183 protein-coding genes (2 of these 183 running past the window's edge) are annotated in these 230,686 nt (G+C 39.8%); 102 read left to right on the top strand and 81 right to left on the bottom strand.

Annotated elements, in window-relative coordinates:
- The 5 genes from BUF13_RS07230 to BUF13_RS07250 all read left to right on the top strand — a co-directional run.
- On the top strand, positions 1-65 hold the 3' end of the coding sequence (locus tag BUF13_RS07230; protein ID WP_073571110.1) for a hypothetical protein. 187 nt of this gene lie to the left of the window's left edge; only the last 65 of its 252 coding nucleotides appear in the window; its start codon lies beyond the left edge, outside the window; it ends in the stop codon at positions 63-65.
- 65 nt (positions 66-130) lie between these two features.
- Positions 131-1,252, top strand: a complete 1,122-nt coding sequence (locus tag BUF13_RS07235; RefSeq protein WP_073571111.1) for a 6-bladed beta-propeller — start codon at positions 131-133, stop codon at positions 1,250-1,252.
- Between the two features lie 85 nt (positions 1,253-1,337).
- The gene (locus tag BUF13_RS07240) at positions 1,338-2,870 is read left to right on the top strand and encodes an FG-GAP repeat domain-containing protein (protein WP_073571112.1); all 1,533 of its coding nucleotides are present in this window, start codon (positions 1,338-1,340) and stop codon (positions 2,868-2,870) included.
- Between the two features lie 136 nt (positions 2,871-3,006).
- A complete protein-coding gene (locus BUF13_RS07245) occupies positions 3,007-4,788 on the top strand; it encodes a glycoside hydrolase family 15 protein (protein WP_073571113.1) in 1,782 nt (593 codons plus the stop codon).
- 73 nt (positions 4,789-4,861) lie between these two features.
- Entirely contained in the window at positions 4,862-5,716 is an 855-nt protein-coding gene (locus BUF13_RS07250; protein ID WP_073571114.1) for an N-acetylmuramoyl-L-alanine amidase, read from the top strand.
- Positions 5,717-5,891: 175 nt separating this feature from the next.
- Here BUF13_RS07250 and BUF13_RS07255 read toward each other — a convergent pair whose 3' ends face one another.
- Complete coding sequence (locus tag BUF13_RS07255) at positions 5,892-8,066, bottom strand: bifunctional alpha,alpha-trehalose-phosphate synthase (UDP-forming)/trehalose-phosphatase (protein WP_073571115.1); 2,175 nt, start codon at positions 8,064-8,066, stop codon at positions 5,892-5,894.
- A 184-nt stretch (positions 8,067-8,250) separates the two neighbouring features.
- Positions 8,251-9,504 carry a methionine adenosyltransferase gene (metK, locus tag BUF13_RS07260; RefSeq protein ID WP_073571116.1) on the bottom strand — a complete coding sequence of 418 codons (1,254 nt, stop codon included), beginning with the start codon at positions 9,502-9,504 and terminating at the stop codon, positions 8,251-8,253.
- Between the two features lie 185 nt (positions 9,505-9,689).
- Here metK and BUF13_RS07265 point away from each other — a divergent pair, with 185 nt between their 5' ends.
- The 3 genes from BUF13_RS07265 (at position 9,690) to BUF13_RS07275 (ending at position 13,134) form a co-directional block, all read left to right on the top strand.
- The gene (locus tag BUF13_RS07265; protein ID WP_073571706.1) at positions 9,690-11,309 is read left to right on the top strand and encodes a hypothetical protein; all 1,620 of its coding nucleotides are present in this window, start codon (positions 9,690-9,692) and stop codon (positions 11,307-11,309) included.
- Between the two features lie 338 nt (positions 11,310-11,647).
- Positions 11,648-11,878, top strand: coding sequence for a hypothetical protein (locus tag BUF13_RS07270; RefSeq protein ID WP_073571117.1), 231 nt, complete (start codon positions 11,648-11,650; stop codon positions 11,876-11,878).
- Between the two features lie 8 nt (positions 11,879-11,886).
- Positions 11,887-13,134: a hypothetical protein gene (locus tag BUF13_RS07275; RefSeq protein ID WP_073571118.1), complete on the top strand. Its 1,248-nt coding sequence runs from the start codon at positions 11,887-11,889 to the stop codon at positions 13,132-13,134.
- A 2-nt stretch (positions 13,135-13,136) separates the two neighbouring features.
- On the opposite strand, the gene BUF13_RS07280 is transcribed toward BUF13_RS07275, so the two are convergent.
- From BUF13_RS07280 to htpG, 11 genes are all read right to left on the bottom strand, one after another.
- Positions 13,137-13,712, bottom strand: coding sequence for a precorrin-2 dehydrogenase/sirohydrochlorin ferrochelatase family protein (locus tag BUF13_RS07280; protein WP_073571119.1), 576 nt, complete (start codon positions 13,710-13,712; stop codon positions 13,137-13,139).
- 89 nt (positions 13,713-13,801) lie between these two features.
- Positions 13,802-14,587, bottom strand: coding sequence for a uroporphyrinogen-III C-methyltransferase (gene cobA / locus BUF13_RS07285; RefSeq protein WP_073571120.1), 786 nt, complete (start codon positions 14,585-14,587; stop codon positions 13,802-13,804).
- Complete coding sequence (locus tag BUF13_RS07290) at positions 14,584-16,683, bottom strand: HEPN domain-containing protein (protein ID WP_073571121.1); 2,100 nt, start codon at positions 16,681-16,683, stop codon at positions 14,584-14,586. The genes cobA (BUF13_RS07285) and BUF13_RS07290 overlap by 4 nt, the downstream gene beginning before the upstream one ends.
- Positions 16,684-16,809: 126 nt before the next feature.
- Positions 16,810-18,069, bottom strand: coding sequence for a sulfate adenylyltransferase subunit 1 (locus BUF13_RS07295; RefSeq protein ID WP_073571122.1), 1,260 nt, complete (start codon positions 18,067-18,069; stop codon positions 16,810-16,812).
- A gap of 194 nt (positions 18,070-18,263) precedes the next feature.
- Positions 18,264-19,163 carry a sulfate adenylyltransferase subunit CysD gene (gene cysD / locus BUF13_RS07300; RefSeq protein WP_073571123.1) on the bottom strand — a complete coding sequence of 300 codons (900 nt, stop codon included), beginning with the start codon at positions 19,161-19,163 and terminating at the stop codon, positions 18,264-18,266.
- A gap of 160 nt (positions 19,164-19,323) precedes the next feature.
- Positions 19,324-20,028, bottom strand: a complete 705-nt coding sequence (locus tag BUF13_RS07305) for a phosphoadenylyl-sulfate reductase (protein ID WP_073571124.1) — start codon at positions 20,026-20,028, stop codon at positions 19,324-19,326.
- A complete protein-coding gene (locus tag BUF13_RS07310) occupies positions 20,003-20,275 on the bottom strand; it encodes a DUF2061 domain-containing protein (RefSeq protein WP_073571125.1) in 273 nt (90 codons plus the stop codon). Before BUF13_RS07310 ends, BUF13_RS07305 begins: the two co-directional genes overlap by 26 nt.
- Positions 20,276-20,352: 77 nt before the next feature.
- Entirely contained in the window at positions 20,353-20,766 is a 414-nt protein-coding gene (locus BUF13_RS07315; protein ID WP_073571126.1) for an RrF2 family transcriptional regulator, read from the bottom strand.
- A gap of 112 nt (positions 20,767-20,878) precedes the next feature.
- Complete coding sequence (locus BUF13_RS07320) at positions 20,879-21,955, bottom strand: BF3164 family lipoprotein (protein ID WP_073571127.1); 1,077 nt, start codon at positions 21,953-21,955, stop codon at positions 20,879-20,881.
- Positions 21,955-22,155, bottom strand: a complete 201-nt coding sequence (locus tag BUF13_RS07325) for a hypothetical protein (RefSeq protein ID WP_073571128.1) — start codon at positions 22,153-22,155, stop codon at positions 21,955-21,957. Before BUF13_RS07325 ends, BUF13_RS07320 begins: the two co-directional genes overlap by 1 nt.
- A gap of 293 nt (positions 22,156-22,448) precedes the next feature.
- Positions 22,449-24,335 carry a molecular chaperone HtpG gene (gene htpG / locus BUF13_RS07330; protein ID WP_073571129.1) on the bottom strand — a complete coding sequence of 629 codons (1,887 nt, stop codon included), beginning with the start codon at positions 24,333-24,335 and terminating at the stop codon, positions 22,449-22,451.
- A 278-nt stretch (positions 24,336-24,613) separates the two neighbouring features.
- Between htpG and BUF13_RS07335 the strand changes: the two genes are divergently transcribed.
- The 5 genes from BUF13_RS07335 to BUF13_RS07355 are packed head-to-tail and all read left to right on the top strand — an operon-like array spanning position 24,614 to position 29,667.
- Positions 24,614-25,378 carry a hypothetical protein gene (locus BUF13_RS07335; protein WP_073571130.1) on the top strand — a complete coding sequence of 255 codons (765 nt, stop codon included), beginning with the start codon at positions 24,614-24,616 and terminating at the stop codon, positions 25,376-25,378.
- A 15-nt stretch (positions 25,379-25,393) separates the two neighbouring features.
- Positions 25,394-26,458 carry a DUF3500 domain-containing protein gene (locus BUF13_RS07340; RefSeq protein WP_073571131.1) on the top strand — a complete coding sequence of 355 codons (1,065 nt, stop codon included), beginning with the start codon at positions 25,394-25,396 and terminating at the stop codon, positions 26,456-26,458.
- 7 nt (positions 26,459-26,465) lie between these two features.
- Complete coding sequence (locus BUF13_RS07345; protein ID WP_073571132.1) at positions 26,466-26,882, top strand: DUF3052 family protein; 417 nt, start codon at positions 26,466-26,468, stop codon at positions 26,880-26,882.
- Positions 26,879-27,691 (top strand): peptidylprolyl isomerase, encoded by an 813-nt coding sequence (locus tag BUF13_RS07350; protein ID WP_073571133.1) that lies wholly within the window; start codon positions 26,879-26,881, stop codon positions 27,689-27,691. The genes BUF13_RS07345 and BUF13_RS07350 overlap by 4 nt, the downstream gene beginning before the upstream one ends.
- Positions 27,692-27,696: 5 nt before the next feature.
- Positions 27,697-29,667 carry an adenylate/guanylate cyclase domain-containing protein gene (locus tag BUF13_RS07355; protein ID WP_073571134.1) on the top strand — a complete coding sequence of 657 codons (1,971 nt, stop codon included), beginning with the start codon at positions 27,697-27,699 and terminating at the stop codon, positions 29,665-29,667.
- 4 nt (positions 29,668-29,671) lie between these two features.
- Here BUF13_RS07355 and BUF13_RS20830 read toward each other — a convergent pair whose 3' ends face one another.
- Positions 29,672-29,794: a hypothetical protein gene (locus BUF13_RS20830; RefSeq protein ID WP_262710367.1), complete on the bottom strand. Its 123-nt coding sequence runs from the start codon at positions 29,792-29,794 to the stop codon at positions 29,672-29,674.
- 7 nt (positions 29,795-29,801) lie between these two features.
- On the opposite strand from BUF13_RS20830, the gene BUF13_RS07360 reads away from it, so the two are divergent.
- The 10 genes from BUF13_RS07360 (at position 29,802) to BUF13_RS07405 (ending at position 43,715) form a co-directional block, all read left to right on the top strand.
- Positions 29,802-31,430: an arylsulfatase gene (locus BUF13_RS07360; RefSeq protein WP_073571135.1), complete on the top strand. Its 1,629-nt coding sequence runs from the start codon at positions 29,802-29,804 to the stop codon at positions 31,428-31,430.
- 15 nt (positions 31,431-31,445) lie between these two features.
- Positions 31,446-33,146 (top strand): gamma-glutamyltransferase, encoded by a 1,701-nt coding sequence (gene ggt / locus BUF13_RS07365; protein WP_073571136.1) that lies wholly within the window; start codon positions 31,446-31,448, stop codon positions 33,144-33,146.
- Between the two features lie 120 nt (positions 33,147-33,266).
- On the top strand, positions 33,267-34,571 hold the full coding sequence (locus BUF13_RS07370; RefSeq protein WP_083586425.1) for an APC family permease: 1,305 nt from the start codon (positions 33,267-33,269) through the stop codon (positions 34,569-34,571).
- Between the two features lie 23 nt (positions 34,572-34,594).
- Positions 34,595-35,131 carry a DsrE family protein gene (locus tag BUF13_RS07375; RefSeq protein ID WP_083586400.1) on the top strand — a complete coding sequence of 179 codons (537 nt, stop codon included), beginning with the start codon at positions 34,595-34,597 and terminating at the stop codon, positions 35,129-35,131.
- A gap of 1 nt (position 35,132) precedes the next feature.
- On the top strand, positions 35,133-35,600 hold the full coding sequence (locus tag BUF13_RS07380) for a DUF4440 domain-containing protein (protein WP_243839721.1): 468 nt from the start codon (positions 35,133-35,135) through the stop codon (positions 35,598-35,600).
- Between the two features lie 317 nt (positions 35,601-35,917).
- The gene (locus BUF13_RS07385; RefSeq protein WP_073571138.1) at positions 35,918-37,459 is read left to right on the top strand and encodes an FAD-binding oxidoreductase; all 1,542 of its coding nucleotides are present in this window, start codon (positions 35,918-35,920) and stop codon (positions 37,457-37,459) included.
- Positions 37,446-39,389 carry an adenylate/guanylate cyclase domain-containing protein gene (locus BUF13_RS07390; protein WP_166669823.1) on the top strand — a complete coding sequence of 648 codons (1,944 nt, stop codon included), beginning with the start codon at positions 37,446-37,448 and terminating at the stop codon, positions 39,387-39,389. Before BUF13_RS07385 ends, BUF13_RS07390 begins: the two co-directional genes overlap by 14 nt.
- Before the next feature lie 28 nt (positions 39,390-39,417).
- A complete protein-coding gene (locus tag BUF13_RS07395; protein ID WP_073571140.1) occupies positions 39,418-41,589 on the top strand; it encodes a hypothetical protein in 2,172 nt (723 codons plus the stop codon).
- Positions 41,590-41,706: 117 nt separating this feature from the next.
- A complete protein-coding gene (locus tag BUF13_RS07400) occupies positions 41,707-42,945 on the top strand; it encodes a hypothetical protein (protein ID WP_134204393.1) in 1,239 nt (412 codons plus the stop codon).
- A 20-nt stretch (positions 42,946-42,965) separates the two neighbouring features.
- Entirely contained in the window at positions 42,966-43,715 is a 750-nt protein-coding gene (locus BUF13_RS07405) for a DUF6090 family protein (protein WP_073571142.1), read from the top strand.
- 11 nt (positions 43,716-43,726) lie between these two features.
- Here BUF13_RS07405 and BUF13_RS07410 read toward each other — a convergent pair whose 3' ends face one another.
- Positions 43,727-46,765, bottom strand: coding sequence for a WD40/YVTN/BNR-like repeat-containing protein (locus BUF13_RS07410; RefSeq protein WP_208327365.1), 3,039 nt, complete (start codon positions 46,763-46,765; stop codon positions 43,727-43,729).
- A 114-nt stretch (positions 46,766-46,879) separates the two neighbouring features.
- On the opposite strand from BUF13_RS07410, the gene BUF13_RS07415 reads away from it, so the two are divergent.
- The 11 genes from BUF13_RS07415 (at position 46,880) to BUF13_RS07465 (ending at position 66,399) form a co-directional block, all read left to right on the top strand.
- Positions 46,880-47,635, top strand: a complete 756-nt coding sequence (locus BUF13_RS07415) for a DUF6090 family protein (protein WP_073571143.1) — start codon at positions 46,880-46,882, stop codon at positions 47,633-47,635.
- Positions 47,636-47,638: 3 nt separating this feature from the next.
- Positions 47,639-47,824 carry a DUF6090 family protein gene (locus BUF13_RS07420; protein WP_073571144.1) on the top strand — a complete coding sequence of 62 codons (186 nt, stop codon included), beginning with the start codon at positions 47,639-47,641 and terminating at the stop codon, positions 47,822-47,824.
- A gap of 28 nt (positions 47,825-47,852) precedes the next feature.
- Positions 47,853-48,044 (top strand): hypothetical protein, encoded by a 192-nt coding sequence (locus BUF13_RS07425; protein WP_073571145.1) that lies wholly within the window; start codon positions 47,853-47,855, stop codon positions 48,042-48,044.
- Between the two features lie 125 nt (positions 48,045-48,169).
- Positions 48,170-50,122 (top strand): sensor histidine kinase, encoded by a 1,953-nt coding sequence (locus BUF13_RS20460; protein WP_073571146.1) that lies wholly within the window; start codon positions 48,170-48,172, stop codon positions 50,120-50,122.
- Between the two features lie 268 nt (positions 50,123-50,390).
- Positions 50,391-54,050, top strand: a complete 3,660-nt coding sequence (locus BUF13_RS07435; RefSeq protein ID WP_073571147.1) for an ATP-binding protein — start codon at positions 50,391-50,393, stop codon at positions 54,048-54,050.
- Between the two features lie 6 nt (positions 54,051-54,056).
- Entirely contained in the window at positions 54,057-57,875 is a 3,819-nt protein-coding gene (locus BUF13_RS07440; RefSeq protein WP_073571148.1) for a sensor histidine kinase, read from the top strand.
- Between the two features lie 7 nt (positions 57,876-57,882).
- Complete coding sequence (locus BUF13_RS07445; protein ID WP_073571149.1) at positions 57,883-61,560, top strand: sensor histidine kinase; 3,678 nt, start codon at positions 57,883-57,885, stop codon at positions 61,558-61,560.
- Between the two features lie 91 nt (positions 61,561-61,651).
- Complete coding sequence (locus BUF13_RS07450; protein WP_073571150.1) at positions 61,652-62,758, top strand: hypothetical protein; 1,107 nt, start codon at positions 61,652-61,654, stop codon at positions 62,756-62,758.
- Positions 62,759-63,064: 306 nt separating this feature from the next.
- Positions 63,065-64,336: an oxygenase MpaB family protein gene (locus BUF13_RS07455; protein WP_073571151.1), complete on the top strand. Its 1,272-nt coding sequence runs from the start codon at positions 63,065-63,067 to the stop codon at positions 64,334-64,336.
- Positions 64,337-64,348: 12 nt separating this feature from the next.
- Positions 64,349-65,026 (top strand): transmembrane-type terpene cyclase, encoded by a 678-nt coding sequence (locus BUF13_RS07460; RefSeq protein WP_073571152.1) that lies wholly within the window; start codon positions 64,349-64,351, stop codon positions 65,024-65,026.
- Complete coding sequence (locus tag BUF13_RS07465; protein WP_073571153.1) at positions 65,026-66,399, top strand: sensor histidine kinase; 1,374 nt, start codon at positions 65,026-65,028, stop codon at positions 66,397-66,399. Before BUF13_RS07460 ends, BUF13_RS07465 begins: the two co-directional genes overlap by 1 nt.
- A gap of 14 nt (positions 66,400-66,413) precedes the next feature.
- Here BUF13_RS07465 and BUF13_RS07470 read toward each other — a convergent pair whose 3' ends face one another.
- The gene (locus BUF13_RS07470) at positions 66,414-67,328 is read right to left on the bottom strand and encodes a bile acid:sodium symporter family protein (protein WP_073571154.1); all 915 of its coding nucleotides are present in this window, start codon (positions 67,326-67,328) and stop codon (positions 66,414-66,416) included.
- Between the two features lie 545 nt (positions 67,329-67,873).
- Between BUF13_RS07470 and BUF13_RS07480 the strand changes: the two genes are divergently transcribed.
- The 7 genes from BUF13_RS07480 to BUF13_RS07510 all read left to right on the top strand — a co-directional run bounded on the left by BUF13_RS07480 (position 67,874) and on the right by BUF13_RS07510 (position 79,807).
- Positions 67,874-71,521 carry a two-component regulator propeller domain-containing protein gene (locus BUF13_RS07480; protein WP_073571156.1) on the top strand — a complete coding sequence of 1,216 codons (3,648 nt, stop codon included), beginning with the start codon at positions 67,874-67,876 and terminating at the stop codon, positions 71,519-71,521.
- Positions 71,522-71,554: 33 nt separating this feature from the next.
- Positions 71,555-72,916 carry a sensor histidine kinase gene (locus BUF13_RS07485; protein ID WP_073571157.1) on the top strand — a complete coding sequence of 454 codons (1,362 nt, stop codon included), beginning with the start codon at positions 71,555-71,557 and terminating at the stop codon, positions 72,914-72,916.
- Complete coding sequence (locus BUF13_RS07490) at positions 72,913-73,299, top strand: response regulator (RefSeq protein WP_073571158.1); 387 nt, start codon at positions 72,913-72,915, stop codon at positions 73,297-73,299. Before BUF13_RS07485 ends, BUF13_RS07490 begins: the two co-directional genes overlap by 4 nt.
- Before the next feature lie 12 nt (positions 73,300-73,311).
- Positions 73,312-74,361 (top strand): adenylate/guanylate cyclase domain-containing protein, encoded by a 1,050-nt coding sequence (locus BUF13_RS07495; RefSeq protein WP_073571159.1) that lies wholly within the window; start codon positions 73,312-73,314, stop codon positions 74,359-74,361.
- 134 nt (positions 74,362-74,495) lie between these two features.
- On the top strand, positions 74,496-78,113 hold the full coding sequence (locus tag BUF13_RS07500; protein WP_073571160.1) for an amidohydrolase family protein: 3,618 nt from the start codon (positions 74,496-74,498) through the stop codon (positions 78,111-78,113).
- A gap of 216 nt (positions 78,114-78,329) precedes the next feature.
- Positions 78,330-79,226, top strand: a complete 897-nt coding sequence (locus BUF13_RS07505; protein WP_073571161.1) for a YitT family protein — start codon at positions 78,330-78,332, stop codon at positions 79,224-79,226.
- Entirely contained in the window at positions 79,223-79,807 is a 585-nt protein-coding gene (locus tag BUF13_RS07510; protein ID WP_083586401.1) for an HD domain-containing protein, read from the top strand. Before BUF13_RS07505 ends, BUF13_RS07510 begins: the two co-directional genes overlap by 4 nt.
- Here the strand turns inward: BUF13_RS07510 and BUF13_RS07515 are convergent.
- The 7 genes from BUF13_RS07515 to BUF13_RS07545 form a co-directional block, all read right to left on the bottom strand.
- Positions 79,804-81,174: an alkaline phosphatase family protein gene (locus tag BUF13_RS07515; RefSeq protein ID WP_073571163.1), complete on the bottom strand. Its 1,371-nt coding sequence runs from the start codon at positions 81,172-81,174 to the stop codon at positions 79,804-79,806. The genes BUF13_RS07510 and BUF13_RS07515 overlap by 4 nt on opposite strands.
- A gap of 1 nt (position 81,175) precedes the next feature.
- Positions 81,176-82,378 carry a metabolite traffic protein EboE gene (eboE, locus tag BUF13_RS07520; RefSeq protein WP_073571164.1) on the bottom strand — a complete coding sequence of 401 codons (1,203 nt, stop codon included), beginning with the start codon at positions 82,376-82,378 and terminating at the stop codon, positions 81,176-81,178.
- A 3-nt stretch (positions 82,379-82,381) separates the two neighbouring features.
- Positions 82,382-83,533: a 3-dehydroquinate synthase gene (locus tag BUF13_RS07525; protein ID WP_073571165.1), complete on the bottom strand. Its 1,152-nt coding sequence runs from the start codon at positions 83,531-83,533 to the stop codon at positions 82,382-82,384.
- 66 nt (positions 83,534-83,599) lie between these two features.
- Positions 83,600-84,514 (bottom strand): UbiA-like protein EboC, encoded by a 915-nt coding sequence (gene eboC / locus BUF13_RS07530; RefSeq protein WP_073571166.1) that lies wholly within the window; start codon positions 84,512-84,514, stop codon positions 83,600-83,602.
- A gap of 3 nt (positions 84,515-84,517) precedes the next feature.
- On the bottom strand, positions 84,518-85,429 hold the full coding sequence (locus BUF13_RS07535) for a TatD family hydrolase (protein WP_073571167.1): 912 nt from the start codon (positions 85,427-85,429) through the stop codon (positions 84,518-84,520).
- Between the two features lie 36 nt (positions 85,430-85,465).
- On the bottom strand, positions 85,466-86,353 hold the full coding sequence (locus BUF13_RS07540; RefSeq protein WP_073571168.1) for an EboA domain-containing protein: 888 nt from the start codon (positions 86,351-86,353) through the stop codon (positions 85,466-85,468).
- Between the two features lie 293 nt (positions 86,354-86,646).
- Entirely contained in the window at positions 86,647-87,801 is a 1,155-nt protein-coding gene (locus BUF13_RS07545) for an aldose epimerase family protein (protein WP_073571710.1), read from the bottom strand.
- Positions 87,802-87,985: 184 nt separating this feature from the next.
- Between BUF13_RS07545 and BUF13_RS07550 the strand changes: the two genes are divergently transcribed.
- From BUF13_RS07550 to BUF13_RS07560, 3 genes are all read left to right on the top strand, one after another.
- Positions 87,986-89,527 carry a M20/M25/M40 family metallo-hydrolase gene (locus BUF13_RS07550; RefSeq protein WP_073571169.1) on the top strand — a complete coding sequence of 514 codons (1,542 nt, stop codon included), beginning with the start codon at positions 87,986-87,988 and terminating at the stop codon, positions 89,525-89,527.
- Between the two features lie 149 nt (positions 89,528-89,676).
- Entirely contained in the window at positions 89,677-91,749 is a 2,073-nt protein-coding gene (locus tag BUF13_RS07555; protein WP_073571170.1) for a S9 family peptidase, read from the top strand.
- On the top strand, positions 91,746-92,828 hold the full coding sequence (locus BUF13_RS07560) for a serine hydrolase domain-containing protein (protein WP_073571171.1): 1,083 nt from the start codon (positions 91,746-91,748) through the stop codon (positions 92,826-92,828). Before BUF13_RS07555 ends, BUF13_RS07560 begins: the two co-directional genes overlap by 4 nt.
- On the opposite strand, the gene BUF13_RS07565 is transcribed toward BUF13_RS07560, so the two are convergent.
- The 3 genes from BUF13_RS07565 to pnuC are packed head-to-tail and all read right to left on the bottom strand — an operon-like array spanning position 92,829 to position 95,492.
- A complete protein-coding gene (locus BUF13_RS07565) occupies positions 92,829-94,346 on the bottom strand; it encodes an arylsulfatase (RefSeq protein WP_073571172.1) in 1,518 nt (505 codons plus the stop codon).
- A 2-nt stretch (positions 94,347-94,348) separates the two neighbouring features.
- Positions 94,349-94,888 (bottom strand): AAA family ATPase, encoded by a 540-nt coding sequence (locus tag BUF13_RS07570; RefSeq protein ID WP_073571173.1) that lies wholly within the window; start codon positions 94,886-94,888, stop codon positions 94,349-94,351.
- Positions 94,872-95,492: a nicotinamide riboside transporter PnuC gene (gene pnuC, locus BUF13_RS07575; RefSeq protein WP_073571174.1), complete on the bottom strand. Its 621-nt coding sequence runs from the start codon at positions 95,490-95,492 to the stop codon at positions 94,872-94,874. Before pnuC ends, BUF13_RS07570 begins: the two co-directional genes overlap by 17 nt.
- A gap of 267 nt (positions 95,493-95,759) precedes the next feature.
- On the opposite strand from pnuC, the gene uvrA (BUF13_RS07580) reads away from it, so the two are divergent.
- The 10 genes from uvrA (BUF13_RS07580) (at position 95,760) to BUF13_RS07625 (ending at position 112,878) form a co-directional block, all read left to right on the top strand.
- Positions 95,760-98,573: an excinuclease ABC subunit UvrA gene (gene uvrA, locus BUF13_RS07580; protein ID WP_073571175.1), complete on the top strand. Its 2,814-nt coding sequence runs from the start codon at positions 95,760-95,762 to the stop codon at positions 98,571-98,573.
- Positions 98,574-98,747: 174 nt separating this feature from the next.
- Positions 98,748-101,279: a M14 family metallopeptidase gene (locus tag BUF13_RS07585; RefSeq protein WP_073571176.1), complete on the top strand. Its 2,532-nt coding sequence runs from the start codon at positions 98,748-98,750 to the stop codon at positions 101,277-101,279.
- A 151-nt stretch (positions 101,280-101,430) separates the two neighbouring features.
- Complete coding sequence (locus BUF13_RS07590) at positions 101,431-103,089, top strand: carboxylesterase/lipase family protein (RefSeq protein ID WP_073571177.1); 1,659 nt, start codon at positions 101,431-101,433, stop codon at positions 103,087-103,089.
- A 166-nt stretch (positions 103,090-103,255) separates the two neighbouring features.
- Positions 103,256-104,914, top strand: a complete 1,659-nt coding sequence (gene glgP / locus BUF13_RS07595; protein ID WP_073571178.1) for an alpha-glucan family phosphorylase — start codon at positions 103,256-103,258, stop codon at positions 104,912-104,914.
- A 90-nt stretch (positions 104,915-105,004) separates the two neighbouring features.
- The gene (locus tag BUF13_RS07600; protein WP_073571179.1) at positions 105,005-106,792 is read left to right on the top strand and encodes a M14 family metallopeptidase; all 1,788 of its coding nucleotides are present in this window, start codon (positions 105,005-105,007) and stop codon (positions 106,790-106,792) included.
- A 9-nt stretch (positions 106,793-106,801) separates the two neighbouring features.
- Positions 106,802-107,182: a VOC family protein gene (locus BUF13_RS07605; protein ID WP_073571180.1), complete on the top strand. Its 381-nt coding sequence runs from the start codon at positions 106,802-106,804 to the stop codon at positions 107,180-107,182.
- Between the two features lie 101 nt (positions 107,183-107,283).
- Complete coding sequence (gene uvrA / locus BUF13_RS07610; RefSeq protein ID WP_073571181.1) at positions 107,284-110,115, top strand: excinuclease ABC subunit UvrA; 2,832 nt, start codon at positions 107,284-107,286, stop codon at positions 110,113-110,115.
- An 80-nt stretch (positions 110,116-110,195) separates the two neighbouring features.
- Positions 110,196-111,254, top strand: coding sequence for a sensor histidine kinase (locus BUF13_RS07615; RefSeq protein WP_073571182.1), 1,059 nt, complete (start codon positions 110,196-110,198; stop codon positions 111,252-111,254).
- Between the two features lie 12 nt (positions 111,255-111,266).
- Positions 111,267-112,001 carry a LytR/AlgR family response regulator transcription factor gene (locus BUF13_RS07620; RefSeq protein WP_073571183.1) on the top strand — a complete coding sequence of 245 codons (735 nt, stop codon included), beginning with the start codon at positions 111,267-111,269 and terminating at the stop codon, positions 111,999-112,001.
- 121 nt (positions 112,002-112,122) lie between these two features.
- A complete protein-coding gene (locus tag BUF13_RS07625) occupies positions 112,123-112,878 on the top strand; it encodes a LytR/AlgR family response regulator transcription factor (RefSeq protein ID WP_073571184.1) in 756 nt (251 codons plus the stop codon).
- A 133-nt stretch (positions 112,879-113,011) separates the two neighbouring features.
- Here the strand turns inward: BUF13_RS07625 and BUF13_RS07630 are convergent, their stop codons facing one another.
- The 8 genes from BUF13_RS07630 to BUF13_RS07665 all read right to left on the bottom strand — a co-directional run bounded on the left by BUF13_RS07630 (position 113,012) and on the right by BUF13_RS07665 (position 125,790).
- Positions 113,012-113,242 (bottom strand): hypothetical protein, encoded by a 231-nt coding sequence (locus BUF13_RS07630; protein ID WP_073571185.1) that lies wholly within the window; start codon positions 113,240-113,242, stop codon positions 113,012-113,014.
- Positions 113,243-113,578: 336 nt separating this feature from the next.
- On the bottom strand, positions 113,579-114,925 hold the full coding sequence (locus BUF13_RS07635; RefSeq protein ID WP_073571186.1) for a PhoH family protein: 1,347 nt from the start codon (positions 114,923-114,925) through the stop codon (positions 113,579-113,581).
- Positions 114,926-115,142: 217 nt separating this feature from the next.
- A complete protein-coding gene (locus BUF13_RS07640; RefSeq protein ID WP_073571187.1) occupies positions 115,143-118,085 on the bottom strand; it encodes a DEAD/DEAH box helicase in 2,943 nt (980 codons plus the stop codon).
- Positions 118,086-118,274: 189 nt separating this feature from the next.
- A complete protein-coding gene (locus BUF13_RS07645; protein WP_073571188.1) occupies positions 118,275-118,898 on the bottom strand; it encodes a lipoprotein signal peptidase in 624 nt (207 codons plus the stop codon).
- A gap of 17 nt (positions 118,899-118,915) precedes the next feature.
- Entirely contained in the window at positions 118,916-122,290 is a 3,375-nt protein-coding gene (gene ileS / locus BUF13_RS07650; protein WP_073571189.1) for an isoleucine--tRNA ligase, read from the bottom strand.
- 235 nt (positions 122,291-122,525) lie between these two features.
- A complete protein-coding gene (locus BUF13_RS07655; protein WP_134204391.1) occupies positions 122,526-123,575 on the bottom strand; it encodes a hypothetical protein in 1,050 nt (349 codons plus the stop codon).
- 151 nt (positions 123,576-123,726) lie between these two features.
- Positions 123,727-124,917, bottom strand: a complete 1,191-nt coding sequence (locus BUF13_RS07660; RefSeq protein ID WP_073571191.1) for an RsmB/NOP family class I SAM-dependent RNA methyltransferase — start codon at positions 124,915-124,917, stop codon at positions 123,727-123,729.
- 57 nt (positions 124,918-124,974) lie between these two features.
- The gene (locus BUF13_RS07665; protein ID WP_134204389.1) at positions 124,975-125,790 is read right to left on the bottom strand and encodes a hypothetical protein; all 816 of its coding nucleotides are present in this window, start codon (positions 125,788-125,790) and stop codon (positions 124,975-124,977) included.
- 51 nt (positions 125,791-125,841) lie between these two features.
- Here BUF13_RS07665 and prmC point away from each other — a divergent pair, with 51 nt between their 5' ends.
- Entirely contained in the window at positions 125,842-126,678 is an 837-nt protein-coding gene (prmC, locus tag BUF13_RS07670; RefSeq protein WP_073571193.1) for a peptide chain release factor N(5)-glutamine methyltransferase, read from the top strand.
- Positions 126,679-126,688: 10 nt separating this feature from the next.
- On the opposite strand, the gene BUF13_RS07675 is transcribed toward prmC, so the two are convergent.
- Together BUF13_RS07675 and dxs are read right to left on the bottom strand one after the other, a co-directional pair.
- On the bottom strand, positions 126,689-127,456 hold the full coding sequence (locus BUF13_RS07675; protein ID WP_073571194.1) for an alpha/beta fold hydrolase: 768 nt from the start codon (positions 127,454-127,456) through the stop codon (positions 126,689-126,691).
- Positions 127,457-127,459: 3 nt separating this feature from the next.
- Complete coding sequence (dxs, locus tag BUF13_RS07680; RefSeq protein WP_073571195.1) at positions 127,460-129,373, bottom strand: 1-deoxy-D-xylulose-5-phosphate synthase; 1,914 nt, start codon at positions 129,371-129,373, stop codon at positions 127,460-127,462.
- A gap of 179 nt (positions 129,374-129,552) precedes the next feature.
- On the opposite strand from dxs, the gene BUF13_RS07685 reads away from it, so the two are divergent.
- The 4 genes from BUF13_RS07685 to BUF13_RS07700 are packed head-to-tail and all read left to right on the top strand — an operon-like array spanning position 129,553 to position 134,675.
- Complete coding sequence (locus tag BUF13_RS07685; protein ID WP_073571196.1) at positions 129,553-130,302, top strand: segregation and condensation protein A; 750 nt, start codon at positions 129,553-129,555, stop codon at positions 130,300-130,302.
- A 2-nt stretch (positions 130,303-130,304) separates the two neighbouring features.
- Positions 130,305-131,369, top strand: a complete 1,065-nt coding sequence (locus BUF13_RS07690; RefSeq protein ID WP_073571197.1) for a lysylphosphatidylglycerol synthase transmembrane domain-containing protein — start codon at positions 130,305-130,307, stop codon at positions 131,367-131,369.
- A 2-nt stretch (positions 131,370-131,371) separates the two neighbouring features.
- Positions 131,372-133,825: a bifunctional UDP-N-acetylmuramoyl-tripeptide:D-alanyl-D-alanine ligase/alanine racemase gene (locus tag BUF13_RS07695; RefSeq protein WP_073571198.1), complete on the top strand. Its 2,454-nt coding sequence runs from the start codon at positions 131,372-131,374 to the stop codon at positions 133,823-133,825.
- A gap of 40 nt (positions 133,826-133,865) precedes the next feature.
- Positions 133,866-134,675, top strand: coding sequence for an ion transporter (locus BUF13_RS07700; protein WP_073571199.1), 810 nt, complete (start codon positions 133,866-133,868; stop codon positions 134,673-134,675).
- 4 nt (positions 134,676-134,679) lie between these two features.
- On the opposite strand, the gene BUF13_RS07705 is transcribed toward BUF13_RS07700, so the two are convergent.
- From BUF13_RS07705 to BUF13_RS07715, 3 genes are all read right to left on the bottom strand, one after another.
- Entirely contained in the window at positions 134,680-135,369 is a 690-nt protein-coding gene (locus BUF13_RS07705) for a potassium channel family protein (RefSeq protein WP_073571200.1), read from the bottom strand.
- A 12-nt stretch (positions 135,370-135,381) separates the two neighbouring features.
- Positions 135,382-137,145, bottom strand: a complete 1,764-nt coding sequence (locus tag BUF13_RS07710) for a TrkH family potassium uptake protein (RefSeq protein ID WP_243839720.1) — start codon at positions 137,143-137,145, stop codon at positions 135,382-135,384.
- A gap of 124 nt (positions 137,146-137,269) precedes the next feature.
- Complete coding sequence (locus BUF13_RS07715; RefSeq protein WP_073571202.1) at positions 137,270-138,496, bottom strand: voltage-gated chloride channel family protein; 1,227 nt, start codon at positions 138,494-138,496, stop codon at positions 137,270-137,272.
- Between the two features lie 121 nt (positions 138,497-138,617).
- Here BUF13_RS07715 and BUF13_RS07720 point away from each other — a divergent pair, with 121 nt between their 5' ends.
- A complete protein-coding gene (locus BUF13_RS07720; protein ID WP_073571203.1) occupies positions 138,618-139,508 on the top strand; it encodes a TIGR01777 family oxidoreductase in 891 nt (296 codons plus the stop codon).
- Here BUF13_RS07720 and BUF13_RS07725 read toward each other — a convergent pair whose 3' ends face one another.
- The 3 genes from BUF13_RS07725 to BUF13_RS07735 are packed head-to-tail and all read right to left on the bottom strand — an operon-like array spanning position 139,509 to position 140,173.
- Positions 139,509-139,682 carry a PLDc N-terminal domain-containing protein gene (locus BUF13_RS07725; RefSeq protein ID WP_073571204.1) on the bottom strand — a complete coding sequence of 58 codons (174 nt, stop codon included), beginning with the start codon at positions 139,680-139,682 and terminating at the stop codon, positions 139,509-139,511.
- 2 nt (positions 139,683-139,684) lie between these two features.
- Positions 139,685-139,909, bottom strand: a complete 225-nt coding sequence (locus BUF13_RS20875; RefSeq protein ID WP_083586402.1) for a PLDc N-terminal domain-containing protein — start codon at positions 139,907-139,909, stop codon at positions 139,685-139,687.
- Positions 139,910-139,912: 3 nt separating this feature from the next.
- Positions 139,913-140,173 (bottom strand): PLD nuclease N-terminal domain-containing protein, encoded by a 261-nt coding sequence (locus tag BUF13_RS07735; protein WP_073571205.1) that lies wholly within the window; start codon positions 140,171-140,173, stop codon positions 139,913-139,915.
- A 94-nt stretch (positions 140,174-140,267) separates the two neighbouring features.
- Between BUF13_RS07735 and BUF13_RS07740 the strand changes: the two genes are divergently transcribed.
- From BUF13_RS07740 to BUF13_RS07770, 7 genes are all read left to right on the top strand, one after another.
- Complete coding sequence (locus BUF13_RS07740) at positions 140,268-142,823, top strand: M14 family metallopeptidase (protein WP_073571206.1); 2,556 nt, start codon at positions 140,268-140,270, stop codon at positions 142,821-142,823.
- Positions 142,824-142,904: 81 nt separating this feature from the next.
- Complete coding sequence (locus tag BUF13_RS07745; protein ID WP_073571207.1) at positions 142,905-144,023, top strand: amidohydrolase family protein; 1,119 nt, start codon at positions 142,905-142,907, stop codon at positions 144,021-144,023.
- Positions 144,024-144,245: 222 nt separating this feature from the next.
- Positions 144,246-146,405 (top strand): TonB-dependent receptor, encoded by a 2,160-nt coding sequence (locus BUF13_RS07750; RefSeq protein ID WP_073571208.1) that lies wholly within the window; start codon positions 144,246-144,248, stop codon positions 146,403-146,405.
- Positions 146,406-146,416: 11 nt separating this feature from the next.
- The gene (locus BUF13_RS07755) at positions 146,417-147,067 is read left to right on the top strand and encodes a tetratricopeptide repeat protein (RefSeq protein WP_073571209.1); all 651 of its coding nucleotides are present in this window, start codon (positions 146,417-146,419) and stop codon (positions 147,065-147,067) included.
- Positions 147,068-147,133: 66 nt separating this feature from the next.
- Complete coding sequence (locus BUF13_RS07760) at positions 147,134-148,213, top strand: sensor histidine kinase (RefSeq protein ID WP_073571210.1); 1,080 nt, start codon at positions 147,134-147,136, stop codon at positions 148,211-148,213.
- On the top strand, positions 148,210-148,962 hold the full coding sequence (locus BUF13_RS07765; RefSeq protein WP_073571211.1) for a LytR/AlgR family response regulator transcription factor: 753 nt from the start codon (positions 148,210-148,212) through the stop codon (positions 148,960-148,962). The genes BUF13_RS07760 and BUF13_RS07765 overlap by 4 nt, the downstream gene beginning before the upstream one ends.
- 36 nt (positions 148,963-148,998) lie before the next feature.
- Positions 148,999-150,216 (top strand): hypothetical protein, encoded by a 1,218-nt coding sequence (locus BUF13_RS07770; RefSeq protein ID WP_073571212.1) that lies wholly within the window; start codon positions 148,999-149,001, stop codon positions 150,214-150,216.
- A gap of 36 nt (positions 150,217-150,252) precedes the next feature.
- Here the strand turns inward: BUF13_RS07770 and BUF13_RS07775 are convergent, their stop codons facing one another.
- From BUF13_RS07775 to BUF13_RS07785, 3 genes are all read right to left on the bottom strand, one after another.
- Positions 150,253-151,824: an Rne/Rng family ribonuclease gene (locus BUF13_RS07775; RefSeq protein WP_073571213.1), complete on the bottom strand. Its 1,572-nt coding sequence runs from the start codon at positions 151,822-151,824 to the stop codon at positions 150,253-150,255.
- Between the two features lie 185 nt (positions 151,825-152,009).
- Positions 152,010-152,831: a tetratricopeptide repeat protein gene (locus BUF13_RS07780; protein WP_073571214.1), complete on the bottom strand. Its 822-nt coding sequence runs from the start codon at positions 152,829-152,831 to the stop codon at positions 152,010-152,012.
- 19 nt (positions 152,832-152,850) lie between these two features.
- A complete protein-coding gene (locus BUF13_RS07785) occupies positions 152,851-153,159 on the bottom strand; it encodes an HU family DNA-binding protein (RefSeq protein ID WP_026956267.1) in 309 nt (102 codons plus the stop codon).
- Between the two features lie 145 nt (positions 153,160-153,304).
- Between BUF13_RS07785 and mutY the strand changes: the two genes are divergently transcribed.
- The 5 genes from mutY to BUF13_RS07810 all read left to right on the top strand — a co-directional run bounded on the left by mutY (position 153,305) and on the right by BUF13_RS07810 (position 162,648).
- A complete protein-coding gene (gene mutY / locus BUF13_RS07790; protein WP_073571215.1) occupies positions 153,305-154,375 on the top strand; it encodes an A/G-specific adenine glycosylase in 1,071 nt (356 codons plus the stop codon).
- A 43-nt stretch (positions 154,376-154,418) separates the two neighbouring features.
- On the top strand, positions 154,419-154,883 hold the full coding sequence (locus BUF13_RS07795) for a single-stranded DNA-binding protein (RefSeq protein WP_073571216.1): 465 nt from the start codon (positions 154,419-154,421) through the stop codon (positions 154,881-154,883).
- 67 nt (positions 154,884-154,950) lie between these two features.
- Positions 154,951-156,300 (top strand): gliding motility-associated protein GldE, encoded by a 1,350-nt coding sequence (gene gldE / locus BUF13_RS07800; protein WP_073571217.1) that lies wholly within the window; start codon positions 154,951-154,953, stop codon positions 156,298-156,300.
- Positions 156,301-156,677: 377 nt separating this feature from the next.
- Positions 156,678-161,168, top strand: coding sequence for a glutamate synthase large subunit (gene gltB / locus BUF13_RS07805; protein WP_073571218.1), 4,491 nt, complete (start codon positions 156,678-156,680; stop codon positions 161,166-161,168).
- 1 nt (position 161,169) lies between these two features.
- On the top strand, positions 161,170-162,648 hold the full coding sequence (locus BUF13_RS07810; protein ID WP_073571219.1) for a glutamate synthase subunit beta: 1,479 nt from the start codon (positions 161,170-161,172) through the stop codon (positions 162,646-162,648).
- A 103-nt stretch (positions 162,649-162,751) separates the two neighbouring features.
- Here the strand turns inward: BUF13_RS07810 and BUF13_RS07815 are convergent, their stop codons facing one another.
- The gene (locus BUF13_RS07815) at positions 162,752-163,177 is read right to left on the bottom strand and encodes a Spy/CpxP family protein refolding chaperone (RefSeq protein WP_073571220.1); all 426 of its coding nucleotides are present in this window, start codon (positions 163,175-163,177) and stop codon (positions 162,752-162,754) included.
- Between the two features lie 82 nt (positions 163,178-163,259).
- On the bottom strand, positions 163,260-164,588 hold the full coding sequence (locus BUF13_RS07820) for an NAD(P)/FAD-dependent oxidoreductase (RefSeq protein WP_073571221.1): 1,329 nt from the start codon (positions 164,586-164,588) through the stop codon (positions 163,260-163,262).
- A gap of 145 nt (positions 164,589-164,733) precedes the next feature.
- Here BUF13_RS07820 and BUF13_RS07825 point away from each other — a divergent pair, with 145 nt between their 5' ends.
- Together BUF13_RS07825 and yjjX are read left to right on the top strand one after the other, a co-directional pair.
- Entirely contained in the window at positions 164,734-165,444 is a 711-nt protein-coding gene (locus BUF13_RS07825) for a YebC/PmpR family DNA-binding transcriptional regulator (protein ID WP_073571222.1), read from the top strand.
- A gap of 24 nt (positions 165,445-165,468) precedes the next feature.
- Positions 165,469-166,035: an inosine/xanthosine triphosphatase gene (yjjX, locus tag BUF13_RS07830; RefSeq protein WP_073571223.1), complete on the top strand. Its 567-nt coding sequence runs from the start codon at positions 165,469-165,471 to the stop codon at positions 166,033-166,035.
- 204 nt (positions 166,036-166,239) lie between these two features.
- On the opposite strand, the gene BUF13_RS07835 is transcribed toward yjjX, so the two are convergent.
- A complete protein-coding gene (locus BUF13_RS07835; protein ID WP_073571224.1) occupies positions 166,240-167,223 on the bottom strand; it encodes an amidohydrolase family protein in 984 nt (327 codons plus the stop codon).
- Positions 167,224-167,291: 68 nt separating this feature from the next.
- Here BUF13_RS07835 and BUF13_RS07840 point away from each other — a divergent pair, with 68 nt between their 5' ends.
- Together BUF13_RS07840 and BUF13_RS07845 are read left to right on the top strand one after the other, a co-directional pair.
- The gene (locus BUF13_RS07840; protein WP_073571225.1) at positions 167,292-168,218 is read left to right on the top strand and encodes a M28 family peptidase; all 927 of its coding nucleotides are present in this window, start codon (positions 167,292-167,294) and stop codon (positions 168,216-168,218) included.
- Between the two features lie 114 nt (positions 168,219-168,332).
- Complete coding sequence (locus tag BUF13_RS07845) at positions 168,333-170,060, top strand: chloride channel protein (protein ID WP_243839719.1); 1,728 nt, start codon at positions 168,333-168,335, stop codon at positions 170,058-170,060.
- 425 nt (positions 170,061-170,485) lie between these two features.
- Here BUF13_RS07845 and mtgA read toward each other — a convergent pair whose 3' ends face one another.
- The 4 genes from mtgA to BUF13_RS07865 form a co-directional block, all read right to left on the bottom strand.
- A complete protein-coding gene (gene mtgA, locus BUF13_RS07850) occupies positions 170,486-171,181 on the bottom strand; it encodes a monofunctional biosynthetic peptidoglycan transglycosylase (protein ID WP_073571712.1) in 696 nt (231 codons plus the stop codon).
- On the bottom strand, positions 171,181-171,981 hold the full coding sequence (locus BUF13_RS07855; RefSeq protein ID WP_073571227.1) for a class I SAM-dependent methyltransferase: 801 nt from the start codon (positions 171,979-171,981) through the stop codon (positions 171,181-171,183). The genes mtgA and BUF13_RS07855 overlap by 1 nt, the downstream gene beginning before the upstream one ends.
- Before the next feature lie 69 nt (positions 171,982-172,050).
- The gene (locus BUF13_RS07860; protein WP_073571228.1) at positions 172,051-173,988 is read right to left on the bottom strand and encodes a DUF3857 domain-containing protein; all 1,938 of its coding nucleotides are present in this window, start codon (positions 173,986-173,988) and stop codon (positions 172,051-172,053) included.
- A gap of 4 nt (positions 173,989-173,992) precedes the next feature.
- On the bottom strand, positions 173,993-175,846 hold the full coding sequence (locus BUF13_RS07865) for a transglutaminase domain-containing protein (protein ID WP_073571229.1): 1,854 nt from the start codon (positions 175,844-175,846) through the stop codon (positions 173,993-173,995).
- 190 nt (positions 175,847-176,036) lie between these two features.
- Here BUF13_RS07865 and BUF13_RS07870 point away from each other — a divergent pair, with 190 nt between their 5' ends.
- Positions 176,037-176,501, top strand: a complete 465-nt coding sequence (locus tag BUF13_RS07870; RefSeq protein WP_073571230.1) for a MaoC family dehydratase — start codon at positions 176,037-176,039, stop codon at positions 176,499-176,501.
- On the opposite strand, the gene BUF13_RS07875 is transcribed toward BUF13_RS07870, so the two are convergent.
- Both BUF13_RS07875 and BUF13_RS07880 read right to left on the bottom strand, forming a co-directional pair.
- Positions 176,498-177,226: a tRNA threonylcarbamoyladenosine dehydratase gene (locus BUF13_RS07875; RefSeq protein ID WP_073571231.1), complete on the bottom strand. Its 729-nt coding sequence runs from the start codon at positions 177,224-177,226 to the stop codon at positions 176,498-176,500. The two genes, BUF13_RS07870 and BUF13_RS07875, sit on opposite strands and share 4 nt — an antisense overlap.
- Positions 177,223-177,870: a TatD family hydrolase gene (locus BUF13_RS07880; RefSeq protein ID WP_073571232.1), complete on the bottom strand. Its 648-nt coding sequence runs from the start codon at positions 177,868-177,870 to the stop codon at positions 177,223-177,225. The genes BUF13_RS07875 and BUF13_RS07880 overlap by 4 nt, the downstream gene beginning before the upstream one ends.
- 160 nt (positions 177,871-178,030) lie before the next feature.
- On the opposite strand from BUF13_RS07880, the gene BUF13_RS07885 reads away from it, so the two are divergent.
- Positions 178,031-179,188 carry a DUF4221 family protein gene (locus tag BUF13_RS07885; RefSeq protein ID WP_073571233.1) on the top strand — a complete coding sequence of 386 codons (1,158 nt, stop codon included), beginning with the start codon at positions 178,031-178,033 and terminating at the stop codon, positions 179,186-179,188.
- Positions 179,189-179,352: 164 nt separating this feature from the next.
- On the opposite strand, the gene BUF13_RS07890 is transcribed toward BUF13_RS07885, so the two are convergent.
- From BUF13_RS07890 to BUF13_RS07905, 4 genes are all read right to left on the bottom strand, one after another.
- Complete coding sequence (locus BUF13_RS07890) at positions 179,353-181,791, bottom strand: TonB-dependent receptor (RefSeq protein ID WP_073571234.1); 2,439 nt, start codon at positions 181,789-181,791, stop codon at positions 179,353-179,355.
- Positions 181,792-182,046: 255 nt separating this feature from the next.
- On the bottom strand, positions 182,047-182,673 hold the full coding sequence (locus BUF13_RS07895; RefSeq protein ID WP_073571235.1) for a superoxide dismutase: 627 nt from the start codon (positions 182,671-182,673) through the stop codon (positions 182,047-182,049).
- Between the two features lie 103 nt (positions 182,674-182,776).
- Positions 182,777-183,220, bottom strand: a complete 444-nt coding sequence (locus BUF13_RS07900) for a nucleoside deaminase (RefSeq protein ID WP_073571236.1) — start codon at positions 183,218-183,220, stop codon at positions 182,777-182,779.
- Between the two features lie 71 nt (positions 183,221-183,291).
- Positions 183,292-184,425, bottom strand: a complete 1,134-nt coding sequence (locus BUF13_RS07905) for a hypothetical protein (RefSeq protein ID WP_073571237.1) — start codon at positions 184,423-184,425, stop codon at positions 183,292-183,294.
- Between the two features lie 239 nt (positions 184,426-184,664).
- Between BUF13_RS07905 and BUF13_RS07910 the strand changes: the two genes are divergently transcribed.
- Together BUF13_RS07910 and BUF13_RS07915 are read left to right on the top strand one after the other, a co-directional pair.
- Positions 184,665-185,774 (top strand): Na/Pi symporter, encoded by a 1,110-nt coding sequence (locus BUF13_RS07910; protein ID WP_073571238.1) that lies wholly within the window; start codon positions 184,665-184,667, stop codon positions 185,772-185,774.
- A gap of 275 nt (positions 185,775-186,049) precedes the next feature.
- On the top strand, positions 186,050-187,153 hold the full coding sequence (locus BUF13_RS07915; protein ID WP_073571239.1) for a Fic family protein: 1,104 nt from the start codon (positions 186,050-186,052) through the stop codon (positions 187,151-187,153).
- A 58-nt stretch (positions 187,154-187,211) separates the two neighbouring features.
- Here the strand turns inward: BUF13_RS07915 and deoC are convergent, their stop codons facing one another.
- Positions 187,212-187,880, bottom strand: a complete 669-nt coding sequence (gene deoC / locus BUF13_RS07920; protein ID WP_073571240.1) for a deoxyribose-phosphate aldolase — start codon at positions 187,878-187,880, stop codon at positions 187,212-187,214.
- Entirely contained in the window at positions 187,864-189,081 is a 1,218-nt protein-coding gene (locus BUF13_RS07925; protein WP_073571241.1) for an NAD(P)-dependent oxidoreductase, read from the bottom strand. The genes deoC and BUF13_RS07925 overlap by 17 nt, the downstream gene beginning before the upstream one ends.
- Before the next feature lie 29 nt (positions 189,082-189,110).
- Between BUF13_RS07925 and BUF13_RS07930 the strand changes: the two genes are divergently transcribed.
- Positions 189,111-189,692, top strand: coding sequence for a methyltransferase family protein (locus tag BUF13_RS07930; protein ID WP_073571242.1), 582 nt, complete (start codon positions 189,111-189,113; stop codon positions 189,690-189,692).
- A gap of 23 nt (positions 189,693-189,715) precedes the next feature.
- Here the strand turns inward: BUF13_RS07930 and BUF13_RS07935 are convergent, their stop codons facing one another.
- From BUF13_RS07935 to BUF13_RS07965, 7 genes are all read right to left on the bottom strand, one after another.
- Positions 189,716-190,273 (bottom strand): FKBP-type peptidyl-prolyl cis-trans isomerase, encoded by a 558-nt coding sequence (locus BUF13_RS07935; RefSeq protein WP_073571243.1) that lies wholly within the window; start codon positions 190,271-190,273, stop codon positions 189,716-189,718.
- Positions 190,273-190,827 (bottom strand): FKBP-type peptidyl-prolyl cis-trans isomerase, encoded by a 555-nt coding sequence (locus BUF13_RS07940; RefSeq protein WP_073571244.1) that lies wholly within the window; start codon positions 190,825-190,827, stop codon positions 190,273-190,275. Before BUF13_RS07940 ends, BUF13_RS07935 begins: the two co-directional genes overlap by 1 nt.
- Positions 190,828-190,847: 20 nt before the next feature.
- Complete coding sequence (locus BUF13_RS07945; protein ID WP_073571245.1) at positions 190,848-191,774, bottom strand: FKBP-type peptidyl-prolyl cis-trans isomerase; 927 nt, start codon at positions 191,772-191,774, stop codon at positions 190,848-190,850.
- A 40-nt stretch (positions 191,775-191,814) separates the two neighbouring features.
- Positions 191,815-192,849: a DHH family phosphoesterase gene (locus BUF13_RS07950; protein ID WP_073571246.1), complete on the bottom strand. Its 1,035-nt coding sequence runs from the start codon at positions 192,847-192,849 to the stop codon at positions 191,815-191,817.
- A gap of 169 nt (positions 192,850-193,018) precedes the next feature.
- On the bottom strand, positions 193,019-193,435 hold the full coding sequence (locus BUF13_RS07955) for a c-type cytochrome (protein WP_073571247.1): 417 nt from the start codon (positions 193,433-193,435) through the stop codon (positions 193,019-193,021).
- Between the two features lie 53 nt (positions 193,436-193,488).
- Entirely contained in the window at positions 193,489-194,418 is a 930-nt protein-coding gene (locus BUF13_RS07960) for a carbon-nitrogen hydrolase family protein (protein ID WP_073571248.1), read from the bottom strand.
- A gap of 325 nt (positions 194,419-194,743) precedes the next feature.
- The gene (locus BUF13_RS07965) at positions 194,744-195,064 is read right to left on the bottom strand and encodes an MmcQ/YjbR family DNA-binding protein (protein ID WP_073571249.1); all 321 of its coding nucleotides are present in this window, start codon (positions 195,062-195,064) and stop codon (positions 194,744-194,746) included.
- A gap of 168 nt (positions 195,065-195,232) precedes the next feature.
- Here BUF13_RS07965 and BUF13_RS07970 point away from each other — a divergent pair, with 168 nt between their 5' ends.
- The 19 genes from BUF13_RS07970 (at position 195,233) to BUF13_RS08060 (ending at position 216,688) form a co-directional block, all read left to right on the top strand.
- On the top strand, positions 195,233-195,655 hold the full coding sequence (locus tag BUF13_RS07970) for a nucleoside-diphosphate kinase (RefSeq protein ID WP_073571250.1): 423 nt from the start codon (positions 195,233-195,235) through the stop codon (positions 195,653-195,655).
- Positions 195,656-195,883: 228 nt separating this feature from the next.
- Entirely contained in the window at positions 195,884-198,394 is a 2,511-nt protein-coding gene (nirB, locus tag BUF13_RS07975; RefSeq protein WP_073571251.1) for a nitrite reductase large subunit NirB, read from the top strand.
- Between the two features lie 2 nt (positions 198,395-198,396).
- Entirely contained in the window at positions 198,397-198,774 is a 378-nt protein-coding gene (gene nirD / locus BUF13_RS07980) for a nitrite reductase small subunit NirD (RefSeq protein WP_073571713.1), read from the top strand.
- A gap of 11 nt (positions 198,775-198,785) precedes the next feature.
- The gene (locus BUF13_RS07985) at positions 198,786-199,367 is read left to right on the top strand and encodes a DUF4202 domain-containing protein (RefSeq protein ID WP_073571252.1); all 582 of its coding nucleotides are present in this window, start codon (positions 198,786-198,788) and stop codon (positions 199,365-199,367) included.
- A gap of 1 nt (position 199,368) precedes the next feature.
- Complete coding sequence (locus tag BUF13_RS07990) at positions 199,369-201,180, top strand: sensor histidine kinase (RefSeq protein ID WP_073571253.1); 1,812 nt, start codon at positions 199,369-199,371, stop codon at positions 201,178-201,180.
- Between the two features lie 59 nt (positions 201,181-201,239).
- The gene (locus tag BUF13_RS07995; protein ID WP_073571254.1) at positions 201,240-201,902 is read left to right on the top strand and encodes a response regulator; all 663 of its coding nucleotides are present in this window, start codon (positions 201,240-201,242) and stop codon (positions 201,900-201,902) included.
- A 134-nt stretch (positions 201,903-202,036) separates the two neighbouring features.
- Positions 202,037-203,461 (top strand): MFS transporter, encoded by a 1,425-nt coding sequence (locus BUF13_RS08000; protein WP_073571255.1) that lies wholly within the window; start codon positions 202,037-202,039, stop codon positions 203,459-203,461.
- 97 nt (positions 203,462-203,558) lie between these two features.
- Complete coding sequence (locus BUF13_RS08005) at positions 203,559-207,083, top strand: nitrate reductase (RefSeq protein WP_243839718.1); 3,525 nt, start codon at positions 203,559-203,561, stop codon at positions 207,081-207,083.
- A complete protein-coding gene (locus BUF13_RS08010; RefSeq protein ID WP_073571256.1) occupies positions 207,080-208,522 on the top strand; it encodes a rubredoxin domain-containing protein in 1,443 nt (480 codons plus the stop codon). The genes BUF13_RS08005 and BUF13_RS08010 overlap by 4 nt, the downstream gene beginning before the upstream one ends.
- Before the next feature lie 93 nt (positions 208,523-208,615).
- Entirely contained in the window at positions 208,616-209,890 is a 1,275-nt protein-coding gene (locus BUF13_RS08015; RefSeq protein ID WP_073571257.1) for an alginate export family protein, read from the top strand.
- A gap of 204 nt (positions 209,891-210,094) precedes the next feature.
- Positions 210,095-211,072 (top strand): alpha/beta fold hydrolase, encoded by a 978-nt coding sequence (locus BUF13_RS08020; RefSeq protein ID WP_073571258.1) that lies wholly within the window; start codon positions 210,095-210,097, stop codon positions 211,070-211,072.
- Positions 211,073-211,242: 170 nt separating this feature from the next.
- Positions 211,243-211,743, top strand: a complete 501-nt coding sequence (locus tag BUF13_RS08025; protein WP_073571259.1) for an RNA polymerase sigma factor — start codon at positions 211,243-211,245, stop codon at positions 211,741-211,743.
- A 1-nt stretch (position 211,744) separates the two neighbouring features.
- Positions 211,745-212,035, top strand: a complete 291-nt coding sequence (locus BUF13_RS08030) for a hypothetical protein (protein WP_073571260.1) — start codon at positions 211,745-211,747, stop codon at positions 212,033-212,035.
- A 182-nt stretch (positions 212,036-212,217) separates the two neighbouring features.
- Positions 212,218-213,879: a tetratricopeptide repeat protein gene (locus tag BUF13_RS08035; protein WP_073571261.1), complete on the top strand. Its 1,662-nt coding sequence runs from the start codon at positions 212,218-212,220 to the stop codon at positions 213,877-213,879.
- A gap of 136 nt (positions 213,880-214,015) precedes the next feature.
- Entirely contained in the window at positions 214,016-214,918 is a 903-nt protein-coding gene (locus BUF13_RS08040; protein ID WP_073571262.1) for a sugar phosphate isomerase/epimerase family protein, read from the top strand.
- Positions 214,919-215,120: 202 nt separating this feature from the next.
- On the top strand, positions 215,121-215,423 hold the full coding sequence (locus BUF13_RS08045; RefSeq protein ID WP_073571263.1) for a type II toxin-antitoxin system RelE/ParE family toxin: 303 nt from the start codon (positions 215,121-215,123) through the stop codon (positions 215,421-215,423).
- Positions 215,420-215,701 carry an addiction module antidote protein gene (locus tag BUF13_RS08050; RefSeq protein WP_073571264.1) on the top strand — a complete coding sequence of 94 codons (282 nt, stop codon included), beginning with the start codon at positions 215,420-215,422 and terminating at the stop codon, positions 215,699-215,701. Before BUF13_RS08045 ends, BUF13_RS08050 begins: the two co-directional genes overlap by 4 nt.
- A gap of 76 nt (positions 215,702-215,777) precedes the next feature.
- The gene (locus BUF13_RS20600) at positions 215,778-216,086 is read left to right on the top strand and encodes a hypothetical protein (RefSeq protein WP_073571265.1); all 309 of its coding nucleotides are present in this window, start codon (positions 215,778-215,780) and stop codon (positions 216,084-216,086) included.
- Between the two features lie 131 nt (positions 216,087-216,217).
- The gene (locus tag BUF13_RS08060; RefSeq protein WP_134204387.1) at positions 216,218-216,688 is read left to right on the top strand and encodes a hypothetical protein; all 471 of its coding nucleotides are present in this window, start codon (positions 216,218-216,220) and stop codon (positions 216,686-216,688) included.
- A 122-nt stretch (positions 216,689-216,810) separates the two neighbouring features.
- On the opposite strand, the gene moaA is transcribed toward BUF13_RS08060, so the two are convergent.
- The 12 genes from moaA to BUF13_RS08120 form a co-directional block, all read right to left on the bottom strand.
- The gene (gene moaA, locus BUF13_RS08065; protein ID WP_073571267.1) at positions 216,811-217,827 is read right to left on the bottom strand and encodes a GTP 3',8-cyclase MoaA; all 1,017 of its coding nucleotides are present in this window, start codon (positions 217,825-217,827) and stop codon (positions 216,811-216,813) included.
- Entirely contained in the window at positions 217,811-218,728 is a 918-nt protein-coding gene (gene moaCB, locus BUF13_RS08070) for a bifunctional molybdenum cofactor biosynthesis protein MoaC/MoaB (protein ID WP_073571268.1), read from the bottom strand. The genes moaA and moaCB overlap by 17 nt, the downstream gene beginning before the upstream one ends.
- Before the next feature lie 176 nt (positions 218,729-218,904).
- Positions 218,905-219,333: a molybdenum cofactor biosynthesis protein MoaE gene (locus BUF13_RS08075; protein WP_026956224.1), complete on the bottom strand. Its 429-nt coding sequence runs from the start codon at positions 219,331-219,333 to the stop codon at positions 218,905-218,907.
- The gene (locus tag BUF13_RS08080; protein WP_073571269.1) at positions 219,314-220,345 is read right to left on the bottom strand and encodes a ThiF family adenylyltransferase; all 1,032 of its coding nucleotides are present in this window, start codon (positions 220,343-220,345) and stop codon (positions 219,314-219,316) included. The genes BUF13_RS08075 and BUF13_RS08080 overlap by 20 nt, the downstream gene beginning before the upstream one ends.
- Positions 220,346-220,582 (bottom strand): MoaD/ThiS family protein, encoded by a 237-nt coding sequence (locus tag BUF13_RS08085; protein WP_073571270.1) that lies wholly within the window; start codon positions 220,580-220,582, stop codon positions 220,346-220,348.
- 16 nt (positions 220,583-220,598) lie between these two features.
- A complete protein-coding gene (gene cobA / locus BUF13_RS08090; protein WP_073571271.1) occupies positions 220,599-221,411 on the bottom strand; it encodes a uroporphyrinogen-III C-methyltransferase in 813 nt (270 codons plus the stop codon).
- 14 nt (positions 221,412-221,425) lie between these two features.
- Complete coding sequence (mobA, locus tag BUF13_RS08095; protein ID WP_073571272.1) at positions 221,426-221,998, bottom strand: molybdenum cofactor guanylyltransferase; 573 nt, start codon at positions 221,996-221,998, stop codon at positions 221,426-221,428.
- 4 nt (positions 221,999-222,002) lie between these two features.
- Complete coding sequence (locus BUF13_RS08100; protein ID WP_073571273.1) at positions 222,003-223,175, bottom strand: molybdopterin molybdotransferase MoeA; 1,173 nt, start codon at positions 223,173-223,175, stop codon at positions 222,003-222,005.
- Positions 223,176-223,377: 202 nt separating this feature from the next.
- Complete coding sequence (locus tag BUF13_RS08105; protein WP_073571274.1) at positions 223,378-224,196, bottom strand: TPM domain-containing protein; 819 nt, start codon at positions 224,194-224,196, stop codon at positions 223,378-223,380.
- A complete protein-coding gene (locus BUF13_RS08110; protein ID WP_073571275.1) occupies positions 224,174-224,611 on the bottom strand; it encodes a TPM domain-containing protein in 438 nt (145 codons plus the stop codon). The genes BUF13_RS08105 and BUF13_RS08110 overlap by 23 nt, the downstream gene beginning before the upstream one ends.
- Positions 224,612-224,616: 5 nt before the next feature.
- On the bottom strand, positions 224,617-225,207 hold the full coding sequence (locus BUF13_RS08115) for a LemA family protein (RefSeq protein ID WP_073571276.1): 591 nt from the start codon (positions 225,205-225,207) through the stop codon (positions 224,617-224,619).
- A 108-nt stretch (positions 225,208-225,315) separates the two neighbouring features.
- Positions 225,316-226,569 (bottom strand): aspartyl protease family protein, encoded by a 1,254-nt coding sequence (locus tag BUF13_RS08120; protein WP_073571277.1) that lies wholly within the window; start codon positions 226,567-226,569, stop codon positions 225,316-225,318.
- A 207-nt stretch (positions 226,570-226,776) separates the two neighbouring features.
- On the opposite strand from BUF13_RS08120, the gene BUF13_RS08125 reads away from it, so the two are divergent.
- Complete coding sequence (locus tag BUF13_RS08125; RefSeq protein ID WP_073571278.1) at positions 226,777-227,247, top strand: Fur family transcriptional regulator; 471 nt, start codon at positions 226,777-226,779, stop codon at positions 227,245-227,247.
- Here BUF13_RS08125 and BUF13_RS08130 read toward each other — a convergent pair.
- Complete coding sequence (locus BUF13_RS08130) at positions 227,234-227,683, bottom strand: SRPBCC family protein (RefSeq protein ID WP_073571279.1); 450 nt, start codon at positions 227,681-227,683, stop codon at positions 227,234-227,236. The genes BUF13_RS08125 and BUF13_RS08130 overlap by 14 nt on opposite strands.
- Before the next feature lie 2 nt (positions 227,684-227,685).
- A complete protein-coding gene (locus BUF13_RS08135) occupies positions 227,686-228,300 on the bottom strand; it encodes a cytochrome c oxidase subunit 3 (RefSeq protein WP_073571280.1) in 615 nt (204 codons plus the stop codon).
- Positions 228,301-228,417: 117 nt separating this feature from the next.
- Here BUF13_RS08135 and mfd point away from each other — a divergent pair, with 117 nt between their 5' ends.
- Positions 228,418-230,686 carry the 5' portion of a transcription-repair coupling factor gene (gene mfd, locus BUF13_RS08140; protein WP_073571281.1) on the top strand. Its footprint extends 1,085 nt past the window's final position, so 2,269 of the gene's 3,354 nt are visible here — the first part of the coding sequence; it begins with the start codon at positions 228,418-228,420; its stop codon lies beyond the right edge, outside the window.

The raw sequence follows: 230,686 nt of genomic DNA on the forward strand, positions 1-230,686 counted from the left end.
CAGGACTTGATTGTAATAAAACATCCACAACGGCTTGTACTTTTACAAACGCTAAAAACCCTTAAGAGAAAATCATTCCATTTATAATTGACCACTTCATTAATGAAGTGGTCACTAAATTTAGTTTTTCATGAAAGAAAAATTGCTATTAATTATTTTTAGTGTAATTATTGGATCTTGTCAAAAAAATATGGTTGATGAGAATATAATATTAGTAAGAAAAACCACCGAACCCAACAATTTATCAATAGTTACTCCACATATAATTCACCTAAAGGAAAACCCTCATGCACAAATAGGAACAATTGACAAAATAATACCGATAAAAAATAATCTAATAATATTGGATAAATTAATTGGAAACGCTGTTTTTATTTACAATAATAATGGAGATTACGTAAATCATATTCACAATATAGGTGAAGGGCCGGGAGAATATAAAAACATCGAGAGCATCTTTTATAATGTTTTTACAAACGAATTGGAAATTATACCAATGGATTTTAAAAAGAAAATATTTTTTAGCATAAATGGAACATATTTAAGAGAAGAATTTTATAAAAATAATCTATACTACAGTGATTTAGAGTTAATTAAAAATGGAGAAATAATTATAAACAATAGCTCCATGAATGGAGAAGACAACATAATAGTAAATATAAACAATACTCTTAAGTATTCAAGCTTCCCCTATAATCCAGACTTAGACAATTCACCGTTAGACCAAAGAAATGTAATTTCTAAGGGAATCGGAGACAATTATTTGTTATCAATTGGACTTCGTGATACATTATATAATTTTGATCTAAAAAATCTAACTATTAAACCAATTTACATCCTTGATTTCGAAAATCAGATCTCATTTATTGAATTAAATAAGAAATCAAGCCCTATTAATACTTTCAGGGAAAATGATATTTTGATCGGATCTATCGATTTGTTCCAAAATAAAAACTTTATAACATTTTCTACACTGCATAATTCTGGATTAAAAGGTAGAGTCTATTCAAAAAATAGTAATTCGACATATTCCGTACAGGAAATAATTAGAGAGAAACTCGGGGTTTTAAATATCCAAGGTATTCTTGGAGTTTCGGAAGATGACAAATTTATTGCAGTTTTATCAAGTAATGATTTAGGAGAATGGGATTTTAGTAAAAACAAGAATTTGCAGAAACAGTTTGATCAATTTGATAAAGTAGGTATCGAAGACTTTATTTTACTTTCTTTTGATTTAAAAGAAATTCCATAAAAAATAATCAATCTGAATTTGAGACAATCAAAAAAACCAAATTTTCAAGACATTTGCCCTTTAAAATTTGAATTCATCAGGTTAAATGTCTTTCCGCTATTTTCTTTGTTTACTTTATTTCTGGGGGATTCTCGCCTCAGTTAAAGCCTTTGCCCAAAAGGATGAAGTGACTCAAGGAAAAACTCTGGCAGAAACTTATTGCGGAGCCTGTCATGCATTTCCTTCACCGGAGCTATTACCCAAAGAAATCTGGAAAGCCCATGTCCTTCCCCAGATGGCTGCCTATATGGGTTTTCAAGAAGCTCAGGATAGTTTGGCTATTTGGGAAAAGCGAAGCCCTGAGGAAATACAAATCCTGAAAAACCTCAACGTCTATCCAGCTGAGGCAATCATTGGCGCTGATGATTTTCAAAAAATCTCGAACTATTACTTTCTAGAAGCTCCAGAAATTCTAGCAGCCCAGAAACTAAAGGCCATTCCCATTCCTTTAGAAGGCTTTGAAGCTAAAAACCTATTTATCGAAGGAATCCAAAGCCCCATGACCAGTATGGTGGCGATCAATGAGTCAAGGGCAGAGTTGTTGATTTCAGATGCCAATGCCAAACAATTGTATGCAAAGACCATCACGGATGAGCTTTTCACCCTTCCTTCCATCGAAAGCCCAGTAGTCCAGTTTATCCCAAAATCTCCCGGAGTCTTTGATTTTATGACGATTGGCTCTATCGCTCCTAGTGATCTTTCTCAAGGAGCTTTGTATGAATTGGACTTAAATTCCGGGACATGGAACCAAATCTTGGAAAATCTTTCCAGACCGGTTTATGGGATATGGAAGGATTTGGAAAAGGATGGAAAGCCGGATTTTCTATTGTGTAATTACGGGCACCATGTAGGGAATATTTCCATTTACAAGGATGGAGATTTCCAATCCGAGCCTTTAACTCTTGGAGGGGCTGGAGCCAGAAAACTGGAAGTTTTGGATTTGAATCAAGATGGAAAACTGGATATCATTGCCCTTTTCGCCCAAGGAAATGAGCGGATTTCAGTTTTCTACAATCAGGGAAATGGGAATTTTTCTCCTGAACAAATTTTGCTGAGGTTTTCTCCTGTAATGGGGTCCAGCTACTTTGAAATGCATGATTTCAACCAAGATGGATTGCTGGATATCCTGTATACCAATGGAGACAATTGGGATTATTCTGCTGTCAACAAACCCTATCATGGCTTTCGGATTTTTGAAAACAAAGGAAATGAGCAATTTGAAGAATCTTGGTTCTATCCTCAATATGGGGCCGCAAAAGCCATGGCTTTGGACTATGATCAAGATGGGGATTTAGATTTTGTCAGCATTGCTTTTTATGATGATTTGGAAAACCCCAACAATCAATTTTTATTGTTCGAGAATCAGGGAAATATGATTTTCCAAGCTCGATATATTCCTGAGGCTTCCTTGGCTAAATGGCTTACTTTGGACTTGGGAGATTTAGATAGTGATGGAGATTTGGACATCGTTTTTGGAGCCTACAATCACAATTTCCGTGAGTTCAGCAAACTCCTGATCCAAGGTATCAAAGAGGTTCCAAGTGTACTGATCTTGGAGAATCAGAAGAATGACGATTAAGATTTTCGAGGCAAAAACAATTAAAACTCATTGAGCCAGCCTTTATAGTAGCGGAATTTTGCATCCTTTCCCCTTTTTTAGTTTCTTGCTTCATACCTGATAGCCACCAATTTTTCCAACCTTAGCTTAATCCCTAATGAGTAAACACACCTATGATTCTGGCCTAATTGGCAACTGTGCTTATATCGCCCATATCGAAAAAGATACCAATATTTCATGGCTTTGTATGCCACGGTTTGATTCAGACTTCATCTTTGGAGGAATGCTTGACCGTGAGAAGGGCGGAAAGTTTACCATTTTACCTGAATCAGGCGAATTCTCCTCTGTTCAAACTTATGTGGAGAACACCAATATCTTGGAGACTATTGTCTCTACAGAGGACTCAAGTTACAAAGTCACCGATTTTGCTCCTCGATTTAAGAATTACGACAGGTATTACAAGCCATTGATGCTGATAAGAAAAATTGAACCTGTCCATGGATCGCCAAGAATCAAAATTGAATGTCAACCTGTAACCGAAAAGGGAAATATCCAGTTGACCCCAAGCCTGGGAAGCAATCACATACGCTACATGGGAATAGATCAGGAGATAAGACTGACTTCCACAGCCCCTTTGAGCTATATCTGTGATTGTAAGGCCTTCGCATTGCAGCGACCAGTTTATTTGGTATTTACTTATGGCAGGCCATTGGAAGCACCGATTGAAAGCACATCTGAACGCTTCCTTCAATCCACTCGCGACTATTGGCAAGGCTGGGTTAAATCGACCAGCATTTTCAATTTTCATCAAAGACTCGTTCTGCGGTCAGCATTGATTCTAAAAATCCACCAATTTGAAGATACCGGGGCCATTATCGCCGCCTCGACCACTTCTTTGCCGGAATCTCCCGGTTCCACAAGAAACTGGGATTATCGCTATTGCTGGATAAGAGACACCTATTACACCTTGACCTGTTTCAACAGTTTGGGACACTTCGAAGAACTGGAAAAGTACTTTGACTTTATCCAAAATCTACCGACCGGGCCAGGAGGAAGGTATCAGCCTTTGTATTCGATTACTGGAGATTGGCTTTTGACTGAGGAAGTGACAGATCTGGCAGGTTATTTAGGCAATACACCTGTTCGATTTGGAAATCAGGCATATACGCACATCCAAAATGATTTGTACGGACAGGTTTTGGTTTCGCTTTTACCCCTTTATTCTGATCAGCGTTTTACAGAATCTGAAAGAAGTCACTCAGAGCCTTTGATCATGAACTTATTGGATAAGATCGAGGCAACCATGGATGAGAAAGATGCAGGACTTTGGGAGTTCAGAAATCTGGCCCAGAGACATTGCTACACCTACCTTTTCCATTGGGCTGGAGCATGCGCGGCTGCCAAGATTGGTATTCGACTGAAAAATGAGGCTATGTACCAAAAAGCTATTCTTTTGAGAGATGAGGCTTCCCGTAAAATTGAGGAGTGTTATTTACCAGACAGAAAAGCTTATGCTCAGGCAATTGAATCCAAGCACATGGATGCTTCCACTTTGCAATTGATCACCATGGGATACTTTGGAGATGATCTGGAGCGAGCAAACAATCATTTGAAAGCATTAGAAGAAGACTTATTGGCAAAAGACTTTCTATTCTACCGATACAAGCACATGGATGATTTCGGGGTTCCGGAAACCACATTCTTGATTTGCGCATTCTGGTATATCGAAGCACTTGCTTGTGTCAATAGATTGGAAGAAGCGATCGAAGGATTTGAAACTCTCACCAAGTATTGTAATCATCTCAACCTGTTTTCGGAAGATGTGGATCAATCTACAGGTAGCCAATGGGGGAATTTCCCTCAGGCATACTCTCACGTAGGTTTGATGAATGCGGCATACCGAATCGGCAAAAAACTAGACAGGCCTAGCTTCCTTTAATTCAACCCACTCCTATAAATCAAGTAGTCGGTCCAATGAGATTGATTTAGATTCGTTTTTAGAAAAAATAACGATGCTAAAATCAAAAGTTACTTCATTGGTCCTGTCACTTGTTTTGCTTGGCTTGATGTCTTGCTCAAGGGATTTCTATTTCCAAAATAATAAAGCTCATAAGGCTCAAGTTGAGGAGGCTACAGCAATATTTTTGACAGAGCCGGCTACCAAAACTCAAAGCCCCAATGACAGTTTGGTGATCAATGATCAATGGATTGGCACAAGCAATTTTAGCATTAGAAAGCCCAATTTTGTTGTCATTCACCATACGGCACAAGAGTCACTGGATCAAACTATCAAAACCTTTACTGTCAAAAGAACTTCTGTGAGTTCTCATTATGTGATCAGTCGTGATGGCGAGGTGGTTCAGATGCTGAATGATTACCTCCGCTCTTGGCATGCAGGAAGGGGAAGATGGGGAAATGACACAGACCTTAACTCTTCGTCAATTGGAATAGAGTTGGATAATAACGGTTCCGAATATTTCAGCGAAATGCAAATTGAAAGCTTGCTGAAGCTCCTGAAAATCCTAAAAGGAAAGTACAATATCCCGACGGCCAACTTTATTGGGCACGCGGATTTAGCACCAGGTAGAAAAGTTGATCCAAGTCCTTATTTCCCCTGGAAAAGATTGGCAGATGAAGGCTACGGATTTTGGTTTGATGAAGCTATAATGCAGACAGGATACCAAGGGAAATTGCCAGAAAATTTCAATCCTATTGATGCTTTGAGAATCATCGGATACGATGTTACGGACCCCAAAGCTGCTATCCAATCCTTCAAAATTCACTTCACAAAAAGAGATATAGAAAAACCAGAATTGACTGAATTGGATCAATTGATTTTGTATGATTTATATCTGAAGTATAGATAAGTAGTTTATTTCCCGCAAAGAGACAAAGAGCATATTCCTTATCTCCCCCTAGGCATATCTTCAATCTATCTGACAGAAGGCCTATCTTTTCAAACCATTTATTTCAGCGAAGCTGTATTTCTAGGTATTTCGCAAAGCGTATTTCTATTGTATTTCGCGTAGCATATAATCCTTCTTACTGAATCAACTTTCCTAGCAGATTTCTAACCTGTCTAAAGGATTTGATATTGTAATTGGCTTGCGTGTAGGCATATCCCACCCGAATGGAATAGGCATTTTTAGGCATTGCTTTGAAAGTATCTTCATCTGTCCAATCATCTCCAATTGCCAGGATAAAGTCATACTCATTTCCTTTCATGAGGGCTGTAGCAGCTCGTCCTTTGTTGATATCAGGTCTTTTGATTTCCAAGACCATATTTCCTTCCAAAACTTGGAGATTATGACCTCTGGCCATATATTTCAAATGGCTAAACAATTCACGCATACGAAGGTCTCCGAGGCCACTTTCCACTTTTCTATAATGCCAAACCAAGGAATGATGTTTCTCTTCGATAAATGCTCCAGGTGTTCTTAGCACATAGTATTCCATCACTTGGCGAATATCATCTTTCCAGCTGTCATCCACCTCGGCATAAAGCTCCCAATCACCTTGATTGTCCTTTTTCTTCACCCAAACTCCGTGCTCAGCAATCATATCGATTTTTTGGCCTTTAAACCAAGTACCGAGGGTATCCTTATCTCTCCCAGAAATAATTACTACCTCAGCTTTTTCACTCAGTCCTTTGACGATTGCCTTCAGCTCTGCATCTGGCTTTGCATCTTGCGGGTTTGCAGTGAATCCTGTCAAAGTCCCATCATAATCCAAGAATAGAATTGGGCGTTTGGCGGCCTTAAAGCTTTTTTGGATCTCATTGATCACTTTGGTGTCCACATCTTTAGAAGTGAGCTCTTCTTGCTTTTCCTTTACATGTTCGATGCGGTCCATAAAAACTTTTACCCATTGGAAAATATCATACTTTTTCAAGCTTTCCTGCATGGAAGAAATCCTAGCTTTTTGCTCAGCAGGCTTCATTTGTAGTGCCTCATAAATCGCATCAACCACTCCCTGTTGATCATTTGGATTCACCAATACAGCATCCTGAAGTTCCTTAGATGCTCCTGCCATTTCTGAAAGAATTAGCACACCACTCTGATCAGTTTTACTTGCCACAAATTCCTTACATACCAAATTCATTCCGTCACGAAGGGGCGTAACTAAAGCAATATCAGACATGCTATAAAATGCGCTCAACTCCTCGAAAGGAAAGCTTCTATAGAAATAATGAACAGGCACCCAGTTTAGAGTAGAATAGTCGGAATTCATTCTACCTACGAGTAAATCAATTTCCTCTTTGAGCTCTTTATAGGATTGAACTTTATCCCGACTCGGCACCACAATCATGATCATGGATACTTTACCATGAAGCTCTTTATGGTCCTTTAGAAGTTGATTAAAGGCCTGGAGCCTCTGAGGGATTCCTTTCGAATAGTCCAGACGATCTATCGTGATGATCAACTTCTGATCTATCATCTGCCCCTTGAATTCTTTGACTATATTTTGAGTCTTTCTGCTTTTGGCCTGTTTGGCAAATTTGTCGTAATCGATCCCCATCGGGAAAGAATCAACATTGATGATTCTATTTTCAGCTTGCAAGTATCCACTTTCATTAGAAAGTCCAGTAATTCGGTTCACAGCACTCAAAAAGTGCCTCATATCATCATAGGTATGAAACCCTATCAGATCTGCACCACAAACTCCTTCTAGCAATTGCTTTCTCCATGGGATCATTCGCAAGATCTCATAAGAAGGAAAAGGAATATGTTGAAAAAAGGCAATCGTTGCATTAGGCAGCACTTCTCTCAACATCTGAGGAAGCAAAAGCAATTGGTAATCATGGACCCAAATGGTATCATCAGGATCAGCTCGTTTTAGTATTGCTTCGCAAAACTTTTGATTAACCCGAACATAGGCTTCCCAATGCTCTGGATTATAAATCATGTATTGAGTAAAGTAATGAAATGCCGGCCATAGACATTCATTACTAAAGCCCTCATAAAATTGCTCTACATCTTCTTTGGACAAGAAAACAGGAGCCATTTTTAATTCATGAAGCTCTAAAATAATTTCTGCTCTTTGCTCAGGATCATCAACTGTATTTCCTGGCCATCCAATCCAAATATTTTCTCCTGTTTTATAAATAGACCCTAAGCCTGTTGCTAAGCCTCCAGCAGAAGGCTTGAATTCGAAACGACCGTTTCGATGACGCAAAGAAATAGGTAGTCGGTTGGATACGATAATGGTTTTTGCCATGGTGGTTATGATATAAAAAGGTAATTAGGGACTGATTCCCTCAAAAAGGCGATAAGCTTAAATATAGGCAAAACTAGGGGGAATCGGGAGGAAAAAAGCCTTAAATAATTAATTGATCACAGTTCCTTAACGCAAAAAGCCCCGGTTTTCACCGAGGCTTTTCTGTCATTTATACTAAATCAAATTACAGTCCGAAAGCTGCTTTGATTTTATCAACATAGTCTAATTTTTCCCACGTAAACAATTCAACCTCAAGGGTTATCTCATCTCTATACGGAGACACAAAAGTTTTGGTAACCACCTCATTTGTTCTACCCATATGACCATAAGCTGCTGCCTCTTCATAGATTGGATTTCTTAGCTTCAATCTTTGCTCAATCGCATAAGGTCTCATATCGAAAAGCTCTTCGATTTTCTTCGCGATTTCCCCATCGGTCATTCCAACCTTAGAAGTACCATAGGTATTTACATAGATTCCCATTGGAGCAGCAACACCAATTGCATAAGACACCTGAACCAAAACCTCATCAGCTACTCCAGCAGCTACCAAGTTTTTGGCGATGTGACGAGTTGCATATGCTGCAGATCTATCTACTTTGGATGGATCTTTACCAGAAAATGCTCCACCACCGTGAGCTCCTTTTCCTCCGTAGGTATCAACGATGATTTTTCTACCAGTCAAACCAGTGTCTCCGTGAGGACCACCGATCACGAATTTCCCGGTAGGGTTGATATGATATTTGATGTCTGAAGTGAAAAGCTTCTGCAATTCAGGCTTCAATTTCGCCTTAACTCTTGGAATCAAAATCGAAATAATATCAGATTTGATTTTGGCAAGCATTGCTTCCTCCTCATCGAAATCATCATGCTGAGTAGAAACTACAATTGCTTCAATCCTCTGAGGGACATTGTCATCAGAATATTCGATAGTAACCTGAGCCTTGGAATCAGGACGAAGGTAAGTGATGTCTTTGCTTTCTCTTCTCAACTCAGCAAGCTCTTTCAATAGCATGTGAGATAGATCCAAAGCCAGAGGCATGTAGTTTTCAGTCTCGTTGGTCGCGTAACCAAACATCATTCCCTGATCACCAGCACCTTGCTCCTCGGGAGTAGTTCTATCTACACCTTGATTGATATCAGCAGACTGCTCATGAATAGCCGACAAAACACCACAAGAATGTCCTTCGAACATGTAATCAGACTTGGTATAACCAATTCTATTGATCACATCACGAGCGATTTTTTGTACGTCCAAATAAATCTCTGATTTCACTTCACCCGCCAATACTACTTGTCCAGTGGTTACCAATGTTTCACAGGCTACTTTAGAATTGGGATCAAATGCCAAAAAGTTATCAATCAATGCATCTGAAATTTGGTCAGCAATTTTGTCTGGATGACCCTCAGAAACTGACTCTGAGGTAAATAGATATGCCATAAACTTACGTTCTAATACGATTCTCTAAGAAAGCCCAAAAATAGCGCTTAAGGTTCAAATAAAAAACTTAACTAGTAACGATACTGGCACACAATTGTTATTTTCGGAAGAACGGCTTTCCTGTGAAATTTCTTCCTAGAGATTTATACAAAAACCAAAGATTTAGTATTCTCAAATCCCAACCAATGAAATCAAGAATTCTCCTTACTCTGATCATCCTTTCCTCATTTATTTTCCCATCACAGGCTATAGTTGAAAAAAATGATTATGCTGATTTGGTGAAACTTTTTAATGAATGGAGAGCTTTCGAAAATCCGCCGCTTTTGGATGGAGCTCCTGATTATAGAAAAGAAACCTTTGAAATGCGGCAGCCTAAATTCAAGCAACTTCAGGCTCAGCTTATAGCGATCGATACCTCTGGCTGGTCAATCAGTCAACAAGTAGATTGGCGTTTGGTTTGGGCAGAAATGAATGGTTATGATTTCAATTATCGAATTCTGAAACCGTGGGAAAGAGATCCGGCTTTTTATAAAACTCTTTGGACAGAAAGGAGCGATGTACCAGCGCATGAAGGACCGACAAATCATGGCGTGATTGACTTGTGGAAATATGAATTCCCTCTAGATAAAACAAATAGGGAAAAGCTTCTTGAAGGATTAAAATCAATAACTGCTTTTTATGATCAAGCAAAAATCAACCTCACTGGAAATGCCAAAGAGCTCTGGGCTGCTGGAATTCCCAGCATTCAAGTTCAAGCAGAAGAATTGCTGAAAATCCTTGAATTCCCAGGTGTCTCCAATGATTCGGAATTAGTTTTAGCTATTAAAGAGGCTAGCACCTCCACAGATGAATTGGTTGAGTGGCTCAATGAAAAAGCGCCAACTAAAACTGGCCCATCCGGAATCGGCAAAGAAAACTATACCTGGTATCTTCAGAATGTTCATTTGGTTCCTTTGACTTGGGAAGATGAAGTGATGATTTTGAAAAGGGAATTAGCTCGAGCTTGGTCTTCTCTCAAATTGGAGGAGCATAAAAATCAAGGCTTACCTGAGTTGAAAGACGCTAGCTCTCCGGAAGAATTTGATCTGATGGCAGAGGAATCAATTCGGAGTCTTTTGGATTTCTTGGATCAAAAGCAAATTGTAACTGTCAAGAATTATTTCGAACCAGCGATTCGGGAACATATGGGTTCTTTCATTCCAAAAGACAAGAGAAACTTCTTTTCAATCGGCATGCACTATGATCCACGTCCTTTGTATTCTCATTTCTACCATTGGTTTGAGTTGGCAAGAATGGACCTAGAACCTAACAAAAGTGAAATCAGAAGAGAGCCTTTGCTTTATAATATTTGGGATTCGAGAAATGAGGGAACCGCTACAGCAGTTGAGGAAATATTTATGAATGCGGGACTTTATAAGGACAGTCCACGCGCAAGAGAAATTGTGTACATCATGATCGCCCAAAGGGCTGCCAGAGGTTTAGGTTCACTTTATGCTCAGGCGAATGAAATGACGATGGTTGAAGCAGGAGGAATTCATTCAGATTATACCCCACGAGGCTGGATGAAAACGGAAAAAGAACTACTACTTTTTGAACAGCATCTATACATGAGACAGCCCGGGTATGGAAGTAGCTACATCACAGGAAAGTACTTGCTGGAAGCTGCCATGGCGGATTTTGTCAAAATGAAAGAAGAAAATGGAGAGGAATTTAACCTAAAGGACTTTTTTGATCAATTGAATAGCATAGGAAGTATTCCTATCTCTTTGAGCCATTGGGAAATGACAGGGATTGATCAGCATTAAAAAATTAAACTAACCATCTGAATCTAGCCACATTTTAAAAAGAATTTAAATGAAGGTCCAAAAACCTTATAGTCTTTAAAAACGCTCGATTTTGAAATAAAAAATGATACCACAAAGCAAATCTTTAAAATTAAGAGGAAACTAAAACAAGAATTATTGTAGATTTAAAAAAAATATTCATATTTACGCCATACAAGCAACACATACAAAAACATCAAGAATTAAATTTTTTTAAGATTTAATTGGTTTTTTTCAATGTTAAAAATTGTTAAAAATCAACAAATCAATACCACTAACGTTTTTAATTTTATAGTAAGGAAGTTTAAATTTTACAAAAGATGGGTAAAAACATATTTAACACACTTTCTAGTGCAATTAGAACGATTATTGGCCATTATAAAAACATTAATGAGCTAATTGTAAAGAGCGATGAAGAAAATATTGATGACCTTCTAAAAAAACCAAAAGACAAATTAGCCTTTGAAGAAGCCATTGAAGATTTAATGAAAGAAAAATCTAAATCGAAAAAAATTATTCTTAATAACAAAGAAGTGACAATCTCAATTTAAGAAGTTAAATGAATCTTAATATTGCATTAAACACCATTATATACATAATGGTGTTTTTGTTTCCAGGATTTCTATTTAGACGATCTTTTTTTACTGGAAAATTAAATAGACGATTTGAATCAGGAAATACGTTAGAACGAGTATTATGGAATATTCTATTTAGTTTATTCTCCATTCTCGCATATTGTATATTTGTATATTTGCTAATAAAAATTCAATTCAAACCTATTTACAATATTCACTCACTCTCTTCTAAAACTTATATTGATATTTTTACAAGTTTATATGAAAATAAATATCCTGAAATATTCAAAAGTGAAACAGCCTTATTTTCTATTTTACAAACTCTATTTTCTCTTTATATATTTTCTGGGATTTCAGGTTACGTAATTCACAAAATAATCTTCATCTTAAGTTTAGAAAAACGTTTCTCGATACTGAAGTTTCAAAATCCATGGGATTATCTTTTAGCTTCTAATAAAAAAAATAATTCAACTCACAGTATTGGAGACTTTTACTATACCAAAGTAGATATTAAAACAAAGTCTGAAGAATTATTTACAGGAAAACTTCATCAAATAATTTATGATGAAGAAGGAAAAACAGAAGCTATTGCAATACAAAATTGTTATAAATTTTACCGGATTAAGTCGGACTCTCCAAATTATGAATTAATAAAAAATCAACTAACTGAAGATAATAATGACCCTAACCTTATACTTCATTCGGAACAAAACAATACCCTTACATACAGAAAAAGAATAAAAGGAAACATATTCACCGTGTTAAATCCCGAAATAGAAAATATTTCAATAACATATATAAAAGTTTCCGACATTAAGGATATTTACCAAAAATTCATTAATATTTCTATTTCACTTATCCTTTTAACTATTACGATATTATGTATAATTAATGGAATTTGGGATTTACATTTATACCCATTTGCAAGCATTTACAGACGTATAGGATTTTCTATTATCACACCTTTTGTTGCAATTTTCACCATCATATTAATTTCTCAAATATTAGATTTCAAAAATTACAAAACCGAGAAACATAAATCAGAAATCAAAGATTCATTATTCATAACTCTAATTTCTCTAATCCCATATCTATATGTATTTAATTATATTAGATTTGGGTTATTAATTCCAATTACAATATTTTCAATATTCCTTTTAGGAACCTTTACAAGTAAGAAGACGCTGAAGTCAGAACCTGACAATGAAGAAGAACAAATAGGCGAAAAATAAAATTATTTTTTCCCGACCAGCCCTTCAGTCAACTCATTCATTGCTTTGACTTTATATTCGAAATCACCCTTTAAAGTTTCTCGGTAAGAATGGAGGTTTTCCAGCAAATCATCAATCTCCTCTGGCAAAACCTCTTCTAAAAGTTGTCTTAATCTTTTTGCAGTTGTAGGTGATTTTCCATTGGTTGAAATGGCAATTTTCAGGTTTCCCTTCGTCACAATTCCTCCTAAATAGAAATCACAGAGCTCTGGTGTATCCGCCACATTGACTAAAATAAACCTCTCCTTAGCTTCATTTCGAATTTGCAGATTCACTTTCTTATCATCGGTGGCTGCTATGACAATATGCTTTCCACCCAGGTACTTTTCGTGGTATGCATCCTCGATCAAAGTCACAGAATCTTTCCCCGTTGCCAACTCCATAAAATCAGCATTAAACTCTTTGGCAACAACTGTCACTTGAGCCTCGGGGCTTGATTTGAGTAAAAAGCTCAATTTCTCTGTCCCAACATTGCCACCACCTATTAGCAGCACATTGAGCTCATGAACTTTTAAGAAAATTGGATATAAATGATTCATAGGATAATTGCGAAGAGATTAAATCCAAACTATCAAAAAAACCTGAATCTATCATCCAGGTTTTCAGCTTTCTAATTCAATTCTTTTGTTTACGGCCTGTTAGCTTGAGTATCAACCAAAATTGCCTCACGGTATACCTCTGCCAGTTTCAAGCTTTCTCTCACCACCTCACCTACAATGATGATGGCAGGAGACTGAACTTGATTTCCCTGAGCTTTTGGCAAAATATCGCCAATCACACCCGCAGTGATCTTTTCATCTCTGGTCGTCCCGTTTTGGATAATTGCGATTGGCAAATTGTCTTTACCTGAGTTTTTGTAGACCGCAACAATTTCAGGAAGCTTTTGAGTCCCCATCAAAATCACGACAGTTGCTGAAGACTGAGCTGCCAAACGAACGTCATTTGACAATTTTCGAGCGGATGTAGTTCCCGTGATCACCCAGAAGCTTTCCGAAACACCTCTTTTGGTAACAGGAATCCCCGCCATAGCCGGAACAGCAATAGAGGAAGTAATTCCCGGCACTACATAGGTAGAAACTCCGAAGCTTTCGATATAGTCGATTTCCTCGGAACCTCTTCCAAACACAAATGGATCACCACCTTTTAGTCGCACAACATGTCCATGTTTTTTGGCCATGCTTACGCAAAGTTGATTGGTGTCCTCTTGAGGCAAAGAATGTTTTCCTACTCTTTTACCTACAAATACTTTCAATGCTGTTTCCGGAGCATGTTTTAATAAAACCGGATCAATTAAGGCATCATACAATACAACATCTGCTGTATTCAATGCCAAAATAGCTTTCAGTGTAATCAATTCGGGATCTCCAGGTCCTGCACCAACCAATGTCACCTTCGGATAAATTATCTCTCTCATGCCTCAACCTCCTCTTCTCTATAATTTTTCAGAACCTGATAAATCTCCAATGCCTGAGCAGCATAAGCTTTAGCAAATTCTTCTGAAGGTTCATGATTTTTGATTTCATAAACTTTATCAGCGAAAGATCTACCCAAATTCACTTTCCCAGTTTCCACAAACTTCTCATCAAAGAGGGAAATGATATTTGCATAGCTATTGGTGCTAACATCTTCACCCAAAAGCAATGCTTTGGCAGCATTGATCAAACCAGCATAGTGATGATAGATACTATCAGACCAGCGTCCATTTTCTAAAGATTCCTGGCCTAAATCCAATTTTTCTTTGGCTTCCAAAAGCAAAGTAGCCACCAAATCGATCACTACACCAGCACATTCTCCAACACCTACTGCTACCTCATAATTCTCTTCTCTACCCCAATCGATTCTATCAGCCTCAGTTACTTTTGAAGAATCTGCCAATTCTTTGATCAATTCATAGAAATAAATTTGACCTTTTTCATCGTAATAGCTCAAGAAGTCCAAATCACCAGAATTAGCTTCAAAGTCATTCAAAAGAATACGTAAAGCCTCAGGACCTCTTCTACTTGGAATCTTTGTGACTTTATCTGCAAATCTTCCATTGCCATCGCCTAGATTTCCACCACCCAAAAGCACTTGAAGTGCTGGGATCACGGTTTTACCAACTCTCATGGACATTCCCTGGAATCCGATATGGGCCATATTGTGTTGCCCACATGCATTCATACAGCCAGAGATTTTGATGACCAAATCTTTGTTTTTCAAATATTGAGGGTATTCATCAAGAATTACCTTTTCTAATTCCACAGCAATACCCGTGGAACTGGCAATACCCAGATTACAGGTATCTGTTCCGGGACAAGCCGTGATATCTCCTAGGGAATTATATCCTCTTTCAGCCAATCCGATTTTCTTCAATTCCTGATAGAAATAAGGAACCAAATCCTCTCTAACATCGCGAATTAAGAAATTCTGTCTCAAAGTGAATCTCACTTCATCATTGGCATATTTCTGTACTAAATCTGCCAATGCTCTCGCCTGAGAAATATAGAAATCTCCCAAAGGAACGCGAACTCCTACAGCTACATATCCTGCCTGCTTTTGAGGCAGTACATTTGTCTGCTTCCAAAGCTCAAAATCCAATCCCAGCTCAGCACCCAATTCAGGTTTCTCTGGATTTGGAAGCTTTTGTCCAGCTTCAGAGTTTTCAAAATCCAATGGATAAGAATGGAAAGGAAGTGCTTTTCTTTCTTGCTCAACCAATTCCAAAAAGGCCTCAAGTCCCAAATCTTTGACCAAGAATTTCATTCTGGCTTTATTTCTTCTGGCTCTCTCGCCATGGCGATCAAAGATTCTCAAAACCACCTCAATCAATGGGATCAACTGGTCAGTTTCTAAGAATTCAGCGATTACATCTCCATGTCTCGGCTGAGAACCTAAACCTCCGCCCAACAACACTTTGAAACCACGAACTTCTTTACCATCAATCGTTTTCACTTTCGGAATAAAACCCAAATCATGCATGTAAGCGAGTCCGGTATCTTCATCAGATGAAGAGAATGACATCTTGAACTTTCTACCCATTTCTTGACAGATCGGGTTTCTTAAAAAGTATTTGAAAGTAGCATCCGCGTAAGGAGTCACATCAAAAGGCTCATTTGGATCAATGCCAGCAGTTTCAGAGGCAGTCACATTTCTAACCGTGTTACCGCAAGCTTCACGAAGGGTAACATCATCTTTTTCCAATTCAGCCCAAAGCTCAGGAGTTCTATCCAAGCTCACATAGTGAATCTGGATATCCTGTCTTGTCGTGATATGAAGTCTACCAGTAGAATATTCTTCTGAAACCTTACAGATCCTTCTCAATTGATCTCCAGTCACTCGGCCATAAGGCAGTTTGATTCGGATCATCTGAACTCCAGGCTGCCTTTGTCCATATACTCCACGAGCTAGTCTAAGACTTCTGAATTTTTCCTCATCGATTTTTCCCTCCTTGAAAAGGGCGATTTTACGCTCCAATTCGAGAATATCCCTTTCTACAATCGGGTTTTCTATTTCTGTTCGAAAGCTTTGCATGGCGTAATAGTTTGATTTCCCTATGGGGAAAATAGGTTTTAGGTTGTTAGAAAAGTCCCGCAAAAGCGGGACAGGTTGTTAGGGTTAAATAGGCACTTTGGGTTTGTCCTTCCTTAGAAAGATTCGTTAATCAATAAAGCCGACACTAATGGTATCAAAGCTTCCTTCATCGATCAGAATAAAGGAACCATTAGATTTATTGCTCTTATAAGAATCCACATGGATTGGTTTGCTCAATCGGAATTGAACTCGACCAATGTCATTTAGCTTCAATTGTTCTGCCTCCTCTTTTCCAGAGAAGTCCGCATGTATTTTCTCTTCAATTCGGTCAACTTTTGCCAAAACCCGGTTCACACCATGTTGCAGGATATACTTCTGACCTACTTTTAGAGCTTTGGAATTCACTTGGCAAAGAGTTGCAGTCAGCGATTTCTCACTAATTGGCTCTTCTCCGACTTTGACAATCATATCGCCTCGGCTACAATCAACTTCATCTTCCAATGTGATGGTAATAGAAGCACCAGGTGCTGCCTCTTTTAGCTCTTGGTCAAAGAAATGGATGCCCTTGATCGTTGATTCATTTCCAGAGGGAAGCAAGGCAACCTTATCTCCGACTTTCAGGGAATTGCCATAAAGCTTTCCTGAAAAGCCTCTAAAGTCATGATAAGCTTCGGTCTTTGGACGAACAACATATTGAACAGGGAATCTGGCAACAGTGCTTTCCTGCAAGTCATTTGGTTCTAAAACTTCCAAATGATCCAACAAGGTATTTCCAACATACCAAGGCATCTGTACTGATTCACAGGTTACGTTTTCGCCTTTCAAAGCAGAAACAGGAATAAAGGTGATCTGATCTTCGGTGAAGTCACTCTTTGCTACCAATTCATCAAAATCAGACTTGATTTTCTGGAATACTTCTTCGGAATAATCCACCAAGTCCATTTTGTTCACCGCTACAACCACATGACTCATGCGAAGTAGATTGGAAATAAAAAAGTGACGGTAAGTCTGCTCAATCACTCCTTTTCTAGCGTCAATCAAAATAATGGCCACCTGAGAAGTGGAAGCTCCTGTCACCATGTTTCGAGTATACTCGACATGACCCGGAGTGTCAGCCACAATGAAATTGGTTTTGGAGGTATTGAAGTAGATATGAGCCACGTCAATCGTGATCCCTTGCTCTCTCTCTGCAACCAATCCATCGGTAGCTAAAGAGAAATCTAGGTAATCATAACCTCTTTGCTTCGAGTTTTTCTCGATAGCTTCAATTTTATCTGTTGTCAAAGAATGGGTATCATAAAGCAATCGCCCGATCAGCGTGCTTTTTCCATCATCCACTGATCCAGCAGTAGCGATTTTGATGAGTTTTCTTCCTTGTATATCCATTGTTTTCTTAATTATCTTTTAGCATTTCAGTAATTCGAAAGAAATGCTTCGCGAGATATGTAGAGACAAGTTCCCTTCGGTCACGATATATTTTTGAATAGTATCTTTCCGCTAATGCGGAATATCTTTACCTATCTGCGTAGCTATCTTTAATATTCAAGAAATTTCAATTCTTGAATATCACTTACCTTTTTTTAAAAATATCCAACCTTCTTTCTCGTCTCCATCGCTGCTTCCGATCGCTTATCATCGATTCTGGCTCCACGCTCAGATATGGTAGACTCTCTGATTTCAGCAACCACATCATCCAAAGAAACAGCCTCTGATAATACAGCCGCCGTACAGGTCATATCTCCAACAGTTCGGAAACGAACCCACTTCTCAACCACCTCTTCATGCTCCTCGCGATAGACGTGCTCATTGGCTGTCCAAATCAATCCATCTCTGAAAAAGACATCTCTTTTATGTGCGAAATAGATACTTGGTATCTCAATATTTTCAGTTCTGATATACTCCCACACATCCAGTTCAGTCCAGTTGGAAATAGGGAAAACACGTACATTTTGACCCAAATGGATCTTCCCGTTTAGCATATCAAAAAGCTCAGGTCTCTGGTTTTTCTCATCCCATTGTCCAAAATCATCTCTTACAGAAAAAACACGCTCTTTCGCTCTAGCCTTCTCTTCATCTCTTCTAGCACCGCCAATACATGCGTCAAATTTGAACTCCTCTATCGCATCTAGAAGTGTGGTGGTCTGGAGAGAGTTTCTGCTTGCATAGCGACCTCTTTCTTCCCGAACTTTCCCCTGATCGATTGCATCCTGAACGTTTCTAACGATCAATTCCAATCCCAACTCTTCCACCAATTTATCTCTGAATTCAATGGTCTCAGGGAAATTGTGTCCGGTATCCACATGCAATAATGGAAATGGGATTTTTGCAGGAAAAAAGGCCTTTTGAGCCAATCTCACCAAAGTAATGGAGTCTTTTCCACCTGAAAAAAGCAAAACAGGACGCTCAAACTGCGCAGCCACTTCGCGAAGGATGTGGATGGATTCTGCTTCTTTGGGGTTTGGTATAAATAGGTTTGACATAGGAAATACGAATTACGAAAATTTGAAATACGAACTGACCTAAATGGTTAAACTTTTACAGCTTCGAAAACTAATTTTCTGATTTTTGACTTCTAATATTTTTTGATGGCTGTAAACCGTTTACTGTTTACTACTCACTGATCCTGACAACAATCGGATCTTACTTCGCGTGCAAGCCGCATTCTTTTTTGGAATCTTCCCACCACCATCTTCCGGCTCTTGCATCTTCTCCTGGAAGAATCGCTCTCGTACAAGGAGCACAACCGATACTGATAAAGCCTTTGTCATGAAGCGGGTTATAAGGAATTCCCTTTTCCTCGATGTAGGCGATCATTTGATCGTAGCTCCAATCCAAAAGGGGATTATACTTGAAGATCTGATTGCCGTCATCCCACTCGATTCTCTTCATGCCACTTCTATTGGCACTTTGCTCAGCTCTCAGGCCTGTTACCCAAACCTCATTGCCAGCCAAAGCACGCTTCAAAGGCTCCACTTTTCTGACGTAGCAGCAGGATTTTCTATTTTCAACAGAATTGTAAAATCCATTGATCCCCTGTTCAGCAACCAGGTTTTCAACAGATTCTCTCTCTGGATAATAAACTTGAATTCGGGTATTATACTTGCTTTCGGTACGTGCCAAAAGCTCTAAAGTCTCAGGAAATAATCTCCCTGTGTCCAAAGAGAATATTTTAACTGGTATTTGATTTTGGGCGATCAATTGGGTAATCACTTGATCTTCCTGTCCCAAAGAAGTTGAAAAGACAACTTTCCCTGGAAACAAATCAGCAATCAAAGCTAACCCTTCTTGAGCACTCAACTGGTCTAATTGTGATTCTAGCTCAAGCATATTTTTCTTCTGTTTCATTTGCTTCTGCTTTTGGAGAAATTTCCCAAACTCTCTCGTGTAGGTAATACAAAATAATTTTAGAGAACACCTCTACAGAACCGATTGATAAGGCCATCACAAATTCTCCTGTTACGAAATAGGAAATGATAATGGTATCAATGGTCCCCACAATTCTCCAAGAAATTGATTTGAGGAGGCTTTTGGCATTGCTGTCTTTTCCAGACTTGCTAGCAAAGAGTTTCTTAAGTGGCTGGTCTAAAATCATACAGGTTTCAACGAGAGTAAAGCACAAAAGTATATAAACCCTATTTATTTTATAGGGTTTATTGGAAAAAAATTTTGTTAAGTTTTCAAAATATCTTCTAACGTCTTGTTTTCCAGTATTTTAAGTGTTTCATCTCTTACCTGAATCATCACCTTATTTATCCCACAAGTCACCTCGTCCTTACACTCATCACAAGGTTCGTAGTAGTTTAAACTCACACATGGAAGAAGTGCAATAGGTCCATCTAATAGACGAATGACTTTTGAAAGAGGAATATCTTTGGGATCTTTTATTAGGTAGTAACCTCCACCTTTTCCTTTTTTACTCCCCAAGATTCCCGCTTTTTTTAGTTCAAGCAGGATATTTTCTAAAAACTTATGGGAAATCCCATGCTCTTCGGCGATATCCTGGATCAATACGGTCTTTTCTTCACGGTGCTTGCCCAGGTATGTCAGGGCATGTAGGGCATATTTGGTCTTTTTGGAAAGCATTACCAAAAATAATCTTTTTTGGCATATACCCTAGTACGGTAGTGGGGAATTAGAATAAATCTAATTAAAGTCAAAAATCCTACTATCCCAAAATAGAACCGGAGGCTTTGAGTCAATCCAATTCAAATCTATAAAGGTTCGCTTTCCCATCATCGACATAGCCAATCAAATCTCGATCTTTCTCGTTTACTGCTATGATGCTTACCTCCCGATCCAATTCCAAAATTTTCACAGGATTCCCCCCCCAGTCATAAACTAATACCCTTTTACTTTTTAAAGGGTAATGATATTCCCACGGTTCATCCGAATACAAGACATAGATATAATCCTCAGAAACAGTTGTAAAAACATTCCCAAACCTATTTTCCTTCTTAATTGTCGCACTTATCATATTTGGACCAGAGGAATCTTCAAACTCGGTCGGCCAATAATGAAGCGATTTATTTATGATTAATTGCCCCTCTTCATTCAATTCCAAAAAGTCCATATTAAATGAAAATGTGGATGATGCAAGTACAAGCGACTTAGAGGGATGCTTATAAAAATTACTTTGATAGGCCATATCTAAAGTGCTAGGTGCTATACCTTCAAATTTTTCCTGAAATGGGAATGTACCTACAGATTGTATCTCTTTCCCCTTAGAAATAAGCATGAATGGTTTTTCGATCATCCCGGCTCCCAAAAAATAATCCCCCTCCAATTTTATTGCTGTGCGAATAAAACCATCGAACTTTCCTTGAAATGGAATACAATCTGGATCATCTTTAGATTCCAAAATTTGACCGATTGGATATTCTTGGAATTCTCTCATTTCCATTTCATAAACTCCGAGCATATCTCCATTTTTTCCCGATTTGAAAATCGAAAGAAAGGGATTCATTTCACAAGGTCCTTGACCGATCTTTCCAAATCTCTTTAGAAACCGGTCTTGATCTACATCGATAATTTTGAACAAGTATTCCAACTCTTCATCTTTTACGAATAAAAATTTATCGAATAATAATATTTCGCCAGCCCGAAATAGAGAATCAGACGAGTGAAGCCTAATTGAATTTAGACGATTTTTAACCTGAAATTCTATGAGGGGGTTTTCGACAATGAGTGCATCAGAACAACTCCATAGTAGGAATCCACCGATAAGGTATAGCAGGATATAAATTACTTTAAACCTCAATCTGCGTTTACTCATTACATTTCAGGACAACGAACTTCGACACCTGGAACTGGAATCATTTCATTTCCATTGGGTCCTACATAAATTATCCAATGGCAAACCTTATTTAATGAACTACGCATACAGCAAGTAATCCCAGGATCTGCTTTCACTAAAGGTGCAGATTGAAGAAATAAAATTGAAAGAAAAGCAAATAAAATAATTGACTTTTTCATAATGATAAAATTTAAATTGTGAAACAAAAAAGTCTTAAGCGCTAAAAACTTAGACTAAGTTTAGTTTTTCATTCCTAAAATTCAAGTTTAAACTAAATATTATTCAGCTTGAACTATTAACCATCTGGTTATCAGGGCTAATTATTTATTTAATTTATAAATTACTGATTTTACTTAGTTCTATATCAATGACTTAAAGCTACAGCAAAAAAACCTCCGATCCCTAAATGGAACCGGAGGTTTGGTAGAATTAAAACCTTCGAGGTTCTAAAAATCTCAAAGGATAATGTTACTTAAAGCATCTCAACGCTTCTCTTTACAAATGCAGTAAGATCTTTGCCTGTCAAAAGGCCTTGAGAAAGTTTCGCCAAATCAAAGGCTTGCTTCGCCAATTGGATCTGAGCTTCTTCTCCGTCTGCTTTCAAAATCTTATCGACAACTGGGTGGTTACCGTTGATAGCTACTTTGTAGTTGTCAGGCATCTGTCCGTAGAAACTCATCGGGCCTCCACCAGTCTGTGCCATGTCTTTCATTCTGCGCATCCACTCTTCCATCGTGATGGTTACTGGAAGTTCTTCCGGACTTAAACCTTCCACTTCAACAGTGTAGGTTTGACTTCCAATTGCCTTATCGAATAATTCCTTCACTTGCTTACTTTGATCTTCAGTCAGCAAGTTTGCATAGGAATCTTCCTTCTGGATCAATTTCTCAACCACATCCGCATCTACACGCTTCATCTGGACTTTCTCCATCTTCGTCTCCACATTCTGGATAAAGTGACTATCAATCGGAGAATCCATCACCAACACATCATAATCCTTTTTATTAGCAGAGGCGATGAAGCTATCCTGCTTTTCTACATCTGTTGCATACAAGAAAATGGTCGTGTCATTCTTATCCGTCTGAATGGCTTTTACTTTCTCCTTGTACTCATCCATGGTGAAGAATTCACCTTTAGTGTTTTCCAAAAGCGTAAAGTCTTTCCCTTTTTCGTAGAATTTATCCTCGGAGATCATTCCGTATTTCACGAACAAACCGATATCACTCCACTTCTCTTCGTAAGCTTTTCTGTCCTTTTTGAACAATTCAGCCAACTTATCAGCAACTTTCTTGGTGATGTAGTTATTGATCTTTTTCACATTTCCATCAGCTTGCAAGAAGCTTCGGGACACGTTCAAAGGAATATCCGGAGAGTCAATCACCCCGTGTAGTAACATCAAAAATTCAGGAACGATATCCTTCACCTCATCCGTGATGAATACCTGACGGCTGAATAGTTTGATTTTATTGCGTTGCAACTCGAAGTCATTTTTGACTTTCGGGAAGTACAATACTCCTGTCAAATTGAATGGATAATCCACATTCAAATGAATCCAGAAAAGCGGATCCTCAGACATCGGATAGAGCTCCTTGTAGAATGCCAAGTAATCCTCATCCTTCAAATCACTTGGTGACTTGGTCCAGATAGGAGAAGTAGTATTGATAATATTATCAACTTCTACAGACTTGTATTTCTTCTCACCTTTGTCATCTACTCCATCCTCTACGGATTCGGTTTTGGTTCCAAACTTGATCGGAACAGGCAAGAACTTGCAGTATTTGTCCAAGATTCCCTGAAGCTTCCACTTGTCCAAGAATTCCTCAGAATCCTCATTGACATGCAAAATGATATCAGTTCCTCTTTCTTTTCTTTTGCCTTTTTTGATCTCAAACTCAGTACTTCCGTCGCAAGTCCAAATCGCCGGCTCAGCACCTTCCTGGTAAGAAAGTGTGTGAATTTCCACGGTTTTGGCAACCATAAATGCGGAATAGAAACCCAAACCAAATTTACCGATGATCTCATTGGCATCTTTGGCATCTTTGAATTTCTCAACAAATTCAGTTGCACCGGAGAAAGCAATCTGATTGATATACTTTTTGATCTCCTCAGCCGTCATCCCCAAACCTTTATCAGAAATGGTGATGGTCTTCTTTTTCTCATCGAAGGCAACCTCAACAGTGATGTCTCCTAGCTCCCCTTTGTACTGACCAAGCGTCGCGAGTCTTTTGATTTTCTGCGTAGCATCCACTGCATTGGATACTAGCTCACGAAGAAAAATCTCATGGTCAGAGTACAAGAATTTTTTAATGATCGGGAAAATGTTCTCGGTATGGATCGAGATGGTACCTTTTTCCTGCATGGGTATAAATCAGTTTAGTTAATACAATAATTGACAAAGTGGATTTATCAATGCCTGTTCCAAACCGAAAAAAATGACAAGTTGGCAGACCACTTAGATGATCAGCCTTTCAAAGTCAGGACGGAACTATTTATAATATTTTGCATTTTATTTAGAATCGTTGAATTTTTCAGCTAAATTATTCAGCATAAGCAACTCGCTTTCAATCACTTTATCTCGATATCCAAACAGATTGAGATTATGAGGGATTGCATTTTTTAGATCATCTTTTTCTGAAAATGAATCAAAAAGAAAACGTATTCAAGCTATTCCCAAACATGGGCTATTGGCTCATGATTTTCATTCCCCTGATCTTTGCAGGCTTCTATGTGACCTATTTTAGTCAATTGTCACTATCACTTCCCCGCATCATGCATATTCATTTTGCATTGATGAGCTGTTGGGTATTAATGCTGATTGTACAGCCACTATTGATTCGTTATCGAAAGCTCTCCTTACATAAATCTATCGGAAAGGCCAGCTACCTAGTAGTCCCACTTGTCATTTTGACTACATGGATGATGATGAGATATACCTATGGAAATCAGCTTGCTTCACTTCTTGGAGATATTGAAGCTAGCCTAACTGAATTGACTCTAGAACAGGGAAAAACACAAATAGCCGTATTTATTTCCATTGCTTTCGTATACCTAATTTGGCTGATTATCTTTTACTCTTTGGCTGTTATCTATCGAAAAAACAAGTCTTTTCATGCACGATTCATGATCGCCGCATCCTTGACCTTGATAGGTCCTACTGTAGATCGCATTCTTTTTTTTCTTTTTGGAATCTCAACAGTGATAGCTGATTTGCCAGTTGAGGTGGTAGGATTTCTATTTATCGACATTCTCCTATTGACCTTGATGATCAAAGACATCAGAAATAACAAATCAGCGATACCATTTGGAGTATCACTTGCCATTTACTTCTTTCTTCAAGTTTTTCACATCTATTTTACTAAAAATGAAGCCTGGGGAAATTTCGTTTATCTCCTTTTACACTAGACCCAATTTCGATATATGAAAAAGCACCTTATCCTGATTCTTTGCATCTTAAATTTTGGATTATTGAAAGCCCAAGAAGTGCCAGAAATTCAAAAAAGAACTGTCACATTTTTAGAGACTTTAGATCAAAATCAGACAAATCAGGTTTTAATCGCTTTAAATGACAGTGCCAGAACAAAATGGACCAACCTTCCTATTGGATTGGCTCCACGCTCTGGACTTCAATACGCTGACTTTTCCGATAAAAGCAAAATCGCTTTTCATAAAATATTAAGTGAACTTTTAAGTTCTCAAGGCTACCTCAAGACCTTTGCTATCATGCAGGTGGACGATATTCTTCATGAGCTATTTGAAATCAAATATAATCGTGGAGAAATGGATGAAAACACCATCAAAATGATCCGTGGGCTTAACTGGGATTATGGAAATTACTTCCTTGCCATTGCAGGCAACCCAAAGACTGACGACCAATGGGGTCTCAAATTCGAGGGGCATCATCTATCACTCAATTTGACAGTATCGGGGCAAGAATTCTCAATGACTCCACTTTTTTTGGGCTCAGATCCAGCGGTAGTTGAAGAAACTCAATATGCAGGATTGAGACCTTTGAGCAAAGAGGAGGATTATGGGTTTTGGTTTGTCAATTCTCTAGATGATGCTCAAAAAGCAAAGGCCACTTTGGATGAAAAAGTGCCCGGAGATATCATCACCAGTCCAGATCGACCTCAATGGCTAGAGACTTTCCAGGGAATCAAAGGCTCTGAACTTTCAGAAACTCAAAGACAAATCCTTCATTATTTGATTGAAGAATATGTAGCAAATCTGGATCATAAAAAAGCTGAGGAGTACTTGGCAAAACTCCACGCTACCGGAATGGATGAGGTCTATTTTGCATGGATCGGCAGCTATGAACCCATGAAAGCCCATTACTACATTATTCACAGTCCAGATTTCTTAATTGAATATGACAATGTCGGTTTCTTGGATAATGCAAATCACATTCATTCTATCTTCAGGGAAAAAGGAAATGACTTTGGAGAGGATGTGTTGAAAAACCATAGGATGGCTCACCATCATTAAATGAAAAATGCCAGAATCAGGATATTCCAAAACGCCACTTTTCAAGAAATTGGGAATCAAATCAGGGGATAAAATTCTCTGTTTGTTTTCCCCAAAAGACTACGGGGCCTTTTTCGAGTATCTTCCTGATAATTTGGAGATTATTTCAGAAGATCATTTAATTGAAGAGTTAGATTTTATTCATCTTTTTGTCAAAAGCCAAAAAGAACTTAATGAGGGCTGGAGCAAAGCTGTCAAATTCTTAAAAAAAGATGGAATTCTTTGGGTAAGTTGGCCTAAGCAAAGCTCCTCTATCTCTACAGATGTTGGCAAATACGACATCATGCATTATGGCCTGGATCAAGGTCTGGTGGATGTCAAAGTTGCAGCAATCGATGAGGATTGGAGCGGATTGAAATTTATGTATCGAAAAAAAGACCGATGAAACAGCTTACTGCCTTCCTATTTTTCACCATTTTTTCTATTCAAGGAATAGCTCAAGAAAGACCTCAAATCGAAATCCAAACCAACTATGGAACGATGGTACTGGAACTCTACAATGAGACTCCTCTCCATAGAGACAATTTCCTGAAATTGATAGAAGACAAGGTTTATGACAGTTTGATTTTCCACAGGGTGATAGAGGACTTTATGATTCAGGCCGGAGATACTGAAAGCAAGAATGCTAAACCGGGAGAATCAGTGGGTGAGCATGATTTACCTTATCAGGTTCCCGCAGAAATCCGTCCCAATATTTTCCATAAAAAAGGGTCCTTGGGAGCCGCAAGGACTAATAATCCCGAAAGGGCTTCTAGTAGTACACAGTTTTATATTGTTCAGGGAAAGATCCAAAATGACAGTTTATTGACGCACAACCAAAACAGGATCAATACCTATTTGCAAAGGCATTTTGCCATCAATGATACTACGATCAAACCACTTTATGACTCTCTAGAAAATGCGAGAGAAGCCAAAGACAGTGTATTGGTCAAAACTCTTTCTGATAAGTTGGAAAGCCAGGTAAAGTCCTTTGAGAATTTTCAGAAATACGAGATCCCAGCCGCTCATAAAGAAGTCTATGAAAACATTGGCGGAACTCCCCATTTGGATCAAAGTTATACTGTTTTCGGCCAGGTGATTTCAGGTCTGGAAGTTGTCGATGCCATAGCGGCTGTAGAAACCAATGAAAAGGATAGACCTGAGACTGATGTGATTATTTTAAAAATGAGAATTGTGCATACACCTATACCATAACTTTTATGAAAGCATTTGCTATCTTTTTTTACCTTTCCTCTGTTCCTTTCAAAAAGGGAGCATGTGGATTTTTTGCCTTTCTTTTATTTCAGCTTTTTGTATTCCAAGCTCAAGGCCAAGACAAAGTTTTTATTGACAGTATTTCAGATCAAGCTCATTTCAAATACTCTGATTACGATTATCCGGAAGCCATCCGCCTTGCTCAAGAGGCGCTTTCTTTAAGCCAATCTGAAGATTATAAAGAGGGAATTTTGAGGTCTCAGCTTTACCTTTTGATGGCTAGTCAAGAATCTGGCAAAGAGACCTATGACCCCAAGGCTGTAGAAATTCTCATTCCTGAATTGGAAGAAAAAGGTCTTTGGCTAGAGCAAGCTCGAGCTCTTTCATTTCTTGCAAATACCTATGCTTTTTTTGGGGATGTAGAAAAGTCAATTCAAAATCATTTAAAGGCACTTACGATTTATGAGGAACATGAGCTGATCACCGGTATGGCCAGTGTCTATAATTCATTGGGACTCATCTATTATGATCAGCATGATTTTGATGAGGCATTTTTTTACATCAGGAAATCTTTAGCCATGGAGGAAGGCGTTGGGGATCTCAAAAGAGTGCATACCTCCTTGAATAATCTCGCTATCATATTTGAATATACCGGACCAATTGACTCTGCTATTTTTTATCATAAGCAAGCATTAGACATCGCTTACCAAACCAAAAGCCCTTATACTATTGGACTTTCACTGAGTAATCTTGGAAACAATTATGCCAACGATGGGCAATTGGATTTGGCAGAAAGCACGCTTTTAGAAGCCTTGAGAATAAGGGACTCCTTGGGCTATTCTCGTGGCTTAGCTTACACCCACAACCGACTTGCTAATCTATATTTAGAGAAAAACGAATATCAGAAATCTCAATTTCACGCTCAAAAGTCACTCGAAAATGCTGAGCTAGCATCCGAGTTGAAAGTCATTCGGATGGCCTACGAGAGGATGATGGAGCTTGCCGAAAAAACAGGAAATACCGCACAAGAACTAAAATATCTTAAACTAGCGACAGAACTGAAGGACAGTTTGCTCAATGATTCCAACACCAAGGAAATCACGCAAATGATGGCCAATTATGATTTTGAGAAAAGGCAAATGCTGGATAGCATCCAAAACGCTCAAGTTATGCGGGAGCAAAGTCTTCTCTATGAGGAAAGACTAAAAGTGGAACGCAATCGTCAAATCATTTTCCTCATTTCTGGTATTCTTCTGCTAGTTCTTGCGGTCAGTTGGTGGCGTAGATACATTTTTATCAGAAAATCCAACTTTGCGATAGCTGCTGAAAAAGAACGCTCAGATGATTTATTACTGAATATTTTACCTGAAAATGTTGCTCAGGAATTAAAGGAGAAGGGATATTCTGATGCCAGAGATTTTGAAAAAGTCACAGTCATCTTCACGGATTTTGCCGACTTCACCAAAAAGGCCCAGCACCTTTCAGCCAAAGAACTAGTGAATGAATTAAATACTTGCTTCAAGGAATTTGATAAAATCGTTGAATCCAAAGGTCTGGAGAAAATCAAAACCATTGGAGATGCTTACTTGGTCGCAGCGGGGCTTGATTCCAAGTCAGATGCACTTTCTGCTATTGAAGCCGCCCTTGAAATGAAGGAATTCATCCTAGAAAGAAACCAAAACCCTTCCATCCCTACCAAGGCAAAATTTGATATGCGAGTAGGTATCAATTCAGGTTCGGTAGTAGCTGGGATTGTAGGCATCAAGAAATTCCAATATGATATCTGGGGAGACACAGTCAATACAGCTCAAAGAATGGAGTCGAATTGCGAGCTCAATCGAATCAATATATCTGAGAACACATACGAACTCGTAAAAAATGACCCCAGATTTGAATTTGAATACCGGGGAGAAATTGAAGTCAAAGGAAAAGGATTGATGAAGATGTGGTTTATTATGCGTTCAAAGACATCCTAATTTCTTATCTTTTCATGGAAATCACTTCAGCTGGGGCTTTTGAAATCGGCAAGTAGTTTTTGAAATCATTTTCATTCATCCTCAACAAAGTATCATTGAATAGAACTGGCTTTTTTAAATTTTTCAACTTCTTGATGCTTATCTCGAGCCTTTTTTCCTGTCAAGAGAATTCGAAACAGACAGAAGCCAGACTTCGCCCAAATATTCTTTTAATAGTCGCTGATGATTTAGGCTATGCAGATTTGGGAAGCTATGGAGGCGATATTGACACTCCCAATCTTGATCAATTAGCAAAAGAAGGGATTCGATTCAGCCGATTTCATACCGCTCCTTATTGTGCTGTCAGTCGAGCCATGATGCTTTCCGGCAATTTCAACCATGTGGCCGGGATGGGTTCTCAAGATTTGGTTACTGATGTAGTGGGTTATGAAGGCATGCTGAGTGAAAGAATTGTCCCTGTTCCTCAGCTGCTACAAAGCGCAGGCTATCATACCTATATCACTGGAAAATGGCACTTAGGACTAACTCCTGAAGCCAATCCAGCTCAAAAAGGATTTGAGAAGTCCTTCATCACTTTAGAAGGAGGTGCCAATCATTTTAGCAATTGGCTTTTATTTCCAGATAGCCCAGAATTGACTTATGGACATCAATCACTTTACACCGAAAACGGGGAAAAAGCAGTCTGGCCAGAAGGCGAATACTCCACGGACTTCTACACAGACAAATTGATTTCTTACATCGATTCCAATCTGGAAGATGAAAAGCCATTTTTTGCTTTTGCAGCATACACCTCACCCCATTGGCCTCTTCAAGTGCCTGAAAAATATTGGAAAAAGTACGAAGGCCGATATGATGAAGGCTATGAAAAACTTAGAGAAAGACGTCTCGAAAGCTTGAAAAAAGCTGGAATGGTTTCTCCAAATGCACAATTACCTGAGCTTCATCCTTCCATCAAAGCTTGGGAAAGTCTATCCGCAGAAGAAAAAGCAAAAGAGGCCCGAAAAATGGAAATCTATGCCGGCATGGTGGATAATCTGGACGAAAATATCGGTAGACTGATTTCTCATCTGAAAAACAAAGGCATTTATGAAAATACCCTTATCGTTTTCCTAGCTGATAACGGAGCTGCAGCTGAAGACTTTTATTATCATGAAGTATTTGGTCCCTATATCCAAAAGTATTACTCAGATGACTATGAGGATATGGGAACCAAAAAAAGCTTCATTTCTTATGGCCCTCAATGGGCTGAAGCCGGTTCAGCTCCTTTTCGATACTTCAAATCCTATACTACAGAAGGCGGGATGAATACTCCATTGATAATCGCTGGACCAGGAGTCAAAAATATAGGAACTATTTCGGATTCTTTTGTAACAATCATGGATTTGGCTCCTACCTTTTATCAAGACGCCAAAGTCGATTATCCAAAAACTTGGAAAGGAAATAATATTACCCCATTGGCTGGAAGCTCTTTGAATCCAATTCTTTCAGGAAATGAAGTTCAAATCCATGATTCGACTTATGTTTTTGGACTGGAACATCGGGAAAGGGCCATGCTCCGAAAAGGAAATTGGAAAATCGTCAATCTTGAAAAGCCTTTTAAAAATGAAAACTTCCAGTTATTCAATATTTTAAATGATTTAGGAGAGCAGGAAGACTTAAAAGACTCTTTACCTATTAAATTCCAAGAAATGATCCGGGAATGGGATCGATTTTCAGAAAAAGTCGGTGTAGTCATTCCAACCCCTCAACCATCAAACCACTAAGAATTTCAACCTATTATGATTTTCAAAAAGCAATTTTTAGTAAGTCTATTCCTGGGAGCAGCGGGCTTACTTTATCCTTTTTCTCAAACATTTTCCCAAACCTATGGCAAAAATGGGATGGTCGTTTCGGATCATTATTTGGCTTCAGAAGCAGGTATTGAAATCCTAAAAAAAGGCGGTAATGCGATTGACGCCGCTGTAGCAACTGCCTTTGCTTTGGCTGTCACTCATCCGGAAGCAGGAAACATCGGAGGCGGAGGATTTATTGTTTTCATGAAATCCGATGGAGATGTGACCACATTTGATTTTCGGGAAAAAGCGCCTTTGGCAGCAAGTCCAACCATGTTTTTGGATGAAAACGGAAATATCAAAGACAACTCCAACCATCGAGGCCTACTTTCAGTCGGAGTACCAGGCACCGTCGCTGGGCTCTATCAAGCACATCAAAAATACGGCAAACTTTCTTGGAAAGAGGTGGTAGATCCAGCAGTGAAACTGGCAAAGAAAGGCTTCCCAATGTCTTGGGGGCTATACCGAGTGGCTTTGAGGATGTCCGACAGGGATGACTCTTGGGACATCATGAAAAACTATTTCCGTGGTGCAGATGGAGAAATTGTCACACCTGGAGAACTCTGGAAACAACCGGCTCTAGCTAAGACATTGGAAGAAATCAAAAAGCATGGCAGAGACGGCTTTTACAAAGGGAAAGTTGCTGAAGAGATTGAAGCCTACATGAAATCCAACGGAGGAATCATCACTCAAGAGGATTTGGCAAAATATGAGGCGGTAGAGAGAAAGCCGGTTTCTACCAAATTCAAAGACTTTGAGATTTTCTCCATGCCTCCTCCTAGTTCTGGCGGAGTGGCGCTGATCGAAATGATGAATCTTTTAGAAGCGGCAGATATTTCATCCATAGAATTTAATTCTACTCCCTATGTCCACATAGTTGCTGAAGCAATGAGAAGAGCATTTGCTGATCGCGCGGAGTTTTTGGGAGATCCGGATTTTAATCCTGAGATGCCTGTTAACAAGCTGATTTCAAAAGATTTTGCGAAAGCAAGATTCCAAAATCTGGATATGAACCATGCTTCTCCAAGTGATCCTTCTAAATACGGACAGCTTTACGGTGGAGATCATACCACTCATTTTTCTGTCACTGACAAAGACGGAAATGCTGTTTCATTGACTTATACTTTGGAGAATTCATACGGTGTAAAAATGGGTTCTAGCAAGCTTGGATTCATTTTCAACAATGAAATGGGAGATTTCAACCCAGTTCCAGGAGTCACTACGGAAACCGGTCAAATCGGCTCTGACCCGAATTTGGTCGCTCCTGAAAAGAGAATGCTTTCCAGCATGACTCCAACTATTGTAGCAAAAGATGGAAAGCCTTATTTGGTGATTGGAAGCCCAGGAGGGAGAACGATCATCAATACTGTTTTCCAGACAGTTCTCAATGTTTTGGTTTATGATATGCGAATAGACAGAGCAATTGAAGCGATGAAAATCCATCATCAGTGGCTTCCAAATCAGATTGTTTATGAACAAAACCTACTTTCCCCAGACACAAAAGCTGCTCTGGAAAAAATGGGACATAAACTAAGACCAACCACAAACCTGGGAGTGTTGATGGGAATCACCTTTGACCCTGAACTGGGAACTTGGGTTGGGGCTTCGGACTCTTCTAGTGAGGACGGGGCAGCCAAGGGATATTGAGTCAGTTGCGAGTATTCAGTCTCAGTAATCAGTTTTTAGATTTAAATTTTGAAGAGGCAAAATCATGATGCAGGGATTGGTAAATCAGATAATTCATCAAAAAATATAAAATACGCATCCGTGGGAAATGACAGTCAATTAAAAAGGGAAATCGGCGTATGGGGCCTTTCCGCCAATATCGTCAACATCATTGTTGGAGCGGGGATATTTGTACTCCCAGCGATCGTTGCCGAAATCATGGGTGCATCCTCCATTCTGGTTTACCTTTTCTGCGGCTTTTTGATCGCTTTGGTCATGCTTTGTTTTGCCGAGGCAGGTAGTCAAATTTCTAAATCAGGTGGCGGTTACGCTTATGTAGAGACTGCTTTTGGGCCTTTTCCCGGATTTTTGGCAGCAGTTTTTATGATCACCGGAAGCGCATTTTCGGATGCTGCAGTCTCCAATGCACTAGTTGAATTAATTGGTATTGCCTTTCCTGAATTTTACTCTCCTGCCACCCGTTTGTTCTTGTTGTTTTTGATTTTCGGCGGCCTGGCTTTCCTCAATGTGATCGGAGTTAAGCAAGGAATCGGATTGGTCAAAGTGAATACGGTTGCTAAACTCACACCTCTTGTATTTTTGATCATTTTCAGCTGGAAGGATGTCACATTCTCAAATCTATTCTGGAAAGAGATGCCCTCCTTTTCACAATTCGGTCAAGCTTGTTTGATCTTGTTTTTTGCCTTCCAAGGTGGTGATGCAGGATTGACAGTGGGTGCGGAAATAAAAAATCCTCAAAAGACAGTTCCCAAAGCGATTTTCACAGGAATCTTGTTTGTGCTTTTACTTTATGTCATGATCCAAACTGCCGCACAGGGAGTTTTGGGAGATCAATTACCTGAAAACAAAGAGGCTCCTCTAGCAGCTGTTGCAAACATTGTCTTCGGTCCGGTCGGATATACGGTTTTATTGATTGGAGCAGGTATTTCCATGTTTGGAATGCTCAGCGGAGAAATCCTCAATCTACCTCGAGTCCTTTTCGGATTGGCAAGTGACAGGGTTATTCCAATTGACATTTTGGCTTCGGTTCATAAGAAGTTCAAAACTCCTTACCTAGCTATTTTACTTTATGCTGGCATAGGTTTTACACTAGCAGCTTTGGGAGGATTTCGCCAATTGGCAGTAATCGCCTCCGCGAGTATGCTTTTGGTATACTTTGGAGTAGCGCTATCCGTGATCAAACTTCGCCAAAAAGGAAATTCAGAACCTGGAAATTTCAAAATCCCATTTGGATATACTGTACCTATTCTTTCTGCAGGAATCATCCTGTTTTTCCTATCGAATTTGACAGTCTATGAAAAATCTGGAATTGCCATATTTTTCGTAACACTGACCACTATATACTTCATTATCAAAACAATACAACGGAAAAGATTAAGTAAATGAGTTCACCTTAAATCACAAAAAACATGAAAAAGCTCTTGATTACTTTATCATTAAGCTGCCTGATAATCGGCGGTATGCAAGCACAAAACATTATTTATCCCGCTATCCAAGGTTATGGAGGAGTAATCGAGGTTCCATTTGAAGCCATCAAACCGGACCCTAACGAGAGCTACAAATTTGTGATTGAAATCAGTAACCGAATCGACGACAAAAAAGAGATCGCAGGTATTCTGGATTACGCTTCCAGAATGTACAACCTCCACATCTATGCCGGTGTACCCAAGGAAAACATAGATTTAGCCATCGTAATTTTTTCTGGAGCTACACCAATTTCTCTTTCTAATGAGGAATACCAAAAACGATTTGAGGTAACGAACCCAAACGCTGAAGTTTTGGAAGAAATGAAAAGGAATGGGATAAGGCTTATTGTCTGCGGACAATCCATGATGAAGCAAGGACTAGTGCCAGACATGATTTTCCCAGGAGTAGAAATGGCAGTTTCAAGATTTACCGCCACTAGTGACTTGATGAAAAAGGGCTATCAACTTTTCGTCCTATAAAATGAAACTACTGAAATTATCCTTGGCATTGCTTCTTTTCATGGCCTTTGAAGTCAGTTCTTCAAATGCTCAGGAATCCGACATTCTCTTGATTAAAAATCAAAGAGAGGCTTCTAATCAAGCTCTAAGGAATTTTGATGAGGACCTTAATAGCACTTTTCTCACCGATGATATTTTGATAAGTACTGGGGCCGGGACTTTGATTTCAGGTAAAGAAAACTTGAAATCTTATATCCAAAATGCTACCGGACCTAGAATGTATTGGGTCAGGACTCCTGACGAAATCATCGTGAATCCCGAAACGAAACTAGCTTGGGAAAAAGGGACTTGGAGAGGATTTATTGAAGGCTCCGAGGAGGCTGTGGTAGGAGGAAATTATGCGGCGCAATGGACCAAAAAATCTGGAACTTGGCTGATTCAGTCTCAGCTATTTGTCACCATACCACCTAGAGAGAGGGGCTCCAAATAACATTTGGAAGTATAAACTTAAAGGAACTCACAATTAAAAAAGAAAAGGAGGACCCTATAATAGATATTATCCAGTATAATATTAAATTAGTTACACTTTATTCATATTAGAGCAATTTTTTAAATACTGATCCAATTTTAGCTCTAAAATATAACAAATCAATACTCTTAAAGCACATAAACTAAAAATTACTCTACTTATATCTATGTTTTTATAAATTGAAAATAGGACATATTCAAGAAGATTTAATGATAAAAATTCATCTAAATTCTTACATTTAAGAATACACGTTTTTTTAGCCTTAACCTATTTTCTTGATGAGCCATAGATATACACTTTTAGAGATTGAAAAAATGAAGTCTTTGAAGTTTTTAAAAAGAAAATCTTCAAAGTCAAAAGTCCCCAAAAATTATAGCTTGGGACTGGATCACGTAGCATCACTGGAGGAAAAAATCCATGGTCAGGTCCTTTATCCATGGTCAAAAGGCTACAATACAGCTCGCCAAGAATTCGATGATCTCTATCCTACTTACCCCTTGTTGATTGTCTATGTACTTTCTTTTCAGGATATCCGAGATTGCCTTCAGTTTGCAAATGATCTAAAAATTCAAGTGGCTATCAGATCAAGTGGACATAGCTTGGCTTGTTTTTCAGTATGTGAAGGAATGGTGATTGATATCAGCAAGATGAATTCGATCCATGTAAATCCTGAAGCCCTTTTTGCAATAATCGAATCGGGAGCAAATTTCGGTGATCTCTACCCGAAAATGGAGCAATATCACCTTCACACACCCACGGGTGATTGCCCGACTGTTTGTCCTGCTGGATTCATGATGGGAGGAGGATACAGCATTACCTCGCGAATGTACGGCATGGGCTGTGACAATGTAGAAGAAGTTACTGTGATGCTTGCTGATGGCAAGATCGTCAAAGCAAACCAAGATAAAAACAAGGACCTTTTTTGGGCGATAAGAGGAGGCACGGGAGGTAATTTTGGAGTTCTGTTAGACATCAAACTAAAACTTCATCCCCTCAAAGATATCTATGGAGTCCAGATGAGATGGCCGATCAAAAAAAATCCTGAGACCGCAGCCAAGGTACTTGAGACCATCCAAAACGAATATTTACAAGCTGGAAAACTTCCTCAGTTAGGAATCGAGACGATCATTTCCAGTAATGATGACAAGAAAAAAACGGTTTTCTTCTGTGCAACTTGGATCGGCTCTGAAAGTGAATTCATGGATGCCTTGAAACCACTTCTGGATATACCCGGCTTTTCCATGGATTCTTATCATGGAAAATATTCAAAGGTCAACAATTGGGTACTGGAAGGCACACCAGATATCCCAGAAGATGTCAAAGCATTTAGCCGAAGCACCTATATAGAAAAGCCCTTAAGCTATCAGAATTGGTATGATATACTTAAGTTTTTCTACAAAAACGCCCCCAATCAATACACTATGATTGATATGGAAGCTTATGGTGGAAATGTCAGTCTAATTCCTGAAGATTCCTGTGCTTTCATCCATAGAAATGTGACAATGGACTTCTTTACAGAAGCCTTTTTCAACAAAGAAACTCACGATAGAAAAGCCAGCGAAAAATGGGTAAATGACCTATTCGAATTTATGAAACCATTGAGCAACAGCAGATCTTATCAAAATTACCCTTATCGTGGTCAAGAGGATTTCCGAACTGCCTATTGGGGAGATTACTACAACCAATTGGTATTGATCAAGCAAAAGTATGATCCTGACAACTTCTTTCGGTACCAGCAGTCCATTGGGCCGGATTTAATAGATGATTCCTGTCAAAAAACCTTATTCACCCCCTCACCCATTGAGTATGAGAATTATTAGACTGTCCTTTTTCCTAATCTTCCTGATTGGCATATCACCCAGACTGACTGCACAACAGCTTGTCCAAATCAAAGATGGAGAAGGGATTGATTTAGGTCTTTATTTAGAATACTTCATAGACGAGTCCAATTCGCTTAAAGTAGAGGAAGCAACAGGCCAAACCTATGAAACTTCGAATGCCAAAATACTGAATCTGGCAAATCTCCCATTTAACGTCTGGATCAGATTTGACCTCCAAAGTCAGACAAAAGATGAAATCTATTTGACTGTAGACAACGCTCTTCTGGAGGAGATAGAAGTCTACTCTATTACAGATGGAGAAATCGACAAAACCTTCGAAGGAGGAGCTCTGAGACCTTTTCACGAAAGAAGCATTCAGTCAGAAAACTTCTTGATGAAACTGCCCATCACTGAAGGAATGACCAGCTCAATCTACTTGAAGGTAAACAGCAAATTCCCATTGCTTTTGCCCATGGATATAGCAACACCTCCAGCTTTGTCCAAGAACTATCAAGAACACAATCTCTTCTGGGGCCTATATGCCGGGACCCTATTGTTTGCTTTTCTATACAACCTTTTTGTTTTCTTTTCTGTCCGAGAAAAGCGCTACTTATACTACATTTTATATATCCTTGGCTCTGTGATTTTCTATATGGGACTCCAAGGATATTCATTTCAATATCTCTGGCCAAACCATCCCATACTGAACATTCGACTGGGTTTTTTAATATCCCTGACCAATATCATCATCACCATATTCTCCATGAGCTTCCTCAGAATTACCAAAAAGAGTAAGGTCATGTATTATTTTGGAGTGGGAACTATCGTAGCATATACTCTCATAGGAATCATCAATTTCACACCGGCTTATTCTTTAGGCTTAGGGCTAGCTCAACTGCTGAGCTTGATCACTTGTATTTACTTCATCACAGTTGCAGTCATTAGTTTTTTCAGAGGGATTCAAAGTGCAAAATACTATCTGATCGGCTGGACTATTTTCTTGGTCCTTGTTTCAGTTTATATTCTGACCATTAATGGAGTTATCACCGGCAACTTCTTTACAACTCACTCTATTTTCATAGGCCACATGTCGGAGGTTTTGCTTTTGTCATTTGCCTTGGCTGATCAAATCAACATCCTGAAAAAGGAAAATGAGACCAATCAAAAAAGGATCATTCTCCAGCTGGAAGAAAATGAAAAACTTCAGCTAAAAGTAACCCAAGAATTAGAAGAGAAAGTCATCCAGCGCACTGCCGAAGTGGTACGTGAGAAAAATGAAGCCGAATACCAAAGAAAAAGAAGTGACGAACTTTTATTGAACATCCTTCCTGCGGAAACAGCTGAAGAACTGAAAAATACAGGGAAAGCCAAAGCGAAACACATTTCTGAAGTCACCGTCATCTTTGCTGACATTCAAGATTTCACTAAACTTTCTGAGAATCTCTCGCCATCCGACCTAGTCAAAGAAATCAATGAATGTTTCTCTGTTTTTGACAAAATCATGGAGAAATACAATGTCGAAAAGATCAAGACCATCGGCGATTCTTACATGGCGGCAGGAGGGCTTCCAAAACCGAATAAAACGCACGCAAAAGACGTGATCAATGCTGCCTTAGAAATTCAGGAATATCTCCTCGAATACAAAAAGAAAAAGCTTCTGAAAGGAGAAAATCCTTTTGAAATGAGAATAGGGATCCACACAGGTCCTGTAGTAGCAGGAATCGTGGGTATCAAAAAATTCGCATATGATATCTGGGGCGACACTGTAAACCTCGCAAGTAGGATGGAAAGCTCAGGGGAAATCGGAAAAGTAAATATCTCCGAAGCCACCTACAACCATGTAAAAGATGATTTCAATTGCATTTACCGTGGAAAAATAGAAGCAAAAAATAAAGGCGATATAGACATGTATTTTGTAGAGAAAAAGTAAAACCAGACAAAATTAAAACGACATACTTATGGGACTTTTTGACTTTCCAAGAATTCATTTTAGCGGAAAAATTGACATCAATGTACCTACGATCAATAATTCCTATTACTTCCCATTGACGATTTATGACCAAAAAAAGTCTGTTCCATTTCTACCCCCTCGACTTTACTTTTCTAAGCCTTCCATCCCTCAAAATGTAAAATCAAAATTAGACCCGAAGCCTGAAATCATCCATGATGAAGATAATGGCTATTGGTACATCGAAATCAAACCTATCGATACTATTCCTGTTCTCCGGAAATGGTGTAGGACTCCATTGGGAAAAGACAAAAAAGCACCTGATGCAGAGTATGTTCCTTATTACGTGGCTGCAGATAATGATTTGGGAAATTTAGAAGGCGCTGTGTTAATTGGAAATCCTCCTGGATATTGGAACATGTATGGAGATATGAGTGTCAAAATGTACGAAACCTCGGTAGTGGGAGTCCAAACTTTCCAAGGTGGCAATGTGAGTACTTGGACCGAGGACAATCCATCCCAAACTCAAGAAATAACTGATCTCTTGGATTGCGCCTTCAATTTGGATACGCACCCAACAAGCGGTATAAGCACCGCAGTCATCGCTGAGACTATTTCTAGCCAAAGCATTTATGCCAATATATTCTGCTCCTCAGTCAATCTATTCAATAAAAACGATACAGATCAAATTCATTTTCAAGGAAAACCATTTCGGTTTTCTGCCTTGATTTATGGTAGCTGGAGAGTCGTCAATTGGCTGCCTGCTATGGCTGGATCTGCAAGATGGTGCTCAAGTATTCCTTTAGAATCCATACCCGAAGCTAAAAAAAATAAACTCCTCCAGTTCTTTAAATCTCAAAATGGTGATGATCCCCGACCTATCAAGGGAGTTTTTGTAAGCTTCACAACATTTGAGGTCTTTGAAAACAGATACAATCCAAAACTGTATGAGCCAAATGGATTAATTACCAATCCCGCACAGGCGACTACTGTTGGCACCCTCTCTCCTTGGTATGAGGAAGACATGAAATCAATCGTGTCAGGAAGAAATTTAATTGCTTTGGGATGCGACGCGATCTATACTAATACTGGTATGGGCAATGATATTCCAATTCAGATGACGCCTGCGATTGCTTCTCTGAAAAAGTTATCAGAAGGTTTGGCAGTTTTCTCTTTGGACATGGGAAATAGCTGGCCTGAAATAATGACTCCTGGTTTTATCAACAACAAAGTTCAGCCAGCCAAAAGAGGAGATGCAACATTTGAGACTTTGGATTTAGGTAAAATAAGCCTTAGAACCGGAACAGACCCAAGTACCGAATTCGCTTCGATTGACATAGATCCCACCTCCAATCCATTGAAAAAAGTCTTTGAAAAAGGATGTGTCTTTGACTTTGTCCTGACTGATTCTGGACAAATCGATTCAATTGAGGATGAATTCATTTATGTCTATTTAATCAATGGTGATTCTGAAAAATTGATTTTGAAAGAATCAACATACATGATATTGACTGATGAAAAAGGTCTCTATGGGCAGGAAGGAGATGATCCTGAAGAGGGCTATATTTCCTACAACGACACGAAGGAGCCATTTAGACTTCGGATTTTTCAAAAAGGGAAACCTGTCAAGGATCCCATTGAAGTTTATATAGCCGAGTACATTGTACCGGAAGCGGCAAATGATCCCTTAAATGGTCCAGATAATGTTACGATTCAAAAAGTAGCAGATCAGGGTATTGTCTCTTTAGCAACTAATTCCATTAGACTTAAAAATACTGCCGTCTATTATTTTGTCTACAAAGGGCAATATCCAAATGATGTGATACCTACCTTCTCCAATGGAAACTATACCATCATGGATACTGGGAGTTTTGCCTGCCTGAGAGTGTATCCCAACAAAGATTTTGAAAAATATATCAATCCAAACCACCCTGAATACACTCCGCCAAGTTTTGAAGTGATGTACGAGGAAGTATTCAAACTCTATGATGTTGTATATCCTATCATGGCCGAAATCCACCCTTTCAAAAAAGAAGTTTGGGATAATGGAATCATGGCTGGTTTGGTGAAGCAACGGACAGATCCATCACTTTGGAACGATGTCCTCTATATGCCTCGCTCCAGAGAGTTGGGCAGATCTCAAAGGGAGTTAATCAAAGCCTGGGCTAAACGTTTTGATTGATTTTCGAATTATGAAACGAGCAATTTTTAGAATTTAAATCCAACTCAAATGACTGATGACATTTTAAACTTTCCTTCATTCACTATCCGTCTAGAGTCTTTCTGTCAACCGGAAAAAATGCCCCTGATACAATCTGGAGCTTGGGCTATTTGGAATAAAAAACTCATCATACTAGGAGGAAGGATTGAAGGCTTCCATGGACTCAATCAACTTCAAAATGTATTTGGCCAAAATAAGGTCAATAAATCCATTTGGGCTGTTGATCTGGAGACTTTTGATTCCCAAGAGCTTAAACTAGATCCAGAATCTAAAAAATGGGAGCAGCTTTTCTCCTCCAATATGCAATTTGAGCAAGATGAGAACATACTGTACATCGTTGGAGGATATGGTGCAAAAAGTTCAAAAGATAAAAGAAGCGATGATACGTTTGACTCTCTAATCGCATTTGACCTCGATAAATTACTTGTAGCGATCGACCAGAATTCAGATCCCAGCAAAGCTGTATTGATCAATACCTGTGACCCTCATTTAAAAGTAACCGGAGGAGAATTACTCAAGATTGACGATCTTTTTTATCTCAGCTTTGGACAATGTTTCGACGGAGTATATGACCCTGGAAAAACAGGTTTGTATACTGGTGCCATTAGGACTTTTCGAATCAAAAAAAATAAAATAGAGTTGGTCCAAGAAATAAAAGACTCTCAGCTTCACAGGAGAGATTTAAATGTGGTAAAAATCCACCAAGCAAAAAAGACCATACTTGCGGGACTGGGAGGTGTTTTTGACAAAAATGGAAATGGTTATTCTCATCCAGTTTATTTAGACCCAAGTGGAAAATCCCCCTCAATTCAGATGGATGACTTGAAACAAGTAACTAACCACTACAATTGCGCAAAAGCCTCAATCTATGACTCTGCATCCGACACATGCATAACGGTACTCATGGGAGGAATTGGACAGAATCAATTTCACCAGGAAACTAACACCTGGGAAAATGGAGATCGTGGAGCAAAGATTCCATTTGTAAAAAGTATTACGCAGTTGATATATTCCAAAGGAAAAATGTACCAGCATATCCAGACTCCTCCATCTGAGCCAGAAATGCCAGATTTTCTCGGAGCCAATGCCATCTTTATCCCAGATCCCAAATGGGTAAGTCAGGACTTTTTTATTGATTATGGCAAACTGACTGAAAAAGAAACCATCATCGGACTTTTCTACGGGGGGATTCAATCCCAAAAACCAACTTCCAGCACCATATATCCAACTAAAGTGAATGATCAGATTTACAGGGTAATCTTAGAGAAAAATGAATCTCAATATTTTAGCCAATTGACGAAAATTCAAACTCCATAAAGTCTAATGTTTTTCTCCAGATGATCTCATTTTTTAGAAAAATCCGCCATTCCCTACTTCAGGAAAATCGATTCACTCGGTACTTAGCTTATGCTCTTGGAGAGATATTGTTGGTAGTCATCGGAATCCTGATTGCCTTGAGTGTCAATAATTGGAACGAGGATAGAAAGGATAGAATCTTCGAAAAGAAAATGCTTAGAGCGGCAAAAACAGGACTGGATCAAGACTTAGACTTTTTTGAAAATCATTTAATCGGCTTTCGGTTAAAAACTCAGGCCGAAGCTGCAGATTTTTTTAATCGGTATTATCTCTCCGAAAAAATCGACTTAGACTCCATTAACTATCACTTTGCCAACTTGGCTTATTCATTTCAATACTCATATAACAGAGGCCCTTTCGAAGCTATCAAAAGTGCTGGTCTAGATAAAATATCCAATGACAGTATCCGGGAAGGCATAACCTTTCTATTTGATTTTTATCACCCTCGGATGCAAGGACTTTGTAATCTCGGAATAGAGTACCGGCTAAGGGAAATCCAAAGGATTCGGAAAACTTTTGAAGTTAATAGAAGTTTTATCATAGTAGATTCAAGTATCGTTTATCAACCTCCCGTACCTAGTAATATCCAAATACTTGACGATCTAGACTTTATTCACATGGTCGGACTCTCATATCATGATGCAGAAGTTCAAACCAACAATCTAAGTCAAGTAGTCATTAAGATGAAAGACTTAAAAGAAATGATAGAAAGGGATTTGGCAAACCATTAAATTAGAATAAACTACTTTTTCATTTCTTCCCATCTCTCTTTCATTTTATCTAGGCTCTCTTCTAGGGATTCCACTGCTTGAATTGTTTGATTGGTAGGTTCTACATCTGCCGATTGGATCAATGTGAGCATAAATAGAAATTTATTCTGAAGGCCAACCAATGTTTCCTCATCGGCATCCATTTCATAGATGCTGCCATACATGGTGTCCTGCATTCCCGCACTTCCATTTCCTCTAAATTTCATTTGTGCTGCAGTAGGACTTGGTATTCCATCAATCATATCTACAATTTCCTGAAGCTCCAAATAGCCATTATAACAATCCAAGCTTAGGCCTGTTTGCATTTTCAATGCCTGTGGAGAAATGGAAACCCGAGGGTCCATGACAATCTCAATTGGTTTTTCGGAAACATCACCGTCAACCGTTAATCGAACTTGGTATGTCCCTGGGGCGACAAATGGACCAACTGGACCATTCGGTGTATTTTTGTAAACAGCTGCTATGGAGAAGCCCTGTCTTGCACCTTTAGGAGGTTCATAACGCAAGTCCCAAACATAGCGATGGTGTCCAGGTGAAAGACCCAATTTTTGATCTGGTCTAATCCAATAAGTCGGATGAGGAAGAGAGGTGGAGTCAATCTTAGGAGGCTCATCGGTACTTGAATAAGTTCGAATGACATGCCCTTGATTATCCAAAATTTCCAACTTTACATTTTGTGCATTTTCTCCCAAATGGTAATCCAAAATTGCCCCTTCAGGTGGATTTTGACCTGTCGGTTCCTCTGGAGGCAGAGGAGTATCTGAGAACATATTCCCTCTCACCCGAATTGCTTTGGAAGGAGAGTATAAAAATGACTTCTCTCTACTTGAATTGGCTAATTCCCTCAAAGGAGCAATATTATCTAAAATCCAGGCTGATCTTCCATGAGTTCCTACCACCAAATCATTTTCATGGATTACCAAATCACGAACAGAACTGGCAGGCATGTTATTTCTTAAAGATTGCCAACTTTCTCCATTGTCAATGGAAAAATACACTTCCCGCTCAGTTCCGGCATAGAGCAAGCCTTCTTTTTTTGGATCTTCCCGAACTACATTCACTGGACCATTGGGATTCAAGCCCTTTGTAATCAAATCCCAAGTTTTGCCGCCATCCTGTGTTCGGTAGATATACGGAGTCATGTTGTCCTTGCGAATTGCATTGATAGCTATGAAAGCTGTATTCTCATCAAAATGACTGGCATCGATTTGAGAAACCTTATCCCAAGAACTCATCGCTGGAGGAGTTACTTCTTCCCAATTGGTCCCTCCGTTTTTAGTAACATGAACACGACCATCATCAGTACCAGCCCAAATCACATCCACATTCAAAGGAGATGGCCCTATGGAATAAATAACCCCTCTTCTGGCCATGGTTTCCATTTCTGGAGTCTTATAATGACCGATACTAGCAGGCAAATCTGGCTGTTCATAGGTCAAATCAGGACTTATGATTTCCCAATTTTGGCCCCCATTTTTGGTTTTCCAAAGAACATTGGTGCCAAAAAGAAGCATTTCTTCATCTGCTGGGTGAAATAGCAAAGGCATTGTTCTTACATAGCGGTAATCTCCAGTTCGAAGAGCTTCCGGTGCCACATTAGTAGCTTGTCCAGTTCTCTTGTCAAATCTCGTCACTCGCCCTCCATAAATGATATTTGAATCCTTGGGATCAGGTGCGACATAGGCATATTCATCAGCACCGACTCCCATAAATTCACGAAAACTGATTTGACCTCCATCACCGCGGCTGGCAATTCCTATAGCGCCACTTTCTTGCTGACCACCATATACCCAATAAGGGAAGGCATTGTCGGTTGCCACATGGTATAATTGTGTGGTGGGCTGATTATACCAGGAACTCCAAGTTCGACCTGCATTTACAGTGATCACAGCTCCCTGATCTGCTACAAAAAGCATGATATCCGGATTGATTGGATTGATCCAAATCCGGTGGTAATCATCCCCACCTGGAGCACCTTTCAAGGACGACCAAGTTTTGCCGCCATCTCCAGAGGTATAGGAAGCCACATTTGCCACATAGATTCTATCTGGATTTTTTGGATGGATTTTGATCTCCGCGAAGTCCCCTCCTCTACCCCAGAGTCTCCTGTCTTTGTGTATCAATGTCCAGCTTTCACCACCGTCCGTACTTTTATAGATTCCTCCATTCTGACGTGCATCTACAGTTGCAAACATGATTTTGGAATCACCTTGGAATATCCCAATACCAATTCTACCTAAACCTTGAGCAGCATCTGGAAGTCCATTGGTTATTTTTTTCCAATTCTTTCCTCCGTCCGTACTTTTATATAATCCGCTATTGGGCCCTGTGAAAGCCGCATTTTCCCAAGGACCTTCCTGATGCTCCCACATATCTGCGAAAAGTATCTCTGGATTATTTGGGTCAAACTCTACTTGAATTGCTCCTGTGTTTTCATTGATATAAAGAACCTTTTCCCAAGTATCTCCTCCGTCGATTGTTTTAAAAACCCCTCTTTCCTCATTGGCTCCATAGGGGTGACCAAGCCCAGCTACGAAAACTATATCTGGATTGCTCGGATGGACAATCAATCTACCAACCTGTTGGATATCGCTCAGACCTTTATGGATCCAAGTTTTTCCACCATCTACACTTTTAAAAATCCCATCTCCAACTCCCAAATCAGGTCTATGCAAGCCCTCACCACTTCCCACATAAATGATATCTGGATTGCTCAAAGCCACTGCAATATCCCCTACAGAACCTGTGGGTGCATCATCGAAAATCGGGAACCAAGTCCGTCCAAAGTCATCTGTTTTCCATACACCGCCATTGTTTACCCCCATGAAAAAGACATTGGGCTGATCAGGAATCCCAACTCCACCGACCGTTCGGCTGGCACGAAATGGGCCTATCATTCTATAGTCTAGTTCCTGATAGGAAGATTTTGGAATCTGTTGACCATAAAGAATAGAAAACGAGAAGGTTAAGACAATTAGAAAAAATTGACGGATATTAGGAATGATAGTCATTTTTATAGAAATGGTTTACCTATTTTAATTAATCTATTGTTGAAAACCAATCAAAAAAGTCCTTGACGTGTACCATTTTATACTTTAAAATCGAGATTCTTTTTCCTTTCTGATATGATGACCTTTTTAAGAAAAATCCGACAAAGACTTCTCTCCCAAAATCGGGTCTCCCGATACCTTGCCTATGCTGTTGGGGAAATTCTACTAGTTATGATCGGTATCCTTTTAGCACTTCAAGTGAATAATTGGAATGATTCGAGAAAAAATCAAGTAGAAAAAACCACTCTATTGAAAGCCATGATGCAGGAGTTTCAAGGTAACCTTGAAAGAATTAAAAACCACAGAGAGGAATTGGTCCTTAGAAATAAATATGGCCTAGCTGTTCTCAATATTTCTGCTGGTCAGCAATCCAATATACCAATGGATTCGGTACGGTATTATGCCTCCATGTTGATTTTCCCACAGACACCATTGCTTACCAAATCCACGATAGAGGAAGCCGTTTCATCTGGGAAATTTGGAATGCTCGATAGCGAACTGGCCATACAGCTATCCATGTATCTTGATTATTTAGAAGGATTCCGGGATATGAACAATGGATTAAGACAAAACGAAACTGCCCATGATTTTATAAAGATGGGAGCCTTTGACAGAATTTTTATAGACTACTTCCCTGATAAAAAAGCAGTAATACATCCAGAATTCAAATTAGACGATGCCGCATTTTCCAGTTTTATCCAATCAGCTGAAACATACAGCGTATTGACAAAACTTTACATGGAAAACACTTCCCAAGAACTTTGGATCCAAGCAATAGAAGAAACGCTAGAAAAGTCTCTAGAGGAAATCGAAAAAAGTCTAAACCCTTAAGCCATGCTTTCCTTCTTCCGAAAAATCCACCAAAAACTTCTTTCTCAGAATAGGGTAACTCAATACCTAGCCTATGCAATCGGTGAAATCATCTTGGTAGTCATCGGGATTTTGATTGCATTACAGGTTAATAATTGGAATGAGAATCGAAAGAATGGAGAAATCGAACATAAAGTACGTCTGAATTAACTTTTAAAAACAAATCAAAATTTAAACCATGGGAATATTTTGGGATCTAATCCAACAAAGCCAAATCCACGATCAAAAATCAAAAGCTGAAACTCTTGAGATCCGAGTTAGAAACCTGGAAAGAGAACTCTACCAGACTAGGGAAATCTTGATAAAAATACTGAAAATCCTTGAAGAGCAAACCGGAAAGGATATAAACGGGGACGGAAAAATCGGATAAATGAAAGAAAATTTGAATTCTGGCTTTAAGACAACCCAAACAGAATAAAAAATTAGTAGATTATTCAGATACATTCTCTGATGAATGAACTCCATTGAGATAGCCCTTCAATAACCATTATAAGTATGAGAAGTCTTCTGACATTCACCTTTTTGATTTTAATCCAATTTTCAACTTTTGGCCAAGGGCCTGGGCAACTTGATCGGAAAATTGAAGCTCTTCAAAATAAATTTGAAACAGCAAGTTCGGATTCTGTCAAAAAGGCAACGGTTGAGGAGTTGATGAAACAGAAGATCGAAAAAAGTCTCATCACTACAAATGTTGGAGACTATGCTAATGCCTATGTTGAATTTCGTCAATTATTCGAATTCTGGGGTTCTGATGAAGTAAAAGACCTTTTTAGCCATTCAGAAAGTGACGAGAAAGAATATCAAAGTATTCTTTCCACTTTGATATTCAACTACGGTCATTTGATGGGTGTCACTGGCAATATCAATGAACAACTCATCCAATATAGAAGGGCATTTCGGATAGCAAGAAAAGAGAGAGATTTTCAAAACATGGTATTTGCTATTTCTGGAATGGCCATGATCCATCTTTCCAATGGAGAAATCGACTCCGCCAAGAATAAGATGGAAAGGTTTTCATCCATTCCAGCAGAATTCTATACTGATAAAAACTCTTCTGATATTCTTTTCCTTGAGGGCATGATCAAAATCCGAACTGAGGATGCTGAAGGTGCCAAGGAATCCTTTGAAAAAGGACTTCAAGTTGCAAAAAAAGAATCCTATATCGTTGGGCTCACCACCAATAGCATTGGGCTATCCAAGGCCTATACAGCTTTGGATGCAAAAGATTCCAGTCTCTATTATGGCCTTCAGACACTGAGATACCTTCGGAGAATCCGGGAGATCCAATTATTCAGAATGGACATTTCGACTGCCTACGAAAATTTATTTGAACATTTTTCACATTTCAATCAACCCGACAGTGCCTATAAATACCTGGAGTTGGCATTTTATGAGAAAAGGAAGTTTACAGAGCAAAACATAAAAAATCTTGCTGCTTTTCAGGAAGTTTTGTTGGAAAGAGAAAAAAAACTAAGCACAATAGAAACTGAGAAGCTTGAGCTACAAAATCAATATCGCACCAATTTCCTCCTTACCATTTTGGCTGTTTTAATGTTGCTCGGTGGAATCTTGATTTATAGTTACAGGCAAAAAAACAAGGACAATAAACTCCTCGCCATGCAGAAAGAGGAAATCCAATCAACATTGGAACAACTGAAATCAACCCAGGCTCAGCTGATTCAATCAGAAAAGATGGCCTCCCTCGGTGAACTCACAGCCGGGATAGCTCATGAAATTCAAAACCCACTCAATTTTGTCAATAACTTTTCTGAACTCAGCTCTGAACTGATTGATGAAATGAATGAGGAAATCGAAAGTGGAGATATGGAAGAGGTCAAAGCCATTTCTCAAGATCTCAAAGAAAACCTCAAAAAAATCAATAACCACGGAAAAAGAGCCGGTTCAATTATTCGTGGGATGTTGGAACACAGCCGCAAATCAGATGGCCACAAAGAGCTTACTGACATCAATAAATTAGTAGACGAAAGCTTAAGGCTGAGTTTTCATGGACTCCGTGCTAAAGATAAAGATTTCAATGCTGGTTATAAATTGAACCTAGATCCGGATTTGCCCCAACTGAATGTCATCAGTCAGGATCTCAGTCGGGTTTTGCTCAATTTGATCAACAATGCATTTTATGCAACTACTCAAAAGTCGAAAAATGAGAATGGAGATTATCAACCAGAAGTAATAGTTACAACCAAAAAGGTCACTTCGGGGGTGCAAATTTCAGTAAAGGACAATGGAAGCGGGATTCCTGACTCTATCAAAGAAAAAATCTTCCAACCATTTTTTACAACCAAACCAACTGGTGAAGGGACTGGGTTAGGATTAAGCCTAAGCTATGATATCATAACAAAGGGTCATGGAGGAGAGATAAAAGTGCTAAGTCAAGAAGGGCAATGGACTGAATTTTTAATCCTGATCCCAGACACTTCAAAGGCATAAAACACAATACAAACTGCAAAAAAATTACCACATCCCGTTATTTTTCAAGCATTTAAATCGTCTTAGTTGAAATAGATTTTGTATTTTGTTTTCACCAAGCAGATTACAACCAACTAAAATCCGAAAACAAGCCTTCACTTAGTTCTGATAGACTTTTTTCAAAGATTACCACGAGTTTCAATTATTCTGATTTTTCACTAGATCCTGGTGAAGAGGCTTTTCCTGTTTTTTGAATTAGCCAATTCATCATATCTGCATCTATTTTAGAATGAGTCCAAACCCAAGGGAACGAGTACAAGAAGCACTGGATATTTATTACCGTTATTGGGAAAGGTATCTTACAGGAAATCAGGAAGAGTTTACGGAGCTCATTGATGACGCTTATGAATTGATAGGCACTTCCGAAAGCGAAATCTGTCATAACAAGGCGGAAGGAATCGATTTTTTTAAGTCTCAAAAAGATGAGATCGTTGGAGTAACAGAGATGAGAAACAGAAAGGTTATCACTAAGGACCTTGAGAATATGGTGCTCATTTTAGAAGACTGTGACCTTTATATTTTTTCTGAAACGGGGTGGTCCCTTTATTCAGCTCTCCGCTTATCTACACTAATGCGACTCACGGACTCAGGCTGGAAAGTCTCTCAGCAGCATGGCTCTTTTCCAGATTATCGGGTACATGAAGGAGAGACACTGGCAATTGAAAAAATCACCAAAGAAAACCTAGAGCTGAAAGATGCTGTCAAACGAAGAACCCTGGAGCTTGAATCCAAAAATCGGGAACTGGAGATTCAAAACTCTCTAGAGCGAATAAGGGGATTAGTAGCGGCTATGAAAAAGTCTCAGGACCTTTTGGAAATCATGGTGATAATGAGGAGTGAGTTTGTAGGTCTGGGCCATGAAGCGCATTATTTCTGGCATATGCGATGGTTGCCTGAGAGATACGAAAAAGCGATGACCTCTGGTGATGGTAGTCAAATCGGAATGGTAATGACCTTACCTAGGCAGATCCATGGCGATATACTAGAAGTTGCTGAATGGGAAAAAGGAAGCGATCCAATCTTTGTGTTGGCGATGGATACAGAATCAGCAGTGGACTATGTTCATAAAATGGTCACTTGGGGCGATTTCGAAAAAATTGATCCACAGGCTCCGACCCTGGATGACATTCGTCATATAGGAGGACTAACCTTTGTGATGGCACGAACCTCCCATGGTGAAATTGGCTATAGTCTTCCGGGAACGGTACCAAATCCTCCACAAGAAGACATGAATACTTTGGCTCGTTTTGCCAAGGTTTTTGACCTGGCCTATAAACGGTTTGAAGACTTAAGAAAAGCTGAAGAGCAAGCAAGAGAGGGGCAAATTGAAGTTGCTTTAGAGCGTGTGAGGACTTCTGCTATGGCAATGAGACATAGCGATGATTTGGTAAACTGTACCAAGGTGGTTTTTGATGAACTTGAGAAACTTGAGCTCAATATGGAGAGGAGTGGTATAGGCATTTTCAACAAAGAAAACCAAGACTGTCAGCTCTATACTACTGTAGTCAATCCGAAGGGAAAAAAGGAATTAAGTCTAGGAGTAACTTCATTGACCATCCATCCTATGCTCATTCAAACTTTTGAAGCATGGGAAAATCAAAAGGCATTGTCTTATACTTTAGAAGGAAAAGATCTTAAGGATTACTATGATATTGTATCACACAGTGATTTTATTCTCTCAGATGAGGTTCTTAGAAAATCCTCCGCTCTATCAAGGGAGTATTATCATTATTCTCCATTTAGTGCTGGAGGCTTATACTTTTTCTCTGACGTTGAACCCAATCCTGAAGACAAAAGGATATTAAAACGATTCGCAGAAGTTTTTGATCTCACTTATACCCGTTTCCTCGATTTACAAAAAGCTGAAGCGCAAGCTAGAGAATCTCAAATTGAAGCCGCTTTAGAAAGGGTCCGAAGCCGCACCATGGCTATGCATCGAAGTGATGAATTGGAAGATGCCTCTGTTTTATTGGAAGAAGAAGTTAGAAAATTGGGAATCCAGACTTGGGGATGTGCTTTTCACATTTATGATGAAACATCCACTGACGATGTCCCTTGGGATTTAGAATGGTTTACCTCTGCGGGAGGCATGTTGCCATTTTATAAGACTCCAAGAGAGTATATGTTTCTCCGATATTATGAATACAGTAAAAAAGGGAAGCCTCTTTACATCGAGGAATTCGGCCCTGATGTAATAGAAAGCCATTACGATTATCTCAAATCTTTACCTGTATTAGGAGAGGCTTTAAAAGAGCTGTCAGCAAATGGAGTCCCTCTTCCTCCAAGACAATATGATCATGTTGCCTACTTTAAACATGGGCATTTATTGTTCATTACTTATGAGCCCGTTCCTGATGCTCATGATATTTTTATTCGCTTCGCAAAAGTCTTTGATCAAACCTATACCCGCTTCCTAGACTTACAAAAGGCTGAAGCGCAAGCAGAAGAAGCCCAAATAGAGTTGTCTCTCGAACGCATCAGAGCCCAAGTCACTGCCATGAGAGAATCTACAGACTTGTTTGATATAGTAGTAAACATGAGAAAGGAGTTTGTCTCACTAGGTCATGAAGCGGATTATTTCTGGCATATGAGATGGCTAGAGAAGTCCTATGAAATGTCTATGACTTCAGAAGATGGGAATCGTATCGGGATGGTCATTTCCTTACCAAAACAAGTTCATGAAAGTTATCCTGAATTAGCTAATTGGGAAACCGGAAATAAACCAAGCTATGTGATGGCGCTCAATGGCGAGGAAGCTTGGAGGTACCTTGAAAATATGAATACCCACGGTCACTATGAGCAAGCAGACCCCAACGCACCTACCAAAGATGAAATTCTTCAAATTGGGGGACTCACATTTATACTTGCCCGAACCAGTCATGGTGAGATTGGATTTAGTTTGGCTGGTGAGATACCAAATCCACCTCAAGAATCTATCGACACTTTAGTTCGATTTGCCGGGGTATTTGATCTGGCCTACAAACGTTTTGAGGATTTAAAAAAAGCAGAAGCAAATGCACAGAAAGCAGCGAAAGACTTAATTGTAATCAAAGAAGCCAAGAAAAAAGCAGAAAAGGCTTTAATAGAACTCAAGGCAGCTCAGGAGCAACTCATTCAGCAAGAAAAGCTCGCCAGCTTAGGACAATTGACTGCGGGAATTGCTCACGAGATCAAAAACCCACTGAACTTTGTCAACAATTTTTCGGAGCTCAGCACAGAGCTAATTGATGAAGTTTTTGATGAGTTGGGAAACCTAGAATCCTCAGACACCAAAGAGGAAATCATAGCAATTTTGGAAGATGTCAAAAGCAATTTGGTGAAAGTTCATGAGCATGGATCCCGAGCAGATAGCATCGTCAAATCCATGCTTCAACATAGTCGATCCTCTGGCACCAAGTTGGAATCCAAAGAGATCAATCCAATTATCAAGGAATTTGTAAACCTGGCTTTTCACGGCATGAGAGCGGGAAAAAACCCAATAAATGTTACGATTGATTTGCAGTTGGATGAGCATGTGGGAGAGCTTCAAATTATCTCCGAAGATTTTTCAAGAGTGATTTTAAACCTCTGCAACAACGCCTTTGACGCGATGCGAGACAAGCTGAATTCGGTAGGAGCAAGCAATTATGAGGCAAAGCTTAGAGTGATCACCAAGGCTTCAAAAAATGCCATTCAAATTGACATTCAAGACAATGGCCCCGGTATCCCCAAAGAGATTCGAGACAAGGTTTTACAGCCATTTTTCACCACCAAAAAAGGAACGGAAGGAACAGGATTGGGGCTTTCCATTTCACACGACATCATCAAAGCCCATGGTGGAGAGATCAAAATTAAATCATCAGAGGAAGGCAAGGGCACTACTTTTCACTTATTGTTTCCCAAAACATAATCAACCATGAAAAAATACCTTCTAACTATTATTTGTTTGGGATTTGTATTTGCAAAAGCCTCGAAGGCTTTTTCCCAAGAGATCCAACTGGAGACCATTTCGATTTCCAACGGGCTTGCATCCCAACAAGTGATGGCTATCAAACAGGATCGTTTTGGACTACTTTGGTTTGGCACTTCAAATGGGCTTCAGCGCTTTGATGGCTACAATTGGAAGACCTATAGAAATATCATAGGCAACCCGAACAGCATCCAAAACAACATTATCTATGATATTGAGGAAGATTCCTTGCAAAACTTATGGCTTGGTAATCACCTAGGAATTACCTATTTCGATCGAGCAAAAAACACATTTAAGAATTATAATCTTGACTATACTTTTCAAGCCGTCGGAATTGGGCGAACCATACAGGTACTTCAAGATTCTCAAGGACGAGTATGGGCTGCCAATTTGGGAATGGGAATCCTACAATTTAACCCAGAAACTGATGTTTGGGAGACAGCCGCCTATGCCAATATCAATGGAAAACCGGCAATACACTCCTCTCTTTCTGTGTTTGTTTATGAGGACAAAAAAGGCGGAATATGGGGAGGCTCTACTGTGTATGGATTGATGCATCTACCGAAGGGAGCTTCTGAATTCAGCGTGGTCAAATTCGATAGTGAAAACACCTTTAACAGCGGCGAAAATAGCATTTCCGAGATTTATGAGGATAAAGATGGCATATTCTGGATCACTAGCCTGCAAGGTGTATACAAATATGATGTATTAAAAAATTCTCTTCGAGAAATCATATCCTATGAAGTGGGCCATGAAGACATTGCCACCTATTTAAACTCTATTCTGGAGGACCCCGATGGCAATATTTGGATCCTCAACAATTTTCGAGGCGTACTCAAATTCGAAGGCAATAGTGATCAATACACCGAAGTGTTGATTCCAGGTAACCGAAAGATGAATTCAGGAAATTGGACCCATAGATTCACCGAAATGATAATCGATCGTAGTGGGATTTTTTGGTTTGGTTCTTATTCCAATGGACTTTTCAAATATGACCCAGTCAATCAACCCTTTAAATACTATGGACATGACCCGAAAAACCCAAAATCATTGAGCTCAGGAGGTACTTTCGGAATATTTGCATCCCAAATCAATCCGGGGAAAGTCTTTATTGGAACGCGAGGAAATGGGTTGAATATTTTTAATGAATCTGATGAAAGTGTCGAAAAAGTAAATTTCTCCAGCTCCAATGACATGTTTGGCGGTTCGGCAAGATCCATATATGAACAAGCCGACGGTACACTTTGGGTAGGCACCTGGGGTGATGGATTGATCAAGATGGACTCAAGCTACCAAGTACTCAACCGGTACAAGCGAAACCCCGATGGATTAAATCAAGGTTTACCCAATGACCAAGTCAGGGTCATTCGGGAGGATAAACAAGGAAACATATGGATTGGAACCAATGGAGGACTAACCGTACTTAACCCCAATACTGAAAGTTTTACCCAGATCATCAGTCAACACAATCAAACCTACTCTGATGAAATCCTGAAACAAATAAAAACCTGGTTGGAAAATGGACAGGAAATAGCCAGTATCAAACAAGTGAGTCAAAGCGAGGAACTCACCCAAGGATTTGAAATTACTGAAAAAGGCTCCTATTATTTGGTTACTGTAGGTGAAGGAGATGCAGCCAGCATGGCAGATTTTGGCTGGCTGGAAAATTCCTCTGGAGAAACTATCATCGGGATGGAGACCATGGACAACTCTTTATGGGCAGGAGGGGCTGTTAAAAACAGAATGTTGATCGCACCCATGGAATTGAATCCCGGGTCTTATTCTTTGCGGTACACTTCCGATGATAGTCATCACTTCGATAGTTGGAATTCTCCAGAGCCCACATTTTCATCTTTATACGGAATAGCCATATTTAAGCAAGACGAGGAAATAGAAAGCCAATCTACCATCGTAAATGTCAATGAGCAAAATTCCGAAATCATTATTCAGGATGCTAATATCACTGATATAGAAATCGGTGAAAAGTATATCTGGGTAGCCAGCTCCAATGCAGGCGTGACTCGAATTGACCCAGAAACCAACGCTGTGAAATATTATGAAAGTGACCCCTTGGACCCAACTACTTTGAGCAATATACAGGTATACGATGTACTGGAATTCAATGGACAACTTTGGATGGCTACCTATGGAGGCATAAATATTTTGGATATAGACTCAGACGAAATCAATTATTATACTGAACAAGACGGACTACCTTCCAATTTTATTGAAACAGTTTTGCCAGGTGAAAATGGGGAAATGTGGTTCTCAACCCAAAATGGGCTCATCCAAATGATTCGTAGTGAAGTCTTGGATAAAGTAACTTTCATCAATTACAATGAGGATGATGGAATCGGAGGTGAATCCTTTATTTCCTTAGGCGCAGCTAAAACCCCCGATGGGAATTTTTATTTCGGAGGAGATCACGGGATCACGACTTTTTCCATGGTTGCCACCAACAAGACTCCCCCATCTGTGATTATTTCCAACTTATTGCTTTCCAATCTTTCAGTTTACGATATGGGAGAAAATTCACCTTTGGAGGTAGATCTACTCTCTACAGATGCAATAGAACTGAAATTTGACCAGAATGATTTGAGCTTTGAGTTTGCGGCTCTACACTATGCCAATCCCAGCAAAAATCAATATGCTCACATGCTTGAAGGCTTGGACCAAGGCTGGATTTATGACAATCGAAACTTTGCCGCATACACCAATCTGGAACCCGGAACGTACACCTTCAAAGCCATCGCTTCTAATGCCTATGGCATATGGAATGAAGAAGGGAAAAGACTGCAAATCACCATCCTGCCTCCTTGGTGGAAAACCTGGTGGGCATATTTGATTTATCTAGCCCTCGTAATCGGAATTATTTTAGCCGTTTTTGCAATTTTCCGAAGGAGAATCCAGCTGAGGGAGCAAGAGAAAAACAGGTTAAAAGAACTCGCTCATGCAAAAGAAATAGAAAAAGCTTACGCTGATCTCAAGGCTACCCAAGCCCAACTTATTCAATCTGAAAAAATGGCCTCCCTGGGTGAGCTGACTGCTGGTATTGCTCATGAGATCCAGAATCCACTGAATTTTGTTAATAATTTTTCTGAGCTCAGTACTGAGTTACTGGATGAATTAAATGAAGAAGTAGAAAAAGGCGATTTGTCCGAAGTGAAATCTATCTCTGAAGATCTGAAACAAAACTTGCTCAAGATCAATCATCACGGTCGGAGAGCAGGCTTGATAGTCAGGGGAATGTTGGAGCATAGCCGCTCCAGCACCGGAGAAAAAAAACTTACCAATCTCAATGCTTTAGTAGATGAGTTTTTGCGTCTTTCCTACCATGGTCTGCGAGCCAAAGACAAATCTTTCAACTCCAAATTCACCATAGACCAAGACTCCACTATTCCAAAAGTTCAGGTGGCTGCTCAGGACATCGGAAGGGTAATTTTGAATTTAGTCAACAATGCCTTTTATGCAGTCAATGAGAAAACCAAAACGGCAGGAGAAGATTACCAACCTGAAGTAATTGTATCTACCAAAAAGACAGAATCAGGAATAGAAATTTCTGTAGCAGACAATGGCTCAGGTATACCTGATTCCATCAAAGAAAAAATCTTTCAACCCTTCTTCACCACCAAGCCCACTGGTTCTGGAACAGGATTGGGATTAAGCTTGAGCTATGACATTGTGAAAGCACATGGTGGAGAGATCAAAATAGATTCTGAGGAAGGCAAAGGGACTACTTTCATCATCCAATTACCACTGAATTAGATAATTTATGAAAAGATCAAGCATAATTTTTCTTACTAAAAGAACAACCTCGTCAGGTAAAGGAAGTAAACTTTTTTCCTTTTCTTCCATTCTTCTCGGAGTTCTATTTATCTGGATTTTTTTCAGCTGCAATTCATTTGACAGAAAAGTCCCTTTTCCCAAAGAAGAAACGGAATACCCCAAGCCTGTCACCAAAGCTTTTCAATTTACCGAGTCTATCCCAATCCAATGGGACCCGGAACCAAGTTCTCTTGCAATCGAAACTCACAGATTATCTTTGGATGACATCCCATCCACCCCTTTTGATTTGGGAGAGCCTATAAAATTGCAAAATGCATTTGAGGAGAGTCCTTTTGACTGGAATGGATTGCCGGAAACTGATTTCAATCTGGAAAACCTTCCCACTGATACTTTGGAAAACAAAATCATCAAACTTCTACCTCCCAAAGTGATCAATGCAGGCTGGCCTACCTATACCCCACTTGGTTCGAGAGGTGTTTTAGACGCCGATCCAATCGGCTTACCTGGCCCGGCAAGGGCCTACTTGCAAGACCCTTCGGGTGCCCTTTGGATCGGCACTACAAGAGGCCTTTGTCGCTATGACGGAGCATATCTTGAAATCTTTGGTTTGGAACAAGGCCTGCCCAATATTGACATCCTGACTCTTTTCCGAGATAATCAAAATAGAATCTGGATAGGCACCAAAACTGGCATCACCTACATTCTGGATGAGAAAAAAGAATCCATTGAATTATTAGAGAAACTCAACCCCGGCTTTGGTGGTCAGACCTTTAGTATTTACCAAGATGATCAAGGTCTAATTTGGTTTACTGAATTAGGGCAGGGAGTATATATCTACAATCCTGAAAACCACATCGCCAAGCAACTCAAAACAGACCAAGGATTAGTGAATGATCGCACGGTGATGATCCGTCAAGATCAAGAAGGAAACCATTGGATTACAACCATAAATGGAATCAACATCCTGAACCTCCAAAAAAACAAAATCAAGACTCTTAGAGAGGAACAAGGGCTATTTTCCAACTTTTCGCCAGGGTATTTGCAATCCAAATCTGGCGAAATTTGGCTAGCTCAAAGAGGGGGAATCTCTGTTCTTAACCAAGAAAAGAATACCATCAGGTTTTTGGATGCAGAAAAATTCCCATATCCCAACCAATCAGGAAGAGATCTTTCTGGGATGTATGAAGATTCAGAAGGAAAAATCTGGATAGCTACCAATTCCAATTTGGTTTTTGCCCTGGACCCTCAAATGAACCAGGTTGAGAGATTTTTTACAAACCAAGACCCCAGTACAATAATATTTGACTTTCATGAGGATAAAGAAGGCCAAATATGGGTTGGTGGGGATATTGGAGGCACTCCTGTCATCAACAAAAAAACAGGCAAAGTAGGGAGCTATACCGATGCGAATGGCTTAGGTGATGGAGGAGTCTGGTCAAACATTCAAACTCATGATGGAAAGATCTGGGCAGGTTCTACTAATGGCCTCAATATCTATGATCCCGAAACAGGAACGGTTCAATATGTTTCCAGGCAAAATGGATTACAGACAAATAGCGCTTCCTATCTACTAGAAGACCAAAATGGATTGATTTGGATAGGTAGTAATGGGCGTATGTTGGAGGTTCTCGATGTAAAAAACAACAGGATTCTTGTATTAAAAAAAGAGAAGGAAAATCAGCAAATCGGACTAACCATAAGCTACGAGGATCCTGATGGATCCATGTGGGCAGGAACTAGTGATGGAGAATTATTAGTAATCAGCCTCGAGAAAAAAACAATTAAAAAAATCCTGAATGTCCCTGCCTCTTGGGATAAGACCTATATCAATTCCATGCAAAGCGATCATCAAGGGCAACTTTGGATAACCAGCTCTGCAGGAGCCATAATAATCAGCAAAGACCGCAAATCCATGAAATTCCTGAATTCAGATCAAGGTCTAATTGACAACTATGCCACAGCATTGCTTGAGGACTCCAATCAAAACATGTGGATTGCAACCGGTGGAGGCATTAATATCCTCAATTCCTCCCAAGATTCTATGTCCAGCTTGACTATCAATGAAGGACTGGGCGACAATGGCTCTTTCACACTGAATGAGAACAAGGGTAAAATGTTTGTAGGCACCACCAGTGGACTTACCATATTAACTCCTTCAAAAAATAACGAGGCTTTTAATGCAATTACCCTCGGGAAAGAACAAGGCTTGGGAGCAATCGACTTTGCAGAAAACAGCGGCCTATTCACGAAAGATGGAAAGTTTTGGGTGGGAGTCGAAGGAACCATGCTTTTGGTTTTCGATTCCCTTCAAATGAGTGAAGAATCTTCCTCGCCATTGATTGCAGGAATCAATCTATTCGACAAGCCTCTCTATTTCAGAGAGAGATCTACCCTCACTGAGGACAATTATTTGATCCAAAATGAAATCACCTGGGACAGCCTAGAAACCACCTATTACATCCCCATCAATCTAGAGCTTCCATATGATCAGAATTACTTAAGCTTCAACTATTCGGGAATGCAATTGAGCAATCCTGATAAAGTGCGATACAGATACATTCTCGAAGGAATAGATAAGCAATGGAGTCCAATTACTAATAAAACCATAAGCGAAAACTATCGAGACCTTCCTGCTGGAGACTATACTTTCAAAGTTGCCAGCAGAGGAATCAATGGGATCTGGAGTGAACCAGCAGCAATAAGTTTTGTCATCACACCTCCTTGGTGGAAAACTTGGTGGATGTACGCTCTATATTTCATTGCATTTGTGGGGGCTATTTTAGGCTATACGAGACTTCGTTCACAAGCACTGATTCGTCAAAATTTGATATTGGAGGAAAAAGTAAAAATCCGGACAAATGAACTCCGGGAGTCTTTAAACAATCTCAAAGAAACGCAACTCCAACTTATTCAATCTGAAAAAATGGCTTCTTTGGGTGAGCTGACAGCAGGAATTGCCCATGAGATCCAAAACCCTCTCAATTTTGTCAATAATTTCTCCGAAGTCAGCAATGAGCTGATCGATGAAATGAATGAAGAACTCGAAAAAGGAGACCTGGAAGAAGTAAAAGCCATCGCCACTGACCTGAAAGAGAACCTTTCCAAAATCAATCATCATGGCAAAAGGGCCGATTCCATTGTGAAAGGAATGCTCCAACACAGCCGCTCGAATTCAGGAGAAAAAGTCGAAACAAATATCAATTTATTGGCAGATGAATATCTGAGGCTTTCCTATCATGGATTACGAGCCAAGGATAAAAGCTTTAATTCTGACTACAAACTAGAGTTAGACACTGATCTTCCAAAGATAAAGGTGAATCCCCAAGACATAGGAAGGGTAATCTTGAATCTGGTCAATAATGCATTTTATGCGGTCAGCGAAAAAGCAAAAAATGCTGGTGAGGACTTTAAACCCGAGGTAATAGTTTCCACGAAAAAAACTGAGAATGGAATTCAGGTCTCAGTCCACGATAACGGAACTGGAATACCTGATTCCATTAAAAAGAAAATCTTCCTGCCATTCTTCACCACCAAGCCAACAGGTTCGGGAACAGGCCTGGGATTGAGCCTTTCCTATGATATAGTTCAAGCCAATGGAGGCAATCTTTCTGTAGAATCGGAAGAAGGAAAAGGGACGAGTTTTAATATCTTTTTTCCAAAATAAAAGTATTTTTTTAATTATTTAGTTAATCGATAGTATTTTAGGATACCTTTATTTTCAATAACCAACCTTTTTTGAAGAACACATTATTAAAATGAAAAAAATCTTAATCCTGATATTTGGAGTGCTTTTATTTTCTTGTAATGAAAATGAATTTATTGAAAAACCAATAACAAACTCCAAAGAATTAATTCTGAATTCAAATGATCAAATTCCTAAGAATATTACTCAAATCCCCTCAATAATACCTCATTCGGAATTAGAACCATATCGATTAAATACCTACAACTTTACGCCGATTAACGATGTCTCAGGAAATTACTTATTAGAAACCCAATTAATAGATATTTCAAATATCCCTTGTGACACTGAATTGACCAGTATTAGCGATGGCGATTTAACCTTAATTTTTGATAAACCTTTGATCAGAAGAAAGGCCCAAACTACCAGATATTGTACTTGGACTGGCACCTTTGGGTTTTATCCTGATGTAGAAGGTCCTGATCCCTACGTTTTATACTCCCCATTCCAAAATATTGTTGGAATTTCTATCTCTAAACCAGTAACTACCTTGGGATTTGAAATTCAACCTAATTTGAATCATCAAGTATTTGAATTTGAGGTAGAATTTTACAATTCGAATAGAAAAACAGGAAGCATCAAAAGGGAAATTAATGCTGGATGGGGCGGAGCGAAATTATTTGCTGCTGAGACCGAAGAAAAGTTTGACTATGTTATCATAAGATCAGTTTCTGGAGATCCTTATGGTTTCGCAGTTGCGCAATTTCGCTATATACTAAAAGAAATATCTCCGATTACGATTGATTTCAAGCCCGGTAATTGTAACAATACTCTAAATGTAAATTCCAAAGGGGTAATTCCTCTTGCGATTTTGGGCTCTATGGACCTTGATGTGAATAACATCGACCTATCAACCGTTTTTCTTAATGGCGTTTCCCCATCAACTTCCTCCATGGCTGATTTAGCAGGACACTTTGAAAAGCAAGATGCCTGTGATTGTAGTATAATAGGTAAAGACGAAATTATGGATTTGAATCTAAAATTTGACACACAGGCTTTGGTAGAATCTCTTGGAGAGGTAAGTGATGGTGAAAGTGTGGAATTTACCTTAACCTTTGAAACCTTGGACGGCAGAATATGGGAAGGAGAGGATTGTGTTGATATTATTAAGAAAAAATAAAGAAGAAATCTTTCTATACACTTTTAGAATCTAGGATTACATAAAGCTGCTGGATATTTCAAATCAGGCAGCTTTTCCTTTAAATTTTTCAAGAATCCAACTTACTTTTTGACTATGAAAAAAGAGCATGTTTTCATGCTTTTACATAGTCCTTTTTGTATTTTGTAGGGAATTCACAGCATTATCACTCCATTACCCTTGTGAATTTTCAAACGCGTTAACTAGTTATTGTTCACCCATTAAACAGTACCTTTTGATTAGCATGCATTCTTTGTATCTGTCCCACCTTTTTATCAAATAGCTCCTATGGTTTCAACAATTTTATGGCTGTTGCTTATCGCTTTTGTCGGATTTTCTATTGCCTTTATCATCAAAAATGTAACCATCAAAAAAAGAGCACTAGAGAAACTAAAAACGATCAATACTCATGAAATTTCGGATTGGAATGGTGATAAACTGGAATCCAAAAGAAGCCAAATGGATCCTTTGGCGGATGAGACTGTTCAAACAATTATGTCCAAAAGGGAAGAGTTTAAAATCAATCATCTTTTCGAGTCGATTGTAAAAGATCGTGATCAACTTCCTCCAGATACTCCTCAAGAATTAATTGATTATTTCGATAAATCAGCCATACTCCCTGAATGGGCAGATCCAGATCTAATCGCCTTGGGCCAGCAAATTTATTTGAGACACGGAATATGGATAGGCCTTTTACTTTGCTACAAATCTCTCCCAGAATGCTATGCCTGTGCTAGAGGCGCTGAGGTTCTTCATCAAACGGCTCGCCTCAACGAGGAAAATGGCTCTTTGGAGACTTACTCAAGACGAATTGCAGAAACTGCCCAGTTTGTGGTTTTCGCAATGTCTCCAGGAGGCCTGGGAGTAAGAGGAAAAGGACTCCACTCCACCCAAAAAGTCCGATTGATTCATGCTGTAATCCGCTTTTTCCTTAAAAAGCATCACTTCGACACTGAAAAATATAGCGAGCCGATAAACCAAGAGGATCTTGCAGGTACACTGATGTCTTTTTCAGCTTTGATCATAGAAGGGCTTGAAATCATCGGGATCGAATTTGAACCTGTAGAATTGGAGGCATATATCCACTGCTGGAGAGTCGTGGGGCATATTGTCGGCTTGGATGATGATATGATTCCAAAAAATTCTGCGGATGCCCTGAAACTGGGCCACAGTATTTTGGATCGAGAAATGGCACCAAGCGATCATGCAAAAGAATTGGTTCGGGCCCTTCGCGATTTTCAGGACATGAAGTCGAAACCAATTTTAGGTAAAAACTCCAACATTGCCCTGATGAGATTGATGATGGGAAATGAAGTATCCGACCTATTGGGAGTAGAGCCTATTTCTCAGGATAAAATCGATTCCATGCAGCGAAAAATCAAAAGAATCACTTGGGTAGGCGAAATTTTAGACAAGAGTTTGATTTTCTCCATGGTCCTTCAATTCTTAACCAAATTGGGGCTAACCATGATGCTGAGAAGAATGACTAGTGCCGACATTATCAACTTCTACCTTCCTACTTCTTTGACAAGAGATTGGAATTCCCACCAACGAAGATAAACCTCAGACCCTATGGATCAGCCATTAATTAATTTTGACGATTATTCCCTTATTGGACTAATATTCAATGGGGTCGGTTGCCTATTTTGGGTGGTGGCCTACGTTGTTTTAGTTTGGGAAATCAGAAAGAAAAAATTCGTAGAAATGCCTGCCTATGTAGCTGGTGCCAATATCGGTTGGGAATTTGTATGGAGTTGGATCTATCACCCTAACACGGGGCTTTTATATGCTTTGAGCTATCAAGCAGCCTTTCTTTTAGATTGCTTTATTTTTTATTCTGTTCTCCGATATGGAACCAAACAACCCATGAATGAGAACACCAAAAAGCATTTTGCACTCTTCTGCATTATCAATTTCATCTTTTGGATTCTATTCAGCTACTTCTATAGAAATGAAGGATTTGACACCTTAATTGGTGCAAACTCGGGCTATATCATCAATGTCATCCTTTCCGTTCAATGCGTTTTCCTTCTGATGCAAACCAAAGATACCGGAGAATTTTCCATGGTATTAGCATGGGCTAGAATGCTCGGAACAGGACTGATCTCAGTCTCCATGTTTTTCTTTTACCCAGAGAATCATTTTGTACAGTTCTTGGGAATTTCTTGTTTCCTTCTGGACAGTACCTTCATCTATGTCCTTTGGAAAAGGCATGGAAAACTATTTGGTTCTCTTAGTACAGTTTCATAATGCTTAGAAAGATTACAGAATATTTTATTCCAGCGAAAAAGAAAGAGTCTGGTGATGAATTAAGATCTGAACGCATCTTCATTGCAGTGCTTTTAATTTCATCCATTTCCAATTTTCTTGGGATAAATCTGGCAGTTGAAATTGACGCAAAACTCAACGGGCAGCTTCTTTTCGTCAATGGAATTATTAATCTTATTATTCTTTTTGCCTATCGGCAAGGTTTAGCCAAAAATATAGCGGCGGGACTTTTCTTGACTCAATTTGCAATAAGTTTCCCGCTCCAAGCTTGGCTACAGGGAGGACTTTCTTCTCCTGCCACGGCTGCATTTTTCTTATTGCCATCAGTGGCCATGTTGATCCAAGGAAAAAGAGCATCAATCTTTTGGGTAATTGTCTCTGCCTTTCTCATGTTGGGGATATTGATACTTGAGAATACGATCGGTGTACCAGAACCCCAATACAATACCGAAAAGGAACAGGTCTTCTTCTTCTCATCCATTTTGGGAACCAATATTACCATATTCTTGATCCTATTGGTTTACGAATTGGGCAAGTCAAAAGCTCTCAAAAATATCCAGGAGAAAAACGTAGCATTAATCAATACTCAAGAGCAACTTATCCAGGCAGAAAAAATGGCTTCTTTAGGTGAATTGACAGCGGGAATCGCTCATGAAATCCAAAATCCGCTCAATTTTGTCAACAACTTTTCTGAAGTAAGCGAAGAACTTTTAGAGGAAATTCAAGAAGAAATCAGCAAAGGGAATTTTGAAGAGGTAAAGGCTATCACCGATGATTTAAAGCAGAACCTTTCAAAAATTAATCATCACGGTAAAAGAGCTGGAGCAATCGTCAAAGGAATGCTGGAGCACAGTAGAAAAAGTGATGGAATAAGAGAACCGATCAACATCAATGAATTAGCTGAGGAATGTATCAGGTTGAGCTTCCATGGGTTCAAGGCCAAAGAAAAATACAGCAAGGTCGAATACACAATAGATTTTGAAAAAGGCTTACCTCATATCGAGGTTATCCCTCAGGATATCAATAGAGTATTGATCAATGTATTCAATAATGCATTTTACGCAGTACATGACAGATCGAAGACTACCGAAGATCTATTTCGCCCCCATGTAAAGGTAGCTACCAAGTCCACTTCAAATGGAATAATGATTTCAGTCCATGACAATGGTGTTGGGATTCCAGAACATATCAAGGATAAAATTTTCCAACCATTTTTCACCACCAAACCTACTGGTCAAGGCACTGGGTTGGGCTTGAGTTTAAGCTATGACATCATCAAAGCGCATGGAGGTAAAATTGAGATAAAGTCTGACCCCAATCAAGGCACTGAATTCGTCATTTATTTCTTCCACTAAGCATTTGTAATAGCTCAAGCTCTTTTCCGCCAGAAAGAAGCTAAAAGGGAACCTGAAACATTCATCAAAGGCCCAAAAACTGCCGGAGCTAATCCTACGGTAGAGATTTTGCCCATTTGAACAGCTATGCCTGATGCCAATCCTGAATTTTGCATGCCTACTTCCAAGGCGATCGTCTTGCATGATTTGGAATCCAATCCAGATACTTTGGCAGTAAAAAATCCCAAAAGGTAACCAAGTCCATTATGTAAAATACATGCTAAAATCAGCAGCAATCCAATATCCAGAAGGCTCTCCCTCCCATTTGCGGTAATCACTCCTACGATAAGAATAATACCTCCCATCGATATCAAAGGCATTATTCGATCTAACCATTGAATACTTCCCTTCAAAAACCTGTTAAATATTAGACCAAGCGCAATGGGGATAATCACAATCTGAATGATACTCCACATCATCTCCAGAAAATTAACAGGCACATAATCCCCTCCAAGCCAGCTCATCAGTAGCGGAGTGATCACAGGTGCAATTGCAGTGGCTACAGCTGTCATAGTAACAGAAAGTGCCAGGTTTGCCTTTGCTAAATAGGACATAACATTGGAAGCTAGGCCACTGGGAGAACTTCCAACCAAAATAAAACCAGCAGCAATTTCTGGAGGGAAATTGAAGCTTTTTGCCAAAGCAAATCCTAAAAATGGCATAATTGTAAATTGACAGAGTATTCCTATCAAAACACCTTTCGGCATTTGGATCACTCCTTTGAAATCCTTGAGACTCATTTCTGTCCCTACTCCAAACATGATAACCTGTAATAGTGGGACAATGAATTTGGAAGTACTTATCCCTCCCCAATTCATAAGAATCTCAGGATAAATAAAAGCAATGGAAACAATGACAAGAACTAAAAAAGGAAAAAGTAAGCTTTTCAATTTAGATAGATAGAAGGTTCAACTTTGGGTTTTATTATGAATTCAGATACTAAATATAGTTTATCATTATCTATGGAGAAGTCAAATCAGCTAGAGACCTTAAAAACATCTTTTGATTAATCCTATTGAATCCCAAGCAATGTAATTAGACTGATTACTGGAAAGGCTTGTCTATTTAGGCAATCCCCAGTTTCCAACCTCCTATCAAATAGTCCAAATGAGCTGAATTTCAGATATTTTCCAATCTAAAATACCTGAACATATTTATCCCTATAATCTTGAATTCTAAATAGTTTTTGTATTTTTCCAATATGAGAAATGTCATTCGTCACTAGAATGATGCATCATTTCCAGATTTTTATTACCCATTTGAGTTTTATGTCCGAGTTGATTGTTTTCAAAGTGGCTTTTCAAATGATTAAAAGCCATCAAAATCAAATTATTTCACGATCCCAAATAGTTTGGGAAAGAATAATACTCATTGGAGTTAAATTTCTGAGTAAAGGCATTTCACCATATAAACCTGAATTTACAATTGATTTCAAATGAGATCACTTATAACTTTTTCATTTGTATTCCTTTTTGGACTGGTTGCTTGTAATCAGGAAGAGAAAACCTCTAACCAAAATCCAATCGGGAATTGGTCTCCTCCTGAGAAAATTGTGGTTTCCGAACTTCCTGCAGAAAAACAGCCACAAATAATTCAAATGGGAGCTCCCGAAGTCAAACGTGTGGGAGGAAATAGAGGTGGAAATATTTTACCTCCAATCAAAAAAGATCTACTAACCCTACAAGAATATGATGGGAGCATGGCTCTTAACGCCTTAGGACAACCTTATTTGCTAGGTGATGGCGGCATTGCACAATTCAAAAAAATCACGTCTGACGAAGGACTTCCCATGGATGGGATTTATTGCGCCATGGTAGATAGCAGAGGACATATTTGGTTTGGAACCAATGGAGGAGGGTTAAGTAGATATGATGGAGTAGACTTCACAAACTACACGGGCAATCAAGGATTAGGTAGTCCGTCAATTAGAAGTATAAATGAAGATTCAAAGGGTAATATTTGGATTGGCACAGCAGATAAAGTCGTTTCTAAATTTGATGGGAGAACATTTAAAAATTTCTATGGCGACCAGATTTCAAATGAAGTTGTCTACAGTATTTATGAGGACTCTAAAGGAATTCTTTGGTTTGGTACAGATGGAGAGGGCTTAGTCAAATATGATGGAAATGAATTTGAAAAAATCACTACTGAAGATGGTTTAGCCCATAATTCAGTAATAAGTATTTTTGAGGATAAGGATGGTTACTTGTGGGTTGGGACAAGTGGCGGAGGAGTTTCAAAGTATAATGGAGAATCGTTTGAAAATTTTGATACCTCAAATGGTCTAGCAGGGAATCGCGTAAGGTCAATTTTTCAAGATAGTAAAGGGATCATCTGGTTTGGAACCCTGGGAACTGGGGTTAGCAAATATGACGGTCAAAATTTCCAAACCATTGGGATAGACGATGGACTAGCAGGAATGGTAGTCAGATCAATCAATGAGGATCATGAAAATAATGTGTGGTTTGCGACAGAGTATGGCGTGACCAAATGGACAGGAAAAGACTTTATATCATATACTACTGAACAAGGCTTAGTTGGCAATAATGTTTATGATTTAACTATTGATGATTTTGGAAAAATCTGGTTTAGCACTGATGGCAGCGGAGTAAGTAGACTGGATGGGATGAGTTTTACAAACTTTACCGCTCAACAAGGTCTTTCGGGAAACATAGTGCTAAGTATTATGGAAGATAGTACTGGCGACTTATGGTTTGGAACTGTAGATGGCGGACTTAGCAAATTCGATGGGAAATCATTTGTTTCTTATACTCAATCTCAAGGATTAGCAGGTGAAATTGCCTACTGTATTTTAGAAGACTCCTCAGGCAAAATATGGATTGGTGCAGCCGGAGATGGAATAAGTATTTTTGACTCCAATACTTTCACTAATTACTCCTCCGATCAAGGTCTCCCAACCAACGAAATTTATTCTCTTGTTGAAAGTCGGGACGGGAAGATCTGGATAGGAACTGATGCAGGAATATTAATAAATGACAATGGAGTTTACACCTATTATTCTGAAGAAAATGGATTAAGCTCAAATAATATTGTTTCTATTACAGAAGATAGTGATGGTATTATTTGGATTGGAAGCTTGGGGGGAGGATTGACCAGATTTGACGGTAAAACTTTCCTTCATTTTACAATTGACCAAGGATTAGCCGATAGCTCCGTTTTGAGGATTAAGGAAGATTCAAATGGGAATCTTTGGGTTGGCACTGCCAATGGCATTAGTTTTTTAACTGAAGAAAACCGAAAAAATATAATCTCTTGGAAATACAATGGAGAAACCCCACTATTCCAGACATTTAATAGTCAAGACGGATTGCCCGACGACACTATTTTACAAATTGTTGAACTGGGAAATGGTCAAATGGCTATTGGTACAAATGAGGGAATTTCAACATTTTATTTCTATCAAGATTCATCCAAAAATATTCAGGAGTTAGAGACCTACCATTCTGATACAGGATACCCTGTTAAAGATCTTACTGATGGTCAAGACGGAATGTTTTTAGATTCAAAAGGAATTTTGTGGGCAGGAACTGGTAGTGTCAAAACAGGACTAGCAAGGTTAGACCTTTCTAAGGTCTCAAAAAACACTTCAAAACCAACACCACTAATTAAGCAAGTAAGAATCAATGAAGAGATAATTCCATGGTATACACTAGCCCCTGAATCTAGTGAAGATGCATTTGAAAAAGTAACCGATCAATTGATTACGCTAGAAAGAAGGTTGGATGAAAACGAAGAGCTGGAACTGAAAGAAAAGTTTAAAGGAATTTCTTTTGACAATATTCAACCATTTTTCCCAATCCCTTTAGGATTGACTTTACCCTATCAGCACAATCACCTCAACATTGAATATGGCACAAATGAACTAGCTCGGCCTTTCCTAATTGAATACCAATATATATTAGAAGGATATGACACTGATTGGAGTCCCGTGTTAAAAAGGACCTCTGCCACATTTGGCAACATTCATGAAGGTGATTACACTTTTAAAATACGTGCGCGGTATACCGGAACCTCCACAGAGGAAGCCTCAGAATGGACCGAACCGATTGAGTTTTCCTTTACCGTATTGCCACCTTGGTATAGAAGCTGGTGGGCATATTTGGTTTACGGAGTTCTAATTTTATGGCTCCTTTATCCCATTAATCTTTATTTGAAAAACCGTCTATTAAAGGCGGAAAGGGAGAAAGCTAAAGAAAGAGAACTAGAGCATGCCAAGCAGATCGAAAAGGCATACACCGATTTGGAATCAGCACATGAAAACCTCAAATCAACTCAATCTCAACTGATTCAAGCTGAGAAAATGGCCTCTTTGGGTGAGTTGACTGCAGGTATTGCTCATGAGATTCAAAACCCATTGAATTTTGTCAAAAACTTCTCAGAAGTTAGCCATGAATTGGTAGATGAAATGAACGAGGAGATTCAGGCTGGAGATTTTGAAGAAGCTAAATTACTCGCCAAGGACATCCAAGATAACTTGGATAGAATTAGCACTCATAGTATGAGGGCTGATGCTATTGTGAAAGCAATGCTTCAGCATAGCAAAGCGACTGTTGGAACCAAAGAACTGGTAGACATTAATGCCATTTGTGATGAATCCATCCGATTGAGTTATCATGGAGTGAGAGCGAAAGAAAAAGACTTTAGCGTAGAATATAAAACCGACCTAGAGCCTAATCTACCTCAAGTGGAAGTGATCAGACAAGAATTGGTAAGGGCCTTGATCAATATGTGCAACAATGCGTTTTTTGCTGTCAACGAGCGGGTTCACCAATTAGGAAATACGGATTTCAAACCTGTAGTATCCATTTCTACGAAGAAGACTCTTGGGGGAATTGAAATTGAATTAGCAGACAATGGAGTTGGGATAAAGAAAGATGTTATTGAAAAGATTTTCCAACCATTCTTTACAACCAAGCCTACTGGTCAGGGAACTGGATTGGGACTATCTTTGAGTTATGATATCATCAAGTCCTATTCGGGAGATATTCGGGTGAAAAGCTCAACCGAGGAAAATCCTGGGACAATTTTCACTATCTTTTTACCGATAAACTCAAGTTCTTAATTTTTAAGATTGCAATAACCACAAGCGGGTAATATGATAATAGCTATAATTTCTTTAATACTACTTCACTATCTGAAACGTCCAATGGGCCTGATCAAGGTTTCTCCTGAATGGGTAAGAATATTCAATGGAGGAATGATAGCAGCCGGTGTATTATGGATTGTCATTGGCTTCAACATACCAATAATCAGTGATTTAGCGCGTATTCTTTCTTTTATTCTAATAGGCCTGATCGTCTATGTAACTCTCAAAACAGAAGATCTTCAGCATAGGAAAGGAATGGTTTACGCTTGGTTACCAATTATCGGAGTGGAGATTATTCAAGCGTTAGTAGAAATCATCAGTGAGAGCTTTTACAAAAGGTATGAGACTTATTTTGAGGCGGCAGGTGTATTCGCCTTTATTTGGGCCATAGCCATGTGGGTTAATAATTCGAAGCAAAGAAAGGCTTTGGAGTTGGAGAAACTGAAGGCAATGCAACGTGAAAAAGAGTTTCAAATCACTGAATCTCTCAAAACCCAATTGGAAAGACAGGTTGCTCAAAGAACCAAAGAACTTACCAATCAAAAGAATGAATTACAGCATGCCTTGAAAGATCTTCAAGCTGCACAAAATCAATTAATTCACGCTGAGAAAATGGCATCTTTGGGTGAGTTAACAGCAGGGATCGCACACGAAATTCAAAACCCTCTCAATTTTGTAAACAACTTTTCTGATGTAAGTACTGAACTTCTAACTGAGTTGAAAGAAGAACTTGAAGCAGGAAACAAGGAGGATGCCATGGAGATTTTGGAGGATGTAATTCAAAACCTTGGCAAAATTCACCACCATGGAAAACGTGCCGATTCCATTGTAAAAGGGATGCTCCTTCATTCAAGAAGCAGTACTGGGCAAAAAGAACTGACAGACATCAATGCATTAGCAGACGAATATCTTCGACTTTCTTACCATGGGCTAAGAGCCAAGGACAAAAGTTTTACAGCAGATTTCAAATTAGAGGAAGATCCGAGCTTGGAAAAAATGAACGTTGTGCCCGGCGATTTGGGAAGAGTTCTTTTGAATTTGATCAATAATGGATTTTACGCTGCTGGAGAGAAGAAAAAAGAACTGGCAGAAAAGGGTAATACAGAGTTTCTTCCAAAAGTAACGGTATCTATTAAAAAAGTGGATTCGGGTGTAGAAATCCGAGTAAGGGACAATGGAAAAGGAATACCAGAGGACATCAAAGCCAAAATATTCCAGCCATTTTTCACAACAAAGCCAACAGGAAAAGGTACCGGACTGGGGCTTTCAATGAGTTACGACATTGTAACAAAAGGTCATAATGGTGAAATAAATGTCATCAGTGAGCCTGAAGAGTTTACAGAGTTTGAAATTAAAATTCCAAATCAATGAAAAGCAAAATATTAATAGTGGATGACGAGAAAGATGTGGAATTACTTTTTCGTCAAAAATTCAGAAAGGAGATTAAATCAGGAACTCTTGAGCTTTGTTTTGCTTTCTCTGGAGACGAGGCATTAGGCATTTTGGATAGTGAAAATCCACCTCAGGTAGTATATGTATTTTCTGATATCAACATGCCAGGCATGAGTGGACTCGAACTATTGGCAAAAGTAAAGGAACGCTTCCCACAGATTAATGTCAGCATGATTTCGGCCTATGGAGATAGTCAGAATTATGAAAAGGCAATGAATTCAGGTGCCAAAGAATTTTTTACCAAACCCATAGATTTTGAATCCTTAAAGAAAGAAATCGGTGGGATGATCAAGGAAAATTAAATAATAAATAGAATGGTCAAAATACTGGTTGTAGATGATGAAGCAGATTTGGAAATTCTGATCAAACAGAAATTCCGAAAGCGAATCCGCGAGGGTGAGTTTGAATTTTATTTTGCCCTAAACGGAAGACAAGCATTGGAAGTATTGGAAGATCACTCAGACCTAGATTTGATCTTGAGTGATATCAATATGCCAGAAATGGATGGTTTGACACTCCTTTCTAAAGTCAAAGAGAAGAATTCTCTTCTTAAAACTGTCATCATTTCTGCCTATGGAGACATGGAAAATATCCGAACAGCCATGAATCTAGGGGCCTTTGACTTCATTACCAAGCCAGTTGACTTCAGGGATTTAGAGATCACTCTAGATAAGACTATCCAATACAGAAACCAGATCAAATCCACACTCAAGGCTCTTCGGGAAAATAATATCCTAAAAATGTATGTGGACGAAACGGTGCTCAATTTCATGGGAAATAAGGAGTTGGAGTCCAGTCTGATGGAAAATGAGACCATCGTCGCTTCAGTTGCTTTTATTGATTTGGTGGCATTCACCAAAATCTCTGAAAATGAAGAACCTAATGTGGTGGTAGGCCTTCTCAATGAATATTTTGACTTGATGGTCAAGGAAATTATCGAGCAAAAAGGCAGCGTTGACAAATTTATCGGAGATGCTGTCATGGCGGTTTTCCAAGGTGACAATCACTTTGAAAGAGCTATCAGAACAGCCCTTTCCATTCGGGACAAAATGGAGGAAATCCCTGTCTTTTCTGCTGAAACTAATTTTAGACCTGAAGTCTCCATAGGAATAAATGCAGGGGAAATGGTTTCTGGGAATATCGGTTCCCGGTCTCTAAAAAGACTGGATTACACTGTTATTGGAGACACAGTCAACGTTTCTGCAAGATTACAATCCGCTGCAAAGCCAGCCCAAATATTAGTCCTTGAAAGCTGCGCCCAAGAAGTGAAGGATCTTTTTGAGTTTCAAAATATGGGCGAAATCAAATTGAAGAATAAAGCCTTACCGGCTAAAGTTTTTGAAGTAGTCAAAGCTATTTCCTGATTAGATTAAAAATGAATTTCAATTTCGGACAATTTTGAATTCGTTCGATTGCGAACTATTTACATTACTGATTTCCAATTGCTTTCCCATTTGGGAAAAATGAAATAGATTCATTCCGGAAAAACCCAAATCATATGAGAAAAATTACCCAACCTGCTCTTTTGGTTGCTTTGGGAACCACACTTTCTGTGGCTGCCATCATTCCAAAAGCGAATCAAAATCCGACTCCAATGAATCGGAAAATGGTAGTCTCAGATAGTACCAAAAAAGACTCTCTTGACTATCCAAAATTCAAAGATCTACCCCTAAAGCCTGAACGTGAAGTAAAATTCACCACGGAAGAAGGAACTTGGATGAGTGTGGATGTTAGTCCTGACGGGAAAACCATTGCATTTGACTTGATGGGAGACATTTATACCATGCCTATCGAAGGAGGAAAAGCTACTCCTATTACCACTGGCATGGCTTATGAAACTCACCCTAGATTTTCTCCAGATGGAGAAAAGATCCTTTTCACATCTGATAGAGCGGGAAGTGACAACCTGTGGTACATTGACATGGTCAAAAAGGATACAGTTCAAGTTACCAAAGATAAAAACGGTGATGTTCCTGGAGCTGATTGGACCCCGGATGGTGACTACATAATTGCCAGTAAAGGAAGAAGAATCCACAAACTTTTCATGTATCATAAAGATGGAGGAGGCGGAATCCAACTAAATGAGTCCCCTTCCTCAATGAAAACTATTGATCCTGTAATAAGCCCTGATGGTAAAAAGATTTACTTCTCCTATCGAACCGGAGCATGGAATTACAATGCCTTGCTTCCTCAATATCAGGTTGGGACTTATGACATTGAAGAAGGAAATATTACCAGTATTACCAGCAGGTATGGATCTGCATTTACACCAACACTTTCCAATGATGGAAAATGGCTAGTTTATGGTTCTAGATGGCATGAAAAAACCGGTTTGGTCCTTCGAAACCTAGAAACCGGAGATGAAAACTGGTTGGCCTACCCAGTACAAAGAGATGAGCAAGAATCCATCGCTCCTCAAGGTGTCCTTCCAGCAATGTCATTCACTCCTGATAGCAAATTTGTAATTGCTTCTTATGGAGGAAAAATCTGGAAGCTTCCAGTTGATGGTTCTGATGCTTTAGAAATTCCATTTGAGGCAGATGTAAAACTGGCTATGGGACCGAGATTGTATTTCAACTATGCGATCAAAGACACTACGGCTAAGTTAGCAACTCAAATCAGAGATGGAGTTCCATCACCAGATGGAAAGAAACTAGCATTTACTGCTTTGAACAGACTCTATGTGATGGATTTCCCTGATGGAGAGCCAAAAAGAGTCACCAATTTTGAAATTACTGAGGCAATGCCTTCTTGGTCTCCCGATGGTTCTCAATTGGTATTTACTACTTGGGATGAAGCTGATGGAGGTAGTCTTTACAAAGCTAGCTTTGGAAGAAACGGGGATGTGACGAAGCTCACTACAGAAAATGCTTTATACATGGGACCAGTTTGGGGGCCGAATAATAAAATCGTAGTCTTTAAAGGAGATAGAAGATTAATGATGGAATCAGAAGGCCCTGGTTTTTCAGGAGCTGAAGCGATTCTTGCTTGGATGCCGGCTTCTGGTGGCGAATTCAGAAAAATCATGGATGCCAGGGGAGTCGGAAATGCTCACTTTACGAAAGATACTTCCAGAATCTACCTGAATGGATCAGGAGGAACACTTCTAAGTGTCAAGTGGGATGGGACTGATAAAAAAGAATATGCCAAAATTTCTGGAATTACTCCATTTGGAACGGCTGCTGATCCGCATGATGATCATGAGCACAATGAGGAATTTAGCAGTGTAGAATATGTGATGGGACTTCCAAGATCTACTGCAGATGCGGTGAATTATTGTATGCTTCCAGAAGGCACATCTGCAAGAGAACCTCAAATGAGACCTTCCAGTGCAAGTACCATTTTAATGGCTCCTGAAGGAAACTTAGCCTTGGCTCAAGTGAATAACAACATCTATGTAGTCACTATCCCTACTGCCGGAAAAACTCCTAGCATCAATGTAGGCAACCCTGATGCTTCAAATTTCCCTTCTCGTCAATTGACAGAGATCGGTGGAGAATGGCCTGCCTGGGAAGCTGATGGCAAAAAAGTCCATTGGTCTCTTGGAAACGGACATTGGGTGTATGATGTAGACCGAGCAGTTTTTGTTGAAGACTCTGTAAAAGCTGCTAAAAAGGCAAAAATGCTTGCTGATGCGGATAGCGTAGCCACGCTAAAAGCACAGGGTGAAGATGCGGTCAAACTTGCCGACTCTTTGGCAAAAGCTGAAAAGAAAAGAATCGATTCTCTATTCAAAGCGGATAAAGAATTGGCGAAAGCTGACAGCATCGGAAAAGCAAAGAAGAAAGAGCAAGAAACATACAAGCCATTTGAGCATCAGGTGAAAGTTTACTTTGCAAAGGATATTCCTCAGAGTACTGTTCTCTTGAAAAATGCCAGAATCATCACGATGAATGGTTCAGAGGTTATTGAAAACGGAGACGTTTTGATAGAAAACAACCGAATCAAGGCTGTTGGAAAAACAGGAACACTCAATGCTGGAAATGCCGAAGTAATAGACGTGAGCGGCAAGACGATTACACCAGGATTTGTTGATACGCATGCGCACATGTGGCCGACTTGGGGTCTTCACAAAAACACAGTTTGGATTTATGCTGCAAACTTAGCCTATGGTGTTACTACAACTCGTGACCCACAAACAGCGACTACTGATGTTCTGACATACGCAGATATGGTTGAAGCTGGAATGGTTCCTGGCCCACGCGTTTACTCTACAGGCCCAGGTGTTGGATACTGGATGTACAATCTGAAGTCTTTGGATCATACCAAAAATGTTTTGAAACAATACAGTAAGTATTACAATACCCAGTACATTAAAATGTATCTAGTAGGAAACCGTCAGCACAGACAGTGGGTAATCATGGCTGCCAAAGATCAGGAATTGATGCCTACAACTGAAGGTGGCTTGGACTACAAACTCAATATGACCCAATTGTTTGATGGCTATCCTGGTCATGAGCATGCTATTCCGATTCATCCTCTTTACTCTGACGTGATCAAAACAATTGCAGAAAGTAAAATGGCTGTCACTCCTACCCTACTTGTGTCATATGGTGGCCCTTGGGCAGAAAACTTTTACTATACCACTGAAAGTCCTCTTCACGATCCAAAATTGAACCGATTCACACCTTATGATGAATTGAATGCAAAAGCAAGAAGACGAGCTGGTGGACTAGGAGGCTGGTTTGCACCAGAGGATCATGTTTTCCCTAAGCATGCCGAAGGAATCAATGCATTAGTCAAAGAGGGAGGACTTGCAGGAGTAGGTTCTCATGGTCAATTACAAGGTCTAGGATACCATTGGGAGCTTTGGTCTGTGGCCAGTGGAGGAATGAGCACAATGGACGCCCTTCGTACAGCCACCATCCTAGGAGCTGAAGCATTAGGTTTGGATAAAGAGCTTGGAAGTATTGAAGCTGGTAAACTCGCAGATTTGGTAATTATGGACTCCAATCCATTGGATAATATCCGAAATACAAATACTGTAAATAAAGTTGTCAAAAATGGTAGAATCTATGATGGCAACACATTGGATGAGATCTATCCTAATCCTAAAAAATTGGATATAAGTTCTTGGACAAAACCTGCTCCAGAAGTAACTACCAGTCTTAAATAAAAAAGGCATTAAACTCTAATAAACAGCCGGTTATACATCCGGCTGTTTCTTTTTTACATGAAAAATTCATCTTTTATCAGTGCCATAGCAAATAAATACAGTTAGTTCTTGGCAGACTACTAATTATTTATTTTCTTATTCTAGAATTCAAGCCTTTAGATGAAAAAAGCTCAACCCCTAAATAGCAGAATTCATTTTTTACTACAGTAAAAATTAATGAAAGACAACTCGGTACAATCTGTTGATTGGAAATCCATATTCTCGCCACATTCACTTGTTTATACAATATGTGGTATTTCTTTGTCGGCAATTGCCTTAAAGGCATTTATGCTACCAAATAAATTCTTGGATGGAGGTGTGACTGGCATTGCTATTTTGGTGAATTTGGGTTTCGGGATCGATATCAACATTTTATTGATTGCGATCAATCTTCCTTTTTTGTTTATGGCTTGGAGAATGATTGGTAAAACATTCGCTGTCCAATCTGGAATCAGTATTTCGCTTTTAGTCATTGCCCTCCATTTCTTGGAAGTACCAACTGTGACTGAAGACAAAGTACTAATTGCGGTATTTGGGGGCTTTCTGATGGGATCCGGGATAGGATTGATCATCAGAGGAGGAGGTTTAATCGATGGTTTTGAGGTAATTACAGAATATTTTCACAAAAACTCTGCACTTACAGCAAGTGAGATAACTGTTTTCCTGAATTCATTGATTATGCTTTCTGCAGCCTATGTTTTTGGCATAGAACCTGCAATGTATTCTATATTGACCTATTTTACCGCAATCAAAACAACCGATTACATTGTCGAGGGTTTTGAAGAATATACTGCTCTTACAATTATTTCTAAAGAACATGAATTAGTAAAAGAATTGATAGTCAAAGATTTCGGAAAGGCAATTTCAGTCTATAAAGGAGAACGAGGCTATCTACCAGATACATTTCATATTAAACATCCTTGCGATATCATCATGACCGTAGTTACTCGTTTGGAAGTACATAGAATCAAGCTTGCCATTCAAGAAATTGATCCCAAGGCATTCTTCTATGTACAGACGATTAAGGAAGTCAAAGGAGGTGTAGTAAAACAAGTAGGAAAGAAGCATGTATGATGGATTTTGAACAAGTAAAAAATAAGGTGTATAGGAACATCTTGGAGAAATTACCCTCCTATTTGACCTATCATAATCTTGCTCACACTGAGTATGTGATGCAAAAAGCTCAATTTCTAGCCAGAATTGAAGATGTTTCGGAGAAAGACCGTGAACTATTAAGATTGGCTTCTTTATTTCACGATACCGGTTTTATTGAAAATCCGAAAAATCACGAAGAAATCGGTTGTGGTATCGCCAAAGAGTATTTGGGTAAAGACCTTAGCTCTGAAGAAATGGACAAAGTCTGTGGAATGATCATGGCCACCAAGATTCCTCAAAGTCCTACCAATAAACTTGAACGAATCATCGCTGATGCCGATTTGGAATATTTAGGCACAGAGGATTTTGAAAGACAAGGAGGAGCACTTTTTGAAGAATTAAAGCACTTCAATCCTAGTTTCTCAGAACAAGCATGGAATGAACTGCAGCTTACTTTTTTAGAAAAGCATCAATACCATACAGACTATTGCAAGAAAAACAGAGAACCCAAAAAACAGGCAAACATTGATTCTGTGAAAGAAAAGCTAAATCTGGTTTAACCTTTAACAGCTTTATAAATCACCTCAAAAACATCCGTAGGCTGGATTTTTCCTTCTTTGACCAATTTTTCACTTCCGATCAATACCGGCTTATCCAAATCATCTTCAGGAATCCTTCCATGAGCTCCTTTTACCAAGCTAGCTTCCAAAGGAATCACATCCATCAAATACCTAAAGCCTAGTTTTTTCTTCAATACTTTCGACCCAACTTTTAGAATTGGAACTTTGATCTTTGGATCCAAAAACAACTCTACTGGATCATATCCGGGCTTTTTATGAATATCCACGCACCTGGCATAATCTGGGGCTTTGGCATCATCTAGCCAGAAATAATAAGTAAACCAGGAGTCTTTATCAGCAACCACCACCAAATCACCGGATCTCTCGTGATCCAATCCATATTTCTTCTTCCCTTTTTCATCTAGGACCATCTCAATCCCTGGAGTATTCTCCAACAGGCTTTTTACCTGATCAAAGATGGAAGGATCTTGAATATGAACGTGTGCTACCTGATGATCCGAAACAGCAAATGCTTTGGATGTTCCAGCATCTAAAGTCTCTAGCCCCAATTCATTTTTCACCTCAATCCATCCTGCAGACCTTAAGATTCTATTGATATGGATTGGTTTAGAAACTGATGTGATTCCGTATTCTGAAAGGACTAATACCTGAGCACCAGAGTTTTCAAAGTAGGTAATCAAATCTTTGACGATATCATCGATCTCATTCAAATCTTTACCAATTTTCTCGAAATCTATCCCATACTTCTGAAGCCCATAATCCAAATGGGGGAGATAGATCAGGTTCAAGGTTGGATTATACCATTCGTCGACTTTTTTTGCCGCATCTGCAATCCATTTGGTCGAGCTGGTATTGGTATTGGGTCCCCAAAAAGAGAATAAGGGAAACTGACCCAATTCTTTTTGAAGTCTGTCCCGAAGCTCCATCGGTTGGCTATGACAATCTGGAAGCTTTCGCCCATCTGAAGGATACAATGGCCGTGGCGTCACAGCATAATCCACAGAAGAATACATATTGTACCACCAGAACATATTGGCACAGGTAAACTCAGGATTTTCAGCCTTGAGTTTGTCCCAGATTTTTGGAGACTGAACCAGACGGTTTGACTGACGCCAGAATTTGATTTCGCATTCATCTTGGAAGTACCATCCATTTCCAACGATTCCATTTTTGGAAGGCATTTCTCCTGTCAAATAAGCGGATTGGGCACTACAGGTAACAGCAGGAAGCACAGGCTCAACTACAGCCTTTTTCTGCTTATCCATCCAAGATTTTAAAAATGGCGTATGCTCTCCGATTACTCTGGAGGACAAAGCTACGATATCAATTACGACAGTCTTTTGCATCTTAATTCAATTGTGAAATCACCCAAGCCAATTCTCTGCTGATCGATTCAGCCAAAGGAAGTCGGGATTCAGGAGGCAATACTTCCCAAGTGTAGGTTTCTACCTCCAAGTGATTACTTAATTCGGGTTTCGATTGAAGCACTTTCAAGACTTCTTCAATCAGGAAGTTTGTAGATTCAAACTCTCCATATTTTTTCATGAAAACAGGAACATGGAAATGAATTCTCCACTCTTCTTCTTTCGCATCCTCCAATTTTTCCAAAGCTGGCAAAAGGTCTGGATACGAAATCAAGCTTCCATCCGTATTTCTACCCACTACTTGATGGAGGTAGGTAGACTCAGCAAATTCAGACAGTTGATCCTTAAGAATACCTCTATCTTGATCCAACATCAATTTCAAGGCTGCAGAGATCTGAACCTTTCCGATTTTTAATCCGGCTTTCGCAAACTTTTCAAATGTCTCCTCAGGCTTTTCATAGACGATAGCGAAATGACACACATCATAGCAAACTTGAATATGGCGCTTGATCAAAGCTTCAGATTCTTTAGGGCTAATTCCCAATGTTTTTGCCAGCTCAGGAGCTCCTTTTGGCAAAAGCCAATCAGTGAACAACCAGACCATTTCATCGGAATTTTCCAAAATCCCATCCGGTTCTGGCTCAATATCTAAATGCAATAACTTACCGGTTTCAGCTTCAATCTTTGACAGCTCAGTCACCACTTCCATCAAATGTGAAGTCGCGACTTCCATGCCTTGATCAAAAGCTTCTTGAGTCTTGAACCAATGTCTATAGGAAACCGGGGAAGTAGAAATTCCTCCATCCTGACCTTCTGGAAGTAATTGAGCTAAAATCTTGAAAGATCGTATGGTATAATCTTTACGCTCAGGAGTGGTCCAATCCGGAAAATGAACTTGGTCTTTGACTACCGTTCTGTGAAAGTCCCCATAAGGAAACCCATTCAGAGTAAAAACATAGGCGTTTTCCTCTTGAAGCCAAGTTTGAAAACGAGCCAATTCTTCTGGCATTTCCAAAATCAAACTCGCCTCATGAGAAAGTCTTAAACCGATTCCAAATGGTCCTTCGAAATCCAGGTTTTTTCGAACCTCCGGGATATAGTGTTTTAAATTTTCAAAAGTAGCCTCCCAGCTTTCACCAGGATGGATATTGCTACAATAGCTTAAATGAAAGTTTGAAAACTTCATGAATTAGTGTTTTGTAGGAGCCAAAGCATTCCATTCCTGGAGCATGCCAATGGCTTGAAGAATCAGATCATGATCCATTTCATGTACTTCTACTCCTTTACCCAGTTTTTCCAAAAGCATGATGGTCAATTGACCACCAAGATGTTCCTGAAATTCCTTAAGCCCTTTTAGTAGGTTTTCACCAGACAATTCTGGTTGATATAGTTCAAAACCAAGATTTTGAATCAGGGTGATAATTCTATCCAATTCTCCTTTGGTGATCATTCCTTTCAAGTAGGAATAAGTAGAATCCAAAGCAATCCCCAAAGCCACAGCTTCTCCATGACGAACACGGTAGTTACTCAAATGCTCCAATTTGTGCGCTGCCCAATGACCAAAATCCAATGGTCTGGAAGAACCAAATTCAAAAGGATCTTTACCAGCAATGTGGTCTAAATGCATCTGTGCAGAACGGATAATTTGCTTTTGCATTGGCTCCATCTGACGATCTGCCATTGCTATAGCATTTTCTTCGAGCCATTCGAAAAAAGACAAATCCTTGATCAAGGCCACTTTGATAGCTTCGGAAATTCCACTTCTCCAGTCTCTATCATCCAAGGTCTTCAAAAACTCAAAATCATTGATTACAGCCACTGGAGGCGTAAAAGTCCCTAGGTAGTTTTTCTTTCCGAAAGAATTGACTGAAGTTTTTACTCCAACTCCCGAATCATTCTGAGAAAGCACAGTGGTAGGAACTCTGACCAAACGAATACCTCTGTGAGAGATAGCCGCAGCAAAGCCTGCCATATCCAATACAGCTCCTCCGCCAATCGCCACGATATATGAATGTCGGTCTATCCCATGGATGTGAGTTGCCTCCACGATCTTTTCATAAACTGAAGGATCGTTTTTACAAGTCTCTCCACCGGGAACAATAACAGGCTCAGCACATAAATAAAAAATAGACTCGTAAGCCTTGGCATATTCCTGGATATTTTGGATCAAATCAGGATGCGATTCCGCCACTCCACTGTCGATAACAAAGAACGTCTTTACTTGTTTTCCTTGCTCCAAAATTGCAGCAAAACTCCGATTTTCTGGATCGAAGATATTTTCTGAGAAACAAACCGGATACTCAAATGGTACCGAAAATCGCTGCTTAATAATGGTATTCATGCAATTGATAAGGAATAATAGGGTAAGAAAGTTCTCAAAAGGGGTGAAAACCAATCCCAAATTAAATCAAGTCACGGCAAACTTCTTAGCCAGCCATAAAGAAATAGGAAGCAACAATAAAACAATTGCGCCGATTTCCCATCCTGCAAAGGCGGCTGTTAGCGAAGAATTGACAATAATCAAGGAAATAACAGCAGCTTTCACTGACTTTCCGATCATTTTTGGGTCTTGAGTTTTGATGGCTTTTCCCAATGGAGGGAAAATCATGTAACTCAATAGGACTAGAAATGGAAAAACTTCTTTGTAATCAGGGCCTTGGAATTTAGCCAATCCATAGATCGCCAAAACCACAAAGATGTACATGAAGAAGCCTCCATAAAGTGCTTTTTTGTTTTTCCCATGTACTTCTCCTCGGCTGACCATCGTAATGGCCGCCACATAGATCAAAGGTAAAACGCCAATCGGCCAGAGCTTTTCCAAGACTTCTGGAGCGACGGCTACACCCAAAAGCAAATTTCCAGTTCGACAAAGTCCCATATTGATCGGACCTAGGATGGACTGATGCTTTCCCCAGTAATCATAAAGCAATGCACAAAGAGAAACTGCTATTGCCAAAACTCCAGCAATCCAATTAACTAGGAAAGCCATCGCCACTCCAAATACCAACAATGAAGTAGCGAAAATGATCGCCGTACTTTTGCTTGCTCTTCCACTAGGGATCGGTCTCTCTGGTCGCTCTACAGCGTCCAATTCAGCATCTGCTATATCATTGAAAGCCACGCCTCCAGCGTATAAGCCAATCGTACTCAAAGAAAGCCAAAGCAGATTCTGCCAGAAATCAGCACTTCCTTTTTCCCAATTGGAAATCATATAACTCCATCCTCCAGCAATAGCAAAACCCGCCCAGATGTCTGCAATCGCGGTGACGACATTAGCTGGGCGGGTTAGCTGTAGGTATGGAAAAACTCCTCCTTTTGCCATGTATTAATTTTCTACTCTGTCGGCAGGACCCTCTACTCTTGGCACCTGACCTCCACGAAGTACTGAATTTCCACTCATTTTTTTGGTTTGATCAATTGGTGGAGCCTGAAGCCAATCATTTTCATCCATTTGACCGGAGAGGGAGAATGCTGTAAGTGCATTTCTGTAGGTCACCATCTGAACATGTTCCTCAGGAATGCCCATTTTTCTCATCAAGTCAGCTGTTTTTGGCACTGCCAAAGGATCAGAAATCCCCCAATCCGCTGCAGAATTGACAATAATTCTCTCAGGACCGTATTGCTTCACGATTTCTACCATTCGCTCAGAACCCATTTTAGTATGTGGATAAATGGTAAATCCTGCCCAATATCCACGATCCAAAACCTCTTTTACAGTTTCTTCATTGTTATGATCCACGATGATCCATCCCGGATTCATTCCATGCTCTTCAGCCACATCCATGGATCTATAGGTTCCTTTTTTCTTATCTCTATGAGGTGTATGAATCAAAACCGGAAGATCAACTTCTTTCGCCAATTCAAGCTGTTCTCTATAGAACCTATCTTCAGCCTCAGTTTGATCATCATAACCGATCTCACCGATGGCTACCACACCTTCTTTCCCGACATAAAGCGGAAGCAATTCCATCACTTGCTCAGCCAAGGCAATATTATTTGCCTCTTTGGAGTTCAAGCCCATGGTGCAATAATGCACGATACCAAACTGACTTGCTCTGAATCTTTCCCAACCAACAAGAGTACTGAAATAGTCCTTAAAGCTACCAACCTCTGTTCGCGGCTGACCCAGCCAGAATGCTGGCTCAATGGTCGCTACTATTCCTGCTTTTTGCATTGCCTCGTAATCATCCGTCGTACGGGACACAAGGTGAATATGTGGATCAATGTACATTGACATGATTTCTATGATTTATTTGGAGTAATTGTTAATCTCTTAAACTCGGGTGTCCTGATATTCCTTGCCTACCTTCTCCCAAGTGATCTCTCCAGATTCGATTTGGGATGCTAATGTAGGAAATTCGCTCAAAAGTGTCTTTCCAGTGCCTGATGAACCATTGAATAAAGCCAAAGCTCCACCAGCCAATTCCAAATCATCTTTGGAACTCATTACTTTTTGAAGGTCTTCCAAGTATTTTTCGTTCAAGAAAGGTGAAACTAAACGCCATAATTCTGGCATTACATTTCTACCTGCTGCCCATCTTTCATGAGCAAAATCTCTGGCGATTTCCGCTAAAGCTGGATTACTTCTCGAATCCTGACTTTGTATTCTATAGAGAGGGCGCTGCATGAAAACAGCTTTTAGAACCATTTGATTCCAGTTTGCTTCAGGAAAATACTTAGCAGGATAAGGATTGTTCAATGCGATTGCATCGAATATCAGTGCAACATTAGTTCTACATCCATCAATCGCCCGATCTACCAAATCTTCCTGAAAAGGCATCAAAGGCAAAGCTGCGAAAAGAGCCTGATGCTCGTGCATATCGGCAGTTTCAAACAACTGATTGACCGCTGAAAACCAAGTTTCTTTTTCCTGAGGATAAGACAAAAGCAAATAGGTTCTTGCAGTTTGAAGCACATTCCAAAATTCAGGCTCATAGCCAGAAACTAGTTCATCTGCCTTATTTTTATCCGCTTCGTCTAGCTGCAATTTCTCCTTAGAGAAAAAGCGAGATGCCTGACTAAAAGCAAGAAAGAAAGCAGTTGGTGAACCTGAAGATTGAATTTTTTCTGTTTTTTGAGAAAGCCAATTCAAAGACTTTTCTTCAGCATTTTTTGATAAAATTCCAGAAAGGAACTCGAGTATATCTTGGGTGGAAGCCATCTAATTTTTGTACTATTTCTTCGATTTTCAAATAAACTCAATCCTTCAACAAAATGCATCTTGTTTTGGAGGAATGGAGCCTTGAAATAGGCGCTTTATGAGAAAAATCATAATCAAATACCTATCCGTGTCACAAAAACAGCATTCAAATGAAAACCTAATAATTTAAAACTTTGACATTAATGCTGAACTAGCTGAAACTTTGAAAACAATCAGGTCAAAAAAAAGACCGCTCCATTTCCCTCTTACTGGATTTGGTGCGGCCTCTCACAGAATTTCAATCCTTTGCGGGACTATTCTACATCAAATTTGTAAATACAGGTTTGTTCATATTTTTCCCCTGGATTTAGAATCGTTGAAGGAAAATTTGGCTGATTTGGTGAATCAGGATAGTGTTGGGTTTCTAAACAGAACGCACCTCTAAAATCATAAGATTTGCCTTCTTTTCCGTGAATGGTTCCGTCTAGGAAGTTTCCGCTGTAAAACTGGATTGCTGGCTCAGTGGTCCAAACCTCCATTTTAATCCCCGTTTGAGGAGAAGAAACTACCGCTGCTTGAGTAAGATCGTTTGAACTTTTATCCAACACCCAGTTGTGATCATATCCTCCACCGAAGCCCAATTGCTCATTTTCATTTTCGATTCTTGCTCCGATTTCAGTAGAAGAAGTAAAGTCAAAAGGAGTACCTGCAACCTCCAGGATTTCACCAGTTGGGATCAAAACTCCATTCACAGGAGTATACTTGGAGGCATTCAGCTGCAATTCATGATTTAAGATGGTTCCCTCACCTGCTCCGTTCAGGTTGAAGAAGGAATGATGAGTCAAATTAACAGGAGTAGCTTGGTCCGTTTCTGCCTCATAGGTAACCTTAAATTCATTTTCATCCGTCAAGGTATAGACCATTTTCACCAACAACTCGCCTGGAAATCCTTCCTCACCATCTGGGGACTTATAGCTAAACTCAATGCTATTGTCTGCAACTTTTTGAGCATCCCAAACGACCCAATCAAATCCTCCAGGGCCACCATGAAGGGTTTGGCCATTGTTGTTTATTGGTAATTTATAAACCACATCATTCAAGGTAAATTCACCATTTGCAATTCGGTTTCCATACCTTCCGATGGAAGCTCCGATATATTTTTCACTGCTATTTAGGTATTCATCCAGAGTATTAAATCCCAATACGATATCCACAGGGTTCCCATTTTTATCCGGAACCCAAAGTTCAGTAACTCTTGCTCCAAAATTGGTCACTTTCATTTTGAGACCTTTGGCATTTTTGATTTCAAATAGTTGCACTTCTTTTCCTTTAAATGTATTTCCAAACGATTGTTCTTTGACTACAGCCTCCTCTTGCTCAGTACTTTCGGAAGCTTTATTTCCACAAGCTGATAGCCATCCTGAGATCGCTATCAAGCTGAAAAAGCCTATCAATTTTAAATTCTTCATGTTATTTGGATTCGTTTGATTAAGACTAGTGAAAATTCGGAACTTAATTAAATCAATTTGTATGAAAGGCTCCAATCGAGAAACCGTTTTTATTTGAACTCTATTAACATGATGTTTTCCTTTCCACCAGCGGTTCTCATTATTCTTTCTCATTAGACTAATTTTATTATCTAAATAAAAAACTATGAAGAAACGCTACCTTTTTGGAATGAGCCTTTTATTGCTTTTTGGCATGAAAGCCCAAGCTCAGGACCAAGTGATTGAAAAAATTATTGCTGAGGAAACTGAAAATTCTCAGTTGAAAGAACTAGCTCATGAGCTTTTGGATGGTATCGGGCCTCGATTGGTCGGAACTCCTCAAATGCAAGAAGCACATGACTGGGCAGTAGAAAAATATGCTACATGGGGTATCCCAGCAGAAAATCAACAATGGGGTGAATGGAGAGGCTGGGATCGTGGAATTACCCACATCGATATGATGGAACCTTGGGTAAGATCCCTATCTGGTATGCAGCTGGCTTGGTCTCCTGCTTCTCCAAAAGGTGGAGCAACTGGCGAAGTTGTAACTCTACCGGAAGTAGCCGATGAAGCTGCTTTCAAAGCTTGGCTTCCAAGTGTCAAAGGAAAATATGTAATGATTTCCGTTCCTCAGTTTACCGGTCGTCCTGACTACAACTGGGAAGAGTGGGCCACTGATGAGTCTTTCGAGAAAATGAAAGAAGACAGAGCTGCTTTTGAACAAGCTTGGAATAAGAGAATCGAAATTACTGGTTTGGGTAGAAGAGAACTTCCTCAAGCTTTGGAAGACGCAGGAGCTTTGGGTATCATCACCAGCTATTGGTCTAGAGGCTTTGGAGCAAACAAAATCTTCTCTGCATACACTAAGTCCGTTCCAACTGTAGACCTTTCCCTTGAAGATTACGGAATGCTTTACAGATTAGCTGAGAGCGGTAAAAAGCCAGTGATCAACTTGAATGCACAATCCAAGGAAACTGGTGTTCAGCCAACTTTCAACACTATTGCTGAAATCAAAGGAACAGAAAAGCCAGACGAATATGTAATGCTTTCTGCTCACTTTGATTCTTGGGATGGCGGAACTGGTGCAACAGACAACGGAACCGGTACCATCATGATGATGGAAGTGATGAGAGTTTTGAAGAAAGTTTATCCGAATCCAAAAAGAACCATTTTGGTGGGACATTGGGGTTCTGAGGAGCAAGGATTGAATGGCTCAAGAGCTTTCGTAGAAGATCATCCAGAAATCGTTGAAAAAATCCAGGCGCTATTCAATCAGGATAATGGAACTGGTAGAGTTGCCAATGTATCCGGTCAAGGTTTCGTAGATAGTTATGAGTACCTAGGCAGATGGATGTCTGAAGTACCAAGAGATATCACCAGAGACATCAACACTTCCTTCCCTGGCAACCCAGGCGGGGGCGGATCTGACTACGCTTCGTTTGTTGCTGCTGGAGTTCCTGCATTCTCTTTAAGTTCTTTGAGCTGGTCTTACTTCAACTATACTTGGCATACCAACCTGGATACTTATGACAAAATTGTTTTTGATGATGTTCAAAACAATGTAATCATGGCTGCAATCATGGTTTATATGGCTTGCGAAGAACCAGACATGGTTTCAAGAGAAAGAAGAATTCCAATTGGAAGAGATGGTAAGCCTACATCTTGGCCTGCAATGAGATCTCCAACTAGAAAAGGTGGAATGGATTAATTTCATATCAAAAAATTCTATAAAAAGACCCTGAAGAAATCTTCAGGGTCTTTTTTTGATCAAATTAACTACAATTACATGGGATGATTGAGTTTTTGGCTTTGAATGAGGTTTGGGGATGACTAAATTGTCTTCAAGCTTAATTCTGTATGAAAAAACACTTACTCCTCAGCACCCTATTTTTATTCATCCTTGTCTCAGGCTTTAGCCAAGAAATTTCGACTTATCTCTCTGCACCATTCCCAACAAATCTCACTGCCGATCCACAGGGAAAATCCATCGCTTGGGTCTTCAATTCCGAAGGTGAAAGAAATATTTTCTTTGCAAAAGCACCAGAATATCAAACTCAGAAAATCACTGATTACAAAGGTGATGTTGGGATAGATGTGGGCTCATTGGTCTTTTCTCCTAACGGAAAAACCCTGGCCTATGTAAGTGGAAATTCCAAAAATCCTGCAGGAGAAGCAGCAAATCCTGCCCAATTGCAAGTCAGCACCGAATTTCAAATTCACCTAATCGATCTTGAATCTGGAAAAGACCAATTGCTTGGACCTGGAAGCGGGCCTGTCTTTTCGCCTGATGGGAAAACGCTCATTTTCAAAGCTGGAAAAGACCTAAAATCCATTTCCCTGGAAAACTTACAAGAAAGCCCAAAAACAATATTTACAGCACGAGGAAATATCCAACAATACAGTTTTTCTCCCAATGGGAAATTGATATCCTTCGTTTCCAACCGTAGAGACCATTCCTATATCGGACTTTGGGATCTTGAAAACAAAACGCTCAGCTATCCAGAAACTAGCTTGGATCATGACAGCTATCCAGCTTGGAGCCCAGATGGAAGCAAATTGGCCTATGTGAGAGTTCCGAATGTTTTGAATAAACTTCCTTTTACATCGCATAAAGAAGCTAACCCTTGGAGCATTCGGGTTTTGGATCTGGCGACTTTAAAAGCAAAAGAGGTATGGAAAGCTCCAGCAGGAAAAGGGTCAGTTTTGGTAAGAGATTTACCGGCCGAAAATGAAAGGCTGTGGTGGACGCCAAAAGGCGATTTGGTATTCCCGTGGGAAGGAAATGGCTGGGTTCAACTCTATGCTGTAAATCCAAAAAATGGGGAGACAAAACACCTGACTCGAGGCTTTGGAATCGTAGAAAAGGTAAACACGTCTTTTACGAAAAATGAGCTCCTTCTCACAACCAATATCGGAGACATCGAACGAAGGAAAATTATCAGTTTGGACTTGACAAGCTACAATTTGGAAGACCTCACTGACCCAGGAAAAATCAACTGGACGCCCGTTCGAATAGAAAATGGTCTAGCTTATCTTTCTGCTTCAGCCATCACTCCTGCCTGGCCAATGATCCGTCAATACGGAGGTCAAAAAGCTTTGGCAGAAGAACTTTTCCCTAGTGATTTTCCAAAAAATCTGGTTACTCCTTTAGGCATTGATCTGATTGCTGAAGATGGATTTAAAACACGGGCACAGCTTTTTTTACCTCCCAATCATGACGCATCCAAAAAATATCCTGCGGTCATTTTTATCCATGGAGGAAGCCGGAGACAGATGCTTTTGGGCTTCAATTATTCTCAATACTACAGCAATGCCTATGCGCTTCAGCAATACTTTGCAGCCAATGGATTTATAGCTTTGACTTTGAACTATCGAAGCGGGATTGGTTATGGATTGGATTTTCGTGAGGAAGACAATTATGGAGCTGGGGGAGCGAGTGAAGTTCAGGATTTGATGGCAGCGGCTGATTATTTGGCTGGAAGACCTGATGTGGAAAGCTCTCTAATTATCCCTTGGGGTGGAAGTTATGGTGGATTTATGACTGCCCATGGATTGGCTCAAGCGCCAGAGAAATTCTTAGCAGGGGTCGATATCCATGGAGTACATAATTGGAACAATGACATTCCTGTATTTGCCTCTTGGTATGCACCGGAAAAATTCCCTGAAATGGCTGAATTGGCTTTCAAATCTTCTCCGATGGCCTATGTTGAAAACTGGAAAGATCCAGTTCTATTAATTCATGGGGATGATGATCGAAACGTCCTTTTCTCTGAATCCGTAGAATTGGCTGAAGTTTTGAGAAAGCAGGGAGTGGAGGTCGAGCAATTGGTGTTTCCAGACGAGGTACATTCTTTTATCCTTCATAAAAATTGGGTAGCGGCATATGAAGCGGCTATTGATTTCATCCAAAGACAAATTCAAAAGCAATGAAAAAATTGAGTCAATTAGTATTCGCTTTCACTTTTCTTCCACTTTTTGTTTTTGGACAGGAAAAAGTCCTGAAAGAGGCCTTTGAAAGAGCTGAGCAGGAAGGTTTTTCGGGAATCGTTTTGGTGGCTGACAAGGGAGAAATTCTTTTTGAAGAAGCCATTGGAAAGCGAAGCTTTGAAGACAATATTCCATTGGAAGTGGATGATATTTTTGAAATGGCATCTGTTTCCAAGCAGTTTACGGCCATGATGATCATGATCTGTAAAGAAAAAGGATTTTTGAATTTTGACGACTCGGTTTCTCAATATTTGGATATTCCTTACAAGGGAATTACCATCCGAAACCTGTTGACGCACACTTCTGGGGTCCCGGATTATCAAGCAATTATGGACGAGCATTGGGATAAAACAAAGGCAGCTGGAAATTCCGACATTTTGGAATATCTCAATAAATATGCTCCTCCCAAGAATTTCGAACCTGGAGATGATTATGAATACAGCAATACGGGTTATGTCTTGTTGGCAAGTATTGTAGAAAAGGCAACCGGAAGAGATTTTGTGGAGCTTTCCAAAGAATGGATTTTTGATCCTTTGGGAATGAAAAATACAGCGATTCGCACCTTAGAAGAAAAGGCCAAAGTCCCAAATTTCGCAGCAGGACACCTCAAAGATGAAAAGGGGAATTATGTCAATGCCAATAAATTCAGATCCTCTGATTACACCCTTTGGTTGGGAAAAAGAAAAGGCCCAGGAAGAGTAAGCTCCAATGCCCAGGATCTATTGATCTGGGACCAAGCTTTGTACACTGACAAATTAGTATCTCAGAAAACTTTGGAGGAAGCATTTTCTCCTTTCAAATTAAATAATGGTGCAAGAAGTACCTATGGATTTGGCTGGGACCTAGATCCAAATAGTCCTTATGGAAAAATGGTCATGCACACCGGAGACAACCCCGGGTACAAGACCATCATTATTCGTTTTATAGAAGAAAACAAAACCATCATCATCCTAAACAACAATTATCATCCGGATATGATGCGATTGGTTGAAGCAGCAACTTTGGCTGTGGGAAAATGGTAATCAGTCTCCCAAAGCACCAATTTGCCAACGCTCAATTTCTGATTTTGTATGTTCCCTTTTCATGATTTCTTCAATTTGGGAGACAATCTCAGGATTGGCTTCTGCAACATCATTTTGCTCTTGAGGATCAACTGAAAGATCGTAAAGTTCGGTTTTGATTTCGCCTTTGTTTAGATGCTGGCGAACAGCTTTCCATTTGCCCATTCTTACAGCTTGCTGACCATCGTATTCTGGAAATTCCCAATACAAGAAATCATGCTCTTCCTGCTCTTTACCCATAATGGCTGAAAGGAAGCTTTTCCCATCTGTTTTTGGCGGCTCCACCCCAATCAATTCGCAGATCGTAGGAAGAATATCGTAAAAAGCTGAAATGTGATCCGAACTGGTTCCAGCCTCGATTTTACCTGGCCAGTTGACCAACATTGGAACACGGATTCCTCCTTCGTAAACAAAGCCTTTGGTATGCCCATAGCCATTTGTAAAAGGCTGCGAGCTGTTGAAATAATCAAAATCAACACCGCCAGTATAGGTAGGGCCGTTATCACTGGTCACAATGATTAGTGTGTTTTCAGAAAGCCCCAATTCTTCCAGTTTTGCACGAACTTCTCCAATTTGCTGATCCAACAAATCAATCATTGCCGCATAGGTAGCTTTTGGGTATCGGGTTGGGAAATATCCTCTTTTACCATCGTAATATTCCTCCTCACCTATTTTTTTTCGGTATTTCTCAATATACTCTGAAGGAACCTGCAGCGGTAAATGTGGTAATGGAGAGGCATAATACAAGAAGAATGGCTCATCTTTATTTTCCTCGATAAATGCCAAAGCTTTTTCCTGCATCAGGGCCGGAGCATAATCCTTCTGCTCATATTTTGCATAGGAAGTCGGGTCATTTGGATCAGCTAAAGAATCGATTTTGGTTCCAGGTACAATTAACTCGTTATCCAAAGGAATTTTGGTCTCATTTTCCCACATGTGAGGGGGATAAAGATTATGAGCCTGACGCTGGCAATTGTAGCCGTAGAAATAGTCAAAGCCCATTTTAGTAGGAATACTCTCAGTCAAAGGAGCACCCAAGCCCCACTTTCCTACGATCCCTGTTTTGTAACCATTTCTCTGAAGGATTTTGGCCAAAGTCTCAGTATCTGATGGCAATGGTCTTTGCCCCTCTAAATTCGGATCTGCAGCAGCTTTGGCATAATCCCAAACTTCTCCCCTTTCTCTCCACTCATCATTTCCTCTCACATAGGCATGTCCAGAATGAAGTCCCGTTAGCAACATGCATCTGGCCGGAGCACAAACCGGAGCTGCAGAATAGTGATTGGTAAATACCTTCCCAGAAGCAGCCAAAGCATCCATTGCAGGAGTTTCAATGATCTTTTGACCATTAAAACCTACTTCTCCATAGCCCAAATCATCGGCTAGAATTAATACAATATTTGGTTTTTGGGGTTCTTTTTCCGCGGGTGAACAGGAAAAATAGAGTGCTACTAGGGATAGATAAAGGAGTTTCTTCATGTTTAGGTCTTTTGACCAAAAATAATCTTTTGAATGTGATTGACAGAATCTTTCAATCTTTTTTCCCTCGACCCTGATATTTTAAACCAAGGGAAACCACTCTCGATTGCCAGTCTTTCATACCAATCCAAAAAGAATTGACGCATTTCCAGCTCAGGGTATTCCCGCTGAGGATCAGGCGCCCATGGCAAATCCACATCGGTCAGTAAGATCAAATCATATGTTCTTTTTTGGATTTCTTCAAGGATCCAAGGATCTACTTTTTCAAACCGATATTGGGACCAAACTTGAATCACACGAAGATCGGTATCACAAAAAAGCAGCCTTTCAGCTTCTTTTGCCTGCTGATCTTCCAAAGCCATTTGCCCTTTTCCCATTTCTACTAAGTCCTCAAACACATAAGGGCGAGCTATCTCCTCCAAATATTCTCTTGCGTATTCCTGTACCCATGGTTCATTGAAATGCACACTCAAATCCTGTGCAAGCGTACTTTTCCCTGTGGATTCTGGTCCGAGAATAAGGATTTTAGAGATGGGCTTCATGGGCTTTGGCGGATTTGATCCAAGCTAGCAATCCAAGAATTGCCAAAACAGTAAATACTAAATATTGGAAAGATGTCAGCATCAATCCTTTGTAAAAGTAAAGTGGAATGGACACAAAGTCGGTGAGCAACCAGAAATACCAGTTTTCTACTTTCTTTTTGGCCATCAGCCACATGCCGACAAATGCCGAAGAAGTCGTTAAAGAATCCCAATAGGGAACATCAGAATCAGTAAAATTGGAAAGGACAGTCGATAATATGGCATAAGAGCCAGCGAACAACAAAACTGAGGTAATCCAACCTTTCGAACTCAGCCAGGTGGTTGGCAAGATCGATTCATTTTCTTTGGGATGGGTCCAGGCATACCAACCGTAAATAGACATGCTAAAGTAATATGCATTGATGCCCATATCTGCGTACAACTTGAATTGGAAGCAAATCCAAACATAAATCAAAGTCGAAACTATCCCAGTCGGATAAACCCAAATGTGCTCTTTCATGGAATAAAACACAGAAGCAATCCCCAAAAAGGCTGCGACTGCCTCCAACCAAGTCATGGCGGCAATTCCTTCTCTGATTCCATCCAAAAGGAAGTTTATATCCATGTTGCGAAGAAAGGGATAAATGTTGGAAAGTTCGAAAGTTTAAAGTTGGAAGGTTACATAAGTGGATTTCACTTTTAGATCCTTGAACACAACTCATGAATTCTGTTTCTCTCCCAAGGTGCTACTGGACTTTTACACCCTGCCTTTTGACTTAGGATGTTGGACTTTGTACTTGGTACATTGTACTTTGTCCACCAAAACGACAATTCACGACAAGTCGCAAACTTTCCGAGGACTTCTAGGGTTAGATTCTTAACTTTGCCAGCTATGACTTTGAGCACTTTATCTGCAAAAACAGACCTCGACTCTCTCGATCCCAAGAATTTTATCATTATCAAAAATGCACGGGTCAACAACCTGAAAAATCTCAGCGTTGCCATCCCGAGAAATCATTTTGTGGTAGTGACTGGACTTTCGGGCTCAGGTAAATCCTCATTGGCTTTTGATACGCTTTTTGCCGAAGGCCAAAGAATGTATGTGGAAAGCCTGAGTTCCTATGCCCGCCAGTTTTTGGGCAGAATGGAAAAACCTGAGGTCGAATACATCAAAGGCGTGGCTCCTGCCATTGCGATTCAGCAACAAGTCAATACCAAAAATCCAAGATCTACCGTGGGTACGACTACTGAGATCTATGATTATTTGAAATTACTTTTTGCTCGTGTTGGAAAAACCATTTCTCCAGTTTCAGGCAAAGAAGTAAAGCATCATACAGTTTCAGATATTGTAGATTTTATTCTTTCTTTCGAAGAGGGCTCCAAAGTCATGATTTCATGCCCTTTGCAAGTAGAAAGAGGGAGAAAAATCAATCAGGAATTAGAGTTGCTTTTACAAAAAGGCTATACCCGAATATTGATTGATGGGGAGGCCTATTTTGTGGAGGAACTTTTGGAAGAAAAGAAAATTCCTAAAGGAAAATACGAGGTTCTCATTGACCGTGCTTCTGTCAGAAAAGACGATGAAGACAATCAATTCCGAATTGCAGACTCGGTACAAACAGCACTTTTCGAAGGCCATGGCGATTGTAAAATCACCATCCCAGGCCAGGAGACTAAGAGTTTTTCAGACCGATTCGAATTGGATGGAATGACTTTCGAGCTTCCTTCTGTTAACTTTTTCTCTTTCAACAACCCTTATGGCGCCTGTAAAAGATGTGAAGGTTTCGGGAATGTCTTAGGAATCGATCCTGACTTGGTCATTCCAAATAAAGAGCTTTCGGTTTACGAAGGAGCAATTGCTCCTTGGAGAGGTGAATCTTCCAAATCTTGGTTGGAACCTTTATTGAAAAAGGGAATTGAATTCGACTTTCCAATCCACAGAGCTTACGAAGACCTGACAGAAAAAGAGCAAGAGCTTCTTTGGACCGGAAACAAATATTTCAAAGGCTTGAATGCCTTTTTCAAAGACCTGGAAACCAAAACCCATAAGATCCAATACCGAGTGATGCTTTCTCGCTTTAGAGGAAGAACCACCTGTCCAGAATGCCGTGGTACCCGATTGAGAAAAGATGCTTCCTATGTCAAAATCAATGAAAAATCCATCACGGATTTGGTGTTGATGCCAATTGATGAGGCTCTGGTATTTTTCTCCAATCTCAATTTGGAGGAGCATGAGGCCAAAGTAGCCAACAGACTTTTGAAAGAAATTACCAGCCGATTGGAATTCATGGATCAGGTTGGTTTGGGCTATTTGACCTTAAATCGATTGACTTCAACCCTTTCCGGTGGAGAATATCAGCGAATCAAATTGGCAACAAACTTAGGTTCTGCTCTGGTTGGTTCCATGTATATTCTGGATGAGCCAAGTATCGGTTTGCATCCTAGAGATACCGATCGATTGGTCGGTGTTTTGAAAACCCTGAAAGAACTCGGAAATACCGTAATCGTAGTGGAGCATGAAGAAAAAGTCATGCGTTCTGCGGATCAGATTATCGACATCGGTCCAGATGCAGGAGTTCATGGCGGGGAATTGCTTTTCCAAGGAAGCATAGAAGACTTGATTTCTTCAGGACAAACTCATACAGCAAAATACCTGAGAGGGGAAGAGCATATTTTCCAAAAAAATGGAAATAGAAAGTGGAAGGATAGCATCACTGTCAAAGGTGCCAAAGAAAACAATCTGAAAAACCTGACTGTCCGATTTCCTTTAAATACTTTGACTGTAGTCACAGGGGTTTCTGGCTCAGGAAAATCTACTTTGATCAAGAAAATCCTTTATCCTGCATTGGGTAAAATGCTGGGAACCGTCATCGACGAAAGCGGGAAATATGACAAAATCGAAGGCGATTACAAGCAGATCACGCAAGTGGAGTTTGTGGATCAAAACCCCATCGGGAAGTCTTCTCGCTCGAATCCGGTGACTTATGTGAAGGCTTATGATGCCATCCGAACCTTATTTTCTGAGCAACCTCTTTCTAAGCAGAGAGGATACAAACCGGCATTTTTCTCTTTCAACGTAGACGGAGGAAGATGCGAAGCCTGTGCAGGAGAAGGAACGACGACTGTTGAAATGCAGTTTATGGCGGATATCCACCTGACCTGCGAATCTTGCAAAGGAAAGCGATTCAAAAATGAAATCTTGGATGTCAAATACAAGGACAAGGACATTTCAGATGTCTTGGCTATGAGCATTGATGAGGCGATGGAGTTTTTCCAAGGGAAAAATCAGATCATCAATCGTCTGGCTCCGCTCCAAGAAGTTGGTTTGGGATATATCGGCATGGGTCAAAGCTCCAACACTCTTTCTGGTGGAGAAGCTCAGCGAGTAAAACTAGCTTCCTTCTTAGGAAAAGGTGGAACCAAATCCACCGATCATGTTCTCTTTATTTTCGACGAACCGACCACTGGACTTCACTTCCATGATATCAGCAAGCTCCTACACAGTATCAATGCTTTGATCGATCAAGGACACTCTGTAATCATCATCGAGCACAATACCGAAGTGATCAAGTCCGCAGACTGGGTGATTGATTTGGGACCGGAAGGTGGAAATAAAGGAGGTCATTTGACTTTTGCCGGGACTCCAGAGGATTTGGCAAAAGAGGAAAATAACTTTACAGGAATATATTTGAGGGAGAGTTTTTAATAAAATCAAAGGGCTATTCTCTTCATTTACCATGAAAATCGAAAATCTTAGCTTCGATTTTCATGGTATTTTTGTTTAAAGTCATTTTTCTATCGAGCAATTGGTCCTTTTCCACCTTCGGTTTTCTCACTTTCCTTTTTCCAGTTAAATTCGGCATCGAACGAATCAACAGCTATGAAAAAAACCTTACTCCTTTCCCTTTTACTCTGTTTGGGAATCAGCTTTGCGCAAGCGCAAATCCAGACCCCTGAGCAGTTTCTAGGATACAAACCCGGTGATCGATTCACCCCGCATCACCGAATGGTTGACTACTTTGAGCATGTAGCCGCCAACAACCCAAATGTAAAGTTGATCCAATACGGAGAAACCAATGAAAAGCGTCCTCTGATAATTGCGATACTCTCCAGTGCCGAAAACATGGCAAATCTGGAGCAAATCCGTACTGACAACTTGAAAAGAGCAGGCTTGATGGATGGAACTCCTAGCACATCCATTCCAATCAACTGGATGTCTTTCAATGTGCATGGAAACGAATCTGTGGGTATGGAAGCTGCCATTTCTTCATTCCACACCCTTGCGGATCCGACTAATTCAACTTCTCAGGAATGGTTGAAAAATCAAGTAGTGATCATTGATCCAGCTATCAACCCTGATGGCAGAGATCGATATGCGATGTGGTACAACCAAAAAATGAATACTACGCTTCAGCCGGACCTTCAGTCTATGGAGCATAGCGAACCTTGGCCAGGAGGAAGAGCAAACCACTACCTTTTTGATTTGAACAGAGACTGGGCTTGGCAGGTACAGGTGGAATCTCAGGCGAGATTGAAAATGTACCAGCAGTGGATGCCTCAGCTTCACTTGGATTTCCACGAGCAGGGCATCAACAATCCATTCTACATGGCGCCGGCGGCTGAACCTTTGCATGAGCAATTGACTGCTTGGCAACATGAGTTCCAGGATATTTTCGGGAAAAACACTGCGAAATACTTTGATGAAATGGGCCGTTTCTATTTCACCAAAGAGCGATTTGACTTGCTTTATCCTTCTTATGGTGACACTTACCCAATGTACAATGGTGCAATCGGTATGACTATCGAGCAAGGTGGTGGCGGACAAGCCGGAATCGGTGGATTCAATGCTGTTGGAGACACAGTCACTTTGAGCTATAGAATCGAAGGTCATTATACCGCTGCGATGTCAGCAACTGAAATGACCAGCGCCCATGCGGATAAATTATTGGCAGAGTTTGCCAAATACTATGATGAAAACTCCTCCAATCCGAAAGGACAATACAAGAGCTTTGTCATCAAAGGAGAAAGCAATCCGGCTCAGGTAGCCAAATTGTTGGAGCTTTTGGATAAAAATGGAATCCGATATGGAAAAGCAGGAAGCAAATCCGGCTTGAAAGGATTCGCTTACCAAACAGGAAAATCTGGTTCATTCTCTACTTCTGATGAAGACGTGGTGGTTTCAGCTTATCAGCCAAAATCTGTTTTGGCACAAGTTTTCTTCGAGCCAAATCCTCAATTGAATGACAGTATCACTTACGATATTACCAGCTGGTCACTTCCATATGCCTATGGCGTAGAAGCTTATGCCTTGGAAAGCAGACTAGATCCTGCAGGAGCCTACGAAAGCCCTGAATTCACTCCAAATTCTATTGGGAAAACTCCGGTTGCTTACATCGCTAATTGGCAAGGAACCAGAGCAGCAGCATTCTTAACCAGCCTATTCAACGAAGGAATCAGAGTGAAATATCCTGAGTTCCCATTCAAAACAGAAGGGAAAAGCTTTCCAGCAGGAACGCTTTTAATCACCAAAGGAGACAATAAATATGTGGCTGATTTTGATAAAAAAGTCACTGATGCTGCCAACAAATTCGGAATCGAATTGGCTACCACCATGACTGGATACATGGAGGAAGGCAAAGACTTTGGTTCTCCAAACATCCGTGAGATCAAAGCTCCAAAAGTGGCTCTCATCGGTGGACAGGGGACTTCTTCTCTAGGCTTTGGTGAAGTATGGCATTTCTTCGAGCAAGAATTGAATTACCCTCTTTCCAATTTGGAAATGAATAATATGGGTCGTTACGACTTGAGCAAATACGACGTCATCATTCTACCAGCCACATGGGGAGGCGGATTGAGCAAACCTGCGATGGACAAAGTGATGGATTGGGTAAAAGCTGGTGGGAATTTGATTGCCATAGATGGCGCTTTGAATCTGTTTGCTAACAAAGAAGGCTTTGCTTTGAAGACTTTCGATTCTGATGAGGAGAAAAAAGCAGCTGAGAAAGAATCTGAAGAAATCGCAAAAGCTGAAAGATTAGAACCTTATCAAGAAGGTGAAAGATTGGCTATCTCAGGCGGTACAGAAGGATCCATTTATCAGGTAGATATGGATGTGACTCATCCATTGGGATACGGAACCGGAGGAAAATACTACACCTTGAAAAACAGCTCCAGTCATTATGCTTATATGGATAATGGTGGTAATGCAGGTAAAATCCTTTCCAATGACTCTTATCGAACTGGCTATATCGGTTACAAAATCAAGTCAAAAATGGGAGGAACTTTGGCTATCGGATCTGAAAGACAGGGCAGAGGAAATATCATTTACTTTGTGGACAATCCAATTTTCAGAGGATTCTGGGAATCTGGGAAATTGGTTCTGAGCAATGCCATATTTATGGTTGGTCAGTAAAGAAATCAAAAAACTCAACAGGAAGCCGATTGCAGTAATGTGATCGGCTTTTTTATTTCAAAACTTACCAAAAATCATTTTACCCTGTTGATTATCAATTTCTTTTTCTATTTTTTCTAATTGAAACAATAACCCTAAAATCAAACCATTCATGAAAACCAACAGACGAGATTTTTTCAAAAAAGTAGGCGCTGGAACTTTGGTGGCTGCAGTACCTTTTGCATCCTCTGCCAAGTCTTTATCCTCATCAAATCCAAAACCATCAGATGATCAATTTCTTCAAATCGGGGATGAAATCGCGATAGCGGAAACCAGTTTCGGAAAAGTTAGAGGCTATATCCTCAATGGCGTTTACACCTATTTAGGCATTCCCTATGGAGCAAATACCACTGGCAAAAACAGATTTATGGCACCAAAAAAGCCAGAGACATGGACTGATATAAAGCCCACGATTTGGTGGGGAAATACAGCTCCCCAAATCATGGATAACCGCTATGCAAGTCCTGACTATTCCTTTGCTGATCACTGGAATTATGATGATGTAAGTGAGGATTGTTTAAAACTCAATGTCTGGACAAATGGAATTGCAGACGGCAAAAAACGTCCAGTTTTAGTGTGGCTTCACGGAGGTGGTTTTACCAATGGAAATGCAATCGAGCAAGACGGGTATCATGGAGAAAATCTGGCTAAAAAAGGAGATATCGTATTTGTCTCTATAAATCATCGACTCGGACCAATCGGCTTTACAGATCTTTCTGGAGTTGGTGGTGACAAATACAAAGATTCAGGAAATGTAGGCATGCTGGATATCATCGCATCACTACATTGGGTGAGAGACAACATTGCCAATTTTGGCGGAGATCCCAATAATGTTACGATCATGGGTCAGTCGGGAGGCGGAGCCAAAGTCACCGGCACCATGGCGATGCCAGCATCAAAGGACTTGGTTCATAAAGGAGTTGCTTTGAGTGGAAGTATGCTTTCAGCAAATGATAAGGAATACGCACAAACCTTGGGTAAATATGTCATGGAAGCAGCTGGTTTGACACCTGCTACCCTTGACAAACTACAGGATTTAAGTTGGCGAGAATATTTGGACACTGCTTATATAGCCCAAGAAAGAATGAGAAAAGAATTTCCCTCTCCTGGATTTAGAGGCGGATTTGGTCCGGTAGCAGATGGAATTCATATTCCTGTTGGAGAGTTTTTCTCCGAAACTTCAGCACATGCGAATGACATGCCTCTGATGGTCTGTACCACCTTCCATGAATGGAATCCTACCAGAACAAATGCCGATCTGGAAAAGATTGATTTCTCTGGGGTATTGGAACAATTAAAAGCCCGGTTTGGTGATAAATCGGAGACTATTTTGGCCGCATACCGTCAGGATTTCCCAGAAGCCTCTCCTGCCGATCTATGGGCTATGATCCTTTCCAATCGTCAATCAGCTATCAATACCGCCAATGCAAAATCCAAACAAAATGCTCCTGTCCACTTGGCTTGGTTTGGCTGGGAACCGAATTTGTATGATGGGAGAATGAAGGCTTTTCACTGTATAGATATTTGCTTTTGGTTTGACAACACAGATCGCATGTATACCCATACCGGAGGTGGAGCCAGGCCGCGAGCTTTATCAGAAAAAATGTCAAGCTCACTGCTGGCATTTATGAAAACTGGCGACCCAAATACAAACAAACTACCTTCTTGGCCAAGCTATACTTCCGAAAATATGGAAACCATGATTTTGAACGATTCTTGCGAACTCAAAAACAAACCAGACGGAAATGGACTAAAAGCTTTAGCCTCTTAAAATTTTATCAATTTAATAACAGGTCCAGTATTTCTATTGGACCTGTTTTTTTCTATTTTTAGAAGATATAGCACAGGAATCCAGAAGCTTTTCATCCGCTTTTTAACAATAAACCCTTCCTAATCCTGGATTCAACATTCCTTAATTTACTTTCAACCAGAAAGCCATGACAGATTTCAAAAACTTTCAGGTCCCCTACCCTGTAGCCCCTGAATACTCTACCAAAACGGCTTATTTCTCTATGGAATTCGCCATCCATCAACCGCTAAAAATCTATTCTGGAGGCTTGGGTTTCCTTTCAGGATCTCACCTTCGAAGTGCATACGAATTGAAGCAAAACCTGATTGGGATCGGGATTTTGTGGAAATATGGCTATTACGACCAGAGCCGAAATCAAGATCAAACGCTGAAACCGGAATGGTATGAGAAACTCTATAGTTTTCTAGAAGATACCGGCATCAAGTATCAGATTACTGTTCATGATGTCCCCGTTTGGATAAAGGCATATTACCTGGCTCCTACGATTTTCAATGCAGCTCCTCTTTTTCTGCTCAGCACGGATACACCTGAAAATGACTACCTGAGTCAAACTATTACGCATAAACTATACGATTCAGATACCGCCGCCAAAATCGCCCAATGCATGATTTTGGGAATTGGTGGCGCAAGATTGTTGGATGAGTTGAATTTCAATCCGGATGTCTACCACCTCAATGAAGCGCACGGAGTGAGTTCAGTTTTTCATTTGATGCAAAAATTCGGTTCCAAAGAGGAAGTGAAGAAGCGCTTGGTATTTACCACTCACACACCTGAGGAAGCTGGAAATGAGAAGCATGACTACTATTTGCTTAACAAAATGAGCTTTTTCAATGGCTTCACAGTCGATCAGGTGAAAGAATTAACGGGCATGAAGGGAGATATTTTCAACCACAGTTTGGCTGCTTTGCGATTTGCCAGAAAAGCTAATGGTGTATCCAGACTTCATGGTCAAGTCAGTCGGGAAATGTGGAAAGATTATCCTGATATCCCTGAAATCACACATATCACCAACTCCCAGAACTATAAATACTGGGCCGACAAGCAGCTTTATAACTTTGAGAAAACTGGAGATCAAGCTGCCTTTGATGATCGAAAACGCTATCTCAAAAAAAGAGCCTTTGAAATCGTAGCAGATCAAACGGGACAATTATTGGATCCTGATGTGTTGACTATTGTTTGGGCCAGACGCTTTGCCAGCTACAAAAGAGCTGAGTTGATCACACGGGATTTGAGAAGATTTGATGCTTTGATGAAAAAAACCAAATACCCTATCCAAATCATTTGGGCCGGAAAACCATATCCTCTGGATTATGGGGCGGTTTCGGTTTTCAACCAACTGGTACATTTGAGTAAAAACTATCCGAATATGGCCGTTTGTGTTGGGTATGAATTGACCTTAAGCAAACGTCTCAAGCAGGCTTCTGATATTTGGCTAAACAATCCTCGAGTACCACGGGAAGCCTCCGGGACTTCTGGTATGACGGCCTCTATGAACGGAAGTGTCAATTTCTCCACCTACGATGGATGGATTTGTGAATTTGCAGATCATGGCAAAAACTGCTTTATCGTCCCTTCTCCTAATTATGCCTCCATGAATATCCAAGAGCAGGATGAATACGATTTGAATAAGCTTTATGAAATCTTGGAAAAAGAGATTCTGCCAACCTACTATGAAGACAAAGACAAATGGAGGAAAATCGTCCAAAAAGGGATGACCGATGTGGTCGGATACTTTGAAAGTAACCGGATGGCCAAGGAATATTATGAATTGATGTATAAGGGATAAACCGTTCCTAGACAATTAAAGTCAATTACAAAAGCTCAACTCGGATATTCCGGATTGAGCTTTTACATTCATGCACAAATCTGAATTCGAATGAAAAAATCTTTACTACTGGCATTTCTTTTCACTGGCTTTTCCACAATGGCTCAAGAAGTGATGCCTCCACTTTTACCTTGGTCTGGATCCTCCGAAAAACTAATTGTCGGGTCAGACAATCCTTGGGTAACTCCAGGAGAATTAAGTGGTTTGACAGAATCTCCAACCTATGATGTAACTACTGAATGGGTGAAAAAATTGGCAGATTCCAGTCCCTTTTTGACTTTGAAATCCATTGGGAAAAGTGAGCAAGGTAGGAACATCTGGATGTTGATTGCCTCCAAAAGCCAAAATTTCGATTCAGAATTTTTAGCAAATGAAGACAAAGCCCTCCTTTTCTTTCACGGGGGAATTCATGCCGGGGAAATTGATGGAAAAGATGCGGGAATGATGCTTTTTAGAGATATCACACATGGAAACAAAAGCGAATTATTGGACGAAGCAAATATCCTTTTTATCCCTATCCTAAATGTGGATGGCCATGAGAGAAGAAGTGCATATGGGCGGGTCAATCAAAGAGGCCCTTTGGAAATGGGCTGGAGAACGAATGCACGAAACCTGAACCTCAACAGGGATTATACAAAAATCGAAACCGATGGAATCGATGCTGTTATTGATGTCATAAATGCCTATGATCCGGATTTATACGTCGATGTCCATGTGACCGATGGGGCCGATTATCAATATGATGTCACCTATGGCTATGTCAAAACGGGCGGCTATTCCCCAGCAATCAGCAAATTCCTTTTTGAGAATTTCCAACCAGAAGTAGATCAGGCCTTGAGCAAAGCGGGGCACATTCCCGGACCTTTATTGTTTGCAGCAAATGGAGATGATTTTACTGAAGGGAATGTCGCTTTTTCATTTAGCCCACGCTTTTCCCATACCTATGGAGATGTTCGACACATGCCTTCCATTTTGATAGAAAACCATTCATTGAAACCATTCCGTCAGCGGGTTTTGGGAACCTATGTCTTTTTGGAGCAAGCTATCAAAAGTATTTCCAAACATTATCAGACAATCCAAAAGGCAGTTGCTGATGATCAAAACCAACAGGAAAAGAGTTTGCCTGTCAAGTTTGCTTTCCGAGAGACACCTGCTGACACCATGGACTTCAAAGCCATTGCTTCCCACAAGGAAAAATCTCAGATCACAGGAGCGGAATATGTGGTATGGGATGCCAAGGCTATTTCTCAGAAAGTCCCGAGTCTGTTGATGGATGTCCCAGTTCAGTCTGTTGAAATTCCAAAAGCTTATTGGGTCTCCTCTGAATGGAGTGAATTGATCGAAAAACTCCAGAAACATGGGATCGAGATGGAGATCCTTTCTACTCTACAAGAAAAAGAACTGGAGTTTTCCAAAGTGAGCGAATACAAAATGGGCAATCAGCCTTATGAGGGAATGATGCGAGTCCAAAGTTTTGAAACTGAGAAGATCTCAAGATCACAAACTTACCTTCCAGGCTCAGTTCGAATCCCGACTGATCAGGATTTAAAAGAATTGTTGGTTGTCTTGATGGAAGAGGAATCTGTTGACAGTTTTTTCCAATGGGGCTTTTTCAATACGATATTCTCCAGAACAGAATACATGGAAACCTACATCATGGAACCTATGATGAAGCAGATGATGGAGAAAAATACAGAACTCAAGCAAAAACTGGAAGAAGCCAAAACCGCTGATCTTGAACTGGCTAAAAATCCAAGAAGAATTTACAGCTGGTTTTATGAACAAACCCCATACATTGATCAAAACTGGAAAGTTATTCCGGTGGGTAGGGAATGGTAAGTTTTTGATATGAAAATAGAGCATTTAGCGATTTGGGTTGGAGATCTGGAAGCCATGAAAACATGGTATTGTGAAATTCTGGGCATGAAGGCTGGAGAACGATATCATAATCCCAAAAAAGGCTTTAGCTCTTATTTTCTTTCATTTGAATCAGGAGCCAGAATTGAGCTGATGCATAGGAGCGATGTAAACCCAAGAGGGAATAGCCCTCAAATTGGCTATGCGCACATTGCTTTATCCTTGGGATCCAAAGTTGAAGTAGATGAAAAAACTGCCGAATTCAAGCAGAAAGGAATTCCTGTATTGGATGGACCGAGAACTACAGGAGACGGATATTATGAATCCGTCATTCAAGACCCAGAAGGAAACTTGATTGAGTTAACTATTTAACATTTTAGAAACCACTGAGACCTACTTTGGGTTATTAGAATAAATCTGGCAGATCAAGCGATAAATCAGTACCTTCGCCGTTTAAATCTTTCCCATAAATTATGAGTCAAGCCCCTGCTACACAGGAAGAATTTATTGAGATTTTTGGTGCCCGTGAGCACAATTTGAAAAACCTGGACATCAAGATTCCAAGGAATCAACTGGTGGTAGTCACAGGTCTCAGTGGCAGTGGTAAAAGCTCTTTGGCTTTTGACACCATCTATTCTGAGGGGCAAAGACGATATCTGGAGAGTTTTTCTGCCTATGCCCGTTCATTTTTGGGCGGGATGGAGAGACCCGATGTAGATAAAATCAATGGCCTTTCTCCTGTAATTGCTATTGAGCAAAAGACCACCTCAAAAAATCCGAGATCCACTGTCGGCACAGTCACAGAAATTTACGATTTCATGCGATTGCTTTATGCCAGAGCAGGAGAAGCATATTCCTACGAAACGGGCAAAAAAATGATCCGCCAAACCGAGGATCAGATTATTGAACAGCTTTTCTCAAAATTTTCAGGAAAGAAATTATACATCCTTGCCCCTGTCGTCAAAGGAAGAAAAGGGCATTATCGGGAGCTTTTTGAGCAAATCCGAAAAATGGGATTCTCGAAAGTTCGAGTGGATGGTGTCGTGATGGAGATGGTGCCAAAGATGCAGGTCGACAGATACAAAATCCACGATATTGAGATTGTTATTGATAGAATCGTCGCTGATGAAGCTGATCGATTCCGGATCACTCAATCCCTCAAATCAGCTTTGCAGCATGGAAAAGGGGTGATGATGATCCGTGAAGAGTCCGGTGAAATCCATCATTTCTCCAAATATCTGATGGACCCTGAAACAGGTCTATCCTATGATGAACCAGCTCCCAATACCTTCTCATTCAACAGCCCATATGGTGCTTGCCCAACTTGTAATGGATTGGGGATTACAGAAGAAGTTACCAAGGAAAGTATCATTCCAGATCCAAAATTGAGCATTACAAGGGGTGGAATTGCACCTCTAGGAGAATATAGAGACATCTGGATTTTCAAGAAAATCGAAGCCATACTCAAGCATTACAAATGCAGCATGAGTACGCCTATCGAAAAGCTTCCAGAGAATGTGGTCGACGTCCTTCTCTATGGAGACAAAGTTGAAGTGGCTGTAGACTCGGTTAAATATCCGGGAACAAAATGGCATACCACTTTCGAGGGGATTGTGAATTTCCTTCAGAAATATCAGGAGGGAAGCTCTGAAAAAATTCAGGATTGGGTATCGGAATTTACCGTAACTCAAACCTGTCCTGATTGTCATGGCTATAGATTAAAAAAAGAAGCCCTTCACTTCAAAATCGCCGAAAAACACATTGGTGAATTGGCGATGATGGATATTCAAACCTTAGGAAACTGGTTTGAAGGCATAGAAGATAGATTGACTGAAAAGCAGCAAATCATCGCTCAGGAAGTTTTGAAAGAAATCAGAAAGCGAATCGGTTTCTTGTTGGATATCGGATTGGATTATTTGACTCTAAACAGACCTATCCGAACTCTTTCTGGTGGTGAAGCACAACGTATCAGATTGGCTACACAAATCGGTACCCAATTGGTAGGGGTACTTTACATTTTGGATGAGCCAAGCATTGGTTTGCATCAAAGAGACAATGTCAAATTGATCCAGGCACTTCAAAGCCTTCGCGACTTAGGCAACTCTGTATTGGTTGTCGAGCATGACAAAGACATGATGCTGGAATCGGACTATATCCTAGATATGGGGCCAGGCGCTGGTAGACATGGCGGACATGTAGTTGCTTCAGGAACTCCTAAGGAAATCCTCAAACAAGGCGGGGTAACTGCCAATTATCTCAAAGGTAAAACTGGACTTCCAATTCCTGATGAACGCAAAAAAGGAAAAGGAGAAAGCTTGATGCTAAAGGGGGCCTCAGGCAATAACCTCAAAAATGTAGACTTGGAAATCCCTCTCGGGACTTTGACTTTGATCACAGGAGTATCTGGAAGTGGAAAGAGTACCTTGATCCACGAAACCTTATATCCTATTCTTCGCCAGCATTTCTACAATTCGAAGAAAGACCCTATGCCATATGAGAGTTTCTCTGGCTTAGAGCATTTGGATAAAGTAATCGAAGTAGACCAATCTCCTATCGGCAGAACTCCAAGATCTAATCCAGCAACTTACACAGGTGTATTCTCTGATATCCGAACGCTATTTACTGAATTACCTGAGGCAAAAATCCGTGGCTATAAACCGGGCAGATTCTCTTTCAACGTGAAAGGAGGAAGATGTGAGGATTGCGAAGGAGCAGGAATGAAGTTGATCGAAATGGACTTCCTACCGGATGTTCACATTCCTTGCGAAACCTGTAAAGGCAAGCGCTATAACAGAGAAACACTGGAAGTAAGGTTTAAAGGAAAATCCATCTCCGATGTACTGGATATGACAGTGGAGCAAGCAGTCGATTTTTTCCATAACCAGCCAAAGATTCTTCGTAAGATCAAAACGTTGAACGATGTAGGTTTAGGTTATATCACTTTGGGACAACATGCCACCACTCTTTCAGGAGGTGAGGCTCAGCGTGTGAAGTTGGCAACAGAACTTTCCAAAAAAGATACCGGAAAGACTTTCTATATCTTAGATGAACCGACGACAGGACTTCATTTTCAGGATATCGCCATGTTGATGACAGTCCTCCAGAAGTTGGTAGACAAAGGCAATACAGTATTGATTATTGAGCACAATCTGGACGTGATTAAGGTCGCAGATTACGTGGTAGATTTAGGTCCAGAAGGAGGAAACAAAGGAGGGAATATACTAGTCAGCGGAACACCTGAAGATGTTGCAAATCATCCAAAAAGTTACACTGGAAAATTCCTGAAAATAGAATTAAATAGCTGATTTAGGGGCAAATCAGCGCTATACTCCTTTTATCACAATCCAAATTTTCCTTTCTCAAGCTTCAGTATCTTTGAGGTTCTATGAATCGCATCAGCTTATATTGGCTTTTACAAATCCTGGGTTGGGGAGGTATCGCCTTTGTGCAAATTTTCTTTGTATCCCTATCTGACAGAGGTATTACTTCGGTGCAAACATGGGCATTTATAGCAATATCTGTCTTCTACCTTCTGTCCACCCATTTCCTTCGATTTATTGTAAAAAAGTACGATTGGTTTAAGTTGAGTATCTCTCAGCTACTTTTTCAATCTGTGCTGGCAATGTTGGCTTTAAGTTTTGTCAATATTGTCGTTCAGTTTTTGATCAACGGATCCTTTGGTATTCTAGATCCCAATGAAGATTTCGATGTGCTACTTATCCTAGCCAATCTATTTCTTGCCTTCCTTTTTTATGCGATGTGGTTTTTGTTGTACTTCTTGTTCCACTTTCTGGATAACTACAATACCACGCTGAGATATGAAGCCAAAATCAACCAAATCCGACTAAATCACCTGAAAAGTCAACTTAATCCTCATTTCATCTTTAACGCTTTGAACTCAGTAAGAGCACTTGTTGACGAGGATCCTGACAAAGCTAAAGGAGCAATCACCCGAATCTCCAACATACTTCGCTTTTCCTTGATGATGGATAAAAAACAAACCATCGAATTTGAAGACGAGTTAAATACCGTCAAGGATTATCTGACTTTGGAGTCTATCCGTTTCGAAGAGCGGCTTCAGGTCGAGTACAATGTTGAAGATGAGGCATTTAATTACAAAATACCTCCAATGATGCTTCAGACCATTGTTGAAAATGCAATTAAGCATGGAATATCAAATTTGGTCAAAGGAGGTTTGATTGAGATCAAATGCAGAGAAGGTCTCGAGGATGATTTGTATATTCAGGTGAAAAATAGCGGTCACCTTGCCACACCCCCTAGTTTGAAGGCGAAAGCCGACGGAGGGCATGGTCTCAGCAACACTGTACAGCGATTACGTTTGATTTATGGAGAAAAGGCGAGCTTTCGCATTTTCAACTCTGGCAATCAATACGTTATCACAGAAATCAAAATCCCGAAACAAAGAGTTACATTCGAATCATAAAACGAATATATAATGCGAGCCATAGTAATTGACGACGAAAGATTGGCCAGAAAGGAGCTGATCACCCTTCTTAATCAGCTGGAAACCGTCGAAGTAGTCGGAGAAGCAGTCAATGTAGAAGATGCAAAAGAAAAAATAGATCAATTGAGTCCAGATGTGATTTTCTTGGATATTCAAATGCCAGAAAAGACTGGTTTCGATCTATTGGAAGAACTAGACAACGTTCCTCACGTGATCTTCACAACAGCTTATGACGAGTATGCCTTGAAAGCTTTCCAAGTAAATGCTCTGGATTACCTCTTGAAACCAATTGAACCAAAAAGATTGGAAGAAGCAATTCAGAAGCTTTCTGGAAAATTTGATTCCCAAAGCAAGCGCGAAGATGAACCTACCTCTTCAAGCAATAAAAAATTGACGCTAGACGATCAGGTTTTTGTGAAGGACGGAGACAGATGCTGGTTTGTGCGACTTTCCAACGTAAGACTCTTCGAATCTGACGGAAACTACATCAAGGTTTATTTCGATAATTTCAAGCCAATGATTCATAAATCCTTGAATGCTTTGGATGAAAGACTGGATGAAAAGTCCTTTTTCCGTGCTAGCAGAAAGCATATCATCAACTTAGGGTGGGTCGAAGCGATCGAGCCTTGGTTCAACGGAGGTCTTGTAGTTACCTTAAGAGGAGGAGACAGAATTGAGGTAAGCCGCAGACAAGCAGCGAGATTCAAGGAAATGATGAGTCTATAACTTTCATAGACAAAAAAAAGCATTTGATTTCCCGAATAAAATTCTGTAATTAGTGGAAGCTAGTTTTAGTATTAGTTTTTAATCCTATTATATCCACTAAAAAGCATTATCTGCAAAACTCATGAAAGAAGAGCGGATTCTAATTGTCGAAGACGATCCCAGCATTGCGGAAAATATTCAGGAGATTTTAGAGCTCCTTGGTTACGTCAACATTGATATTGCAAACTCTGCCAATCAGTGTATCAAAGTCATCAAAAAGTACCGTCCAGATTTGATATTCATGGATATCAAGCTCAAGGGCGACAAGGATGGTATTGAGTTGGGCGAGATTGTCAAGCAGATGGTAGATGCTCCTTTGGTGTTTGTGACTTCTTACTCTGATCCTACGATCATTGAAAGAGCAAAAAGAATAGCTCCGGCAGGCTTTATTGTAAAGCCATTCAACACGAATGATATTCATGCGATTGTAGAGATTGTTCTTTACAATAAGAGAACAAAGCCTACCACAGAGACCGCTGCAGTAAAAACATCTACCGAGAGCCCATTTTTGGTAACTGATGCAGTCTTTATCAAAGCTGACAATGCATTTGAAAAGGTTCCATACGACGAAATCTACTATGTAGAGGCCAATGGTAATATGGTGACGATTTTCACCAAAAACAGAGATTACAATATCCGAAAGTCTATGAAAGAGATCGAGGAGATTCTCCCTTCTCATTTATTCCTTCGGGTTCAAAAGTCATATATCCTTTCCCTAGGTCAAATCGAAAGCTTCAATACCAAAGAAATCACCTTGAAGCAAGGATCGGTAGTCCAGGTAGGAAGACAATATTACAATAGCTTTTTGGCGAAATTGAATACAATTACAGAAAGTTAAAAACCACTTAAACCGGATTGAAGGCTGTTTTAGAAATAAGACAGCCTTTCTTTTTAGCACAAAAAAAAGGTGGGTAAGACCCACCTTTTTTATTAACCAAACAATCAACCAAATTAACCCTTACGAGTTCTCTTTAGGAAGTCCCCGAAGTCCGGGACTCCTCAATTTTGTAAATGTCTACCTGAACAGTTTCAGGACTTGTTGCTTTTTCATTTCCGACTTGTGGAGTTGGTTTAGTAATTTCAAATCGGGCAGTATGCTGTGCCGAATGGCTCTCTGATTTTGCTTTGATAACGATGGTCATCGCCATTGCCAATCCGAGTGCAGCACAGATGTTTTTTTGTGTGAAGATTGAAGTAATCATGGCAATTATAAGTTGGTTTAATTTCGTATGATACCACTATTGCCAAAACTGTCCCAAAATGAAAAAAGGGCCTAAAATAGCTCTATTCAGCATTTTAACATTTGAAGGGTGTACGGTCCCGTACACCAATTTGCCAGCCGCGGACAAAAAACCGAACAATATTTGGTTATGGGAAGGTTACAGAAAGGCTGAAAAAATTTCATTCCGGTGGAAATCAACTTTTTTAATAGCCTTTCAAAAAATGAAAGATCTCATAACCTCCCTCGCCATTACACTGAGGAACAAAAAAAGAGGGACTTTCCGTCCCTCTCAGTTAAATGTTTTTTATTCTAATTTCTATAAAAGCTCATTCGCCAAATTGGCCAATTCAGATCGTTCTCCTTTTTCTAATTTGATATGTGCATAAAGCGGATGATCTTTTACCCGATCAATTAAATAAGACAAGCCATTGGACTGAGAATCCAAATAAGGAGTATCAATCTGATGCACATCACCAGTGAATACAATCTTGGTGTTTTCTCCCGCCCTTGAGATTATCGTCTTGATCTCATGAGGAGTCAGGTTTTGAGCCTCATCCACAATAAAGAAAATATTGGAAAGAGAACGTCCCCTGATATAAGCCAAAGGCTGGATCACCAGCTTTTCTTGATTTACCAACTCTGTAATCTTTTGGTATTCCTTATCGGTCTCTTTGTACTGATTTTGGATGAATTTCAAGTTGTCCCAAAGTGGCTCCATGTAAGGATTCAATTTGGACTTGATATCCCCAGGAAGGTAACCAATGTCCTTATTGGAAAGCGGAACAATCGGCCGTGCTAAGAAAATCTGCTTATAATCTCTTCTTTGCTCCAAAGCACCCGCCAAAGCCAAAAGAGTCTTACCGGTACCTGCAACCCCTTGAATTGAGACCAAACGGATATTGGGATTGGTGATAGCATGAAGTGCAAAGGTTTGCTCAGCATTCTTGGGCTTTATATTATAGGCCAACTTTTTATCCACCCTTTCCAAAACATTGTCCTCTGGATTGTAAAAAGTCAAAACAGAGTTCTTGTCACTTTTTAGGATATAGTAGGCATTGGCTTTACGCTTTCGTGTACCGAGAACGGCTTTTGCCTCGACATATCCCTGCTCATACAACTTGTTGATCGTTTCGGGGTCTACATCATCCATGAAATACTTTCCTGTATTTTCAAGTTCATTGATGTTTTTGATTTTCCCTGTTTCATAATCCTCAGCCAGGATTTCCAAAGATTTCGCTTTCAATCGAAGATTGATATCCTTGGATACCAAAATCACCTTGCGGTTCTTTTCGTTTTCCTTGAGATAAAGTGCCGCATTTAGGATTTTGTGGTCGTTTTTCTCCTCCCCAAAAATCTCATTTGCATTCAATTTATTCTCAGGGTTCATTAAGACTCGAAAATTCCCCTTGGTCTTCCCATTCAGGGGAGTCCATTCATGAATCATGTTGTCCTTGGAAAGCTTGTCTAGCAAACGGATAAACTCCCGGGCCTCAAAATTCTTGGTGTCATTGCCTTTTTTAAACTGATCCAGCTCTTCCAAAACTGTGATTGGAATGACTACATCGTGTTCGGCAAAATTCATAATGGAGTTGTGTGCGTAAAGGATCACGGATGTGTCTAGCACAAAGATTTTCCGATCTTTATCGGCTTTCGCTCTAGGCATGTGCAGGATAGGTATTAGTGGTAATAGGTATGATATAAGTTAAAAAATTATATCCTAGAAAATCACTTAAGCATAAAAAATTATGGTTAAGAAACGCAAAGACAAACCTATCATCCTGACTTTCAATTTTTTAAATTTCAAAATTGAAAAATATCAAAATTGAAAAATTGGGAATAGTGTTTTACCCAATCTTTCAATCTTTTGATAATCAATTACCCTAATCAAGCAAGGCTCGAATATCCTCTTGATCCAAGCTCTTCATGAAGCTTTCTTCAGTAGAAATCAACTCACCTGCAAGTGCAAGCTTTCTATCTTGCAAGGCCATGATTTTCTCCTCCACAGAGCCTCTACTGATGAATTTATAGATAATAACCTTATTCTCCTGTCCAATTCGATGAGCTCTATCAATTGCTTGTGCTTCGACAGCTGGGTTCCACCAAGGGTCAAGCAAGAATACATATTCAGCTTTGGTCAAATTCAATCCTACACCACCGGCTTTCAAGGAAATTAAGAACACCTTGACATCCTCTTGCTCTTGGAATTTCTCCACTTGACCTTGCCTATCCTTGGTAGCACCATCCAAATAAGCGTATGGAATATCCTGCCCATCCAAGTATTCTTTCACTATTGCCAAATGCCTCACAAACTGGCTAAACACCAAAACCTTGTGCCCCTCAGAAATTGTTGACTGAAGCATATATGTGATATCCTCCAACTTTCCAGACTCTCCCTGATAGTCCTCTCGAACCAATTTCGGGTGATTGGCTATCTGTCTCAACTGCGTCAAGCCACGAAGCAAAGTAAATTGCTGAGAACTTCGACCAGCAAAAGGATTTTCTCCGATGATTTTCTCTCTATAATAGCTTTTTACTTCTTCGTAGACTTTCTCCTGCTCCGCTGTCATCGCAGAGTATTTAACATTGGTGATTTTCTCAGGAAGATCTGTAGCTACCTGAGATTTCAATCGGCGCAAGATGAAAGGCTTGATCAAAGAATGAAGCTTTGCAGCTTTATCCTTATCATTTTGCTTCTCTATCGGCTGTAAAAACTGATTCTTAAAAGAATTCTGATTACCCAAAAGGCCTGGGTTCACAAAATTCATTTGAGACCAAAGATCCATTGTTCCATTTTCAACTGGCGTACCAGTCAAAATCAGCTTTTGCTTACTCTTTAATTTATTGACAGCATTCGCAATATTCGATCCTGGGTTTTTGATGGCCTGGGACTCATCCAAAATGATGTAATTGAAATAGAAATCCTTCATGATATTCACATCCAATCGAGTGATCCCGTAGGAAGTCAATACCAAATCATAATCTCTAAACTTGAAAGGATCTTTGATTCGTTGCGTGCCTGTATAAACCAAGATTTTCAGCTCAGGAGTAAATTTTCTAGCTTCCAATTCCCAGTTGTAGATCAAAGAGGTCGGCATGATCAGCAAAGAGCAAAATCCTGGGTTTTCCTGCTTTTCATGAGCCAATAAGGCTAAGGTCTGAACAGTTTTACCCAAACCCATATCATCTGCCAAACAACCTCCAAAGCGGAATTCATTAAGGAATCGAAGCCAATTATAGCCAGCCTTTTGATATGGTCTCAAAGTCCCATCAAAGTAGCAAGGCAAATCATAATCATCGATAGACTCGAAATCACGAAGTTTCTCGAGCTTTCTACTCAATGTCAACTGTACCAAGTTACCCTCTTCCAATTGCTTGGCCAATGCCAAGTGATGCTTTCGCATAATGATGGAATCCTGAGCTTCTCCTTCTTCCATAAAAGAGAAAAGCTCAGAATAATTAACAAACCAAGACGCTGGAATAACAGCGATCTCTCCATTTGGCAATTCGAATTCCGTCTTTCCCTTCATGATCATTCTTCTGATCTTTGCGAAAGGAACTAAATAGATTCCGAACTTGATTTGAGCTTTTACATCAAACCAGTCAATATTTTCATTGACTTCAATATCAATATTGGCTCTCCCAATGTGATAGGTCTTACCTGAAGCATTTTTACTTTGAATAATCTTGATGCCCTTTTCTTCCAAGGTTTCTTCATTTTCCCCTATCCATTCGAATGCTTGGGTTTTAGGCATAGCTACTTTTCCTTCTCGAACTTCCAGGCCTAAATCATGAAGCAATTTCCCAAAAGCTTTTTCCTTTTGGAGACTGCGGATTGTCTTCTTAAATACGAACTCTCCTCCTTTTTCAACTAAGGCAACAGAATTTCCTGCGGAATTATCATTTCCTTTTTCCACAGGAAAATCCGCATCTCCGTATTTAAATCGAAGTTCGAAGACCATCTTGTCTTCCTCCAACTGCTCTCCTTCTTTTCCAAAAAGATCATTACCTTGATTTCCTGGCAGCTCTTGAATTTTGAGTAAAACTTCCGGTTTTCCTCTATCCACGGTAATCTCAAATCCTCTTGCATCCACATCATATTGAGTGAGCAATGGAGCCATGAATTTTCTGAAGTAAGTCGGCTCGTGACGCTTCTCGATTACAATAAATTTCTTATGAAGAAAAGGCTGCAATTTTTTCCCATCCAAATCTCCTTCAAACTGGTAAAGCTGATCATTTACGATCAACCAAGCCGGTTCCTTACAAATCAAATAACCGCCTTTGTATTGCCATTCAAGCTTTTCACCTTTGAACTTGATGGTTGGCCAATAATGGGTGTTCTCTGGATTTTTGTGGAAATGGAAAAGAACGGTGGCTTTTTCAGCATTTACCGCAATTTCTTTCCAGGTAGGATTACCATCACTCCCCATTTCAAATAATCTCTTTCCTACCAATAAAGGAAGGATTTTAGACCGCTGAATTTCTAATCTAGCCTCAAGAAGAGTTTGGGTAGTTTTATCTTCAGTCTTAGGATCAAATATCTTTTGTAAGAAGTCCTTTGGCCTTATATTCTTTTTCTTAGGAATGAAAGACTTGATCACTTCCTCAGGTTGCATAGCATCCATGAGTTTGATCAACTTATAATCTCTTTCATCCAGCCCCTCATCAAACTCTTGAGCGTTTGCAAAAGATATATTTTGGAATGCATAAGAGAGCCTTCCTCTTTCATCTATTTGAACCACAAAGGACTCAAATAGTAATCCCAGATACTCGTGATCAAAAATAGAATAAACAATCTGAAAGGGCTTGTCAGCGTCTACTATCATAAATATTAAGGCTCAACTTATTATTACTTCCTTGCATCAGAAATAATAACAAGACAAAGAAATTGCGGTTTTTTCAGGTATATAGCCCGTAAATTAAGAAAAATAGTAACCTAAAGACGAGTTTCTCTTTGTTTTTTGGGAGAATGCAGCAAAAAACCCTGCAATGTTGAATTATTGCAGGGTTAAATATTATTTCTCCAATTCCACAGGCTCTTCCTGCTTGGGTTCCGGCTCCTTATCTGGGAAAAAACGCCCTTGAAATATCAATATGATAGCGACACCAATAAAAATGGCAGCATCAGCCACATTAAAGATAGGCCATAAGGCGGTGTATTGTCCACCCCACAAAGGCATCCATTCAGGCAAATAACCTTCCCAGATGTCGAAATAGAACATATCAACCACCTGACCGTGGAACCATGGAGTCGATGCATCATATGGTGCATTGTTTAACCAAACTCCATAAAATATAGAATCTATAAGGTTACCAATAGCTCCTCCTAATATCATCGCTATACATACTATATAAATAGGATGATTTTTCTTTTGAATTATATAATATAAATAATAACCGATACCTACCATGGCAACTAAACGGAAGGTTGTCAGAATCATTTTCCCATATTCTGTCCCCAATTCCATTCCGAAAGCCATCCCAGGATTAGTGGTATAATGAAGCTTGAACCAGTCGCCAAAAATCTTAATCTGTCCAGGTGTTCCAAAATCCATCTGGAAGTGTACCAACATTTTAACTGCTTGGTCTATGGCAATCACCAAAAGCGCAATCCCGAAATATTTTAAGTATCTATTCATTTCTATATTTTCAGCAATCAGGCCTTTTCAACCAAAACTGCAATCTCAAAATCATCCATATCCAAGACTGTTCCTTTTTCAGCCTCTCCTGAAAGCTTCAAGCTCAAGGCTTGAGTTTCGGACTGAATATATTCTCCGAAAGACTGAACGGCATTCGTCACCAATTCATTTCCTTCTGCCACTTGGATGTTGATTTTATCCTGAACCTCCAGCCCCATATCTTTTCTAAGGTTTTGGATTCTGTTAACCAAATCACGAGCCACACCTTCTTGCTTCAACTCATCTGTCAAAGTCACATCCAATGCTACAGTAACCCCAGCATCAGAAGCAACTGACCAGCCCGGAATATCCTGAGAAGAAATCAAAACTTCGTCCAATAGGATTTCGATTGTCTCTCCCTCCACATCTACTGGATATTTTCCTTCTCTTTCGATTTGTGCGATTTCATCCTGACCCCAAGATTTGATAGCAGCTACGACAAATCTCATCTTAGGCCCTAGTTTTTTACCCAAAATAGGCAGATTAGGTTTTACATCTTTCACCAAAATGCCAGATGCATCATCTATATATTCGATGGCTTTGATATTCACTTCAGTCTTGATCAAGTCCTCAACATGCTCAATCTGAGCCTGAACCTTCTTGCTCAACACAGGAATCAGGATTCTTTGAAGCGGTTGACGAACTTTCAACTTTTCTTTCTTTCTCAAGGAGTGAACCAAGGAAGAAATGGTTTGTGCCAAATCCATACTTGCTTCCAGATCGCTATTGATCAATGCTTGATCAGCAGCAACCCAATCCGTCAAGTGAACAGATTCTTGACCTCCAGCACCTGTTTCAGTCAAGTTTTTATACAACCAATCTGAATAGAATGGAGCAAATGATGACATCAATTGAGTTAGCGTCAACAAGCACTCATATAAAGTTTCGTATGCCGCCTGCTTGTCCGCATTCATATCTCCTCTCCAGAATCTCTTTCTGGCCAATCTCACATACCAATTGGACAATTGATCAACAGTAAAGTTCATGATGGCACGAGTTGCTCTTGTAGCATCATAATTATCCATCGCCTCTTCTACCTCAGCGATCAACGACTGAAGTTTGGAGATGATCCACTGGTCCAATTCTGCTCTTTGTGCCACCGGTACAGCTTTGGTTTTGTCGTAAACGAAAGCATCCAGATTTGCATAAAGCGCAAAGAAGTTATAAGTATTCTGAAGGGTACCGAAGAAGCGTCTCTGCACCTCTGTCACGCCATCCAGGTTGAATTTCAAGTTATCCCATGGGTTGGCATTGCTAAGCATATACCATCTCAAAGCATCAGGACCATATTCTTTCAAAGTCTTGAAAGGATCCACGGCATTGCCCAATCGCTTGGACATTTTGTTGCCGTTCTTGTCCAAAACAAGGCCATTGGCGATCACGTTTTTGAAAGCAACACTATCAAATAGCATACCTGCGATGGCATGAAGGGTAAAGAACCATCCACGAGTCTGATCCACACCTTCAGCAATGTAATCAGCTGGATAATTTGCCTTAAATACATCTTCGTTCTCGAATGGATAATGCCATTGTGCATAAGGCATGGCACCTGAATCGAACCAAACATCAATTAAATCTGGCTCACGGAACATTTTTTCTCCTTTGTCGGAGATCAATACCACGTCATCCACATAAGGTCTATGCAAATCCAACTCTTTGCCTTCGTATGGAGATTTTTCCATAAATCCAGCTGCGATGGATTTTTCGATTTCAGCATTCAATTCAGCTATCGAACCGATACATTTCTCCTCAGTTCCATCACTTGTTCTCCATATAGGAAGTGGCGTACCCCAGAATCTTGAACGGCTCAGGTTCCAGTCCACCAAGTTTTCCAACCAGTTCCCGAAACGACCTGTACCGGTTGCCTCAGGCTTCCAGTTGATGGTTTTGTTCAATTCCACCAATCTATCTTTGTAAGCGGTGGTTTTGATAAACCAGCTTTCCAAAGGATAATAAAGAACAGGCTTATCAGTTCTCCAGCAGTGCGGATAACTGTGTTCATATTTCTCTACTTTGAAGGCTTTATTTTCATTTTTCAAGATGATGGAAATGATTACATCCGTGTTTTTGTAATCCGGAGCATTCTCATCATCCTCAGTATAATTTTTCACATAGAAATCAGAAGCACCATATTCTTTATGAGCTGTGATTCCATGTTCTTTCATTTTTGCAGCTAAATATTCGCCAACTACAGGCAAGAATCTTCCTTGCTTATCTACAACAGGGATGTCATTTCCCAAATCATCTTTGACAAATACGCCAGGCACATTGTTTTGAACCAAAGTTCTAAAGTCATCCGCACCAAAAGCCTTCGCCAAGTGAACGATTCCAGTACCGTCTTCAGTAGTCACATAATCTCCTGAAACAACAGTAAAAGCAGGATTAGGAAGCGCTAAAGCATCAATCGGGAACAATTGCTCGTATTCCCAACCTAGCATTTCCTTCCCTTTGAATTCGGAAACTACCTCGTAAGGGATCAACTTATCCCCCGCCTTGTAATCTTCCACTTTTAGATCTTTCGCCTTCGGATTCAGATAAGCCGCCATTCTGGCCTTCGCCAAAATCACAAATTCAGGCTCGAAGGTATAGGGGTTGAAAGTTTTCACTTTCACATAATCCAAGTTTTCACCTATTGCCAATGCGGAGTTGGAAGGCAAAGTCCAAGGAGTTGTTGTCCAAGCTAGGATATAGGTATTTTCCTCCCCTTTCAACTTGAATTGAGCTGTGATGGAAGTATCTTTCACATCCTTGTAAGTACCCGGTTGATTTAATTCGTGAGAAGACAAACCAGTACCTGCAGCAGGAGAATACGGTTGAATAGTGTAGCCTTTGTAAAGAAGATCCTTTTTATAAAGCTTCTGAAGCAAATTCCACAAAGTCTCAATGTACTTGCTATCAAAAGTGATGTAAGGATCATCCAAATCCACCCAGTAACCGATTTTTTCAGTCAGGTCATCCCATTCGTTTTTGAAGCGCATGACAGTCTCACGACACTTCTTGTTGTATTCTTCGACAGTGATTTTGGTACCGATATCCTCTTTAGTGATACCCAGTTCTTTTTCAACCTGAAGCTCGACAGGAAGACCATGGGTATCCCAACCTCCTTTTCGCTTCACTTGGAAACCTTTGAGGGTTTTATAACGGCAGAAAATATCCTTCAGAGTACGAGCCATTACGTGGTGAATACCCGGAGTACCATTTGCCGAAGGAGGGCCTTCGAAAAAGGTAAAGGTCTCTGCACCATCGCGGTTTGCAATTGACTTTTCGAAAATCTGATTTTCTTTCCAATATTGAAGGATAGATTCTCCTATATGAGGATAATCCACCTGTTTAAATTCCTGATACGTTTTCACTATTTCCTTTCTTGTGGAGATTAGGCGAAGAATGCAGGCAGCAAAAATGCCATCCCGCTCAAAACAAGCCACAAAGATAGAAGAAATGCGCTTTGGGGGAAAGAAAAAACAAATCCCTTCTGACTTATCTAATTACCATATAGTCATAAAGGTTAAGAACCTTGATTTTCAAGCAAAAAAATAGGCCATCCAATGACTTGGATAGCCTATTCGGGCAATTACTAATAGCCTTTCCTTACTTTGTCATCTCTGCCAAGTTGGCCACGCCAGCATCGATCAAGTCCTTCATGGAACCTGAAGCAGCACTTACATAGGCATCATGATCGCATTCTGCAAAGTGAGAGGCAACTTTTTTCTGATCTCCTGAAGTCATAACCAATTGGCTGTATCCTGTTTTAGAAAACATTTCAGATTGAGCCTGAGTCACTTCTTTGATTTTTTTGTCTGCAAAAACACCTTCGAAAGACACCGCTTTTTTAGGTTCTACTTTCGCATGGAATAATGGGTTGCTTCCGATGTCAAGCCCAGAAACGAACCTTACTTGAGATAGCAAATTAGGTCCACCTCCACCAATGGAACGATTGTTTTCACTTGGATCAACGATTGGATCTATTCTGTAATCGATCTTGGCCTTCACTGAACTGGTATTAGTCCATACAGAAGCATCAGCGTCCAAATTGACAAATGGAAATACAAAGTTGACATCAGCCACATAGACATTTTCCAATGCCTTGGACATCTTAGGAGTTGGGTCTGTCAGGTTAAATCCGAATTTTTCTTTCCCACTATTGGAGACCTTTTTCACCAAATAATCAAAACCTTCAGGAGTGACCATTACAAATCCCTGTGCCTGTGCATCGGAAGAGGCTCCTCCTTGAACCAAAGTCCAATCAGAGAAATACTCAAACTTAGCCACGTCATCCGCAGTGATGATTTCAAAGCCCTGACTAGTCAATTGACTAACAAAGTCCGCATAAGCAACATTGATCATTTTTTGGAAATCATCCACATCTACCCCTGAGATCTGGACACCTAGGCTGGTAGAAGTGCCTGATGTGAAAGTTGTTCTATCAGCTCTTTCTTTCTTGGAGCCTGAAGTAGAAGCAGAGGCCTCTTCATATACCTCAAACAGTGCCTTGAAGCTTTTAATAAATACTTTTTTTGGAGCTTTGGACCCTTGATTTTTCTTATTGTAACTGGTGACTTTAATATCTTTTTCGGTGAGGACCGTTCCCGGCATGATTTCCATGAATAAGAACAGGAAAATAAATAATAGACTTTTCATAATTTTTGAATGGTTAGGTTCCCAAAATTGAGAGGAATACCATTCCTAAAAAATGAGGCATTTGTCGTATTTTGATCCTAGGTCAATCGGCTCTATTCACTTAAAAAAATAAAGCCGGAGTTTACTCTCCGGCTTCGTACTTATCTTTAAATCAAGGCTTTCTTTGGAGCCTCGCGATGTAAAATCCGTCAAACCCACTCTCTTGGGCCAATACTTTTTGATCTTCTATCAACTCGAAATCTTGGCCAGCTTCTGAGGCCAGGAATTTCTCAACTTGATTTTGATTTTCGGAAGGAAGAATACTGCAAGTGGCATAAACCATCTGACCTCCTTTTTTCACCATTGAAGAGTAAGATTGAATAATCTCTTGCTGCGTCTTTTGCACGTCAGCGATAGATTCTGGACTCAATTTCCATTTGGTGTCCGGATTTCTTCTCAAAACTCCCAAACCAGAACATGGAACATCCAGAAGCAATCTATCCGCAGATTCTTTCAATCTTTTGATCGTCTTGGACCCTTCGATGACTTTCCTTTCAATGATAGAAACACCATCTCTTCGAGCTCTCAATTTGGTTTGCTGAAGCTTCCACTCCTCCACATCCATGGACAGAATCTTTCCTTTATTGTCCATCAATGCTGCCAAATGAAGGGATTTACCTCCTGCACCAGCACATGCATCGATCACTCTCATTCCTGGCTCAACTGCCAAAGCTGCTGCTACCAACTGAGAAGATGCATCCTGAACCTCAAAAAGTCCTTCTTTGAAAGCAGGGTTTCTGAAAACGTTTTGTCTTTCTTCCAAGATCAAAGCATCAGGATAACCTTTGACGATGTAGGTTTTGATCCCATCTTCAGCCAACTGATTCTTCAACCTTTCACGAGTAGTTTTCAAAGTGTTCACTCGAAGAACTACCTCAGCTTCCTCATTTAAGCTATGGATTTCTTGCTCCCACTTGTCTCCAAGCTCATTTTTACCCATCTCATGAAGCCAAGTTGGAATTGATTCCAACAAGGAAGGGTCTTCCAATTTTTCGTATTTGGACTTGATTCTATCTGGATTGATCCCGGAAAATTCCTCCCAAGGAGGCAAGGAATGTCCTTGCATTAACCAGTAGGTTCCAAACAAATCCCAATAGCTTTCCGAAGGACTCAAATAATTGATCAATCTCCACCAACGAACCATTTCATAGGTGGTTTCAGCGATAAAAGATCGGTCCCTAGCCCCCCACTTTGGGTTGGACTTTAGGGTACGTTCGATCACTTTGTCAGCATATTGTCCTTCTTTGAAAATTGCTTCCAAAGCGGAATGGACTCCTCGAATTGTATTGTTATGTAGCTTCATCAGAAAGAAATTCTGCACAAAGGTAGTTTTTCTTTCTGAGTCTTTTGATTTCGAAGGCTAAAAGGGTTGAAATAGCAAAGAAATTCTGATCCCCTCGCGAGCTACAGCAGAGCCAAAGTAGTATCGGTCTCCATAATAATTCCCAATTCCTACAGATTGGTAATTGGGATAAGGTAAATAATCGTAGGAAATATAAGCCACCTCATTATATAGAATGCTTTGCTTCTTGAATTCAAGAAAATTGGCCCTTACTCCCAAATCAAGCCAAGGTTTCAACTCGTATGCAAAGCCAACATCCAATCCAAAACGCCAATTACTTTCCTCGAAACTATACCTATTAGGGTATGGAATATATGACAGGCAATTCGGACAGGGATAATAATCCCAACTTGAATAATTTGGATAACCTTCGAAATTTCCATTTTCTGATTTTTCACGCATTCCATAAAAATTGAAGTTTAGGGAAGTTCGCTTTCCTAATTCCACCCTTTTCCTGATAAATGCCCCAAAACCAAAAAACTCATTGGTCATTCCCAAAGGAGATTGAAATTGAGTGTAGTCAATGATGGGATAGTTACCTGTCTCATCTGGTGTATTGGAATAAATGGCTCTTAGCCCGACCAATTCATCTTGTTGCAGATCATAGGATTGATAATTACCCATTAGACCTAAGCTCCAGCCTTTTCCAAAACCAATTCCTAAGTAAGGTCTAAGACTCCCAAATCGATTTTTCTGTGCAGTTAGATTCCCTGTGTTATCTAGGGATTTTTCCCAATAAACGCCATCCAACTCAAGGAAAACCTTTCCCTTTTCTTGCGAAAAAACCAGAACTGGGAGAGTCAAAAAGAATAAAAGTATAAGTGTTTTTTTCATAGTGGTTTCTTTGGTTTTACTTTTACGATCCAATTCAGCTATTCGCTACAAATGATCAATTACAATTCCCTGGTAATAAACTGGGCTTCAGAGCTGGAAATCTATAATTTTCAAGAAGCCCAAAACTTGGTCTCTTGGCTATTTGAACACCATTTGGGACTAAAACCAATGGAAAGAATTAACCTGATTGACGAGCAGGATCTACCAAAGCAATTGTTTGCTGATTTTGAAAAGCTGAAAACCGGAGAACCTATCCAGTATGTTCTGGGGAAAGGGCCTTTCTATGGAAGGGAATTTTTTGTCACCCAGGATACATTGATTCCAAGAAATGAGACTGAAGAATTGGTCCACCTGATCATTAAAGAAAATCCTCAGCCGAATCTGAAAATCCTCGATATAGGAACCGGGACTGGATGTATTCCTATTTCACTTTTTCTTGAAATGAATCAGGCCAAAGTCTTTGGAATTGATGTTTCTGAAAAGGCTTTGGAAGTGGCCAAAAAGAACGGTGGGACTCAAAATGCTCAAGTGAATTGGATTCTGTGTGACATCTTACAAAAACCGATTCCCGAGAATGAATTGGATATTTTGGTCAGTAATCCACCGTATATTCCAGAACAGGGAAAAGCACTGATGCACAATAACGTATTGGACTTTGAGCCTGGACTTGCTCTTTTTGTTCCTGACTCAGATCCACTTTTATTTTATAGAGAAATTGCTCAAAAGGGACTTGTTGCTCTGAAAAAGGGAGGCAAAATCTATTTTGAAATCCACGAGGAATATGGAAAAAGAGTCGTAGAGTTACTAGAAAGTCTGGGATATTCTCAAGTGCAATGCCTCCAAGATCTGAATGGAAAGGATCGAATTGTGAAAGGGAATCTGAACTGAGAGTTTAATCTCAAGAATATTTCAAGCAGAAATCACGAACCATCCAGATGGTTTCAGCTTTTCGCTCAAACATTCCCATGTGGCCAGTATCTCCAAGTTCAAAGTAATCGGTAAATGCATGCTTTTGAGCACGGCTGGCTTCGATTTTTACAGAACTGTCTTTGGTCCCAGCAATCATCAATCTTGGACCTGAAAAAGCTTCTAAGACCTCCAATCGATCCTTTCGGTCTCTCATAGCTTCTGTAAAAGCAATCAGTCCTTCCAAAGTAGCTTCTTTGGCTTGTTCCACTGCGGTTTCGATAGCAGTTGCTAATTCCTTTCTTCTATTTTCTGGAAAAAGTTGGGGAACGAAAGCAGTGGCGAATTTTTCAGATCCATTCTTTTTCAAAAATGAAATAGCCCTGTTTCTCATTTGCTTTTTTTCGACATCATCTGCAAATGCTGTACTATGAAACAATCCAACGGCTTTCAAATTACTTTGCATCAACTCTAAAAGTGCCAAAGTCACATATCCACCTAAAGAATGGCCTATTACAATCGGATTGACGATGTCATTCTTCTCCATCCACTCTTCCAGTAGCACGGCTATATCCTCCATGGAAAAATGATTTTGGAAAACAGGACTTCCCCCAAACCCGGGAAGATCTGGACAGATAACACGAAAATCTAATGATAGCTCATCCACAAAGTCACTCCACATAGCTCCGATTTCACAGAAGCCATGAATCAAAACAATAGGCTGCCCTTCGCCTTTTTCAAAAAAATTAATGGAAGACATATTTTAGCTCACTTTCTCAACCTCAGAGAGGCTTCTAACGGCATTGGCAATTCCTTCAGGATCAAAACCGCAAACCCTTTGCAATTCGATTTGCTCTCCATGCTCAATGATTTCGTCAGGAATACCCAAACGCTTCACTTGAGCCTGATATCCATGATCCATCATCCATTCCAAAACAGCAGAACCAAAGCCACCCATTAGGCAACCATCCTCTACGGTAATGACTTTTTTGAATTTGCCGAAAACCTCATGAAGCAAATCTTCATCCAATGGCTTCACAAATCTCATGTCATAATGAGCAGGGTTTAATCCCTCTCCGCCAAGCTTTTCGCAAGCCTCAACAGCATAGTTTCCGATATGTCCAATAGTCAAAATGGCTACTTCTTCGCCTTCTTTGACGATCCTACCTTGACCTAATGGAATATTTTCAAATGGAGTTCTCCACTCAGGCATCACGCCTTTCCCTCTTGGGTATCTTATAGAATATGGACCTTCATGAGAAAGAGAAGAATACATCATATTTCTCAATTCTTGCTCATTCATTGGAGCTGCAACTACCAAATTTGGAACGCATCTGAAATATGCGATATCGTAGGCTCCATGGTGCGTAGGACCATCTGCTCCTGCAAATCCAGCTCTATCCAAGCAAAGAACTACGGGGAGATTTTGTAAACACACGTCATGTACGACCTGATCATAAGCTCGCTGCATGAATGTGGAATAAATATTACAGAATGGCTTTAAACCTTGAGTGGCAAGACCTGCGGAAAACGTCACTGCATGCTGCTCAGCAATACCCACATCAAAAGCTCGGTCAGGCATAGCCTCCATCATGATATTCAAAGAAGAGCCAGACGGCATCGCAGGGGTAATCCCCATGATTCTTTCATCCTGTTCCGCTAATTCCACCAAAGTATGTCCGAAAACATCCTGGTATTTTGGAGCTTGAGGCTTAGAAGGAGTCTTTTTGAATATTTCTCCGGAAACCTTATCAAATGTACCTGGAGCATGCCAAGTTGTTTGATTTCCTTTTTCAGCTGGTTCGTATCCTTTTCCTTTCACCGTAACACAATGAAGGATTTTTGGACCAGGAATATCTTTTAGATCATTGAGTACCTCAACCAAGTGATGAACATCGTGTCCATCAACAGGGCCAAAATATCTAAGATTCAAAGACTCAAATAAATTGCTTTGGTGTAAAACCGCAGATTTGATGGCTCCTTCCACTTTGGAAATAACTTCCTGTGCTGAGCTACCAAACTTGCTGAATTTACCTAGCAACTTCCAAACCTCATCTTTTACCTTATTATAAGTATGGGAAGTAGTGATATCAGTTAGATAATCTTTCAGGGCACCGACATTAGGATCGATAGCCATGCAGTTATCATTAAGAATTATCAGGATATTGGAATCAGAGACTCCGGCATGGTTCATCGCTTCGAAAGCCATCCCACCGGTCATGGAACCATCTCCAATTACAGCTACATTTTGGATTCCAGAACCTTTGTATTTGGATGCAACCGCCATTCCCAATGCTGCAGAAATCGAGGTACTGGAGTGACCAACTCCGAATGCATCATATTCGCTTTCTTTTCTCTTTGGAAAACCGGAAATACCACCGAAAAAACGGTTGGTATGAAACTGATCTCTTCTTCCTGTCAGTATTTTATGACCATAAGCTTGGTGACCTACGTCCCAAACCAATTGGTCCTCAGGAGTATTTAAGACATAGTGCAAAGCCACAGTCAACTCCACCACTCCCAAACTTGCACCAAAATGTCCTCCATAGACAGAAACATTGTCCACAATGAAGTTTCTCAACTCATCACAAATCTGAACAAGCTTTTCCTTTGGGATTTTTTTCAAATCCGCCGGACTATCTATTTGAGCTAGTAATTCTCCCGGTTTAATCAGCATTTATTCAAAGCGTTTTATGGTCTGGAATGATAAACTTTAATTGAGTTGGAATGTTTTTTATTTAGTACAACAACTAATCCACACTCCTTCATTCTCTGACCAGAAATCCAATTAATTTACGTTAATTGAATATCTTTGGCTACAAGGTGGCAAAATTAACCCATTAATTTAAATATCCCTTGAGTTTCGAAATCAAATTACCGCTCTTCGAAGGACCATTCGATCTGATGCTCTTTTTCATAGAGCGGGATGAACTGGATATTTACGACATTCCTATCTCCAAGATTACCAATGACTTTCTGGATTATATCCATCATTTGGAGAAAATGGAAATTGAGGTTGCAAGTGAATTTATTCTCTTCGCCGCCACTCTGATGAAGATCAAATCCAAAATGCTCCTTCCCCGACCTGAATTCAATGAAGCTGGTGAGGAAATTGACCCTAGGGAAGAATTGATTCGAAATTTATTGGAGTATAAAAAGTACAAATCTGTCGTAGAGGACCTCGCATCTTTGGAATCTGATCGCCTTTCCAAAGAAAAAAGAGGGAATATAGCCGCAGAATTGAAGGCTTTAAGAAAAGTGGATGATGTAGATGCAGAAATGCAGGATCTAGATCTTTATAAGCTTCTGAAAGTCTTTCAAAAAATCATGGCCAAAATGGCCTCAAGAATCGAAGAGACCAAGCATACGGTGATTCAATACCCGTATACTATCGAACAACAAAAAGATTTTGTGTTGGAGAAAATTAGTTTCAAAAAACAAGTACCATTCTCAGAGTTTATCACCTACAAACCCGATAAAATATTTGTAATCTATACTTTTTTGGCAATTCTTGAATTGCTACAACTTTCCCGAGTGACCATCGTAATCGGAGAAGGATTCAATAATTTTTGGGTAGAAAAGACTGAGCCGCTCGCTACAGCCTAAGCATGAAGATAGACAACAAAAAAATCTTCGAAACCTTAAACCCTAACAAGGTTTGGGTACCGATTCTGATTGGATTAGGGATCGTATTTGCGATGTTTTATTTCGATCCATCGGTTACTGAGGAATCTCTGAAAGGAGTCTTTGATGCATCCATACCCTGGCTAATTTTAGCTATAGTGGTTATTTTATTCCGAGACTTGGGATATGTCTATCGAATAAGAGAGATCACCCAGCATCATCTGACTTGGGTCAGGGCGATTTACGTGATCATCCTTTGGGAATTCGCCTCAGCGGTGACTCCTTCTGTAGTCGGAGGAACTGCCGTAGCCATTTTTATCCTCAATAAAGAAGGAATCAAACTCGGGAAGGCCATTGCATACGTGATGGTGACAGCCATTTTGGACAACTTATTCTTTGTAATAGGGGCTCCAATTATTCTCTTTTTTGCAAAAGGTCATATTTTCCCAAGCAGCAAAGTCCTGGAAACACAGCTACAGGACAGCATGGAAGCGATTTTCTGGCTTAGTTATACTCTTTATGCCGTCTATAGCGTGGTGATGGCTGCAGCTTTATTCTATCGCCCTCGAGTTTTCAAATGGGTTCTGATCAAGTTATTCTCCATCAAATGGTTAAGAAAATGGAAGCACGATGCTGTGGAATATGGCAACCAAATCATTGATGCATCCAAAGAGCTTTCTGGTAAAAACTGGAAATATTGGGTACCTATCATTTTTGCGACCATCTTCATTTGGAGTTCAAGATACTTAATGTTGAATGCCTTAATCTCAGCATTTGTACCTCTCGACTTGAATGAAAATGTGATTGTTTTTGCACGTCAAGTTATCATGTGGATTGTCATGATGATTTCCCCAACTCCCGGTAGTTCTGGTACAGCCGAGTTTTTCTTTGGTCAATTCTTCACCGAGTTTTTGGGTAATTACACCTTTGTGACGAGCATACTTTGGAGGTTATTCTCTTACTATCCGTACTTGATTTTGGGAGCTATTTTCCTTCCAAGATGGATTCGCCAGGTGTTTTTCAAAAAGAAAAAAGCTAAAAAGGACTAATCATGGTTCAAGCTCTCACAGCCTTGCAAATTGCCCATATTGTTGAGGGAAAATTGCAGGGAGATCATCCCGGATTAATTTCTCGTGTTAGTATAGATTCAAGACAAATCCTTCAGCCTGAAGCAACCATTTTTGTCGCTTTACGAGGAGCAAAAGCGGATGGAGCTACCTTTATCCCACAGCTTTTGAAAGAAGGAATTGCTTGCTTTTTGATACATGAAGACCAACCAATTGTAGATGGAGCTGCTTTTATCAAAGTTCCTGACACAAAGATTGCGCTGCAAAAACTAGCTGCTTTTCAACGTAAACAATTTGAAAAACCTGTCATTGGCATCACTGGATCCAATGGTAAAACAATTGTCAAAGAATGGCTTGGACAGCTTCTAAGTCAACAATATTCTGTTGCAAAAAGCCCTAAAAGCTATAATTCCCAAGTGGGCGTCCCACTTTCAGTTTTCGAAATCCAATCCTATCATCAGGTGGCGATTTTGGAAGTCGGAGTATCCAAAAAAGGAGAAATGGCCGCATTGGAGACTATTGCGAAGCCAAACCTTGGGATCTTTACCAATATCGGATCAGCCCATGACTCGGGGTTTTCAAGCACATTGGAAAAGATTGAGGAGAAAGCTCAACTTTTTAGGAATTCGGATCTGATTATCTATTGCAAAGATCTGAAAGAAGTTGCTCAGGTTTTGGAAAGACAATTCCCAGATGAGAAACTCATCTCTTGGTCAGATCAAGCCGGGGCAGATTTCACCAGATCTATCAAAACACAAAATGGAGTTTCGAAGATCTTTTTGATGAAATCAGATTTGAGCACCTATACTTTCCAAACGGGACTTTCTGACAATGCATCACTAGAAAACCTGACCAATACTATCATTGCCAGTCTTACCCTAGGTGTGGATGCTCATAAAATTCAGGAAGGGATTTCCAATCTTCGACAGGTGGATATGCGCTTGACTTTGAAGCCCGGGATCAATGAGTCTTTATTGATCGATGATACCTATAACAATGATTTGGCTGGGCTACGAGTGGCATTGGACTTTATGCGACAGCAAAGGCCCAAAAACAGAAAAATCCTCATTCTTTCTGATTTCAAACAGCAAGGACAACCTAAGAAAATTTACCCTGAAGTTTCCCGATTGATTAATTCACATGAAATCGATTTGGTGATAGCAGTAGGGGAAGAGATTCAAGCGATCGAAGAAATAATAGATGCAGATTTCAGCACCTTTAAATCGACATCCGAACTGAATCAAAGCCTAAAAGCTGAAGATTTCGCTAGTGATCTGATCTTGATTACTGGTGCAAGGGAATATGGATTTGAGAAAGTCGTCAACCATCTTCAGCAACGAATTCATGGAACTACTCTTGAAATCAACCTGAATGCTTTGACCCATAATTTCAATTTTTATAAGAGGAAATTGAAAACAGATACAAAAGTGATGGTGATGGTGAAGGCTTTTGCTTACGGAGGCGGAGCAACTGAGATCGCGAACCACATCCAGCAGATGGGGGCAGATTACCTGGCAGTTGCATATACAGATGAAGGAGTTGCGCTTAGAAAGCAAGGAATTCGACTTCCAATTATGGTTTTGAATCCAATGGCAGAGTCATTTCAGCTATGCAAAACATTCGATCTGGAGCCTGTCGTTTTTAGTCTGGAGTTTTTCGAGCAATTGGCTCAGTGGACTTCCTCAGAAAGTCACAGTATGAAAATCCATTTGGATTTGGATACAGGAATGCATCGATTAGGTTTTGAAAAAGTCCATCTCTTGGATCTTATTCCACTAATCAAAAGAAATCCTCAGCTTGAAATCGCTTCCATCTACACTCATTTGGTTGGAGCTGACGAAGAAATCCATTCTTCATTTTCCATACAGCAATTGGCTCTCTTTTCAGAAATGTCTCAAGCCATTTTGCAAAATCTGTCTTATAAGCCAATCCTACATGCCTTGAATTCCGCTGGAATTGTAGCTTTCCCGGAGCATCAACTAGACATGGTCCGGTTAGGTATTGGCTTGTATGGAGTAGAAGTAACTGGGAAGTATACTTCAGAATTACAATCCATCAGCACCTTAAAAACAACAATCTCGCAAATTAAGTCTTTGGAAGAAGGGGAAACAGTCGGATATTCCAGAAAAGGAGTAATGGCCAAACCTGGAAAAATAGGAACCTTGGCAATTGGCTATGCAGATGGCTACGACCGAAGGTTTAGCAATGGTAAAGGTTTTGTGCTGATCCATGGGCAAAAAGCCCCGGTAATCGGGAATGTTTGCATGGATATGGTGATGGTTGACATCAGTGATATCGATGCCAAGCCAGGAGATGAGGCAATCATCTATGGTCCTGAGATTTCTCTCAAAGAATTAGCTGATCAAATCGGTACTATCCCCTATGAACTCCTAACCAATATCAGCACCCGGGTGAAGAGAGTTTACTACTTGGACTAATCAATCCATTTTCAAATCCCATTTTTTTCTAAATTCAGGAATGAGTTTGACCAAAAGAAGACTGGCCCATATTGTTTTTGAGTCCAATGACCGGGCTTCTAAAATGTTTGATGTGATCCTGCTGATCCTGATTTTCGGATCAGTTATCGTAGCAATATTGGATTCTGTTGCAGATTTAAGAGCTGAATACGGAAGAATTTTCTTCGTCCTTGAGCTGGTATTTACCTTTCTTTTTACAATTGAATATATCCTGAGGGTTTGGTTGACTTCCAAAACCATGAAGTATGTTTTCAGCTTTTATGGGATCGTCGATCTTTTGGCTATTCTTCCAGTTTACTTGAGTTTTTTCATCGCCAATGTTCAACTTTTGACTGTCGTAAGAGCCTTAAGACTTCTCCGGGTAGTTAGGATTCTCAAATTGGGAAGGTATCTGGCTGAGGCTGATTTTATCCAAAAATCTTTAAAAGCCAGCCTAGCGAAAATTCAAATCTTCCTCTTCGCTGTGATCACTATTGTATTGATCATGGGAACACTCATGTACATCATAGAGGGGCCTGAAACAGGATTTACCAGTATTCCACGATCTATGTACTGGGCGATTGTGACATTGACCACTGTTGGTTTTGGAGATATTACTCCAGAGACTCCATTGGGCCAATTTGTAGCCTCATTGATCATGCTTTTAGGCTACGCCATCATAGCTGTTCCTACGGGAATCGTCAGCGCAGAAATGGCCAAACAAAAAAATCCTGAACATCATGCTTCCACCAGAACCTGTACACATTGTGGAAAAGACGGATTGGACCGAGATGACCACTTTTGCAAAAATTGCGGTTACCCTCTAGACTAGTCTACTATTCATCTAGATTCAGGAACTCCTGAATGTTTTTGATCTTACCGAATAGCAATAAAAGATCACCCTCTTCAAGTGTATATTCAGGTGTAATCACGCCAATCACTCTCTTTTCTTTGGTCTTAATCCCTAGTAGATTGGTTTTATCCTCCATTTTGATCACCGTCAGAATATTCAGATAAAATTCCTTTCGGATATCAGCTTCTGACACCTTCATTCCGACATATCTTTTGGGAAGTTTTACCTCCACAATATTGTATTCATCAGAAATCTGCAAGGAATCCAAAACCCCTTTCATTTGGAGCCTTTTCGAAAGCCTATCAGCAGTCTCTTCTTCCGGATGAATAATCTCATCTACCCCAATACTTCGAATCACAGTTTCATGAAGTGAGTTGATGGCTCTTGCTATGATTCTTTTTGCTTGGAGCTGCTTGAAAATTGCCGTAGAAAGTATTGAAGCCCCTACATCTTCACCAATGGCGATGATCACCACATCCGTATCACGAGCTGGAAGGTTTTTCACGGCTTGTGGGTCAGTGGCATTCAGCGTCACGACATGGGTGACTTTATCCTTTATTAATTCAGTCCTGTTTTCATTGTTGTCCACGCCGATCACCTCGTGCCCCATTTCGGTCAACCTCATCGCCAAATAGGCTCCAAAATTCCCCATTCCTATGATGATGTATTTCATATCAAATTCATTTTAGGTGATAAAGACATTTTCATCCGGATATTTATAGCGCTGCTCCCCAACTTTTCTAACCAAAGCTATCAACAAGGTAAGGGTACCTACCCTGCCCATAAACATACAGATCATTACTACTATTTTGCTTCCAGTTGCTAATTGAGATGTAATTCCTACACTGAGTCCCACAGTAGAAAAAGCACTGAAAATTTCAAAAGAAACATCGATTAGATGCAATTCAGGATTGAAAAGCATGACCATAAATATTCCTGTGCCAATGACTAAAAAAGAAAGGGAGATCACAGCAAATGCTTTTCTTAATGTCTCATTTGAAATCTGTCTATGGAATACTTCTACACGCTTTTTGCCCGAGGCAATACTGAATGTATTTAAAATTGCGACTGCAAATGTGCTGGTCTTCAAACCGCCACCGGTAGATCCGGGAGAAGCTCCAATCCACATCAAAATCAGATAAATCAATATCGTGGGTACTGTCAGAGCACTCATATCAACTGTATTGAACCCGGCAGTTCTTGGTGTTACTGACCCGAAGAAAGAGGTTACAAATTTCCCATAACCACTCAAGCCTTCCAGAGTACTGTTCCTTTCAAATAAAGCAAAAGTAATAAAGCCCACAATCAACAAAATGAATGTGGTATACAATGAAAGCCTAGTACTGATATTGGTAACCCGAGGAACATGGCGATAAGCCTCAATTCCCAACATACTTTTTACTCCTCCCACTATGACATGCTTGAAATAATCATAGTAATTAATCACAACAGGAAAGCCTATTCCACCAAAAATAATAGCCAATGCCAGTACCAAATGCATATTGTATGCTTCTCTGAATCCTGACTCATACAAGCCATTGCTTAAAGTTGAAAACCCCGCATTACAAAAGGCGGAAATCGCATGAAAGGCAGAGAAAAACAAATGATCACCTTTTGTCGCAAACAAAGAATCATCCGTGAAATGATAAATTAAAAATGCGGCTATAACCTCTGTCAGGATTGTAAAGAATACAATCTTTAACAAGGTCGAATAAACCTCACTGACATTATTTTCATTGATGTAATCCCTAATCAAAAGCTGACTTTCCAATGAAAAACTCCCTTTGAAAAAGAATCCAAAGAAAGAAGTAAAAGTCATCATTCCCAATCCACCGATCTGGAAAAGAAGCATGATAGTCACTTGACCGAAAAAGGTAAAATCTTTTGCGGTATCCAATACAATCAAACCTGTAACACAAACAGCAGATGTCGATGTGAAAAGTGCATCAATAAAAGTAATTCCTTTAGTAGTAGCATGTGGAAGACTTAGCAATATGGCTCCAATCAAAATCAAGATCAAAAAGCTCATAATAAAAACGAGTGTAGGGCTCGCTTTTAGTTTATTGATGGTCAAGCTAAACTTGCTGACCTCAATAAAGAAGAGAACTACTACTAAGATATTTACCAGAAAAAATTGCTGGGAATAGCTCAGAATCCCCTCCGAAAACTCCATTCCGAAAATATCCCACCTCAAGAAGGAAAAGCCTATTAGGAATAATGAGAGCAATATTTCCAACAAAACTCTTCCAACCAGGATTGAGGGTTCATTGAGAAGAATTTTGAAAATATAGCCTAAACCTATTAGGATCAGGCAGAAGGTAAATACAAAGGAAGATATCGCATAAACCAAAGGATCAGGATCGTACCCAAGGTGAAACAACAACAAACCAAATGCAATAAAACTACTGTATCGAACCACTCCCTCTACGATAGACTTAAGCTTTCGCAAGAAATACAGATTCTTATCTGGATTGGAAAAAAATTTGAGATTCAGTTTCATGCAAGAAATACTTCCTACTAAAGGTAATAACTACCGAAAGGTTCAATTTTTAAACCAACGATTCAACAAAAAGTCACTCTTTTTTGGGGAATATTTTCACCTTCTTATCGAGATTTTGTGAGGAATAGATACTTGATCTACCGCTAAACACATAAGCAATCAGGCAGGCAATTGCCAAATACACCCCTGATTCATAGCCAAACAATTCCATTCCCATAATAGTACAGGCCATCGGTGTATTGGTAGCTCCAGAAAAAACTCCGACAAAGCCCATTCCCGCAAGCAAAGCCAGAGGAAGAGGAATCCAAGTTGCGAGTGAATTGCCCAAAGTAGCCCCCGTAAAAAATAAAGGTGTGACTTCGCCTCCTTTGAATCCAGCACCTAAGGTGAATGTAGTCAATCCAGTTTTTGCAATCCAATCATACCAAGGCAAAGGAGTCTGGAAGGCTTCTACGATCCTAGGAACTCCTAATCCCAAATAAACCGTACTGTCCGAAATCCATACAAAAAGTGCAATTAAGAGTCCGCCTATGAGCGGTCTGAAAGGTGGGTAAGAAATCCTCTCTTTAAAAGTTTTGGAAAAGAAATGAGAGCTCTCAGCAAACAACTTACCTGCTAATCCGAAGATGATTCCTGCTGGAATAATCCAAAGTAAATTTACAAAAGTATGAGGTGCCACTTGGGGAATTTCATACGCAGTGTGTCCTACGCCCCACCCCAATTCACAAATCCAATCTGCAACCCATGCAGCCCAAAACGCAGGAAAAATAGATTTCCATCTCAATTTTCCGGTATGCATCCATTCCAATGCAAAAATTGCCCCTGCTAGCGGTGTGCCAAAAACAGATGCAAAACCTCCAGAAACGCCAGAAATCAACAAAATCCTCCTGTTTTCAGAGGAAATGGGAATCCATTTATTCACCTGATCTGCCAAAGAACCACCCATTTGCACTGCAGTTCCTTCTCGTCCAGCTGATCCTCCGAAAAAATGAGTAAAAATAGTCCCAAAAAGGACCAAAGGCGTCATTCTGAGTGGTATAGGCTGTTTTTCTTCATACAATTCGTCCAAAAGAAGGTTATTTCCCCTGATGGAATTTTGCCCCACTTTATCATATGTCCAGCCGATTATAAATCCTCCCAAAGGAAGAAAAGCGATGATCCAAAGATGGGATTCTCGAAAATCAGTAGCCCAGTCTAGAGCTATTAAAAAAACTGCTGATGCGGAGCCAGACAAAAGGCCTACAAGCAAGCCCAGCAAAAGCCACAATCCAATGTATTTAGTCCCTTTGATAAAATCCAAAACTACCTTTTAAATGAAGAATGCCAAATTAGGAATAGAAATTGGATTTTAAGTTCTAGTTAAAATAGGAAAATCCAAAGTCCGGGCTTTTATTGGTCTTTGGAGGTATCAACACACCATCATGAAAAATATTCTGATCACAGGAGGCTCTGGCCTAATCGGCCAAAAAATCACCAGCTTACTGGAGCATAAAGGCTATGAAGTGGCTTGGCTCAGTAGGTCTTCCCAAGATCAAAAATCATTTATCTGGGACATCGAAAAGCAAGAGATCGATCCTGAGGCAATCGAATGGGCAGATGCCATCATTCATTTGGCTGGAGCCGGTGTTGCTGAAAAGAAATGGACCCCAGAGCGAAAACAAACTATCCTACAATCTAGAACTCAAAGCACAGCATTACTCCTAAGAGGAATTGAGAAAGCTGCTAATAAACCCTCAACTTTCATCTCTGCGTCGGCTGTGGGTTATTATGGGATGGATACCCAAACCAAACTAATCGACGAAAGCTCCCCAGCTGGGAAGGATTTTTTATCCCAAGTGGTCGTCGCTTGGGAAAACGAAGTCAAGCAAATCGAAGCATTGCATATCCGAACAGTGATGCTGAGGATTGGAATTGTCTTATCTAGTAATGGTGGGGCTCTAGAGGAAATGTTGAAACCTCCAGTAGCTGCTCCGCTTGGATCAGGGGATCAGTGGATGAGTTGGATTCACATCGATGATCTGGCTCGGATGTTTGTCTTTGCTTTGGAAAAAACAACACTTCAGGGAATCTACAATGCCGTTGGGCCAAATCCTGCTACCAATCAACAACTAACCAAGGAGGCTGCTTATGCCAAAGGGAAAAGGTATTTAGGAATTGGTGTTCCGGGATTTATTCTAAAAATAGTCTTAGGCGAAATGGCGGGAATGGTTCTGGGAGGCAATCGGGTTTCTTGTCAAAAAATCCAAAAAGCAGGATTTCATTTTGAGTTTTTTGAACTGTCATCTGCTTTGAAGGACCTTTTTAATAGATAATTAAAGCCTTTTCCCTCTTCCAACCACAAACCATAAAATCGTGCCTAGGAATGGCACCAAGATGACTATCAGGATCCAAATGATCTTATCTGAATCATTTGCAAAATTGCTAATCACCACATCGTAAATCGTGTAGGCATATATTGCTAGCCCAATTAATCCGAGAAAAGACATATCTAAAAGGTATCTGATTTATGATTTTTTCCAATGACCAAATAAATGATCGGTCCTATCAATTGAGCAAATAAAATAATTAAGATCCAAATCAATTTCATATTCGGATCCTTAAAATTAGATCTCAAAATGTCTACCAGACAATACACCCAGAAGATCAAATAAAGTAATCCAAATAATAGTATTGATCCGCCTCCCATGTTCTGAATAAATGTAAGTTGGCTCATGAATTAAATTCGATTAGAAAGAAAATCAGGTTCAAATTTTCTCCTTTTCTTGCTTGTTCTGCTATTGGTCAAATATAGAAAAGTCCCAATTGGAGGAAGTACTAGAATTATTAAAACCCAAATCAACTTTTCATGCGGAAACCTAAACTCACTCTGTAAGACGTCCACCAAAGCATAAACCCAAAAGGCAAAAAGAGAAAAACCAAGCATCATTGACATACCCTGCCAAATCCAGAGATTAGTTTCTTGTACAAAAAAATCCATAAGCTTCTTATATTATATTTACCACTGCTCCCAAAATAGCTTTTTAAGAGATAAATAAGTAAGAATTTAGCTAAAATTTAACTAAAACTTTGATATGAGAAAAGGTGCGCTTTTGATGCTACTTTTGATGATAGCTAGCCTTGGCTATGCTCAGGTAGATCTAAAATATTACCTTCCCGAGGGCTATACCTACAATCCTGACATTCCGACACCCAAGGAAGTCTTAGGATATGAGGTAGGTGAATGGCACGTAACCCATGATCAATTGGTCATGTATATGAAGGCCGTGGCGGAAGCTTCTGACCGAGTTGTTTTTGAAGAAACCGGAAGAACCTATGAGAAAAGACCACAGACTCTTTTGACCATTTCTTCTCCTTCGAATCTTGCCAAGCTGGATCAAATCAAAGCTGATCGAGAAAAACTTAGAGACCCAAATGCATCTGTGGACATAGCTTCTATGCCAGTTGTGATGTTTATGGGCTATTCAGTTCACGGAAATGAACCAAGTGGCGCAAATGCATCACTTTTGGCGGCTTATCATTTTGCTGCCGCAAATGAAATACAAGCTGAGCTGGATAATATTGTTCTTCTTTTGGATCCTGCAATTAACCCGGATGGCTTGAACCGGTTCGCATCTTGGGTAAACTCATTCAAAGCTTATAACCTAAACGGAGACCCAAATGGCCGTGAGTACAATGAAGCTTGGCCACGAGGAAGAACTAATCATTATTGGTTTGATTTGAATAGAGACTGGCTTCCGGTACAGCATCCAGAATCAAGAAATAGAGTTAGAGTCTTCCAATCTTGGCTACCTAACATCCATTTGGATTTCCATGAAATGGGAACCAACAGTACTTTCTTTTTCCAGCCTGGGGTACCTTCTAGAATGCACCCTTTGACTCCGGAAAAGAACTTTGAGTTAACGAAGAAAATCGGAACCTATCATGCAAAGGCTTTAGACAAAATCGGCTCACTTTATTATAATCAAGAGAACTACGACGACTTTTATTATGGAAAAGGTTCTACCTATCCGGACGTTCAGGGTTCTATTGGGATCTTATTTGAACAAGCAAGTTCTAGAGGTCACTTGCAAGAATCTGCAAATGGCATGTTAAGCTTCCCTTTCACCATAAGAAATCAATTCACTGCAAATCTTTCTTCCTATCAGGCAGCAAAAGAAATGCGTCAGGAATTGAATCAGTGGATGAAAGATTTTTACAAAGACATCAAAACTGAAACTGATGCTGATGTTAACAAGGCATACATTTTCGGGAACAAGGAAGATGATGCCAAAAGCTATCACTTGGCTGATTTGATTCTCCAGCATGACATTAAGGTATTTAGCTTGAATGAAGACATTACCATCAATGGTCAGGACTTCAAAAAGGAGAATTCCTATATCGTACCAGCTGATCAACCTCAATACAGATTGATCAAAGCGATGTTTGAAACAAGAACCAGCTTTGCAGATTCTCTATTCTATGACATCTCCGCCTGGACCTACCCGATGGCCTTCAACTTGGATTACATGGCATTGAATAGCCGAATTTTGAACTTGGCGAGTGTGAAAGAGATAGACAAATCACAGTTTTCCTTGAAGCCTGGACAAGTATTTGGAAATGCCGGAGCTTACCAATATGCCATGGAGTGGACCGATTATTATGCTCCAAAAGCTGCGTATAAATTGATGAAAGAGGATTTCTTGGTACGTGTTGCGAATGCTGAATTCACTACTCCTGAAGGAAAAACTTTCGGTCGTGGCACCCTTTTGATTGACAAAGGTGAATCTGGAATGAACGATCAGGAGTTTTTCCAAAAACTACAGGAAATCGCGTCAGCTTCCACTGTTGATATTTTTGCCTTGTCCACAGGTTATACAGGTGGAGCAAATCTAGGATCAACCTTCATGTCTCCTTTGGAAACTCCGAAAATCGCACTTTTGGTGGACAATGGCGTGGATAGCTATGAGGCTGGAGAAATCTGGCATTTGCTAGATCAGAGATATGAGATTCCAGTGACTTTACTTCCTTTGGATCGTGTCAGCAGCTCTGTGATCGATAGATACAATGTGATTTTAATGCCTGACGGTTTCTATAGTAGCTTGGGTAAAACCGAAGCTTCTACCATTAGATCTTGGGTTAGCAGAGGAAATACACTTTTGGCAAAAGGTGGAGCCATCAGGTGGTTAGCTCAATCAGAAATCGAAGATTTCAAATTCAGAACTGTGGAAAATGCTGAAACTGGTTTACAGAAATCCTATGCAGATTATGACAATGCAACAGGCGCAAAAGTAACCGGTGGAGCAATCTTCAATGCAAAACTGGATATTACTCACCCAATCGGCTATGGCTATTCCTCTCCAGACATCCATACATTTAGAAATGACAATATGTTTTTGGAACCGTCAGAGAATCCTTATGCTAACCCATTGGTTTATACAGAAAACCCATTGGCATCAGGATATCTTCATCCAAGCAATCTTCCAGGTTTGAAAAATGGATCAGTCATTCAGGTCAGAGGGATTGGCAGAGGAAAAATTGTCGCTTTTGCCGATAATATGAACTTCAGAGCATTCTGGTTCGGAACCAACAAACTCTACATGAATGCAATATTCTTTGGGCAGGTCATCTCAGGAGGTACTGCTCGATAAGTTTTGAATCCCGGGGTTATGCCTCGGGATTTTTTATTTAAACGGTGAATCCCAAGCACTTAAAACCCAGTTTAAAGAATTATGAAAAAACCTTTACACTTATCACTCAGCCTATTTTTCTCATTGATCATTTTTGGAACGCAGGCCCAAGAAATGGGATTTGAGGAATACAACCCACCATCCACTCTCAAAGTCCCGGAACATCCGGTTTCAAAATCCAAATTTCCTTTCGTGGATATTCATAGCCATCAGGGAGGAATAGATCAGGCAAAAATCGAAAAGCTCGTTTCCGAAATGGACGAACTGAATATGGGAGTCTTGGTCAATCTTAGCGGTCGTGGCTTTGGACGCGGAGACAGCAATTCCCAACAGGAATACATCAAATCCATGATCAATGAGTTTGACACGCATGCACCGGGCCGGTTTTTGGTCTTTACCAACATCAATTTTGCAGGAATCGGAGATGAAAACTGGAGCAGAATCGCAGTCAAAGAATTAGAAGAAGATGTGACTGCTGGAGCTGTGGGCTTGAAAATCTACAAAAGCCTTGGCCTCAATGTCAAAGACGTCAATGGAAATAGAGTACCCGTCGACCATCCAGATTTGGATCCGGTTTGGGCAAAAGCCGGTGAATTGGGAATCCCTGTAATCATTCACTCCGCCGACCCTGCTCAGTTTTGGCAACCTATGGATTCTTTGAATGAAAGATGGTTGGAGCTCAAAACTCATCCAAATCGTCAAAGGTCAGCTTCAGATCCTGCGCCATTTGAACAAATCATAGAAGAACAGCATCATGTATTTGAAAAGCATCCAGAGACTACTTTCATCAATGCCCACATGGGCTGGATGGCAAATGATTTGGATGCCGCTGGAGCACATTTGGAAAAATACCCGAATGTAAACTTTGGAATCGGAGCAGTCATCGCTGAGTTTGGAAGACAGCCTCGCCGAGCAAAGGAATTTTTCATCAAATATCAGGATAGACTACTTTTTGGAAAAGACGCTTACAATCCCGAAGAATTCCACACCTATTTCCGGGTGTTAGAAACAGAGGATGAATATTTTCCTTATTACAAAAAATACCACGCCTTCTGGAGAATGTATGGATTAGGACTACCTGATGAGGTACTTAAAAAGGTCTATTACAAAAATGCACTTCGAATCGTACCTAAGATGGATGCTTCGATATTTCCGGAGTAGTTTCAAAGCCTTATAAAGCTAATTCAAAATTTGTCAATCCGAGCGGAGTCGAAGGATCCTCGACTCCGCTCGGATTGACCTATTATTCACATATTTTTTAAAATCCCCATTTTCCTCCATCCACCCCTTTTTACAGTTCAGTCACCAATCTCTACACTTCAGTCAGCTTTAATTTATAGAGCAAAATGAAGGCTACATATTCGAATCAAACATTGAGACGATATGAAAAGCCAACTTTATTTAACTGCCCTATTTTTCTTGATTCATTTGGGAGCTTTTTCGCAAACCATTATTTCAGGAAAAGTCCTTGATGAGAAAAACCTACCTCTTCCTGGTGTAAACATCTACATCAAAGGAAGCTATGATGGGGCTACCTCAGATGCCGATGGATCGTTTGAATTTGAAACCGAAGAGGAAGGTTCACATACACTCATCTATCAATTGATGGGATTTAAGTCCCAAGAATTCACAATTACCTGTGATTCCAACCCGATCGCTTTCAAGGATGTATCCTTGCGAGAAATGATCACTGAAATGAACGCGGTGACGATTTCAGCAGGAGCAATGCAGGCCTCGGATGCCTCCAAAGCGGTAGTTTTGAAACCATTGGATATCGTGACCACTCCAAGTGCAATGGGTGATATCATCGGCGCGTTTCAGACTCTACCAGGAACAAGTACAGTAGGAAATGACGGAAGATTGTTCGTGAGAGGTGGAGATGCAAGTGAAGTGGGGATCTACATCGATGGATTGAGAGTGGGAAATGCATACGGTTCCACTGCCGGAAATTTCCCGACTCGTACCCGATTCAACCCCAATCTTTTCAAAGGCACTTTCTTTTCTACAGGAGGTTATTCAGCAGAATATGGACAAGCTTTGTCTTCTGCTTTGGCATTGAACTCCAAAGATATTTCTCCAAGAAGTCAGGGCGATTTGAGTCTTTTGTCGCTTGGAGGAGGATATTCCCATACACTTTCTTCAGACAAGCAAAGTATTACAGTAACAGGAAACATTTTTGACTTGGGTCCTTATCAGAACTTGATCAAGCAAAACATCGACTGGGAAAGAGGTCCTCACAGCTGGGATCTAGAAATGGCTTCTCAGAAAAAAATGGCCGATGGAAGCTTGCTCAAAGTAATGGCAAGAACCGAATCTGCCGGAATGAAACTTTGGCAAAAACAGCCTGGCCAGGAAGGAAGAGGTGTATATATTGACTTAAACAACCGCTACACATTTGCCCAAACCAATTGGAAGAAAGCTTATGAAAATGGCTGGACACTTTTCACCGGAATCGCTTACTCTGATAACAAAGATGATATTTTTTATGATTCTGTCAATCTTCAGAAAAACAGCAAACTTATCCATGCAAAATTCACTGGAATCAAGGATTTTTCTGACCGAATCTCAGCAAACTCTGGAATCGAATATTTCCAAAGCGATTACAGCGAAGGAATTGTTGAGGCAAATTTGGAGAGAGACTATACCGACCATCAGTTCTATGGATTTACCGAATGGGATTTTTATCTCAGCAAAAAACTGGTGTTCAGAACTGGTTTAAGAGGTGGAAATAGCTCTTTGAATCAGGAAACCTGGCTGGATCCGCGCGCTTCATTCGCTTACCAAGTTTCTGAAAATGCACAGGTTTCCTTGGCAGGTGGGACTTTTTCTCAAGTAGCCGCAGAAAACTTCAGAGTATTGAATCCTGAATTGAAAAATGTGCAATCCAAGCACCTGATTCTAAACTATCTCTACGGTGCAAAGGGTAGAACTCTTCGAGCTGAAGCCTTCTACAAATCCTATGACAACTTGGTGACATTTGATGGCTCGCCAATGGCTCCCGAAAATCCAATCAATGAAGGAATAGGATTCGCAAAAGGAATCGATCTTTTCTACAGAGAAAGTAGATTAATTAAAAACACTGACTTCTGGGTTACCTACAGCTTTGTGGATAGTAAAAGGCAATTTGATCAATACAGCACCAAGGTTCAGCCCGCTTTTGCTCCCAAGCATAACTTCTCCATAGTGGCGAAACACGGTTTCGAAACGCTGCAATCTCAATTAGGAATGAGCTTCTCGATGAACGATGGCTATGCCTATACCGACCCTAATCAAGATGGGGAAATGAATGCAAAGACTCGCTCTTTTCAGAGCCTAAGCTTAAGCTGGAGCTACTTACCGAAGCCTAATCTGATCATTCACTTTGCAGTCAGCAATGTCTTGGGAAGAGAGAATGTATTTGGCTATCAGTATGCTCAAACGCCCAATGCATCCGGTGTTTATGAATCCCTTCCTTCGGGCCAAGCAGCACCTAGATTCCTGCTTTTGGGAGTCTTCCTAACCCTTTCCAAAGACAAAACAGCAAATAATCTAAACAACTTATAATCAACGCTATCATGAAAAAGTACTTTCTAATTTTCGCTCTATCCTTTTGTTGGATCAATCTTGTAAAGGCCTCAGACCCTGCTTTTGAAAAAGCAATGACAAAGCAAATCCAAGCAATGGAAACCATACAGACTCTGGAAGAATCACAAAAAGTTTCCAATTCTTTCTTAAGGATTTCCGAAGCCCAGCCAGAAGAATGGCTTCCGCTTTATTATGCAGGATTATTACAGATTGAATCAGCTTTTAGATTTGATGTCAATCAAGACCAAGCACTTGAACAAGCCTTAGAATACATCGAGAAGGCAAAGAATATTGCTCCTGGAAACTCAGAATTGACTGCCTTGGAAGGATATGCTGTGATGGGAAAAATCAGTGTGGATCCTGCCAACCGTGGACAAAGTATGACTCCTGAAGCGATGCAGTTATTTGGTAAAGCCATTGCTTTGGACAAAGAAAACCCTAGAGCAGTTCTCTTAATGGCCCAAATGGAATTGGGAATGGCTCAATTCTTTGGATCTGGACCCGAAAAAGCTTGTGGAATGGCAAGAATGGGAAGTGATTTGCTACGAAAGGAAAAAGAAAAAATCACTGAGTCTTACATTTTACCCACTTGGGGACAAAGAATGGCCTCACAATTTGAAAAAGTCTGCCAACAAAACTAAAACCCATTTCAAATTGGCAGAATCGAAACCCGAATCGATTCTGCCATTTTTCCTATATTCAAATCCATGCAGAATATTTTAAAAGCTGGCCTGTCATTCAAATCCAATAGAACTTGGAGTTATACAAACATTCTGAGGTTTATTGCTGTTCAAGCAGGCATTGCCACTACCATCCTATTGTTTGCTTGCCCGACTTGCTGGTTGACTTGGGATGGGCTCAAAAATCTGATTCCCGATTTTTTTGTTTCCTTCATTTTCTCATCCGTCCTAAGTTTTGGTGGTAATCTGGTAGTTTCCTATCTCGATGAACGAATTTCTTGGATAGATCACCCCGTCAAACGAATAGTTTTAACGGTTGTCTTTTATATGTCTTATGCATTTGTAAGCTCCTATATCATTATTGTTATTTATGCGACTTTAGATGGTCAAGTGCCATCCGACAATATTCCATGGATAGAGCTACTCCCTTATACAAAAATGCCTATGTGGGCAGCTCTTATTTTCATGGGCCTATTTACCACTTGGTCATGGCTAAAGGAATGGAGAAAATCTGCCTTAGAAGCTGAAAAACTAAAATCAGAAAAACTAGCGGCTCAATATCAAGGATTGAAAAACCAATTGAACCCTCATTTTTTATTCAACTCTCTGAATGCACTTTCCAATTTAGTCTATGAAGATGCGGATCGTTCTGCAGCATTCATTCAGAAACTTTCAAGGATTTATCGGTACGTTTTGGAGGTACAAAACGAGGAATTGGTCACCCTAAATAGCGAAGTCGAGTTTGCTAGAAATTATCTTGATTTGCAGAAAATCCGATTTGAGGATAGTCTTCAATTCTCAATAGAAACTCAGGATGAAAACAACTGGATACCACCCCTTTCACTTCAACTATTATTAGAAAATGCGATCAAACACAATGTGGCCAGCAAAGCAAATCCGCTAGTTATCCACATTATTCAAAAAGGAAATGAGATGTGGATAAGTAATAATTTTCAACCTAAAAACGCCACTGATGAACCATCAACAGGAATTGGATTGAAAAATATTGAACAGCGGTATCAAGTTTTGAGTAACAAAAAACCACAAGTGATTACTAGTGAAAAAGAGTTTTTGGTAATCCTTCCACTTTTGAAAATCGAAGCATGAGAATCTTGATCATAGAGGATGAAAATCCAGCTGCTAATAGGCTTATCAAGCTTTTAAAGCCATATTTTCCGGACGCAGAGATTATCGGAAACCTAGATACGATCACCTCAACGGTAGATTGGCTGGAGACTTATCCACACCCTGATTTGCTGTTTTGTGACATCCAATTGGCTGATGGAAACAGTTTTGAAATATTCAAAAAAGTAAAGTTATCCACACCGGTCATCTTCACAACAGCCTATGACCAATATGCTATTCAAGCTTTCCAGGTGAATGCGGTGGATTATCTTTTAAAGCCAATTGATCCAAAAGATTTAGAAAGGGCTGTAGCGAAATTTAAATCCCAGCAACTCAAATCTGGAATCGATTTAGGGATGATCAAAGAGTTACTTGAGCCAAAAGCGCAAACTTTCAAGTCTCGGTTTTTAGTAAAATATGGAGAGAAAATTCAAAGTATTCCGGTTGACCAAATCTCCTTTTTCTATAGCGAAGAAAGAATCACTTTCCTTCAAACTCATGAAGGGAAAAAGTATGTCATTGACCAGACTTTGGAACAAACAGAACAGCAACTGGATCCAAAAGAATTCTTTAGAATCAACCGCAAATATCTCTGTAGTCTGGCTTCAGTCGATGAGATTTTCACCTATTCAAACAGCCGATTGAAGATTACCCTGAATCATTGTGAGGACAAAGACATCCTAATCAGCCGTGAAAAAGTTCAGGAATTTAAATCCTGGTTGGATCAATAATTCTAATTTTTTAATTGATTCTGACTATTTTTTGGAATGAACGAGAATCAGGATACTCATAGAAAATCAGAAGAGCTGAGCTGGCTGGAGAATTTACAAAGAAACAGCTGGGAACCTGAGGTCATCATTTCAGGTATTATTCTGGCATTTTTGTTCATATTCCCAACCAAAATCTATGAATTCTGTGCTTATCTAACTCAAGATTTAGGATTAGACTATCTTTTCAGCTCACTAATCCTGATTTATCTGACTGGAATTATAAGTATTTTCAAGATTTTCTTTGTGGTTCATTTGGCTTTGCGCTTCCTATGGGCTGGCCTTTTAGGTTTAAGCTATGCGTATCCTAAAGGGGTCATTCAGGAAAAATTATTCAAAGTGGGTCAAGGATATAATTACCAAAAACCTGATGAAATGGTCCTTAAGCTCGAAAAGATTTGCTCCAGCACTTTTGCCTACCCAGTTTCAATGGTCATCATATTTCTAGCATTAACCATTTATTTAGGAGTACTTTTTTCCCTATACGTTTGGCTAAATCTTGATTTCATCCAGGTATACGCATTTATGATGTTTAGCCTATTGATCTTTTCTCTATTGATGATGAGTAAAAGAAAAACCAAATTCAAAATCTGGTATAGCCAAACAATGGTGAGTTCCATTAATGCGATCTACCAGAGTAATACTGGAAAATGGTTTTCAATGGCTTATACAATTTTTATCATGGCCTTGGCCATTCCGATAATCGCTTCGGATACCAAAGATTTTTTTATGTTCAGAAATGAATACAACGTCCTCCCTAAAGAATTGGAATGGCCAGCCAAGCACCTCTATTTTGAAGACAATCATGATCCAGCAACTCGCTTTTCGAGAGCATTCCTTCCACAGGAAGAAATCAGCGAAAATTACATACGGATTGGCTTGGCGAGATATGAAGGCGATAGAAAAGTATTGGAAGCTTTTCAGTCTGAATTCTCAACCACTACTGATACCTTGAATTGGATCGAGTTGAATGAAACAGCGGATCTACATCGCATTTATGTCAATGACTCATTGATTCAGGTAAATGATTGGGGGAAATACAGGTTATCGCCCTCTGGTCAGAAAGTTTACCAATCGATCATTAATCTCGAAGGCTTGAAGCCGGGAAGACATAAACTCCGGGTAGAAAAACTATTCTTACGATATCATCCTTTTACTGGTGAACCCGAAGTTAAACTTTTAAAGAACTGGGCGAATTTTGAGTTTATAAAGAAATAATAGGCCCAAACCGTCTAGAAACAAAAAAAGCGAGACTTACTCAGTCTCGCTTTTTATTTGTAGTTCTATTTCCTCACCAGATTCGTCTAGGAATCTGTATTCCGTCACCGGTAGGGAAGAATCTTTGATCAGTTTTATCCACTTGTAATATTTGAAAAACCATTTCACACGTCGGCTCATAATGCCTGTAGTGAAATATGCGTGCAGGTAGGGATGCAGCCCGATCTGGATATTGTCCACATTCTGAATGGTGGCAATATGTTCCAGATCTTTTTCCAGTTTGTCGGCTACCAGGATCGATGCCTGGATTTTGCCGGTTCCGTTACATGCCGGGCAGGTTTCCTTCGTCACGATATTGACCTCCGGCCGGACTCTTTGTCTGGTGATTTGCATGAGACCAAATTTACTCAGAGGCAAAACAGTGTGTTTCGATCTGTCAGATTTCAGTTCGTCTTTCATCGCTTCATAAATCGCCTTTTTGTTTTCGGCTCTTTTCATGTCGATAAAATCGACTACGATGATTCCTCCCATGTCTCGGAGGCGAAGCTGTCTGGCTATTTCTTTGGCAGCCACCAGGTTTGTTTTTAATGCTGTTGATTCCTGGTCGCTTTCCTGATTGGACTTGTTGCCACTATTCACATCTATGACGTGTAGGGCTTCTGTATGCTCGATGATCACATATCCTCCCTGGGGAAGGCTGACCGTCTGTCCGAACAGGCTTTTGATCTGCTTTTCAATTCCAAAACTCTCGAAGAGCTTGGCTTTTCCATTGTAAAGCTTGACAATTTTTTCTTTTTCAGGGGCTATTGACCTGATGTAGGATCTGATCTGATCGTAGGTTGATTCTTCTTCTACGGTGATTGCATCGAAGGATTCATTGAGAAGGTCTCTCACTAGTGAGGAGGCCATACTCATCTCTCCTATTACCTTATCGCGACTTTTGGCTTTCAGCAATTTCTTCATGCCTTCTTCCCAATTAGTGAGAAGATTTCTCAGGTCTTTGTCGAGTTCTGTGACTGACTGACCTTCGGCCACGGTGCGTATGATCACACCAAAATTGGCTGGCTTGATAGAATTGATGAGTCTCAATAGTCTCTTGCGCTCGTCACTGCTGCGGATTTTTTTGGAAACGTTGACCGAATCCGAAAAAGGCACCAGTACCAAGTACCGACCAGGAAGAGAGAGCTCACAGGATAATCGGGGCCCTTTGGTTGAAATTGGCTCCTTCACTACCTGAACCAAGATTTGATTATTCTTCGAGAGAATATTGGATATCTTTCCGATCTTGTCTATTTCAGGTTCGTTCTGGAAGCCTTTCAGGTTATAGTTGCCATAATTGTTGTTGCGCACCATTTTGGTGAACTTCATCAAGCTGTTGAAATTTGGACCCAGGTCCTGGTAGTGCAGAAAGGCGTCCTTTTCGTAGCCCACGTCAATGAAGGCTGCATTCAGCCCATTGACGATTTTCCGCACTGTACCTAGGTAAATATCCCCAACTTTGAATTGATTGTCCATCCCTTCGGAATGCAACTCAATCAAGCTTTTATCTTGAAGTAGGGCTATACGACTCCCGTTTTGAGCAGAATCTATTAACAATTCCGTACTCAAAATCTCGTCTTATACTATGTAAATGAACGTGTTGTTTTGTTAAAAACGGGTATAAGAAGAAGTATATTACTTCTTCTTATGTCTGTTTTTTCTAAGTCTTTTCTTACGCTTGTGCGTAGAGATCTTATGTCTTTTTCTTTTCTTACCGCAAGGCATAGTCTTATTATTTAAAGTGTTACAAATATTTATAGCCTGTCAAGATAGGTCTGGATACTTTCCAAGATCATAGGATCCTGAGTGATCTCCTTCACTTTCTCAAACTGAGCTTTCGCTTTATTCTTTTGATCGGCTTCGAAATAACTAACCGCCAAGTAAAATTGTCCCTGAAGGTTGTCCGGGTGATAACGAACCAATTCTTCAAATCGTTCAGTAGCTCTTTTGTACTGACCGGATTGCATGGACAAGATTCCCATGTTGAAGAGTGCATCTTCATTTTGAGGATCTGCTTCCAAAATCTCCCTCAGCATGGTAATCCCCTGCATTGGGTTGGAAGAAGACACATAGGTCATGGCAATTTTAGATTTCAAATCCGTTCTGGTGGGATCGTTATCCAGCACCATGTTTAGATAATCACGGGTTTTTTCCGCAGTGTAATTTACTTTTTCTTGGTCTAAAGCAAATGTAAATGCCTCATAAAAAGCATTTCCTGTATCTTCAGCCAAGGCCAAATCACCAGTTTTATCTGCCGCTAGACTTAAATAATAAGCCGCACTATCGTATTTACCCTTTTCCTGATACAGCTCAGCCAACTGTTGCATGCTCTCTGAGTAAGATTCGGAATCAGAATTAGATTTTGATTTCAAATCGGCCAGAGCAGCTTCTTTTTCAGGACTTAGCTCTGTCTCATGCATTGCTGCAGCTTCGGAACCGGAGGCACTTGAAGATTCAGAAGTCGTTTCAGAAACTGCGTTCTGAGCTTCATTGTCTACCACTACTTTTGGCAAGGCGTACAAACCTGCGACTGCCAAAACTCCAATAATGATGAGAAAGAGCTGTGATTTTTTCATATCAAATAACCCCTATGGATTAGTCCTGAGGAGCTAGTTCTTTGATTTTTTTGCTGTTTTTGATTTTCTCAACAAACACTTTAGAAGGCTTGAAAGCCGGGATGTAGTGCTCATCGATTACGATAGCGGTGTTTTTTGAAATGTTACGTGCAATCTTCTTCGCTCTCTTCTTGTTGATGAAGCTACCAAAACCTCTCACGTAAATGTTTTCTCCTTCAGACATAGAGTCTTTTACTACTTTGAAGAAAGCCTCAATTGTCTGTGTCACATCATCCTTCTGGATTCCGGTCTTGTCCGAAATCTTGGTGATTACTTCTGCTTTTGTCACTGTGATTTTAATTTAGAAATTATGAAATAAGCTTAACAACCTATTAACCAAGTGTTTTTGGGACTGCAAATGTACGAGAAGCAACGCAATTAAAAAACAAATACAGAAAAATTCACCAGATTTACACGAAAGATTTTATTACCCAATGCCACACAAACCATCTGATTATCAATTCTTTTCCTTCAAAATCCTGCAATGGTACGAGCAAAATCCTCGTGAACTTCCTTGGAGAGGAACCACAAATCCATACAAAATTTGGCTCTCAGAAATCATTCTTCAGCAGACCAGAATTGCTCAGGGATTACCTTATTATGAAAAATTTGTGAAGGCTTATCCCACTGTTAAGGACTTGGCAATTGCTCCCGAAGATGAGGTACTCAGACTTTGGCAAGGATTGGGCTATTATTCCAGGGCACGTAACCTTCACGCTTGCGCTAAGCACATCTGGTTTGAAAGGGGAGGAGAGTTCCCAAACACCTATAAAGACCTCCTTTCTTTAAAAGGAGTTGGCAGCTATACCGCCGCGGCTATTGGAAGTTTTGCATTCGGAATCCCAAAAGCAGTGGTAGATGGAAATGTATTCCGTATCCTCGCCAGATATTTTGGAATCGAGACAGACATTGCCAGTGGAAAAGGTAAAAAGGAGTTTGAAGCTTTGGCTGATCAGTTAATCCCTCACGATAATCCAGGCGATTACAATCAAGCTATCATGGATTTTGGATCTCGCCTATGCGTTCCAATAAACCCGAATTGTGAAGAATGCCCTTTAAATTCAAATTGCTTTGCTTTCAACAATGATTTAGTGAAGGCTCTGCCTGTGAAAATCAATAAAATAAAGATTAAAGAAAGACATCTACATTACTTTATAATAAGGTGTGGAGAAAAATGGGTCTGGAAAAAAAGAACCTCGGGGGACATTTGGGAAGGCTTGTTTGATTTTCCCCAAGTAGAAAACACCCAAAAGGAATCCGATCAAACACTGGAAATTCCATTCGAAAGCGAGAAAAAGACACAGTTCCCAAAAAATTATCGACACATTCTGTCACATCAAAAATTGAATGCAATTTTCTCAGAAATCGAAATAGCCGAAGAAAACATGGAAAACCTTCAGAAATGGGCGGAAAATCGAGGCTATCTTTTGGTAGAGGAGGAAAAGATCGAATATCTGGCCAAGCCAAAGTTGATCGTAAATTTTTTGAACGATCAGGGCTTTTGACTAACTTCATCAATCCAAGCTAGAATATAAAATCAACGAATAAATGGCAGGAGTAAATAAGGTAATCCTATTAGGAAATCTGGGAGCAGACCCAGAAGTGAAGTATTTGGAAGGAGATAATGTAGTGGCAAACCTTCGACTGGCTACTACCGAGTCCTACAAAGACAGAAATGGCAATCGAGTTGATCAGACCGAATGGCATGATTTGGAACTTTGGGGAGGTCAGGCAAAAATCGCTGAGCAATACCTGAAAAAAGGAATGCAAATCTATGTAGAAGGTAAAATCAAATCTGATACATGGCAGGATGACCAAGGTCAAAACAGAAAAAGGACAAAAATCCGTGTTTTGAGCTTTTCAATGCTAGGAAGTAGACAAGACAATGGAGGACAAGAAGGAGGAAATTCCTACCAACAACCTCGTCAAGCAAGTGCTCCAACGGCAGTAAGCAATGCACCGGCTCCTGATTTGAGCCCAAGCAGTGCAGATGATGATGATTTACCGTTCTGATTTGATTCCCCTGAAGTTGATTTTCAGGGGATTTGTTTATTTTTGCATCAAACATCTCGTTTAGTACATGGACGACCCTTACCCGAGTTGGTCTTTACTTGCTCAAATTACTCAGCCCTCCATAGGCTACCTGATTATTAACGGTCTATTTTTTCTACTATTACTACTAAGCTCTGCCTTAGTATCTGGATCAGAAGTAGCCTTTTTCTCCTTGTCCAATGAAGATTTGGATGAAATAGCTGAAGGAGAAACTCAAAGCGGAAGCTTGGTCATCAAACTTCTGCACAGCCCAAAACAACTTCTCAGCACCATCTTAATCCTAAACAACCTGATCAATATTGCGATTGTAACATTGACCACCTTTGTTTCTTGGAGTATTTTCGGGATGAATGCTACCGGAATCGTGGTTATTCTGGTTCAAACAATAGGGGTCACCTTTGCCATCGTCTTTTTGGGTGAAATCGTACCAAAAGTCTATGCAAATAAAGCTAAGGTGGGATTTAGCCTGATCATGGCTCCTACCATCAACTTTTTCTCCACTATTCTGAAGCCCATTTCACTTCTTTTGATGTTTACCAGCAATCTTATTGAAAGAAGGATTGAGAAAAAAGGAGTTTCACTTTCTGTAGACGAGCTCAATCAAGCTTTGGAATTGACTACCGAGGACGCAGCGGATGAGGAAAAGGACATTCTAAAAGGAATTGTAAACTTTGGAACCCTTACGGTAAAACAGGTGATGAAAAGCCGGATGGAGATCACTGCCATTGATACTGAGATGGACTTCCATGAATTGATGGATAAAATCAATAAGAGTGGTTATTCTAGGATTCCAGTTTTTGAGGAAACGATAGACAATATTGAAGGTGTACTTTACATTAAAGACTTACTCCCATTCATTGACAGAGACGAGAATTTTAATTGGAAGGAATTGATCCGAAAGAGCTTTTTCGTACCTGAAAACAAAAAAGTGGACACCTTATTAAAAGACTTCCAGCAAAAGCGTGTTCACATGGCCATCGTCGTTGATGAATATGGAGGGACTTCGGGCTTGGTGACTTTGGAAGATTTAATTGAGGAAATTATCGGAGAGATCAATGATGAATTTGATGATACAGATGATATTTTCTTCCAGGAGATCGACTCGAACACTTTTATTTTTGAAGGAAAAGTATCCTTAAATGATTTCTGCAAGAAATTGGAACTTGATTCTCAGGTTTTTGATGATGTCAAAGGAGAAAGCGAATCTTTAGGTGGCCTACTTCTAGAAATCAATAGTAAACTCCCTAAAAACGGGACTAAAATTCAATTTGATGAATTTGAGTTTACAATACTTGCTGTGGATGCCAGAAAAATCAAAAAAGTGAAGGTCCATATTCATTCAGGGCAAAAGGATGACTCTCAGTTGTTTACAGACTAATTTGGCGTAAATCACTTTTTTCAGAATTTAATTCTGTCTTCGCAATCGATTGAGTTTTTCAAAGCCGTCAAGAGGAAAATTTAGTCGAAAAAATTTGAATATTTTTTTAATTTTTTTTCTTGAAACCTCTTTTTGAAAAAATCACATCATTTTTTACAAAATTGCCCTAAAATCAAACCTAGTATTGCCAATACATTAACTATATAGTCCATATAAGGCATTTTTCTAAACCAGAATTATTTTAATAAATAGTTAAAAATATGCTTTTTCACCAAAAATTAATCACCAAATCATAGCGTTTATTGCCTTTATTTTAATGAAAGGAATTTTTTGCGTAATTTTTGGAAATTTTGAACCTATTTAAATCATTTAAATTTATGCAAGAAGGGTTGTACCGCTCGGAGTTTGAGCATGACTCCTGTGGCATAGGCGCGGTGGTGGACTTGACAGCTTCACCCTCTCATGAGACCATCAGTGACGCCTTATATATGCTGAGCAATATGGAGCACAGAGGGGGACGTGGGTCAGATCCTAAATCAGGAGATGGCGCAGGTGTATTGATTCAGGTTCCACATGAATTTTTGAAAGCCATTACTGCAAGGACAGAGATCTCTCTTCCAGAGAAAGGATATTATGGGGTAGGTATGACCTTTTTCCCTAGAAATAAACAGCTTTTCAGAAAATCTAAAGAACTTTTAAATCAGATAATAGAAGACTTAGATTTCGAGTTGATCGGTTATAGGCCAGTGCCTGTAGACGAGACTGTCCCTGGATCCAGTGCTTTGGAAGTAATGCCAAATATCGAACAGTTGTTTGTGAAGCATAAAAAAGGACTGACTGGAATCGAACTTGAGAGAAAGCTATATGTCTTGAGGAATTTTGCTACCTCTGAGATCAATACCAAAATACCTGGAGTAAACCACTCTTTCTATTTTGCTTCTTTCAGTAGCCAGACACTTATATATAAAGGACAGCTTCGTACAGATCAAGTTTTACCTTTTTATAAGGATCTTCAGAATAGTAATATCGAATCTGCTTTTGCCATCGTGCACTCCAGATTCTCTACCAATACTTTCCCTAACTGGAGATTGGCCCAGCCATTCCGTTTCCTTTCTCACAATGGTGAAATCAACACCATCAAAGGAAACTTGAATAAAATGAAGTCCAAGGAAACGCTGATGAAATCCAAGTATTTCACAGATGCAGAATTGGAGATGCTGATGCCTATCACAGATAAACTTAACTCTGACTCCGCCAACTTGGATGCGATGGTTGAGCTATTATCATTGAGTGGACGTTCGCTTCCACATGCCATGATGATGCTTGTGCCAGAAGCCTGGCAGGATAATGAAGTCATGGATCGTGATAGAAAAGCATTCTACAAATTCCACGCTTCACTAGTTGAGCCATGGGATGGACCAGCAGCACTTCTTTTCACAGATGGAAAGTCAGTGGGTGCTACTTTGGATAGAAACGGTCTGAGACCTCTACGATATTTCATCACTAAAGATCAGAGACTGATCCTTTCTTCCGAAGCTGGAGCACTTCCAATCAGAGAAGCTACGATTGTAGAAAAAGGTAGAATCAGCCCTGGAAGAATGCTTTGGGCAGACCTTGAAAAAGGAAGAGTACTCTTTGATGAGGAAGTAAAAGGTGAGATTTGTAAAAAGCAACCTTACGAGCAGTGGGTAAATGATCAGCGTATCAAGCTTCGATTGGAGCCAAATCCTGAGACTTTAACTCACCCGTATTCCACAGAGAATATCAAGAAGTGCCAAACAGTATTTGGCTATACTTCTGAAGAAATAAAAGTGGTGCTCGCACCAATGGGGGGCAATGGAGCGGAAGCTATCGGTTCCATGGGAGCTGATACGCCTCTTGCAGTACTTTCCAAGCAAAGTCAGCATATTTCGAATTACTTCAAACAGCTATTTGCACAGGTAAGTAACCCTCCTATCGATCCTATTCGTGAGAGAATGGTGATGTCCCTATTTACCAGAATTGGTGAAGGGCACAACATCTTGGAGGAAAGTCCACAGCACACTAGACAAATCCATATTTCCCAGCCTGTTCTTTTGAACGAGTCTTTGGAGAAAATCCAAAATATGGAAGGTCAGGGCTATAGAAGCAAGAAACTTTCTTCACATTTTGTAGCTGATCATAAACCAGGTCGACTTCTTGAAGCATTAGATCGACTTTGCCAAGAGGCAGAAGATGCAATTGCTGAAAAGAAAAATATTCTGATCATTTCAGATAGAAACAGCAATGAAGAATTGGCGCCAATCCCATCCTTATTGGCAATTGGGGCTGTTCACCACCACTTGGTGAAAAAGAAAATCCGTACTAAAGCTGGACTAGTACTTGAGAGTGGTGATATCAGAGAAACTCACCATTTCGCAACAGCAATTGGTTATGGTGCTTCTGCAATCAACCCTTACATGGCATTGGAATCCCTATTGGATCTATGGCAAAAAGGTGACTTCCCAGACGTACCAGATCAAAAAACTCTTTTCTACAATTACCAAAAGGCAATTGGAAAAGGTTTATTGAAGGTTCTTTCCAAAATGGGAATCTCAACCCTTCAGTCTTACCAAAGTGCTCAGATTTTCGAAGCAATTGGTTTGGGTCCTGAAGTAATTGATAGATGTTTCAAAGGCACAATTTCAAGAATTTCCGGAGTTTCCTTCGATGAATTAGCTGAGGAAGTTTTGATCCGTCATAGAGCGGCATACAATACCAACAGCCCAGTTCTTGAAACAGGTGGTGTGTACCAATGGAAGAGAAGAGGTGAAAAACACCTTTTCAACCCAGAGACTATTCACCTTTTGCAGAAATCTACGAGTCTTAACGACTATGGATTGTATAAGAAGTTTGCCAATAAAATCAATGAGCAAACTAAGGATGCATTGACATTGAGAGGACTTTTCGAATTCAAGAAAAGAATTTCTGTTCCAATCGAAGAAGTTGAGCCAGCTGAGGCTATCATTAGACGATTTGCAACTGGCGCCATGTCATTTGGCTCGATCTCTTTTGAGGCACATACGACTCTAGCAATCGCCATGAACCGAATCGGAGCAAAAAGCAACTCCGGTGAAGGTGGTGAAGATGAAATTAGATTCCAGAAGAAAGAAAATGGAGATTGGGAAAGGTCTGCTATCAAGCAGGTAGCATCCGGTCGATTTGGAGTAACAAGTAATTATCTCACCAATGCCGAAGAGCTTCAGATCAAGATGGCTCAAGGTGCAAAACCAGGAGAAGGTGGTCAGCTTCCAGGACATAAAGTAGATGACTGGATCGGTCGAGTAAGGCACTCTACTCCAGGAGTAGGTTTGATTTCTCCACCTCCACACCACGATATTTATTCCATTGAGGATTTGGCTCAGTTGATTTACGATTTGAAAAATGCCAATAGAAAGGCTAGAATCAACGTAAAATTGGTTTCTCAAGCTGGTGTCGGGACTGTAGCTGCCGGGGTTGCAAAAGCAATGGCTGATGTAATCTTGATTTCAGGAGCTGACGGCGGAACGGGAGCATCTCCACTATCATCTATTAGGCATGCTGGTCTTCCTTGGGAGCTTGGCTTGTCTGAAGCTCATCAAACGTTGGTTAAAAACAACTTGAGAAGTAGAGTTGTCCTTCAAACAGATGGACAGTTGAGAACAGGTCGTGATTTAGCTATAGCTACTTTGCTAGGCGCTGAAGAATGGGGTATTTCCACTGCTGCTTTGGTAGTAGAAGGATGTATCATGATGCGTAAGTGTCACTTGAATACCTGCCCAGTTGGAATTGCAACGCAAAACCCTGATTTGAGAAAGCTATTCACAGGTGATCCTGATCATGTGGTTAACTATTTCAACTTCTTGGTTCAAGATCTTCGTGAAATCATGGCATCCCTTGGATTCAAAACTATCGACGAGATGGTTGGCCAAAGCCATGTACTTCAATCTACAAGCCACTTGAATCACTGGAAGTGGGATAAAGTCGATCTTTCTCCTGTATTCCACAGAGTAGAAGTTCCTGATCACGTGGGTATCCACAAGCAAATCGATCAAGATTGGGATTTGAAAAATGTCCTAGATAGAAAATTGATCAAAGCTGCAATGCCAGCACTGGAGCAAGCAATTTCTGTTTCTGGAAATTTCCAAATCAAAAATACAGACCGCTCAGTAGGCGCTATGCTTTCCAATGAAATCTCCAAGATTTATGGAAGTGTAGGTCTTCCTGATGATACAGTGAAATTCAAATTCAACGGATCCGCAGGTCAGACATTTGGTGGTTTCTTGACCAAAGGTGTGAGCTTCGAATTGGAAGGTGAGGCAAATGACTACTTCGGAAAAGGCCTTTCTGGTGGTAGACTTTCCGTTTATCCTAGTAGAAATGCCAAGTTTAAGCCAGAAGAAAACATCATCATCGGTAACGTAGCATTCTATGGAGCAACCTCCGGAGAAGCTTATATCAATGGTAAAGGTGGTGAAAGATTCTGCGTGAGAAACTCAGGTGTACAAACTGTAGTCGAAGGTATCGGAGACCATGGTTGTGAGTACATGACCGGAGGTATGGTAGTGAACCTAGGAGAGATCGGAAGAAACTTCGCGGCAGGAATGAGTGGTGGAATCGCTTACATTTTGAATGACTATATCACTGAAATCAACCCTGAACTAGTGGATGTAGATCCATTGACAGAGGAAGATTACTCCACCATCAAATCTTTCATTAAGCGTCACGTGAAGCTCACTGAAAGTACTCTAGGTCAGGAATATTTGAGTGACTGGGAAAAAGCAAAACTCAAATTCATCAAGGTAATCCCTAGAGATTACAAAGCAGTTTTGAAGAAAAGAGCGTTAGAACAATCTAAATCATTGGTGTAAGATGGGAGCGAAAGAAGGATTTATTCAATTTAAAAGAGAAACTCCGGTAAGTCGAGATCCAAAACAAAGAATTGGAGATTACCAGGAGATATATGAGCCGTTTGGAGACGATAAATTAAACAATCAGGCGGCTAGATGTATGGATTGCGGTATTCCATTTTGCCACAATGGCTGTCCATTGGGTAATGTGATCCCGGAATTCAATGATGCTGTCTATCAAAAAGACTGGATTCAGGCAATTCAGAATTTAAGGAGCACAAACAATTTCCCTGAGTTTACAGGTAGAATTTGTCCAGCTCCTTGTGAGGCTAGCTGTGTTTTGGGAATCAACAAAGATCCAGTTGCGATCGAGTTGATCGAGAAAAACATTGTAGAGAAAGCCTATGAATTAGGTTTGATAGCTCCAAATCCTCCAAAAACAAGAACCAATAAATCTGTGGCTGTGATTGGCGCTGGTCCTGCAGGATTAGCTGCAGCTGACCAATTGAACCAAGCAGGACATGAGGTGACTGTTTTTGAAAAGGATGCTAAACCAGGAGGTCTTCTTCGTTATGGTATTCCAGATTTCAAATTGGAAAAATGGGTAATTGATAGAAGATTGGAATTGATGAAACAAGAAGGTGTCATCTTCTCTTGTGGAACTGAAATTGGTTTCAATATCAAAGCCGAGAATATTCTAAAGAATTTCGATGCGATTGTCCTTTCTACAGGAGCCCAGCAGCCGAGAGGCTTGAATATCAAAGGAGCTAACCTTAAAGGGGTTCATTTTGCGATGGAATTCCTAGGAAAGCAGAACCAAGTAGTAAGTGGTGAAATCGAAGAAAACCCGATTTCAGCGAAAGGAAAGCATGTAATTGTAATTGGTGGTGGTGATACAGGAAGTGACTGTATTGGAACTTCTAACCGTCATGGTGCAAGTTCAATTACTCAATTGGAGTTGTTGCCAAAACCTCCAAAACAAAGAACTACTCTAAACCCTTGGCCTGAATGGCCAATGACATTGAAGACATCCAGCTCTCATGAAGAAGGAGCAGAAAGAATGTTCTCAATTTTAACAAAAGAATTTATTGGAAATGAAGCCGGAGAAGTAACCGGTTTGAAGTTGGTCGATATCGAGTGGAAAGCAAATGAGGGTCGAATGACCTTCGAAGAAGTTGCGGGAACAGAAAGAGTTGTTCCTTGTGATTTAGCTTTCTTAGCAATTGGGTATCTAGGGCCAGCACAAAATGGATTACTGGAAGCATTTGGTGCAGAAACTATGGAAAACTCTCTTCCAAAGTCAAAAAATTACCAAAGCACAAATTCCAAGGTATTTCTAGCAGGAGATATGCGGAGAGGACAATCGCTGGTAGTATGGGCAATATCTGAAGGCCGTGAGGCTGCAGTTAAGGTGGATGAATTCCTGATGGGATCCTCTACTTTACCTCAAAAAGATGAGTCCTTCTATCATGTGGAGGAGCATATCGCGGGTATTGAGTGAGCTATTGCTCAACAAAATCCAATAGTATCCCTGTTTAGTTGAAAAGCCTGCGATAAACGGAAAGCCATCCCTCTCGGGGGATGGTTTTCTCATTTATAGTGGTTTAGTTTCCTCCTCTTCTCTTACGGAAATCTTCTCTGCTGTGCACTTCTCCTCTTGGGCCTCTTCTAGATCTTCCTTGATCCTTCAATTCCACCCATTTTTCTTTTTGCTCGGGGGTCAAAACTTCTGCAATTTTTGAATCTTGTTCTTTCATTTCAGCTCTACGAGCATCCATCTCTGCTTTTCTTGCTTCCATCTCGGCTTTTTTAGCTTCCATTTCCGCTTCTCTTTTTTTGGCATATTCCAAATTGATTGCTAGGATTTTTGCTTTTTGCTCTTCATTCAATTCAAGCTTCTCAGCCATCCTATCAGTCATCATTTTGGCTCTTGCTTCTGGATCAGGTCTTTCTTTGGTTTTCATATCCTGTGCAAATGCACCCATACCCACAAACACCAATAAAGCGGCAGTTACCATCCATTTTTTCATAGTCATTTTGTTTTAGTTTACAGTTCTTAGACCTAGAACGACTATGAGAGTTTAAAACGAACTTGTTAACAAAGCTTAATTTTTATTTTTCTTCAATGAGCTCCTTCCTTTCCGACTCCCTGACATATTTTGGTTTGATTAGCAATCTCAAGCTTGGATCAAAACTTAGGTAGTTCCAAGACCAATCCATAAAAATGAAGACCTTGTTTTTCACTCCCAAAATCGCCATCAAGTGAACAAACAACCAAGTCAACCAAGCGAAGAATCCTTGGAACTTGAAAAACGGAAGATCCACTACAGCCAATTTCCTTCCGATTGTAGCCATTGAACCTAAATCTTTGTATTTAAATGGGTTTGGAGCTCGTCCATTATGAATTTCAACAAGGTTTTTTCCTAGATTTTTTGCTTGCTGAAGTGCCACTTGCGCAACCTGAGGATGTCCTCTTGGATGTTCTTCATCCTCAATAAGACTAATATCCCCCAGTGCATAAACATGTTTTAACCCACGGATTTCAGAATATTCATCTACATAAATTCGTCCGTTCCGCGCATAAAGATCTTCACTGAGGCCATCAATGCGATTGGGTTTGATTCCAGCAGCCCAAAGTAATGTCTCCGTTTCAATCGGTTCTTTTCCTTCCAAAAAAACCTGCTTCCCATCGTAATCACTCACTTTGGTATTCAGCATCACTTCTACTCCTAAATCCTCCAAATATTTCAAAGAATGAGATCGTGCCTCATCCGACATAGGAGCTAAAACAGCTGGCCCTGCTTCTATTAGGACTATTTTCATGTTTTTGAAACTTAGCTCTGGATAATCCTTCGGAAGGACCGTATTTCTCAAATCAGCCATTGCACCTGCCAATTCTACACCTGTTGGACCTCCACCGACGATCACCACATTCATCAATGCTCTTCTATTCTCTGGCTTTTCAATGTTGATTGCCTTTTCATAATTATGGATAATCTTATTTCTGATATATAAAGCCTCAGAAACAGTCTTCATCGGAGAGGCGAAATATTCAATGTTTTTAGCCCCAAAATAATTAGTGTCAGCTCCCATGGCTAAAACCAGGTAGTCATAGTCCAAATAACCCGCCTCAGTAAAAATCTTCTTTCTATCCGTATCCACTGATTGTACTTCAGTCATCCTAAAAATGACATTTTTCGAATTATGGAAAATTTTCCTAAGCGGAAAACTGATAGCGCTTGGTTCCAAACCAGCTGTTGCTACTTGATAGAATAGAGGCTGAAACTGATGATAGTTGTTTTTGTCCAAGAGGATAACCTGAAAAGGCTTCTTATTGAGATCTCTGGCAAGTTTTAATCCTCCAAAACCTCCTCCAATTATTACAACTCTTGGAAGATTGGATTCTGGAATATTTGGTATTGATGAGAGGGACTGGTACATAGTTGAAAAGTTTTTTATTACAACACGTATTCCTTCTCAAAAGGTCCATAAAACTTTCATAAAACTCCGCCTGCAACTCAAATAATTGACCCCTATCTAAAACCAAAAGATTTCTTATTTTTACACCCTTAAATAGAGTAGATCCATGGGAAGAGCATTTGAATTCAGAAAAGAGCGAAAATTCAAAAGATGGGACAAGATGTCCAAGGTCTTTACCAAACTAGGTAAGGAAATCGTAATGGCAGTGAAAGCAGGAGGACCGGATCCTACTTCAAATGCCAAACTGAGAACCATCATCCAAAATGCGAAGGGTGCCCAAATGCCGAAAGATCGTATTGAAGCGGCTATCAAAAGGGCATCAAATAAAGATGAGAAGGACTACGAAGAGATCGTGTATGAAGGATATGGCCCGAATGGAATTGCTGTAATTGTAGAAACTTCCACAGATAATATCAATAGAACAGTAGCCAACGTAAGATCTTATTTTACCAAAGCAGGAGGATCATTGGGTACTTCCGGCTCCGTAAGCTTCATGTTTGATCACAAGGCCGTATTTAGATTTACCAAAGGCGAAGAGCATGATTTGGAAGAATTAGAGCTTGAATTGATTGATTTTGGATTGACAGATATCGATGAAAACGAAGGTGAAATTTTCGTTTACACGGAATTTGAAGATTTCGGAACTATGCAAAAAGCATTGGAAGAAAAGGGCATTGAAGTGATCTCTGCCGACTTCCAAAGATTCCCAACCACACTTACAGAGCTTACTGAAGAGCAAGAAGAAGTCATCAACAAGATGGTAGAGAAGATGGAAGAGGATGATGATGTAAACAACGTATATACCAACATGGCCTAAGCTTTAGCTTAGGCTCTTTTTTTCATGAATTTTAGAAGACGACAAAATTTTACTGACTCTGAAAAGGAGTTGATTATCGTAGGTAGCAAAAATCCTGTTAAAATAAATAGTACAGAAGATGCATTTACTTTAGCATTCACTAAAGGTTTTCATATCAATGGTGTATCTGCAGCCTCAGGTGTCCCAGATCAACCTATGGGAGATGCGGAAACGCTTGAAGGTGCCAAAAATAGAGCTATTAATGCAAAAAAGACATTTCCTGAGGCTAATTATTGGGTAGGAATTGAAGGAGGACTGGAAGAAGATTCCAATGGGATGACTGCTTTTGCCTGGATTTATATCCTGGATGAAAATGATTTTTTCGGACAGGCAAAAACAGGATCATTTTATATTCCTAAACCTATTGCAGAATTGGTTAAATCTGGAATGGAGCTAGGACATGCTGATGATCATTTCTATTCTCAAGCAAACTCCAAACAACAAGGTGGTTCCGTGGGAATTCTCACTGGAGGCAAGCTTGACCGAAGAGATTATTATTCACAAGCAGTTTTGCTGGCTTTGATCCCATTCTTGAACAAAAAGCATTATTAAATGAGATTATTTTGATATTTTTTTTAACTAATCGCATTTTATTTGAAAAAATTTTTGAAAGTATTGGATAATTCAAAAAAAGTCGACTTTTTACGAAAGATTTATTTCACAGACAAAAAACTGTAGATCATAAAAGAAAAAAGTAAAAGTTGCTATAATCACCCCTAATTTTAAATAGTGACTAAACCTCCCCAAAAGGGAGGTTTACTTTTTTAAATTTGTAATGAAATTTCTCAATGAAATTCTCCAATCCGGGTCTGCATCCCACTCAGGACCAATGTATAATTCATCCCTCACAATCAGTCGAATATAGTATTTAACAACAGTCTGATTTTCAGATGGATCAGACTCCACTCCCATACTTCTTTTCAAATCAGCTTCTCTTCCTTCGACTTTGACTAGTAGAAATTGAACTTTGTCCTTAATCAACTCCTCATCCGACCTAGCTTCAGTCAACCAAGCTACTTCATTGGGATAGTTTCCATTTAAGATATTTTCAATTTGACTTTTTTGAGCCTGTTGCTCAGCTATGATTGCTTCTGCTGATTTCCCATACAAATCGTATCTGAAATAACTGATCATCCCAGTTTGTGCACTTGAGCCTTCTATTGGAACTCCAAGCTTGAACATCTCCAAATTCAATGGGTTTCTTGGCAAGAATCGATTTGCAGATGCTTCCTGCGCAGCTTCATTGACTACGTTTCCGGGGAACTCCGCAACATCGATAACCAATAGGTTTTGAGATGCTCTTCCCTCTCCAATAGTGGCAAATTGATCAGCAGCATCTTCAATGGTGGTTCCCTGAATACCATAAAGCGAAGTAGAATTAATCAATTTCCCATCTCCAGAAAACTCCCCTACATGAATACTTCCACCATTTCTTTGTCTTGTAACAAAAATGATATTCTTGATCAACCTTTGCGAGAAAGCTCTCGCATAGCTTGCCTGAACTTCTTCAGATAAAGCAACTTGTTCTAGCTCATAGTATGCCACGGGATCTGCTCCAGCATCAACCAAGGCCATATGAACTGAATCAGCGACCGCTTTCCAATCCATCACAGGTCTAGCCCCAGGATCCGCCGAAACAAGCACTATTGACTTTCCATTGAAAAAGCTCTCAGGAAGGCCTCCTTGAGAAAACCCGAAAACCGGAACCAATAGAATGACTATTAAAAAGAAATATTTCATAGATGAAATGTAGGAAAGAAGCTTACTTAGTAAATTCAGACTTTAAATAACGAAATTTTCATCAGCTCATGCATCTAAGAATAAAACTTCTGGCAGCATTCCTTTTCAGCATCTCCACTTTTCAGGCATTTTCACAGTCTGTTGATGACAAAAAACTAATCAGACACATAGCATATCTTTCTGCTGATGATTTAAAGGGTAGAAAAACAGGAACAGTAGAAAACGATATGGCGAGAGAGTATATCATAGATGAACTTAGAACTTCTGGAATTAATACTCTTTATGCCGATTTCACTGAAGAATTCAGATTTCAAAGCCGGCGCGAAGGCAAAACTTTGGTTGGAAAGAACGTAATTGGTTTTGTCCCTGGAACAGTGTCAAAAAAAATTATTGTGATTACTGCCCATTTTGACCACGTGGGAATAGGCAAAGCAACTGCTGAAGGTGATTCGATTTTCAATGGTGCCGACGACAATGCTTCAGGAACAGCTGCTTTACTTGAGTTAGCAAAATACTTTGTAGAGAATCCTCCAAAGCACAGTATGCTTTTTGCTGCATTGGATGGAGAAGAGATGGGCCTTCAAGGTGCCAGAGCCCTAGTAGCTGATTTCCCTTTTGACTTGGACCAAATTGCCTTAAATATCAATATGGACATGATATCCAGAAATGAAAAAGGGGAGCTTTACGCTTCAGGAACCTATCATAATCCTGAGTTGAAATCAATTCTAGAAGAAGCTTCAGCAGGAAAAAAGCCACAATTGAAATTCGGACATGATTTACCAGGCACAGGAAGCGATGACTGGACAAAGTCCTCCGACCATGGGGCGTTTTTTGAAAAAGGAATCCCTCACATTTACTTTGGAGTAGAGGATCATGAAGATTATCATAAACAATCCGACGAGTTCAAAAATATTGATCCTCAATTTTTCATTGACGCAACTAACTTAATTCTTTCCTGTGTCCTAAGATTCGACGAAGTTCTTCTAAAAGAATAGGATATTCTTTTTCCTTTGAGTGAGAGCTTATTTACTTTGTAAATAATTGAGAAAACACAAGCCTTGGCAAAAAACGACTTCATAACACGAATCCTCATCTGGAGATTGAGACACATGAGCAATCAAGCTTTTATTTTGATTCTCAGTGGGATAATAGGAGTTCTTTCAGGCCTAGCAGCCGTAATTCTCAAGCAAGGGGTTCATGCCATACAAAAATTCCTCACGGAGGGCTTTTATGTGGAGTATGCTAACTTCATGTACATCATTTATCCCATTATTGGGATTGCCGCTGCTTATCTCATTGGCAAATTCGTTTTCAAAGACATCGGGGGGCATGGGATTCCCGATATTCTATTTACTATCTCCAAAAAGCAAAGCATCATTCCAAGGGTAAAGACCTATAGCAGAGTATTTACTTCGGCTCTGACAGTTGGATTTGGTGGCTCAGTAGGTTTGGAAGCACCGATGTTGGTTACAGGATCAGCGATTGGCTCTAACATGGGTCTTTTGGTCCATCTCAATTCCAAAAAAAGAACTTTACTGATTGGATGTGGAGCAGCCGGCGCTATTTCTGCGATATTCGGGGCTCCTATAGGAGCAGTGATATTTGCTGTGGAAGTTATATTGATGGAGGTCAGTACCGCAAGCTTTATCCCTTTGCTGATGGCATCTGTCACAGGCTCTATGACTTCCATGATTTTGATTGGAAATGATTCAGTTTTCAATTTCGAATTAGTCGATAGTTTTAGAGCTGCCCACATGCCCTATTATTTGATATTGGGCATATTTTGCGGTATAGTTTCTCTCTATTTCAGTAAAGCTGTGATGTTTACTGAAAAAATCATGGAAGGACTGGAGAGCCAAACTATCCGGATTCTATATGGAGGTGCTCTACTCGGATTTATGCTGTTTTTTTTCCCACCAATCTATGGCGAGGGTTATGACACTCTTAATTTATTGATTGAAGGAAATTCCAGTCAATTGTTGGATAAAAGTCCATTCTTTTCTGCAATTGAAAATCCATACCTGATTCTTATATTCCTTGGCCTAATAATCCTTTTTAAGCCAGTTGCTTCAGCATTGACATTAAGTGCTGGAGGTTCGGGTGGTATTTTTGCACCTTCCTTATATGTAGGAGGAATTGTAGGCTTTTTGTTCGCCTATGCAAAAAACATGTTTGGTTTTCACATCCCTCTTCCTTTGGCCCACTTTACTTTGGTAGCTATGTGTGGAGTCATGTCTGGCGTCCAGCATTCACCTCTATCTGCGATATTCTTGATTGCTGAAATCACTGGTGGATACGAGCTCTTTGTGCCTTTGATGTTTGTTTCTGCCATTTCATTTACTACCAAATCCTATTATCAAAAAGACAGCTTGTATATGATGCAGCTGAAAGAAAAAGGGAGACAGTTGCCAGAAACAAAAGATCAGGAGCTGTTAGATCTAATCAGCATTTCCCACGTGATTGAAAGAGATCTCCTTCCAATTCATCCAGATTCGAAACTGAAAGACTTGATCAAGCTTGTCAAAATATCCAAGAGAAATATTTTTCCGGTCGTGGACGAGAATAAGGCTCTTCGAGGAATCATTACCCTAGATGACATTCGAGACATCATGTTCGACTCTGAAAAACAGGATACGGTATCGATCAGAAGCCTAATGCACAGCCCACCAGAAATCCTATTTGCTAATGAAAATATGCAAAAGGCTATGGATAAGTTTGAAAAATCTGGAGCATGGAATCTCCCAGTTGTGGAAGATGGACACTATTTAGGCTTCGTATCTAAGTCTCGGATCTTCAATTCCTACCGCAAAAGATTGATCCGACAAAAGCAGGATTAGTTGATTTTAAAAGAAAATTTGGAATTCGGATTTATCCACTTTTTTCCACTTATTTTTTGAAGAAAAATTCAACTTAGCCACAATTATCCACAAATCTACACTTTAAATATTTATTCTAAATATTTGATTTATAGAGCTTTAAATAGTGTAAAAAAATTAATGTGGATAAATAATTGAATTTGTGGATAAAAAAATCTTGCATTTTTTAATCCTCATTTAGAGCCAAAAAACAGCGATTTTTAACTTTTAGGTAATCTTCGATAAAGATTTGATAACATCAAATCTAAATGGGTTTTCTCAACCGAAAACAAATATTATTTGGACACAAGGATTTTTACAGGATTTTTACAAAATAGAAAAGGAGAAAACTTAGGATTATGCCCTAAAATTGAAAATAATCCTATTTCACATTAAAAAATCACATCCTAATTACCCCATCCCAAAGGATTGAGATTATTCATCTGCTTCATAATCCAAGCTTGTCTCTGTCTATTATAGTTTGTAGGTCGAGTTGGCGACCATCGAATTGGATTTGGGAGAACGGCAGCAATCATGGCAGCCTCTGCTCGTGAAAGATTTGCAGCTGGCTTTTTATAAAACTCCTGGGAAGCGGCTTCAATCCCATAAATCCCATCTCCCATCTCAATGACATTGAGATAAACTTCCATAATCCTTTCCTTCGACCAAATGAGCTCGACTAGAACAGTAAAATAGGCTTCCAGACCTTTTCTTAAATAATTTCTCCCATGCCATAGGAAGACATTTTTCACAGTTTGCTGAGTAATTGTACTAGCCCCCTTTATATTTTTTCCCTGCTGGTTACCTTCCCACGCCTTTTTCATGGCCTCAAAATCAAAACCACTATGCTCAAGAAATTTCTGGTCTTCTGAAGCATAGACGGCCTGAGGAGCATTTTTGGAAATCTCCTCCATAGGCACCCAATCCTTCTTCAATTTCATCTTCCGATCCTCATCTGCAGCTTGCTCAAAAAGTCTTATGACCATCAATGGAGTAATAGGCACTGGGACAAAGCGATAAAGGATTACCAAACCGATAGAAATAGCAAAAAACCAAAGGAATACTTTCAGAAAAAATCTGAAAATCCGTCTGACGAATTTCATCATTGCTTTTTAGCTTTTGCTTGAATAAACTGATAATACAACACGCCCTCAGGGTGAGATGCAATTTGATCCAAATCTTGTTCCATTTGTAAAACCTCTCCCCTTGAAATTAATCCCGCTTCAATAATTGCCTCGGATCCACTTTTCATCAAGCCCTTCCAATACGTCGCAATTTTCCTAAGCTCTTCAGGCTGCGTTTGATCCAGGTGAAATCCACCTCCTTGTAGCTCAATATCTAAAAAGCCAGCTTCTTTTAGCAGATTACCCAATCGCAAACCAACGTCAGGATCACCTCCTAAATCACGCTGAAACTGATTATAAACCTGATAATATTTCTGAAGACTTGGCAATTTTGGATAGAACTGAAAACTGGAGTTAAATACTTCGGTTACGAAAACCGTCCCGTCAATAGACATATTTTCAAATGCTTTGGTAAGGACAGATGCAGGATCATCCAAATGCTCCAAAACCCAACAAATAAATACTCCATCCACCTCTTTTTTCAATTCAAGCTTTGAGGCATCCTGATTCAAAAAATGGATTTTTCGATCGATAAATTGTCTTAGATTCTCTCGGGCTTTTTTGACCTGTTTCTTTTCTATTTCTACACAAGAGAGTTCAATCTCGGGGTATAGAGAAAGTAGAATATGACTTTGAGCCCCTACACCTGAGCCTATTTCCAATACATGTTTGCAATCAGAGAAATCAATCCAGGGATAAATCAAAGGTGCCAAAACTCCAGCTTGGTCCAAGAGTCTTTCTTGTTCTTCGGGGATATATCCGTGGATGTACTTTGCCATCTTTTTTGTTTCTAAATTATCACAAAAAAAGGGGACTAATAAGCCCCCTTCTTTTCTTTTGTAAAAGTTTTATGGCTTAGTAATTTTCTTCAATATCACTGGCGCACTCAATTTGGAAGCTACAGTTTCCATAAAGAACTTCAAATCTGGATACAAAACAGGTTCGATCATAGGATTCTTAACTTCAAATTTTGCTACAATATTCACTACTCCATCCATGGCTGTAGAACTGTATGAAAATGCTATCGCATTGCCTGGGATCGTAATTCTTTCTGTCAATGGATAATCATCCAGCTCATAACCTTCAGGAATATGGATTTTCGCATTGTATGTTTCTGCGAATGCGAAACCAAAGTCGACAGGAAACACTCGATATTCCTGAGTAAATGGATTTTTAGAATAAGAGGTAAATGTCAAAGGATTAATGGCAATGAGCGTTTCGCCATCTCCAATTTCCTTAGTCATTTTAAACTTGGTAGAGATGTAATTTTTCTCCTGTAGATCATCTGCTAAATCTATTTCAGAAAAAGTAATTCCATCCTGCTCTTTGAACAATTTTTCAATAGGCTCATTGTCATCCTTCAGTCTTTTAGCTACTCTTGCCACCTTCAAACCTTCATAGTAGTAGGTTCTTAAAGTATTATTCATTTCAATCACATTTTCCTCGGAAATAGTTACATCAGTCATCATGATGGTATTCGAGGAATGTTTGATGTCAATGGGAATAAGAGCACTTTGGTCCTTCACAAGCAATAAGCCAGCTTTCACGTGTTTATTTAGCCCAACATAACCAAAAGGAGCAATTGGATCGCTGAGGTCTAGATAATAGTTTTCTCCATCCAAAGTCGCTATTAAAATGATTTCATTGAACTGCTTCAAGAAAGGAAATGGCACCAAATTACTTCTTCCATTTCCTTTGGAACCGATCAGAACAGGAGCACATTCAATCCCCATAGATTTCAGTACTCCCATCAAAGCAAGATTAAGTTCCTCCGGTGTTCCCGATTTTGATTTTAGCAATGGATTGATCCACTGCTCTGGCCAAAATCCTCCATCATCTTTGAGAATAAAATTATCTTGGAAAAAATAATAAGCTTTTTGAGCCTTTTCCTTCTCCGTCTCTCCCGAAAAGTCAACACTTAGGAACTCTTTCTCAATAGGGTTGGATCGGAAATACCCCTTCTCCTTATAGTCTGAAAGCACTTCATTCCCCAACTCAACCCAGTTACTCAAAACATCTTTCCATTCAGGCCCGCTAGTATAGCCACCTGAGGAACCTGCTTGGTAAGCCGCCAATTGGAATTCCACACGTTCCTTATAATCATTGTAGTTTTTCATATAAGGTTCTTCCTTCAATGAATGAAGATCCCTTAAAGTCCAACGATAAAGCCCATTGCTTGCTTCTTTTTCAGTTGTTGTAAAATACTTTTCACCCTGACCGATCATACGGTAATCCAACTGAGGGATGATGGTGATTTCATAGGTACTGGCAAGTGTTGGGATATCATTTTGGAATGTCCAACCATCCAGTAAGGTGATATTTTTATCAGACTTTTTATAGCTGTATTCTAAAATGGAACCAACCTGAACATTAGGAAATGTGATTCTTGCTTCTCTCCAACCATCCCCTATCTCTACATCAAAAATATTCTCCTTACCGACCTTCTCTTCCTCAGGCTTTCCATTAACGAAATTCGTCACGGTAGCTTTAATACCATTGATATCTTCAATACGATCGTCTCCGACATAGTAGGAAATTCTAACATCTCCTCTATCTTTTCCTGATTCCTTCAAAATTTTAACTCTGAAAAAATAGGAAGTCTCTAGAAGTCCACTGTAAAATTTAGATTGGCCTTGCTCCCAAAGGACGACAGCATCAGCATCTTTTTCAAAGCTTACTTCGGTCAATTCAATGTCCTGATCCGTAAATTCCCCCATTTTTACTTTTTGGGAAAAAACTGACCCTACAATAAAAAATAGAGATAAAACAAAAATTGATTTTTTCATGGGCTTAGTTTGTATTTGGTGATGATTTTGTAAAATAATAGCTACGTTGTCCCAGCTGATTGAGCCTTTTGAGAAGCTCTTCCTTAGACTCCTCTTCCATTTCTTCTGGGATATTCAAATTGATTGTTCGGCGGACTAAAAGTTTGCCATTTTCGACTTGATTAGTTAATGAAACCTGAAGACCATCTTCATCAATTTTAGTGTCTTCTAATACTGATTCCGTCTCCAAGCCTTCAGGCAATTTGATCTCATAAGATTCCTCCAGATTCAAGGAAGAATTGCTCAACATATCCTCTGTGATTTTCCCGAGAAAGGGCTTCAGAATCAATCTCTTTGCAGTAGCCTGGGCAAATCGAGCCACATGGCCTTCAAATTCCAATTTGGCTGTCGGAATGGAGTCTTGTTTTTTTACATCAAGTAAGTAATCCCGGATAATCAAACCTGACACAGGCGAGTTTTTATTGAAGTAATCCCGCTGCTCCCTTTCATCCAGATAATGTTTTAGCATCATCATTTCCTCTGCAAAATTTCCTTCCAATTGACGACTTGAAAAGATATTTGCATTCCCTTGAGCATCTATTTCAAGAGTACTGGTTCCACTGATTTTGTTCCAAAAATCAGAATTGTAAGAAGGGGTTTTGGTCAAATAACCTCCACCTTCTTGGGTAACCAATACATGTCGATTTTTGGTGAAATCCCCCAAGAAGCCTGCTGGCAATAAATTGGAAGTACATTCAAGCCAAATCGGATTATTGTCTGTGGGAACTTGAAGAATGACATGATTAAACTGATTAGAAGGCAAGTCCACCTCGATATCATCTTTATTTGCGCCTGCCAAAACCAAAGTATAGTTTGCCGGAATACCTGCTACCTCAAGCATACTCTTCATCAAATTGGTGAGGCCTTTACAGTCTCCATAGGAATACTTCACCACATCTTCTGCTTTCATGGTTTGCCAGCCACCTACTCCCAGCTGAATACTCACGTATCGATAATTCTGTTGTAAAAAATCGTAAAGTATGGATACCCTTTCGTAAATATCATCTACGCCCTCAACCAATGCCAAAATCTTGGATTTAAACTCCTCTGGTAACTCTCCTCGGCCTTTATTCAATTCAAATTGCCAAGCGGCAAGTCCCTCCCAATCATTCATAGTTCCAGCCACGCCATCTACTGCAAATTTTTGAGGAGCAAGCAAAACTTTATGGTCATCATCAGTTTCAAAGTCAACTCCCTGAATAGGCAAATCCTTTTCAATCCAAGTCAATTTTACCCGTCCATCCGGCAATTTTTCTTCCGTTTGAGTGCCCAGAAGATTCAGTTCCTTGAAGCGAATACCTACTGATTCTGGATATATCACCTCCAAAATGGACTCATCAACTTTCTGAAAAGTATGATGAACCGGAATCCAGGTCGGGAAATAAAAATTTGTGCTGTGATAAGACTCTGTTTGGATTTTCACTTCCAAGGGAAATCTCACGGTCTCTAGCTCATAGTATTTGTGCCTATTATCATCAAAAACAGAAGATGTGGAATAAATAGCTGCATCTTTCATGTCTTTCAACTTTGCTTTTTCTATGACTTTTCCAGTCGAAAGATCAGTTGCTTCCAGCTGAAAATCTTTCACCTCTACTAGCTTATCATAAAATAAGGAGGTAAATGCATGATCTAAGCCATCCCGATCTACCACTTTTAAGGTGATTTCTTTTCTAATAGTATAATCAAATCCATCGCCAACAGTAATGGTTTGTTTTTCTTTTAGAATAGAATGATTGGGAATGAACTGTGGTGTATCTGCTTTGTCCTGAAAATCAAAAAGTCCAACAAAAAGCAACAGTGAAAACAAAGAATATAACATGGATGATTGACAAAATTTGCTCGAAAAATAGAAAAAATAGGTATGGAAACTAACCTTCTCTTAAAAGATTTTTACTTATTTAATTTTTGTCAATTTCGCATCCAAAAAGATGTATTTCCTTCCCTGTTTTTAGACTTGGATATCCGAAATAAACTTCCCTATTTGAATCTTTAAAAAAACACCAATTCAAATGAACCCCGTAATCATTAGAAGTTTCGAGGAATTCGAAAAATACAATGGAAAGGAAATAGGTACTTCCGATTATTTTAAAATATCCCAAGATAGAATCAATCTTTTTGGTGATGCGACCAATGATCACCAATGGATCCATACTGATCCCGAGCGTGCAAAATCCGAAGGTGCATTCGGAAACACCATCGCACATGGCTATTTGACTTTGAGTATTGTTCCATTTCTTTGGGAGCAAATCGTCAAGGTTGAAAATCTAAAAATGATGATCAATTATGGTATCGAATCCTTACGCTTTGCACAAGCGGTCACAGTAGACAGTGAGGTTCGTCTGCATGCAAAACTTAAAAACATTGCAAACTTAAGAGGGACCGTCAAAGCTGAAGTTGAGGTAAAACTTGAAATCAAAGACCAAAGGAAACCGGCTTTCACCGGCGTTCTGGTATTCTTATATCACTTCAATTAATTAGAAGCCAGCAAGTCATTGACCACAGTCGCAGCACAAGAGCATCCAAATGCTGCCGGCAAAAAGGACATCGTCCCGTAGGCTGACTTCTTAAAATTTGACCCATCAGTCATCATCAAGCTTTCTTTGATGATTCTCTCTGAAGAAAATACGGCTTTGAATCCGGAATAGATTTTTCGGTTTCGAAGCCTTTTTCTTATCAATCTAGCTAACTTACATTCATAGGTTTCCGAGATATCTACCACTTTTATTTGGGTAGGATCGACTTTTCCACCCGCACCCATCGAACTCACCAATGGGAAATTTCTTTTAAAGGCCCCCTCTATCAAATGTAGCTTTGGTGAAAAGCTATCAATGCAATCCACGACATAATCAAACTCGTTGCCTTCTAATAATTCAGTCATGGCACCGGGATCCAAAAATTGCTTAATCGTATGGACTTTCAGATTCGGATTGATGGATAGCAATCTTTCTTCCATCCATTCTGCTTTCGACTGACCGACATTTTTCTGGGTTGCAGGAAGCTGCCTATTGCAATTGGTCACATCCACAATATCTCCATCGATGATAGTCATTTCACCCACTCCAGACCTACAGATAAATTCTGCTGCAAAGGATCCTACTCCCCCTAATCCAACTACCAATACATGCTTTTTGGAAAGTTTTTCCAATCCTTCCCTTCCAGTAATCAATTCAGTCCGACTTAGCCAAGCAAATTCACTCATTCTATTTTTCTACTTGATATTTTGTTCCAATTATTTCTAACCTGCTGAGTCAATTCCTCCTCAGAAAGCTGCAAAATTACGGAAGCAGATTTATAAATGGAATCAATAGATAGCTGTGAATCATCAGTTTCAAAAAAAACTCGATCCAAAGGACATTTTTTTAGCCAATGAGAGGCATTGGAATCTGATTTTAAAATGGCTTTACCAAATGAAAAACTAATCGGAAAATCTAAAACCTGCTCAGCCATGTGAGATTTCAAATTGAATCCATGCCAAATGATTTGAGGCACTCTTACTTCTGATTTTAAATATTCCAAAAGGAGATCGTGACCTTTTACCAGATGAAGAATCAGTGGAATCTGGAGCTCGTATGCCAATTTTGCATGTTCGTAGAAAACTTTCCTTTGAAGAGCTAAATCTGGTCCCCAAAGCCTATCAAATCCCGATTCGCCGATAGCAAGGCAGTTTGAAAGTGAAGAAAAATTCTTAACCCGAACAAATTCTTTCTCCCATTCCTCATTCAAGTTCCAAGGGTGAATCCCTACTGAAAAATAAGAATCGGATTTTGGATCTTCCTGTTCAGCAAGATTGTAAATGGATTTTTTAAGTAGGCTATGATGGGTATGAAAATCGAAAAATGTCATGTGCAAATATGTAAAAAATGAATTCCCTATATTCAGAAATCTAATGAATTTACTTTAGTCAAAGCTCTTTTAGGACGTCCTATATTTTTCAATTCTTACGACTAACAAATAGAGCTTTAATTAATTTTTGAATTTCTTTTTTATTCCTAAACCAACGAACATGAAATCAAGAATCTTCTTCCTGTTATCATTACTTATTGCTGCTGCCTGCTCTTCTCCCGAGACAAATGAAGAAAATGTCCTCCCTGATCTGGAATTAGATATTCAAGACTCAATTCAGGTAGATTACATTGGCCTTCTCAATCTGATGGATGTTAACCCTCAGCGTAAATCCATACTTCTTTTTGATCCACAAAAGATGCAGTTTGTGATTTCAGATTTTGAAGGAAAAATCATCTCTGAATTCAAAAAAGAAAGAGATGCACCGGATGGCTTTGGCTTTTATCCAATGGCTGCTGGCAAATTCAATGATCAAGGAAATATAATCATTGTATCACCTCAAGGGATTTTTGAATATGATATTGAAGGAAATCTACAAGAAAGCAAAAGAGTCCCAAGAGATGAACAACTTCCTTTTAGCGGAAGATTTGACGCTTTAAAAGAAATTCAATTTGTTGAGAATAAAATCCTTCTTTCCGGATTGATCGCACGAGGAGATTTCAACAAAACGAAGCCTGAGTTTTATGATAATTTTCTCCAGTTGGTTTGGGCAGATCCTGAAACTGGGAAGTTTGAGCAGTTTTTGCATTTGGATTCTGCGAGTATTTTCCAAAACAACATGTCACATGAACCTGGAACTCTTTCTGCAAATTTTGCTGTCAATGGAAATCAACTTTTTGTCATTACAGGATCGGATCCTTTTTTAAACATCCTTAATATCAATCCTCCATACCAAAAGCAAACAAGAATTGCTCTTGACCTTCCAAATTACAAACTCAATAAAGGAGAGGACCCGAAAAAGGCTGATCCACAGGCTATCTCCTTTGATCCAAGTTTTGGAATTATCAATAAAATGGCAAAGCTGGACAACATGCTTTTCATATCATATGAAAATGGCTATGACGACTTGGATGCTTTAGCTTACCAAGAAATCAAATCCCAAGAAGAGTGGGGAGAATACAATGAACGAATTGGCAAAAAATATAAAACCCACTATCTCGTTCTAGATCTGGAAGGCAACAAACTGGCAGATTTCGAATCTCCTGATCAATTGAATAAGGTATTTGTAAGTAGAGAGGGAAGTTTATGGTTTATTTCCAAACCAAATCCTGATGTCGAGGAGGACTTTGTTAAAATCTATAAAGTGGATGTTGATTAATTTATACCAGCTTTTGCACCACAATCCTAATTCCCAATGTTTATAAGTGCCGGATGACCGATGACCGTTGTTCGCTAGACCGATACTTCAAAGCTTCTTTTTAGACGATTGCGGATATTCACATAAACTAAAAATCGCCCCGGAATTCGGGGCGATTTTCTTTTTTAATTCAATCTATCTCTCTCTTCGGTACTACCGGTATTCTTACTAACTCGGAAGCTTTCTCCTTTGGAGAATCTGTATCGAAGGGTGAATCGAACTCCTTGATTACTTCTATATTGTCTAAAGGAGGTATCAATATCTGCGAAATCAACTTTTGCACGAATCACCTGAGTTCTGAAAAGGTCTGTTCCATTGACTGCGATAGTCAATTTATCCTTCATGATAGACTTGGTAACACCTGCATCTACCCATCCAAAGCCTTCGATTTCTCCCTGACCCCAAATTTGAGGTCCCAAGTACATACCGATCAATTCTAATTTGAAGCCTTTTGGAAGGTTAATGTTATGCTGAGTTCTGACCATAAAAGAAGTCTGAGCATTGTCTAGATAATCATCACCAATCTGAGACTTGTATCTGTTATAATTCACTTGAAGCATGTTGGTTGTTCCCCACCACTCTCTCAATTGAACAGGAACGATCGCTCTGAAATTGGCATTTCTGGTTTTGTCGAAATTATCAGTGTAGGTAGTGGTTGTTCTTTCCTCATCATTTTGGATAAATACCTGCATAAATGCATCTGTGGTCTCACTATAACCCAAAGTGAATTGATACATTCCTTTCACCACATGATTCATTTCGAAATTATTGGAATATTGTGGAGTCAAGTTTGGATTTCCTTTCTCTGAAGTCAATGGATCGATGTAGTATACAAATGGATTCAACAATCTATAATTTGGACGAGTAATCCTTCTGTTGGCATTGTAAATGATTTGGTAATTGTCGCTTACTTTTTGCTGAATGAATGCACTTGGGAAAAGGTTGAAATACTTTTGGGTATTGATCTGATCCAAAGTCACTGAGTTTCCTTCGATATTGGAATGCTCACCTCTCAAACCTGCCTGATAGCTCAACTTGTCAGAAATCTTTCCTTTGTAAGAAACATATCCCGCCAATACATTTTCATGATAGATAAAGTGATTGCTATTTGGAGAAGGCTCGAAAGGACCATCTTCAATAGCCAAAGTCAGATCCAAATTATTGTCTGATTTTACCCAAGAACCTTTGACACCTGTTTCCAAAGTTCCTTTTCCCAAAGGTTTCACCAAATCCACCTTAGCAGTGAAGATATTGTAATACATATCATTCAAAGTCTTCAATCTTCCGCTCTCAGCATTCGTTTGAGATTCTCCAGTCCAAGTGCTAGTTGACAGAAGAGACTCACTGTCGGAATTCATTCTGGTAAAGTCAAAATCTGAAGTCAATTTGGTACCCAAAGTATCCAAATTACCTCCATAGTGAAGGTTTGCAAAGAACCTATTTCCTCCGCCTTTGGAGTCATTGTAAGAATCCAAATATGTCACTTCAGAAACACCAGGAGTATTGATTGCAGTCAATGCTGGATTTGTGGTGGTATTGTCAAAATCAGAAGCCTGAACGTTCAAACCAACATTATGATTCTCATTGATCTCATAGTTGGTCGCACCATTGAAGAACAAGTTTTTATTACGTTGTCTGATGTTTGATTCCTGCATGAAATTTGAAACTCCTTCTTCCACATCGAAATTTCTTTGGATGTCCAATTCATTCAAATTGGCATAGTGATTATAGTTCAAATCAGCATTGCTGGACCATTTCCCTTTTTTCACATTCAAAGAAACACCTGCAATAGGAGCCCAAAAACCATTGTACTGGCCACCTGCTTGAACGTTGCCAAACATCCCATCAACCGTATTTTTCTTCAATCTAATATTGATCACACCTGCTGAACCTTCCGCATCAAATCTTGCAGATGGGTTGTTAATTACCTCGATGCTTTTGATGTTTTCTGCAGGCATGGCACGTAGGAAATTCGCCAAATCATTTGCAGACATGTAGGTCTGACGATCATTGATCATCACAACCACACCGGATCTCCCATTCAAGTTGATGATTCCGTCTTGGTCTACATAGATTCCCGGAGATCTACCGATCACATCCAATGCATTGGATCCTTCAGCCATCACAGTTCCTTCCACATTGACCACAGTCTTATCAGGTTCGATGATGATCTCAGGACGGGTTGATTTGACAGTAACTTCATCCAAGCCGGTCATTTCATCTTCTACCTGAACAGACCCCATGTCTTTGATAGTCCCAGGGGTCAATTCAAATGAGTCAGATGTGAAAGTGGAGAAACCAATAGAGGAAACAACCAATTGGACTTTGGCAGTTTTCACGGACTCGATCACAAATGCTCCATCCTCATCGGATACAGCTCCATCAACCAGACCGCTTCCTTCAACAGCGATCAAAGCCACATTGGCAAAAGGAACGGGTGTACCAGATTGGTCCACTACTTTCCCGGATATTCGGCTCACTTCCTTGGGAGCACCTATCGCTAGGTTGCTTAGCCCCAACATATAAATGAATAGGGTTAAAAATAAATAGTTGGCAGTTTTCATTTCTTAATTGCGTGTTTATCTGTGCCACCTAAAGAAAATGAGATGCCATGAATCGAAAAGGGGTTAAAAAAGCTTAAAAAGGGCATTTTTGAATACTTTCAAAAAAATGAGTGTCCAACAGTGAACACTTTTTGACCTAGGAGCGGACATCAAGTTTGTTTATTTTTCGGTTAAAAATGTGGGATGTCCTATCCCATTTTTTATTAGACATAAAAAAACCCGGACAATTGCCCGGGTCCATTTAGAAAAGATTTCTTAAACCTCTAGATCGAAATGCTTGATAGCCTCTTGGTATCTTCTTTCTACTTCTGTCCAGTTAACAACATTCCAGAAAGCAGAGATATAATCAGGTCTTCTGTTTTGGTAATTCAGGTAGTAAGCATGCTCCCATACGTCCAATCCAAGAACAGGAATACCTTTGATTTCAGAAACATCCATCATAGGATTGTCTTGGTTTGCAGAAGAAACAACTTCCAAAGTACCAGCTGCAGTTACCAACAACCAAGCCCATCCAGAGCCAAATCTAGTTGCTGCAGATTGGTTGAATACATCTTTGAAAGAATCAAAGTTTCCAAATTTATTATCAATAGCACCAGCGATATCTCCTACAGGAGCTCCGCCACCATTTGGAGACAAAATTGTCCAGAACAAGCTGTGGTTATAATGTCCACCACCGTTGTTTCTAACAGCTACATTTTTACCAGCTACCTGCAAAAGCTCTGTAAGAGATTTGCCAGCTAGGTCAGTTCCTTCAATAGCCTTGTTTAGGTTATTTACATACCCTTGATGGTGCTTAGTATAGTGGATTTCCATTGTACGAGCATCAAAGTTAGGCTCTAATGCATCAAAAGCATAAGGTAAGGATGGGAGTTCAAAAGCCATCGTTTATAAAATTTATAGGTTAAACATTGAATTAAAATTCTTACTCAATCTGTCATCAAAACCATAGGAAGATTGAAAAGGTTCTTTAAAACCCAATTTCCTATTATTTTCTTAATTTTTTAAAAAACTCATTCAAAAGCTCTTCGGATTGTTGAGCCAAAACCCCAGTTTGAAGCTGAGTCTTTGGATGAAGAATAGAAGAGTCGAGTTGTCTAAACCCACGTTTTGGGTCGGAAGCTCCAAAAATGACAGTTCCAATTTGAGACCAAAAAAGAGCCCCACCACACATGGTACAGGGCTCCAATGTCACATATAATTTACAATCTGGGAGATATTTGGCTCCCATGTAATTAGCCGCAGCAGTGATCGCGATCATTTCTGCATGCGCTGTTACATCATTGAGTTTCTCTGTTTGATTATAAGCTCTTGCGATGATTCTATTTTTGGAAACAATCACGGCCCCAACAGGAATTTCACCCTCTTCAAAAGCAATTCTAGCCTGCTTGAGGGCTTCGTTCATAAAATATTCATCAGAGAAAAGCTCCATTCAATCGTATTTGTAAAAAGGCTTGAAATTGTGTTTTCAAGCCTTTTTCATTTTTATTAAATATTCTGGATTTACCTGAAGTAATCCAAAATCTCGTTTCTGACACCTTCGTTGATAATGACTGCCAAAACCAAAGAAACGACCAAACCAATGGTTGCTTTGAAGACATCATTTCTCGCCAAAACAAATGCTCTGTATCTCCAAGCATCTTTCTTCTTGGCTTTTCCATGCTTACCAATAGCAATTGCCAATTCTCTACCTCCTAGCAAACCGATAAATACCCAAGTAGTACTCATTGGCACGTGGCTATATAGCTTGAAGTAGAATAGGATGATTGCATATACAAAATCTACAATAGTAGCAGCTCTCACGTCTGTTACATTGGACTTTTCATTGACAATACCTTGAATACGATCTCCTTTCAGGTAGAATAGGAATCCAAGACCAATAAATACAAATCCTGCGTAAACGATGAACTCAACAAGATCTAATTGGCGCGGAAGGAAAACGGCAATGTTTGCGGCATCCTGCATGATCCAAACAGACCAAAGAGTACCTGAAGTAATCCACTGTAAAATGATCCAATAGGGCTTGGCTTTTCCTTTCAGATAATTTTGGACAAATCGCTCCAATACAAACCAAACAACCATTGCAATCCCGAAAGCAAGTAGATAACCTACAAAACTTTTGAACATCACATCTACAATAGTTCCTGCTTTGTAGGTGAATACGTTAAGCAAAAGGAAAGTCGTAGAAACAGGCATTCTCAGCCTGGTCATGATCAACAATACGATCGGAGCAGCCAACTGTAGGAAAACAAAACTTTCTGGAGCTTTTTCAAGTCCTTTTGTTGTCAATCTTTGATAACTCACATCTCCATCCAAAGTCATCCAGCTATAAGTAACTGTACCGACAAAAATCAACCCCATGAATAACCACAACCAATACCACTTCCGGTTTTGATTGGAAGCAATGAAAGTACCGATTGTCTGAATACTGTCATTGGCAATTGCAGAATAGGCCGCCAAAGCAAACCCAAACCACATCGCGGCATAAGTATAAGGAGTAATGATTGCGGCAACGGAAATTAGGACGCAGATAATAATGAGAAAAGATTTCTCTTTTTTGGTGAAGTCAAACAGGGAATAGGCCGTTTTTGAAAGCTTTTCCTGGTTGATATTTTGGTCAATATTTTTCTTAGCCATGAATTAAGACTTATGGGCAACGCGACAAAATTAAATAAGTTATTCGGCCTTCTATGTTAAGAAATTGTTAACTCAATACAAAAGATTCTTTTTCGGTATAATCCTCCCTTGTATTTCGTAAAAAAATTTCAAATTTTGCCCAATTATTGCATTAAAATTTGGATTCTCTGAAAAAATAAATCATCAAAAGAGCCAAATAATGGCCTTCAATAATCCAAATCCGATACGTTTATTCATTTATGGAGAGTCTGGTACAAGAATCTAAACATCCGAATAAGACCAAAAGCTACCTTTTGATGCTTTTGGCCCTGTTCCTGTTTATTTTTTCCATTGACCTTTTGACCGTCTCATTGAGCCATATGAATAACAGTGTGGCGCAAGATCTTTTCCAAGCTACCAGAAATCCATTTATCAGTTTGTTCATCGGATTGCTGATGACGGCTCTTATCCAAAGTAGCTCCACCGTGACTGCAAGTGTGGTAGCTGTAGTCGCAGCTGGAAACATGAGTTTGGATCAGGCTGTACCTATGGTCATGGGTGCAAACATCGGTACAACACTTACCAGTACCTTGGTTTCTTTTTCCTACATCATGAAGAAAAAGGAATTTAAACGTGCCCTTTCAGCTGGTGTAGTTCATGATATTTTCAATATTATGACTGTATTGATCTTATTGCCACTGGAATTGAACTTCCGACTTTTGTCGGGATCAGCGATCAAATTGGCACACTTCTTTGCCCCAGACGATAACTTTACAGGACCAGTTGTATACAATAAAGTATTTACAAGGCCTGTCACAGAGTGGATTAGTGACACCATCAATATTCCATTTGTCACCACTATCCTCGCTGTATTCATTGTTTTTGCCGCCATCAAGATTCTTGCAACTTCGGTTTACAAAGCTTTTGTATCTGATAGTTTCAAAGAGATCAGCAATATGATCTTTAAGAAAACCTGGCTTTCTTTTATTTATGGGGTCTTCTTTACCGCGGCAGTACAATCAAGTACAGTGACCACATCGTTGGTAGTTCCTTTGGTTGCTACAAAAAAAGTAACCCTAAAAAAGGCCTTCCCTTTTATTGTCGGAGCGAATATAGGTACTACCATTACAGCTGCTTTGGCAGCTATTTACAAAAGTGAGGCTGCCATTGCTTTGGCTATTGCCCATTTCCTTTTCAATACGATCGGAGCGATTATTATACTTTCATTCCCTCAGTTGAGAAATTTGCCTGTAAGACTTGCAATCTATATGGGTAAAAAATCCGTCAAGTCTAGATTTTTGGGATTTGCCTATATCCTCTTGACCTTCTTCATTATTCCTTTCTTGTTGATCTATTTCACTCAGGATTAATGTTCCCTCAGTTGTAATTGGAACAAGTACAAAACCTTCCTTTACTCTTTTAAAAAGTTTCCCTTCAGCTTTTAATCAATCCCTTTTGACAAGCTAAAATAGGAGAACCATTAAAGAAGCCATAAATCGGAAATTTTTGAGTTTGATTAATTATTTGGCAGTAGAAACATGCGTAATGCAGTAAATAACGCCTCTATTCACCGCATTAATTGCAGGATTTATATTGATTATGCGGTGAATACACTTTATATTTACCGTAAATAATGCGGTAAATAATGTATATCTACCAACAAAAAAATTGGCCGAACTTTTCTTGGGATATAAATCAGATTGCATTCCTATTGACTTCGGTGCGCCACAAGCAAGGAAAATTAACAGGACGAATGATGAGTCTGGGCTTCGATCTGCAAAACGAGGCAATGCTTCAAACTATCACGCAAGATGTACTCAAGACAAGTGAAATTGAGGGTGAGCATTTCAATACAGATCAGGTTCGCTCTTCTGTTGCCCAAAAATTGGGGATGGATATAGGAGGTTCAATTCCAGCAGACCGTCATGTCGAAGGAGTTGTTGATATGCTGCTAGATGCAACGCAGCATTATGAGAGACATCTTGATGACGAACGCTTATTTGGTTGGCATGCAGCAATGTTTCCAACAGGGAGAAGCGGTATAAATAAAATCACTGTAGGATCTTGGAGAACACCTGAAACAGGAGCAATGCAGGTCGTTTCTGGAGCAATGGGAAAAGAGCTAAAACATTTTGAGGCTCCACTCTCAGAGAATGTACCTAAAGAGATGGATGTGTTTTTTGATTGGTTTAACTCCAAAGTTCAATTAGACCCTGTCTTAAAAGCTGCAATCGCTCATTTGTGGTTTGTTACTATACACCCTTTCGATGATGGAAATGGACGTATTGCACGTGCAATTACCGACTTACAATTGGCGCGATCCGATGAAAGTAAACAGCGTTTTTATAGTATGTCTGCTCAAATCCAAAATGAGAGAAAGAAGTATTACGAAATTTTAGAAAATACTCAAAAAGGAGACCTTGAAATCACCAAATGGCTACATTGGTTTCTATCTTGTCTGGAGCGAGCACTTATCCATGCTGAAGAATCTTTAAACTCGGTTCTAAATAAGGCAAATTATTGGAATTTTTTGAATACAAAATCACTTAATGACCGTCAGAAACAGATGATGAATAAGCTTTTGGACGGTTTTGATGGTAAACTCAATACCTCTAAATGGGCAAAGATCACCAAAGTTTCAACTGATACAGCACTTAGAGATATACAAAATTTGGAAGATCAAGGTGTCCTTGTAAAACAAGCAGGTGGTGGTAGAAGTACCAGCTATGAATTGGTAAAATTAAGTTGATATAAAATCCAAAAACTGGCATTGAATCGAGACTACATATTCTTATCAGCTACCTATTTTAGGTCTTTTGGCTTTCTCTCCAAGCATCCATCAAAGCCTTGGCAGAACTGGTACCAATTCTATCTGCGCCTGCACGAATCAATTCCAAGGCAAAATCCAAAGTCTTGATTCCTCCACTAGCTTTGATTCCAGTCTGAGAACTTAGCGTTTTTCTCATTAGATGAATATCCTCGACTTTCGCTCCGCTAGGTGCATAACCAGTTGATGTTTTTACAAAATCAGCTCCAGCATCCTGACAGATTGAGCAAGCTTCCTGGATTTGCTCAGGATTCAAATAGGCTGTTTCGATGATTACTTTCAGAATTCTTTCCTCTTCGTGGCATATTTTGGCGATTTGTGCAATTTCAATCTTGGGCCAATTCATACCTGAATGGTAGGCAGTCTGTGACCAAACCAAATCCAGCTCATCAGCTCCGTTTTTGATCGCCTCTTTCGTCTCCGCTACTTTGCTGGCAGTATCCTCGAAGCCTAAAGGAAAACCGACAACAGTCACTGTCTGGATATCCTCATCTTTAAGCTCTCTAGCCACTTTTTTGACCCAGAAAGAAGGAACACATACTCCAATGAACTGCTCATTGATCGCATCTTTTACAAGTTGATCGACATCCTCTCCAGTCATGGTAGGCTTCAAAACAGTCGATTCGAGAAATCTATTGAAATTTTTCATCCGGATAAACGTAGTCTGTCAAATGCATAAACTCCAAAGTTAAATCGCCATCTCTTGCTATGGTAGCCTTTTCCAAAATTGGAGCAGGTTCATCCAAAAGCGCTGGAATCACCCATTGTATCAATTGGTTTCCAAAGTCCCTGCTGGCCTCACGAGGCAGCTCACATGGCAAATTATCAATAGCCATCACCGAGATGCTATTTTGCTTACCAAAAGCTTCGATTTCTGTCATTGTCTGACGATCTACATCATATACCGGTGATAAAATCGTAGATGCTTTAGAAGTAGTCGGCACAGAGCCATTGATATCACAAGTCACATCTGCGATTACCGAAATCCCAAAATCGTCTGACTGAATGTCTTTCAACTCAAAAAGTCGGGGAGCTTTGGGATCCCAATAGGCTGCTGCGATCAACATCTCACCTTCTTCAGCAAATTTGAGAAAATGACTTTCGTATTTTTCAGGACTTGTATAAAACTCATTTTTATCAAAGCCTCCGTCGGTTTTCCTTCTATTGAAATCCTCAGACTTGAGCTGAACGAATACCGGCTCATCAAAATACTGATGAAGGAAATCTTCTGTTCCTACCTCCTTAATTTCCATAGCTTCCAAGATTTCTTTGGCTCCATTCCCTACTCTACCAGATCCATTCAATATGATTTTGATTGGAGGAAGCTGAATCTTTTGAAGCTCTTGCTTCATTTCGGCTAGGTCAAAGCACTCATGAGCACGTTTAATTTCAAAAAGGCCAGTTTTTTGACCATAAGTCCACATCGCATTATATGCCCCCACTACTCCAGCCCATCGGCCAAATGCTACAACACGTGAGCCAGATTCATTTTTCAAAACCTCATAATCAATCATGCGAATGTTCTTTTCAAGAACTGCTTGAAGAAGTCCCCGGTTATACGCTTGTCTTTTGATGGTATGGGAAAAGAAAAAATAGGTTTTATCAGATATCAAGTTGGCAATTGGAACTTCTTTTACTCCAAAAAGTACATCACAACCAGAAATATCAGAAATCACCTCAACTCCTTTGGATTCGTACTCTTCATCGCTGAAACAGCGGATAGGACTAGATTCTACATAAAACTTAAGTTGGCCTTCAAACTTTTGATTCAAAGACTGCAATTGATCAGGTGTAAATGGGCTTCTTTTGTCAGGTGGATTTTTTCCTTCGCGGATAATTCCGATTTTCATAAAAATTCCTCGCTTCAGGGTTTCAAAACATGAACGATTACATCATTCTAGCACTATGCTGGTCATTATTTTACGCAGTTCATAGCTTGATGGCTGCCTCCAAGTTAAAAAGAATTTTGAAGGAGAAATTAGGTCAACACATGAAATGGTATAGGCTTTTTTACAGTTTGCTATCAATTCTGCTTTTAATGGGAATAGGGCTAGTTTCTATAAAAATCCCAACTCAAAAAATTCTTTCAGAAAGTCAATTTCTTCTTTATTTCGGCTACTTATTTGCCACTTTTGGGACCATAATTATGGTAAAAAGTTCCAAAGGTTGGTCTTTGAAAAGCTTTTTGGGATTCAAACCTGTAGATCAAAATGAGGAACTCTTTCAGTCTGGATGGTATGCCAGAGTAAGGCATCCTCTATACTTGGGATTGGCAATGATATTCTTAGGGTATTTCCTTGTAGCTGGCACCGGTGCAGCATTGACCCATTTTGTTTGTTTGGCACTTTATCTACCTATTGGGATCTATTTCGAAGAGCAGAACCTAGTAGATCAGTTTGGTCAGGAGTACATAGAGTACAAGAAGGAAGTTCCTGCATTTTTTCCAAAACTTAAAAAATAAAAAAAGGGCCGAAGCCCTTTCTTTTAATCTATTCCTCTGAATTCCACATCAAATCGGAGAACCGAATTGGCTGGGATTTTCTCATTGCTTTCCTGATCTCTATACGCATACGGAGATGGAATAATCAATACAGCTTTGGCTCCTGGTCTCAACCTTCTGAAGCCAATATTCCAGCCCTGAATCACAGAACTGACATCTAGGGTAAATTGGAATACTGTATAATTCCTTCCCTCCACATAGATATCATTTTCTATGGCAACGCTCTCATAGGATGTATCAAATACAGATCCATCAGAGATCAAAGAGCCAGTGTAATCAGTATAAACTACCGTGCCGTAAGTTGGCCTAGTACCTTCTCCTTCCTCCTGTACAATCACCACAATCCCACTAGGATCATGAATTCTATACAAAGAATCGATTTCAGCCACTGCCAAATAATCGGCAATTTTCACGCTGTCCTTTTCCAAATTTCCAGCAATATCATAGGTTGGCCCAACATTGTAAGGATTGTTTGGTTCACATGCAGCAAATAATACTGCAGCTACAAAAAAGAAAAAGAGGTATTTAGCGGTATTAATCATTATTGGTTTCCTTCTTTCCGGTCTACAAATTCAATTTCAAAGATTACTGGAGTATTTGAGGGAATTCCTCCACTTGGATTTCCAGCAGTACCATATGCATATGCAGAAGGCATTATTATAGTCGCCTTGTCTCCTACTTCCATCAAAGAAACTCCCAATTCAAATCCAGGAATCAAAGAGCCATACCCTTGGAGAAATTTGATAGGACCATAAGCTCTACTTTCACTGTAGATGTCATTTTCTTTGGCGACATCCTCATAAGAAGTATCAAAGACCTTATCAGTCAAGAATTTTCCAATGTAGTTTGTGCTAACTGTATCACCTACTGCTGCAGTAATTCCAGAACCGGAAACTTCTTGCCATATCACATGAAAGCCTACGTTTTCATCTGTATATTCTTTAACCCCATCAATTGGATTTTCTGCTAAGTATGCATCAATCGCTTCTATATCTCGAAGCAAGATGGATTGATAAGTAGAGTCCTCATCGATACACGCAAATAGCGATACAGATGCAAATAGGACTAAGAATAAAGATGATAATCTGGATTTCATGTTGGTTTAGTATTTAAGTTTTATTTCTGAACGTCTGTGACTTCCACATCAAAGACCAAGATAGAATTAGGACCGATCAATCCTCCAGCTCCATTCTCACCATAACCTAGCGGAGAAGGAATCAAGAATTTAGCTTTAGATCCTTTTTTCAAAAGCAATAGGCCTTCATCCCATCCAGGGATTACTTGTCCCATTCCTACATTTACTGGAAGTGGTTCGTAATCTCTTTGAGGATTAAATCTGTCATTGTCTTTGGCAATCTGCTCATAGGAAGTATCGAAAAGAGTTCCATCGATCAAGTAACCAGCATAGTTTACATACATGGTAGTACCTGGAGTTACCTCATCACCTGAACCTGGAGTTTCGATTACATAGTAAAGACCATTTTCAGTCTTCTGAACATCCAATCCATTAGCGGAAGCATACTCTTCAATTTTCTTTCCGTCCTCTACAAGCAAAGTTTTAGCTCTTTCGGCTCTTTTAGCATTCTCAGCCTCTTCCGCTTTGGAGAAATAATCCATCAAGGCCTCTTGAGTCATGATATCGATTGCTCCGATTCTGATTTTCAATTGATCCTCAGCATTCAAGAAAGGAGGGAAGTTTGGTCCGAAAATCACTTGAGCAGTAGACTCGAAATTGATAGAGTCACCTTTTCTCAATCCCAAGAAGATTTCATCCATTCCATTGTTAACAGGAATAGAATCATTTGCCATAACATACCCTGGCACCGGCTGAGTAGAAGTAGTATAAATCACAGAGTCGTCAGCATTGACGATATCCAAATGGTATAGCAAAAACTCTCCATTGGCAGGCTTCTGAGAACCCTCTTTGATATATGTGTACTCGATACCGTCCTTTTCAGTGACTTTGGTCTTGTTACAGGAAGACATGACACTTGCTCCAGAGAGCAATACAAGGGCTGCCAAAAGGCTTTTTTTATTTTTCATAAAGGTTAGGTGGTTTTACTTCTTATGTGAATGCTTGAAATCAATCTGCAGAAACTGCTTCTCCCACAAACAATTCGTCTTGATGCTCCTCTACCAACGACTCAAATCGTTCGATCGTATCTTTCAAAGTTTGCTCGGATTTACCGCCAGCGGCATTCTTGTGTCCACCTCCGTTGAAGTAGGACGCAGCGAATTTATTAACCGCTACTTCGCTTGAGGATCTAAATGAAATTTTTATTCCATCTTCACGCTCAGAGAAGAGTGCAGCCAGTTTGATTCCGTCCAAAGATAGTGCATAATTGACCAATCCTTCGGTATCTCCTGTGCGGCTTTGATATTTTTTAAGATCTTTTTTGCTGATCGCAAAATAGGCGGTGTGCAGGTCTTCCAAGACTACCAATCTACGGCTGATTGCAAAGCCGATAAACTTCAATCTGTTTACCGAATTAGAATCATAAATCCAGTTGGCGATCTGTGAAGGGTTAGCTCCTAGTTCGATCAGTTCAGCGACTACCAAGTGTACATTTTTAGTAGTATTAGGATGTCTGAATCCTCCGGTATCGGTCATGATACCAGCATAAAGGCACTCTGCAATATCCTTGTCGATCAAATCCTTGTCGCCTAGCTTGACGATCAATTCATAGATCAACTCACAGGTAGCAGCGGCTTCAGTACTCCAATAGCGGAAGTCAGCAAAATCCTCTGGATCTTGGTGGTGATCAATATTAACGATATAGGCATCCGACTTGCGGATCATTTCACCCAATTCATTGACCCTGCTCAGACCGGAAAAGTCCAAACAGAAAATCACATCTGCCTCATTCAATGCAGCGGTTGCTTTTTTCTGTTGATCTTCTCTGCTAAAGTCTAATACAGAATCATTTCCTTCCATCCAGTTCAAGAATGAAGGATAATCGGTAGGAGTTACCACTGTCACCTCATGGCCTTTTTTGATCAGATAATTTGCAAGTCCAAGTGAGGACCCCAAAGCATCTGCATCAGGCTTTACATGGGTAGTGATAAATATTTTTTTGGGTGAAGAGAGTTCTTTTTTAAATGTGGCTATTGCTTCCATTCTTAATTTTCAACGGCTCAATGGCTCTAGTAGTCCGCAAAGGTCAGGATTTTTTTTACAATTCCCAACTTGTGCATTTCCTTGAAAATGAATGAAATAGCTTATTTATCCAAGAAACTTAGTTGATAAGTCCCAAAGAAATCCATTAGCGGTTTATAAATGGGACCTGTTAAAAGTCCAGTGATAGGATGTAAGTAACCATTTTCTCAGCATCATTTTGGCTCAAGCTAGGATGTGCTCTCATCACTGGTGTACCCCAGGTACCCGATCCTCCACTGATCACCTTTCTGGCTAAAAATTCTACATAGGTTTGATTCGATGGATACCTTCGTGCGATATCTGAAAATGAGGGCCCAGTAGCATCCTGATCCAGTTTATGGCATTCGAAGCAATCTGAATAAGAGATCAAAACCTTCCCTGATTTGACTCTCAAAGAATCTAAGAGCTCATCTTCACCGGGCACAATGAAAAATTCATCTTTGGACGCCTTTACTTCTTCCAGTCCATCTGCCTCCTTTTTGGAAGATTGACATGAAAAAAGAATTCCCAAGCCAATCAAAAAAGTGATCGTGTATCTCAATCCCATCCTAGTTTCCTTGCCTCAATTATTTAAAAAAGAATGAATGATTTTGACTTTTCTCAAAGCTTTATAGTAGATGGTTGGCCAATGACTTCCAGTTGGAACACATCCTTTCTGGCGTAATGACCTACCACATCAAAGTCCAATTTACTTTTTGCCAAATCAGAAAAATCCAGATCCGCCACCAAAAGCCCTTCTTCATTCCAAAGTGGTCCTGCCAAAACTTCTCCCAAAGGTGAAATAATCACACTTCCTCCGGCACACATGATTTCTGGTTCAGCTTCCAAATCAGCTTGATACTTTTCAGGATAATCGGACTTTCTCACAAATTGATTGCAAGCCAATACGAAGCACCTTCCTTCCAAAGCTATGTGCTGCATAGTGCTTTGCCAGGATTCTCTTGAATCAGCTGTTGGAGCCAAATAGATTTCCACTCCTTTTTGATACATGGCCATTCTAGCAAGCGGCATGTAATTCTCCCAGCAAATCAGGCCTCCAATCTTTCCTATTTTAGTATCAAAGCTAACTAATGTACTTCCATCACTTTCTGCCCAGATATATCTCTCCAAGCCAGTTGGCTTCAACTTGCGATGCTTTCCAATCAATTCGCCATTTTCATCGAAATAAAGTAATGTGCAATACAAGGACCCTCCAATCGACTCCTTCTCTGTCACACCCAAAGCAACCATTAGACTGGCTTTGCGAATAGCATCTCCGATTTTCTCAATAAAAGGAGAAGAAGTCTCAATACTGTTTTCCCAATAGTCCAACCATTGCTCGCGGCTTTTATCGGATCTTTTCCCTACCACCGCATCAAAATCAATCCCTCTTGGATAGCAAGGAATAAATGACTCTGGAAAAAGAAGCAACTCGCAGCCTTCTCTTGCCCCTTTTTCTATCCAAGAGATAATGGTCTCCACTGTTTTTTCAATATCGAAAAGGGCTGGGGTAGCCTGAACAACCCCAACTTTAATTTTTTGCAGACTCATAATACTCTGATTTGGGAACAAGCTGAATATAATCAATGATCCTAATATTCAATTCTGGTCAATCATACATTTCCTCAATACTAAAAGAAAATAAATAGTCACCTTCCTCCATAGCTATTACAACCCCTATCTAGCTTTTTTCCAAGTATTATTCAGAATTTTTCTGAATTTACCATAGATAAACCCTGTATTAACCCTGAAGAAAGCTAAGAAAAACCTAAGCTTTGCTATGGATTCTATTTTGACAAACGCTGCTTAATATCTGATTTACCTTTGTCAAAAATTATTAAATCAATTTGAGTTCACAGGGAGGCTCGTGACGAATTCAGTTCTTTCCAACCACTGCTTCATAAGCTGAAAGCAAAGCCTCCTGAAGAATTTCTTTTTCTAGAAAACTTAACTCAAAAGTAGTCGCTCCTCTCTCACCCCATTTATTGGGTACAGGATAAATATGATCTGAATCCAGGGAACAGAACTCCTTTTGCTCTTCTGGACTGAGAAAAATATTGCAGGTATGATCTTTCTCCAGATAGGTAGCAAACATTCTTTTTCCAGTGACTTTGAAGCCAGTTCTATCAAAATGAGGCTTTTGGTCCGCACCTGGAAAAGAAAGTGCCATTTGAAAAAATGTGGCCTTTGAGATCATTTTAGCTTTGTATTTGAATTCATCAAATTAGAAGAAAGAGTCCTTAAAATCTTAAATATCAAACTGAAAATGAATGAAATACTGGTTAATTCTCGATAATTTCTCGGAATAGAGCAGGCTTTCCTCTATTTTTGCGCCCGAATTTAAATCAGTGTAAACTCAATTAACATGGCAGGAAAAAGAACATTCACCATGATCAAGCCTGATGCTTTTGAAGCGGGCAACTCTGGAGCAATCCTAAAAATGATCGAAGAAGCAGGCTTCAAAATCGTAGCGATGAAAGCTACTCAATTGACTCCTGAATTGGCAGGAAAATTCTACGAAGTACACAAAGAGAGACCTTTCTACAAAGATCTTTGCGCATACATGTCTTCTGGACCTATCATCGCTGCTATCCTAGAGAAAGACAATGCAGTTGAAGATTTCAGAACTTTGATCGGTGCTACCAACCCTGAAAATGCAGCTGAAGGTACTATCCGTAAAATCTTCGCTAAGTCTATCGAAGCAAATGCTGTTCACGGATCTGATTCTGACGAAAACGCAGCTATCGAAGGTAACTTCTACTTCTCTCAAGCTGAGAGAGTAAGATAATCCCCCTCAAATAGATAATAAGAAAGCACCTCGATTGAGGTGCTTTTTTTGTTTCCAATCTAATTTTTCTACGTATTTATTTTTCTACGTAATTCCTCAAACTATCCAAAACAGGACAAAAGGCCATAAAAGTCAATATATCTAATAAATATCAGTAGTTAAAAATATCTAGATAATATTTTGAATTAAGTATTTTTACTTATATTTTTGATTCAAAATTACTTAGATATGAAAAAGGTAATCGTAGTCGGAAATGGAATGGTAGGCTATAAGTTTTGTGAAAAACTTGCTGCCCACCCTCAAAGAGATCAATTTGAAATCACTGTTTTTGGTGAAGAGCCCAGACCGGCATATGACCGAGTTCATCTGAGCGAATATTTTTCTTTAAAGTCCTCTGATCCACTTTTATTGGCGCCTAGGGCCTGGTATGAAGAGAACCGAATCGAACTTCGGACCTCCGAACTGGTCTCAGAAATAGACACTTCTATCAAAAGAATTGTGACTCATAAAAACAATTCCTTCCAATACGATTATTTGATTCTCGCAACCGGGTCATCTCCCTTTGTACCTCCTTTAGAAGGTGTCTCCAAAACTGGGGTATTCATCTATAGAACGATAGAAGACTTAGAGGCAATTGAAGAATATGCGAAAAAACTTCAATCTCAGGGGAAATATAAAGCAGCAATCTTAGGCGGAGGTCTTTTGGGATTGGAAGCTGCAAATGCTACCAAAGAATTGGGAATGGAGACCAGTGTCATAGAATTTGCACCTAGATTGATGCCGAGGCAATTGGATCAGCAGGCTAGTGACCTTTTGATTAAAAAGATCGAAAGCTTGGGAATCCATGTCTATTTGGGTAAAAATTCAAAAGAGATAATCGGTAGCCCAGAAATCACTGGAATTGATTTCCATGATGGAAGCTCTCTGGATGTGGACATGCTGGTTATTTCTGCAGGTATCAGACCAAGAGATGAATTGGCTATCAAAGCGGGCTTACTTACAGGAACCCGAGGAGGTATTGAGGTAAATAGAAAAATGGAAACATCCGATCCTTCCATTTTCGCGATTGGAGAAGTGGCCTTATATAATAATGGCATCTACGGACTTGTCGCTCCAGGTTATGAAATGGCAGGAGTTGCAGTAGATCAAATTACCGGTGGGGAGAAATTGATGAGCCCTACTATCGATATGTCTACCAAATTAAAGTTGGTGGGCACAGAAGTAGCATCTTTTGGAGATCCATTTTTGGAAAATGAAAATGCAATTGCCATTCGCTATGAAAACAAACAAAAAGGAATTTATAAAAGAATTAATATCTCCCCTGATGGTAGCAAATTGCTTGGAGGAATTCTAGTTGGCGACGCTTCAGATTACAATAACCTTTTCCAACTCTACATCAACGAAATCAAACTTCCCGAAGATGCAGAGGATCTGATTCTTGGAGCAAGAGGAGGAGATGGGAAAAGTTCTTTTGGTTCTGCTTTGGATCTCCCAGATTCCGCTCAGATCTGCTCCTGTGAGTCAGTTTCCAAAGGGGATATCTGCGGCAGCCTTACTTCAGGAACTTGCTCTTCTTTGAAAGATGTGATTGGTCTTACCAAAGCATCCAGCTGTTGCGGAGGATGCAAACCTATGGTGACAGAATTGGTCAATGAGACCCTGAAATCCATGGGGCAAGAGGTCAAGGAGACAATTTGTGAGCACTTCGAATACAGCAGACAGGAACTCTACGACTTGGTCAAAATCCACCGTATCCCAACTTACAATGATGCTTTGGATCAATTGGGAAAAGGACACGGTTGTGAAATCTGTAAACCAGTGATGGCATCTATTTTCGCCAGCATATTTATGGAAACAGCCAACCGTCAGGTGGGAATTCAAGACTCAAACGACCGCTTTTTAGCAAATATTCAAAGAAATGGCACCTATTCAGTAGTACCTAGAGTACCAGGGGGAGAAATCACTCCAGAGAAATTGGTAGTCCTTGGACAGGTAGCTAAAAAATACGATTTGTATACCAAAATCACGGGAGGTCAAAGAATTGACCTATTTGGAGCTCAACTTCACGAACTTCCTCTGATTTGGAAAGAATTAATCGAAGCCGGATTCGAAAGTGGTCATGCCTATGGCAAATCCCTTCGGACTGTCAAAAGTTGTGTAGGATCTACATGGTGCAGATACGGCATGCATGACAGCGTCAGCTTTGCAATTCAAATCGAGGAGCGCTACAAAGGCCTTCGCTCCCCACATAAATTAAAAGGTGGAGTCTCTGGTTGTATCCGTGAATGCGCAGAAGCCAGAGGAAAAGATTTCGGGATTATCGCTGTCGAAGGGGGTTGGAATCTCTATGTCTGTGGAAATGGCGGCGCCAATCCGAAGCATGCTGTTCTGCTTGCCTCCCAATTGGATGATGAAACCTGCATCAAATACCTTGATAGATTCTTGATGTTTTACATCAGAACTGCAGCACCATTGATGAGAACAGCTCCTTGGTTGGACAAATTGGACGGAGGACTGGACTATTTGAAAAAAGTAGTAGTAGAGGACAGCTTGGGAATAGCAGAAGAGTTAGAAAATGAGATGGAAGAACTGGTAAACAAATTTACCTGTGAGTGGAAAGAAGCTATCGAAAGCCCTGAAATGATGAAACGCTTCAAGCATTTTATCAATACAGATGACTCCAATGAAGAGCTTGTCTTTGTACCAATGAGAGAACAAAAAATGCCTAAACCATGGTAACAATGGAAGAGTATTTCAACACCTATCAATCCGTAGATCCTCAAAATGTGCTTCACTGGGTAAGAGTAGGAGAAGTCAGTGATTTCCCAGAAAATGCCGGCGGATGTATCAAGTATAAGTCCAAGCAAGTTGCCGTATTTCATTTTGAAAGAACCAATACCTGGTATGCTTGTCAAAATCTTTGCCCCCACAAACTTGAAATGGTTTTGTCAAGAGGTATGACTGGAGATGCAGCAGGAATTCCAAAAGTCTCTTGCCCTCTTCACAAAAAATCATTTTCTCTAGAAGATGGGACCAATTTAAATGGCGAGGAATACCGCATAGCGACTTATCCAGTCAAAATAGACAACGGAAATGTATATATTGGATTTGCCGACTAAGCCTAAATCCAATGAATTTATTCGAAGAAGCAATTTCTAAAATCGACCAGATCAATGCAGAAGATCCCAATCAGGAATTTGCAGATGAAAAAAGCTTTCCAAAGGAATTGCTTTACTCTCTGAGAATGAGTGAAAAACTGGACTCCTTTAGCCCAGAAGCTCCTGACCACCTAAAAATTGCAGCAAGAGCTCAGCATATTGGAAGGTGGAGGATTCCAAGATCCGATTATCCAATGGATCGTGTGGGATATTTGAAATGGAGAGAGGAACTCAAGAAAATGCATGCAACTCTTACTTCGGATATTCTAAAAGATGTGGGATATCAAGATGATTTCATTGGAAAAGTAAGTCACCTGATCAGGAAAAGACAACTCAAAACAGACGAAGAAACCCAAGCCTTGGAAGATGTCATCTGCCTCGTATTTTTGGAATACTATTTTGATGATTTTGCCAGCAAACATGAGAAAGATAAAATCATCGATATCCTTCAGAAAACTTGGGCAAAAATGTCCGAAAAGGGCAAAGATGCAGCTCTGAATCTAAAATTAAGTCCTCAAAGCACCCAACTCATCCAAGAGGCATTATCCAATTGAAATGTCCCAAAAAAGCAAATCTTTCGATCAAGACACCTTCAATAGGCTCCGGCGCCTTTACTTGATTGCCTTAGGAGCAATTGCTCTCTCAGTTTTGGCCAGTCAGCTTTTTATTCGAAGCTACTTGAGCAATCAGGAGAACGACAGTAGGCTAATCAATATGGCCGGAAGGCAAAGAATGCTCAGTCAAAAACTCTCCAAAGAAGCCATTCTTTTAGCCTATACCGAAATACCCTCTGAAAGAAACGCCATTCTTGATAGCATTCAAATCACGCAAAAAGAATGGAATGAAGCACACCAAATCCTCAAGTTTGGTGATGAAAACACAGGGATTGAAGCTGAAAAAAGTGAAGAATTGAATTCGATGTTCGATTCGATCCAAACTTCCTTTGACCAGGTCAATGGATCTATTGATTCGATTAAACGTTTGGCTGAATCTCCTACTTCAGACAGCAGCAATTTCAAGGCTGAAATTAAAAACCTTTTAACCGGGACTTCAGATTTTCTACCTCAGATGGAAAGGATAGTAAATCAATATGACCAAGAAGCAAAAGAGAAAGTCTCACAGTTAAAAAAACTTGAGATCACCATTACCATGATCACCATTCTCATTCTTCTTGGAGAGTTTTTGGTCATATTTTGGCCTTCAGCCAAAGCTATCAAAGGTAGCATCAAGGAGCTGATGGAAGCTGAAAAAAAGGCCGTGAAAATGGCAAAAGATGCGGATGCCCTTTCACAGTCTAAGGAGAAGTCGGTTAGGGAATTACGCGCATTGAGTCAGGCAATGGACCAGATTCTATTGTTTGCCAGAATCACTCCAGATGGTTACGTGAGTCATTTAGGAGATCAATTTTCCAAGCTTCTCAAAGTCAAAAAATTCAATCTGAACGCAAAGTTTTCAGAGATCATTTCAATCAATGAGAATGAAAGACTCACAATGGATCAGATCATTTCTGAAAACAAAAAATCTGGATGGCAGGGCGAGGTCAAGGCATCCAATCAAAATGGAAAGGAAATCTGGTTGGATTTCACCATGCTCCCTTTTCATTCTGGTGAAGATAAATCTGAATTGATCATCGTATGCCTTGATATTACCAAGCGAAAGGAAATCCTTCATGAGGTAGAGCGCCTAACCAAGGAAAGCTATGAAGAAAGAATCCACCAGCAGAAGATCATCAGCAGAAAAATCATTGAAAACCAGGAAAATGAGCAAAACAGAATTGCCAAAGATATCCACGATGGAATTGGCCAAATGCTTACAGGCTTGAAATATTTGTTGGAAAGCGTTGATTTAAGTGATATTGAAAAGGCTCAGGAAAAAATCGAGAAACTCAAATTATTTACTTCCAATATCATCAAAGGAGTCAGAACAGCAACTTTTAATCTTACACCTCCTGAGCTCACAGATTATGGATTGGTGCCCGCCCTGACGGAACTTACCCAGGAACTGTCCAAGTTGACGGACAAAAATATTGTCCTTTTCAACAAAACAGATTTTAACCAAAGACTGGACAATCTTACAGAAATCAATTTGTATCGAATTACCCAGGAAGCCATCAACAATGCTATCAAGTACGCTGAATCCAGCCACATCATAGTAACAATTTCTCATAGCGAAAGCATATTGAGCATTATCGTGGATGATAATGGAAAAGGATTCGATAAAAAAACTCTCAAACCAAAACCTGATAAAGATGGAGGGATGGGACTGACATTTATGCAGGAGAGAATCAACTATATCAACGGAAGACTCTTTATCAATTCCGCACCAAACCAAGGAACAAGGGTAACTTTAAATGTTCCAATTGCCTAATTCACTAGTCTTTTTTACGTAAATTTCTTTATTTTACTACGTAATTAACCTTAGTAGAAATGAACCCAACTAGACTTGTTCTTGCCGACGACCACGAATTGGTAAGAGATGGCATCAAATCCTTATTGGAAAATGAAACTGACTTCAAAGTCATCGATGAAGCTTCAGATGGAGAAGAGGCGCTTGAAGTCATTGCCAAAAACAAGCCTGATTTGCTGATAGTAGACATCAGAATGCCAAAAATGAATGGAATCGAAGTAGTAAAAACCCTTACTTCCAAATATCCTGAGGTAAGAAAATTGGTACTTTCCATGCATGATTCTGAAGAATACGTAGTCCAGTCCATAGAAGCGGGAGCGGATGGTTATTTGCTCAAAGGCTCTTCAAAAGCTGAATTTCTGAAGGCTTTGAGAACCATTGCCGAAGGAGGTAAGTATTTTACTGGAGAAGTTTCAGCATATATAATCAACAATTTTGTAGGCGGTCAGCCAAAGCCTCGAACCCAAACTACTCCATCTGCACCAGAAATTTCCAACCTTACCAATAGAGAAAAGCAGATTCTAGACTTGATCCTTCAGGGACATGGAAACAATGAAATAGCTGATGCATTGGAAATCAGTAGGAGAACTGCCGAGGTTCATAGATTCAATCTGATGAAAAAATTAAATGTCAAAAACCTCACTGAGCTCACCAATAAGGCCAAAGACTTACAATTAATATAAGTATTAAATAAGTACTTAGAAGCCCCAAAAATACCATTTGGGGCTTTTTTATGATTTTACTAAAAAAATATTACGTATATATCTACGTATATAAGTATTTTTACTTACTTTTATTTTAAATAAATGTAAGTACTATGAAAAATCACACTAACTCCAAGGCAACTAGCCTGAATCTTAGAGATATCACAAGTGTACCTATCAGGACATTTTGGATTACCTCCTTTGCGTTTTTTATATGCTTCTTCGCCTGGTTTGGGATTGTCCCCTTTATGCCAGATGTAGTAAGAGATCTAGGTTTGACACCAGCCCAAAAATGGAATGCTACAGTTTTGGCTGTTGCTGGGACCGTATTTGCGAGATTATTGATTGGAAAACTATGCGATAAGTATGGACCAAGGCTTTGCTACACTTGGCTACTTATATTGGGATCCATCCCGGTTATTTTCAGTGGGCTCGCCCAGACTCCATTCCAATTCTATATAAGTAGACTACTTACTGGATTTATTGGGGCTTCATTTGTTATTACACAGGTCCATACCTCCCTTATGTTTGCTTCCAATGTAGTTGGTACAGCCAATGCAACTTCCGCAGGATGGGGTAACCTTGGAGGTGGAGCCAATAGACTAGGCATGCCTATCATTGCAGCTGCAGTTATCGCATTTGGAGTTGCTGAAGGAGAAGCTTGGAGATATGCAATGGTGATTGCAGGTATCGTTTGTTTCTTGACTGGCTTGGTTTATTACTTTTTCACACAAGATACTCCAGAGGGGAATTTCAAGGACTTAGAAGAAAAAGGAGTCAAAGTCTCCAAAAGAAAAAGAGATACAGTTGGCTTCATGGACTCGATCAAAGATTATCGTGTATGGGTTTTGTTTATCGTCTATGCAGCATGTTTCGGTATTGAATTGACTGTCTATGGAACCATGGATGATTACCTTCAAAATACATTTCAGCTTGAAAGGCTTACTGCAGGCAATATCGTCCTATCCTTTGCTTTGATGAACATTTTTGCCAGAACGCTCGGCGGCTATTTTGGAGATAAATTTGGTAAGCTCAATGGATTGAAAGGCAGAGTTTGGTTTCTAGCCGTCATCTTAGTCGCTGAAGGAATCATGCTAAGTGTATTCTCTTTAGCCACCAGTTTGGTTTTAGGAATAGTTCTTTTGGTTGCCTTTAGTTTGACTGTTCAAATGGCTGAAGGAGCTACTTTTTCGGTGGTCCCTTTTATCAATAGAAAAGCCATCGGTTCAATCTCAGGCATCGTCGGTGCTGGAGGGAATTTTGGAGCATTTATCGCGGCACTTTTCCTTTCTTCAAAATCTGCAGTAGCAGAGAAGGCAGCCATTATAGCAACAGAATCTTTGGGTGCTGACGCGATCGCCGCAGCCCAATCTGCAGCAGCTTCCTCAGCAGTTGCAAGTGGATTTTTAACAATTGGGCTAATCATCGTCATTGTAGGTGGAATTACACTTTTGATCAGGTTCAGTTTGGAGGATGAAAAAGAAGCGATGACAGAAATCAAAAACCTGCAACCAGAATTGGTTCCGATCAAAAACTAGCATCAACAAATTCAAAATAGCTCCTTGATAACTGGTATTCTAGCCTTCTTGGAGCTATTTTTAATTGAATTACCTGCTACAACCAAACCTATACCACGTGATTAATCATCCAAAAATCAAAACCACCTGTTCTTATTGTGGGGTCGGATGCGGCATTATTGCTTCTGTAGATTCCAAGAATAAGGTTACTGTGCAAGGTGATCCTGATCATCCCGTGAATAAGGGGATGCTCTGTAGCAAAGGGATGAACCTCCATTATGTGGTCAATGACACTTCTGACAGGATTCTTTACCCTGAAATGAGATGGAGTCGATCTCATCCTCGAGAAAGGGTGTCTTGGGATGATGCATTGGACCGCGCAGCAGGGGTATTCAAAACTTTAATTCAAAAACATGGACCAGATAGCGTAGGATTCTATGTTTCTGGTCAATGTCTGACAGAGGAATATTATATCGCCAATAAGCTGGTGAAGGGTTTTTTGGGAACCAATAACATCGATACCAATTCCAGGCTTTGCATGAGCTCCGCTGTGGTAGCTTACAAAAAGACCTTTGGAGAAGATTCCGTCCCTATTTCCTATGATGACATTGAGCAAGCCGATGTCTTTTTGATTGCAGGAGCAAATCCTGCATGGTGCCATCCTATCCTTTTCAGAAGATTAGAAAAACACAAGGAGAAAAATCCCAATGTCAAGATTATAGTGGCGGATCCAAGGAAAACCGATTCCGCCAATTTTGGAGATATTCATCTTCAATTGATTCCCGGGACAGACATCATCCTTTACAATGCAATTGGAAGAAGACTAATTGAGACAGGATTTATTGATAAATCCTTTATTGAAAAGAATACAGAGGGATTCCTAAAATACAGACAACAAGTCATGTCCATGAGCCTTCGGGAAGCTTCTAAGCTATGCGGGGTTTCGGTAGAAGACATCAAAACGACTGCAGATTTGATAGGAACTTCCAATGGTTTTATCAGTATGTGGGCGATGGGATTGAATCAAAGCGCAATTGGAACAGATAAAAACTACTCGCTTTTGAATCTTTCCTTGATTACGGGAAGAATAGGAAAACCCGGTAATGGACCTTTTTCGCTCACAGGCCAACCCAATGCCATGGGAGGAAGAGAAGTCGGAGGTATGGCCAGTCTTTTGGCAGTTCACAAGGAACTATCCAACCCTATTCACAGACAAGAAGTAGCGAATTTTTGGGGAGTGGATCAAATCTCCCCTAACCCTGGACTTTCCGCCACTGAAATGTTTGATGCTTTGGAGTCTGGAAAATTGAAGGCGGTTTGGATTATCTGCACCAATCCCCTCGTGAGTCTACCCAATCTTAAAAAGGTTGAAAAGGCTCTTGCCAATGCAAAATTTGTGGTCGTACAGGACATTTCCCACAGATCAGACACTGTAGAATATGCCGACCTGGTTCTTCCTGCTGCTGGCTGGCTGGAGAAAGAGGGCACAATGACCAATTCGGAAAGAAGAATTTCTTATTTGGAAAAAGGAATTGACTCACCCGGAGAGGCCAAACCTGATGTGGAAATTCTATGTGAATTTGCAAGAAGAATGGGATTCCGAGGCTTTAATTTTTCAAATGCAGAAGAAATTTATGAGGAATATGTCTCCATGACCCGGGGGACCTCCATAGACATTTCTTTTCTCAATTATGACCGACTCAAATCAGAGGGAACCTTCCAATGGCCGGTTCCTGAGTATAGACATACAGGAACTCCGCGACTGTTTTCCGACCACAAATTCTTGACTCCAAGCGGAAAAGCTATTTTCAATATCCCTACTCAGGTCATCAATAGCTCAGAAAAGCCAAATTCCGAATATCCAATGATTCTGACCACAGGTAGGATTCGGGATCAATGGCATACCATGACCAAAACCGGAAAAGTATCCAGACTGCGCACCCACTACTCCCACCCTGTTTTGGAGATGCACCTAGTCGATGCCTATGTGGAAAAAATCAAAGAAGGGGATGTTGTAGAAATTAAAAGCAAAAACGGGACAGTCAGAGTTCGTGTTAAAATCACCAAAAATGTCCGAGAAGGAGTGGTCTTTCTTCCTATGCACTGGGGAAAACAGCTTCAAAATGATCTCAATAGAGCGAATAATCTGACTTTTACCAGAGTTGATCCCCAATCCAAAGAGCCTGACTTTAAGTACACCACAGTATCTGTAAAAAAGTACAAAAAGCCGACGGAGAAGATCATTGTTGTAGGAGCAGGAGCAGCGGCTTTTAGATTTATCCAAAACTATAGAGATCATAATGATCAAGATTCGCTCCATGTATTCTCCCAAGAGCAACATCCATTTTATAACAGAGTACTTTTGCCAGAGTATGTGACTGAGGAATTGACCTGGGAGCAACTTCAAAAAATCAAGGAAAAGGAATTGAGTAAGCTCAAGATCAACCTCCATACCGGGCTTTCTATTGAAAAAATCAATCCGCAAAATAAAACTGTGGTCGATTCCAATGGAACAGAACACAGTTATGACAGATTGATTCTTGCCACAGGAAGTAGAGCTTTTGTACCGAAAGATGCTCAACTCGACCTTCCAGGTAGATTTACCATGCGAAACAAAAGCGATGCGGATCGATTCAAAGAATACTTGGATTCTACAGGATTGCCACCCACCAACCAACACGTAGTCATCGTGGGAGGAGGATTGCTGGGACTTGAACTTGCTGCAGCTTTACAGCACACTCAGGTGAAAACAACCATTGTTCAAAGGGGCTCTAAACTGATGGAAAGACAACTGGACAGCACTTCCAGCAATTTGCTTTCCTTGGATGTTCAAGAGCGAGGGATCCATATCTATTTCGACAATGAGGTAAGCACAGTATTCGATGACGAGGCATCCAAAACCTTAAACATTACCCTGAAAAGTGGAAGAACCATCCAGGCAAATGCGATTGTCTATGCGATAGGCACGCAACCCAACATAAAAATCGCCCGGGACAATGGAATCCTTTGTGGCAGAGGAATAAAGGTGAACCAACATTTACAGTCCAATTTTCCGGAAATATTTGCCATAGGGGAGATTGCGGAATTTCAGAATAACCTTTACGGAATCACTTCAGCTGCAGAGGAGCAAGCCACCATTCTTGCCAATTTTATAGCAGGTGATGTAAGTAGCTCCTACCATGGATCCGTGTTGATGAATATTCTGAAATTCAAAGACTTGGAACTTTGTAGCATCGGAGACATCTCAATTCCTGAAAATGATGATTCATATGAAGAGATTGTATTTACAGACATTAGTCGACGCTATTACAAAAAATGCATTGTCAAAGATGATCTCCTGGTTGGAGCAATTTTGATGGGAGATAAAAACGAATTTGCTGAATTCAAATCCCTGATAGAAAACAAAATCGAACTTTCGGAGAAAAGAAAATCGCTCCTGATGGGGTCTTCAGAAACTCGGCCCGTAAAAGGCAAACTAGTTTGTAGTTGCAGTAGAGTTGGAGAAGGCAACATTCAAGAAGCTATTGCAGGTGGATGCACTGATTTCTCCGAACTCTGTACTCAGACAGGCGCAGGTTTGGGATGTGGTAGCTGCAAAACAGAAGTACGAGAACTTCTAAACAATTCAAAAGTACTCGCATGAAACAATCATTTTCAAGAGTCACCGTCAAAGGAGGAGTTCTATCCCCTGCTGAACTGAAGCAGATTCTCATTCTGGCAGAAAATGCCGGTTTGACCACCATTTCCTTGGGCTCAAGACAAGACATCCTTTTCATCAATGAGGATCAAAATTTTCATTTTGAGCCACAGGATAAATTCCAAATTGTACCCCCGGGTGTTCTGGGTTATGAAAACATCGTTTCCTCTTATGTTTCGGCGGACATTTTACCTAATACTCCCTGGCTCACAGGTGATCGTTATCTCTATATTTTAGAGCAATTCCGAAGTCAATCTTCCCTCAAGATCAATATCACCGATCCCCGGCAAAGATTGGTTCCACTTTATACCGGTCACCTTAATTTCATAGCTTCGGAGCACGAGGACTATTGGTACCTCTATGTTCGACTACCAGAATGGGAAAAAACAGAGCTTTATCCAGCCATGATTTACAGCTGGGATCTGGAAAAAGTAAGTAGTGCTATTGAAAAATTGTTGAAAGAAGAGCCGGAAACTACCGAGATGCTATTCGAGTTGGTAAACGATTTAGTCATCACCAATAACCGAACCGTAGATAAAGAATTAGAGATTCCCTTTTACCCATTCCCCTATTATGAAGGAATCAACCGAGTCGGAGAAGACACCTATTGGCTGGGGCTCTATTGGAGAAATAACAAGTATTACATCGAATTCCTAAAGTTCCTATGCGATCTATGTGCGGATTGCAGAATCGGTAAAATTTCCATCACACCTTGGAAATCGATCATTATCAAAGGGATACAAGGCAAATACAAATTGGAATGGGAAAAATTATTGGGCAGGCACGGTATCAATGTTCGCCATTCCATGCTTGAACTCAATTGGCATCTGCCCGTCAACAATAAATCAGCATTGGAGCTCAAGCAATATTTAGTTTCCAACTTTGATAAAAATGACATCAGCACCTATGGACTTACTTTTAGCATTACAGATTATACCAAGAAGGCATATTACTTTACTTCTATCGTAATAGAGAAAAATCAAGCGCCTGCCTTCTTCGAAGATGTTGAATTCAGAAGTACTTATAATTTGCTTTATGCAAAAGATTTTGATCCCAATAATCAAGAATATATTGTCCATGTTCAAGAGGTAGACCAAGCAGAATTGCCTGAACTACTTATAGAACTAAGTAAAATGTATTTTGATCAGCTTGGAAAAGAGTCAAACAAATCTGAAAAATCTCTTCCAGTCAAAGAGTCTGTGACTATCAAAGTTTATCAATGTCAAGATTGTCTAACAATTTATGACCCAAGCATAGGCGATCAAAGTCAAGGAATTTCGGCTGAAACCAGCTTTGAGGAGCTTACAAACGACTATCACTGCTCACTTTGCGAGTCTCCAAAGAGTCATTTCGAAGTGAAAGAATTCACAAAGATTGTCGATTAATAAATCAAGAAAATTTTTGAAAAAAAATACTTAGATATTTACGTACTTAATTAAGTATTATTACTTATTTTTATACGTAAATAATCTAAGCCTATGAAATCTATCCTACTCACATTGCTATTGGCTTTCAGCCTATTGCATCTCGGCAAAGCTCAAACACTATCTTTGGATGCGGATATCCGTCCAAGGTTTGAATATCGACATGGATTTGGGAATCTTTTCCCAGATGAAGGAAAAGCGGCAGCTTTTGTTACGCAAAGATCTCGTCTCAACATTTCCTACGGTGATCCTAAACTGAAAATCTACATGAGTATCCAAGATGTCAGTACTTGGGGTGATACTCGTCAATTGGCAATCAATGACGGAAACCAATCTTTCTCATTGTTTCAGGCCTGGATCAATTATTCTTTCAACCAGTCCTGGGCTCTGAAAGTTGGGAGGCAGGCGATTTCCTATGATGATCAAAGAATATTAGGTGAAGTGGACTGGACCATGCAAGGAAGATTTCACGATGCTGCAATGCTTAAATTTTCCAAAGACAAGGTGAACTTGGACCTTACATTTGCTTTCAACCAAGAAAATCAAAAAAACATCGGTTCGGACTATACCATCAATGGCTTTTTCTCTTACAAAGTCATGCAATTGGCACATTTTAAGAAAGTATGGGAAAAAGGATCCATCAGTTTTCTCTTTATGAATAATGGTTTTCAAAAATATGCTGATGATGCAAATCTTCAGCCTGATGGACTTTATTATAGGCAGACAACTGGCACCTATTTCACTTTCCCTTTAAGTGCGATTCAACTTACCGGATCAGCCTATTTACAAACTGGAAAGGCCAACGCTACTACGGATTTGTCAGCTTACCAACTGATGTTGGAAGCGAAATACAAATTGGGAAAAACAGCTCTCATATTGGGATTTGAGTCCCTGAGCGGAACCGATGCCACAGCAGGAGAGAAAAACAATTCATTCTTTCCACTCTATGGCACCAATCATAAATTCAATGGCTTGATGGACTACTTTTATGTGGGAAATCATGCCAATTCCGTAGGATTAAATGATCTCTATTTTAAAGCCCAGACTCCTTTGGGGAAACAATCCAGTTTGGGAGCCAACCTTCATTATTTTTCATCTCAAGCCACTTTGGCAGATGGAATCGAAAGCTATCTGGGAACGGAGCTGGACTTAGTCTTAAGCAAAACAATCAGTAAAAACATCAAAATGAATATGGGATATTCTCAAATGTTTGCTTCTGATGGAATGGGAATACTAAAAGGAGGAACGAACCCAAAGAACACCAACAATTGGGGCTGGGTGATGCTGGTAGTCAACCCGAACCTGTTGAAGTTTACAAAGGAGGAGTAACACTCTGAAAACTACATTTCGAATCCCAATCTACTCTAAATGAACAGAGATAGATTGGGATTTTTATTATAAAACCAGTTAATAAAAATCTATTATTTAATTACTTTAAAAAACTTTCTTTAGGCATAACAAATTTATAATAATCTGATTTATAGCTTTTTATTGTATATTAAGACATCAGCCTTATTTTTAATTCTATTTTTTATGTATAAGATAATTCGATGTTTATTAATTCTTGCATTAGTATGCCAAGCCTATTTTAATTCCTTCGGACAAAAAACAAAGCTTCCTTTCGAATCCAAAATTGCAGATTTGGGAGATCTACAACTGGAATATATGGACTTTGGTGGAGAGGGAATTCCTTTTATTTGGGTTCAGGATTCACATAATTATTTCGAGGGAAAATATTTCGATTCGACCTATTTTCCATTTTTCGAGGCCATTGCTCAAAAAGCTAGAGTTTTAGCTCCCTTGAAAAGAGGATTTGGGAAAAGCACCGACACTAAATGGGGCTATGATGTAGCGACATTAGCTGAAGACCTCATCGGATTTATGGATGCTCTTGGAATCAAAAAAGCTGTGCTTTTTGGACGCATGCCTGCCAATCAGGAAATGACCTATATCGCAGAGCATCATCCTGAGCGATTAGCTGGATTGATTTATTGGGGAAATCCAGTACTCCTGGTAGGTTGCTCAGACCCTGATGAAAGTATTCTGTTTGAAAATTGGGCCGCAACCGCACCTGATTTTGAAAAAGAGAAAGAAAAAAGAGTAGTGATGTCTCGGGCATTTTGGCGGCCGGATTTTTTACAGAATTCTACCTCAAAAATTAATATCCCAACATTGAGAATCATCAACGAGGAATATGACCTGACAAGTATGATGCGGCGAAATGTAGAGACCGGAAGGATAGAAAGGTTGGCAAAAAGTAACCGTCCGGGCTATGAGAAAGAGACAAGGATTCTAAAAGAATTGGTGGAAGATAGCCTGCGCTACTCAAGTCTAAAAAAACATCTGGAAGAATGTGACCCATCTATTCCAATCGATATAGGCATGGAGCGCGCATTTGGAGATTATCTCGTCACAATACATGAACAAGACCTCGATTTGAATTTCGAGTCAGATGATTTTATAATGGGACTTTTGCCACCAATTGAGGCATTTTTGAATACCTTGAAATAAACCTTTCCTTAGCAAGAAATAATACTTCAAAAATCACAATTAACTTTTCATTCAGATATAGTCCTGAGGGAATCTAACTGACTTGGAATTTTTATCTAAAAATAATTGAAGCTTTCTGTCATATTCCTTCTAGAGATGTAACTAACCTGGTAGAAGCGAAATAACAATAGATGAACAATTTAGCCAATCCAGAATTTAAAGAGGTAATTGAGCAAAACAAAAACAGTATTTACAGGATCTGTGAAATCTATTCAAGTTCACCTATTGAGCCAGAAGACCTTTTTCAGGAGGTAATTCTCCATATCTGGAAGGCCTTTCCCTCATTCGAACAGAAGGCCAATATCAGTTCTTGGATTTATCGGATAGCATTAAATGTGTGCATGCGGTATAAAAGCAAATTAGAAAAATCAAATCACATCCGCTTTGATTCGATCAAATACCAAATTCCCGCAACAAGTCCTGATCCAACTTTGCAAGAAAAATACTATGCCCTTCAAGATTGCATTCGCTCCCTAAATGAAATCGATAAATCCATAGTGATTTTAATCTTAGATGAATTTAAATACAAAGAAATAGCCCTAATAACTGGCCTTTCCGAAAATCACATTGCCGTAAAAATAAAGAGGCTAAAAAAAACTCTTCTAAACTGTATCAACCAAAAATTAGGATAAAATGAAAAATAAAGACCTCAAAATTGAATGGAATGAACTGAAGGTTATTTGGACCAATTCACCCAAAACCAAAAATATCCATATTCAAATGTCAGATTTATTTCAAGATATAAAATCCAAATCGAGTCAATTTGAAAAGGATTCTATCAAAAACGATTTAGACACTTTAAAAGTAAGCTGGAAGAGTATTAAAGGAAATGTAAGCGAATTTGAAAAAGCTTCGGTGAAGAAAGATTTAGCCATGTTCATCCGGCTATTTAATAAAGTCCTAACAATCTTCAATAAGAAATAAAAGTGAGTGGATCAGGTAAAGGTCCCTAACTCCGAATTCAGCTATTCCACTTTGAATAGTACAATTTACGCTAAGTTTTGCTATATTAATAAAAGGAGAATAAGCACTCGAAAGCTGGAGCTATCTGGCTGGTTCAGAAGGAACCTACAATCACACAGGTTAAAAGAATAAATGATTGCATTATGAAAAACGCAGAAAGACTTTTGACCATTTTAATACTATCTTTTTTAATTAGTTGCCAAGGCAAAAAAACTGATAAAATTTCCTCCATTTCCAATATCGATCTCTTAACAGGTGAAATCACCCTATGTGGGAATGGTGATTTCGGAGAGGTCAGTTTTGCACAATCTTGTAAACTCGACGCCAGATCTACCTTTGATTTAGCGATTTCCCTCCTCCATTCTTTTGAATATACCGAAGCGGAAAAAGCATTTGCAAAAGTTCTTGAAATCGACCCAAAATGTGCCATGGCTTATTGGGGAGTGGCGATGAGTAATTTTCATTCTCTTTGGCTACAATCCGGCACAGATTACCTGATAAAAGGGGAAAAAGCACTAAAAATCGCCAATTCGATCTCGACAGATAAAAGAGAAACTGCCTATATACACGCTTTGGCAACTTTCTATGATGATTGGGAAAATAAAAACCATCAAGTCAGAGTACGTCTATTTGAAGAGGAGATGCAAAAGGTTTATCAAACCTATGGAGATGACAAAGAGGCTGCAATATTTTATGCTCTGGCACTTCGCGCGACAGCCGATCCCACGGACAAGACCTATGCTGTCCAACGAAAATCAGGAAAAATACTTGAGTCTATCTACCCAAATCAACCGAATCATCCCGGTATCGCCCATTACCTGATACACAACTATGACTATCCCGAACTAGCTGAGTTGGCATTGCCTACAGCCAGAATGTATGCCCAAATCGCTCCGGCTTCTGCCCATGCCCAGCATATGCCTTCCCATATATTTACTAGACTCGGACTTTGGGATGAATCCATTAACTCCAATATCAATTCAACAGAATCGGCTTTATGCTATTCGCAAAGTATAGATCCACAAGCCCATTGGGATGAAGAACTCCATGGCATGGACTATCTGGTTTATGCCTACCTTCAAAAAGGTGATATGCAAAAAGCCTATGATGAATTTGAATACCTCAAAAGCTTCAAAAAAGTGTTCCCTGTAAATTTCAAAGTGGCCTATACCGCCGCCGCTATTCCAGCACGAATCGCATTGGAAAGCAGAAATTGGAAGGAAGCCGCTGTTCTACAAAAGCCGGGTATGGTACTGGACTGGAATCTGATGCCTTGGCAAGAGTCAATCCTAATCTATGCCCGTGCGATGGGCTCCATTCGGATGGGAAATATCAAGGACTCCAAGGTTGAACTGGAAAAATTGATTGCTAATCGTCAGAAACTTTTAAAGGAAGAGGATGCATACAAAGCCAATCAGGTCAATATCCAAATTAAGACCATCGAAGCCTGGATAGCGCTCGCAGAAAACCAGGTACCCGAGGCAATCGAAGAAATGAGAAAGGCCGCTGAAATGGAATACAATACCAATAAGCATCCCGTTACTCCAGGGGAAGTTCTACCTGCAGGGGAAGTATTGGGCGATATGCTTTTAGTGGTAGATCAACCCGAAGAAGCTTTAGTGGCTTATGAATATGATTTGAAACAACACCCGAATCGGTTCAATGGGATTTTTGGGGCTGCAACTGCAGCAAGAAATTCTGGGCAAAAAGAACTTGCGAATTCTTATTTTAAGCAGCTTATCGAATTGGGAAATGATTCGGAAAGACCTGAAATGGCTATTGCCAAGGCCTATTTGAAGAAATAAAAATCTCAGCAATTAATGATAAAGATAGACCTCAGTTCAAAAATCTATTTTACCTATTCCCAATACATTGATAAAATGGATTTAGTATTTTACCTAAGCTAAAGGGTCTATACTACAGTCATTAATTAAAGGAAACATGGATAAGAAAAGAAGGGATTTATTACGGGGTCTTAGCCTGGCTCCCATTTTTCTAGATTCTGGCAATCTTATCGCTGGCTCTTCTGAAAAACCATTTACCACCTCCCGACTCCAGTTTAGTGTCAATGCATATTCTTTCAATTCATTGCTGAGCAGTGGTGAAATGACATTTTTTAACATGATGGAGTTTGCGGCCGAATTAGGCCTCAATGCGGTTGATTTAACGGGTTATTACTTTTCTGATTACCCAAATATGCCTGATGATCAAACGCTTTTTCAGTTAAAGAAGAAAGCATTGGAATTGGGCTTAAATATCCCATGGACAGGGGTTAGGAACAACTTTGTATCTCCGGATAAAGTCTCAAGAAAAGCGGATATTGAGATGATCAGAAATTGGCTGCAGGTATCATCCAAATTGGGGGCATCTATTATGCGCATTTACCCAGGAAGGGGAGAACATGAAGGGTATTCCAGAGAGGAAGTAAAGAAATGGATCGTGGAAGATTTTCAGGAGTGCGCCAAATATGCTGAGGAAATCGGTGTGATTGCGGCTATGCAGCATCATAATGACTTTCTTTATGAAGCAGATGAGGTGATTGATATTTTGAAAAAAGTGGACTCGGAATGGTTTGGGTTAATTCTGGATATTGGAAGCTTGAGGAGGTGTGATCCCTATCAAGAAATTGCAAAATTGGCTCCCTACGCAAACTACTGGTTTATCAAGGAGCTGATCTATGTCGATGGAGTTGCTGAACCTGTGAACATGAAAAAGATTGCTGCCATTTTAAAAGAAAACAATTATACCGGATACATTTCCTTTGAAAGCCTAAGCGATGGCGACCCAAAACAAATTGTAAGCTCGATGTTCAATGAGTTTAAGGCTGCTTATGAGGAGCTTTAGACTTTTTGGTGAGGACCAACTGATTTGAATTCAAAATAAAATTCCTTTTCTGAATGAAGCTGATTTTAGATTTTTTAAATCTATTCCAATCTTTCAGATAAAAATTCAACTAATTTTTTATTTTCAATGTTTCATTGGTTAAACTTTTGGAGATTCATAATAAAAGAATGCTTATTTTTGTCTCCAAATAGATACACTTCGTATGTATTTTATTGAGAAAACAACTGAATTTGACAAGTGGCTAAGGAAGCTTAAAGACATAAGGGGGAAAGCAAAAATTCTATTTCGAATTCAAAAAATAGAGCATCAAGGTCATTTTGGGGATTGTAAGTCTGTAGGAGATGGTATAAGTGAATTGCGAATACACTATGCAAAAGGCTACAGAGTCTATTTCAAAGAGAAGGAAGGAAAAGTAATTATCCTGCTGATAGGTGGGGATAAATCTTCTCAACAAAATGATATCAAGAAGGCAAAGGACATCTGGAAAAAACTAAACGCATCATGAACACCTCAAAATTTGAAATCGCTGATTATCTAGACAGTAAGGAGATGATTGCAGAATACCTCAATACGGTATTGGAGGAAGGAGACAATGATGATATCATCTATGCAATAGGTCATGTAGCCAAAGCCATAGGAATGACAAAAATTGCAAATGAGACAGGAATGAGCAGGCCAAGCCTTTACAAAGCTCTATCTGAAGGCGCCAAACCGCAGTTTGCAACTATTATGAAAGTACTAAAAGCAATCGGAGGCCAAATTCAAATCAGTCCAGTTGAATAATTAAATAAGCTTAACTTTTTAAAACTTACACCCCTTAAACAGGATAACAAGTGCTCTAAACCAAATCATTTCTTAAATGACCAGAAAAACTATCAATAGACTGATTGGCTATGGAATTTTGACATTTATGGCGGGCATTATTCTAGGCCTCTCCGTTTCCAAATACTTCCAGATTTTTATTATTCTAGGGTCTCTTTCTAGTTTTTTAGGGACATTCTATTTCTTCAAAACAGTTAATCTTCGAGAGGAATTTCGAAAAAATCCAAAGGATGATATCTTAACTTACTTTTGGAACGCTATCGTATTTAAATTTTGGACTTTTACCTTCTTGATCATGATGATTATGTCAATCATTTTAATTTTAAGGGTAGGGTTTATTGAATAAGATCTCAAACCGAAAATCTTAAATTGGATTCAACAATACCCCTCACTCCTGTGGAATATGCGAATAAAGACGCAACTGTCTAATGAGACTGAGGTAAACACGGGTGTTAGCGAGCATATTGAAATAAAACAATGGAAAGCAACAAAACATATCACTATATCCTAAAATATGGCTTTTTAGGAATTTCAATCTTACTAATAATTTTATCTATTGTTTCTTGGGTCGCTCCAGCATCAATGATTTTAAACGGGAAACCAGCAATTCGAGAGGTCTCAACAACTTTAATTCTTGGACTGTTTGCTATTTTTTCTCTAATAGTATTTCTGATAATCCGCGACAAGTTCGTAATTGTAAAGTTGGGCAACCAAACAATAAACATTAAATATAAAGGACAAGAAAGAGCAGTTTCGTGGCTGGAAGTAGAGCAGGTAAAACTTATTCAATTTGTATACCCACCGTTATATAAACTTAAAACAAAAGACAGTGAGAACACAATTTGGTTTAATACCGAACCGAATTTTATAAGTGCCAACGGTTTTATGAAGGACCTAAGTGATATGGGTGATCTAATAAAGAAGAAGAAAAGAGAGTTGGGGATTTAAGAAACGCTCGCTAACACAGGTTTGGCCTCAGGCGGGTTGTGCTATAAACTGCAGTTTTTTGCTTCTTTGAAACTTTGCGCTCCGAAATTCTTCCGAAAGCCAAGCCAAAATCCGTTACTCCCTCACCCCCCAATCGCGATCATACTGCGATTATCGGAATGAAGATTTGGGTCGGAAAGTTTTTCCAAGTTGTCCATACCGGCACGAACGGCCTTTTTCTTAAAAATAGATTCCAGAATCAATTTTTCTACATCTTCTCCCGCTCTCAATGCTGTTAACAAATCGGTTTCCTGATTGGAGAATAGACAGTTTTTGATTCGACCATTAGCAGTCAAGCGGATTCTATTGCAGGTTCCACAGAATGGATTGGTCACAGAAGAAATAATCCCAAAGTCTCCCTGAAAGCCTTTGATCTTAAATTTACGGGCAGTCATATTATCCTCATCAGGAAGGGAAAGTAGGTTCTCAGAACCATACTCTGAACCCACAGCTCCCAAGATCTCTTTCTCAGAAACCAGCTTGGATCGATCCCATTTGTTCCCATCAAATGGCATAAATTCAATAAAGCGAGCTGAAATAGGAAGATCCTTCGTGAAGTCCACAAAATCCACCACCTCATCCTCATTCAAATCTTTCATCAGGACGATATTCAATTTTACATCAAATCCAGCCTTGATAAAAAGGTCCAGATTATCCATGGTTTTCTGATAACCTGATCTTCTGGTGATTTCCTTAAATCGCTCTTCTTTCAAAGTATCCAGACTGAAATTGACTTTCTTCAGACCGTATTTCTGAAAAATCGGAAGGAATCGATCTGCCAATATTCCATTCGTAGTGATAGACAAATCCACCCCTAAACTGGAAAGATTTGCCAAAATATCCTCAAAATCCTTTCTCAAGAGTGGTTCTCCTCCCGTCAATCGGATTTTCTTTACCCCCATATCCACGAAGGTCTGAGCCAAACTTCCAATCTCATTCGCACTCATCAGAAACTTGGAAGGAGTCAATGGAATCCCCTCTTCCGGCATGCAATACTGGCAACGCAGATTGCATTTCTCAATCAGAGATATCCGGAGATAGTCGTGTTTCCTCCCAAATTGATCTTTGAGCACCTGAAGATTTTCAGTCTGTTGCTTCATGCTGGGCTCCTTTTAAGATTCTAAATACATGTAGCAAATGCGGGAATACCGCATTCATGGATTCTTTGGCTCCATTGGTTGATCCTGGCAATGCCAAAATCAAACTATCTCCGATTGTGCCTGCGACAGATCTGGAAAGCATGGCATAAGGCATGATTTTTTGTCCATAGCTTCGGATGGCTTCCTCGATTCCTGGAATTCTTCTTTCCAACAAAGGCTCCAAAGCCTCCGGAGTTACATCCCGCATGGATAAGCCTGTTCCTCCGGTGAAAATCACCAGCTGATTGGAATCGATCAGACCCAAGGCTTTTTGGCGAATCAGATCCAGTTCATCAGGGATAATCTCATAGGAAGATACCTCCACATCCATTGATTTCAACTTGTCAACAATCGTCTTCCCTGCTGCATCTTCTTTGATTCCTTTAGAAACAGAATCCGAGCAAACCACCACGGCTGCCTGAATGCTTTTTGGATTTTGATTTTTGAAACTGCTTTTTCCTCCCTTTTTCTCCACCAAACCCACTTCACGGATGACAATTCCCTTATCGATCGGCTTGAGCATATCATACATGGTCAAAGCAATCACAGAGGCTCCATGCATCGCTTCTACCTCTACTCCCGTTTTGTAAACAGTCTTGACCGTAATAAAAATATGGATCTCCAAACCTTGGATTTCATATTCGACGGCGGTGTATTCTATGGGAAGCGGATGGCAATCCGGAATGGTGATATGTGTGTTTTTCACCGCAAAAAGCCCCGCCACTTTCGCCATTTCGAAGACATTTCCTTTTGGAACCTGATTTTCGACGACAGCAGTGATGGTTTCAGGCTTGCTGACCTGAACAATTGCCTTTGCCTTTGCAACCCGAAGAGTCGTTATTTTATGCGTAATATCTACCATTTCAAATTCTTAAAACTTTTCCTCCATCCTCCTCTTCCCCCCGTCTTCCGTCTCCTGTCTTCCGTCTCCAATCTGAAATCTTTTTTCTTCAATCTCTCCTCTTTCTGCTTTCTCACTTAATCCTTCAGACTTTCTTCACTGTCCACTGCGACTGCCAACTGATTACTGATCACTCCCTAACTATTAACCTTCCACTGACTTTCCTCATTTTCGAAAATCTCCTTTCCAAAAATGGGAACTTCAGTTTTCACCTGATTCACAAGCCATTCTGTTGCCTCATAGACTTGCTTCCTTCTAGGAGCAGATACGAAGACAAAAATGCAAACACCGCCAACAGCTACATTTCCCAAGCTGTGGTAAATATGCAGACAGGTCAAATCAAACTTTTCGAAAGCAGCTTCTCGGATTTCATGAGCTTTTTCAAGCGCCATTTCCTCATAAGCTGTGAATTCTATGGCACTGACTTTTTTTCCATCCACTTCATCCGCTCGTACCTGACCCAAGAAAATATTATGGGCACCAATGCTATGCTTGGATTGATGTTTGGCAATCGAATCAGCTATAAATTCAGAAGGAATCGCTCCTTCAAGAAAGATTTTCTTCATGGTTTTGTAAATATTCTAAATCCTTGGCACCTCCAGTCATCAGGCTTAAGTTCTGAAAACCTTTTTCGAAAAGCAATTTTGCTGCTCTTCTGGCTCTAATCCCTGATTGACAAAAAACCAAGATGGATTGTTCAGATTTTAAGCTCTCCCAATCTTGATCCAGTTTCGAAAGAGGAATCTGAACATGTTTTCCATGTTTGATTTCTGGCTCCTCACCAAATTCTCTCACATCCAATAGTACTTTCTGACTTTGAAGGACTTCCTCAGCAGATAGCAATTCAAAATCAGGTTCAATTTCAGGCTTTTTGGGAGCTGCCACCTTACTAAATTCAAATACTTGCTGCTCATTTCGAAGCAAATCATATAAAAGCAATTTGCCAGAAAGTACCTCTCCTATTTCTAACAAAATCTTAATGGCCTCATTGGCTTGAATCATCCCAATCAAACCCACAGTAGTCCCCATCACACCGGCTTCCTCGCAATTGGGTACTTTTTGATCTTTTTCAGGGAAAATATCCCGATAGGTCGGGCCTCCTTTATAATTGAAAACAGAAACCTGTCCTTGGAACTGGTAAATCGAACCATAGATAAATGGTTTATCCAGGGCAACACAGGTATCATTGATGGTATAACGCACAAAGAAATTGTCCGTGGCGTCGATGATTAAATCATAGCCTGAAATGATTTCAGCTACATTTTTCTGAGTCAAATACTCTTCAAAAACCTGGATTTTGATGGTGGGATTGTTTTGTTGTAGGATTGCAGCCGACTCTTTGGCTTTGCTATTTCCAACCTTGTCAGAAGCATACAAAACCTGTCTATGCAGGTTACTTTCCTCAATCCGGTCGCCATCCACAATTCCAACTTCACCGATTCCCGCAGCCACCAAATAAGGCAAAACTGCACAGCCCAAACCACCAGCACCGATGACAAGCACCTTGCTTTTCAGGAGTTTTTCCTGACCTGCATTTCCAACTTGGGGAAGGGTGATTTGTCGTAGGTATCGATCCATTTATCCTCCGGAAAAAGGTGGCAAAAAGGCAATTTCATCACCCTCATTCAATTGGAGATCAGCAGGATTGCTAACCAATTTTTTATTCACAGCAACTTGATAAGAAAGATCTCCAAGATTGTATTTGGATGAAATTTCGCTCAAAACTTCAGAAAAGGGCTTTCCGCTCACAGAAACTTCCTCTCCCTCTTTGGAGGTAGCTTCGGCAATCATTCCAAAATATTTGACTTGAATCATGATTTCTGATTTTCACTCAATTTACGAAAGGAATGGTATTGAGATTCTGAAAAATAAATTCATCCTCTAAATTAAAGTCCATTTCCTCCTTGATTTTCTTAGAAGCGAGATGGACCACATCTCCAATCACAATAATTGCCGGAGCTGCGATTCCATTCTTTACTATCAATTCCTGGATATTATTTATAGTTCCCACCACTTCCTTTTGGGTTTCCAAAGTTCCATTCTGGATGATGGCAATCGGCCACTCGCCTTTTTCCAAATTTTGATAGATTTTCGTGATTTCATGGATTTTACCCAATCCCATCAAGATTACAACAGTCGCAGTGGATTGAGCAGCCAAAGCGATGTCTTTGGAAATCTTTCCAGAGTAAGTAGTCCCAGTTATCACCCAAAAACTCTCAGAAACTCCTCGGGAAGTTACCGGAACACCAATAGAAGCTGGAACAGCAATACTGGAAGATATTCCAGGAATTATTTCTGTTTCGATTCCGAAGTTTTCAGCATACTCCTGCTCTTCTTTTCCTCTACCAAATACAAAAGGATCTCCCCCTTTTAACCGCACCACATGACCAGCTTCAAAAGCTTTGGCTACAATCAGTTCATTAATTTGATCCTGAGACAAATAATGTGAGCCTTTTCTTTTACCCACAAATATTTTCTCGGCAAGAGGCGCATAATCTAAAATCTCCTCATTGGAAAGGGCATCATATAAAACTACATCAGCACTTTGGAGAGCTTTGACAGCTTTGAGAGTCAACAATTCCGGATCTCCCGGACCGGCACCCACCAAAGTCACTTTGGGGCTTTTGTTTTCAAATGATTTCATGGCAAATAGGTTTGTTAGGTCAGTCTTTCCAATTCTTTTAAAGAATTGACATTGGCGAGAAATTTTTGATTTTCTGGATTGATCAGCAGTTTCTTTGGGCTTAAAGAATCTACCAAATCACGCAATTTCAACTTGTTTTCCTGAATCGCTAGCTGGAATTCATTCTCCAGGCTTTGGTGGTAAATTCCTATTAATGGAAAATCATAAATCCCATCTGAGGCAATTACCACAAGATTCTCATCTGATTTTATGTGCTCGATCAATTCCAGCAACAATTCACTTTTTATCATTGGAATATCACAGCTCAATATCAGGTTCCATTCACTTTTCGAATGGTGCAATGCAGAATAAATTCCTCCGACAGGCCCTTTATCTTCAACCAAATCTGGAATCAGTGGAAGATTGAATTGTTGATAGTCATCGCAATTTGTCACCAAACAAATTTTATCAGTGATCGGGATTACTGCCTCCAAAATCCAAGTCATAAAGCTTTTCCCTTTCCAAACAACCAATCCTTTTTCCTGCCCCATTCTGGAGCTTTTACCTCCACAAAGGATGTATGCAGCTATTTCAGGATTGCTTTTCATTTTTCTATAAGTTGAAAGGGATATACATCACCTCATCTCCATCATGAATGTCTTTCACATCATTGGGCACAAAAAGGAATGCATTGCTCATTGTAAAGGAAACCAACATGCTAGATGCCTGCTTGGGATAGATTTCCAAAACACCTCCAGACTCTCTGCATTGGAGGAAGAGAGACTTTTCGAAGACATTGGTGTATTCCCCCTTGAGCTTTCCCTTTTTGAGATTGATCTCGATCTTAGAAGAGCCATTCATTTTCCGAATCGCAGCCAAAGCATAGATCAGAAAGCATGTTAAAGAAGAGGCTGGATTGCCGGGTAAGGCGAAAACGAGTGTTTCCTCTTTTTTCCCAAACCAAAGTGGTTTTCCGGGTTTTTGATTGACTTTATAGAATTTCTCTTCGACTTCATTTTTTTCTAAAGCCTCTTTGACAAAGTCATAATCTCCAACTGAAATCCCTCCAGAAATCAACAAAACGTCAGCCTGAAGACCCTCTCGAATCACTTCAAAGGTTGATTCCCTGTCATCTTTAACATGGGAGTCAAAGACCAAATCCACATTTTCCGCTAGTAGCGCAGCCTTTAGCATGCTACGATTGCTTTCATAAACTGCCCCAGGCTCCAGGAGCGTTCCTGGCTCCTGAAGTTCATTACCTGTGACAAGGATAGAAATCTTGGGTTTACGAATGACTAAAACGTCAGCTATGCCTAATCCAGCTAAAAATCCAATAACTGCTGCATTGATTATAGTTCCTTTCCTCAGAACCACATCTCCCTGCTGGATTTGTTCACCGACTGGTCTCACATTGGTCCCAATCTTAGGCATTTTCAATATTTTAACCTGATCTCCGCTCCGCTCTACATGCTCTTGCATGATCACAGTATCGGCAGCATTTGGAACTCGGGAACCTGTAAAAATTCGAATAACCTCATTCTCTTTCAAAGAAAACTCCACATTATCCCCCGCTTTGCTTTCTCCAACAACCTGAAACTCCTCTCCAAATCCGTGACGAAAGGCATAGCCATCCATGGCAGACTGACGAAAAGGAGGTAAAGAAATAGGAGCTACAATATCTTCGGCTATTGCCATTCCAACACTCTGCATCAAAGGCACTATCACAGCATCTAACTGTGAGGTGTTTTGATCAATGATGGTAAGGGCTTCAAAAACGGAGATCATATCAATAATATTGAAATTCTAATTTAGATAAAATTAAGTATAATTACTTAGAAAAGTAAGTATTTATTTATTGTTTCGGATTGACTTTGAAAGGAGCATATAAGGTCCGACTCAAAAGTTAAGCATAAAAAAGCCTGAAATCTTACGGAATTCAGGCTTTCACTATTTCAGCGTTTTTGATTAAGCTTTCTGACTTTAAATTTTACCAACTTCCTCCGGCTCCACCGCCTCCGAAGCTTCCGCCTCCAAAGCCGCCGAAACCACCTCCGCCGCCGCCACCAAAGCCGCCAAAACCTCCCCCACCGGAGAAGTCTCCATATTTGCCTCTACCTCCACCTTTCAGCATATTGGCGAGCATAATGGTAGTCCATAAATCGACACCGCCACCACGGCCTCCCATATGATTATCATTGTCATTTCTGTTTTTCAACAATGGCAAGATCACAAAAATGAAGATGAAGAGCAGGAAGATAAAGATCGCTCCTCCGCCATTTCCATCAGATTCAATATCCTCGGCTTTGTATTCACCAGAAGCCAATTTGATAATCATATCAGTAGCCTGATCCAAGCCCTGATAATAGGCCTCCATCTTGAAATTGGGAACGATGATGCTATTTACAATCCTATTTGCCAAAGCATCAGGAACCACTCCTTCCATTCCATATCCTGTTGCGATGAAGACTTTTCGATCGTTCATGGCAGCCAGGATCAAAATCCCGTTATCATTTTCTCCACCACCGATGCCCCATTGATCTCCTAGTTGAAAGGCATAATCAGAAATATCATATTGACCAACAGACCTGATCATCACCACGGCGATCTGCGTGGAAGTGCTGTCATTATAGGCCACCAACTTTTGCTCCAATCTTGCCAATTCATTCGCACTTAGAGTTTGTGTGAAGTCATTGACCAATTTGGGAGGATTGGGAGGGGGTGGAAAGTCCTGAGCAAACAGGCTTGTTCCTAAAAAGAAAAAGAATAGAAATATGGATAGGGTCTTAGGACCCGAATGAAATTTCATCTGGTAGTTCATTTTCGTCTGCTTCTCCCTGATAAGGGAAGTGTGTTGATAGTGCTTCACCTGCTTGGTGAATCCCATCAATCAGACCTTGGGTGAATTTCCCTTCTCTGAAAAGGGAAGCCATGTGGTTTTTGATATTTTCCCAGAAATCATCAGGTACAACCTGATTGATTCCAGCATCTCCCAAAATGGCAAATTTCTTGTCTCCGACGGCGAGGTAAAATAAAACCCCATTTCGGTCTTTGGTTTGGTACATTTTCAGGGTTTCAAAAACCTCCGCAGCACGATCTAAAACGTCGATTTTGCATTGGTTTTCGATATGAACCTGAATTTCCCCAGAAGTAGTGACTTCGGCAGATTTGATCGCATTGACGATTTGATCTTTCTCTGCCGAAGTGAATAATTTCTCAGCCATAGCTCTTAGAATTGAACCGAAGGTGCATTCTCAGCCCCTTCAGAAGCTTGGAAAGTTCCTTTCGTCTCAAATCCATACCAGCCAGCAAACAAGTTGTTTGGGAATGTTCTCAGCTGGGTATTGTAGGCCACAACCTCTTGGTTGAAGTTTCTCCTCGCTACTGCTATTCTGTTTTCAGTACCTTCCAATTGAGCTTGAAGTTCGAGGAAGTTTTGATTGGCTTTCAAGTCAGGATATCTCTCAACAGTAACCAATAGCCTGCTCAATGCTCCGGAAAGTTGATCTTGAGCTTGCTGGAATTGTTGAATATTTTCAGGAGTCAAATTAGTAGGATCTAATGTAATCCCTGTTGCTTTTGACCTTGCATCAATTACCCCAGTCAATGTCTCCTGCTCAAAATCAGCATATCCTTTAACTGTATTGACCAAGTTCGGGATCAAATCTGCTCTTCTTTGGTACTGAGTCTCCACTTCTGCCCATTGGCCATTCACCTGCTCCTCGGATTGTACGAACGTGTTATAGGTTCCTACGGCTTTGGTATACACGAAAATGCCAAGTACTCCTAAAATTAAAATTGGGATAAGTAGTTTCTTCATTTTTTAAAATTGGTTTTCAAACGGAATTATTCACGGAAATAAGCTCCAATAGGTTTTCATTTCACGAAAATCAAAAATAGGGATTTTTTAAGGAAGGGTCTTCCTGATTTAAATTTGCTTTTCAAGTAAGAGACGATATCTGAAATCCTCGTATTTACTGATATCATTGTCAAAATACCTTCTCACCTCCAACTCAATCACTTTCCCTTCCTCGGATCTAAAAAGCTTGGCAATATCTGACAACTCCCAGATTATCACAGGTATTTTATTGATACTCAAGACTTCATCATTTGGCTGAATGCCTACAAATTGAGCAGGTGAATCATCACGTACTCCAGCCACATAGAACCGTTTTTCATCAGTCGGGATTTTACGAATATTCAAACCACTCATGTCATATTCATAAGGGTTATAAAAATTATCTCCTTTACGGATCATGACTCTTTTCCGAGGATAGTCCAAAATCAAGCGAGTCCTTCCCAATACTTCAGACCCCAAGCTTCCCATTCGGCCTGTTTCTTTCAAAATGTAACTAAAGGCTGTCTCCTCTGGGTAAGAGGTCAAAACTTCCTGCTGCTTTAAAGGTCCTAATTTCAACCAATCGACTCTTCCAATGTAGCCTCTCAAAACACCTCCCAAACTTTGCCCTAACTCCGCTTCAATGAATAAAGGTGGCATTTCGATTTGTTCACTGGTTTCTCTATTGAGTAAAAGTCCGTGATTTGCACCTGTATCGATTAGAAGTTTGGAATCCAAAATAGGCCCGTCTTTTTGCTTGATTTTAGCATTGATATAAGGCTTATTTTCTTCCACAGAAAGATCCAATTTCTTAAAAAATGGAGGTCTCCACTTTAATGCATCAGTTCTAAAAAACTCTATTCTCTCATCATCATAATTGATTTTGATTGGATTGAATTTGAAAAATTCATGACCTATAATACCATAAATCGGAACCCCAACAACTGCTTCCAATTCCAAAAAATCTTCTTCCAAAACCAAAAGTGCTTGAGCAATCCCTTCTACTGGTCCAAGATCCAGGTGATTTACTGGAGAAACAGATGCCATGATTTCCTCGCTTCCATCCGCTCCCATCAAATTCAACCTTCTCGTATACTCCAATCCCATCGCATCTCCTAAATCTTTACTAAAAAGAATATTAGACCTTACTCCTGTATCCAACAGGAAATTCACTGGGTATGATCCGTTGACTGATACGGGAACTATGATTAAGCTATTGGATGCAAAAAATGGAATAATCGTCCTCCTCACATCTTCCTTCATAAAAAACCCAGGCACTTGCCCATTGGAAAAGGTGCTGAATAAAATGAAAATCAAGAAACACAAATATTGCCTTCTTAGCATTTCAAGGTTAGGTCGGGTGATCGTCTATTAATGTACGTAATTTTTACGTTACATCATTCTTTATCATTAACGGAACCAACCCACCAAAATGTTTTGACTTTCATCTCAATGCTTAATTAGACTGAAATCAAATTAGCTGTCTGAAGGGCCTCTAGTTTGTCAAAAAATGAGGAATCCAGCATCTTTATTTCTTGAACATTTGAGGAAATGGCCGACAAAGCACTGATTGAAAAAGCGAAAAAAATCTTTGAAAACTTTCTGTCTAAACAAGGAAGCAGAAAGACTCCTGAACGATTTTCTGTAATTGATGAATTATACTCTCTTCCAGAAGATGAGCATATGGATGTGGAAGGGCTTTTTCTAAGCATGAGAAATAAAGGCTACACGATAAGCCGAGCTACCATTTACAACACCTTAGATCTTTTGGTAGAAAGCGGATTAGCTGTGAAACACCAATTCAAAGATAAAGTAGCGCTATACGAACAAGCTTTGACTTACAAGCATCATGATCACCATGTATGCAATCAATGTAGAAAAATCAGAGAGTTTTCTGATCCAAAAATCAACGAAATCAAAGATTTGATTGGAAAAGAATTCAGCTCCTCAATTACCTCGCACTCCTTGGTTCTATATGGAGATTGCAAAATTGAAAATTGCGAAAATCTCAACCAGATTTAACAGATCCAAACACCTTCTTATAAATCGGTTTCCGGTATAAAAACTGCCCTTTCAATACCGGGTAGAGCAAATTGGTGATGGCAGAATTGGGACCCTTAAAATCAATCTCATCACGGATGAGACAATGATTCCCACTTTTGATCAGGCGGTGTTTATGCTTCCAATATTTCAGGAAAAAGGGCAGTTCAATTCCTTCATCCACAAAGAAAAACTCAATTTCGTTGAGTTGGTGATCTGTGATTTTACTTGTCCACTTTTGCTTAAAAAGTAAAAAATTCAGTTCCAAAGAAACCAAATCCCCAGTCTCAGAACCATCAAACCTGATCAATTTCACAGGTGGAAAAGGAGGGTTTAGCTTTAAGAACAATGATTCTGTAAAGCCTTCTTTTACATTCATATAATCCTGCTCTACTTCTGTCTCTACAATTAATTTCATGCCTAGAAACTTAGGACAAAAAGGAGAAAGAGAATCAACCAAACTGCATCCATAAACTGCCAATAAATCGTAAAGAGTCGAATTCTCATTTTTTCAAAAGGATTAGTCACCAAGATCAATTGGCCAACTTCATCTTCTTGGACTCTTTTTAATTGGACCCAAAGAATGACCGCAAAAATGATAGCTCCTAGCAAATGGAAGATATGAATTCCCGAAAGGACATAGAGAAAACTACCACTCGGGATACCTTTAAAATCAATTCCCATTTGCTGAAGCTCCATCCAGCCAGAAATTTGCAGAATGGTGAATATAAACCCTAAGACCATGGTGTTTCTTAAAGAAGAGACCACTCGATTGGTCCTTTCTTCTTGATAATAGACTCGCATCCTAGAGGCAGAATAGCCACTTAGGACCAGCAAAAACGTAGAGACCAAGAATGAAAGCGGGATTTTTTGATTCATTCCACTTAACTGATCGACTCCGGAAAATAGAAATGCAACAGTGAGAAATAGGAAGATTAAGCCGCTTCCTATCATCCCTAGATACAATAAAGTCTCATAGGGGTGAAGGCTTTCCAGCTTTTGGAACCAATTCTTGGTATTTTTGGTATCTCCCATTAGGTGCAAAACAAATTCATAACCCGAAGGTTCACAATTTGATGGATTCCTTTTGGAACAGCTAAAAAAAATCGAAAAGCTCTAAATTGCACCCTCAAACCTAAACCAACCTCCATTTTGGACAGTCAGGCATTTCTTACGATCTACAAATCGGATCCTTTTTTTCAGACATTTTCTGATTCCATTCACAAAAAAACTCAGAGTCAATTTCAATTGAAGGGAGTTTCTGGAAGTTTGGACATGGTCCTTTTTTGCACGTATTTTCAAAAATATGGAGGAGTACATTTGATCATTGCTCAAGACAAAGAGGAAGCTGCCTATCTCAATTCTGATATTCAGAACCTACTTTCTGTTGAGGATTACTTGATTTTCCCTTCAAGTTTCAAAAAAGCCTACCACTATGAGGAAGTTGACAACGCCAATGTCCTCTTAAGGTCTGAGGTTCTCAATCAGGTTTTGGAATCCAAAGGAGAAGACAAAATCATCATCACCTATCCAGAGGCTTTGTATGAAAAAGTAATCAACAAACGATCTCTTCAGGAAAACACATTCATTGCCAAAGTCGGTGAAAAGGTAGATATGGAATTCGTTTCTGAGCTTTTGGTCAGCTACGATTTCGAGAGAACAGATTTTGTTTACGAACCGGGCCAATTTGCTATCAGAGGAGGAATCTTGGATGTTTTCTCTTTTTCGAATGAAAACCCTTACCGAATCGAACTTTTTGGCCAAGAAATAGAAAGTATCAGAACATTTGATCCTGAATCCCAACTTTCGATAGCAGAGGTGCCTCATATTTCTTTGATTCCAAATACGCAGACTAAACTCTTACAAGAGGTTAGGCAGTCATTTTTGGGCTTCCTTCCAGAGTCTACTAAACTTTGGATCAAGGACTACCAGCTTACGGCTGATGTGATGACTGAGTGTTTTCACAAAGCAGAGCAGGAATTTGATCAGATTTTATCCAAAACCAATAAGACGAAAACAGTCCTTCATCCAAAGGATCTTTTTGAAACCGGTAAGGACTTCGCTGATCAAGCCAAAAACTTTAGCCTGATCGAATTTGGGAAACAATTCTACCTCAAAAATGCCGAAGCTCTTGTTTGGGATTCTCAACCCCAACCTTCTTTCAATAAGAATTTTGATTTACTAGTCTCCAGTCTTTCAGAAAATGAAAAGAAAGGCTTTACTAATATCATCACAGCTGAAAATGAAAAGCAATTAGATCGATTGCTGGGGATTTTCACGGAGTTAGATCCTACTCTTCTGGTGCAGACCATGAGATTGGGCCTTCGGGAAGGATTTGAAGACAGAAAAACTAAGCTAGTTTGCTATACGGATCATCAACTTTTTGAAAGGTTTCACCGCTATAAAACCCGGAAAAAAGCAAGTAAATCAAAGGCTCTCACTATTAAAGAGTTGAAGGCCCTACATCCGGGTGATTACATTGTCCATGTGGATTATGGTGTCGGGAGATTTGCTGGACTAGAAAAAGTCGAGGTTGGAGGAAAGATGCAGGAAGCTGTCAGATTGGTCTTCAGAGATGATGATTTGTTGTATGTGAACATCCATTCCCTTCACAAAATCTCGAAATATTCCGGACAGGAAGGACAAGCTCCATCCATGTCCAAGCTGGGTTCTCCTGATTGGGAAAACAAAAAGAGAAAAGCCAAGAAGCAGGTAAAAGACATCGCCAAAGATCTGATTGCGCTCTATGCAAAAAGAAGAGGTGCTCCGGGATTTGCTTTTGCCAGGGATTCAGTTTTGCAGGTTGAATTAGAAAGCTCCTTTATTTATGAGGACACACCAGATCAAGCTTTGGCCACTTCTGATGTGAAATCAGATATGGAAAAATCCTACCCGATGGATCGATTGGTTTGCGGAGATGTGGGCTTTGGAAAAACCGAGGTTGCGATTCGAGCTGCCTTTAAAGCTGTCAATGACAGGAAACAAGTTGCCATCCTGGTACCTACTACCATTTTGGCGATGCAGCATTATCAAACGATCAAAGAACGTTTGTCTGCTTTCCCTGTTAAGGTAGATTATATCAATCGATTTAGGACTGCGAAGCAGGTTCGGGAGATCGTTGAACAAGTAAAAACTGGGGAAATCGATATTCTGGTAGGTACTCATAGAATTGTCAACAAAGACGTCCAATTCAAAGATTTAGGGCTTTTGATCATCGATGAAGAGCAAAAATTTGGCGTAAAAGTCAAAGATCAATTGAAAAATCTTCGGGTGAATGTGGATGTATTGACTCTGACAGCAACTCCAATTCCTAGAACTCTTCATTTCTCTCTGATGGGAGCAAGAGATCTTTCCGTCATTGCCACTCCACCACCAAACAGGCAACCCGTTACTACTGAAGTTCAGACTTTCGAGGAAGAAG

This window comes from Algoriphagus zhangzhouensis (assembly GCF_900148515.1).
Classification (GTDB): Bacteria; Bacteroidota; Bacteroidia; order Cytophagales; family Cyclobacteriaceae; genus Algoriphagus; species Algoriphagus zhangzhouensis.

Excerpts from the sequence above, each read along its gene's own strand:
- BUF13_RS07235 (WP_073571111.1), top strand. The coding sequence starts at position 131 with ATGAAAGAAAAATTGCTATTAATTATTTTTAGTGTAATTATTGGATCT.
- BUF13_RS07240 (WP_073571112.1), top strand. The coding sequence starts at position 1,338 with ATGTCTTTCCGCTATTTTCTTTGTTTACTTTATTTCTGGGGGATTCTC.
- BUF13_RS07245 (WP_073571113.1), top strand. The coding sequence starts at position 3,007 with ATGAGTAAACACACCTATGATTCTGGCCTAATTGGCAACTGTGCTTAT.
- BUF13_RS07250 (WP_073571114.1), top strand. The coding sequence starts at position 4,862 with ATGCTAAAATCAAAAGTTACTTCATTGGTCCTGTCACTTGTTTTGCTT.
- BUF13_RS07255 (WP_073571115.1), bottom strand. The coding sequence starts at position 8,066 with ATGGCAAAAACCATTATCGTATCCAACCGACTACCTATTTCTTTGCGT.
- metK (WP_073571116.1), bottom strand. The coding sequence starts at position 9,504 with ATGGCATATCTATTTACCTCAGAGTCAGTTTCTGAGGGTCATCCAGAC.
- BUF13_RS07265 (WP_073571706.1), top strand. The coding sequence starts at position 9,690 with ATGAAATCAAGAATTCTCCTTACTCTGATCATCCTTTCCTCATTTATT.
- BUF13_RS07270 (WP_073571117.1), top strand. The coding sequence starts at position 11,648 with ATGGGTAAAAACATATTTAACACACTTTCTAGTGCAATTAGAACGATT.
- BUF13_RS07275 (WP_073571118.1), top strand. The coding sequence starts at position 11,887 with ATGAATCTTAATATTGCATTAAACACCATTATATACATAATGGTGTTT.
- BUF13_RS07280 (WP_073571119.1), bottom strand. The coding sequence starts at position 13,712 with ATGAATCATTTATATCCAATTTTCTTAAAAGTTCATGAGCTCAATGTG.
- cobA (WP_073571120.1), bottom strand. The coding sequence starts at position 14,587 with ATGAGAGAGATAATTTATCCGAAGGTGACATTGGTTGGTGCAGGACCT.
- BUF13_RS07290 (WP_073571121.1), bottom strand. The coding sequence starts at position 16,683 with ATGCAAAGCTTTCGAACAGAAATAGAAAACCCGATTGTAGAAAGGGAT.
- BUF13_RS07295 (WP_073571122.1), bottom strand. The coding sequence starts at position 18,069 with ATGGATATACAAGGAAGAAAACTCATCAAAATCGCTACTGCTGGATCA.
- cysD (WP_073571123.1), bottom strand. The coding sequence starts at position 19,163 with ATGTCAAACCTATTTATACCAAACCCCAAAGAAGCAGAATCCATCCAC.
- BUF13_RS07305 (WP_073571124.1), bottom strand. The coding sequence starts at position 20,028 with ATGAAACAGAAGAAAAATATGCTTGAGCTAGAATCACAATTAGACCAG.
- BUF13_RS07310 (WP_073571125.1), bottom strand. The coding sequence starts at position 20,275 with ATGATTTTAGACCAGCCACTTAAGAAACTCTTTGCTAGCAAGTCTGGA.
- BUF13_RS07315 (WP_073571126.1), bottom strand. The coding sequence starts at position 20,766 with ATGCTTTCCAAAAAGACCAAATATGCCCTACATGCCCTGACATACCTG.
- BUF13_RS07320 (WP_073571127.1), bottom strand. The coding sequence starts at position 21,955 with ATGAGTAAACGCAGATTGAGGTTTAAAGTAATTTATATCCTGCTATAC.
- BUF13_RS07325 (WP_073571128.1), bottom strand. The coding sequence starts at position 22,155 with ATGAAAAAGTCAATTATTTTATTTGCTTTTCTTTCAATTTTATTTCTT.
- htpG (WP_073571129.1), bottom strand. The coding sequence starts at position 24,335 with ATGCAGGAAAAAGGTACCATCTCGATCCATACCGAGAACATTTTCCCG.
- BUF13_RS07335 (WP_073571130.1), top strand. The coding sequence starts at position 24,614 with ATGAATCAAAAAGAAAACGTATTCAAGCTATTCCCAAACATGGGCTAT.
- BUF13_RS07340 (WP_073571131.1), top strand. The coding sequence starts at position 25,394 with ATGAAAAAGCACCTTATCCTGATTCTTTGCATCTTAAATTTTGGATTA.
- BUF13_RS07345 (WP_073571132.1), top strand. The coding sequence starts at position 26,466 with ATGCCAGAATCAGGATATTCCAAAACGCCACTTTTCAAGAAATTGGGA.
- BUF13_RS07350 (WP_073571133.1), top strand. The coding sequence starts at position 26,879 with ATGAAACAGCTTACTGCCTTCCTATTTTTCACCATTTTTTCTATTCAA.
- BUF13_RS07355 (WP_073571134.1), top strand. The coding sequence starts at position 27,697 with ATGAAAGCATTTGCTATCTTTTTTTACCTTTCCTCTGTTCCTTTCAAA.
- BUF13_RS07360 (WP_073571135.1), top strand. The coding sequence starts at position 29,802 with ATGCTTATCTCGAGCCTTTTTTCCTGTCAAGAGAATTCGAAACAGACA.
- ggt (WP_073571136.1), top strand. The coding sequence starts at position 31,446 with ATGATTTTCAAAAAGCAATTTTTAGTAAGTCTATTCCTGGGAGCAGCG.
- BUF13_RS07375 (WP_083586400.1), top strand. The coding sequence starts at position 34,595 with ATGAAAAAGCTCTTGATTACTTTATCATTAAGCTGCCTGATAATCGGC.
- BUF13_RS07380 (WP_243839721.1), top strand. The coding sequence starts at position 35,133 with ATGAAACTACTGAAATTATCCTTGGCATTGCTTCTTTTCATGGCCTTT.
- BUF13_RS07385 (WP_073571138.1), top strand. The coding sequence starts at position 35,918 with ATGAGCCATAGATATACACTTTTAGAGATTGAAAAAATGAAGTCTTTG.
- BUF13_RS07390 (WP_166669823.1), top strand. The coding sequence starts at position 37,446 with ATGAGAATTATTAGACTGTCCTTTTTCCTAATCTTCCTGATTGGCATA.
- BUF13_RS07395 (WP_073571140.1), top strand. The coding sequence starts at position 39,418 with ATGGGACTTTTTGACTTTCCAAGAATTCATTTTAGCGGAAAAATTGAC.
- BUF13_RS07400 (WP_134204393.1), top strand. The coding sequence starts at position 41,707 with ATGCCCCTGATACAATCTGGAGCTTGGGCTATTTGGAATAAAAAACTC.
- BUF13_RS07405 (WP_073571142.1), top strand. The coding sequence starts at position 42,966 with ATGATCTCATTTTTTAGAAAAATCCGCCATTCCCTACTTCAGGAAAAT.
- BUF13_RS07410 (WP_208327365.1), bottom strand. The coding sequence starts at position 46,765 with ATGACTATCATTCCTAATATCCGTCAATTTTTTCTAATTGTCTTAACC.
- BUF13_RS07415 (WP_073571143.1), top strand. The coding sequence starts at position 46,880 with ATGATGACCTTTTTAAGAAAAATCCGACAAAGACTTCTCTCCCAAAAT.
- BUF13_RS07420 (WP_073571144.1), top strand. The coding sequence starts at position 47,639 with ATGCTTTCCTTCTTCCGAAAAATCCACCAAAAACTTCTTTCTCAGAAT.
- BUF13_RS07425 (WP_073571145.1), top strand. The coding sequence starts at position 47,853 with ATGGGAATATTTTGGGATCTAATCCAACAAAGCCAAATCCACGATCAA.
- BUF13_RS20460 (WP_073571146.1), top strand. The coding sequence starts at position 48,170 with ATGAGAAGTCTTCTGACATTCACCTTTTTGATTTTAATCCAATTTTCA.
- BUF13_RS07435 (WP_073571147.1), top strand. The coding sequence starts at position 50,391 with ATGAGTCCAAACCCAAGGGAACGAGTACAAGAAGCACTGGATATTTAT.
- BUF13_RS07440 (WP_073571148.1), top strand. The coding sequence starts at position 54,057 with ATGAAAAAATACCTTCTAACTATTATTTGTTTGGGATTTGTATTTGCA.
- BUF13_RS07445 (WP_073571149.1), top strand. The coding sequence starts at position 57,883 with ATGAAAAGATCAAGCATAATTTTTCTTACTAAAAGAACAACCTCGTCA.
- BUF13_RS07450 (WP_073571150.1), top strand. The coding sequence starts at position 61,652 with ATGAAAAAAATCTTAATCCTGATATTTGGAGTGCTTTTATTTTCTTGT.
- BUF13_RS07455 (WP_073571151.1), top strand. The coding sequence starts at position 63,065 with ATGGTTTCAACAATTTTATGGCTGTTGCTTATCGCTTTTGTCGGATTT.
- BUF13_RS07460 (WP_073571152.1), top strand. The coding sequence starts at position 64,349 with ATGGATCAGCCATTAATTAATTTTGACGATTATTCCCTTATTGGACTA.
- BUF13_RS07465 (WP_073571153.1), top strand. The coding sequence starts at position 65,026 with ATGCTTAGAAAGATTACAGAATATTTTATTCCAGCGAAAAAGAAAGAG.
- BUF13_RS07480 (WP_073571156.1), top strand. The coding sequence starts at position 67,874 with ATGAGATCACTTATAACTTTTTCATTTGTATTCCTTTTTGGACTGGTT.
- BUF13_RS07485 (WP_073571157.1), top strand. The coding sequence starts at position 71,555 with ATGATAATAGCTATAATTTCTTTAATACTACTTCACTATCTGAAACGT.
- BUF13_RS07490 (WP_073571158.1), top strand. The coding sequence starts at position 72,913 with ATGAAAAGCAAAATATTAATAGTGGATGACGAGAAAGATGTGGAATTA.
- BUF13_RS07495 (WP_073571159.1), top strand. The coding sequence starts at position 73,312 with ATGGTCAAAATACTGGTTGTAGATGATGAAGCAGATTTGGAAATTCTG.
- BUF13_RS07500 (WP_073571160.1), top strand. The coding sequence starts at position 74,496 with ATGAGAAAAATTACCCAACCTGCTCTTTTGGTTGCTTTGGGAACCACA.
- BUF13_RS07505 (WP_073571161.1), top strand. The coding sequence starts at position 78,330 with ATGAAAGACAACTCGGTACAATCTGTTGATTGGAAATCCATATTCTCG.
- BUF13_RS07510 (WP_083586401.1), top strand. The coding sequence starts at position 79,223 with ATGATGGATTTTGAACAAGTAAAAAATAAGGTGTATAGGAACATCTTG.
- BUF13_RS07515 (WP_073571163.1), bottom strand. The coding sequence starts at position 81,174 with ATGCAAAAGACTGTCGTAATTGATATCGTAGCTTTGTCCTCCAGAGTA.
- eboE (WP_073571164.1), bottom strand. The coding sequence starts at position 82,378 with ATGAAGTTTTCAAACTTTCATTTAAGCTATTGTAGCAATATCCATCCT.
- BUF13_RS07525 (WP_073571165.1), bottom strand. The coding sequence starts at position 83,533 with ATGAATACCATTATTAAGCAGCGATTTTCGGTACCATTTGAGTATCCG.
- eboC (WP_073571166.1), bottom strand. The coding sequence starts at position 84,514 with ATGGCAAAAGGAGGAGTTTTTCCATACCTACAGCTAACCCGCCCAGCT.
- BUF13_RS07535 (WP_073571167.1), bottom strand. The coding sequence starts at position 85,429 with ATGTCAATGTACATTGATCCACATATTCACCTTGTGTCCCGTACGACG.
- BUF13_RS07540 (WP_073571168.1), bottom strand. The coding sequence starts at position 86,353 with ATGGCTTCCACCCAAGATATACTCGAGTTCCTTTCTGGAATTTTATCA.
- BUF13_RS07545 (WP_073571710.1), bottom strand. The coding sequence starts at position 87,801 with ATGAAGAATTTAAAATTGATAGGCTTTTTCAGCTTGATAGCGATCTCA.
- BUF13_RS07550 (WP_073571169.1), top strand. The coding sequence starts at position 87,986 with ATGAAGAAACGCTACCTTTTTGGAATGAGCCTTTTATTGCTTTTTGGC.
- BUF13_RS07555 (WP_073571170.1), top strand. The coding sequence starts at position 89,677 with ATGAAAAAACACTTACTCCTCAGCACCCTATTTTTATTCATCCTTGTC.
- BUF13_RS07560 (WP_073571171.1), top strand. The coding sequence starts at position 91,746 with ATGAAAAAATTGAGTCAATTAGTATTCGCTTTCACTTTTCTTCCACTT.
- BUF13_RS07565 (WP_073571172.1), bottom strand. The coding sequence starts at position 94,346 with ATGAAGAAACTCCTTTATCTATCCCTAGTAGCACTCTATTTTTCCTGT.
- BUF13_RS07570 (WP_073571173.1), bottom strand. The coding sequence starts at position 94,888 with ATGAAGCCCATCTCTAAAATCCTTATTCTCGGACCAGAATCCACAGGG.
- pnuC (WP_073571174.1), bottom strand. The coding sequence starts at position 95,492 with ATGGATATAAACTTCCTTTTGGATGGAATCAGAGAAGGAATTGCCGCC.
- uvrA (WP_073571175.1), top strand. The coding sequence starts at position 95,760 with ATGACTTTGAGCACTTTATCTGCAAAAACAGACCTCGACTCTCTCGAT.
- BUF13_RS07585 (WP_073571176.1), top strand. The coding sequence starts at position 98,748 with ATGAAAAAAACCTTACTCCTTTCCCTTTTACTCTGTTTGGGAATCAGC.
- BUF13_RS07590 (WP_073571177.1), top strand. The coding sequence starts at position 101,431 with ATGAAAACCAACAGACGAGATTTTTTCAAAAAAGTAGGCGCTGGAACT.
- glgP (WP_073571178.1), top strand. The coding sequence starts at position 103,256 with ATGACAGATTTCAAAAACTTTCAGGTCCCCTACCCTGTAGCCCCTGAA.
- BUF13_RS07600 (WP_073571179.1), top strand. The coding sequence starts at position 105,005 with ATGAAAAAATCTTTACTACTGGCATTTCTTTTCACTGGCTTTTCCACA.
- BUF13_RS07605 (WP_073571180.1), top strand. The coding sequence starts at position 106,802 with ATGAAAATAGAGCATTTAGCGATTTGGGTTGGAGATCTGGAAGCCATG.
- uvrA (WP_073571181.1), top strand. The coding sequence starts at position 107,284 with ATGAGTCAAGCCCCTGCTACACAGGAAGAATTTATTGAGATTTTTGGT.
- BUF13_RS07615 (WP_073571182.1), top strand. The coding sequence starts at position 110,196 with ATGAATCGCATCAGCTTATATTGGCTTTTACAAATCCTGGGTTGGGGA.
- BUF13_RS07620 (WP_073571183.1), top strand. The coding sequence starts at position 111,267 with ATGCGAGCCATAGTAATTGACGACGAAAGATTGGCCAGAAAGGAGCTG.
- BUF13_RS07625 (WP_073571184.1), top strand. The coding sequence starts at position 112,123 with ATGAAAGAAGAGCGGATTCTAATTGTCGAAGACGATCCCAGCATTGCG.
- BUF13_RS07630 (WP_073571185.1), bottom strand. The coding sequence starts at position 113,242 with ATGATTACTTCAATCTTCACACAAAAAAACATCTGTGCTGCACTCGGA.
- BUF13_RS07635 (WP_073571186.1), bottom strand. The coding sequence starts at position 114,925 with ATGCCTAGAGCGAAAGCCGATAAAGATCGGAAAATCTTTGTGCTAGAC.
- BUF13_RS07640 (WP_073571187.1), bottom strand. The coding sequence starts at position 118,085 with ATGATAGTAGACGCTGACAAGCCCTTTCAGATTGTTTATTCTATTTTT.
- BUF13_RS07645 (WP_073571188.1), bottom strand. The coding sequence starts at position 118,898 with ATGAATAGATACTTAAAATATTTCGGGATTGCGCTTTTGGTGATTGCC.
- BUF13_RS07655 (WP_134204391.1), bottom strand. The coding sequence starts at position 123,575 with ATGAAAAGTCTATTATTTATTTTCCTGTTCTTATTCATGGAAATCATG.
- BUF13_RS07660 (WP_073571191.1), bottom strand. The coding sequence starts at position 124,917 with ATGAAGCTACATAACAATACAATTCGAGGAGTCCATTCCGCTTTGGAA.
- BUF13_RS07665 (WP_134204389.1), bottom strand. The coding sequence starts at position 125,790 with ATGAAAAAAACACTTATACTTTTATTCTTTTTGACTCTCCCAGTTCTG.
- prmC (WP_073571193.1), top strand. The coding sequence starts at position 125,842 with ATGATCAATTACAATTCCCTGGTAATAAACTGGGCTTCAGAGCTGGAA.
- BUF13_RS07675 (WP_073571194.1), bottom strand. The coding sequence starts at position 127,456 with ATGTCTTCCATTAATTTTTTTGAAAAAGGCGAAGGGCAGCCTATTGTT.
- dxs (WP_073571195.1), bottom strand. The coding sequence starts at position 129,373 with ATGCTGATTAAACCGGGAGAATTACTAGCTCAAATAGATAGTCCGGCG.
- BUF13_RS07690 (WP_073571197.1), top strand. The coding sequence starts at position 130,305 with ATGAAGATAGACAACAAAAAAATCTTCGAAACCTTAAACCCTAACAAG.
- BUF13_RS07695 (WP_073571198.1), top strand. The coding sequence starts at position 131,372 with ATGGTTCAAGCTCTCACAGCCTTGCAAATTGCCCATATTGTTGAGGGA.
- BUF13_RS07700 (WP_073571199.1), top strand. The coding sequence starts at position 133,866 with ATGAGTTTGACCAAAAGAAGACTGGCCCATATTGTTTTTGAGTCCAAT.
- BUF13_RS07705 (WP_073571200.1), bottom strand. The coding sequence starts at position 135,369 with ATGAAATACATCATCATAGGAATGGGGAATTTTGGAGCCTATTTGGCG.
- BUF13_RS07720 (WP_073571203.1), top strand. The coding sequence starts at position 138,618 with ATGAAAAATATTCTGATCACAGGAGGCTCTGGCCTAATCGGCCAAAAA.
- BUF13_RS07725 (WP_073571204.1), bottom strand. The coding sequence starts at position 139,682 with ATGTCTTTTCTCGGATTAATTGGGCTAGCAATATATGCCTACACGATT.
- BUF13_RS20875 (WP_083586402.1), bottom strand. The coding sequence starts at position 139,909 with ATGAGCCAACTTACATTTATTCAGAACATGGGAGGCGGATCAATACTA.
- BUF13_RS07735 (WP_073571205.1), bottom strand. The coding sequence starts at position 140,173 with ATGGATTTTTTTGTACAAGAAACTAATCTCTGGATTTGGCAGGGTATG.
- BUF13_RS07740 (WP_073571206.1), top strand. The coding sequence starts at position 140,268 with ATGAGAAAAGGTGCGCTTTTGATGCTACTTTTGATGATAGCTAGCCTT.
- BUF13_RS07745 (WP_073571207.1), top strand. The coding sequence starts at position 142,905 with ATGAAAAAACCTTTACACTTATCACTCAGCCTATTTTTCTCATTGATC.
- BUF13_RS07750 (WP_073571208.1), top strand. The coding sequence starts at position 144,246 with ATGAAAAGCCAACTTTATTTAACTGCCCTATTTTTCTTGATTCATTTG.
- BUF13_RS07755 (WP_073571209.1), top strand. The coding sequence starts at position 146,417 with ATGAAAAAGTACTTTCTAATTTTCGCTCTATCCTTTTGTTGGATCAAT.
- BUF13_RS07760 (WP_073571210.1), top strand. The coding sequence starts at position 147,134 with ATGCAGAATATTTTAAAAGCTGGCCTGTCATTCAAATCCAATAGAACT.
- BUF13_RS07765 (WP_073571211.1), top strand. The coding sequence starts at position 148,210 with ATGAGAATCTTGATCATAGAGGATGAAAATCCAGCTGCTAATAGGCTT.
- BUF13_RS07770 (WP_073571212.1), top strand. The coding sequence starts at position 148,999 with ATGAACGAGAATCAGGATACTCATAGAAAATCAGAAGAGCTGAGCTGG.
- BUF13_RS07780 (WP_073571214.1), bottom strand. The coding sequence starts at position 152,831 with ATGAAAAAATCACAGCTCTTTCTCATCATTATTGGAGTTTTGGCAGTC.
- mutY (WP_073571215.1), top strand. The coding sequence starts at position 153,305 with ATGCCACACAAACCATCTGATTATCAATTCTTTTCCTTCAAAATCCTG.
- BUF13_RS07795 (WP_073571216.1), top strand. The coding sequence starts at position 154,419 with ATGGCAGGAGTAAATAAGGTAATCCTATTAGGAAATCTGGGAGCAGAC.
- gldE (WP_073571217.1), top strand. The coding sequence starts at position 154,951 with ATGGACGACCCTTACCCGAGTTGGTCTTTACTTGCTCAAATTACTCAG.
- gltB (WP_073571218.1), top strand. The coding sequence starts at position 156,678 with ATGCAAGAAGGGTTGTACCGCTCGGAGTTTGAGCATGACTCCTGTGGC.
- BUF13_RS07810 (WP_073571219.1), top strand. The coding sequence starts at position 161,170 with ATGGGAGCGAAAGAAGGATTTATTCAATTTAAAAGAGAAACTCCGGTA.
- BUF13_RS07815 (WP_073571220.1), bottom strand. The coding sequence starts at position 163,177 with ATGAAAAAATGGATGGTAACTGCCGCTTTATTGGTGTTTGTGGGTATG.
- BUF13_RS07820 (WP_073571221.1), bottom strand. The coding sequence starts at position 164,588 with ATGTACCAGTCCCTCTCATCAATACCAAATATTCCAGAATCCAATCTT.
- BUF13_RS07825 (WP_073571222.1), top strand. The coding sequence starts at position 164,734 with ATGGGAAGAGCATTTGAATTCAGAAAAGAGCGAAAATTCAAAAGATGG.
- yjjX (WP_073571223.1), top strand. The coding sequence starts at position 165,469 with ATGAATTTTAGAAGACGACAAAATTTTACTGACTCTGAAAAGGAGTTG.
- BUF13_RS07835 (WP_073571224.1), bottom strand. The coding sequence starts at position 167,223 with ATGAAATATTTCTTTTTAATAGTCATTCTATTGGTTCCGGTTTTCGGG.
- BUF13_RS07840 (WP_073571225.1), top strand. The coding sequence starts at position 167,292 with ATGCATCTAAGAATAAAACTTCTGGCAGCATTCCTTTTCAGCATCTCC.
- BUF13_RS07845 (WP_243839719.1), top strand. The coding sequence starts at position 168,333 with ATGAGCAATCAAGCTTTTATTTTGATTCTCAGTGGGATAATAGGAGTT.
- mtgA (WP_073571712.1), bottom strand. The coding sequence starts at position 171,181 with ATGAAATTCGTCAGACGGATTTTCAGATTTTTTCTGAAAGTATTCCTT.
- BUF13_RS07855 (WP_073571227.1), bottom strand. The coding sequence starts at position 171,981 with ATGGCAAAGTACATCCACGGATATATCCCCGAAGAACAAGAAAGACTC.
- BUF13_RS07860 (WP_073571228.1), bottom strand. The coding sequence starts at position 173,988 with ATGAAAAAATCAATTTTTGTTTTATCTCTATTTTTTATTGTAGGGTCA.
- BUF13_RS07865 (WP_073571229.1), bottom strand. The coding sequence starts at position 175,846 with ATGTTATATTCTTTGTTTTCACTGTTGCTTTTTGTTGGACTTTTTGAT.
- BUF13_RS07870 (WP_073571230.1), top strand. The coding sequence starts at position 176,037 with ATGAACCCCGTAATCATTAGAAGTTTCGAGGAATTCGAAAAATACAAT.
- BUF13_RS07875 (WP_073571231.1), bottom strand. The coding sequence starts at position 177,226 with ATGAGTGAATTTGCTTGGCTAAGTCGGACTGAATTGATTACTGGAAGG.
- BUF13_RS07880 (WP_073571232.1), bottom strand. The coding sequence starts at position 177,870 with ATGACATTTTTCGATTTTCATACCCATCATAGCCTACTTAAAAAATCC.
- BUF13_RS07885 (WP_073571233.1), top strand. The coding sequence starts at position 178,031 with ATGAAATCAAGAATCTTCTTCCTGTTATCATTACTTATTGCTGCTGCC.
- BUF13_RS07890 (WP_073571234.1), bottom strand. The coding sequence starts at position 181,791 with ATGAAAACTGCCAACTATTTATTTTTAACCCTATTCATTTATATGTTG.
- BUF13_RS07895 (WP_073571235.1), bottom strand. The coding sequence starts at position 182,673 with ATGGCTTTTGAACTCCCATCCTTACCTTATGCTTTTGATGCATTAGAG.
- BUF13_RS07900 (WP_073571236.1), bottom strand. The coding sequence starts at position 183,220 with ATGGAGCTTTTCTCTGATGAATATTTTATGAACGAAGCCCTCAAGCAG.
- BUF13_RS07905 (WP_073571237.1), bottom strand. The coding sequence starts at position 184,425 with ATGGCTAAGAAAAATATTGACCAAAATATCAACCAGGAAAAGCTTTCA.
- BUF13_RS07910 (WP_073571238.1), top strand. The coding sequence starts at position 184,665 with ATGGAGAGTCTGGTACAAGAATCTAAACATCCGAATAAGACCAAAAGC.
- BUF13_RS07915 (WP_073571239.1), top strand. The coding sequence starts at position 186,050 with ATGTATATCTACCAACAAAAAAATTGGCCGAACTTTTCTTGGGATATA.
- deoC (WP_073571240.1), bottom strand. The coding sequence starts at position 187,880 with ATGAAAAATTTCAATAGATTTCTCGAATCGACTGTTTTGAAGCCTACC.
- BUF13_RS07925 (WP_073571241.1), bottom strand. The coding sequence starts at position 189,081 with ATGAAAATCGGAATTATCCGCGAAGGAAAAAATCCACCTGACAAAAGA.
- BUF13_RS07930 (WP_073571242.1), top strand. The coding sequence starts at position 189,111 with ATGAACGATTACATCATTCTAGCACTATGCTGGTCATTATTTTACGCA.
- BUF13_RS07935 (WP_073571243.1), bottom strand. The coding sequence starts at position 190,273 with ATGATTAATACCGCTAAATACCTCTTTTTCTTTTTTGTAGCTGCAGTA.
- BUF13_RS07940 (WP_073571244.1), bottom strand. The coding sequence starts at position 190,827 with ATGAAATCCAGATTATCATCTTTATTCTTAGTCCTATTTGCATCTGTA.
- BUF13_RS07945 (WP_073571245.1), bottom strand. The coding sequence starts at position 191,774 with ATGAAAAATAAAAAAAGCCTTTTGGCAGCCCTTGTATTGCTCTCTGGA.
- BUF13_RS07950 (WP_073571246.1), bottom strand. The coding sequence starts at position 192,849 with ATGGAAGCAATAGCCACATTTAAAAAAGAACTCTCTTCACCCAAAAAA.
- BUF13_RS07955 (WP_073571247.1), bottom strand. The coding sequence starts at position 193,435 with ATGGGATTGAGATACACGATCACTTTTTTGATTGGCTTGGGAATTCTT.
- BUF13_RS07960 (WP_073571248.1), bottom strand. The coding sequence starts at position 194,418 with ATGAGTCTGCAAAAAATTAAAGTTGGGGTTGTTCAGGCTACCCCAGCC.
- BUF13_RS07965 (WP_073571249.1), bottom strand. The coding sequence starts at position 195,064 with ATGATCTCAAAGGCCACATTTTTTCAAATGGCACTTTCTTTTCCAGGT.
- BUF13_RS07970 (WP_073571250.1), top strand. The coding sequence starts at position 195,233 with ATGGCAGGAAAAAGAACATTCACCATGATCAAGCCTGATGCTTTTGAA.
- nirB (WP_073571251.1), top strand. The coding sequence starts at position 195,884 with ATGAAAAAGGTAATCGTAGTCGGAAATGGAATGGTAGGCTATAAGTTT.
- nirD (WP_073571713.1), top strand. The coding sequence starts at position 198,397 with ATGGAAGAGTATTTCAACACCTATCAATCCGTAGATCCTCAAAATGTG.
- BUF13_RS07985 (WP_073571252.1), top strand. The coding sequence starts at position 198,786 with ATGAATTTATTCGAAGAAGCAATTTCTAAAATCGACCAGATCAATGCA.
- BUF13_RS07990 (WP_073571253.1), top strand. The coding sequence starts at position 199,369 with ATGTCCCAAAAAAGCAAATCTTTCGATCAAGACACCTTCAATAGGCTC.
- BUF13_RS07995 (WP_073571254.1), top strand. The coding sequence starts at position 201,240 with ATGAACCCAACTAGACTTGTTCTTGCCGACGACCACGAATTGGTAAGA.
- BUF13_RS08000 (WP_073571255.1), top strand. The coding sequence starts at position 202,037 with ATGAAAAATCACACTAACTCCAAGGCAACTAGCCTGAATCTTAGAGAT.
- BUF13_RS08010 (WP_073571256.1), top strand. The coding sequence starts at position 207,080 with ATGAAACAATCATTTTCAAGAGTCACCGTCAAAGGAGGAGTTCTATCC.
- BUF13_RS08015 (WP_073571257.1), top strand. The coding sequence starts at position 208,616 with ATGAAATCTATCCTACTCACATTGCTATTGGCTTTCAGCCTATTGCAT.
- BUF13_RS08020 (WP_073571258.1), top strand. The coding sequence starts at position 210,095 with ATGTATAAGATAATTCGATGTTTATTAATTCTTGCATTAGTATGCCAA.
- BUF13_RS08025 (WP_073571259.1), top strand. The coding sequence starts at position 211,243 with ATGAACAATTTAGCCAATCCAGAATTTAAAGAGGTAATTGAGCAAAAC.
- BUF13_RS08030 (WP_073571260.1), top strand. The coding sequence starts at position 211,745 with ATGAAAAATAAAGACCTCAAAATTGAATGGAATGAACTGAAGGTTATT.
- BUF13_RS08035 (WP_073571261.1), top strand. The coding sequence starts at position 212,218 with ATGAAAAACGCAGAAAGACTTTTGACCATTTTAATACTATCTTTTTTA.
- BUF13_RS08040 (WP_073571262.1), top strand. The coding sequence starts at position 214,016 with ATGGATAAGAAAAGAAGGGATTTATTACGGGGTCTTAGCCTGGCTCCC.
- BUF13_RS08045 (WP_073571263.1), top strand. The coding sequence starts at position 215,121 with ATGTATTTTATTGAGAAAACAACTGAATTTGACAAGTGGCTAAGGAAG.
- BUF13_RS08050 (WP_073571264.1), top strand. The coding sequence starts at position 215,420 with ATGAACACCTCAAAATTTGAAATCGCTGATTATCTAGACAGTAAGGAG.
- BUF13_RS20600 (WP_073571265.1), top strand. The coding sequence starts at position 215,778 with ATGACCAGAAAAACTATCAATAGACTGATTGGCTATGGAATTTTGACA.
- BUF13_RS08060 (WP_134204387.1), top strand. The coding sequence starts at position 216,218 with ATGGAAAGCAACAAAACATATCACTATATCCTAAAATATGGCTTTTTA.
- moaA (WP_073571267.1), bottom strand. The coding sequence starts at position 217,827 with ATGAAGCAACAGACTGAAAATCTTCAGGTGCTCAAAGATCAATTTGGG.
- moaCB (WP_073571268.1), bottom strand. The coding sequence starts at position 218,728 with ATGGTAGATATTACGCATAAAATAACGACTCTTCGGGTTGCAAAGGCA.
- BUF13_RS08075 (WP_026956224.1), bottom strand. The coding sequence starts at position 219,333 with ATGAAGAAAATCTTTCTTGAAGGAGCGATTCCTTCTGAATTTATAGCT.
- BUF13_RS08080 (WP_073571269.1), bottom strand. The coding sequence starts at position 220,345 with ATGGATCGATACCTACGACAAATCACCCTTCCCCAAGTTGGAAATGCA.
- BUF13_RS08085 (WP_073571270.1), bottom strand. The coding sequence starts at position 220,582 with ATGATTCAAGTCAAATATTTTGGAATGATTGCCGAAGCTACCTCCAAA.
- cobA (WP_073571271.1), bottom strand. The coding sequence starts at position 221,411 with ATGAAATCATTTGAAAACAAAAGCCCCAAAGTGACTTTGGTGGGTGCC.
- mobA (WP_073571272.1), bottom strand. The coding sequence starts at position 221,998 with ATGAAAAGCAATCCTGAAATAGCTGCATACATCCTTTGTGGAGGTAAA.
- BUF13_RS08100 (WP_073571273.1), bottom strand. The coding sequence starts at position 223,175 with ATGATCTCCGTTTTTGAAGCCCTTACCATCATTGATCAAAACACCTCA.
- BUF13_RS08105 (WP_073571274.1), bottom strand. The coding sequence starts at position 224,196 with ATGAAATTTCATTCGGGTCCTAAGACCCTATCCATATTTCTATTCTTT.
- BUF13_RS08110 (WP_073571275.1), bottom strand. The coding sequence starts at position 224,611 with ATGGCTGAGAAATTATTCACTTCGGCAGAGAAAGATCAAATCGTCAAT.
- BUF13_RS08115 (WP_073571276.1), bottom strand. The coding sequence starts at position 225,207 with ATGAAGAAACTACTTATCCCAATTTTAATTTTAGGAGTACTTGGCATT.
- BUF13_RS08120 (WP_073571277.1), bottom strand. The coding sequence starts at position 226,569 with ATGCTAAGAAGGCAATATTTGTGTTTCTTGATTTTCATTTTATTCAGC.
- BUF13_RS08125 (WP_073571278.1), top strand. The coding sequence starts at position 226,777 with ATGGCCGACAAAGCACTGATTGAAAAAGCGAAAAAAATCTTTGAAAAC.
- BUF13_RS08130 (WP_073571279.1), bottom strand. The coding sequence starts at position 227,683 with ATGAAATTAATTGTAGAGACAGAAGTAGAGCAGGATTATATGAATGTA.
- BUF13_RS08135 (WP_073571280.1), bottom strand. The coding sequence starts at position 228,300 with ATGGGAGATACCAAAAATACCAAGAATTGGTTCCAAAAGCTGGAAAGC.